The following is a 181,741-nucleotide window of genomic DNA, read 5'->3' on the forward strand; positions in this document are numbered from 1 at the left end:
AAAAATCGCCAACTTCATCCATAAAAACAAAAACACTCAGCAATGGTAAAATTGCAGGTAAAAAAGGCAATACCCTATTATAAAAAACTCTCCCACTCAATTCAATTTCATCACCCTCTTTCAGGTTAGATATATTTTCACTACCACACCAGCTAATTTTAGCACAAAGCTTTCCTGACGAATCAACTTCAAGTTCTTTTTCTTCTCCATTTTTTAACTCAGTAAGCTTTTTACCATTTAAGTAAATCCGATAAGGTAAATTCCTGTTTATCCTTTCAGCAGGACGTTTTAGAGTGATTTTCATTATTAATGATTTGATTTAGATTTTTAAAGGTAGTAAGCATTTTACTTAACAACAATTTTTCAATATAATCCTCATGACGATTAAATCCATACTTAATTATTCTTTTTCTGTGAAAAAGAATAAAAACAGTTGTCTTATTTCATATCGACAACAAACTTCAGCTTCTTTTTATTAATCACCCTAGCACCTCATCTCTAAAAACTCGTAAACATTCTCAACAATATAAATTTTAACTTTTTACAAGAAACTATTCTACAGATCTTCCGTAATAAAATAACATTAGCCGCTAAAGAGGCAAAAATGCTGCTTCTAAGAGACTATTACTTTAATTTATTTTGTTTTAATTTACGGGTAGAAAACTAAATCCGTAAGCAATCACTTAAAAAACTATCTATATGAACATTACTATTGTTGGTACAGGTTACGTTGGTCTTGTTTCGGGAACCTGTTTTGCAGAAACTGGTATTACCGTTACTTGTGTTGATGTTGATCAAAAGAAAATTGACAACCTAAACAAAGGCATTATTCCAATATACGAACCGGGATTAACTCCTATGGTTACTCGAAATATGGAAAAAGGCAGGTTGTCTTTCTCAACCAGTTTAAAAGATAGTATCACTGAAGCCGATGCGGTGTTTATTGCTGTAGGTACACCTCCTGACGAAGATGGTAGTGCTGATTTGCAATACGTACTTGGAGTTGCCCGAGAAATTGGTAAGCATGCACAACACTATATGGTAGTGGTAACCAAAAGTACTGTACCAATTGGCACTGCTAAAAAAGTTAAAGCAGCCGTTCAGGATGAACTAGACAAAAGAAATTCGGATTTAACTTTTGACGTAGCTTCGAATCCTGAATTCTTGAAAGAAGGTGCTGCAATAGATGATTTCTTGAAGCCTGATCGCGTAGTAATTGGCACAGAATCGGAGAAAGCACAGAAGGCAATGAAGCGATTGTACAAGCCATTCTTAATGAACAATCACCCTGTAATTTTTATGGATATTCCATCTGCCGAGATGACCAAATATGCAGCCAATTCGATGCTGGCTACAAAAATCTCATTCATGAATGATATCGCAAACCTATGCGAAATTGTTGGCGCCGATGTAAACAATGTTCGTAAGGGTATTGGTTCGGATTCTCGTATTGGAAATAAATTTATTTACCCGGGAACCGGTTACGGTGGATCTTGTTTTCCTAAAGATGTCCAGGCACTGGTTAAAACATCTGAACAGATGGGGCATCCACTTGAAATCCTTAAATCGGTTGAATTGGTTAACAACCGTCAAAAAAGCGTACTTTACAAGAAGATAATGTCTCATTTCAATGGAGATATTAAAGGCAAAAGATTTGGTATTTGGGGATTATCCTTTAAACCAAACACCGATGATATGCGCGAAGCTCCTGCATTGGTAGTTATAGATAAGCTTCTTAAAGAAGGTGCTGAAATTGTTGCCTACGACCCTGTTGCAATGGAAGAGTGCGAAAGAAGAATTGGCGATTCAGTTCAATATGCAAAAGATCAGTACGAAGCATTAATTGATGCTGATGCTCTTATTGTAATCACCGAGTGGAACGAATTTAAAGTTCCTAACTTCCGCGTAATGGAGAAATTATTAAAGAACAAGATCATTTTCGACGGACGTAACATTTACGACATCGAGGAAATGAAGGACAATGAATACACCTACTACTCTATCGGTAGAGAAGTTATTGGCGTGGAAGATAAAGTTCTTGCTAAATAATTAAATTAATCATTAATTTTACAACATCAATTCCTCCCAAATTCTTGGGAGGAATTTAACTATACACACATGAAACGAGTACTAGTTACCGGAGGTGCAGGATTCATTGGATCTCACCTATGCGAGCGCCTTCTTAAGGAAGGAAATGATGTAATTTGCCTTGACAACTACTTTACCGGCTCGAAAAAAAACATTGCTCATCTTCTTGATAATCCTTACTTTGAATTGGTACGTCACGACGTAACGGCTCCCTACTTTGCCGAGGTCGATGAAATTTACAATTTGGCTTGTCCGGCATCACCAGTTCATTACCAATACAACCCAATAAAAACCATTAAAACTTCGGTTATGGGCGCCATTAACATGCTGGGATTGGCCAAGCGTGTTAAGGCAAGAATTCTGCAGGCATCTACCAGTGAAGTTTACGGTGATCCTGAAATTCACCCACAAACAGAAGATTATTGGGGTAATGTAAATCCAATAGGTATTCGTTCGTGCTACGATGAAGGAAAACGTTGTGCCGAAACTTTATTTATGGATTATCACAACCAAAATAATGTTGACATTAAAATCATACGTATTTTCAATACTTATGGTCCAAATATGAATCCTGATGATGGACGTGTGGTATCGAACTTTATTGTGCAGGCTTTGCAAAACGAAGACATTACCATTTTTGGGGATGGATCGCAAACCAGAAGCTTCCAGTATGTTGATGATTTGGTAGAAGGCATGTCGAGAATGATGCAAACCCGTCATAACTTTACTGGACCAGTTAACATTGGAAATCCAAATGAGTTTACCATTCTGGAATTGGCTCAAAATGTAATCGAATTAACCAATTCAAAATCTAAAATCATTAACCTACCTTTGCCACAGGATGACCCTACGCAAAGACAACCAGACATTAGTCTTGCCAAAAAGGAATTAGACAATTGGGAACCAAAGATTCAATTAAGAGAAGGATTGCAAAAAACCATCACTTATTTTGATACTCTTTTAAAAGATCAATAATACAATTAAATAGAACGGCCAAAAATAAAGAATGCCTAAGCATTTATTCCAAGCCAAACACTTACACTGAAATTCAAAATAATATATATGAAAGGAATTATATTAGCCGGAGGATCGGGCACAAGACTTTACCCAATCACAAAAAGTATTTCAAAACAAATTATACCAATTTACGACAAGCCGATGATTTATTATCCATTATCGGTTTTAATGCTTGCCGGCATCAAGGAGATTCTTATCATTTCAACTCCAAAAGATCTCCCTCTTTATAAAAATTTATTTGATGATGGTAGTCAATATGGTCTGGATATTTCTTATGCTGAACAACCATCACCTGATGGATTAGCTCAAGCTTTCATTATTGGCGAAGAGTTTATTGGCGACAGTCCTGTTTGTATGATTCTTGGAGATAACCTTTACTATGGATATGAATTTAGCAAGCAATTGGAAGAATCAGCTAAATTAAATGAAGGTGCGTACGTATTTGGATATCATGTGAATGACCCTGAAAGATATGGTGTTGCTGAATTTGATGAGAATGGTTTGGTAAAAAGCCTGGAAGAAAAACCTGAAAATCCAAAATCGAACTATGCAGTAACCGGTTTGTATTTTTACGATAATACGGTGGTTGAGAAAGCAAAATCATTAAAACCATCGAAACGTGGCGAACTTGAAATTACCGATCTGAACAAAATTTATTTGGAAGAAAATAAACTTAGCTTAAAGGTGTTAGGTCGTGGTATGGCATGGTTAGATACAGGAACGCATGAAAGCATGCTACAAGCTTCGAATTTTATTGCTACTATTGAGCAGCGACAAGGTTTAAAAGTTGCATGTATCGAAGAGATAGCTTATCGCAATGGATTTATCGACAAAGAGCAACTTTTAAAATTAGCTGAGCCATTGCTAAAAAATCAATACGGACAATATTTGGTTCGAATCAGTCAAGAATAACAAACTAAGAAATGGAAATTATTAAAACCGAAATTCCCGATTTATTAATTATACAGCCCAGAGTATTTGAAGATGAAAGAGGGTATTTCTTCGAAAGCTATAACGAAAACGAATTCCTTAAACACAATCTAAACTTGAATTTTATTCAAGACAACGAGTCAAAATCAAGCTATGGTGTAATAAGAGGATTGCATTACCAACTTGCTCCATACTCTCAAACCAAACTGGTTCGCGTAATTGAAGGAAGAGTATTCGATGTGGCCGTTGATTTAAGAGAAGGCTCACCTACATATGGCAAATGGAGAGGCATTGAATTATCAGCTGAAAATAAAGTACAGTTTTTAGTTCCACGAGGTTTTGCTCATGGATTCTCAGTACTAAGCGAAACAGCAACTTTTGTTTATAAGTGTGACAACTTATACAATCCTGAAGCTGAAAGAGGTCTTAATTTTAACGATCCAAGTTTAAATATCGATTGGAGAATAGATCCTGAAAATGCGATAGTTTCACCAAAGGATAAGGTTTTACCAAACTTTAACGATGCTGAAAAGAATTTCAAATTTGGAAAATAATAGTCACCCATGACAAACATTTTAGTAACAGGAAGCAAAGGGCAATTGGGATCTGAGATCAAAGAGTTATCAAAGAATTACCCAAATATCCATTTTGTTTTTACAGATATCGAAGAACTAGATATCACTTCTTTTGCCGACATTGAAAACTTCGTTGCTGGTAAAAAATTTAGTTATCTGATAAACTGTGCTGCCTATACCAATGTAGACGGAGCGGAAGAAAACAAAGAAATGGCAGAGCTATTAAATGCTGAGGCTACAAAGAACCTTGCTACCATTTCAAAGCAAAACAACATTATTCCAATTCACATCTCAACCGACTATGTGTTTTCTGGCAAAGGATTCAAACCTTATAGCGAAGAAGAGCAAACTGAGCCACAAAGTGTTTATGGGGATACCAAATTAAAAGGTGAAAATTACCTTCAGGAAATTTGTCCAAATCATATCACAATTAGAACTTCCTGGTTGTATTCTCCATTCGGGAAAAACTTTTTGAAAACCATGTTGAATCTTGGAAAAGAAAGAGATGAATTGCAAGTTGTCACCGACCAAGTTGGTACACCAACCTATGCATATGATCTAGCCTCATGTATAATGCAAATCATCGAAAGATTGGAAAAAGACAACCTATTCGAAGATTTTGGCATTTACCACTATTCAAATGAAGGTATTTGCAGCTGGTTCGATTTTGCAACCGAAATACAAATTGTTGCCAACAACAATTGCAAAATCAACAGCACTGATAGCGAGAGCTTTAAAACTTTAGCAAAAAGACCTCACTATAGCGTCTTGAATAAATCAAAAATTAAACATATTTTTGAGCTTGATATTCCACACTGGAGGGGAAGGATATCGCATTGTATCAATCGTATAAAAAGTTAACCAAGAAATTTTTCGAAAATGGACAAAACGGAAATTTTAGACAGTGTAATTGAAACAGCCAACAAATGGCTAGAGGGGAATTATGATCAAGCGACAAAAGATGCTGTAAAAGAACTTCTTGATCAGGAAGATAAAACGGCTTTAATAGATTCATTTTATAAAGATTTAGAGTTTGGAACAGGTGGATTAAGAGGAAAAATGGGACCTGGAACCAACCGTATGAATATTTATACTGTAGGTGCTGCAACTCAAGGATTGGCAAACTATTTAAACAAATCATTTCCTGACAAAGAGCAAATTTCGATTTGCATTGGATATGATTGTCGAAACAACAGTAAATTGTTCTCTGATACCGTAGCAAATATCTTTTCAGCTAATGGAATCAAAGCCTACATTTTCGAAGACTTGCGTCCTACTCCAGAAATGTCCTTTGCAATTCGTCATTTGGGATGTCAGTCAGGTGTTATCATCACAGCATCACACAATCCAAAAGAATACAATGGATACAAGGCATATTGGGAAGATGGATCTCAATTGGTGCCTCCACACGATAAAAATGTAATTAACGAAGTAAAGGCAGTAAAGGTAGAAGAAATCAAATTTGAAGGAAATCCTGATTTGATTGAAGTTTTAGGTGCTGAAATGGACAAGCTTTACCTTGATACCGTCAAGACTCTAAGTCTATCACCTGAAGCAATTCAGAACCAAAAAGACTTGAAAATTGTATTTACCCCTTTGCATGGAACAACTGTAAAATTGGTTCCTGATTCATTGGCAAATTACGGTTTCGAAAATGTAATTCACATTCCTGAACAAGATGTTATTGATGGAAACTTCCCTACGGTTTGGTCTGCAAATCCAGAAGAACCAGAAGCATTAAAAATGGCTGTAGATAAAGCTGATGAAGTTGATGCTGATTTGGTAATGGCTTGCGACCCTGATGGAGACAGATTGGGAATTTCGGTTAAAAATGACAAGGGTGAATGGGAAATTATCAACGGTAATCAAACTGCTTTAATTTTCACATATTACTTGATCAAAAGAAGACGTGAGTTAGGGTTACTTACCGGTAATGACTACGTTGTAAAAACCATTGTAACTACAGAATTATTCAAGGATGTAGCAGAAAAAAACAATGTAGAATGTTTCGATGCATACACCGGATTTAAATGGATTGCGGATGTAATGCGCAAAAATCCTGAAAAAAATTATGTAGGAGGTGGTGAGGAATCGTTCGGTTACATGCCAGGAGATTTTACTCGCGACAAAGATGCAGTATCTGCTTGTAGTATTATGGCTGAAATTGCAGCATGGGCAAAAGATCAAGGTAAAAACCTTTTTGACATCCTAAAAGAAATCTATTTAGAGTACGGATTCTCTAAAGAAAAAATGATTTACATCGTTCGTGAAGGTTTACAAGGATCTCAGGAAATTGCACAAATGATGCACGATTACAGGTTTAATACTCCAAAAGAAATTAACGAATCGCCAGTTGTACTAATTAAAGATTACACTACAAGAAAAGCCACAAATCCAATTACCGGAGAGGCTACTGATCTTGATTTTGAAACAACGGCAGATGTTCTTCAAATTTACTTAGAGGATGGATCTAAAATTTCTGTTCGTCCTTCTGGTACTGAACCAAAAATTAAATACTATTTCGAAGTACGTGAAGAATTGCCTTCATTAGAGAATTTCTATGCTACTGAAGAAAAAGCAAATAAAAAAATTGAAAGAATAATAGATTCTTTGAATTTAAACTAATATTTTTAGGGTAGCGTTACTGCTACCCTACACTTATTTTATTTATGGACACCAAGAAAACAATTCTTTCTGTTGACGACTCACCTATCAACAACAAGTTGATCGAGGCATATTTTAGACGTGATTATGAAGTAATATCAAAAGAAAGTGGCCAACAAGCCCTTGCCTGGTTGGAAGATAATATACCTGATGTGATTTTGCTGGATATCATGATGCCCATTATGGATGGAATTGAAGTTCTTGAACGAATTCAAGCAAACGATAGGCTAAAAGAAATTCCCGTAATTATGGTTACGGCGAAAACCGAGATGGAAAGCATTAAAGCTACACTGAACCTTGGAGCTCAAGACTACGTAAAAAAGCCGATCGATTTTACCGAATTACAAACAAAGGTTCTGATTGCATTCCAAATTAATGAGCAAAAACAGGAAATCTCCAAATACAAATCCTATTACGACATTCATCAGGGAATGATTCATGCTCAACGCATTCAACGATCAATTCTTCCCGATGCAGAACATTTTAGAAGATTATATCCTAAATCATTCATCATTAATTTGCCTAAACATGTAGTAGGAGGAGATTTTTATTGGATTCAGCAAAATTTCCACAAAAATAGCATTGGTGTTTTCGATTGCACTGGTCATGGTGTTCCTGCGGCTATGTTAACTGTAATGGGACAAATGGAATTACACACCTTGTCTCAAAACGGCAACGAAATTCAAGCTGAACAGATTTTCCCCTTACTAAGTAGAAAATTTAGTAAGTTATTAAATACATCGGCAGACACATATACTCAATATGATGGAATGGATGGTATTTTCTGTTCTATTTATCCACAAGAACAATTAATTGAATTTGTCGGTGCCAAAAGATCATTGGTTTTAATCAGAGAAAATAATTCTCAACTAATTGTAAACAACGAAGACACAGAGGCCAAATTGAGCAACGAGCAATTCTCTTTGTTTGAAATTGCTGGAGATAGAAACTCCATTGGAAAGGAGTCTGAGTTTGTTGAATTTACAGTCAATAAAATTAAATTTTCATCTGGAGATAGAATATTCTTGTATAGCGATGGAATTACTGATCAGTTGGGTGGAGATCAGCAAAAAAGACTAAAAAGAAAACAGTTTTTTGAAAAATTGCTCGAAATCCAAACCAAATCTATCAATCTTCAGAAATCAGATATATTTACTTGGTTAGAGAAATGGAAAAGTAACAATGAACAAACCGATGATATCCTTGTTGTAGGGATTGAACTTTAAAATTCTGGTTCATCGGGAAAAAATTCCTTCTTAAAGTTTACAAGATACAATTTCTCCGTAGCACGTGTTAAAGCTGTATACAACCATCTGTAGTATTCTCTGTTCAGCAATTCATCAGTCAGATACCCCTGATCAACAAACACTGCTTTCCACTGTCCTCCCTGTGCTTTGTGACATGTTACTGCATAGGCAAACTTAACTTGCAAAGCATTAAAGAATTTATTGTTTCTAACTTTCTCGTAACGTTTTTTCTTGACTCTGATATCCGAATAATCTTCTGCAATGGTGAAAAATAGCTTTTTGCTTTCCTCATATCCCAACGAAGCGGTTTCAATATCTAAAGTATCCAGTAATATCATGGTATCCAACTCCACATCATTGTAATCAGGAAAACGAACAGTGACATCAGCATAACGGTAGCCATACAATTCAATATGCTTGCGAATCTTAACAATCTCAACAATATCTCCATTGGCTATAAAATCCATGTTTTCGATATCATGAGCCCAGAAATAATTATTCTTCACAACCATTAACAAATCACCTGCAGATATTTCTTCTTCACGATACATCACGGTGTTTCTAATCCCCTGATTAAAACGATTTGCCCTTTTATTCGATCTGCTTATTACAATAGTGTCCTCAACACCATACTTATAATGAGCTGAAGACAACTCTTCAATCAGTTCACCTCCTCCTATTTTATGAATATCTGGATAATTCTGAGTACTCAGCACTGGAAATCCTTCTCGCTCGTCATTTAACATGTTTCTTAACTCAGTAGCATTCATCAAAATCCCAGACTCCTCGTTTTGCCTAACCACCTGTCTTAAAGTCAATTCTTCAATATCAAAATGATAACATGCACGCAATTCTTCAGGATCAAGTGCTGGACTAATATCCAATCCAACAGGAGGCAACTGCGCTGAATCACCAATCAATATTAATCTACAATTTTTCCCAGAGTAAACATATTCAATCAAATCATCCAACAAACACCCCGAACCAAAGAAAGATGCTTCTGGCGAATAATTTGAAATCATAGAGGCTTCATCAACAATAAATACAGTGTTGGCATTTAGGTTTCTATCTTTTACAAAAACAGCCTCCGCATCTGCAAGTGATTTTTGTCGGTAAATTTTTTTGTGGATTGTGAAAGCAGGCTTTTTTGCATACTGACTTAACACTTTTGCCGCTCGACCAGTAGGTGCCAACAACACCGATTTTATTTTAAAATCACTCAAAGTTGAAGTTAGCGCACTTACCAAAGTTGTTTTTCCAGTTCCGGCATATCCTTTTAACAAAAATATACTTTGATTTTGAACTCGGGTCACAAAATCCGCTAAACCAACTATAGCCTTAGTTTGATCGCTTGTTGGAGCAAAATTAAGGTGTTCCTCAATCTTCTCAGCCACATGATTTTTTAGCATTTCCGTTAAATTTTATGGATATAAAAATAGCCAAATAGATTTTTTTTTTAAATTTGCAGACAAACTTACACAAACTAATAAGAATAAAAATGAAAAAAGTCTTTCAAATCTTACTTGCCATAGCAATTGTTGCACTAGCTTATTTAAGCTACCAAAGCATTAACAAGCCACTTGAATATGGTAAAATTAAGAAGCAACGTTACGAGAGAATTAAGCAACAATTAAAAGACATTCGTAAAGCGCAAGTTGCCTATAAAGATGTTAATGGTAAGTATACAGGAAGTTTCGATACATTGATCAGTTTTATCAAGACTGATTCAATGCCATTGGTTAAGTCAGAAGGTACTCTAACTGATGAGCAATATGAAGCTGGAATGACTGAGAAAGAAGCTGTAAAGAAAGGTTTCATTATTCGTGATACCATCATGATTTCAGCTCTTGATACTCTTTTTGGAAAAGAATATCCAATCGAAAACTTAAGATTTGTTCCTTTTACTAAAGGCAAACATCAATTTAAAATGGGTGCTGGTGTATTCGTTACTGGTTCTCAGGTTAAAGTACAAGTTTTCGAAGCTAAAGTTTCTAACATGATTATCTTCGAAGATATTTACGAAGAGTACAGCGAAGAAATTAAAGAAGACAACGGAAACCGTATTCGTTTGAACAAATATCCTGGTATGATGGTTGGTTCACTTGAAGAAGCGAACAACAACGCTGGTAACTGGGAGTAAACAAACACAAACTGTTTATGAACGACCTTGTATTTGTTGATTCAACATTTGATAAAGACAAATCGATAGAATATAAATTATCCATCCGAGTTAGCTCGGATGGATTTTCTTTTTCTATACTCAATGCAAATAAGCACTGTGTAGCTCTAGAACGATTTAAAGCATTCAATCGAAACACCGAAGCTGACACATTAAATTCATTTAAAGAATTAATTAGAAACAATGAATTACTCAATTTAGAATACAATTCAGTTGCTGTTCTTTGGGTTTCTAATAAAGCTGTAATCATACCGAATGATTTTTTTAGTGAAAAATTTGCTTTTGAGAGCTACCAACTGTGTCATAATTTAAGTAGTGATACAGAGTTGCATTGGAACGATTTAGATCAATTGAATTCGAAGAATGTTTTTGCTTTGCCTTTGTCTTTTAAAGAGATTCTTATAAAACAATTTTCGACAATAAAATTCTTCCACCACTCTACTCCTTTTTATAAAACTGCCATAAAGGATGAAATTTCTGATAATCACCCTAGTGTTTATGTGAATTTACAAAGGGAATATTTTCATATTATAATTCCTGATAGAAACGGCAAACATTTTATAAATAGCTTCGCTTACAAAGAGGATGCTGACCTTACTTATCACATTTTAAATGTATACAAGCAGCACAAACTCAATAACGAAAGAAGTAAGTTAATAGTTGATGGTTTAGTGCAAGAAGAAAGTAAATCTATTCAGTTGCTAAAAAAATACCTTGCAAATGTTGAGGTAAAACTTTTACCAGCTAAACTTAGAATTAAAAATGAGATTCCACACAAGGAATACAATCAATTCATTAATCTTTTAAATTTAACCGAGTGCGAATAGTTAGTGGAACTCACAAAGGAAGAAGAATAACACCAGATAAAAGCTTTAAAGCTCGCCCTACAACCGATTTTGCAAAAGAGAACTTGTTTAATGTTTTAAATAACATCGTAGACATTGAAGAGTTAAGTGTTCTTGACCTATTTGGCGGCACAGGTGGTATTAGTTATGAATTTGCCTCAAGAGGAGCTGAGAAAGTGATATGCGTTGAATTAAATCACCGCCATTTTGCTTTTATTCAAAAAACAGTTCAGGAGTTGGGATTAGATCAAATTCTTCCGATTAAATCGGATGTTTTTCGTTTTGTGAAATCATGTCGCCAAAAGTTTGATATGATATTTGCAGATCCTCCATTTGATTTAAAAACCTTAAATACCATTCCTGATTTGATATTCGAAAAAGAATTATTGAATGAAAAAGGTACTTTAATAGTTGAGCATGGATCTAAAAATGATTTCTCTTCTCATCCGAATTTCACAGAAAAAAGAACCTACGGAAGTGTTAACTTTAGTTTTTTCGAATACAAATAATCAACCGTTACCAACGAACAAAAAAATAAGCATATTTTTATTAAAGTGTAACACACTCAAAACCGCTATATTACTGAGATTACCCAGTTTTTATCGCAAAAAAAACACCACTAGATATTGCAAGTAAAAAAACTTGCATTATCTTTGCATCGCTATCAAAAAAAACGGTCTGGTAGTTCAGTTGGTTAGAATACATGCCTGTCACGCATGGGGTCGCGAGTTCGAGTCTCGTCCAGACCGCTAAGAAGAGAAAGTTCTTTAAAATATTGAAACAAGAATAATCGAAGTTTAGGATTATTTAAGAACAATACCAATTTGGTCTGGTAGTTCAGTTGGTTAGAATACATGCCTGTCACGCATGGGGTCGCGAGTTCGAGTCTCGTCCAGACCGCCAAAATTTGTTCTTAAAAATTCTGGTCTGGTAGTTCAGTTGGTTAGAATACATGCCTGTCACGCATGGGGTCGCGAGTTCGAGTCTCGTCCAGACCGCTAAAGATTATTCTTGAAAATTTTGGTCTGGTAGTTCAGTTGGTTAGAATACATGCCTGTCACGCATGGGGTCGCGAGTTCGAGTCTCGTCCAGACCGCCAAAATAAATAACGTTATTTAATAACATTTTGGTCCGGTAGTTCAGTTGGTTAGAATACATGCCTGTCACGCATGGGGTCGCGAGTTCGAGTCTCGTCCGGACCGCTGAAAAAAAATAAAGCCTTCGATTCATTTGAGTCGGAGGCTTTTTTGTATCTTCTACTTTCTTAAAATACATTTACCACCATGTACTGCGTATATATTTTACAGAGTCAAATGGATCAATCATACTACATTGGTTACACATCTAACATTGAAAATAGATTGACTTATCACAATCAAGGCAGATCAAGATATACCCGCAAAAAAATACCGTGGTTACTGATGTACTCAGAAAAGTACAATTCCAAAAGAGATGCTTTAATTCGAGAAAAGTTCTTAAAAAAACAAAAAAGCCGAGTGTTCATCGAAGAGCTCATATTCTCTTCTAATTAGAATACATACTGGTCATCCCGAGAATCGGGACGAGTTCGAGTCTCGTCCGGACCGCTGAAAAAAAACAAAGCCTTCGATTCTTTTGAGTTGGAGGCTTTTTTGTTGCACTAAAAAATCTTGTTAGGCGTCGATTTTTATTCGTATCTTAATTAAGTCAAAATAAAAATCACACTTATGCAACAACAACTTTTTAATGATCTTTGGAAAGGATACACAACACAAAATCCTTCTGCACAAGCCATTCATGATCTTTTCTCGAATGAAGGAGAATTAGTCATCAACGATCATGTAGCATTTCGTACTTTTGATGATCCAAGAATGAACATACAAGTTTTAGCCAAGAAATTCCTGAAAGCTGGATACGAATATGTTGGTGAATATAAATTCGAAGACAAGCACCTAAATGCGGTTCACCTGGAACATCCAAGCGAAAAAGCTCCAAGAGTTTTTATATCTGAATTGATTCTATCTGAGTTTTCGGAAGAGTTTCAAAAAATTATTAAAAATAGACTTAATTCCGTAGGTAATGCTTACTATTCAGATCCTGATCTTATATTTAAAGGTAGTGTTTGGAGCAAACCTTCATATGAAACCTACCAAAGGCTAAGAGAAGAATCGGAATACGGAGCCTGGCTATATGTACATGGATTCACTGTAAATCATTTTACTGTTAGCATTAATGCTTTGACAAAGTTTGATACAATAGAAAAGGTAAATCAGTTTTTAAAAGATAATGGATATCCAATGAATACTTCTGGAGGTGAAATTAAAGGCTCTCCTGAGGTTTACCTGCAACAATCTTCAACCCTATCGGATATTATTAAGGTAGAATTTGAGGAAGGTGTTTATGATATTCCTGCATGCTTTTATGAGTTTGCTATTCGTTATCCTGATGATACGGGAGAACTATTCTCTGGCTTTATAGCTGCCAATGCCAACAAAATTTTCGATAGCACAAATTACAGGGAAGCTTAAGCAGATAAAACATCATTCAAAAAGCAAAATTCATGAACTGGATTTTGCTTTTTTTTGTGCAAACCAACAAATGTCACTCTATTTACATTTCGATAATATTAACCTGAGTTCGATTTAAAATATTGTCACAGTTTACACTGGTTTTGAGTAGAAATTTTCTCAAATTTCCGAAGGAATATCGGGATATTTCGAGGTGATTTGAGGAAATTTATGCCAAAAGCAGGTAAATTCTTTGAAAAAATTATCTTTATGCACAAAATCTAACACACCAAAAATGAACAAACAACTAACATTTCTGACCCTCATCTGCCTACTTTTTTCAGCTTGCAATAAGGTGCAACCACTAGCTATTGAATCAGGCGTTGCCAAAAAACTAGCCGATTACAGAAAAGCGAACATTACCAATCTGGAATATCAATTACAGTTCGATATCCCGGAAGAAAAGACAACTCAAATATCTGGAAAGAACAAAATGATTTTTGAATTAAAATCAGTTAACCAGGATTTACAAATTGATTTCCGTGAAGATGCCAGTCTAATAAAGTCTGTAAAGACAAACGGAAACAACTCTGCTTACCGCTTTGAATTGGAACACGTAATCATTCCAAAAGAAGAATTAAAAGTAGGAACTAATGAAATCGAACTTGAATTTATTGCAGGAAATACATCTTTAAATAGAAATGATGAATTCTTGTATACTCTTTTTGTTCCAGATAGAGCAAGAACTGCATTTCCATGTTTCGATCAACCTAACTTGAAAGGAAAATTTCAGCTAAACATGAGCGTTCCATCGCACTGGAAAGCCATGGGTAACGGAAAGCTGGTACAAACAAAAGAGAATGGTAATAGAACCACTTACGAATTTGCCAAAACAAAGCCGCTGCCAACTTACCTATTCTCATTTGTAGCAGGTAAGTTTGAAACCATCACTCGTGAGCACAATGGCAGAAAGCACACAATGTATCATAGAGAGACCGACCCGGAAAAACTAGCAAATAATACCGATGAGATCTTCCGAATGCTATTTGAATCATTGGATTGGCTGGAAGAATATACTGATGTACCCTATCCTTTTGCAAAATATGATATTGTAGTAATTCCATCATTCCAATATGGAGGGATGGAGCATACTGGTGCTACCCTTTATAATGCATCAAGAATGTTTTTAGATAAAAATGCTACTCAAAACCGCCTGTTGGCACGTGCGAATTTAATAGCACACGAAACTGCACATATGTGGTTTGGCGATTTGGTAACAATGAAATGGTTCGATCAGGTTTGGTTGAAAGAGATATTTGCCAATTTCCTTGCTGATAAAATCACCAACCCAAGCTTTAAGGATATGAACCACGATTTAAAATTCCAGATGGCTCATTTCCCAAGTTCATACAGTGTTGACAGAACTACAGGTCCGAATCCTATCAACCAGGTATTGCCTAACCTAAAGGATGCAGGAACCATGTATGGTGCCATTATCTATCACAAATCACCAATTGTGATGAACATGCTGGAAAATATTATTGGAAAAGAATCTTTGAAAAAAGGATTGCAGACCTACATGAAAAACTACGCCTATGACAATGCCAGTTGGGAAGATTTAATTGCCATATTGGATGCTTCAACACCTTTTGATTTGAAACATTGGAGCGAGGTATGGTTCAACAAGGCAGGAAGACCTCATTTAACTACCAATATCAGCTCAAGAAATGGTAAGATTACCGAATTAAAAATGGTTCAAAAAGATGCCAAAGGAAATCCTGGTGATTGGACTCAAGACCTACACTTGATTTTTGGATACAAAAATGAAAGTAAGAGGATCAAAGTAAATATGAATGTTCCTGAAGTTTTTGTTGAGAATGCCAAAGGGATGGATGTACCTGAATATATCATTCCAAATGCCAAAGGCGATGCTTACGGATTTTTCAAACTAGATGAACAAAGCAAACAATACCTTTTGGAAAATCTTGATGGCATTAAAGATGATTTGGTAAGAGGTATTGCTCTAATCAATCTATATGAAAACCTAAGAGAAGGATTTGTAAGTGGAAATGAATTTGTGACAGCAATTGAAAAGCAAATTGCCAAAGAAGAGAATAGCTTGATCCTGGAACGCATGTTATCTTACCTAAAATCAGTATATTGGATAGACCTGACGCCTGATGAGAGAAAGAAAATTGGAAAACAATTAGAAGATACTCTATGGATAAGATTGAGCAATGAAAATGACATGAGTAAAAAATCGAGCTTGTATTCTGCTTTGAGCAGTATTGCCGAAACTCCTGAAAGATTATCTCAGCTGTTCAAAGTTTGGAAAGAAGAAATTGCCATTGGTGGATTTAGCCTTTCGGAAACCAAAGCAACTGCATTGGCATGTAATCTGGCAATTAAAATGCCTAAAAAAGCTAATGAGCTGATCAAAACACAAACAGAAAGAATCCAAAATCCTGATCGTAAAAAGAAAATGCACTTTGTTGCTCCTGCTCTTTCTGCAGATGCTGAAGTTCGTAACAAATTCTTTGAAAGTTTAAAGAAGGAAGAGAACAGGCAAATTGAACGTTGGACTTTGGAAGCTTTGCGATATTTGAATCATCCTTTGAGAGAAACAGAAGCATTAACTTATTTACCTGATGCATTAGAACTTCTTAAAGAAATACAGATTACCGGAGATATTTTCTTCCCTTACAATTGGCTAAGTGTAAGCTATAGCGGCCACCAGTCAAAAAAAGCGGGTGATATCACACGTAAGTTTTTAGAGGAAAGACCTGATTATCCCGAAAATTTAAAACTAAAAATCCTGCAGGCATCGGATGTTGTACTTAAGAAGTAAAAAGTATAAAGGAGAAAGTATAAAAAGTGGCTCTTCCGAATTTGGGAGGGTCATTTTTGTTATAAGCGCAAGAAACATGAAGTTTGTCACTGAGGAACTCAAATCGATTACCAAATTGCTACCCTTATCCCAGAACCTTTTATTGCACCAGAAACCATAAACAGAGATATCGTAATTCCTAATTATTAAATCGTAATTGACTAGAATTTCTGTATCACAAAAACTCCAGCCAATATCAACAACACACCAATCGATCTTCCCCAATTCACTGGCTGAACAGGAACTCCAAACAATCCAAAATGATCGATTACCAAAGAAAACACCAACTGCCCACAAACAATTAATGCAAAGCTTAAGGCTGCTCCCAAACGTGGTACCAAAAAGATTACTGATGATACATACACAGCACCAATAGCTCCTCCTATCCAGGCATGAAAAGGAGCCTCTTTAATGGTTTGCAACAAATTATTCGGTGTTCGCATCCCCAGCACCACAAAAAGCAAAATACTTCCTCCAACAATAAAGTTTACCAAAGCAGCCAATAAAGGAGCTTTCAGGAAAGAACCCAGTTTGGCATTTACACTGGCTTGTATCGGCATTAAACAACCCACCAGCAAAATCAAAATCATCAGGAAATATCTCATAGCTTTTTCTTTTGTTGCAAAAATAATGAATTCTACGAGCTTCCCTCCCTGATTTTTCAATGACCGCCTTTCCTTCAATCTCGAAAGCATATACACCTTTGTATTTTAAATGAAGTTGATATTGATTACACTCATTAATTCCTCGGCTGTAGATGTGGTAATATTGTTCGATTTTCATTGCTTCCAGTGCTTCTAAAATTAAAGACCTGTCAGGTTTTCAAAACATGACAGGTCTTTTAATCAACTAAATTTTAACACTAAGCCTCAGCTTCCTCCTCAGTTTCTTTTTTTCTTTTGAATGCAGCAATTCGATCGCGTACTTTATCATTGATATCAGTAATGATAGTCTCCATTTTGTCGGCAAAGTCCTTGTATTTTTCTGGATTGGCTGCGCTCATAGCCTCTATATATCCGACCAATTCGTTGTTAACAATACTCTTGCACTCAATGGCCAATTTAGATGCGGATTTGGAAGATTTTCGTACCCGCTTTTTATCAAGCCATTCTGAATTCGAATCATCAAATGCTCCTTGCGATTGCTCTAAATTGGTGATCAAAGCAGGCAAATCAGGAATTGAACTTATATCCGTAACCAATTCTGGAGCTTTCAAATCACTCAACATGGCTCTAATTTTAGTACTCTCCAGGGTGTAATTCGCATCAGTAATTTGGATTCCGTAACGATTCAATTCCTCATAAACTCTTAATGCAGCCTCTTGTTCAGAACTTTGACGGCGATTGCACTTGGCCTCTACCTCATAGTATATGGCCCGAACATCAGTATCACGAAGGTCATCTTTTTCTTTTAATTCACTTTGTATACCTGCATCGTTAATTTTATCAATTAACAGATCGGTCCTTCCTGATAGTTTGTCGAAAATTACCGTTAGGTAAGCATCATCAGCAATCGCTTGTTTTTTACTTAAATTTACAACACCTGTACAAGCTTCTGTAGTTTCACTAGTATTGGAACTAGATGTAATCTTTTTCATAACTTAAATGTGTTTTTATTTATAAAGTCAAAAGAAAATTATCAATAATAATCAACACGACCAAATTTATTTTTATTTAAGCATTGATTTTAAGCACTAAAGACACTATTAAAACAACTTCAACCTCAACAAATACGCTATTTTTAGAAACATTTAAAATTAACACATAAAATTTAAAACTACAGAAATCACTAAAATATTCGATCTCAATTAAGCTATACTTCTATTTATCTTTTCTAAAAACAAGCAACTTCTCCGAAGAACGTATGCACAACAGTCGCTTGCTACATTTGGTTGGCCGGAAGTGCTGTACGAGCTTCGTACAACAGTTTTTTTGACCGGACAAAGCGTACCAGACTCGTACATACAATTTGGTTCACAAAATGGAACGTATTAAACTCGTACACTACATTTGGTTAGCCGGAAGTGCTGTATGAGCTTCGTATAACACTTTTTTTTGACCGGACAAAGCATACCAGATTCGTACAAGCAATTTGTTTCACAAAATGGAACGTATCCAACTCGCACACTACATTTGGTTAGCCGGAAATGCTGTACGAGCTTCGTACAACCGATTTTTTGACCAGACAGAGCATACCAGACTCGTACGTTACATTTTGTCGGCCAGATGGCTTTACGAGCCAAATACAAGATATTGGTTTAAGGAAATTACTTTTTACGGATACGCCCAGAAAAGGAATAAATAAAAAAGCTGCCAAAGGCAATGCTCACCAATCCTACAAATGGAGCGTAAGGCGTAAATACAGTAAGCACAGTGGCAATGAACTCCTGCAAGTTTTGCTGGCCCATAAACAAAAAGATGAGCGCAGCAAGCACAAACATACCGCCTATTATTTTAATGGCTAACGGATGTCTTGACTGCTTGGCCGATAGAATTAGTATGGCACCCAACACCAAGCGAACTACTATGGCTACTATATAAACCCAAAACTCCTCCTTATTGCTATCCAAAAAGTCAAAGATGATTTCAGGAACAAAAATCAGCGATACTCCTGCCAATATTAATAGGATTCCGAATATTTTGATGGTTGGTTTCATGATTGTAGGTTTTTATGAAATGTAGCGGTTGGTATACTACTGCACCTTTACTGTAATATGCAGTTTGTAGTTTTATTCAAAAGTTATATTTTTTTCTGTTTTCGGTATTTTTATAATGCAGAATGGCTGACAGATAACTGAAGACATAAAAGCATTTTCTGTTGTAGAAACACTTACTATATTTTCTGTTTGAGTAACCTTTTTAATATTTACTTCATAACCATTCCTTTTGATTTCTAAAAACACCGCAATTAATATATTGGCATCGAAATCAATATCTGTTTCATTGAAATTATCAGTGACATCATTATATGAATCCATTTGATTCTTTAATTTTTCCCAATCGGTTTCATTACGAATTACCATATTTGATTGAGAAATTCCTTCCTCTCCATTGCCATATAATGCACTTTTTGCAATTTCAATGTAATCAATATTCGTTTCTAATTGAGACATATCCTCATCATTACATCCTAAGAATGTAACTAAAAGCAGAATCAAAACTAACTTTAGCTGTTTCATAACTTTGTTTTTATATAAAGATGTTTTTAATTCTATTTCGTGCGTAAGATTTTATGAATTCTCATTCACTATTAAATAGTTTTCAAGCATGATTTTTAACACCTTAGCTTTTTCATACAACTTTATTCTTGATCTATGGGAATTAAACTGATTTACTTTCATTTCACTAAAGTTGTCCATCATTTTTGGCCCTACCTCACTAAAATTAGATTTTTCCATAAAAGAAACATTTGGAGGTCCTGTTTTTCCATTCCATTGTTTGGGAAAGAGAGGTTCCAAATAGGAACTAATATTCACGAATTGAGAATTTCTATCTCTAATTTTACGGATATTGTAATTGCTTACATCTTCTTGCTTTATAACTTCTCCAAAAAATCTATAGTAATCTTGAATGGCATATTTTATAGAATCATTTTGTATTAAGCCAAGTTTACCTGAAGATTTCATATCTTCAAATACAACATTTTGTCCTTCAAACCAATTATCCTTACCAACAATATATGCATTTGATATAATGTTTCGATACTGTGATTTTTTGACTCCAGAATTAAGTGCTTTTATTAAATATGTATAGGCATTTAATTTTAAGGTATCATTTGCAAAGTGCAATTTTAGTTCACTAATATCAGTTCCGATATTGTTTTCAATGCCCTTTAGATATACTATTTCTACTTTTTTATTTTTCTTGTTTTCATTCCACTTGTTTATCTGTAGGGCAATCAAGATACCTATAACAACAAGTACAATTTCTCCAATTGCATAAATCAAATACTTACTGAATTTATTTTCAGAAAGTAGTTTTTGTCTAATTGTTCTAAAGAATTTTATCATTGGTTATTTATTGGTCATAATAAAGCTCAACATAGAAATAAATTTCATTCAGATTTTTCCACTTATGAAACTATAAAACAAAAGAGTGACTCATAAATTTGAATTACTCTATTTCAACTGTATTTTTCTAATGCCAAAGGTATTCTGTCTCCAACAATGGATTAATATCTTTAAATTCATCGAAGTCTTTTTCTTTATTCTCTTCCCACCAATCAAAATATGCCTTTGCTGCAATCTCATGCGATTCAGCATCAAAAACCATACGTGGAATATCAGAATTCTCCTCCGTTACTTGTAAAATTGGATTTTGTGATGGAAAACCATCAATAAGATAATAACTATCTATGGCAATAGCACGAATTGATTCAATAGTCCACAAAATGTATATTCCCAATTTACATTCTTCATGATAATATGATGAAATGATGTTTACAGGGAAGTCTTTGATCATTTGAGTATCATTTCGATATGCTAAAAGAGCGGGAATATCATTATTCGTGAATTCAGGCAATTTAAGTGCATCGTATTTGCCTTCTTTTAAAAGTTCCACATATCTATCAACGTCTACATTATTTAAATCCTCTGACCCACTTTTATCACATCCCAATAGGCTCAGCAACAAGATGCTTGTAATGATGATTCTTAAAGTTTTCATTTTGTAAGTTTTTGTCTATGATGATTTTGAATCTACAAATTACAAAACAAACTCAGCTTAACAAAAGAATTGTTTAGGAAATAAGATGGAGAAATCCTGTTAACGTTTCGGTCGAGATTGACGCAAAGCCGTTTTCTTTCGGATCCATTGCCACAGCAAGCTGGCACCAATGGCCATACCTGCAGCCAAACCATTAAAAAGAAAGTCGGCCATATCGAACACTCGGCGTGGAATAAACACCTGCACACATTCGTCGAACACTCCAATTAAAAAAGAAAGCAGCAATGTTAATAGGGCAATTGTAAAACCTTTGTACTTGTTCTTGTATCGTTCGAGCATGGCACGGTGAATAAAAACGGTAAGCACCGAATATTCTATCAGGTGAGAACGCTCGGCCAATCCGAGGCGTAGAAATAGCATCATGAATACTGCCAATATGCCTAGTACGGTAACGGTATCGTTCTTTTCTTTGGCTCGACGAAAGGTGTGCAAAATAACTGTAGTACCAATAATAATCATGCACAGAATAAAAATAAGAGCCTCCATATTTTCGGCGCCTAGCTTTTGCAGCAATGGATATCCGAATATCAAACTGGTTAAAATGGCTAGCCATACCAACAGTACGTATAGCCACAATCTTTTTTCAAGTGATGATTTAAATAAAGGCATAGTCTTACTTTTGTTAATTAATCTGTAAGATACCAAGCTAAAATTTAGATATCAAGCTTTTGTGCAGACTTTGCCATTAATAAATAAGCACAAAGCTCCGCCAACCTGAAAATAGGTGGCGAAGCTTCTTTTTTTCGGCTTTAAAAGCACGAATTAAGTTTTATTTCATCACCTTATAATGCGGCTTCGCAAAAACACTATGAGCAACGGATTTGCTATGACATGAGGTACAGTTCATATCGCCACTGGTATTATCGAGCTTCCCATGGCTACCATGACAAGTTAAGCAAGTTCTTGTAGTTGCATTATGAGGATCGGCAGCCATATAATCTCCCTCGAAAAACTGGTTCAATATGTCTACCGTTTTTTCTGCCACATCGGCCGTTAGCCTTCTGCACCTTTCAATTCTCACTTTGTCGCTTACCTTAATCCCCGAAACCTTTGTCCAGTTGGTAACCGAAGCATGGCACAATACAGAATTGGCTTGCGACAATACAATATCCGCATCTACAAGGGGTGCTTTGGGAATAAACACGGGTAGAAATTGCTCCTCGTACCATCGAAACAGGCCAGTAATCATTTTATCTCGATTCTCCTTTTCGGGAACAAATAAAGATATTGCCGCCGCTGCTCCATTTAGCGTTCCGCAAATGCTACCATAACCACTAATTCCTCCATGTCCGTATCTCATGCTATGCAAGGGAAAAGATGCGTACGGTTCGCCATAAGCGTCAGCCAATTGCTTGATAATACTCAAAAAACAGGAGTACATACAGCCACCATCTTTGTATTTCTGATAAGCCAATTCTGCAGTAACTTGAGGATCCAAGCTGTGGTATTTCCAATCCAATTCATTGGCAACAGGAGTTAGTGGTTTGGCCTCTTGCTCACTTAAATAATCGGGTTCCGATAGTTTCTGAATTCCCCAAAAACCAACACTACCTCCCAATGCAGCTCCTGCCGCCATTTTTAATGCTTTTCGTCTATCCATTTTAATGATTTTGATAGGAGTTTATTCTCATATCCTATGATATATGTCGGAATGGATAGACAAAAGATGCAATTGGAAAATGATAAATTATTTTTTGCGTTTGTAAGCACTTTGTACAAGCTGATCGAGGTAAACTTTCGATTCCACAAGCTCATACTCTTGTTCCTTTGGCAGGTTTCCAAACAGAGAAGCTCCCTCGCCTAAGAGAATTGGGATCGTTGTTACAATCAGCTCATCAATTAAATCCTCTTTTAAGAAAGATTGAATGGTTTTTCCTCCATCTATATATAAGCTTTCGTAGCCTTTTGCATGAATGCTTTCCAGAATTTCATTCAGGCTTCCTATTACCAATTCAATTTTACCTTTGTACTTTTTCGGCACTTCGATCATCGAGTTAGAGATTACAAAAACCGGCTTTGTGTAAGGCCAATCAATGCCAAAACTACAAACCGTATCGAATGTGTTTCGCCCCATAACTAGGGCATCTATCCTTTCTATGGTAGGCATATACCCCATATCCAATTTCTCAGGATTTGGTACCATCTCTAACCATCCTAAACCTCCGTTGCGATCTGCAATGTATCCATCTAAACTCTGCGCTATAAAAACCAGGTTCTGCTTCATTTTGTATTTGTATTAAAATTCACTGCAAAAGTCTCACTAATCTAAATGAAAAAATTGTACAAAATTTACCCTATTCCTTTTTCAAGGATTTTACGAATTGCTTTGGGCTTAAGCCACAGAACTTTTTGAATACCCTAATAAAATGTGACTGATCGTAGAAACCAGCATCTAAACCAATCTGAATCAACTTTTCGGCATTGTTGTTCTGCAACAAATGAATAGCATGATTCACCTGCTTTAATTTCACATATTCGCCGGGTGTTAACAGGTAATTCTTTTTGAACTTTTGAATAAAACTTTTCTGTGAGATGGAAATGGAGAGATTAAAATCGCCGAGTGATCCTTTGCTCAAAACATTACTTGACAGATAGTTTTCAAACTTCACCAAATCAGCATCAATTGCTTTGTTTCGAAAAAGAGGCAAGAGTTTTTGTTCTACAAGTTGATAGTTGGGTTCATTTACTGCAAACAAATGGTTGTACAGAATTTCAGAAATCTGCTCCATGGCCTTGCTTCCAAACTTCTCGATGAGCATTCCGTAACAAAATGGCTTCAGAATTAATCCTACATTTCCGTAAACACCCGATACTTTGGTCTGAAAAGGTTCTGTTTTTAAGCCTGATATAATTTGATGATTATTCGTACCTACATAATTCTCAATATTCTGTCCTTCCACCTGGAAAGTATCTCCATAGTTGAAGATCAATTCGGTAAACATTGCCGCATGATGACTGGCCTCCAATTGAAGATTGGAAGCTTTACCCACCCAAATTAAATCAACATATTGATTCAATGGAGAATTAGGACGATATGAATAGGAAGTCATTGATTTGAATAATTTGAAATAAGCAGGCTACAAATCTACTCGTTTTGATCCAACTCTTTATGCTTCATCTACGATCCGAATAATTTTATCCTCTTCGAAAACAAACTCAGATTTTCCAGAAATCTGTAGGATATCACCTTGCTTCATTCCATTGGGAAGATCGGTGGCTAAAGTGGCCTTATACTCGATATCAATCACCACTTTATCCAGTTGAATGTCCCAATTCTTGATAACTTGTTCTCGCTGGTTAAAACAATTCATGGCTTTTTCAGCCTGAGTATGAAATTCATCGATTCCTTCTGTTCGCAAAGTCAAAATCCCTTCTGAAATGTTCTCAAAAACTACATCTTCGTGTAAATCCATAAGCATTCCTTCAATATCGAACTGATTATAGGCCTGAATGTAATGTTCTATTACTTTTTGTAGATTTTTCATGATCCTGTATAACAATATTTTAAACTGAAGCTACGAAACAAAAAACAGCTTACCAAATGTAATCTTATGATTCTCATAAACTTTTGTGTCAAGCTTAGTTATTTCGTAAATTTATTAAAAGGCCGATCCGCATTGAATAATACCATTCTTTAGAGCACTTCTGAACCATGCTTCTACTCACCCATTCAACTTTAAAAACATTTCTCATGGACATTTTACTGATTTTATTTTCGGCAGTTGTAGTATTCTTTTTTGCAGGCGTCAGAATTATTTTCGAATACAAAAGAGCCTTAAAATTCCGATTCGGAAAGTACATTAAGATCCTTAATCCAGGATTCCGATGGATCATTCCCATTGTAGAAACGGTTAATATTGTTGATATACGTGTGATCACCATCAATATCGATTCGCAGGAGGTAATGACCGAGGATAATGTTCCTTGTAGCATCGATGGAGTGGTTTTCTTTAAAATTGATGATCCCGAGAAGGCGGTTCTGGAAGTGGAAGAATACAAATTTGCCATTATGCAATTGGCTCAGGCAGCTTTGCGCGATGTTTGCGGTAAGGTGGAACTGGATACCATCCTATCCAAAAGGGAAGAGATGGGCAAAAACATCAAAACCATTGTTGAAAAGGAAACCCAGGAATGGGGAATTGTGATTATTGATGTGAAGATTAAAGACATTCAGTTGCCTGAGAATATGCGAAGAATGATGGCCAACCAGGCTGAAGCTGAGCGTTCACGCAGGGCTCGTGTTATTCTTGCCCTGGCTGAAGAGGAAGCTGCCCAAAACCTATTATCGGCTGGTAAGTTAATTGATAAATCCCCTTCTGCAATCAAACTTAGACTTTATCAAACTCTGGCTAATATTGCATCAGAGAAGAACTCAACCATTCTGTTCCCATTCCCTGAAGAGGTATTGCCAAGGAATACCAAAAAGCTAAAAACCGATTCGAAAGAAGAAAAAACAAAAGGAAAAAAGGATAAGAAGTAGGGAGAGTATATTCTCCCTTTCTTTAAAAATGATAGCCTAACTTGATAGATATTTCAGGCGTGAAACGATCTGGCTTGTACAATTCCTTTCCCACCCGAACTTCCTTGCTGCCTGCAATTCGAAGATGACCAGCTATCCATGGATTAACATACAGATTGTCCCAAATTTTCCATACATAGCCTGCTCCTAATGTATATACCCAGGCATGGTATCCCGATTTATTTTTCAACTGGTCTTCAAGCTCTCCATCCCAGTATTCAAAACCACTTCCAAGCCAGGCTCCTTTGTAATTTGGTTTAAAAAAGTAGTCGACAACTACAGCATAAGCCTTCAGGGTATTGCGATTGAACTCATCATCAAGCATGAAATCCGGCAATTCCGATTTTGCTACAATAGATCTAAAGCGCACTTGCTGATCATCCAAACCAAGCCATGCAGAGGCATAATAACCGTTCGAAACATATGGGAATAGATCTAGTTCGGTACCAATGGTACATTTGTTTTTTGAGGACGTTTTTTGGGCAGCCAATTGATTCAATGCTCCCACTGCCAAAAGTAAGCCAATAAATAAAGCAATTCGTTTCATCATCGTAAGTTTTACCATTTACATTTTGGAAGCAAAACTAGCGCGATGAAAATCGAATATATTTGACAATTGTTAAAAAAATCAATGAATGGATTTTCTGATGCGACTTAATGACTCTTTGGTAATTCCAAGATATGAAGCAATATACTGCAAAGGGATGGATTGGATATATTGTGGATATTTCTCCATTAATTCCTTGTACCGTGTTTCTGCTGTTTGCCCAAGCAAAAGAAAAAGGTGCCTTTCGGAATTTATGGCAATCATCTCTGCTAATTTTCTCGCCAGAGTTTCAATATTTCTTGATTTTACATACAACTTTTCCAAATCTGATTTGGAGATTTCCAAAACCTCCATCGACTCCATAGCCTGCACATTTACTAATGATGGATCTCCTGTCAAAAAGCTTGTGTATGAAGGAACAAAATAAAAATCACTTGTTATTTCGATTCCTTTATCATTCCAATGATAAAACCTAAAATACCCATTGGCTGTAAATATAATTCTATCACAGCGTTCTTGAGCTTTTATCAAATGCTCTCTCTTTTCCAATTTGCGATAACTAAATAAATCGCAAAGCAATTCAAACTCCTCTTCCGATAAGTGAATAAACTTTTTAATATAGTCTCTTAATGCCTCCCTTAAATTGGTAGAATCCATAAATATATTTTTTACTTTTCGAATTCATCATTCTTATTTCGAATGTCAATTTACATAAAGGTATGTTCGCAAACAACAAGCCTCTGTAAATTAATACAGAGGCCAACTACTATTGATGAAATTAACTTCAAGCTCAGAAGTATTAATGCATATAAGTTCCGTCAGGTAAAACTGTAGGGAATTTGTATTTCGTATCGGTAAGCAATGAATAAATATCAGGATCTTTTTCTTCTACCAATTTTTTGGTATGCAATTTCCATTCGTGTCCAATTTCTGCGGCTCTATTTTCCTGTGCTCCTAAAATAGATGACATTGCCCAATAAAAATACTCTACGGTTTGGCAATCGGCATAACTACAGGTTTTATCATCGTAAGTATACCAAGCTCCTTCCGGATAGTTTTGAGGAATTTCCAGAAACTTCCCTCCACGTGCAACATCCATAGCTTCTGCTAATGCAGTACCTTCTTCCAAACCAAAAACCTCAGGATAAACCTTACAGTGACCAGCAAAATTGATCAAGTGCCATACCTCTTCCAATGAAGCATCAAACTCTCCCTTTCTGCCATTTTTTACAAAATCAGGATTGGTTTCATCATTACCCAAATCTTGTCCTGCCGCGTCGTCAGGCATCTTTACGGTTTCCATATCCGATTCTGAAGCCCACATGAATAGAAATGCTTTGTTTTCTTTCATTTTATCAAGCACCAATTGATTGTCAACCTTTCCATCCTCATCGTTATCTAAATATTGAGCCATTACATTTGCCGCGTGCAATAGTTTCGAATCTTTCACATTAGGCACAGCATAAATAGGTATGCCAAAAACCTCAACTTTTCGATTAAGTCCAGAAAACCCTTTATCATTGTTCGCTACAATTTTAAAGTTGCTATCATTTCCTTCATCAACTGTATTGGTCTTGATATCGTCATCATCACTTGAACAGGATATACATGCCGTTACCAATAAAATAGATCCTAATACTACCATCGAAATTAACTGCTTCATAAATTTCATTTTTAAATTAAACTTCACACCGATCTGAAAAAATCGGTTATCAAATGAACGCTCATTTTTAATTTTTATGAAATCAAAAGTATCCCGCTGCGTCTATTCGGACTTTTTTAGAAGCATTTCGTACTGCTTGGGAGTTATTCCTTCTTGCGATTTAAATGTTTTATAAAAGGTAGATTTTGAGTTAAATCCAGCTTCTTCAGCAAGTCCTAACAAGGTCAACTGAGATGCTTTTGGAGAGTTCAGAAGGATTTTGAACTCTTCTATCCTAAAATGGTTTATCAACTGGTAAAAATTCTGATTGGACTGCTGATTTATCAAACGTGAGATCTCTTTTTCGTTCATTTTTACCGATTCTGACAACACTCTTAAATTTAGTTTGGGATTGGCAAACAGCTTTTGCTCCTTGATATGTTGACACAAATTCTCATAATCCGTTTGGGCTGTTTTTAACTTTTCTGCATTCTCAATTTTCACCTCTTTTTCATTCCTGAAAAACAATCGCTGCTTAAAAGTTTCTGATTGTGAAAATCCATTGTGTCCAATCCAAAACACCATGAAAAAAGTTAAAATACTGGATATGGTTGCAAAGTAATCTGGAATCAAATCATTTTGAATTGCTACAATATCTTCCAAAATCCATAGCACATGAAAAGTAAAAAAGACATAAACAATAGCCTTTATCCAATGCAAGGATTTGTACTCCAAATCTGAATAAAAATTGTTAACCATTTCGCGGTGTTTTCGGATAACGAATAAAATCAGCACTAAAATGCTAAGATTAAACAGGTACTCGATATAAATGAATTCATGCACGTCTACTCCCAGATAAAATATAATATTCTGAATGATTCCTGCTCCAAATAGAAATACATACCAAAGCTTAATGGCACTGTTCATGGTCTGGTGAATGTAGAGCAGTAAAAAAGGAATGGTAAATAAGGAAGTTTGCAATAGAATGATATTCTCGTTGACTATGGATTCTGTTAGTACATCCAGCACCTCACAACCCAAACAGCAAAGCATTGCCGCCAGGTATACATTTGCTTTTTTATTCTCAGATTTTGACAATAAAAACAATACTCCCAACATAAAAGTCATTGATGCAGTCAGAATATCTATTAAAGAAAAAAAATTGAGTTCCAATTGAAATGAATGATGCATACAAGCAGTATTTTATGAAGGTTTGTTGTATTAAACAGCCAAAATTAAAAAATATTATACATTGGAATCTAAAAAAAATCCCCCAACAAATTCATGCTGGGGGATTCCTCTATTCTAACTTCTATTTCTAATTTATCTCCAAAACCATCACTGAGCGTGCCGGCAAGTCAATGCCATCCTTCAACTCAAAAGACTTTCCTGTAAAAATATCTTTTGCTTTGGATTCTTTGCTGATCATCTCATGGAATCTACCGGTAAACAAATGTGCTTTTTCTTTACCCTTATTCAGAATTACCATCACTTTTCCCTCATCGGAATATCTAAAGTAGGTGTACACTCCATTTTCAGGTGCAAAGTGCATCAATTTCCCATTGTGAATGATTTCATTGTTCTTTCTCCAATTCATCAATTTCTTCATGAAATCCTGTGCATCCTTCTCCTTAGTACTCAAACCTTCTCCGGTAAAGGCATTTACCTTATCGCCTTTCCATCCGCCTGGAAAATCAGTTCGTAGCTTTCCATGATCGCCTCCTGCATCACTCTTGGCTAAAATTTCAGTTCCATAATAAATTTGAGGTATTCCACGCATGGTAAGTGTATATATCATTGCCATTTTATACAAATCGTAATCTCTCTCTAATTGATCAAAAATTCGAGCCATATCATGATTGTCTGGGAATATTACCAGATTACCCGGATCAGCATACAAGAAGTCATTCGACAACATCTCGTACAACTTAATCAGACCTGTTCCCCAGGTATCTTCCTGTACCAAACCTTCCTTAAGGGCATTCTGCAATGGGAAATCCATTAAACTTGGCAAGTTCGACACATAACCATCGTGATTTACCTTTCCTTTTTGCCAGTACGAAACGATAGCCGGATTGGTACTCCACTCCTCACCTACGATGTTCAGGTTTGGATATTCTTCCAACAATCTTTCAGTCCACTCACTCAAAAAGGCTGCATCGGAATATGGATAGGTATCTACACGAATACCATAAAGCTCGGCATACTCAACCCACCAAATTGAATTTTGAATCAGGTAGTTTGCCATGAATTCATTGCGCTGGTTCAAATCAGGCATGCTTTGCACAAACCAACCATCGGCAAATTGTTTCAAGTCCTCTTTTGATGCATATCTGTCCTGAACGGTAGTTCGCTTGTGAGAACAGCTTGTAAATTCTCCTCCGTTATTGATCCAGTCTTTTGAAGGTACATCTTTCATCCACCAGTGCTCCGATCCGCAGTGGTTCAAAATCACATCCATAATGATGCCAACCCCTTTTTCTTTACCCATTTGCGACAGCTTGCGATACTCTTCGTTGGTTCCGTAACGTCCGTCAATCTTGTAGTAATCGGTAGTTGAGTAACCATGATATGAATATTCAGGCTGGTTGTTTTCCAACAAAGGATTGATCCAGATGGCTGTAAAGCCCATATCTGAGATGTAATCCAAATGATCAATCATTCCCTGGATATCGCCACCATGACGACCATTGGAGTTGCTTCTGTTAGCTTGCTCACTTAAGCCCTTCACGTTATCATTAACAGGATTTCCATTGGCAAAGCGGTCTGGAGTAATCAGGTACATGACATCGGCAGGAGTAAAACTTGCTCGCTCTGCTGAACCTTCCTGACGTTGCAACAACTGGTAGTTGTATTTCAAAACGGTCTTCTTGCCTCTTTTGAAAAGGATATCAAAACTTCCTGCTTTCACCTCTTCACTCAAGTTAAGGTCTACGAATAGATAGTTCGGATTCTCCACAAAGCTAACCTTTGCGATGCTTACCCCTTCGTAATTCAATTCAGGTTTAAGGTCTGCAATATTTTCCCCATGCACCAAAAGCTGTAGTTTCGGATTTTTCATTCCTGCCCACCAAAACGCAGGTTCCAGGTGATCAATCTTGTATTTTGCAGCCTCTGCAATGTTCCCTAAAAACAATACTGTGATTAGAGCCAATAGTATTCTTTTCATATCTATATAAATTTGATGTTTTACATTATTCTTTCTTCCCAAGCATAAACTCCAATGGAATATGCAACCTGTCTCTCCAGGCATTTTCATCGTGCTTGGCACCTTCAAACTTTCGGGTCATCCAGTTTTTATCCTGTCTGTATCCTCTCTTTTTCATCATCACATCTACCTTTTCCTGGTAAGGCTGATACAGTGAATCCAAGGTTTCCGTCCCATAGTCAAAGTAGATTTTGTGAGATGCCGGATCAGGTAAGTTCTTCTCCACATATCCCAGGAATACTCCTTCCAGGGCAGGCCAGTGTGTCGACATGCAGGCAGCTCCACCAAACACATGTGGATACTCCGAAATGGCATAACAGCTTATCAGTCCTCCCATGCTCGAGCCCAGAATAAAAGTATCTTCAACTCCTTTTAGAGTATTGTACTTGTCATCGATGAAAGGCTTCAGCTCTTCAACCAAAAACTTCAGGTATTGGTCCGAAACAATCTCACCTTTGAATCTATCGTCGGTACGTTCCACCGTTTCAATCTCTCGTGGTTTGTTGGGCATGTACTCGGCATACCTGTCGCCAAACCAAACACCCACAACAATTACAGGCCTTATTCTGTTCTCCTTAATCAACTGCTTTACTACCTCATCAACACCCCACTCCTGCTTGTTCCAGGTAATGGTGGCATCGAAAAGCATTTGTCCGTCGTGCATGTAGAGCACTGGATACTTCTTGTTCGCATCATAGTTAGCAGGCAGCAAAACCTCAATGGTTCTGACGCTAACATTCTTCGATTCAAAATCGAGATACTTATGAATGGTCGTAATTTCTTTATTCATATTCTGCGATTGTGCAACGAAAGCAAAGGATACGATACACAGTAAAAGTATATTTCTCATGCTAATCTTTTTTGAATTCAATGTTCAAGTAACAAAGCCTGGTGATTTAAAACAAATTATTTCCGTAAATGGCTATTTCAAAAGTACATATAACACAGCATTTTGTCCAAAGTTATCTGTCCTTGATATTCTGCATTTTGTACTCATAAAACGACACTTGTGGCATTTGAGCTACAAAACCTTCTTCAATTTGTGATAATCGATATAGTATCTCAAGCGTAGCGAAAGACTGTTGATTTGATTCTTGCCAAGCATATTTGAGAAGTTCTCCCAGTAATTCCTGTCGATTCGGGAATCGTTGGCCTGCACATTGTTCTTCCAGGCCAAAGACAATTCACTGCCAGGGGCAAACTCCCAGGTGTAAATCATATCTACATTCAGGGCATTGTAATTAATATGGTTGTGATTTTCATACTCCGACTGGTCGCCCATAGATCCATCCTTCTCCAACAGGTAACTCTCTTTGTATTCCACTTCCGACCAGTAATGTCTAGCCCTTAAACTCAAGGACGACTTTTGAGTAAAGATCCACCTGGCCTCAAAGGTGTTGGCAAGTGTATTGATATCGCGGTTCACGAAATAAACATTCCCCGTTTCCTGCTGGTAACTGGCAAAGCCCAGGCTGTTCTTGTTCAGCTCATAATAGAAATAGTGTTTCAGCAAGAGCTTGTCGCTGATTCGTAGCTGCGGAGTCAACTCCAACCAATAGCTGGCTTTCCCAAAGGTTCTTCCCTTCCAAAAGGCCACTCGCGTGTTCAGGGCCAAAGCCTTTCGGTGGTCGGTATCATGTGTCAAACGAAGCCAGTAATCGGTAGGCTCTTTATACTTTCTACCCTCCACACGTGGCTCGTAAAAATCGTATTTGGGAACAGGGGTCAAACTCCACTCCAATGCCAGGGCTGAATAGTTCTGAAACACCAACCTGCTTTGCCAGTAGATCTCCAACTTCGAAAAACGATTGGGATGATACAAACTGTTGTGGGTAATACTCATCTGGTTGGTAAACTCATTGATATTGCCGAAAGGCTTATAATTGTTGTATTTAAAGACTGCCACATTGCTTTGTTCGTTATTCTTTTCGAGATATCCCATGGCATTGGGATCGAAACGATGATCGATTGCCGAATGAATCAAATCGAACTGAAATTTCCCCTTGATGCGCGACAACTGTACCTTGTAACGAAGGCCGTTATTACTGGATCCCAACTCTTTGTTCTGACTTAGAGCTGCATTCCCCGAAACGGCATAACTCCCCGATGAATTGGTAAGCTTAAACTCTGTGGCACTCACCATCGATCTGTAATCATCGTGAGGGTGAATCATGTGCGTATTGGCAAAACTCACATAGGACTGATTGCCCAGGGACTGATCCAATACAATCATGTTGTAGTTGGCAACACCCTGAGTTAGGTAATTTCTGGTGGTTTGCTTAAGCGTATCCTTAATGTGCGCATAGGTCTTTGAGTTCACGGCATTGATAAAGCCAATTCCCAGCCCTTTGTTGGTTCTTCCCGATAATTTTACGGCATTAATCAAACGGGTATCATTGGGATTTTCCGTGATCACTTCATTCTCTTCCAGTGATTCAGCAACCTTTCCTCGGTTGACTGGCTCTCCTCCCAAACGGCGAGAGTAAAAGATATCGCCCTTATTAAAGATTTCGGTTCCCTCGGTAAAGAAAGAGCGTTTCTCGTCGTAGAAGGTTTCGAAAGGGGTTAGGTTCAGCTCCTGATCGTCGGATTGCACCTGTCCAAAGTCAGGAATCAACATCATGTCGAGTGTGAAACTTTCGTTGATCCCGTACTTTACATCCATTCCCCCTTTTACCGACCATGAATTCTCGTGGGTATCGCTATTTCTGCTTACATAGGACGATACATAGGGGCTGAAGGAAAGCCTTGTTTTGGGTTCCACTCCTTTGATTCCATGCAGTTCTCCTGCCTGGTTCAGCCATCCCACAATGTCTTTGTCTACAAAATTCCAGGTGATTCCTTCATTCTTCCTTTTAATCAGGCGAAAGAAATTCATTTCCCACACCTGCACTTCTGTTTTGGGAAAACGAAGAGCCGAGTAAGGAATTCGCATCTCCACAATCCACCCCTCTTCGGTGATTCTGATGTGGCTGTCCCAAACGGCATTCCAGCTTTTATTCATCGCCGAGATGGTATTGTGCGAGTCCATCTGTATGCCCGAAGCAGAAACCATGAACTCCATGGCCGTGCGCCCGTCATTCCAGGGGTTGATCTCAATGGAAAACAGGTCGGCATTGAGCTGATCGCCAGAATCTCGTGGTCCGTATTCGGTAAGTATGCTGTCGGGAGCCGAGTCGTAGAGCATGGCGCCCACATAGAGAGCATTGTCATCGTAAAGCACTTTTACATGGCTACGCTCGCTGGGTTTTCCCCCGTTCACAGGGCTTTGCTGAATAAAGTCCTCCACAAAAGGTGCATTTTTCCAGGCTTCATCGTTTAAACGGGCATCAATTCGGGGAGCCTGTTCGCAACGAGCCGTCACAAAGGTTTTTCGAGTGGCTTGTGCCTCTGCAAAGAAAAAGACACATAAAAGGTGTGTTAATAAAACAATTCGCTTTAGGTACATATCAAAACAAGTATTCAGAGCTTATGCATTCATTTTTTTAATGATTCCCATTCTCCGGAAAAATCTCCTCTTCAGCAGATGAAGCAAAAATGAATGCATGAACAGTTAGTAATCTTTTCGGCCAAATTATAATCACCAAATAAGAGCTACTAATAATATTGACCGACGGCAGGATGACAGCTACACTCTGCAAAATATCCCGCCAAGGCAAACAAATATTTCCACATCGGCTTTTTGTCCCTGGAAAACGGTTTTCTGTCCTGCCCGAGCCAATTGCAGATTAAAATGCTTGCAAATGGATGTAAATTCCCTTACATATGTAGTTTAGAGAATTCAGCTTATCGATTATGCAAATCATTGCTACAGAAAACAGTATACTGGCCAGGATTGTAAACAATCGCTGGGTGCAGCACCTCACCTTCTGGGTGGTGTTCATCTTGTTCTTTGCCTATGCCTGGGGAAGTTACGATGCCAACTATTTGAAGACCATCTATGTAGAACTGGTCAACCTGCCTGTAAAGATTTTACTGGTTTATTCGGTTATCTACCTCCTGTATCCCACTTTCCTCTACAAGGGGAAAATCTGGCATTTTCTTTTCTTTTTTATCCTCTTAATTGCCATCTCGGCGTCCCTGCAAAGGATTACCGACAATCTGATTATTATCGATTACTTTTTTCCCATGTGGGAAAAGGCACCTACTTTTTCCTTCTCGCAATTGGTCAGAAGTGCCGTTAACCTGGGAGCAGTACTGGCCCTTCCCATGACGGTAAAGCTGATGGAATACATCGGGAAAGTGCAGCAAAACGAGCAGATACTGGCCAAGGAGAAATTGGAAGCTGAGCTGTCCTTTCTGAAAAATCAGGTTCAACCTCATTTTCTTTTCAACACCCTGAACAGCCTGTATTCTTTGATCCTTAAAAAGTCGGACCAATCGCTTGATGTGGTGCTGAAACTATCGGACCTACTGCGGTACATGCTCTACGAAACCAATTCGGCCAGGGTAGATCTGCAAAAGGAAATCAACAGCATAAAAAGCTATCTCGATCTGGAAAAAATCAGATATGGCAATAGAATTGATCTTAGCCTTAACATTTGGGGCGATTTGGGAGGCAACCGCGTTGCACCCATGTTGATTCTTCCCTTTATTGAGAATGCATGCAAACACAGCACCAAAGGTTTCGATGGCACCGCCTGGATTACCATAGAATTGGGGATCAAACAAAACAACCTGATTTTAAAAATTGAAAACAGCCTGCCCTCATCCAGTTCCGATCAGGATTCTATAGTGGGTGGCATAGGCTTGCAAAATGTAAAAAGAAGGTTATCATTAATCTACCCCGAGCGTCATGAATTAAAAATAGAGGTAACGGAGGAATCCTATAGTGTTCACTTAAATTTAGAACTGTAATGAAGGTAAAGTGCTTAATTGTTGATGATGAAGATTTGGCTCTTGATGTGATTGAAGAGTACATCAATCGCATTGATTATTTGCAGCTGGAAGGCAAATGCAAAAGCGCCGTGGAAGCTCTGTCTATTCTAAACAGCAAGCAAATCGATCTGCTGTTTCTGGACATACAGATGCCAGGATTAACGGGCATTCAGCTTCTTAGGAACCTGTCGAACCCGCCTACTGTAATTTTCACTACTGCCTATTCGGAATTTGCTTTGGAGAGCTACGAATTGGAAGCACTAGACTACCTGATCAAACCAATTCCCTTCGAAAGGTTTATTAAAGCCATCAATAGATATTTCAAAATCAATCAACCCCAGTTCCTGATTCCTGAAAAAAAGGAGGAAATAACCTCTGAACAACCTTTTATTTTTGTGAAATCGGAGAAGCGAATGGTAAAAGTTTTTCTGCACGAAATACAATACATCGAAAGTTTGCGTAACTATGTTTCCATTTACATGGAAAATGGGCAAGAAATTGTAACGCTAAATACCATCAGTAATATTGAGGAGAAACTGCCGGAATCATCCTTTTTAAGAATACACCGATCGTTTATTGCATCAATTCATAAAATACAAAGCTATACTTCAAGTAATATTGAAATTGGAGATAAATTGATTCCCATTGGTCGCAACTACAAAAATATGGTTATTAATGTACTTGAGCAGAAATCTATTCTATAAATTTTCATTTGCTATGTCTGCTAATGTGCTATAAATAAACTATGAACCAAAGTGCATCGCTTACGATCTGCCAAGCCATGCTTATTTTCTGATAACTCAGGCTTACGAGTTGACATTCCTGCCTTAGGATCTGCCAGCCCTACCTTATTAGTTGCTGATCCACCCTTAGAACCTGCCGCCCCCGTGCTATTTCCTGACAACTCAGGCTTACGAGTTGTCAATCTTGCCTTACGATCTGCCAACCCCGTGCTATTTTCTGGAAAACCCGCCTTACGACCTGCCATTCCCGCCTTAGATATTAACAAACCCGAAGGGTTTGGCAACTAATAAGCCTGACTTAACAAATCGTAAGCTTAATATCTTAGAAAATAAGTCGGGATGAATAGATCGTATGGTAGGCTTATCAGGAAATAGTGCGGGAATCGCTTATTATAGTGATGGGCTGGCAGATCGTAAGCATGAATTATCAATTGGAATGATAAAAGTGTGAGATCGTAACATCAAATTGGCAGATCGTACAAGCAATTTACCTCCTCAGAATGCCGACTGAATGGAAAATAGGCAGATAATATTGAACCTATTTCGAAACCATACAGTTTGTATAATAAAACTGGACTTGTCTGCATTTTTATTAGATAAAACCATTACTAATTAAAAACCTTATGACTTAGCCTTCCTCTTTTTTAAAATAAGAAAGCCGCCCTAAAAAGAGCGGCTATCATTGGGATATCGGTTTCCGAAATTCGGAAATCTAGTTTACTTTACATATACTCTGTATTCCCAAGGTTTTAATTCAACCTCAAGTTTAGCAGCTAAATCGTGCTTGTTACCATCTTTGTAGCAAGCATAGTTTCCTGCATTTGCACCCATATCAAGAGTCGCTTTGGTAGCTTCCTTGCTCAAATTCAAAATCACAAGTACTTTGTTTCCTTCAGCTTCACGCGAGAAAGCAAAAACTTTCTCGTTCTGATCAGAAGGAATGCGAACCAATTTGCCACCTTTCACTCCATTCTGAAGTGCCTTATTATTTTTCTTTAGAGCAATTAATTCTTTATAGAACGTTGTCATTTCAAGATTAGACCAATTGATCTCATCTTTCTCGAAGAATTTCAATCGGTGGTTCAAACCTGCTTCCTGACCACTATAAATCAATGGCATTCCTGGCATAGTGAAAGTTAATACAGCAAAAGTCTTCGCTCCTTCTCCCATTCTCTCTTCTGTAGTACCATTCCATGAGTTTTCATCGTGGTTGGTAGTAAAGTTCATTATGTAAGAGTCTGCAGGAAAAACAGTATCAATCTTGTGGAAGTATGCTTCCATATCATTGGCGTTCTTTTCACCTTTGGCAACGTCATTCATAATATGGTGGAAATCCCATCCATAACCCATATCAAATGCGTTCTCTAAAAGCTCATGCCCACCATCTTCAGCCAACATAAACACAGGCTTTACTGCATCTAATTCAACACGTGCTTTTTCCCAAAATTCAGTTGGAACCATACCTGCAACATCACAACGGAATCCATCTACATTTGCATTTTCAATCCAAAACTTCAACGATCCGATCATGTACTTACGCATATCTTCATTATCGTAGTTCAAATCAGCAGTATCGCTCCAATCTGTTCCTTCAGGAATTACAATTTCACCTTTCTCATTCTGAGTATACCAATCTTTATGCTCTTCCATGATTACATTATCCCAACCTGTGTGATTTGCAACCCAGTCAAGAATTACTTTCATTCCCATTTCGTGAGCTTTATTCACAAGGTTCTGTAGATCTTCCAATGTACCAAACTCAGGGTTAACTGCACGGTAATCCTTAACCGCATAATAGCTACCCATACTTCCCTTACGATTCTTTTCAGAAATAGGATAAACTGGCATTAACCAAAGAATATCAACGCCCATTTCTTTCAATCGTGGCATGTGCTCAACAAAAGCATTAATGGTTCCTTCGGGAGTGTACTGACGAATGTTTACCTCGTAAATGTTAGCATTTCTACTCCACTCAACAGGCTTTTCCGCCTTCTTTTCCTCTGCTACTTTATTTGCTGCAGGTTTATTCTGGCATGAAACCAAAATTCCAGCAAGCAACAATAAACTTAAAACTGTTTGAAATACTCTTCTCATCTCAATAATTTGATTTGTTAGTATGATGTTCTTTTCTAAATCAACTCTAGTAATAAAATGTCAAACTCAGTATCAATGCTTACTTTTCCATCCTTAACTTCTGCTTCCTTGCCAGAGTATGCATCTCTAAGCTTTGTTCCATTTTCCAATTCAGCAACAGGAATTTCTTTTAATCCCTTATCCAAATCTAAAGCAACAAATACCTGATCTTGATATTCTCCTTTTTCGAATGTTCTGCGGAATACATATGGGTTTTCCGAAATCATTTTGTGAACACCTGCTCCAACAGCCGGGTGGTTGCTTCTGAACTGTCCCAACAACTGCCAGTGCTTTAAGGTAGCCTGTACCTTGGCATCTGTTTTTACATCTTCCCAGTTCATGAATGAACGTAAGGTAGCATCGCCCTGAGTCCCCTCAATAAGCAAAGGTCTCGCCGTTTCGTCGCCATAGTAAACCTGTGAAGTTCCCGGGCAAAGCAATAGCTTGGTAGCAGATTCAATACTTCTTTCTCTTTTCTGATCGAAAGGAGTACCGTCATCATGTGAGGTCAGGTAGTTCAATACACCATATCCTTTTAAATCGCCATGAAGAATGTCTGAATATCTCGAAAACAACTCTTCATAAGCTGATTGAGCGTTGTATTTAAATTCGAAGTTGATTAAATCGGTAAATCCGTTGGCATAGTAATTCACCTTTTTGTCGCCAAAATCGTAGGCAAACTTGTGACTGATGCTATATCCATAAACCTCTCCTACTGTGTAGAATTTGTTATCATCCAATACCTTTTCAGGATTGTTCTTCTTCCACAATTCAAAAGCATATTCACACTCTTTGCGGAAGTCAGCCCAAACCGATTCTTCGGTATGTTTTACTGTATCTACTCTATAACCGTCGATACCAAACTGAATGATGTAATCGCACAACCACTTAATCAGGTAGAACTTCGGAGTACGAGGATGACCTGTGCGAGCAAAGAACTCGTCCAGTTCCTTCATCTCCTGATCGTAGCGACCTTCGTCTTTCCACTTTTGCGCCAGGTTAGCTGGAATTCCAACCTCCTGAGTGCTTTCTGTTTTGATATCAGGAAGATTATCGGTTAAGGTACACTCAATGGTAGTTTTGTAATTCTTATAAGTACAGGTTGGTTCCACACGCACCCACTCATTTTCCCATGCAGGATCTTTCTCAGTAGCTGGTCCGGTATGGTTGATTACGGCATCCATTACGATACGAATTCCATTGGCATGAGCTGTTTGAACCAATTCAGCCAAATCGTCCATGGTTCCAAAGTTAGGATCTAAAGCAGTCCAGTCCTTGGCCCAGTAGCCGTGAAAACCGTAGGTATTTCCTGTTCCCTCATCAACAGATCCGTGAATCTGTTCTGTGATCGGCGTAAACCAAATGGCATTAATACCCAGTTTGGTAAAATATCCTTCTTTAATCTTTTGCGTGATTCCTTTGATGTCTCCCCCCTCGAATCCTCTCAATTTACCTGTTGGTAACTCTCTCTCAAAGTTGACATCATTATCTGTTGTTCCATTATTGAAACGGTCAGTCAGCAGGAAGTACAGGTTTGCACCCTCCCACACAAAAGGCTTCTCTTTCTGTTCTGCTTTCTTCTCAACCGTTGAACAAGATGACAAAAACAGAAACAATACTGCTAAAATGCTGAATCCAATGTTCTTCATTATTTGGCAAGTTTTATAGTGATTGATTGATTTTTTCCTTTTTGTAACTCCTCAGTAAACTGAAGAACTCTTGAGTTTTTATCCCAGGTGAAATCAAGGTTTTTCTTTCCCCACTTCACCTTCTTAGGTTGCTTTTCGATATGATGAATCACCCAATTTACTTTCTTGTCTTCAATTGAGTAGTTCGATCCTTTCTCAGTTGCAATATCCAATTTTAATTTGGAACCTGAATGGGCAGAAGTAAACTTCAACAACTCATATTCTCCTTTTTCATATGCTTTAGGAGTTTCTCCATTATCGTTGTAAAGCTGTCCAGTACCATGCTTCACCGAAGAGTCATGATAGTAGTGCAATTCAAAATTCTCTAAAGAGTATTCACCTGAATTGTGCATTCCCTTTTTCATTGGAATGAAAGAACCTGCACGCACAAATACAGGAATATGATCCTCTTCAACCTGAACCGTGTACGATGATCCACCGAAATATTTTTGCTCCTTTACAAAATCGAACCATACGTTTCCTTTCGGCAAGTACACCTCTTTTTGCTTGGCTCCGGCATCAGTAATGGTAGACACTAGAAATGCATCTCCCCACATGTAGGTATCGGAAACATTCAGCAATGCTTTGTTATCCTGCTCTTCAAAAAACAGAGGTCGCATCAATGGCAATCCTGTTTGGTTGTTTTCAAATGCCAGGCTGTAGTTATATGGCATCAACTGATATCTCAGCTCGATAGATTTCTTTGCCAGTGCCTTTGTTTTAGGCTCTCTGAATATCGGCTCCGATGGCACAGCTTCCTGCGCATGCGGACGATAAATAGGCTGGAATACGCCATACTGCAACCAACGGGTGTAAAGTTCGTCATCAAGGTTGTCCCCGGCAAAACCTCCCAAGTCGGAGTGCATGTAGGAAATTCCCTGTAGCCCCATCTGAAGGGAAATCTCAGTTTGAGGTTTCAAACCATCCCAGCTACGGCTCACATCTCCGGTCCATGGAATCATTCCATATCTTTGAGATCCCACAGCTCCAGCTCTCATCAAAATAAAAGGTCGCTGGTTGGAAAGGTCCTTCTCGTATCCTTCATAGACCAATTTGGCCCAATAATGTCCGTAAATATTGTGTACTTCATCGGCTGAACCATTGATATGCTGCAAAGCTGAAGGGTGTACTTCTGGCTCTCCAAGGTCGCCCCACCAGCCACCAACGCCCATATTGGCCAAACCTTTATAGATATTCCAGAACCAATCTTGTGCCTCTGGTTTAAATACATCAACCAATCCTGTGTTTCCAAAGTAGAAGTCAAAGGTGAAAGGTTTCCCCTCCGTATCAGTTCCCAATACTTTGTTATCCACTGCTTCCTGCCATCTTTTCGAGGTGGTCAGGATAAAAGGTTCTGTAATCAGAATGGTCTTCACTCCCTTTTTATCCAAATCAGAAATCATCTTCTCAGGATTTGGGAAAGAGTCGCGATGGAAGGCCAGGTTCCCCATTTCTCCTTTCATCTCCTTTCCAAACCAGAACAGGTCCAGAATAATCGCATCTACAGGAATGGAATCTTTTACAAACTGATCGATGGTTTCCATGGTCTCCTTCTGAGAATGGTAACCAAAACGACTTGAAAAGTTCCCTAAAGCCCATCGAGGCAATAGCGGTTGTCTTCCCGTCAGGTTCGTAAACTCATAGGTGAAATCTTCCCACGAATCAGCAGCAATTACCTGGTAAACCTTACGTCCACTGATAGTCTCATAACGCAAAGTATTTGTCTTTTTGCTGTCTAAATCCAGATGTCCGATAGGAGCATTATCGAAATGAACCGCATATTTCTTTGATGAGATAACCACAGGCATGGTGTAATTCATCAATTCAGAATGAGTTCCATATCCGTAATGTGCACGATTGTAGAGATTCAAACGGTATCCTCGTCTGTTCATCCCCAACACACGAGCTCCCCCACCAAATAGTACTTCCTCTTTCTCAATTTGGAAGTCAATATTCTGGGTACTATCGGTTTTAATGTAGCCCTCTTTTTCGGAAAGCAAATTCTTTCCCTTGTAGCTGTAGCTGATACCAAAAGGCTTCTTGCTCACCTTTACTGACATGCCTTTAGAACTATAAAGCAAGTCATTCTGGCGATCGGCTAATTTGGCACCTTTCTTTTCAGGTTGTAGAACAACTGCGTGGGAATCTTTTTCAAATTCCTCTCCATTAGGGATAAATGCCGTTTCTACAATATTTTGATTGTAAAACCGTATTTGGTATTTCCCTTGATCCGTTTCAACTATCAATCCATTTGTTCCTAATGAATGTGATTGATATACACGCTGACTGTTTTGAGCCATTGCAGTTAGCGAGCCAACTGCAAAGGCCATTAAAACAGTTAATTTTACTACTAATAGATTAATTCTAATCATATTCAGAGATAATGTGTGTGATCCCCCGATCACTATGCTAAAAATTTGATGTTTACTCTAACTCTAAAATTAAGGACGTATTGGGTGCCAGGCTGATTTTTCCTTTTGTAAAATCAAATGTCTTCCCACTGATAACATCCTTTCCAGATTTGAAACCCTTAATGCTTTCGGTAAATCTTTCCAGACTCAAGTCCTTTGCGCTTTTATCTTGATTAACCACAACCATCACAGTTTTCTCGGTATTGCTTCTAAAATAAACGTAAGTATCCTGTTCGGGAATATAGTGCTTCAGCTTTCCTGTATGGATTACAGAGTTATTCTTTCTCCAATTGAGTAATTTTTTCAGGAAGTTGAAAGCTTCATTTTCCTTATCTGTTCTTCCCTGGGCTGTAAAAGCATTTCTTGCGTCATCTTCCCATCCTCCAGGAAAATCGATGCGCATCTTTCCATCGCCGTAACTCTTCTTGCCTTCCATCAAGATCTCAACACCCGTATAGATTTGAGGAATTCCCCTGGTTGTCAACAAAAAGGTCATCATCGACTTGAACTTATTCAAATCCCCTTTCAAGGTAGACATGATTCTATCGGTATCATGATTCTCAATGAATATGAATAAATTTCCGGTATCCTTGTACAGGTAATCGGCAGCAAGACTCTTGTACAATCTTACAAGACCGTTCTCCCATTCCTGCTTTTCCAGGAATGCTTTCTCCAAGGAGAAAAACAACTGAAAATCCATTACACATGGCATGTAAGAGTTGTAGCCATTTGCATTTAATGCATCCTTTTGCCAGTAGGCAATATCGGCCGCAGACTTGTACCATGTCTCTCCGACAATATTCAAATGGGGGTATTCGTTTAAAACCGCTTTTCCCCATTTGGACATTCCTTGAGGATCATTATAGGGATGAGTATCCATCCTTATTCCGTCCAAGTCTGCATATTCTACCCACCAAATACTGTTTTGAATCAGGTAGGTCATCAACAATTCATTTTTCTGATTTAAATCAGCCATACTACGATCAAACCATCCGTCAGAAAACTGAATTTGATCTGTTTCAGATGCATAAGGGTCCAGAATGGTTGATTTTCTGTGGTTGGAATTGGTGTACTCATCGTGCAGATGTACCCAGTCTTTCTGAGGCCAATCTTTCATCCACCAATGAGCGCTGGCACAATGGTTGAAAACCATGTCCATGATCAGCTTTATTCCTCTTTTCTTACACTCCTTGGAAAGCTCCAGGTAAGCTTCGTTTCCTCCAAATCGAGCATCAACATTGTAGTAGTCCGAAATGGCATAGGTGTGGTAAGAACCTCTGGCTTCATTATCTTCCAGGAGTGGCGTATTCCAAAGGGCGGTAACTCCCAAGTCCTGCAAGTAATCCAAGTGATCAATGATCCCCTGAATATCTCCACCATGTCTTCCATCAGGATTATTACGATCTGCTTTTTCAGCCAATTCAGCTACAGAATCATTGTCAGCATTGCCATTTGCAAAACGATCTGGCATCAGCAAATAAACCACATCTGATTCATTAAAACCTTTGCGCTCTGCTGAAGAAGTTCTTCTTTTCTTTAATTCGTACTGATAGTGAGCTTTTGTTTTCCCTTTATCGGTAAAGTTCAAGTTGAACTTCCCTGCCTTTGTTCCCTTTTCGATTACTAAGTCGATAAAGAGATAGTTGGGATTGTCTGTTTTAATTGTCCTTGAAAGGCTAACTCCTGAGTAGTTCAATTCCACATCGTAATGTGCAATATTTTCACCATGAACCATAAGCTGCAGGTTGGGATTCTTCATATTCACCCACCAGAACATTGGCTCAACCTTATCTATATCCACTTTCTTAGCTTCTGCTTGTGAGCCAAATAAAAAAACAATAACCAAAGAAATCCAAAAGCCTCTCATACCCTAATATATTCGATAAAAATTCAGGATAAAAGCAGACACTTTTACCCTGAATTAATTTGTATTTAAAACTAAGCGTGTTCGATTACCACACTACTTTCTTTTCCAATTTGATATTCATCATCCTGAATGAAAATTGAAATATCTTCCCCTTCTTCATTGATGACACCAACACCATCTTGCGAAACTGTAACATTTAACAAGTTGCCACGGAATCTAACTTTGAATGAGTATGATTTCCATACTTTAGGCAGCATTGGGTTCAATACCAACTGACCGTTTACAACACGCATACCACCGAAACCTTCTACAACCGACATCCATGTTCCTGCCATACTTGTAATGTGAAGTCCTTCGTGCACCTCTTTGTTGTAATCATCCAAATCCAAACGAGAAGTTCTTAGGTACAAATTGTAAGCTCTTTCTTCATCGCCAATTTTTGCTGCCAAAATAGAGTGAATACATGGCGACAATGATGACTCATGAACAGTTCTTGGCTCGTAGAAATCATAGTTCTTACGAATTGTTTCCAAATCATATTGATCTTCGAACAAGTAAATTCCTTGCAATACATCTGCTTGCTTAATGAAACAAGAACGTAAAATTCTATCCCATGACCAGTGCTGGTTAATCGGACGAATTGCCGGATCCAGGTCAGCAGCCAGGATTTGCTCTTTGTCCATAAAGCCATCTTGTTGCAGGTAAACACCTGTTTCCTCATCAACAGGATAGTACATGTTTTCAATAATATCGCTCCATTTAGCAGTTTCCTTATCGAAATCGAAGTTCAAATTCTTTAAAATTTCTTCAAAACGTGCTGGATTGGTTTCTTTCACATGAGCCATAGCTTCCTGAGTATATTTCATACACCAGTTTGCAATGGTATTCGTGTACCAGTTGTTGTTGATATTATTTTCGTATTCGTTAGGACCTGTAACTCCTAACATTACATATTTCTTCTTTGCTTGAGAATAAGATACACGCTGACTCCAGAATCTTGAAATTCCGATCAATACATCTAATCCATATTCTTCTAAGTATTTTTTATCGTCTGTGTGGCGGATATAGTTATAAATGGCAAAAGCAATTGCTCCATTACGGTGAATTTCTTCGAAAGTAATCTCCCACTCGTTGTGACATTCCTCACCATTCATTGTTACCATTGGGTACAATGCAGCACCATTAGTGAAACCCAATTTCTCTGCATTTTCAATGGCTTTTTGTAATTGCTTATGACGATAGATCAATAGGTTTCGAGTTACTTCAGGTTTAGAAGTACTCAAATAGAATGGAACACAGTAAGCTTCAGTATCCCAGTAGGTAGATCCACCATATTTTTCTCCGGTGAAACCTTTAGGACCAATATTTAGTCTTTCATCTTCACCAGTATAAGTTTGATTCATTTGGAAAATATTGAATCGAATGGCTTGCTGAGCAGCAATATCACCTTCAATAACAATATCACTATGGTCCCATTTGTCAGCCCATGCATTAACATGCTCTTCCAATAGTGCACCATATCCTTTAGCTTGAGCAGCCTCTACAACAGAAAATGCGTCTGATGCAATATCAGTTTTACTGTGATTTAATGAGCTTAATACGGCTGCATATTTATAGATTGAAATCTCTTGATCTTGCTCAGCATCAACCTCTACCGTATTGGCAACATATTTGGCATCCTCGGTTAAAGCAGGATTTAAATCAACTTTCTGACCATCCTTTAACACCTCATATTTCATGCTCATACAAACGTGAAAGTCAAGTTTTTTAGTTGCAGCAGTAATGTATGCTTCACCTTTCATTGACTTAGCATGCAAAACATTCCAAAATTGTTCGTCGTAGTTTGAATCTTCGTTTGTAACATCAGCATCCACATATGGAGTGAAACCAATCTTCCCATCAAAATTTAATGGTGTTACAGAGTAACGAATGGCACCAACTTCAGATGTAACAATGCTTAAAAATCTTTTGGCTTCAACTTTCACCTTGTTTCCGTTAGAAAGTGTAGCTACAAAACTACGCTCTAAAACTCCCTCTTTCATGTTCAAAGTGCGTACAAAATCACTCACTTCACATTTGGCAAGGTCAAGCATTTCACCATTAATTTTCACATCGATACCAATCCAATTTGGCGCATTTAATACCTTTGCAAAATATTCAGGATAACCGTTTTTCCACCATCCTACTCTGGTTTTATCCGGATAGTAAACTCCAGCTACGTAAGTTCCTTGTAAAGTTTCGCCTGAATAATGTTCTTCGAACATGGCTCTTTGTCCCATGTTTCCATTACCCAAACTAAATATACTTTCTGATGCACGGTGGTTTTCAGGATTAAAGCCTTCCTCAATTATACACCACTCATCATGCTTTAAATACTCATTCATGTTTGATTTTCTTTTAATTAGCTATTAGCAGTTAACTTTTCAAACAATTACTGCTAAGCGTTAATTGTTTTCCGTTAAAAGTTTAATTGAGTCATTGAAAAACCCACGAATCCAGGAACAACAATATTTGCTTTCCCCAATACATCAGGCGATCCGATACCGACACATTTCATATTACCATTTATAGCAGCTTCAACACCAGCTTCTGCATCTTCAAAAACAATACATTCTGATGGAGAAACACCTAACAACTCAGCACCCTTTAAAAATACTTCAGGATCTGGTTTTGCATTGCTAACATGTGTTCCATCAACAACTGCATCGAAATAATCAGTAAGTTCTAACTGATTTAAAATGGTCATAGCGTTTTTACTAGCTGAACCTAAAGCAATTTTGATTCCCTTAGCTTTAAGTTTATTAAAGAAATCTTTAACACCTGGAAGTATTTCATCCGGAGTCATTTTTAATATGTACTCCACATAGTTTTTGTTTTTCTTATCAGCCAGTTCCAGTTTTGTTTTTTCATCCAACTCAACTCCACCAATTTCCAAAAGGATATCTAATGATCGCATACGGCTCACGCCTTTCAATCTTTCATTATCCTCTTCGGTAAAGTCGAATCCCAATTCATTTGCTAAACTCTTCCATGCGATATAATGATACTTTGCGGTATCAACAACCACACCATCTAAATCGAAGATGCATGCACTAATCTTTCCCATCAGTTTTTATAAATTGTTTTTATTATTTATCTGATTCTTTAACAAAGAATACAGATATCGCTCCTAAAATCATGATAATACCGGCTAGAACTAGAATGCAAATTCCATCGCCGCCAAAAAAAGTACGAAGTATTGGTCCTCCAAATACACCACTTAAAATCTGAGGTACAACTACAGTAAGGTTGAACAGTCCCATATAAACTCCCATTCGTTTAGCTGGAAGTACTCCTGATAAAATGGTATAAGGCATAGCCAAAATACCAGCCCATGCAATACCTACACCTATCATAGAAATCAATAGCAAGTAATGATTGCTAAACATCATGGTAGATATAAAACCAATACCTCCCATAGCTAAAGCACCTGCATAAACTGTTTTTCTACTGGTCAAGCTAATTAGCTTAGGCATTACAATAGAAAACAATGCCGCTACCAAACTGTACACTGCAAAACAAATACCTACCCAATTCCCAGCTTCATTAAAAGCATCTAAAATTTGCTTATTCGTTTCGGTTTTTGCATTAAAATCGATAGGTACACCGAAATAATGCTGAGAAATTGCAGTTGTAGAGTAAACCCATAAAAGAAACAATGGAAACCACGAAAACATCTGCACAATTGATAATTGTTTCATTGTTTTTGGCATATTCATCAACAAATTCCAAAAACTTTCTTTCGTTTCCTTATCTTCTTCTGTAATATTATTATAAGCCTCAAATTCTTCTGGTGGATATTCCTTTGTTTTAAATACTGTAACCAGCACACTTATTAAAAGAAGGGAACCACCAATATAAAATGACCAAATTACCGAAGGAGCAACATTACCTCCTGCTGATTCATTGGAAATTCCAGAAGCAGTCATAATAAAAGGCAATGCAGAACCAATTACAGCACCTACGTTAATTAAAAAGCTTTGTACCGAATATCCAACATTTCGTTGTTCTTCAGGTGTCATATCTGCTACCAATGCTCTAAATGGCTGAAAAGTAACATTAAAAGATCCATCCATTAATGCAAGCATAACAACTCCAAACACCAAAGCTCCACCTGCTTTTACAAACATTGGTGCATTAGGCATTAAGAACATTGCCAACATTGAAACGATTGCTCCAAACAAAATATATGGAGATCTTCTTCCCAATCGGTTCCAAGTTTTATCACTTGCTGCACCAACTACTGGCTGAACTACCAATCCCATAATTGGGGCTACTAACCAGAAAAATGATAATTCATGTGGATCGGCACCTAAACTTGTTAATATTCTACTGGCATTTGCATTTTGTAATGCAAAACCAAACTGAACACCTAAAAATCCAAAGCTCAGGTTCCAGATTTGCCAAAAGCTTAAACGAGGTTGTTTCTTCATTTGATCGATATTAATTCTTCTTACTTTTTAGAAGTTTGATTTCAATTTAAACTGTTTTTTAAACCACAGCTTATATCACCACACCAGGATAAAAGAAACAAAAGGAATTAATCATGTCCCACAATATTGCAAGTGCAATACAGTTTAAGACCAACTAACTTTTACATCACAATTAGAAAAATGGATTTGATCTTATTCATCTCCTTCTATTATCCAGAAATGAGATCATATTATATAAGGAAGTATATTTTATAAAGTCGGAAAAGAGGTTTCCCTCTGGGACAAAAGTACGGAAAAGTATGCAATCTGTCAAAAAGTTTTGCACCTCCACCTCTCTACAAGTCAGTAAAAACAGGCCTAAAAACCTATTTCAAACGATTGCAACAAGTTTTATTTTTTTTACATTTTATTCGATTAAAAGCCAATACTCTAACTTGTTGAAACAAAAAAAAGAGTTGAACCTTTTCAACTCTTTTTAATATAGATAACATCTATTATCAGTTTTTAGTAGAGCCTCGAACAATCAAATTGGTCTTTACAACCTTGGTTACAGGTTCATAATCCATATCTCCTTCTTTAATTCTTCCTACAAGCAATTCACTTGCTCTTAATCCAACCTCATATCCATGTTGTTCCAATGTGGTTAAAGCAGGATCTGATGTTCTCGAAACAACACCATCTGTAAATCCTATAATAGATATCTCTTCTGGAACTTTAAATCCTGCTTTCTTTACAACTGATAATGCTCCTGCTGCTGTAAGCTCATTAACGGCAAATATGGCATCAGGCGGCTGCGGTAATCTCAATAAATCAGGAGTTTTCTCCAATGCCTCCTCAAAACTATCACATTTAATAATTAATTCGTCATCAATTGGAAGTTTATGTTTTAACAAAGCCTGTCTATAACCCTTCTGGCGATTTTGTCCCAAAAGCATATGTTGTGGTGCAGACAAATGAGCTATTCTTTTACATCCTGTATTAATAAGATGTTCTACTGCTGTAAAAGCACCTGCAAAGTCATCAACAATTACGTTATCAGAAGAGAGCTCATTACAAACTCTATCAAAGAAAACTACAGGTATTCCATTATTTCTTAATTCTTTAAAATGACTAAAGTCGCTTGTTTCCTTTGACATGGATACCAACACACCATCCACTCTACTCGACAACAAGGCCTGCACATTAGCCATTTCTCTCTCGTAAGACTCGTTAGATTGAAACATCATAACATTATATCCTGCTTCGTGTGCAATTTTTTCAATCCCACTAATTACTGATGAGAAGAAGTGATGAACAATCTCGGGAATAATAACTCCAATAACATTCGATTTACTATGCCTCAAACTAAGAGCAACTGCATTAGGCTTATAATGCCATTTCTTTGCCAATTCATTTACAGCTTCCTTGGTTTTTGCGCTAATATCAGGATGATCTTTTAAGGCTCTTGATACAGTAGAGGCAGAGATGCCTAATTCTTTTGCAATATCTTTAATCGTTACTTGTCCGCTTCTCATAGATATTTAATAGAAATTTTATAAATTTGATTGATTGCACAACACTAATGTTATCAATGCATTATAAAGCCATTAGAATTAATCCAATCAAAATTGCTGTAGCATCCGTAAATATAGAAAAATTTAAACAAAACAGTTTGCTTATCCTTCATTATTTCATATTCGAATTCATATATTGATATAATTACATATCAAACGTTTGCGGCAACGATTGCGATGATTTATTTGCACTTAAATATCAATGGCTTAAAAACTTGATTTTGTCATTACGTATCTTTGGTAATAGAAAAAATTAAGGCTAACTTAAGATTTAGATAATTTTTGAATGCTAAAGACGGAAGCTAAAGAGTCGGAAACTTGAGTTCATATTTCTTTTGGTATTTAAAATATATCTATATCTATTAACTAAATTCTAATTTATCTTAAATTTCTATTTATGGAACTTAACATTAGTATGCTAAGAAAACTGCTTCTCATGCTTGTTACGGTTTTTTCATTTACCGTTTTGCAAGCACAAGAAAAAGCAGTTAGTGGTACTGTTACCGATGCAAACGATGGCATGGGTATACCTGGTGTTTCCGTTGTAGTTAAAGGTACCACTGTAGGTACTACAACTGACATTGACGGAAAATATATGCTTAATGTCGATGCTAATTCTACACTTGTATATTCATTTGTAGGATATAAAACTCAAGAAATTTTGGTTGGAGAGCAATCTCAAATTAATGTAGTTCTTGGTGTTGAAACCGAAAACCTTTCCGAAGTTGTAGTCATTGGTTATGGTCAGGTTAGAAAAGATGATGCAACAGGAGCTGTTTTTTCAGTAAATTCTGATGATTTCAACCAAGGTTCAACAAGTTCTCCACAAGACCTAATTGTAGGTAAAGTTGCTGGTGTACAAATTGTAAGTGATGGAGGTGCACCTGGTTCGGCTTCTACAATTCGTATTCGTGGAGGTTCTTCAATGACCGCAAGTAATGACCCTTTAATAGTTATTGACGGAATGCCATTAGACAATAGAGGAATTGATGGAATGAGCAATGTTTTAAGCTCTCTAAATCCTAATGACATTGAAACATTTACTGTGTTAAAAGATGCATCCGCGACTGCCATTTATGGTTCAAGAGCATCCAATGGTGTTATTCTGATTACAACTAAAAAAGGAAAAGCCGGACAAAATTTACAAATTACTTATGACAATAAATTCTCTATTGGTAAAATTAAAGAAACCATTGATGTTTTAAATGCTGACCAATACAGAGCATTAGTAAATGAAAGAGCGCTAACAAATTCATCTGTTAATCCAGACTTATTGGGCAATGCATCAACCGACTGGCAAGATGAGATCTACAGAAACGCGTCAGGTCATGAACACAATCTAAGTGTTTCGGGTTCATACAAAAGCATTCCTTTCCGTGTATCAGTTGGTTATACCGATCAGAATGGTATTTTGCAGACTTCAGAAATGCAAAGAACAACAGGAACATTAAACCTTAATCCAAAGTTTTTTGATGATCACTTAAAAATTAATGCTGGATTGAAATACATGTCTATAGATAACCGTTTTGCAGACAAAGGAGCTATTGGAAGTGCATTACGTTTTGATCCTACCAAACCTGTTTTCAACAACACTGGAATTTACGGAGGTTATACAACCTGGTTGATGAGCGATGGTTCAAGAAATGTAAACGCAACACGTAACCCGGTTGCTCAGCTACAACAAAGACGCGACGAATCAGATGTATCAAGATACATTGCAGATTTCCAGGCTGATTATAAATTACATTTCTTTCCTGATCTACAAGCCAGTGTAAAATTAGGATATGATTATTCAGATAGTAAAGGATTCACAATTACAGATGGTGAAGCATCATGGGTAAGAGGAACTCAGGATGTTATTGAAAGAAATTATACACAGGAAAAGAAGAATAAGCTTTTAGATCTTTATTTAACTTACAATAAAGACTTGCCATCTATTAATAGTAAAATTGATGTGATGGCTGGTTACGAGTGGCAGGAATTCTGGGCTAGATCAGGAGGTATAGAAGATCTAACCGATGATACTAACAGAGTAGACCCTATTAGAGAACCACAAAACAACTTAATTTCATACTTTGGTAGAGTTAACTACAACTTTATGGACAAGTATATTCTTACTGCTACTGTTCGTAGAGATGGTTCTTCAAGATTCCATGAAGATAATCGTTGGGGTACCTTCCCTTCAGCAGCATTCGCTTGGAGAATGAGTGAAGAAGAATTTATTAAAAACATTGAGGCCATAAGTAGTATCAAAGTTCGTTTAGGTTACGGAGTTACCGGACAACAAGATATCTCTGAAAATGACTTTCCATATTTAGGTGTTTACCAAATCAGTGATTCTCAAACGAGATACCAATTTGGAGGTCAATATTATAATTTGATTAGGCCTAACGGATACGATGAAGCAATTAAGTGGGAGGAAACTACAACATATAATGCTGGTATCGACTTTGGATTCTTCAATAACAGAATTAATGGTACAATCGATGTTTACAAGCGTAAAACCAAAGACCTTCTAAATAGAATTCCTGTACCAGCTGGAACAAACTTTACTGACCTGTTAACAACAAATGTTGGTAATTTGGAAAATAATGGTTTCGAATTCTCGATTAATGGTATTGCTATAAACAAAGACGATTTATTCTGGGAAGTTGGATTTAACCTGGCTTACAACAAAAACGAAGTTACTCGTTTAACAAACTATGATGATCCAAACTACCGAGGTATTGATGTTGGTGGAATTAGTGGAGTAGGTGTTGGAAATACAATTCAGAAAAATGCAGTTGGTCATGCATTGAACACTTTCTACGTTTACGAACAAGTTTATGATGCAAACGGAAAACCTATTGAAGGACTTTATGTAGACCGCAACAATGATGGTCAAATTAATTCTGATGACAGATATTACGCTGAAGATCCAGCTCAGGATTACAATATGGGATTCTCTTCATATTTGAAATACAAAGATTTTGATTTTGGCTTTAATGGTAGAATTGGAATTGGCGGACAAATTTACAATAATGTAATTGTAGGTGGTAGATACCAAGAAATGACAGTAAATGAATACTTAACCAACTTACCTACAGAAATTAACAAGTCACAATTCGAAACTGCACAACAATACTCTGACTATTTCCTAGAAGATGCTTCTTTCTTAAGAATTGATAATATCACTCTTGGCTATAACTTCACTAAACTATTAAAACCTCTTCTAGGTTTCGATATTAATGCCAGAGCATATGCTTCTGTTCAGAATGCATTTGTTATTACAGACTATAGCGGATTAGATCCTGAGGTTAACGGTGGGATTGACAACGACGTATATCCAAGACCAAGAACATTCTTGTTTGGATTGAATCTGAAATTTTAATTGATAAATGTTATTAGTTATGAATAAAAAATATTTTAAAACAAATTATATCATGATAGCATTTGCATTATTATTTGCATGTGTGTCGTGTGAGGATGATTTGAACACTACTCCTCTTAGTGAGGACCTGGCAACTTCTGATAAGGTGTTAACCGATGCTGAATCGTACAAACAACTTTTAGCTAAATGCTATGCAGGTCTTATTTTAGGTGGACAAAATGGTGTTGATGATAATCAGGATATTGGTAGCATTAATGGTAGTTTTTCATCATATTTAAGATTATTATGGAATCATCAGGAGCTACCAACAGACGAAGCTATTTGTGCCTGGAACGATGGTAATTTGAGAGATTTACATGATCAAGACTGGGATAACAACAATGAATTTGTTACGGCAATGTATTACCGTATCAATCTTGAGATTGCGTATTGTAACAATCTGATTCAACTAACTGAAGGAAAATCAGAATTCGATGCATTTAGAAACGAAGCAAGAGTATTAAGAGCTCTAAGCTACTACCATATGTTAGATATGTTTGGTCGTGGTCCTTTTGTAACCGAAAAAGATCGTATTGGATCATTTTTCTTCCCGGAAATGGCAACGCAACAACAACTTTTTGATTATGTAGAAACAGAACTTACTACTATTGAAAATGACCTAATGGATCCAGGAACCAATGAGTATGGTAGAGCGGATAAAGGTTTAGCGTGGGCAATTCTAGCAAAAATGTATTTGAATGCAGAAGTTTACATTAATACTCCTAAGTATACTGAAGCAATTACCTATAGTAATAAAATTATAGATAGCTATTCATTAGAAGCTGATTATGAGAATTTATTCTTAGCTGATAATCATTTAAGAACTAATGAAATTATCTTCCCTATCACATCGGATGGTAACAACACTCAAACCTGGGGTGGTATGACTTTCATCATTCACTCTACCGTTGGAGGCGACATGCCTGCAAGCGAGTCTGGTATCGATGGTGGTTGGGGTGGTAACCGAACTACTTCAGCTTTTGTAAATCTTTTTCCTGATGTAACTGGCACCGATGCTCGTGGCTTGTTCTTTACCGAAGGACAAAACCTTGAAATCGGAGACATTTTTAACTTTAGAGATGGATATGCATTGCGTAAGTTTAGAAATATTACTTCAACAGGAGCCGTAGGGTCAAATTTATCATTTCCTGATACTGATTTCCCATTGTACCGACTAGCTGATTTCTATCTGGTATATGCTGAAGCTGTACTTCGTGGAGGTACTGGTGGTACTACATCTGCTGCAGTAGATTATATCAACGAACTTAGAGAAAGAGCATATGGCGATACATCTGGTAACATCACCGAAGGTGATTTGAACCTAGATTTTATCCTTGACGAAAGAGGACGAGAACTATATTGGGAGTGCCATAGAAGAACCGACTTGATTAGATTTGAAAAATTAACAGGCGGAACTTATAATTGGCCATGGAAAGGCGCTGTTGCTGGTGGTACATCAACTGATGCAAAATATAATGTATTTCCAATTCCGTCATCAGATATCAATGCGAATCCGAATCTGTCGAATATCTCAGGTTATTAATAGATTTAAAAATACGTTATGAAGAATATAAAATACATACTAATATTACTTCTTGCAGTAAGCCTTTTTTCTTGCGAGGACGATGATATTATCAAATTAAATGATTCAAATTATGAGCCTGCAAGTAACATCACAGGTTTTGGTTCTACTTTGAACATTTCTAAGGATATTAAAGCTGAATCAATTAAAATAACATATACTCCTGCATCATATGGTGTAGATATTGTTACAACCCATCAGCTTCAATTTGCTACATCAAACGATTTTGCAAATCCTGTTACTTTTGATATTAGCGCTGCAGACGATTCTTTTACTTTTACAGTAGGAGCATTAAATGAGCTTCTTACAGAATCTCTTTTATTGCCAGTAGATGTAGAAGCAAATGTTTCTGCAAGAGTTATGACTTACTCTTTATCAGGAGTTGACACTCTTTATTCTGAATCAGTTAGCTTTTCAACTACTCCATATCTGGATATTCTTTTTGCTCCTGAAACATTCTATCTATTTGGTAATGGTGTTGGACGTGTTGCACAAAACAACAAGCTTAAATTCAATAAAGTTCATAGTGAACCAGATGATTCTTGGACTATTGTTTGGATGGAAGCTAATGGTACTTTCAAACTTTGCTCTGATGAAAACTATAAAGGAGTAATCGGTAAAATTGGAGATGCTGATCCTGCTACTGGTGAGTACACATTAGGTACTACTGACAATAGAGGTGAAGATATTCCTGTTCCAGGAACTGCTGGCTATTATACCGTTGGTGTTAATTTAGCAACAAACAAGTTACTAATAGAACCTGCTAACATATACATTACAGGTCCTACCATTGGTAATGTGTGGCCTACTAGTTCTGTTGTAGATGATAACAAGTTTAAGTTAGATGCTGAGAACAAGAAAATGTTCTTAACAAAATCCTTACAAGCTGGAGAACTTAGATTACACGTTACCCACCCATATATTGGAGACTGGTGGCATGCTGAATTCTTATTCTTTGATGGTAAGATTGTTTACAGAGAAGCTGGTGATGATCAGGAAAGAGTTAATGTTAACGCAGGCGAACAGACCATAGAGCTTGACTTTATTAATCAAACTGGTAAAATTGAATAAACATGAAAAATTTAAAATATTTATTTATATCACTTTTGGCAGTTCTATTCGTTGCCTGCGACGATGATTTTGACACGCCAGATGTAACAGAACCAGTTCAAGGTACAGCACCTGTACTTAATGAACTAACAGAAGAAATCGACCTGGTTCTTATGAAAAAGAACGAAGGTGAAACCATTGTTGAACTTACCTGGTCTGAAACTACTTTCGCAGATCCTATTGGAGTGAGATATTACGTTCAGATTGATACTGTAGGTAATGAATTTGCCAATCCTTTGGAATTTGATAGAATTGCAGCAACAACAACTACAATCACAGTAGGAGGTCTTAATGAGTTGATTTCAGGAAGATATCCTCCTGCAAAGCAGGTAGAGTTAGAAGCAAGAATTAGAGCTTTTGCAAATGAAGATTTAAATAGCTTGTACTCGAATGCAGTTTCTATGAAAGTAACTCCATACCTTGATGTACCAATTCCATCAGAATTCTACATCTATGGAACGGCTACTTCTGAATCAGATGTAACAAAAGCTTTAAAAGCTTATGGTGCTAATGATATTTACACCAAATACTTGAAGCTTACTAAAGATGGTTTATTCAAATTTGCTGAAAAGCAAGGTAATGATGGATATGATTACAACTTTGGTAAATTCGCAACAAAATCTGATAATATCGAAGCTGCTGGTGACGATGCTGGAAACTTCAAATTCACTGGTGAAACTGGATGGTATAAAGTTGAAGCTGACTTTGTATCGAGCTCACTAAACATTACTTCGCATGTAGTAGGTTCAGCTACTTATGGTTTTGATTACGATAACCTTTATATGGTAGGTGATTACAATTCTACCGATCCTACTTGGGATGCTGGAAATGCTGTTGCATTTACTAAAGTAAGCGAAGGTGTTTATACTATTGAGAAAGCATTGAAAGATGGTGCTCAGTTCAAATTTATAGGCCAACAAAGCTGGGGTGACCTTGATTGGGGGAACATTCAAGAAAATGGTAACACTGGTATCTTAGGTCCAAAAACTGCTAATGGAAACATTACTTTCGATGGTGGTGATGCTGAATATGACATTACTGTAGATCTAAACGCAGGTACTTTTACAATTGTTGCTAAGCCTGTATTTCCAACTGAACTTTACATGACTGGTAATGGAGTTGGTCCTGATGATGAAAACTGGGATTGGAAAAACGAACTTCAATTTGTTCCTGTTAACAGTCATCCTGAATTGTTCTGGAAAATTGTTTGGATGAAAGGTTCAGGAAGCTTCAAATGTGCTCCTCAAGCTGCATGGTCAAACGATTTTGGTAGAGATGGTGATGCAACCAATGGAGTTTACGCCAAAGGTGGTACAGACATTCCTGTTCCTGCAATAGCTGGATATTACATGGTTGTTGTTGACTTAGCAAATAACACGATCGAAATTGCCGAGCCTAAAGTTTACGGTATGGGTAATGTGTTTGGTGGATGGGATGGTGGAGATCCTGCTGATCTTTTCACTGTTGACAATACCAATAAAGTAATTAAATTTGATGGAGTTCCTAACGATGGCGAATTAAGAATGTATGTTGATGCACCTACATTGAACTGTGATTGGTGGCAAGCTGAATTCATCGTTCTTAATGACAAAATTGAATTCAGAGGAACTGGTGGTGACCAGGATAGAGTAAATGTTACTGCAGGTGACAATATCTCTCTTAACTTCTTAACCGGAGCTGGTTCGATCACAACACCTTAATAAAACTATAAGCATGTAGGGTAGTCATGAGGCTACCCTGCTTCAAATAATTAAATGCAATTGGTAACTATTCTGGTTGCTGATTGCATTTTTTTATACTGAAACCAAACGGAATTCAATCAATACAAAGTTCTGATTATGAAGAAACTTTATACATATCTCACCTTTATATTCCTGCTAATATCATTCATTAGTCAGGCACAAATCATAACAACCTCTCCCGCCTTTCCTACCGAAAGTGATGAAGTGACCATTACTTTTGACGCTACTTTGGGAACTGGAGGATTAAAGGATTACACTGGAGATGTTTATGCTCACACAGGTGTAATTACCGACAAAAGTACTTCTGATACCGACTGGAAATATGCTCCTACCTGGGGAGATAATAGTGCCAAGTACAAATTGACCTCACTTGAAAACAACAAGTGGGAATTGAAGATTACTCCAAGCATTCGTGAATACTATGCTGTTGCTGATGGAGAAAAAATATTAAAAATGGCTTTCGTGTTTCGTGCTTCCGATAACTCAAAAGAAGGAAAAGGTGATGGCGGAACTGATATATTTGTAGATGTGAGCGAAGGTGGCTTAAATGTTAGCTTCTCTGCTCCTGCCAACAACAAAGTCATTCAAAAAAATGAAGATTTACAGGTTACAGTACAGTCCAATGCCAGTACAAACCTAAGCCTGTTTTTGGATGGTGTTGAAAATGAAACTACCACGGAAACTGAAATTAGTAAAACCATTAATACTGGCGTTGCCGGTAATCATGGGTTGGTAGCTGTTGCTACTGATGGTTCTGAAGAAGTTAGAGCTACAGTTAATTTCTTCGTTCGCGATGATGTTGTAAATGAAAGCATGCCTGCCAATGTTGTTGCTGGTATCAATTATATTGATGATACCTCAGTAACACTTGTTCTGTATGCTCCCAACAAGGAATATGTATATGCCATTGGAGATTTTTCTGATTGGAAACTTGATAACATGTACCAAATGAAAAAGGATGGAGACAACTTTTGGGTGACCATTAATAACCTTCAAGCTGGTAAAGAATACATTTTCCAATATCTTATTGATGGAGACATTAAAATTGCAGATCCATATGCCGATAAAATATCAGATCCTTGGAATGACAAATACATTACTGACGAAACCTACCCTAATCTAATTGATTATCCGGAAGGAAAAACAAGCGAAATTGCCAGTGTATTCCAAACAGCACAAACAGCATTTAGCTGGACTGATGATGGATTTACCATGCCTAAAAAGGAAGACTTGGTTGTTTATGAACTTCATGTAAGAGATTTTACTGCAGCTGGTAATATCAAAACAGTAACTGATACTCTAGATTATTTAGAAAGATTAGGTGTAAATGCAATTGAACTGATGCCTTTTAACGAATTTGAAGGAAATGACTCATGGGGTTACAATCCATCATTCTATTTTGCTCCAGATAAAGCATATGGTACTAAAAACGATTACAAAGCCTTCATCAATGAATGTCACAAACGTGGAATTGCTGTGTTGATGGATATGGTATTGAATCATACCTATGGACAGTCGCCATTCTTACGCATGTATTTTGATGGTAGCAAACCAACAGCTAATAATCCATGGTACAATCAGGAGCACAATTTTGAGATTGGTGCTGCACATTGGGGATATGATTTAAATCATGACAAACAGGAAACAAAAGATTTGGTCGATAGAATTAACTCCTATTGGATGGAAGAATATCACATCGATGGTTTCCGTTTCGATTTCACCAAAGGGTTCTCAAACAAAATTCACCCTGAATCTTCTGACCCATGGGGTAGTCAGTACGATGCAGCCAGAATTGCCAATTTGACGCGAATGGCAACAGAAATCTGGAATATAAAATCTGATGCTGTTGTTATCTTTGAACATCTTTCGGATAATCAAGAGGAGAAAGAACTTGCTGCTCATGGGATCCTGCTTTGGGGGAATGCCAATCATGACTATCGTGCAGCAACCATAGGGAACAGTTCTAATTTTCATGGGACTTCATGGAAAAACAGAGGATGGGATGGCCCTAAATTAGTTAGCTATATGGAAAGCCACGATGAAGAACGAATGATGTATAGTAACCTTACTGAAGGTAAATCTTTAGATGGTTACAATGTAAGAAGTCTGAATACTGGCCTTTCAAGAGTTGAAACCGCAGCAGCTTTCTTCCTAACCATTCCCGGACCAAAAATGATTTGGCAATTCGGTGAGCTAGGCTATGATATCTCTATTAATGAAGGTGGAAGAACTAGTAAAAAACCAGTAAAATGGGAATATCAGGATGATCCTTATCGTAAAAAAGTATATCAGGTATTTTCTGCCTTGGCAAAGATTAAAAAGGAAGAGCCTGCATTTGAATCAGACAATTTTAATTTAATTACTTCACAAGCCTTAAAGCGTATCGAAATTAATCATGCTGATATGGATGTTCGTATCATCGGTAATTTTGATATCAAGGAAGGTAGTATTTCTGCTAATTTTAGTAAAACAGGAACATGGTATGATTATTTCTCAGGTCAGGAACTTAATGTAACGGATGCCAATGCCAACATTACTCTTAAGCCTGGTGAATATCACATCTACACCACAAAGCAATTGACTCAACCTAATGTTATTTCAGCACCTGTTGCTAGTAATGTAACCATTGCCGGTACTGCGAAAGAGAATGAAACGCTTACTGCATCATACAACTACTCTGATGTAAATGGAGATACAGAGGGTGCATCTGTTTACAGATGGTATAGAGCTGAGGATACCAATGGTAAGAATGAAATGAGTATTAGTGGTGCTACCAATAAAACTTATCAGCTTACTGGCGACGACCGAGACAAATACATTAGGTTCTCAGTAACTCCTGTTGCACAAACCGGTGAATTACTTCAGGGTAATACAGTTTATTCTTCTTATACTGATCAAATTGTTTCATTGGTAAATGCTCCTGTTGCAAGTAATGTAGAAATTACGGGAACTCTTACGGAAGGTGAAATTCTAACTGCAAGCTATGTATATAGCGATCCTGAAAATGATGCAGAAGGAACATCAATATTCCAATGGTACAGATCAGACGATACGCAAGGTACCAATGAAAGTGAAATTTCGGGTGCTACAAGCTTAAGTTACACGCTTCTTAATGCCGATGGTGGAAAATACATCCGATTTGCAGTTACACCGGTTGCCCAAACTGGCGAACTACTTACAGGAAATAAGGCATATAGTAATTATACTGATGTAATCGCTTTTACTACAGGCATAGATGATATATTGGAAAAAGAGCTTAAGCTGTATCCTAATCCTGTTAAAGATATTCTATACCTATCGAATTTAAAAGGGGTCGATCAGATTAAGATTTATAGTTTAAGTGGTCGTATGGTAAGAACAATTGGTACTCCAAATAGATCGGAAGAAATAAATCTTAGCAACTTAGCCAGTGGCATGTATTTATTCATTTTCGAAATGGAAGATGGTTCGAGACTAACAAAAAAAGTGATAAAAAAGTAATTAGTTTTCTTTATAGTTTATAGATCAAGTAAAACTCCCGCTTAGCTACAATGCCAAGTGGGAGTTTTTATATTTTATATAATGTAAGCTTATTTAATTGTAAGCTCCAATCGGTATTTGATTTCCGAACCACCTGGTTGCATAATTAATTTGTATTCGCCAGGAATTAAAGGCTCATCAGGCATTGATACTTTAAATACAAAAGGAGACTCGGTATAATTCCCAATTTGTTCACGAACCAGCTGATCTTCTGTATTAAATAGTTTCAGATTCAATTCACTATTAACGAATTGCTTTAAATGAAACTGAACAAACACATTCTCCGATTCTGAATAATAATACTCCTGATCGGCTCCCATAAATTCTTCTCTCTCCTGCTTGTTGTTTTCATTCAAATCAATAAAACCTGTAAAAAAGAAGAACCCTTCCTGGCCTTTGGTAAACTCCGGAGCTAAATTCTCAACATTCTCACTAATATTCATTGCCATAGCAGGAGTTTCCGGAATTCCTTCGCTTACCTCTTCCAATTCTGGTGTTTCATCAGCTTGGGCTGCCATAGCCTCATCAGTCTTAACAATATTGGCCGTAGAATCGCCAATTTGTACTAATATTCTATATTGTATAGGATCTTTCATATCCAAGGATGCAGTAATCATATATTCTCCTTCGGGTGCATTCTTTAAAACTCGCAAGAACTGATTGCCAGGATGAATCGTATCTTCTTTCATGGTATAGTGTTGCAAACTATCCAGTCGGGAAATATTCATTGCAATCATATCATAGGTAGAATTCCATATCTGATAAACCACTCGTTTATCATTCATTGGAAGATTCAATCCAACTTGAAAATCAACTTTCCCAAGCTCAAACTGTTTTTGATCCAAACCAATTACCTCTGCACTATCCAGCTTCATATCTCCATCCTCATCAATCCATTCCTTAAATAGATGAAAACTCTCGGGAAGTAATTTTTTCCTGATCTTTGCAAAAGCATTGCCATTTGGTTCCTTTATCAGAAAGTCAATTTGATATGTTTTTCCTGATTCTGCTGGATTAATGGTCATGATATACTCTCCTACTGGCAGAAAAGCATCGAAATTTGAGTAGGTAAACAAAGGTTTTGTAGTATAATTTTTACGAACCGTTCGAATTAAGTTTCCGCTGGTATCCCAAATTCTAAGTTTTAGGTTTGTACCTTCTTTTATCGCCGGATCGTACAAAGAAGCACTAATGGACTCTCCTTTGGCATAAGATTGTTTCCCCAGTCCAAAAAACTCATTCTTTTCAACGATTTCATTTTCGTTTAAATCCACCCATTTGTTATAGGCAAACAAACCAATGGGAATACTGTTCTTTTTCTGTTTTTCCTGCTTCTGAATTTGATCTGGTTCATCAACACGTACATCATCATATGGGATGGAATCTTGTATAAATTGTTCCTGCGCACTTGTAATTATGGCTGTGCCAACCAATATGGCAAGTATCAAATAACACCTACCAATAATACATTTTAATTTTTTGTATAACATGGTATTTGGTTTAAAGCTGAATAAAAAGGATTGCTGTCTATTTAAATACGGTTTAAATAGTGTATATGTTTTAGCTTCAAACCAATAGTTTGACGAAATAAGGTATAAAATTGGTTAAAAATCCTTAAGGGATCTTAATTGCAAAGTGATAAAGCTCGCCTGCTTTGGATCAATTCCCCATCCTACTCCTTTCAATAACAGCTCCCCTATTCACTAATGCCACAATCCCCTTGCTACGTATATGGTATGCACACCCTTAAGAGGGTGTGTGATCGCACCCTATTAAGGGCATATATACGCACCCTTCTAAGGGTGTGCACCATACCTTCGGGCATGTGGCTAAGCATGGTTCATTGCTATTTCACATATAGGGGAAGGTGAAAGCTTGTGCTTACAGTAGTATTTATCAATTTTCGATTCATTGCAAACTGGGTGTATACTTCAAGCAAATATTCCCCTCCCTGCAAATCGGGCAATAATATCAATAACTTTTGCGGTTCGTTACCAATTACCTGCTTGCATTTAATTCTTTCATTGCTTTTTTTGTCAAGCAAATATACCCCTACACTCGAATCATCGCCTCTAATTTTAAGACGTTTACCCTCAATTTGCAGCACTTGTCCTGGTGTAATCAGCTTATTTTCCGATTTGGTTGTTAAATCGGTAACTCTTCCTATTTTAGGTTTGGTATTGGCCAAACCCAGGATTCGCACTTTCGATTTTGCAAGCAGCTCTCGCATCCTTTTACTTGCCGAAAATTTAAGTTTTATTTGGTGTTCTTCCGGATCAATTCCATTGCTAGCAGCATTAAAGTGCCCTTTAACACTTAAGTGAAATTGGAATAATTCAGTATTGATTTTATACCCCTCAGCCAACTTCTCCATTTTGATTCTATCACATCGGGTGAGAATGTCTATAATACTCTCTTTGTGATATTCCGATCCTTCGGCAATCATCAAATCGGCAATATCCTTATTGGTGATGGTACCTACATACCTTACTTGAGCGTAATAATCGTTTTTCTGATTGCTGATATTGTTGGGATAAAGCAAGAGACTTATTTCCTTCATACTCATATTTAAGTAGTTTTGGGTTCTTCTACTAAAGTAATCATATTCTAAATAATATGATAGTCATTTATTAAGGTTCAACTATCAACAGCTATGCTGAAAAACCAGCTTAACCTTTGTACCCTTTCCCTCTTCCGATTCCACCGAAATATGACCATGGTGCAAACGCATAATCTGGCGCGCAAGGCTTAAGCCAATTCCTGATCCTTCCTCTTTAGTAGTAAAAAATGGAATGAATATATTTTTCATATCCTCTGCAGAGATACCTCCTCCATTATCGGTAATACTGATTTCTACATGGCCATTTTGTTTTTCTTCTGCTTTCAGATGTATTTCCCCACTTCTGAGAATGGCCTGACGCGCATTCTTTACCAGGTTAATTAAAACCTGTTTCACAAGAGCCTCATCAGCATAGAACTGTAGATCTTTTGGACTGATGCTGAAATAATACTGCTCTTGATCATTGGAATACATGTGCAACAAATCTTGCAAATGTATAAACAGTTGAGATACGCTAATGACTTGTGGATTAGGCTTTGGAATTCTCGATAGCTCACGATAAGCCTCAACAAAATACATGAGTCCCTGCCCTTGCTCCTTTATCACTTGAAGTCCGTTGCGTGTTTTGCTAAGAACCGATTCGGTAAGAATCGTACCGGTTTCAATTTGCTGGTAATTGCTTTCCAGTTTTTCAGATAAACAGGTAAGAGGAGATACAGAATTCATAATCTCATGGGTAAGCACATTAATCAACTTCTGCCAAGACTCCAACTCCTGCGCATCCATCTCATTTTTAATATCCGTAAAGGATAATAGTTTTAGTTCCTTTCCCTCTTGCTTAATTGTAGTGCAAGAAATTAGCAGGTATTTACTTACACCATTCCCTTGCAAATGATAGACACGAGTATCGCCAGCCTTCATTATCTCAAACAGATCAAACAAGTCTGCATCGTTTTTTTTCAATGCCTTAATGTTGTAGAGGTTATGTATACCCAATAATTCACGCCCTCTGTGGTTTATACACTCCACCAAACCATTCTCATCAAAGGATAGCAAACCTACTGCTGCATGCTCAATAATGGCATCGCTTATCATCTCTTTTTTTTGTGCCTTTAGGCGTAAATCTCTAATGATGAGATTTACTTCCTGCATTCCCAGGCGTAATTCATCGAAGGACTTGCCTGAAATATTTTTAGGAAAGCTTAATGCAGAATCCTCATTCTTTACCGAAAGGAAGAATTGCGATAACAAGCGATTGGTTGTATTCAGATAATGAACCAAACGGTAACTTAACCAAAAAATGAGCATTAAAACCAATAAGGCCATGTATGGATAAGCCGTAGCCCAAAATATCCATCCCATAAGAAAACTCAACAACAAAATACTACTGAGACTAACTATAACCTGAATAAAAAGGCTTTTATAAATCATACTTCTTAATTTTGTGATAAAGAGTTGGGCGGGTAACGCCAAGCTCACGAGCCATATGTGTTAGATTTCCTTCGTGACGTTCCATAGCAGCAAGAATCATTTGCTTTTCCATATCTACAAAGCTTTGAGGTGCTACATTGCTTGCTTGAGTTCCATTTTGCTTTAATAGAAAATCTTCTTTGGTAATCCTACTTCCCTCCGAAAGTATTACCGCCTTTTCAACAGTATGCTGCAACTCGCGAACATTTCCCGGCCATGGGTAATTTTGCAGCTTAACCAAAGCTTCATCGGTATAGTTCAATGGCCTTTTATCGTATTTCGTTGCATACTTCATTAGAAAATACTCTGCCAAAAGAGCAATATCACTAGTACGATCGCGTAAAGCTGGCACATCAACCTGAATGGTATTAATGCGATAAAGCAGGTCTTCACGAAAAGTTCCTTCGGCAACCATTTCCTGAAGATTTTTATTGGTAGCGCACACCAAACGAATGTCTATACTCCTTGTTTGATGATCGCCAACACGAGTTACCTCTCGATTTTGTAATACCGACAATAATTTAGCCTGCATGGCCAATGATAGATTTCCAATCTCATCCAGAAAAATGGTTCCACCCGAAGCCAATTCAAATCTTCCCTGCCTGTCTTCCCTGGCATCGGTAAAGGCTCCCTTCACATGACCAAACAATTCGCTTTCGAAAAGCGATTCACTCATGGCACCCATATCTACCGAAACCATTGGTTTATTGCTCCTATTGGATTGCTGATGTATTTCTCGTGCAATCAACTCCTTTCCTGTTCCATGTTCACCCAATACCAAGACATTTGCATCTGTAACAGCTACTTTTTGCAGGAGCTTTCGCAGATTCATCATTACGGTTGATCTACCAATCATTTCAGACTTGTTCTGGTTCAACTCTCTGGTTAAGTCTTGCTTATCGGTTTCCAGCTTTTGTATCTTCTTTTTCGATTGCCTCAAGCTTAAAGCCGATTTCAAAGTAGAGCTCAACTTATTGTTGTCCCATGGCTTCAGCACAAAATCTGTAGCTCCCTTTTTAATGGCTGTTACAGCCAATTCTACATCTCCGTATGCTGTTAGCAGCACCACTGCCAAATCAGGATCATATTTAAGGATTTCATTCATCCAAAACAAACCCTCGTTTCCCGTATTCACTCCAGCAGAAAAGTTCATATCCAAAAGAACAATGTCATATGAATTGTCCTGCAACTCGCTAAGTAAACTTTTAGGATTAGAAAGTACGTTAACCGTATCGAACTCATCTTGCAATAGCATTTGAAGAGAAATTCTTACACGTTTGTGATCGTCTATAATTAAAATATTTCCTATTGGCATACTTCTTCGGGTTTAGTCTACCAAAAGTAGAGAAATGCAATCAACAACTCAACAGAATGTAAAAAAACTATACAATAAGAATAAAGATTTTTTACAGCTGGAAGATCCTGTCCAATATGCTTTATTCACACAAACACCTCTACACATAGTAATTAGAACCAATGGCACAACTATAGTAGTGCTATTGTAGCAGGAAGAACTTCTATTCTTTTATGCATGACAATAATAATTATATAACTTACGAATCTTTAATAAAACAAAATGATCAAAGTAGAAAACCTAAGCAAAGTATTTCGTACCGAAGAGGTAGAAACCACTGCCTTGAATAATGTAAACCTGGAAATAAAAGAAGGTGAATTTGTAGCCATTATGGGGCCATCGGGTTGTGGCAAATCTACCCTTTTAAATATCCTGGGAATGTTAGATAGTCCTACCCATGGCAAGTATCATTTCTGCGACAATGAGGTAAGTAGCCTTAAGGAAAAACTGCGCAATACATTTCGCAAAGGGAATATCAATTTTGTTTTTCAATCGTTCAACCTGATTGATGAATTGAGTGTGTATAAAAATGTGGAATTGCCATTAAAGTATTTACGATACGATTTAGGCAAGAAGAAAAAACGTGTCCTGGAAATGCTGGACAGAATGAAAATAGGTCACAGAAGAAATCACTATCCACAACAATTATCAGGAGGACAACAACAAAGAGTTGCCATTGCGCGCGCCATTGCACCCAACCCAAAACTTTTATTGGCCGATGAGCCAACTGGTAACCTCGATTCAAAAACCGGCCTTGAGGTAATGAACTTATTAAGCGAACTGAATGCCGAGGGAACCACCATTGTAATGGTAACCCACTCGGAGCGTGATGCTGAGTTTGCACATCGAGTAATCAGATTGTTTGATGGTGAAGTAACCATGGAAAGTACGAAAAAAGAACTTACACAAATTGAATATTAATCAGATAGCTATGAATATTTTAACGAAAAAAAATAAATGGGCTGCGATTAATATCATTGGAATTGCAATTGCTTTTGCAGGTGTATTTTTTGCCTCATCCTATATAAAACATGAGTTGTCGTTCGACAAGTTTCATGCAAAAGCAGATCAGATTTACCGTCTTAACATAGACAAGCCTGGAAAAGTTGGCTTTATGCAAAGCCCTGACAATGTAAGTACTGCTAGCTTAAATGCTCATTACATCAAGGATTTATACGATAAATTCCCAGGAATAGAGCAGATTGTTCTAATGGTAAAACCATTCAATTATACTGTAAAGGTAGAAGAAGAGATCTTTCGATTGGATAACTCTTACTACACCGATCATTCATTCTTTACCTTATTTGATTTTAAACTGATAAAAGGCAATAAGGAAGGCCTCTTTCATAATCCAAATGAAATCGCAATCAGTAAAAAATCTGCATTAAAATATTTTGGTAGCATTGATGTGATTGGAAAAGAATTAACTCTAAAGGGAGAATTTGATCGCAATGGAGGCACAATTTATACCGTTAAAGGTGTATTTGATGATTATCCATCCAATTCGCACATGCAACCAGATATGTTGCTCTCAAGCAATCTGGAAACACTTCGTAATCCCTACGGACATGCTTTTACATACTTGTTATTGCATCCGGATGTAAAACCTGATCAATTGGAGCTTTCTTTAAACAAACATTGGAAAGAAAATGTTGCTGAAGAAGAGGTCTCTCCTACTTTTAAACTGATGAATCTTCGTGACATTCATCTAAAAAGTCATAAAAAGGATGAGCTTGGTTCAAATGGTACAATTAAAACCATTTGGGTAATAATGTCAGGTGCTCTTATTATCCTTTTAATCACAATGATTAACTATTTCAACCTGACTACGGTTCAGCTAAATAGCGATTTAAACAATCTCAAAATTAAAGTTATCAACGGTGCAAACCTCTTAGATCTTTCTCTATCACAAATTAAGAAATCATCTATACAGATCTCTCTAGCCATCATCATAGGAAGCATACTCTCTTTTATTTTTAATCGTTTTATAGAATTTAAGTTTATCATTAAAAACGAAGGAGTATTGTTTACACTTCTTGTTATGTGCTTTATTGTTGTATTTGGAGCAATTTCACTACTCCCTTTATACACCAGGAAGATCTCTTCAAATTTAAGCAATCAGAAAGAAGAAGGTTCGAAGAAATTCATTATCTCCTTGGTTTGCCAATTTACGCTATCCATTGTAGCCTTGGTTTTAACCATTGTTTTAAATCAACAGATTTCAAAGATCAAGAATTTTCACCCCGGAAAAGACAAAGAATCCATTATTACAATTACTGAATTTCCATATGCGGCTATCAGTACATTTGATCTTTTCAAAGAAAAGGCTTTAAAACATCCCGAAATACTAATGATTTCGTCAACCATGATGCCTCCAGGTACAACACCCGATTTCGTTTACCCTTTTGAAATGGAAGGAATTGATAGAAGTGAAAACAATACAATCTCGATTAACTCCGTTGATCAGGAGTTTTTTAAGCTATTTGATATTCAAGCATTGGCGGGTGATTTAAATCTTAAAAGTGGTTCAAGTTTTATATGGGAAAGTGCGGCCATTTCTCCCAATAAAGAAGCCGCTATCAAAAACATCAATAATCTTGATCCATCCTATCGTAATTTTAAAGAACAATACATTTTAAATGAATCCGCTTCCAAAAAGTTGGGCTTTACAAATCCTCAAGATGCCATAGGAAAACAGTTCAAATACAATTTCATATCTCAAACCTATTTTAAACAAGGTGAGATTGTTGCCGTAATCAAGGACTTGCATTATGCCGACATGTTCTCGGAAGAAAAAGCAGAAGTTATTGGTTTAAAACGTATTTTCAACAGTACTTTTCTGGTTAAAATTGATAAAAACAACACCTCTAAAGCGCTTAAGAATTTGCAAGAAACTTGGAGTCAGATGTATCCAGATCACCCAATGAAATATGAATTTCTGAGTGATAGCTATTTCAAAATTTACCGAAACCAGTACAATGAAATGAAAGCCTTGACCCTATTTTCTATTCTTTCTATTCTACTCTCAATACTTGGAATGTATGCCTTGTCATCCTATAGCATACAACACAAAACAAAAGAAATAGGAATCAGAAAAGCAAATGGTGCAAGTTCCTTGGAAATCATGCTGCAATTAATCACCGAGTATGTTGTATGGGTAGCTATGGCTTTCGTAATTGCATCTCCAATTGCATTTTACGCCGCCGATGACTGGTTAAAAAGCTTTGCTTATCGAATTGATCTAAGCTGGTGGATATTTGCCTTCGCAGGAATAATTGCAATTCTTATTGCGATCATCACCGTAAGTTGGCAAACCTATAATGCAGCCAGAAAAGATCCTGTTTATGCATTGAAATATGAATAGCCAAGCAATACAAACTTGATGATATTACAAAGGACTGTACCCAAGCAAGGTACAGTCTTTTTTTGTTTTAACTATCACTTCAAATTCTTGTTACTACAACTTGTCAAAGTGCTTACTACAACTTTGCAAAGTGCTTACTAGAACTTCTTAATGTTCTTACTATAACTTTACAAAGTGATAGGTAGAACTTTTAAATATGCTAGGTACTACTTTTAATTGTGATAGTAAGAACTTATTTATATTATCATTACCACATTACTAAAACAGAAGAATTGCAGTAAAAAAGCATTATCCGAAACAGAATTTAAGACAAATCAAAAAGTGCTACTCCATAAGGAATAGCACTTTTAAGTTGTGTATAAAAAATATAATAGAAAACTTTACCCTACTAATCTGCTTTTTGGCTTTTGTGCCGTTAGTATTTCTTTGGTTTTAATATCAAGTTTCGACTCTTTCTCCTCCGGTTGAGTAATATCCCCAGTTGCCTGTTTAGAATCCCCAGCCAAGCTGTACAATCCACGAAGTAACATTTCATATTTTTCTTCTATTGGAATTGCAGCATAAGCAGCTTTCTTCTCCTCAATAATCCTTTGCTTTTCATTCTCTTCTACAGCTACTTTTTCGTAATAAGCATCCGCTTTTCTGTTCTTCAGGAATGGAGTCGCTACAGTTGGAAACAACTCCAACAACAACATTTCTTTCTCGTTTTCGGCAAGCTTTACTCCTCCCAACTCATGCAAGACAGGATTCTCAGGAGCCTGATACTTGTTTACATCATAATCTGTAGCCTCACTTTGTCCACAAATTTTATGACGGAATTCCGGATCGATTTCTATTGGTGTTTCGCCATATTCTCCTTTTACCAAATTAAAGAATTGGTTATTTACATTAGTGTATGGAGCTTTTCCGCTGTTCACATCCAATACGTAGTTTACTGCCTGAACTCCTACAATTTGTGAGGATGGCGTTACCAAAGGAGGACAACCTGCAGCTACACGAACCTCTGGCACCTTCTCCAATACGGTTGGCAATAAATCTTCCAAACCAAGTGCTTTTAACTGAGCCAGCATGTTAGTATACATACCTCCAGGAATCTCAGCAGCTTTCACTTTCTCATTTGGTTCAGGGAAATTAAAGTACTTCTCGATTGCATGACAGGTTGCCAACAACTCTTCTTCTTTATCGGCTTTAGCCAATTCAATAGCTTTATCGAATAATGCATCAATCTCTTTCGGAAGATAATCAGCAGTAATATCGAACTCTAATGGGAACATTTTATAAGAATCGAACTCAGCAATTCTTTCACGGATTCCCTTCAATTCCTTGTTAATGGCAACAACAGAATCGAGATTCACTCCAGTATCCAAACCTAATTTATCAGCGAAAAGCTGAATTATTTCGAATGATGGAGCAGCAGGACCTCCTGCAAAGTTCAGCATACAGGTATCTACCACATCCACACCGTTCACTATGGCCATTAGTACAGCTCCCAGACCATAACCTGGAGTACAGTGGGTGTGGAAATCAATCGGAACATTAAGCTCTTGTTTCAATCGCTTCACGATCTTACCCGATAATGATGGAGGAATCAATCCTGCCATATCCTTCACAGTGATCATATCCGCGCCAAGCACTTCCATTTGCTTGGCCTTGTTCACGAAATAATTTACATCGAAAATCTTCTTAGGCAATTTCTTTCCTGATAAAAGGGCCTTCCATCTTTGTTTATTGGTGAACTTTGGATCTACCGTATAACAAACCGCACAGTCGGCAATACCTCCTGCCTCTTTCATATACTTGATGGTAGTTTCCATGTTCTTCACATCGTTCAAACAATCGAAAATACGCATGATACCCAAACCTGATTTCACAGCATTCTTGTTAAAACCTTCGATTACCGACTCTGGATAAGGCGAGTAACCAAATAAGTTTCTTCCGCGCGACAATGCTGTTAGATGTGAAACATCACCAATTACCTCCTTGATGGATTCCAATCGATGCCATGGATCTTCGTTCAGGTAACGTATTACCGAATCGGGAATTGCACCTCCCCAAACTTCTAATGCGTAGAAATTGGCATCTTTATACAAAGGAAGAACCTTTTCTATTTCGTGTTGTGGCACACGAGTTGCAAACAGTGATTGCTGACCATCACGCAATGTCAAATCACGAATCTTCAGTTTGCGGGTTCTCTTAATTGCAGCTCTTTCAGCAGTAATTTTCTTGCGATTTTCTACTCTTTGGGCTTCAAATTCATCCTTGCGCTTCCCTTCCAAATATCCTTTTGCTACCAATGGGAACAGTTCCAAAAGCATGTATTCTTTATCGTCAACAGCCAATTTCACATTTCCGTATTGTGGCAGATTTGGATTTTCAGGTGCCTGGTAATTGCTCACATCATAATCTTCTCTCTCTGGCTTTCCAGTGATCTTTTCACGAAACTCAGGAGCAATTTCGATTGGAGTAGTACCGTACTCTCCTTTTACCAAGCTAAAAAACTGGTTGGATACATTTGTATAGAACGGACGACCCGAGTTCTCATCGATAACACAGTTTACCGCCTGTACGCCTACAATTTGTGAAGAAGGGGTTACCAATGGCGGACAACCTGCGTCCAAACGAACCACTGGCACCACTTCTAACACTCTCTCAAGCAGGGTTTCCAAACCTAAAGCCTTCAACTGGTTCAGCATATTTGTGTACATACCACCAGGAATTTCCGCCTTCTTAACCATTTCGTTAGGAGCCGGGAAATTAAAATATTTTTCAATTGCATGACAAGCATCCAGAAGCTCAGCCTCTTTATCAGCTTTAGCATATTCTATTGCCTCATCGAATAGTTGATCGATCTCAGCAGGAAGCTTATCTTTTGTAATATCAAATTCAATTGGGAACTGCTTGTAGCTATCCACCTCAGCCAAAGCATTCGCACGAATCTCTTTCAAAATTTTGTTGATTTCAACCACTACCTCAGGATTTCCATCCAATTCAATGCCCAACTTCTGACAGAACAGGTAAATCAACTCGTACGCAGGAGCTGCGGATCCACCAGCAAAGTTCATGATGTTGGTATCGATAACATCCACACCATTAATAATGGCAGTTAAAGCCGAAGCCAAACCATAACCTGGTGTAGAGTGAGAATGGAAATCAACAGGAATACTTAACTCTTCTTTAAATCGACGAATAATTTGACCCGCACGAGAAGGTGAAGCCAGGCCGGCCATATCTTTCAAAGAAATCATATCAGCTCCAAGAGCCTCCAATTTTTTCGCCAGGTTCACAAAATATTCCAGGTCAAAGATCTGATCCGGAAGATTCTTAATGGTAAGTCTGTCTCTATCCTCTTTTTTCTCAGGAAATTTAGAGTCTACAGTATAACATACTGCACAATCGGCCATACCTCCAGCAGCTTTCACATACTTAATGGTCGACTTCATATTTTCAATATCGTTCAAACAATCGAAAATACGCATAATACCCAATCCTGATTTTACAGCTTGTGTATTAAACTTTTCAATTACTGATTCAGGATATGGACTGTATCCGAATAGATTGCGTCCGCGAGATAAGGCCGTAAGTTTGGAAACATCGCCAATCTCTTTCTTAATGGACTCTAAACGGTACCAAGGATCCTCATTCAAATAACGCATTACAGAATCAGGTACTGCGCCACCCCATACTTCCATCGCATAAAAGTTCGCCTTTTTATACAAGTGCAAAACTTTCTCTATCTCTGCCTGAGGCATTCTGGTTGCAAAAAGAGATTGCTGACCATCTCTTAATGTTAGATCTCTAACTAATAATTTCCTCTTTTTCATACCCTGATTTATTGAATTCTTATATCAAATTAACTCGAGAGAGAGTTATTTTATCAATCTCAAAATCCACGATTTCTTGATCACTCATCAAAAATAAAAACTATTCTTAAATAAGGAATTATTTCTCTATTAAGTCATGCATGTTCTACAATAGCTGATTTTATGGGTATAAACACTCATGTTAAATACTGATATTTTTCCTTAATAATACCAGCCAGAATTCGCAATCGATAACGAAAATTGCAATCTTAACTTTGATTTTTTTATTAAAACCTAATAATAACGCATAGCTTGGTAATTTCGAGAGCAGCACGCAACAAATCAAGCTCTTATTTTAACTCATTTCTAAAGCAGGTGAAAAATACCCATTCCGTTTTTATCGATTTCAGTAAACATGCTCTACAACATACACTTCTTTCTATTCTGAATAATAGAAAGAAGCTTAAACAAAGGTTTACAGTTAATAAATCTATCTCAATCTTCTCTTTTAGATATAGTCCGAGCATATTCGTAAAAAGTTGCTTACTTTTACGCATTAATTGATAAACCAAAACTTTCCATATCAATTGGAAACTGATTAAAATATAGCTTGTGAGTATTATAGGACAATATGCAGAATTAAAAGTCGCCAAATTGGTTGACTTTGGAGTGTTTTTAGAGGGTGAAGATGAAGCTTTAATCTTGCTTCCTAATCAATATGTTCCGCCAAAAACTCAAATTGATGATAAGATAAAAGTGTTTATCTACAGAGATTCGGAAGATCGAATTATAGCCACAACGCTAAAACCTAAAGCCATTGTTGGGGAATTTGCTGTTCTAAAAGTAAAATCGGTAACCAATGTAGGTGCATTTTTAGATTGGGGATTGGCCAAAGATCTGCTTGTTCCGTTTAGCGAGCAAAGAGATAAAATGCAGGTTGATCTTTCGTACCTGGTATACATCTATCTGGATAATGCCACAGGTAGAATTGTTGCTACAGCTAAAATTGAAAGAATCCTTCGAGAAAATGAAGTATCATATAAAGAAGGTGATGAAGTAGATATTTTAGTTGGAAAAAGAAGTGAATTGGGTTTCCAGGTGTTGATTAATGATGATGCCTTAGGTATGGTGTACAAGAATGAAGTTTTTGGACACCTGAAAATTGGAGATCAAAGAAAGGCATATATTAAGAAAATCCGTCCCGATGGCAAGATTGATGTTAGCCTTCAACAACAAGGATATGCAAACGAGGTTCCTAAATCGGGACAGCAAATACTTGATTTATTAAAAGAAGAAGAAGGATTCATTCCTTTGAATGATAAGAGTTCTCCAGAAGACATTTACTACTCGCTTAAAATGAGTAAGAAAAATTTTAAAAAGGCAATTGGTCTCTTGTACAAACAAAAGCTAATTACCATTGAGGATACAGGAATTTACCTGGTTCAGTAAGCAATTAGCACAACTGCTAAATCCTTTAATACAAGATCACTAAAACACAACTAACTAAACATGAATTATTATATAAGAAATTTATTTCTAGCTATTGTATTGCTGGTTTCGACAAATACAATGGCACAGGACAAATCGGATTGGCAAAACGGGGTGCCAGAAGGTTGTACCACAGTAACTGTTGGAAAACTAGCCACAATTGACGGATCAGTTATCACTTCTCACACAGATGATAGCCACCGAACACGTGCTTGGATGGATGTTACACCTTCGAAGAAGTACAATAAAGGAAGTAAGTTTGCTTTGTATGAAAGATCGGCATACGATAGTTTAGCAATGCCAACATACCAGCACAAAAAGATAGGAGAAATCGACCAAGTTGAAAAAACTTACCAGTTTTTTAATACTGCATACCCTTGTATCAACGAAAAGCAATTGGCAATTGGCGAATCTACCTTTGGTGGGCGTGAAGAATTGTTCTCGAAAGAGTGTTTAATCGATTGTCAGCGCTTACAACAATTAATGCTTGAGAGATGCACAACTGCAAGAGAAGCAATTCAATTAGCTGATGAACTATTAATAAAATATGGTTGGAGAGATTACGGAGAATGTTTGACCATTGCCGATAAAAAAGAAGTTTGGCATTTTGAAGTTGTAGGTCCTGGTAAAGGAAAAGTAGGTGCAGTTTGGGTTGCTCAGCGCGTACCTGACAATCACATTTCTGTAAATGCAAATGCAAGTACCATTAAAGAAATCAATCTAGAAGATAAAGAGCATTTTATGGCATCGAAAAACATTTATTCGGTTGCCAAAGAAAATGGTTGGTGGAAAGAGGGTGACGTTTTCAAATGGAACTATGCTTACGCTCCTAAAAGCCGCCTATCATTAGCTTCTCGCAGAAGAGAGTGGAGAGTACTTTCAATGGCTGCTCCTTCTTTAAAGCTAGATGCCAACGATAAAGATTATCCATTCTCTGTTCAACCAGATGAAAAAATTACAATGGATAAGTTGGTAGAAATATTTAAGGATTACTACGAAGGAACTCCATACAACTTTGTGAAAAACATTAAGCAAGCAGATAAGGATGGCAAAGAAGAACTTTCTCCATTTGCGAATCCTTTTATGCCTTATGATATGAACCGTTTATTCAGAGTTAACGGTGGTTGGGGCGAACTTGGCGAAAGAACCATTGCTCGCTGGTATACCATGTATGCAACCATTATTCAGTGTAGAGATTGGTTACCTGATGAAGTTGGGGGAATTGTTTGGTTGGCACAAGATAATGTTGCAACATCCATTTACATTCCTGTTTATGCTGGAACTACAGATTTGGCTGAATCCTACAAAGTAAAAGCTCGCAGAACAGGGTACACTCGAAAATCGGCATGGTGGGCCTTTAATCGTTTAGGTACATTAACCGCTCAACGCTGGGGAGATATGAGACATGATGTTGATACAGTTTTTGTTCCTCTACAGAAACAATATTTCGAAGAACAAGCTAATATCGACAAAGAGGTAGCTAAAATGAGTAAGAAAAAACGCAAGGAGTTTTTAACCAAAAGAAGTATCCAATTGGGTAACGAAGTGGTAGACAAAGCATGGGAAATAGGCGATGGACTTTGGACCAAATACGATGAAAAATTCTAATAATCCCTATTAGTATAAAATAAAAAAGGCCTTGGTAATAATCTATCAAGGCCTTTACTTTTAAATTAATTTGTTAAATAACTATTCATTTACTAAATTTACTTAATATTCATTTTTATGACCTCTTACTTCAAACTTTTTGCACAATAAATTGAATCAGAAAAAAAAATCAGATATTGCCCCTAAAGATATTACCAAGAGCTTTTTCGTTTCTCTTATTATCATCATTGTAATTTTTACAACTTCTTTTTGGTTCATCTATAATCGCCAAATTAATCAGATCAATCAAGAACATTTAGAGCAAATAGAGAGTCAAATAATACAAGCTAAAAAAGATTATTTAAAAACTGCTGTAGACAGAACCATTGTTGAAATCAAACAAATAGAAGAGTTTTTCAGTAATAAATTTCCTAGTGATTCAGCCTATGTCAGAAGCCAGGTAAAAAAATACATCAAAAATCACATCAGGCAAAATACCTTGGTTGATTCCGGATACATTTGGATCAATAAAATAATTAACTACGAAGGTGGTGATGATTATGCTATTCGAGAGGTTCACCCAAACCTGCCTGAAACCGAAGGTCAATTTCTTTCAACCCATACTACCGATATTAAAGGAAATACACCTTACTTAACAGAATTACAAGGTGTAAAAAAGTATGGAGAATTGTTTTTTACATACTGGTTTAAAGAATTCAAAACAGACCAAATTTCGCAAAAACTAAGCTACGCCAAGCTATATAAGAAGTATGATTGGATTGTTGCTACAGGAATCTATTTAAATGATATTGATACACTAATTGAAAATGAGTTAAAACATGATGAGCTCCTTGGACATAAAAGAAATAACTTAACTCTTGTTTTAATTGGTCTTACCCTTCTGATTACATTATTAATTGCTCTTTTTTATAAAAAACATCTAACCAAAACCTTTCGTTTTTATACAAGTGAGGTTGAAAAAAGAGAAAACAAACTACAAGAAATTAATGACTCTCTTGAGCAAGTTATAGCAAAAAGAACCTATCAGTTATCCGAAAGCGAAAAAAGATACAAAGCCATCTTTAGAAACAATCAATCTATTATGATGCTTATCGATCCAACAAACGGACAGATTACTGATGCTAATTCTGCTGCAGTAAAATTTTATGGCTATGATTACAAAACACTAACATCAATGTCAATTGGCAAAATTAATACTTTGCCTACTGAATATCTAAGTAAAGCAATCCAATCAACTGCGAAAACAAGTTCTGTATATATTTTTAAACACAAACTGGCAAGCGGCGAAATTAGGGATGTTGAAGTATATTCTGAAGCAATGGTATTTGAAGAAAAGAAACTTCTCTTTTCAATTATTCATGACATATCAGAACTACGTAAAACCAAACAGGAACTGGTAATTGCCCGAAAAAAAGCGGAAGAAAGTGATCAACTAAAAACAGCCTTTCTTGCGAATATGAGCCATGAAATAAGAACTCCTTTGAATTCCATTCTTGGTTTTACAGATTTAATTTCAACTCCAGATATTAGTGCAAAACAACAAGAACTTTATTCAAAAATTATAAATAGCTCGGGGGAACAATTACTAAGAATCATTGATGATATTATCGATATTTCACACATCGAATCCAATCAGTTAAAGGTATCGTTTGAAAGTGTATCAGTAAATGACCTAATCAAAGAAATAGCAAGTGTATTCAGAAACACACTAGATTCAAAGCCTGAAAATTCGGTTGAATCACATATATATATTCCGGATGAATCAAAAGATTATATTATCGAAACGGATACACTAAGATTTACTCAAATCTGTAACAATTTATTAGGTAATGCATTAAAATTTACCGATGAAGGACAGATAGAATTCGGTTACAAAACAAAATACGACGAATTAGAATTCTACGTTAAGGACACGGGCTGCGGAATTCCAAAAGATCAACTCAACTTGATATTTGAAAGGTTCGCTCAGGTTACTCGTAATGAATACCGCGAAGGTAATGGTCTTGGTTTAAGTATTACCAAAGGTTTGGTGCACCTACTTGGTGGAACAATGAGCCTAAAATCTGAAATAGATCAAGGCTCTACATTCTTTTTCACCATTCCATTCACAGGTGTTATTCAAGTAAAGGTGAGCAAGTCAAAAGAGTTGAATTAATTCTTACGCTCCAACTCTCTTAAATTCTCCATTTTCTTAGTCGATAAGTAAGAGTTGATATCTCCCAAGTGCTCTTTTACTTTTTGGTTGCCAAATTCATATACCTTATCCACCAAGCAATCAAGGAAATCACGATCGTGAGATACAACAATTAAGGTCCCATCAAAATCTTTCAATGCCGATTTTAGAATATCTTTGGTCTTCATATCTAAATGGTTGGTAGGCTCATCCAGAATTAACAAGTTCACTGGCTCAAGCAACAGTTTAATCATTGCCAAACGAGTTTTTTCTCCCCCCGAAAGTACTTTTACCTTTTTGGTTGAATTATCGCCACCAAACATGAACGCACCCAATAAATCCTTAATTTTTGTTCTGATATCTCCTACGGCTACATGATCAATAGTTTGAAAAACAGTTAAATCCTCATCCATTAATGATGCCTGATTCTGAGCAAAATATCCAATCATAGCATTGTGCCCTAAAGTTAAGGTTCCTCCATGATCAATCTCCTGCATAATGGCTTTAACCAACGTTGATTTCCCTTCACCATTTCTACCAACAAAAGCAACCTTCTCACCTCTTTCCAATGTAAAATTCACATTTTCAAATACCAAATGCTCATCGTAGACTTTGCTAACCTCTTCCATAATTACCGGATAGTTTCCTGAACGAGGCGAAGGTGGAAATTTCAATCTCAATGCGGAAGTATCTTCCTCATCCACTTCTACAATCTCAAGTTTTTCCAACATCTTAACTCGCGATTGCACCTGCAAGGTTTTAGAATAAGTTCCCTTGAATCGTTCAATAAAAGCTTTGTTCTCAGCAATCATTTTCTGTTGCTCATCGTAAGCCTTTTGCTGATGTGCTCTTCTATCCTTTCTTAATTCCAGGTACTCCGAATAAGAAGCCTTGTAATCGTAAATACGCCCCATTGTAATTTCAATGGTTCTCGAAGTAATTCGATCGACAAAAGCACGGTCGTGAGAAATTACCATAACCGCTTTTCCCGAGTTAATCAGAAAATCTTCCAACCATTGAATCGATTCAATATCCAGGTGGTTGGTAGGCTCATCCAAAAGAATCAAATCAGGCTTTTTCAGAAGAATCTTTGCCAATTCAATTCTCATTCTCCAACCGCCACTAAACTCACTGGTTGGGCGAGTAAAATCATCTCGCTCAAAACCTAGTCCGATTAGTGTTTTTTCTACCTCCGAATCGTAATTGGTTTCTTCGATGGAATAGAATTTCTCACTTAAAGTAGATACATCTTCAATCAGCTTGTAATAGCTCTCCGATTCGAAATCAGTTCTTGAAGCCAACTCAGCATTCATCTCTTCAATCTGCTTCTCCATTTCGAAAATATGAGCAAAAGCCTGAGCAGTTTCTTCAAAAACAGTTCTGGTATTCGTTGTCATTAAGTGCTGAGGAAGGTATGCAATGGTCTTATCCTTTGGTGTCGAAATACGACCACGAGTTGGTGTATCAACTCCTGCAATAATTTTAAGAAGTGTAGATTTTCCCGCTCCATTTTTTCCCATTAGAGCAATTCTATCCTTCTCATTAATTACAAATGAAATATCTTTAAACAAGCTTGTTCCGCCAAACTCAACAGCTAATGAATCTACAGTAATCATCTTTTTGGTTTAATTTAAGCCGCAAAGATAATTATACCATTTACATATCAAAACATCTTCAATTTGAGCATACCCTTGCTCTCGGTAGGAGCACACCTCTGCTCTCGATGGGAGCATACCCCTGCTCTCGGCGGTAGCATGCCTCTGCTTAAATCGATAAACAGAAATCAATTCAAGAATTCACCTTGTTTTCCATTAGTTTTTCTGCCACCCATTTGTTGGTAACACTTTTGGGACGAATGATGGGTTGCCCCAGACCTTGGGCTAGAATATTCTGTGCACAAAAGCCTAAAACTCTTGAAACACCAAATAAAACAGTATAAAAATCGAACTGATTTAAGCCAAACTTATACAATAAGGATCCTGAAGCCGCATCCACATTTGGCCATGGATTAGCTACCTTTCCACCTTTATAGGTTTTTAAAATGTCAGGAACTACATGGAACAGCTTTTCAGCAATCTGGTAACAAGCATCATCTGCACAATACTGCTTCCCAAAATTCATGAACTCCTTAAATCTCGGATCGGTTACCCTTAAAACTGCATGACCATAACCTGGGATTACCTTTCCTGCATCCAAAGTATCCAATACAAATTGTTTCACCTGATTTTCATCCACATCATCGCCACACTTTTCTTTTATCGCCAATATAAATCGTAAACATTCCTGATTTGCCAAACCATGAAGCGGACCAGCCAAGCCATTTAATCCTGCTGAAATCGCATAGTACAAATCAGACAATGCTGAATTCACAACTCTTGAAGTAAAAGCACTCACATTACCACCTTCATGATCGCAATGCAAAACCAGGTAGAGTCTCATCAAATTCGCGAATTCTTTACCTGAACCGGGTAAACCAAGCATTAATGCCAGGTTTGCCGCCCAATCCAATTCTGGATCTCTGGCAATTAGTTTACCATCACAAAACCTGATTCTATAAATTCCTGCTGCCAATTCAGGTAATTTGGCGATTACATTTAAAGCATCCTCTAAAGTATATTTCCAATAATCAGCCTTAGCAATGCCTTTTAAATAATTCTTCTTGAATATCGATTCTTGCTCCATCGATAAAATTCCCAAACTTAACATGCTCATAGGGTGAGTATCCTTTGGCAATACCCTTAACATGTCCCAAGTATATTGAGGTACACCGGATCTTTCATTCAATTCATTCCGAAACTCCGACAAAAAATCTGGCCCCGGTAATTTTCCTGTACACAACAAAAAGAATATCTCTTCGGGAAACCTATCGGCAAGTTCCTCAACCGTATATTCACCAATGTGAAGACCTGAATACGGATCAACAAAGGAAGTATTACAAACCAATGCTGTTAATCCTCTCATTCCACCATACACTTGTCCTACCGTAACTTCGGAAAGAACAGTATCTCTTCCTCCTGCAAAAATCTGATCTATTTCATCCTTTAATTGAGTGAGGTTATTCTTAATTTCATTTCTTAAAATGGACATATCCAACAACTTTAAACCGTAACAAAATCCAAAACAGAAGTATGCATTACTGCATTTTAATAGATAAAGGGAGTCTCTTTAATTTACGAAAAATCAGACAGATTCGCTATTAAATAGCTTATTTGCTTATCATGAAACAGAACCTATTAACCAAATTTATTTGTCGGCAATCTTACATTTACTACAGTTTAGCAATTGCTTAACACTTTATCTAATACAATAATTATATCTTCATGTTAACTGAAATCATTTTAATACCGATTAGTATTTAATCCCGATAATTATCGGAAGATCAATAACTTCATTCCATTTGTTATTCCTCTTAAATATCTATCGGCATTATCTTTAAATAACTTTTTAATATTAATGGTATAAATAAAAGCACAATGGAAAAGCGAAATAAAATTATTTATTGGACCACAACCGGATTACTTACTGCCTTAATGTTAATGTCGGCAGGCATGTATTTTATGAATTACGAAATGGTGAGTGCAACTTTTCTAAAATTAGGATTCCCAACTTTTGTAATTTATCCTTTAGCTGTAGCCAAACTGTTAGGATTAATTGCCATACTATCTAAAAAATCGCAATTATTAAAGGAATGGGCTTACGCCGGATTTTTCTTCGATTTTGTACTTGCCTTTTTTGCCCACATTATTGCGCAAGATGGAGAATTCGCTCCGGCACTCGTGGCAATCATATTATTAGTAGTTTCGAGAATATATGATAACAAAGTGTTCAGGTAAAACAAAGACATCTATCGCTGTCCCTGATTTGTAATCAGGGACCGTAGAGTTCTGAATTTTCAATTCAATAAATCGGATTATAAATCCTATACTCCAATCCTGTGATCTACAAATTCACAGGAGCCAAAGATCGTACGATGACAAATTATTTGCTCAAACAACTTGAGCAGCTTACCCAAACACATTGAGCAGTCTACTCAAACAACTTGGGCAGCTTACTCAAGCAACTTGGGTAGCATTACCCAAACGCCTTGAGTAGTAAAAGTCAAAACGATGCAAAACAAAAAAGCATCCCTAAGTGGGATGCTTTTGAATACAAGCTCTGTTTGTATTATATTATTTCACTGCAACAACTAAGTATTTTGAAGCTTTCCAGAATTCTTCAGGGTTTAAGATTGTAATTGCTTCAATCTCTTTTTCTGTTCCTTCTAATCTGTAAGAATCACTTGGGTGTGAAGTTACCAGGCTAACTTTTTTACCTGAAACTGGAATAGTTGTAGTTTGGGTAATGTCAATTTGGTTAAAGTTTTCTGGATTGATTTTTTGGTTCAATTTGTTTGTAGCACCAATTCCCAATAATCCACCTTGGCTAGTAACCACTTGTTTCATTTTCAATTCCTTGATATCGCCAATCACATAGTGTGCTGTATTCAAGTCAGTAGTTTGCTCTTCAATAATTTTTGCCTTGTTTTCGTTCTCGGTGTTCAATGCTACAACAGTACCATTTAACTCAGTTACTTGTCCATTCAAGTTTTCAACTTCAACGTTCAATTGAGCAACTTGATCAGATAATGCTGCGATAGAAGCATCTTTTTCTTCAACTTGTGATTTTAAACCAGCAACCAATTTCTTTAGTTTCGAGTTTTGGTACCAGCTGTTCTTCAACTTCTTGTCCAGGTTTTCAATTTTAGCTCTGTTTTCTTCCAACAACTCACGAACCAGGTTCAAATCATTTACCATTTGTTCTTTCTGTCCAACTGAAGGATTCTCATTGGCACTAACAGAAATGATCTGTTCTTTCTCCTTAATGATGTTCAGGTTTGCTGCAATAACATCAAACGACTCAACAAACTCATCGATAGTAGAATCTTTCTCTTGAGCCATTACAGTTAACTGTTGATTCTGCTCACGAAGTTGTTTTAATTCTTTTTGGTTACAAGCTGTAAAAAATGGTAACACTAATAATGCAAATACTAACTTTCTCATAATTCTTAATTTTTTAAACAGGTTTACATCAATTCAAATTCACAAATACTATATGAGAATACTGTGCCGTAAATATTTTTCATGCCAAAAGAAAATCACAAAACCCACTTAAACATTGATAATCTTACACTTTAGCTCTTTTTTATTTTTTGGCACATTAAAATATGGAGGATGGTTCGGACAAAAACCTGTGGTAAAGATTCCACACTTTGTAGAAAAGGATTCTACAAAAAAAGCCTGCACAAGGCAGGCTGGAGGGTGTACCCTCGAAAAACTCCGAAGGCAATCGATTATCTTTTAATTCTTATTCCATATTAAGGCAGCAGCTCCCAATACGGCAGCATTATCCTTAATTCCTGAAGGCAGAACTTGAATTTTACCTTTATATATAGGCATTAAATTTTTCTCTAGAGTTTCTCTTACTGGTTCAAACAAGATATCTCCAGCTTTGGCAAGACCTCCAAATAAGAAAATTGCTTTTGGACTGGTAACCGCTACTACATTTGCCAAAACTTCACCCAACATTTGAGCGGTATAAGCAAAAGTCTCGTTTGCAACAAGATCTCCTCTACCAGCAGCTTCAGCAACCATTTTGGCAGTTAATTCACTAAAAGGAATATCTCTCAGTTCACTATCACCTAAATGTCTTGCCAATAATTTATATACCGATCGTTTTACTCCTGTAGCTGAAACATAGGTTTCCAAACAACCTTTTCTTCCACATCCACATTCGCGTCCACTCTTGCGAACAATCATATGTCCAACTTCTCCTGCAAAGCCATCGTGCCCGTATAGCAAATCTCCGTTTACCACAATACCACTTCCCAATCCGGTACCAAGTGTTATTACCATGAAGTTGTTCATGTCTTTTGCTGCACCAAATACTTTTTCTCCCATTGCAGCAGCATTGGCATCATTGGTAATCATTACCGGAACGTCCAAACGCTCTTTAACCAAATCAACCAAAGGAACACTTCCCTTCCACTTTAAATTCGGAGCATTTTCAATCGTACCCGTATAATAACTTGCATTGGGTGCACCAATTCCTACTCCAATGATATTTAAAACACCTTCATACTCCTTCAACTTAATCTGAACAAGTTCGAATAAATCATCAAGGTATTTATTAATGTCATCATGATTTTGTGTTGGTATGCTGCCTGTAACCAAACAATTCCCTTCACGATCAATACATCCAAAAACAGTATTGGTTCCTCCTATATCTATTCCTAAAGCAACTTCCTTCATTTCAATACTTTTCTTCTATTAATAAATGTCCTAATGTTTGTGTCCTTTTAATGCGTAATACAATATATATGCATAACACAAAATTGCAACAACAAAAGAATTAGCAAGACCAAAACTATCAGCCAAAATACCCATAATCATAGGAACAACTGCTCCTCCTACAATGGCAAGACACAAGATCCCTGATCCCTGGCTGGTATGCTTTCCTAGTCCATCAATTGCCAAGGTAAAAATGGTTGGGAACATGATTGAGTTGAATAATCCAACCAATACAATACTCCATAGTGCAACATATCCAGTTGTCATCATACTAATTAAAATTAGGGCTACAACCATAACCGAATTAAATGCCAATACTTTGGCTGCCGACATTTTTTGCATAACTGCAGAACCAATAAATCGGCCTACCATGGCACCTCCCCAAAATACAGAAACATATGTGGCTGCTTCGGCTTCACCAAATAAATGTAAGCCCTCATCACCAAAGTACATCACCAAAGCACTACCGATTGCAACCTCGGCTCCAACATATGTGAATATTCCTATTGCTCCTAAAACCAAATGACGAAACTTCCAAGCTGATCCTTCAGCTTTTTCTTCTTCGGCATCCTGAATTTTAGGAAGCTTTACAAATGCAAAAATTACTGCAATTACAATTAAAGCTAACGCCAAACCTACGTAAGGCATCTGAACTGCTTCTGCCTTTCCTACACTATCAGTTGCAGTATTATCAAGAATTAACCAAGCACCAAAAATTGGAGCTACCGTTGTTCCTAGTGAATTAAATCCCTGAGTAAGATTCAATCTACTCGATGCAGTTTCAGGTGTACCCAATTCCGCTACATACGGATTTGCAGCCACCTGCAATACAACAATTCCAGATGCAAGAACAAATAATGCAAACAAGAAGAATCCGTAGGATAAGAAATTGGCTGCAGGAAAAAACATTGCTGCCCCAATACCTGCTATTGTTAATCCTGTTACAATTCCCATTTTATATCCAATCTTGCCAATAATCCAACCAGCTGGCAAAGACATTAGAAAGTAAGCCCCAAAAAATGTGAACTGCACAAGCATTGCCTGCGTAATTGATAAATCGAATAATCCTTTTAAGTGAGGAATTAGAATATCGTTCATACAGGTTAAAAATCCCCACATGAAAAATAATGAAGTTAGCAATGCCAATGCACCCTTATAATTCATTCCGCCTTTAGCACCGGTTTTTTCCGAGCTGATATTTGTACTTATTGATACCATATCTTATTATTTCAATCGTTTGAGTTATTGCAAGACAAATCTCTTTGATTTTCCAGTAAATGCATTTTACTATTTTATCATTTAATTGTACTATATTTGCATCATCACTATACTAAGCCACTACATAAGCTAATACATTATTACCATTAAGGAAATACGTATCAATTGGGAATTCAACACCCAAAATAAAAACATATTAGCAGTTTTTATAAATACAGCTGGCTTTAACTGATAAAATAATACAATCATGTCATTAATTTTAGAAGAAATTTCGGTCAAAAGGGAACATTCATTCCGTTCAAAAATTGATGTACTACCACACATTGAGGTACCTTGGCATTACCATCCAGAGTATGAATTGATATTCATTGAAAAAAGTCATGGAACCCTGGTGGTGGGCGATTGTATCGATCATTTTAATGATGGTGACATGATCTTTATTGGTCCCAATACACCTCATATCATGAAAAATGATGATTTGTTTTATAGCAAAGAATCAGAAGAAAGAGTGATTGCCTGGGTGGTTCATTTCAAAGAAGATAGTTTTGGTAAAGAATTCTTTTTATTGCCTGAGATGAAAAGAATCAAAGAAATGCTAATCAATTCATTTAAAGGAATTCGTATTGATGGAAGTACCAAATACAAAATTATCCAGCTCCTACAAAATCTACATAACTCAGATTATTCACAAAGGATAATTATTCTATTACAAATCCTTCAATTAATAGCTCAATCAGAAGATCTGGAATATTTGGCGTCGGATAGTTTTGTAGAATCCTTTAAGCAAAGTAGCAATCAAAAACTATATAAGATATACGAATACGTTAGTGAGAACTTTCAACAAAAGATTGACCTAGATGAAGCTGCAAAAGTAGCGAATATGAGCAAAACAGCCTTTTGCAGGTTTTTTAAGAGCAAAACACAAAAAACATTTTCTGAATTTCTGAATGAGATGCGTATCAATTACGCACAAAAACTTCTTGCCGAAGGCAAGCTAACCGTAGCACAAATTGCCTATGAGTGTGGATTTAATAGTCCATCCTATTTTAACAAGCAGTTTAAGGCAAATACAGGCAAAACTCCATTGCAGAAAAAGGAGCATTCATACTAATACCCGATTAAACCGAGATTTCAACTTGTTTACAAATAGGTAATCAATTTTGCTCATTTACTTCCATTAAAAACTCCACTAGATTCTTCTCATGCTCCAAATTTAATTTTTTTCGAAGACGGTATCGCTTCACCTCCACACTACGAGGTGATATATTGAGTAATGATGCAATTTCTTTTGAAGTCATATTCATGCGTAAAAGAGCACAAAAACGAAGATCGTTCGGTGTTAAGTCGATATATCTCTTTCTTAAATTCTGTAGAAATGTTTCGTTGGCCTTATCAAAATTTTCATTGAATAGCTTCCAGTCTTCTTCACTACTAATTCCTGATTGAATCAACTTATTTATGTCTTTCAACCTCTTCTTGGCGGTAGCAGCAATTACATGTATTTCCAGCTTCTCCAGCTGTTCTTTTAATTGGTTTAACAGGTCATTCTTCTTAGTAACCAGCATGGTATAATTGGCCAACTCCTTCGATTTATTCTCAATTTCCTCTCTTAAATGCTCATTCTTTAGCTTAATGATTTTCTCTTCATTCTCCTCCTGAAGTTTTAAATAGTACTTTCTTTTTTGCTTATCAAGTTTATAGTAGTAAACTACCCGAAAACCTCCAATAAGAGCAAAAAACAGAAGCCAATAAATGATTTTAGCCAACTTGGATAAATACCATGGGGGCAATATTGTGAACGAATAGGAAGCTATTTTAGACATACTCCCATAATTGTCTGTCGCTCTCACTGTAAATTTATAATCACCATGAGGCAATTTTGAATAGTTTACCAAAGTACGATCAGAGGGATCAGACCAAAATACATCATAGCCTTCCAATTTCCATTGGTATTTTAATTTTCCAAAACGGTATACCGGAAGAGAAAATTCAAAGTTCATGTTATTTTTTGAATTTGCTATTTCTCCGGGATTCTCCAAATCTAAGGCCTGATGTAACTTTGAGGTTTGAGAATTACAGGAAATTTCGCGTAAAATCACCTGATGATTTTGCAGTGATAATGATTTATCCATTTGATGCGATGAAAAAATGGAAAAACCAGCATCCTGACAGATCAAGTAATCACCTCTTCCCAATGCTATAATATTCTCATACCCATCTAGAGTACTTCCTCTTAGTAACTGAAAAGACAAGGCATCTATACTTTTTATCTCTCCATGATTCATTAATACACGAGCACACTTACCCTTTTTAAAGAACCAATAATTTCTACTATCAATAGAGATAATTTTATAAGCATCTTTAAAATCTTTCAGTCCCGTATTTAACTTTTTAAATGGAGCTAACTTCTCTTGATTGTAGTCATAGGAAAACAGTTTCTCCTTAGTTGTAAAAACCACTTGTTGATCAACTTTAAAAACATTCACATTTGAATCATCGGGAAGTCCATTCTCTTTGTTATAGAATTCACTTTTTAATACAGAGCTAAAATCCGAATTCAATTTGAGCTTATACAATCCTCTATAAGCATGACTGGTCCATAGGTTTCCCTTGTAGTCGAACTCAAGAAACTCTGTTGGCTCATGATAGCTTTTTACCATATGAAACATTCTCCATTGCCCTCCACTCTTCTTATAAACAACCAAACCTATATACGTTCCCTGAATTAACAAATCTGGATTACCAGGAACCTCTTTAAGAATCCAACCTCCCGAAACATTTGAAATGCGCCCAATGCCTTTTTCAGAAATTAGAAATGTTCCATTATTGTGTCCACAAAAAAGTACATCATCCACTACTTTCAAGTTCCAAACTTGTCCTTGCGTATCTTTTATGAGAGTAAAATCTGTCTCAAGTTGCAACAATTTTGCATTCCAAACAGCACTATATAATCCATGATTGGTTCCCAGATACAATTTGCCATTAAAAATAGCAGCACTATACACAGTACCCAACTCCCCACTCCTATCATGATAATAACGAAATGAAGAATTCAGGTTGATAAAATCTATTCCATTATCCAAACTCAGCCATAAATTATTATACTGATCTACCTTAATTCCAAGAATCGTATTATTCTGTAAACCTTGACTTTTAGTAATATGGCTATATATCCCACCATTCTTATCAAGAACAACCAAGCCCTGAGTTATAGTTCCAAACAGATAATACTCCTTATCATTTATGGAAACCGTAGCAGCTTTATTGAGCTGAAAATTCTTCAAGAAATCATCTGCATCATTTTTCCATGGAGTCATCTTTTCATTTTCGTATTTATAAAGGCCTCCAAGTTCTGATCCCAGTAGAATACCCTTTTCTCCATATGGTATAGCAATATTAATCGTTTTTGGAGATAGCTGGTCTGTACCTTTTAAGGCAACTAATGAGTCTTGCTTAAATTCATATAAGCCCATATTCTGGATACTAACCAACAAACGATCTCTAATTTTAAAGAGTGAAAAGACATTAGCTGGAGTATTAATAATGGTTAATTTTTCTCCATCATACACAAATATTTCTGCAAATGATTGAAAATACACCTTATTGTCCCAAATACATATTTTCCAAATATCCTGATTTTTAATTTGATGATCCTCTACGAACTTAATCAAAGAAAAATACTCGAGTTGTCCATTTTTATTTTTTTCCCAATACCCAAACTCTTCATGCGCTCCAACATAAACTCTTCCGGCAGAATCTACAGCAACAGATCGGACAATTTGCTCTGCCGGTAAGGGATATAACTTCCAGCTTGCACCATCATACTCTAATAACCCATCTGAATTGGCAAAGTACATTACTCCATTAACTCCTTGGCAAACATCCCAATTCTGATTGGCACCATTATATTCTAATTTCGAGAAATTCTTCACAAAAGGCATAAGCAATTGCTTGGTTCTTGCCTGTCCAATGTTCACACATAAAAAACATATGAAAAATAGTAATGGTACAATAATTTGATGATATCGAGTTTTCATATACATATACTTAATGTTGGAGTACTAAGAATAACCAATATATTTTTTCATTATCACTTTTTACAGTTGATATATCCTTCTACGCAAACAGAAAATATGGTTTCTTCTTTTTATAGTGTCAAATATACTCTGAAAAGGTTTTCAATCGCAAAAACTCACTACAACATTACCACAACATTGGAGATTTTACGTGCATTTTTTACCAACCAATAAAAACACACAACTACACTTACTAACTGATACTTAACAACCACAACGCACTTCTCTTAAAACCTGTTTGGCTCAAGTTTGGGTCGTTTTTTTTTTTTCACCTTCTATTCCTCCAATATTTGTTGCTGTAAAAAACAAAGCAATGAATCGAATTAACCCATTTTTCATTTCAACTAAATTTTTTCATTTATGCAAACCTTACCACAAACCCGTTTATTAATAGCAAGTCTTTTTACAGCTTCTGTACTATTATTCTCGTCTTGCTCGGAACATGATATAACAGAAGAAAGTGAAACAGGAACATTACAAATCACTCCCCAAGTTTCCATGGATGTTGTCCCAGAGTCTAATGGCACGAAGGCAAACACTGTATATGGAATGGAAACCAACGATTTTGGAGTATTTATTACCGGCACTGACTATAACAATAGTTCTTATAAACTAGGAACTTTTCCTGCTGAAGGAATTTTAATGCCAGCGGGAGACAACTTTAACCTTACCATTGACTCTGGATGGATTGGTGTTATCGATGGAGATGGAAACTCTGACTACCGAGGTGCCGGATGGGATACTCCCTTCTATAAAGGTGCTTACAATCCTTTCTCAGTTACACAAAACAATGTAACGACTTTATCTTTTGCTATTCTGCAAACAACAGTATTAATTGACGTGGAATTTATTCAGACAGGCGACGACGGAATTCCTGCTGATTATGAAACAATCGAAGCGGAAGTAACAGCATCATGGGCTGATAAACATTTAAAATATACTCCTGCAGAAACGCGCACAGGGCATTTTATTGCTGATCTAAAAATGACAACTCCCCCAGCAACCTCCATTGCTGATTATGGAACTGACACTTACACAGTAGTTGTCAATTTAGTCGATGCAGAAGGAGTACTCCCTACGATTAATAAAACATTTACAACAGCTGAACTAACAGCCAACCATAAATACACTTTCGAAATCAAAATGGATATAACCAAAACCAAGTTAGATGTGAATGTGATTGATGTGGCCGCTCAAGTTGAAAGCCCAATTACCCTATACATTTAAAACAAAAACGAATCAGTTATAGTATAACCAAACTAAATAACATTTCCTAATGAAAAAAAATCTTCTCATTATCCTTATGACGCTGTTTTCTAGCGCCATTTGGGCACAAAATCTTACAGTAACAGGAAAAGTAACATCCCAAGATTATGAAATGGGAATACCTGGTGTAAGTATTGTCGTAAAAGGTACTACCACAGGAACAACAACCGATATTGATGGAAACTACACCATTTCTGTTGCTCCTAATGCAAACTTAATTTTCAGCTTCGTTGGTATGCTCAGTAAAGAGGTTGCTGTAAACAACCAGACTAAGCTCAACGTGATATTGGAAGCTTCTGCAACAGGACTTGAAGAAGTCATGGTTGTTGGTTACGGGGTACAAACCAAAAAGGACATCACCGGATCTATCGTTGGAGTAAAAGGAGATGAACTAAAAAATGTTAGCTCTCTTTCTCCAATGCAATCGATTCAGGGAAAATTAGCCGGGGTACAAATTGTCAACTCAAGTGCTCCTGGTTCAGCTCCAATGGTTCGTATCCGAGGAATTGGTAGTATGAAGGCCGGTGTTGACCCATTATACGTGGTTGACGGAATTGTAACCGGTGATGTGCGAAACATTAATCAGGAAGATATTGTTTCGGTAGATATCCTTAAAGATGCTTCTTCTGCTGCAATTTATGGTGTAAGAGCCGCAAATGGTGTGATTCTTATCACTACAAAATCTGGTTCTAAAGGTAAAATGGAAGTGAACTTTAGCTCTAAAGTTGGGGTACACAAAATCATTAACGAAGTTGAAATGGCTGACAGCAAACTGTTCGCGGAATATTCAAACGAAGCAGCAGCTTACGATAACCAGGAAGCTCCTTACGATTTATCGAAAATCAAATACAACACAAACTGGTTGGATGCCATTACTCGCGAGGCATTTACTCAAGAGCACAACCTGTCGGTTAACGGAGGAGGTGAAAAAAACACTTACTTTTTCTCTTTGGGATATATGGAGGATCAGGGAATCCTGAAAACCAATGATTACAGCAGGCTATCAATGCGATTGAATAATACTTACCAGCTTACCGATAAAATCAAACTGGGAAACAACCTTAGCATTAGCCGATACAAATCAAACAATGCTCCTTTTGGAACATTTACCGATGCTTATCGCCAGTCACCAACAGTTCCTGTTAAAGATGAAAATGGTGACTTTGGTTACACAATCAAAAACAATGTAGCCAACCCGGCAGCCACCCTGCATTACAACAATAGCCGCAACTGGGGAACCCGTATTCAAGGATCCTTGTTCGCAGAGCTGGAATTGATGAAAAACTTAAGCTTCAAATCTACATTTAGTGTTGATGCATCTTACTCTAAGGATAGAAGCTATACTCCTAAATACGAAGTATCTCCTAACCAAAAAAGTGAACACTCATCACTTTCTACTGGTCGAGGCGAATATTCAACATGGATTTGGGATAACATTCTAACCTATCAATTCAAGTTGGGTGACAAGCACGATTTCAAACTGATGGCAGGAACCACTGCTGAGAAAACAGAAACAAGTTGGTTAGGCGGATCAAGACAAGGTATTCCGGAACAAAGTCAATACTGGTATCTGGATGCAGGAGATGTTACCTCTGCAACCAACGGAAACGGAGGTGACAAGTATACCAGAAACTCATATATCGGTCGTTTCAACTATGCCTATGACAATAAGTATTTGTTGACTGCTACCATGCGTCGTGATGGTTCTTCAAAAATCTCTAAAACACAACGTTGGGGAAACTCTCCTTCAGTAGGTTTAGGTTGGAGAATTTCAGAAGAAAATTTCATGCAGGACATTAACTGGTTGGATAATTTAAAGCTAAGAGCCAGCTGGGGTAAGCTTGGAAATGACAACATCGGATCCAATGCATTTCTTTACACAATGGCTACCAAGCAATATGTTTTCGGAGAAACTCAAACCGTAGTTAACGGTACTACAATTGAAGGAATCAAAGACCTTGGATTGAAATGGGAGGTTACCACTGAATACGACCTTGGATTAGAGTTCTCATTCTTCAATAAGATTACTGGTGAGTTGGATTACTACAACAAATTAACTTCGGATGCTTTAATCGATGCTCCATTAGATCAGATTTTCGGAGCTAACAGCTACTTGACCAATATGGCTGACATTCGTAACGAAGGTTTCGAATTATCAGTAAACTGGAGAGAAAAAGTAAATGAAGATCTTACTTTCACTTTTGGAGTAAACCTTACCCACAACAAAAATACCATTGAAAATGTTGCCAGCGGTCTTCCTATTGTTGCCGGAGGCTTAGGAAACGGACAGGTAACAACCAGAACCGAAGAAGGTGAAGAAATCGGTAGTTTCTGGGTGTACCAAACCGATGGAATCTTCCTGTCGCAAAGTGATGTTGATTCATACGTAAACAAAGATGGTGGTAAAATTCAACCTGATGCAAAACCAGGTGATTTCCGCTACAAAGACACTAATAACGACGGTGTTTTAAATGATGATGACCGTGTTTATATGGGATCATATCAGCCTAAACTATATTATGGTTTCAATGCTGGAATCAACTATAAAAACTTTGATTTCCAAATCGATTTCTATGGAAATTCAGGCAACAAGGTTTACAACGGGAAAAAAGCCCAAAGATGGGGGAACGAAAATATAGAAGCATCCTTGGCTGACAGATGGACTGTTGATAATCCATCCAACACAACACCAAGAGCTTCCAATGGAGTTCCAATTGCCTCATCTTACTATGTTGAGTCTGGTTCATATTTCAAAATCAACAATATCACACTAGGTTACACCTTACCTAAATCATGGGTTAACTCGGTAGGAATTAAAAACGTGAGATGTTACATGAGTGCAACTAATCCAGTTATCTGGCAAAAATACAGTGGTTATACTCCTGAATTGCCAGGAGGAGCACTTGATGCTGGTATCGAGCTAAATGCTTATCCAACTGCAGCTACTTATCTGTTTGGAATTAATGTTACATTTTAATGCGTCACAAAGGTCAAACCATTGAAAAACTAAAAAAATGAACAACAAAATTTTAGATATAACTATTGCATGCCTACTGAGCATTTTGTTACTAATGACCGCAGCGTGCAGCGATGAATTTCTTGAGATAGATCCACAGGTGAATCAAACTCCTGAAGATTATTTCTCAAGTTCAGAAAATACAGCTACCGAACTTGTAAATGCAGTATACAGCAATTTGCATGAATGGGATCAACACACATTTTCATGGATTGGAGTATCGAGCATTACCTCTGATGATGCCGACAAAGGAAGTGATCCCGGGGATACAGGAGCTGATAAGCACGAATTGGATGATTTTAATTTCACAGCTTCCAGTATCTCATTTAATGAAATTTGGGGATCTAATTACAGAGGTATCTCTTTCGCAAATCAAGCGCTTAATGTAATCCCAAACCTGGAAATCGATGAAAACTTAAGAAATCGTCTAGAAGGTGAAGCAAGATTTTTAAGAGCCTATTATTACTGGACTTTGGTAAGATGCTTTGGAGGAGTTCCGAAAATTGACAAGTTACCTGATGCTGGTAATCCAGAGGATCTTGCTAATGGAAGAACCAGAGCAAGTAAGGAGGAAATTTATGAGTTGATTATTTCCGATTTGCAATTTGGGGTAACACACCTTCTGGAAAGAAGCCAAATGAGCATGGACGATTTAGGGCGTGCTACCAAAGGAGCTGCAAAAACCTTCCTAGCAAAAGTATACATGTACAAGAAAAACTGGGGTGAAGCATTACGCTTAACCAATGAAGTAATGCTTTCAGGAGAATATGCTTTGGTAAGTGATTATGCAACCATATGGAGAGAGTCCGGAGAAAACAGTTCCGAGTCGATTTTTGAAGTTCAGGCTTCTGGTGTAACCCCAAATAAAGGGATTCAAGGGTATGCTGTTTGTCAGGGTGTTCGCGGTCAATTAGGATGGGGATTCAACACTCCTTCTGAATCACTAGAGAAAGTCTATGAAGATGGAGACCCTAGAAAAGAGGCAACAATCATTTTCCCAGGTGAAACCATGTGGGACGGAGTTGTTATTAACTCAGAAACTCCAAACCCTCGCTATAACGAAAAAGCATACTTCAGTAAGACTCAGGAAACTTTCAATGGTAATGACTGGGAAACTAGTAAAAACCTTCGAATTTTCCGTTACGCAGAAGTCCTGTTAATTAATGCTGAAGCCGCTAACGAATTGGGACAAACAAGTCAAGCTTTAGAGTCTTTGAACAAAGTTCGTTCAAGAGTAGGATTACCTAATGCAACTGGTGATGATCTAAAAAATAAAATCTGGCATGAGAGAAGAGTTGAATTTGGGATGGAACACGACCGTTTCTTCGATTTGGTTCGCCAAGGAAGAGCTGGTGAAGTCCTACGTGCTCACGGTAAAAACTTTGTAGATGGAAAACACGAAGTATTCCCAATTCCTCAACGTCAGATAGAATTAAGTGAAGGAATGCTAAAGCAAAACAACGGTTACTAAATTTCATGGTCAAATTCTGCAGGAGTCTTAAAGCTCCTGCAGACAACTACCTATTAAAACAAATAAGCAATGTCACATTTAATCAAAATATACCTATCACTCTCACTTTGCCTGATCATTGGCTGTTCGAGCAGTAGCTCTGATGAATATATTCCTGAAAAGGACGCTGAGCCAGAAGCTAAGCTTACCGATGCCGAACTTATTGACATCGTTCAAGAGAAAACCTTTGCCTACTTTTGGGATTTCGGACACCCGATTTCTGGATTAGCTCGTGAGCGAAGTAATGAGAAACCAGATACAGTAACAAGCGGAGGAAGCGGTTTCGGTATCATGGCTATCGTTGCAGGTGTAGAACGCAACTATATCACCCGCCAGCAAGCTGTTGATCGCCTATTAAAAATGACAGATTTCTTGGAGAATAAAGCGACTCGTTACCATGGTGCATGGTCTCATTGGTTAAGTGGTACAACAGGAAAGACCATCCCTTTTTCACACAAGGACAATGGTGCAGATCTTGTTGAAACAGCCTTCCTGGTACAAGGAATGTTGACTGCCAGAGAGTATTTTGATGCAGAAACTGAAAAGGAGCAAAAGCTTAGAGCTACCATTACCAGATTGTGGGAAGAGGTTGAGTGGGACTGGTTTGCCCAATCAGGAGAATACTTGCTATGGCATTGGTCTCCTAACTATCAATTTGAAATGAACCTGCCTTTGCGTTCATTTAATGAAACTCACATTGCTTATATTCTGGCTTTGGCATCACCTACTCATCCAATAGATAAGAGTGTCTATGAAAAAGGATGGATTGGAAACAACTACGTTAGAGAATTAGATCCAACAAAACGTAATGATTATGGAGGACCTTTATTCTTTACACATTATTCGTATTTGGGATTAACTCCTCACATCACTGATCAACACATGTCATTGGCCGGCTATTCGTCTTACTTCGAAAGAAATAAAAAGCAGACACTTTTGAACCGTCAGTGGTGTATCAGTAATCACAGCACTTACAGTTATTATGGAGAGAGTTGCTGGGGATTAACCGCAAGTGATACTCCGGGTGGTTATATGGCACATGCTCCAAATAATGACAATGGAACCATCACACCTACAGCAGCCATCTCATCTATTGTTTATACACCTGAATATACTCTGGATGCCATGAGGTTCTTCTATGAAAAAATGGATGAATACAATCTTTTTGGTCAGTATGGCTTCAAAGATGCATTCAACATTAGTAAAGGATGGGTGGCCAAATCATACCTGGCCATTGATCAGGGACCAATTGTTGTAATGATAGAAAATTACCGTTCCGGTATCATATGGGATACTTTTATGAAAACCCCCGAAATAGGTGTAGCCTTGGATAAAGCAGGTCTTAGCCTAACAAAATAACACAATTCAATTAGTTAGTAAATTCCTTAGAACAAGAGCTTAATGCTCTTGTTCAGGGACTCCCTAACCCAATTCATAACCTAAAATTTTAACTTATGAATCTAAAAACAAAACAGTTAAGCTTAATCATTGCAATATTTTCCACATTTACAATAGCATGTAGTTCTTCTGATGAAGAGGAAATAATTGAACCTGTTGATCCTTGTGCAGATGTAGTAAAAGACAACAGTATAATTTCTGATTTTGAATGCCAGCAAAACTTTTTTATTGGTGCCGATGCAAGCAAGGAAACTCAGGCCCCTGCAATTGATAACACCAACAAATCAGGAATTAATACCTCCAATAAGGTCGGTAAATTCATCGATGATGGAAACCAAGCTTGGGACAACCTCTTAATTGACTTTGGTTCTGCATACAACCTAACGGACAGAAGCCAACTTAAAATCAAAGTACTTGCTCCCAAAGCAGGAATCCTGATTGCTAAATTGGAAGGCGGAAGCTTGACTATAGAACAAAGCGTTCAGATCGAAAAAATCAATGAATGGGTGGAATGCTCATTCAACTTTAGAGAAGCCATCGACATGGATAACACCAAACTGGTTCTTTTCTTTAACGCAGGTGCTGATGATGGTGCCAGCGAAGAAACCTACCTGATTGATGATATCCGATTTGTGGAAAATGATTTCCCAGAAATTGTTGATCCTTGTGAAGGCGTAGAAAAAGACATGAACATCATCTCTGATTTTGAATGCCAGCAAAACTATTTCATTGGTGGAGATCCTACTCTGGATACTCAAGCTCCTGTAACCAACAATCCTGATCAGTCAGGTGACAACACATCTGAAAAAGTTGGAAAATTCATTGACAACGGAACACAGGCTTGGGACAATATGCTTATCGATTTTTCTACGGCCTACGACTTAACCAACCGTAGTCTTTTAAAGATGAAAGTCTATACAGAAAATACAGGTATTCTAATAGCAAAGTTAGAAGGTGGTGACGTGGTCGTTGAGCAACAGGTTCAAATGGAGACAACTGGTCAATGGGTTGAATACTCTTTCAATTTCAGAGAAGCAGTTGACATGAACAACACCAAACTAATCCTGTTCTTCAATGCAGGAGCCGAAGATGGCCAGGAAGAAGAAGTTTATTATGTGGACGACATCAAGTTTGTAGAGAATAATATACCTGTAGATGATAACCCATGTAATGGTGTTGATAAAGACATGAGCATCATCTCTGATTTTGAATGTCAGCACAACTATACATTCACTGGAAGACTGGAGGCTGGAATAGACAATCTATACAAAGCAGGAATCAACCAAAGCGAGAAAATTGGTGAATTTACCGATGATGGAACAAATGCCTGGGATTTCCTTTTGGTTGACTATGAAAAAGCCATAGACCTTTCTACCAAGAACAAATTGAAACTGATGATTCACTCCGATAAGGCAGTTCAATTCCTTGCCAAGCTGGAAGGTGGAACCTCTGCTGCCCATGAAATCTGGATGGATATTACCACAACCGGAGAATGGGTTGAGTATACCGTTGATTTTAGCTCACAGGCAAATGAAAACCATAACAAAGTAGTTCTCTTCTTCAATGCAGGAAAAGATGACGGAGGTGCAACAGACAAGTATTACCTGGATAACATCCGCTGGGAATAACAACCGGACAAACAACATTAAAACCCGAATAAAAGGGGCATGAAGCCCCTTTTATTCAATCATGAAATAATTTATTAAACTATTAATTAAATGCGACTAAAATCTTTATTACTTCTAGTAGGATTAGTGATGAGTGGAGCCTTGACCCTTTCAGCGAAGGTCAACAAAAAACCGGCTCCCTGGGAGAGAGAAACTAAAATGGAAGCCTTTGTGGATTCTCTTTTACAAAAGATGACACTGGAGGAAAAACTGGGACAGCTTACCCTGTTCTCAAGTAGCTGGGATATTACGGGTCCAATCACCAACAACAATTACGTTGAGGATGTAAAAAAAGGAAAAGTAGGCGCCATCTTTAATGCCTATAGCGCGGACTTTACCTACCGCTTGCAAAAGGAAAACATGGAGAATACCCGTTTAAGTATTCCTTTGCTTTTCGGATACGACGTGATTCACGGTCACTGGACAACCTTTCCTATCCCATTGGCTGAAGCCTGTTCATGGGATCTTGAATGGATTGAAAAGAGTGCTCGAATTGCAGCTATCGAAGCCACTTCGGAAGGTTTACACTGGACTTTTGCTCCTATGGTAGATATTGCACGCGACCCTCGTTGGGGACGAATTGCTGAAGGTGCCGGGGAAGATATCTTCCTGGGATGTGAAATTGCCAAAGCACGTGTTCACGGATTCCAGGGCGATGACCTAAGCAAAACCAACACAATGCTGGCCTGTGCCAAGCATTATGCTGCTTATGGTGTAGCGCAGGCAGGGCGCGATTACCACACTGTGGACATTTCAAACCGTGAGCTTTGGGGCACTTACATGCCTCCTTTCAAGGCCGCTTTAAATGCTGGTGTAGCCACTTTCATGACCTCTTTCAATGAATTGGATGGAACTCCATGTACGGGTAACGAATACCTGCTTGATGATGTATTAAGAAAGAAGTGGCATTTCGACGGATTCGTGGTAACCGATTACACATCTATCATGGAAATGACAGAACATGGTAATGTGAAAGACGAAAAAGAAGCTGGTGAAGTAGCCATTAATGCGGGTGTTGATATGGACATGCAAAGTGGTATTTTCAACGACTACTTACCAACTTCTGTTGAAGAAGGTAAAGTTCTTACTTCTCGTATCAACGAAGCCGTTCGTCAGATCCTGAAAATGAAATATCGCCTGGGATTATTCGAAGATCCTTACAAATACAGCGATGTAAAAAGAGCGAAGAAAACCTTAATGAAGCCTGAATTCATTAAGGCATCTCGTGAATTGGCAAAGAGAAGTATCGTTCTGTTGAAAAACGAAGATCAAATTCTTCCTCTTGACAAGAACATCAAGAAACTGGCTCTTATTGGACCATACGTTAAGAACAGACGCGATTTGGTAGGAACCTGGTCTGGTGCCGGAAAATGGGAAAAAGCGGTTACTGTAATGGAAGGTATTGAAAAAGCGGTTTCAAGAAAAACTGAAATTTTATATGCCGAAGGGTGTAAACTGTTTGGTGATGACCGTAGCGGATTCGACAATGCGGTAGCTACTGCCAAGGAAGCTGATGTTGTTGTGCTTATGGTTGGTGAACCTCATGATTGGAGTGGTGAAGCTGCCAGTCGTACCGACCTTGAATTACCTGGTGTTCAACCTGAATTGGTAAAGGAAATCGTGAAAACTGGTAAACCTGTTGTGATGGTGATGATGAATGGTCGTCCTTTAACCATCGACTGGGAAGCTGCTAATGTTCCGGCAATTGTGGAAGCATGGCATCTTGGTGTTCAGGCAGGTCCTGCTGTAGCTGATGTTTTGTTCGGAGATTACAATCCTTCAGCAAAACTAACGGTTACTTTCCCAAGAAACGTAGGCCAGATTCCAATCTATTACAACATGAAGCACACCGGTCGTCCTATGGATCCTAACCAAAAGTTTACTTCCAAATATCTTGATTGTCCGAACACTCCTCTTTATCCATTTGGTTTCGGATTGAGTTATACCACATTTGACTATTCGGCTGTGGAACTTAACAAAACAACAATGGGAGCCAACGATCAGATTATTGCCAAAGTGAAAGTAAGCAACACTGGCAAATATGACGGTGAAGAGGTTGTTCAGCTATACATCCAGGATTTGGTTGGTAGTGTAACACGCCCTGTGAAAGAATTGAAAGGATTCAAAAAAGTATTTATCCCGAAAGGAGAAAGTGTAGAAGTAGAATTCACCATTACTGCTGAAGATCTGGCTTTCTACAGAAAAGACATGTCCTATGGGGTAGAAAAAGGTGATTTCAAAGTATTCATTGGGACCAGCTCTCAAGAGGTACAAGAATCACAATTCACATTAACCCAAACTGCTCCCATCGCGGAGAAATAAAAATCGACAAAGGGGGAAGCAATTCCCCCTGTTTTATTTCAAACAAAATCCTTCATGAAAAGTCCGAAGCTACAACAACTACTCACCTCCCTGATCTTACTTGCATTTCTGGGATATGGATGTCATCCCAAACAGGAAGTTCTTCTCACTTCGCCCAATCAAAAACTAATGGTAAGTGCAGGGCAACACGAAGGCCAGCCCTTCTACAAGTTGATCGCCAATCGCGATACACTGATCCACAACTCGCACCTGGGTCTGATCTTTCAAAACATTCTAAAGCAAACCAACAACTACACCCTTGAAGCTGTTGAAACCAGTAAAACCGACACCCTATGGGAAACGGTATGGGGAGAAGATCAATTCATTAAGGAGCAATCAAACAATGTGTGCCTGAGCTTTCGACAAACTCAAGCTCCTCATCTGCAAATGAAAATCCAATTCCGTTTGTTTGATGATGGCCTGGGATTCCGCTATCAAATTCCTCCTCAGGAAGGAATAGACAGCCTTTTCCTTGTAGATGAAATTACAGAGTTCAACCTTACCGGAAACCATCAATCCTGGTGGACTCCGGTGGATTACGACAGCTACGAGAAAGCTTACCAAACTTCACAAGTTAGTGAAGTAGACTCGGTACAGACTCCTTTCACCATGAAGACAGATAAGGGCTACTACCTGAGCATTCATGAAGCAGGCCTGGTCGACTATGCATCCATGACTTTAAAGCGCAATAAAGACAAAATGCTCTCACTGGAATGCAACTTGGTTCCCTGGCCCGACGGCATAAAGGTAAAAGCCGACAAAACCTTGCAATCGCCTTGGCGAAGCATTCAGGTTGGAGAAAAGGCAGTAGACCTAATCAATTCTCATCTCATTGTCAACCTGAATGAACCTAACAAATTAACAAACACAAGCTGGATAAAACCCATAAAATACATGGGCATATGGTGGGGCATGCACCTGGGCCAGCAAACCTGGTTCACAGGTCCGCAACATGGGGCCACTACCAAAAACACCAAAGAACTTATCGACTTTGCTGCGGCCAACCAGTTCGAAGGAGTATTGGTGGAAGGCTGGAATCCCGATTGGAAAAAATTTGGGGAATGGACCTATACCCAAACATATCCCGATTTTGATCTGCCACAGCTTTCTCAATATGGAAAATCGAAAAAGGTACAGATCATTGGCCATCACGAAACCTCTGGTCATGTGGAAAACTACGAATCTCAACTCGATTCTGCCCTGCAATTCTATAGCAAGCACAATGTAAAAAATATCAAAACCGGTTATGTGGGTCCAATTAAAAACGGGCAGTATCACCAGGGACAATGGATGGTGAACCATTACCAGAAAGTAGTGGAAAAAGCTGCCGAACATGAGATCTGCATCATCGCACACGAGCCAGTAAAACCAACAGGTTTGCGCCGTACCTATCCAAACTTTTTATCGAGAGAGGGTGCCCTGGGACAAGAGTTCAATGCTCCATGGTCAGCAGTAAACAACAGTCCGGCACACACTACCATACTTCCTTTCACCCGATTATTGGCTGGTCCCATGGATTTTACCCCGGGAATTTTCGGCCTAACCTACGAGAAGTATGGCATTAGAGACAAAAGGGTAAATACTACACTGGCCAAACAGCTGGCCTTGTATGTGGTAATCTACAGCCCGGTGCAAATGGCTGCCGATTTGATAGAGAATTACAAAAATCAACCTGCTTTTCAATTCCTAAAAGATGTTCCTGTGGACTGGGAAAAATCCATTGCACTGGAGGGAGGTCCTGGTGAATTCATCTCCATAGCACGAAAGGACCGACATAGCAGCGATTGGTTTTTGGGTAGCATCAGCAATGAAACTGCAAGAGAGGTATCCATTCCACTAAGCTTTCTGGAAGCAGGTAAAAAATATCTGGCAGTAAGCTATCAGGATGGGCAAAATGCCGATTGGAAAACAAATCCTTACTCCATAAAAATATCTGAAAAAGAAGTAACAAGTGAAGATAAATTAACTGCTTGGCTAGCAGCCGGTGGAGGACTTGCAATCCACTTTATTGCAAAAGGTGAATAATACCAAATCGAAAGGTAGACAACTCACCACTGGAATCCCCTCCTCTTTTTGAGATGGGGATTTTCTTTTAAAACAAATCGAAGCATCGATTCAAAAGCGCTTCCGAATCGCTATACTCCTTATCAGCTGAGATCAATAGGATTTTTTTCTCCAAATCGCGCAAACAACCTGCACTTGAACAAATCCTCAACTGTTTCTCCCCTACCATTTCAGCCCCATAATCCACACCGATATGACCCGCCACCAAGCTTTTCAAGGGATTCTCTTTTCTATCCTCGCTCAGTAAATCGAGCATTTGAGACACCATCACATCATACTCCTCTTTGTACTGTTTCTCATTTCCATTCATTAAGATATCCCATAAATAATCTCCTTCTTCGGTGTGCATAAATTCCGAACCAATTTGAGGATCATACTTTTTAATGTTCTCAATATGCTTGGTAAATTCATCTCGATGATTGAAATTCTTCAAGTAATTCAAATCGAATTTCTCATCTGCTCCATAACGATTCGAAGCTCCCGTATGATTGATTAAAACTCCTCCCTTTGTTCGCAACATCAGCGGCATATTCATAAAGAATTCAATCACCACCTCTCTACATTTTTGAATTCGATATTCGAACCAGGAAGTAAACTCCAAAGGACCTTTCGCCAAAGGAATCTGGTAAATGTGAACAAACTCATGGTTCCCAAGCAGGCATATTACATCACTATCTGGTTGATTGGCTTTTAAGTCCATCAACTCTTCGATCATTTCAAGCGATTCATCTTTCTGTTTGCCAGGATAAGCATGTATCAAATCACCCAGAAAAACCAAATAATCAGCCTTCCCTTTCTTCTTTAGTTGCTGATAGGTCTTCAAAACTTGTCTAAAATCATAGCCATTACCATGCAAATCAGACACAATCATTAGCTTCCCGCTTGAAATATCTCGAATCATTTATTGAAAAATTAAATACCAATTGAGGGGCAAAAGTTCTATAATTTTTATAAATTAAAAAAGTCTCAACTATTTTTATGTAGAATCTCTTAAAACTTTTTTTTATGCTTGAAAAATTACTTAAAAATACCAAAGATTATTTTTGGAGACTAAATCGTGATGGAGATGTTGTTCTTGGTAGTTCTGATATCGAGCCAAAAGCAAAAATTACTTTTACAATTACTAAAAAATGGGTCAATATTGCTCCTATTGTAGAAGATAGTCCCGGGAATTACATTGGTAAACCTGAAAACTTCTTGAAGAAAAGTAACGAATATGAATTAATTATAAATCTGGTTAAGGCAGTTAAAACCTATTTAAAAGATGATCCTAAAATAGATCATGAAAAATGCCTCAACAACACCATGAAACTATTACAGGATTATTATAGCTAAAACGATTTCATGCTAAAATTCACATTATCAACTTTATTCCTCTTTGCTTTTTTGTGCTCAAACCTGGGTGCTCAAACGGTGAAGAAACTTGAAATTGGAGATAAATTCCCTACCATGAATGGAGAATTGCTTTCGTCCAAGGAAATCAGTTTGCCAGATCATTGCAAGGGTAAAGTTTCTTTACTGATTGTTGCTTTTAAAAGAGGAACTCAACCACAAATCGACACCTGGACCAAACCAGTTATGAAGGAGTTCAGCATGTACGATGAATTCCGATTCATTGAAATTCCAATGATTAGCAACTTTTATTCATGGATATCCAATTACATTAATACTGGAATGAGAAAAGGAATTGTTCCCTCAATGCATAAAAATGTGATGACATACTATGGGCCTCTTTCCGATTATTACTCCTACTTTGGAGTAGAAAACAAAAAATTGTGCCATGTATTCTTGCTAGACAAAGAAGGCAAAATACAATTTATGGATCAAGGGGAAAGTCAGTCTCACAAAAGCAAACTACTCATTGATAAAATTAAAAACCTTCTAAATAATTAGTCCCACTTTTTATCTTTTTTGAATGATGTTCTTGATAAGAAAACTTACTTTTACGTTTTCAATTAAAAGTCAAACAAAATGAACAAGAGAGGATTTGCAAGCGATAACTTTTCTGGTGTTCTGCCTGAAGTTTTAGAAGCAATAAACGAAGCGAACCAAGGACATGTAATGGCATATGGTGGCGATCACTATACTGCATCGGCCATTGAGAAATTCAAACACTTATTCGGTGAGAATATTGATGTTTATTTTGCATTTAATGGCACAGGAGCCAATGTAATTGGTTTATCGGTTTTAACGCAATCCTACAACTCTATTCTTTGTCCGGCAACTGCACACATTCAGGTTGATGAGTGTGGTGCTCCTGATAAATTCACAGGCTGTAAAGTAATTCCTATCGATACGCCAAACGGAAAATTGACTCCGGAGTTAATCAAACCTCAATTGCATGGTTTTGGTTTTGAACACCATTCTCAGCCAAAAGTAATTTCGATTACTCAATGTACCGAGTTGGGAACTGTTTACACTCCTGAAGAGGTGAAAGCCATTTGCGATTTGGCCCACGAGCATGATATGTATGTACATATGGATGGTGCTCGACTGGCAAATGCCGTGGTTAGTTTGGATGTTGATGCAAAAGAAATTACTACCAATGCAGGAATTGATGTACTAAGTTTTGGAGGAACCAAAAACGGAATGATGCTTGGTGAAGCAGTGATCTTCTTTAATCCTGACTTATCGAAGAATGCCAAATACATTCGCAAACAAAGCATGCAACTTTGCTCAAAAATGAGATACATCGGAGCGCAGTTCGATGCAATGCTTACCAATGAGCTTTGGTTAAAGACAGCTCGCCATGCCAATGCAATGGCCAAACTTCTTAAAGATGAAGTGGAAAAAATCCCACAGGTTACCATTACTCAAGAGGTACAGACCAATGGGATTTGGGCCTTGATTCCTAAAGATAAAATTGAAAAACTTCAGGAAGAATATTTCTTCTGGATTTGGGATGAACATACAGGTGAAGTACGTTGGTTATGTTCTTTTGATACCACCAAAGAAGACATTCTAGGCTTTGTGGATCTTTTAAAACAAGAATTGGCATAAACCACCATTCTTAGCAAGAAAACATCAAGCGATAATATAATTTACAATTCTGCCCATTGTTAATTATTAATTACTAATTATTAATTGCTTTTAAATGGCACAACTATTAGAAAATTATTCTCTAAAAAAACACAATACATTCGGCATTGAGGCAAAGGCCAAATATTTCTTCGAATTCGAAACCGAAGCAGAAATACAGGATTTCCTTAAGAAGAATGATATCATAGATACCCAATACATTATTTTAGGAGGTGGTAGCAACCTTCTCTTTACAGAAGATTTTGATGGCTTGGTGCTTCATCCAAACATCACGGGCATTGAACTTCTTGATGAAGATGAAGACTCTGTCTTGTTGCGCGTAGGTTGTAACGAAGAGTGGGATGAATTTGTTGAATGGGCAGTTAACAATGACCTATATGGCATCGAGAATCTATCCTTAATTCCAGGTAAAATTGGTGCTTCTCCAGTACAAAACATCGGGGCTTATGGTGTTGAGGTAAGAGAAGTAATCGAGAATGTGGAAGCCATCTCTATCGAATCCAAAGATGCTGTGATTTTTAGCAATGCACGCTGTGAGTTCGATTACCGTAATTCCGTTTTCAAGAACGAATACAAGAATCTTTTCATCATTACTCATGTACAGTTCCGATTGAAAAAGAAATCTGATCTTAAACTTCAGTACGGTGCAATCAGCAAAGAACTGGAAGCATACGATGAAATCAACCTGAAGAACATTCGCAAGGCAATTATTAAAATCCGAGAAAGCAAGTTGCCCGATCCTGAGGAGTTGGGGAATGCTGGTAGTTTCTTCAAAAATCCGATTGTGGATAAGGAGAAAGCCGACAAACTAAAAGCGCAATTCGAAAACATGCCAAGCTACGAAGTAAATGATTCGGAAACCAAACTGGCTGCCGGTTGGTTAATTGAACAATGCGATTGGAAAGGCAAACGCTTTGGCGATGCGGGAGTTCACAAAGATCAGGCTTTGGTATTGGTAAACTATGGCAATGCCAATGGCAACGACATTTTGAAGCTAGCCAATGACATTCGCAAATCGGTAATGTTTAAATTTGGTGTGAAGCTGGAGATGGAGGTTAATGCCATATAAAGGGTTCACGCAAAGAGCGCTAAGATCTTTTATTTTATAAGTCAGGGGGTGACTATGTACAAGATGTAAATTAGTCACCCCTTGACTTGTAGATTTTATTTTCCATATATGAAGTTGGAGATGAAAGTAAATGCAATATAAAGGCTTCACGAAAAGAACGCAAAGTACGATACTTCATTAGTCCTTTTTATAAGTCAGGGGGTGACTATGTACAAGATGCAAATTAGTCACCCCTTGACTTGTAGACTTTATTTATTCCTCTACTTCATAATCCTTCTTCGATTCAACTCATTCTGATATTTTCGGGCGTTGCGATTGTGTTCGCGGAGTGTGCGTGCAAAAACATGATAACCCGAAAAATCAGGGTTGGCACAGAAATAAATATACCTGTGCTTTTCGTAGTTCAGCACCGCATTTAATCCCGAAATGGAAGCTTGACGGATTGGTCCCGGAGGCAATCCTCTGTACTTGTAGGTATTGTAAGGAGAATCTATTCTTTTGTGCTTGTTCAGTACTCTTTTGATGCTAAAATTGCCCAAAGCAAATTTCAACGTCGGATCGGCATCCAGCTTTATTCTACGATTCAATCGATTCATGTAAACCCCAGCTACGCGGGCTTTCTCATCGCTCTTAATGGTTTCCTCATCAACAATGGAAGCCAAAGTACTGACTTCTACAGGCGATAACCCAATCTTTTCAGCCTTCTTTAATCTATCGGCATTCCAGAATCTTGAATACTCTTTATACATCCTGTCCATAAAAGCACGACTATTGGTATTCCAGTATAACTGGTAAGTATTAGGAATAAACATACCAATTACGGTTTCCGGTTTAAAGCCATATTTTGCAATCAGCTTCTCATCGCGCAAAGCGGTCAACAAGCTAACGGAATCAGCTTCTATTTGCCTGGCAATTTTCCCGGCAAAATCCTCAAGGGTTCTGGTGTTATTAAAGGTCAACTGAATAGGCACCTGCACTCCTGATCTTAGCAAATTTACCAAGTCGTTATTGCTCATTTTATCCTTAATCAAAAATCGACCAGCATGAATGTGATGTGAAAAATTCTTCTTGTCCATCACCCATTTCAAAGAGTTGGAATTTTTCAACCACTCCTGCTCTTCCAATAAAGCAATTACCTGTTCTTGATTTGCTGAACTCGGGATATACAAATACGCAGTTGGCTCTCCTTTTAAGTCTATATTTGAGGAGAAGATTCTGGTATAAAGATTAAAGAGAATGACTCCTGCCACTATCAAGATCAACATTACTGAAATCAGGAATATTCTTAATGTTTTAGAACGAATGTTATTCAATCGCAAAAAATTTATCATTGCTTAGGGTTTGATTATACATGCTAAGTTCGCAAAAATAAAAGAAAAATGAATCATTTTAAAAGTTTCTATTGTTAGATCTTTTTATGGCATTTCGTAAAAACAACCTTAATGCTGTCTCTACCCCAAACATACAATAGTGGTAAACCCAAAGCATTGCCTTGGATCTACATTTCACACCTTAAATACACAATTGGGAGAAGTTATAATTCTAACAACTTATCTTTAGTATCATGTAAATCATCTTGATACTTCATTTCCAGGTTAAACCACCTCATTCTATCTTTCTCCTCAAGGAGAAAAGAACACAACTTCGATGAATTCTTCTGTTTTTGTACTATGATTTAAAGTTCGGAGTACGAACAATGCCATCTTTGATAGCATGTAAATCACCTTTATACTTCATTTAGATACAGTTCTCTGTTTACTGCTCATTGTTAATTGTTAATTGTTAATTGTTCACTGATAATTGTTAATTGCTCATTGTTCACTGCTAATTGATAATTGTTATATTTGAATCACACAATTTTAAACTTACACACATGAACATTTCATCGAATTTCGATAGTGGTAAAATAGAGGTGATTGAAGCTCTTGATCCACAAAACATTCAATTGCGAATTCCAAACGATACAAACTCAGAACACTTCCAGTGGTTCCATTTCCGCTTAACAGGAATGCAGGAACAAGCTGTAAAAATGACCATTCAGAATGCAAGCGAAGCTTCTTATCCTGAAGGATACCAGGAGTATTATGCGGTTGCTTCTTACGATCGTGAGTACTGGTTTAGAGTTCCAACCTTTTTCGATGGCAAAGAGTTAAGCATTGAGCATACACCAGAATTCAACTCGGTTTACTATGCTTACTTCGCTCCTTACACTTATGAGCAGCATTTGGATTTGGTTCACAATGCTCAAATGTCGCAGGAATGTGAATTGGTATCAATTGGTAAAACCGTTGAAGGCAAAGACATCGATATGCTAATTGTTGGTGAGCCTGATGAAAACAAAAAGAAGATTTGGGTTATTGCTCGTCAGCATCCTGGTGAAAGTATGGCAGAATGGTTCATGCAAGGCTTATTGGGCAAACTATTAGATGAAGATGATCCTGTTGCCAGAACATTGCTAAACAAAGCTGTTTTCTACATTGTTCCTAACATGAATATCGACGGTAGTATTGCCGGTAACCTTCGTGTAAACACCAAAGGATTCAACTACAACCGCGAGTGGGCAGAGCCTAGCATCGAAGACAGTCCAGAAGTATTCCATGTTCGTAACCTAATGGATGAGTATGGTTGCGATTTGAACCTAGACATTCATGGAGATGAAGCATTGCCTTACAACTTTATTTCTGGTATTGAAGGAATTCCTTCATTTGATGAAAGATTAAAAAATTTAACAGAAAATTTCATCGACACTTGGATGGCTACCTGTCCTGATTTTCAAGACACTCACGGCTATCCTAAGAACGAACCTGGCAAAGGAAACCTAGCAATCTGCTCAAAACACATTGGGGAACGATTTAAATGTTTATCTTTGACAATCGAAATGCCATTTAAGGACAATAATGATTTACCAGAACCTGAATGTGGTTGGTCACCAGACCGTAGTATTTTACTAGGAGAATCAGTTCTTCAGCCAATTATGAAGGTAGTAGATCACTTAAGATAAGATATTAAAGATTATACTTCTAAGTATATTACTCGAAAGGCCCATACTCAAGCTTCCGTGAGCGTGGGCTTTTTTATTTTCCTTTATTTTGTGAGGTTGTGGCATACGTTGGCACAACGTCTAGAGAAGTAATTTTGAATTCATTAATTTTCAAAAATTCAATCTATTCCAAGCATCTTTTCCTGTTTTTTCATAAATCTCCTTATCAATTTTATACAGATCTATGTGTTCTTCTTCTTTTTCATACAATGGCAATTTTAACTCATCAGATAGATATTGAGCTATCAAGATTGCATCTTCGTATTTTTTAATTTTTTCGATGTTTGTCTCAACTATTGTTTTGTCCTTCATAAAAAAGTACACCTTACAATAAGAAATAATTCTTTTATAAGAAGGTATAGAACTTCTGCCACTAGAGTAACGAATATTTGAATAATAAGTTATTACGAGAATATTTTTCACATCAATTGGTACATTTGATCTAGAAACTTCTCTTTTTTTCATCCATCTAAAAATGTAATGAACAATCACTTTTTTCTCGTTTTCTAATTTAATTAAATCAATCTTTCTTGGTGAGAAAAAAAACAACACAACAAATGCTAAAATCCAATATTGATCAATAATGTATGCTATCAAAATTGTAAAAATCACCTCAAATAGGATTAGAAATCTATTTGGCATTACACCTTCTCTATAGTTTTTAACCATACATTAATTTATAAATACATTATGAAACAAACCATTTAAAATCTTGGAGAATCCTAAATGTTACTTTCTTTTTTACATGTAACAAAATCCTAAATTTAATAATTCTATCATTGATTATCATAAATGGAAATTGATATTTTAAACTCTTTCAGAATAATATTGTTTGTTCCTCCTATGATTTGCTTTGGGATAAAGAGCTTTGGTATATATCGGTGCTCTGCACCTAATTTCTTATAAACATTTTTTCTCTATAAATATTATGCAACTCTGTTGCTTGATTTACATGATTGCATGAATCTGGTACGGAGTACCTGAATATTTATGAACGATATTGTTTGTTCCTCCTATAATTTGTTCTAGGATAACGAGCTTTAGTATATATCGGTGCGCTGCACCTAATTTCTTATAAAGATTCTTTTCTATAAATATTACGCAACTCTGTTGCTTGATTTACTTGATTGCATGAATATGGTAAGTACCTGAATATTTATGAATGATATTGTTTGTTCCTCCTATAATTTGTTCTAGGATAACGAGCTTTGGTATATATCGGTGCGTTGCACCTTAATTTCATGTAAACATCTTTTTCTATAAATATTACGCAACTCTGTTGCTTGATTTACATGATTGCATGAATATGGTACGGAGTACCTGAATATTTATAGAATGATATTGTTTGCTCCGCCTATAATTTGTTCTAGGATAACGAGCTTTGGTATATATCGGTGCGCTGCACCTAATTTCTTATTAACATTCTTTTCTATAAATATTACGCAACTCTGTTGCTTGATTTACATGATTGCATGAATCTGGTACGGAGTACCTGAATATTTATAGAATGATATTGTTTGTTCCTCCTATAATTTGTTCTAGGATAACGAGCTTTGGCATATATCGGTGCTCTGCACCTAATTTCTTATAAACATTCTTTTCTATAAATATTACGCAACTCTGTTGCTTGATTTACATGATTGCATGAGTATGGTACGGAGTACCTGAATATTTATAGAATGATATTGTTTGTTCCGCCTAAGGTGCAGCGCACCGTTATATAATTTTTGTCTCTTATTATTTTGATTTTAAATCAATGATCAATAATTTCAATACAATCAATATTAATTCATTATGGGCGATACATACTCACAATCTTATTTCCATTTGATTTTTGCTGTTCAAAATAGGATGGCACTCATACATAAAGACTGGAAACAAGAACTTGAAAAATATATTACAGGGATCATTCAAAATCATGGTCACAAACTTATTGCCATAGGATCAATGCCAGATCACATTCATATTTTTATAGGATACAATCTTAATCAGAAAATTCCGGAGTTGGTGGAAATCGTTAAGACATCAAGCAATGTTTGGATTAAAGAAAAAAGATTTACCCCCTTTAAATTTAATTGGCAAAAAGGATATGGTGCATTCTCTTATGCACATTCTCAAATTGATTCCGTTGCCCAATATGTGTTAAATCAAGAAGAACATCATATGAAAAAGTCCTTTAAGGACGAGTATTTGGAGATATTAAGGAAATTTAATGTTCCTTTTAAAGAAGAATATCTGTTTGATTTCATTTGAGATTTAGGATATATATCCTCCTGAAATAAAAAATTAACACCTTCATGTCTTCAGGCCCGATTCTTGTTCACTTTTTTCATATTTTTAAACAGAAAGCAGAAAAATATGAGATTATACAAATACATACTCGGCTTAATCCTATTCTTTTCCCTTGCTTCGGCAAATGCGCAAGACCTAAGCAGAGTCGATCAGGTAGTGGGAGGATATCCTGCCAACTTTTCTTCTACCGAGGAGCTTGCTCTTAAAATTACACGCGATTTTTCAACGGATTTGGAAAAAGCAAGAGCCGCCTACACCTGGATTGCATTGCATGTTGCTTATGATACCAAAGCTTTGGGAAAGCCTCAAAGAGTGCGTTTTTCCTATCGCTCACAAGAAGAGCTGGAAGCCAAAAAGAAACAGTTCCGAGCAGATTTGGCCCTAAAAACTTTAAAAAGGCGCAAGGCTTTGTGCGAGGGTTACTCTACCCTATTTCAGAACTTGTGTCGCCACATGAATATGGAATGTGAAATTGTTTCGGGTACTGCTCGTAGAATGATTTCCGAGATAGGTCGAGAAAACTTACCATCGAATCACGCATGGAATGCAGTAAAAATAAATGGAAACTGGCAATTGATTGATGCCACCTGGGCTGCCGGATGGGTGGATTATTCAAAAATGAAATTCAACAAGGAATTTTCATCGGCTTACTTCGCCTCTGATCCCGATGAGTTTGCCATGAAACATCTGCCCGACGACAACAAATGGCTTCTTGCCAGTAAGATAAAAAGCAATGCCGAATTTGCGGCTCAAGCCATGCCTTTTAAAGCCTTTTTGGGCAGAAATATTAAGCTGATTTCCCCACAAAAAGGAATGGTAAGCATTGTAAAATCTTCTGGTCTTCAATTTCTTTTGCAAAATGTACCACCCAATACCCAAGTGGCCTACCATTTTAAGAAAGAGAAGTACGGACAAAAAGTAAAGTCTGTTTCCAAAACTGACACCTTAGGCTTTACCATTTATCCAAATTCAAAAGGAAGAGATGAACTGGTAATTTACTTTAATGGAGTGCCAGCCCTAGGGTACAAGGTACGTGTGAAGTAAGTATTTCATTTTCTATCTCTTGTTGGCATTAGCCAAAGGCTTGTCGTTCTTAGCCAATCACTTGTCGGCCTTAGCCAATCACTTGTCGGCCATAGCCAATGAATTGTCGGCCTTAGCCAATCACTTGTCGGCCTTAGCCAATGACGTTCCGGCTTTAGCCAATGACTTGTCACCCTTATTCTATCATTCCGCGCCTTCGGAATGCCTTAAAGCACCAGCAACTAGGCATAAACTAGTGTCAGCATTGCTTAAACTTGCAACTACAATAGGTAAAGGTGCATAGGAAGATCATTGACGTAGATCGACGAACTTTAGAATTTTAACAACAAATATTAAAGTTACGGTGCTCCGCACCTTTCTAATCTTTTAGACTATTTACCTATAAAGCTTACGCAGCTCTGCTGCTATACACATTAATAGAATTGAACATTACAAAGGTACGGAGTACCGTAATATTTGTAGATCATTTCGTAATGACACAAAGGTAGAGGTACAGCGTACCGATATCTATCCGATTTGGTGTTCTATTTCATATAGTGAGAAAACAAAGAACTCCATATGGCATATAGTGAGTAACTATATAAAAAGAATTATGGGATAATTCTTTAGTTTCGGTTACTTGCTCAAGCCGCATGGCTCATCCTTTTTCCATCGATGAAAAAGGATGCAAAAAAAATCTAGGGCGTGTAAGCACAAACTTCTTCTACTTGAAAACATTAAGTTCGGCGGGGTGATCTTCTCAATTCTTCGAAGCTTCCCCGTCTCTCTATATGTTTTCTACGGATAAGCAGCTTGTCCTTCCAATGTCCAAAAACCCACGCAAACAAATTACGATCATTCTTCAACTTACCAGCTATATAATTTTAGGTACTACACCCCTATTAATTATACAGAACTGAAAAAAGCTTTCCCCCGCAGGAGAAAGCTTTTAATTAAATCTATTAATACTTTTATTTCATTTTTGAATTGCTCCAAACACCCCTCTGCCTGTCGGCATCTCCCCTAAAGGGAAGAATTCTATAAAATGAGGTTTGGGATTTGGAAATTGGGATTTGCCCCTTTAACTAGTTCTCTTCGCGGAAGAAGAGTTTATAGTAGCTTAAATCACGAGCTGCATCGTAACCCTTCTCAATAAACTTGCGCTGTCCGTGAATATATACATGGAAGTTCTTGTCCAGCTTTAGCACATGCTTAAAGTGGCGCTGCTCTCCTTTAACGGCATCATTACTAATGTCAAAATCCGATTCAACAGAAGTTCCTCGCTCGTTCTGATAATATTCCTTGTACTCATCGAAAGCAGAGGCAACCTCAGGTTCTTCAATTACTTCTTGCTTAAACAGGTCTTCGTTAAACTCTTTCTTGTCCTTAAAAAAGTTGATCGACTTGTTCATCAAATCAATCTGATCGGCCTTGGCAACTTCATTCTCATCGTTGTAAACATCGCCAATAAAGCCTTTACACATATCAAGGTAATTCTGAGTATGGTAAAAATTATCCTCACGAAGTTTCAAATCCAGAAAATCTTCCTTCCAGTACAGAGCATCTTTGTTTGGATTGGTCTTATCGACAATACAAACCTTATAACCTTTCTCTTTTTCGGTATTAAAAACCAGGCAGCCTTTATCCAACTTCTTGATGTTAATGCCATTTTCACAGCCCAGCTCAAAGTTTTCATTCTTTTGGTACACCTTTAAAAAAGTGTCTTTGTTTTCCGATTTGAAAATCCCCAATGCATTGCAAACTTCACCATCGACTACACATCCCGAAAAGGCAACCAGGTAAAACTCACCTCCTTTAATATTTGGGTGGTTCGATTTTTCGTACAAGTGAACCGCAATATTGGTTGATTGATCGTAAAAGCTTTCGTTGTTCTCAAAAAACTCTGAAGCATAGCAATACACTTCGTTCATGTTTAAGTCAGCCTCGTTTTGGAAATGGTAAAATTCCTCCTTGTTAAAGGCTGAAAGAAAATACTTTAGCAATACATCTCTAACATCATCATCATCAATATCGATTTCCGATTTAGAAAGCTTTAGATCCTCCTCAAGGTGTTTATTTCCAACATTGTGCACTACAATGCGGTCAAGATTTATCTCTTCAAAGTTAAACATATGGTACTATTTTAAGAACCTGACAAAGATACGCACTTTCGTTAAATATTGAATGATTTCTTAAAGCAGAGGCTGTAGAAATTAATTACTCCAATCAGTTATAGGTATAATGCCTCATAAATTACCAACAAAAATGAAAGTTATGGTGCCCTGCTCCCGCGTATGCAATTACATGATAAAGCTACAAATATAAAGCAGCTCTGCTGCCTTGTTCATGCATCAAAATTGACCATTAGCTACGGTGCGGAGCACCACAATATTTGTAGGCCAGTTGATCTAACGAACGTAAAGGTAAAGAGTACCGTTACCTACTTTAGTTACATTTATATAACTTTCAAAAAAAAAGCTATCCCTTTACGGAATAGCTTTTAAGCACTTTATTTTTTTCTGCCTATGATACCGACTTGTCTTTGGCAGTAGAATTCTCTTTCTTCTCCTTAAACTTCTCAGTATTATCTGCTGTTTTTCTGTCGATTAATTTGTGATAAGGATCAATCCCAACACTATGTGGCTTCTTATCTACAACAAACGAGAACTTGTTTTCTTTCGCAGTAATGTGAACTTTCTTGAATAGAATCTCTTGTTCTTCCTTGTTTTCGTCTTCAAGAAAAATGGCCAAATCGATCCAATCATTCATATCGATGTATTGCTTATCATCCTCTCTTTTCTTTGTATTTATAGAGATGGTAACCGATGAATCGTCACTCGAAAGCTCTTTATTTTCTTCGTTCTTGGTATTGATCACTCTGTACTTCTGAGCCTCAACAACAAAATCAACCTTATACTTTCCATCCTCGGTTTTCGATACGTAAGCACTATCCACCTTATTATCGAAAAGAGTAATGGTTTCAAGCATATCGGTAATCACATAGTCCATACTATCAGGCATGTGTTGCTTCATTACATCAATAAACTCTAAAGATGTAGTGTATGGAGGCTCCTGGAAAGCAACATCGCTAACATACTCGCTAAGCGCTTGGTTCAAGTTGTTTTCTCCCATATAATCGGAAATGGCATACATGGCAATTGCACCCTTATTGTAGTGAATGTATTGTTGATTTTCGTTATACATTAAAGGCTGTTCTTTTACCTGCTCAGAACCTCTTCCTCTTAAATATCCATTCAACTCTTCTTTCATGAACTTGCGGATTTTATTCTTAGGATATTTCTGCTCTAAGACCTTAATTGCCGAGTATTCCGACAAACTTTCCGACATTAAAGTTGCTCCCTGAACATTTGCACCAATTACCTGGTGTGCCCACCATTGATGTGCCATTTCGTGAGCGGTAACATGGTATGCATAGTTCACGGCTCCCTCTTTCGACTTATCCTCTTTTGCAATGAAACCAATGGCTTCGGAGAATGGAATTGTATTTGGGAACGACTGAGCAAATGTTCCGTAAGTTCTAGGGAATTCGATAATGCGAACCTGTTTGTGCTGGTAAGGAGAATAGTTTTCGCCATAATATTTAAGCGAAGCTTTCACCGCTTCAACCATATCGGCAATATTGTAATCGTGACCTTTGTGATAATAGATTTCAATATTGATATCCTTATACTTATCGGTATACACTTCATATTTTCCTGATACCCATGAATAGAAATTCAGAATTGGAGCATCCATCTTGTAATGGTAATAAGCTCTATCGCCTTCTACTCTCTTGTCTTGCAAATACCCTGGAGCAATTGCAATCTGATCGGCAGAAGTACTTACTGTGGTTTCAAAATTCACCCAATCGGCACATTCCGAAATGTAAGTGTTTCCTAATGCCGAAGTATCGGTAGGAGCTGCCATTCTATCACGTTTTGGCAAGTCGTATTTCTTACGCACCGTGTTATCGGTTAACTCACCCGAGCGAGAATAACCAAAGCTTGGGAAACTACCATTATTAAAGAAGGTTCCGTTAGCAATTACAGGAGAATTGTACTCTAAGAAGTGATTTTCCTGATTGCTCAATGTAAAATGCATTTGCATAGAATCTCCCGGCATTAAAGGCTTCTCTAACTTGTAGATATTGTACTGGAATACGGTATCCTTACTCATCAACTCAGCCTTACGTGAAAAGCTAACAGCAGTATTCTTGTATTGATAATTGATATGAATAGAGTCAATAGCTTCGTTGCTCTTATTCTTCAAGATATAATCCCCTTTAACTTTTAAATCTTTGGTTTCAGGGAATAAATCAACATCAATCTTGGCATCCACAATACGAGGTTGAGGAATGTTGTAATACTTCGAATAAGTTTTCTCATATTCTACTCTATCCAACTCGCTTTGTTTTGCCGATTTGTATTCGTTAAAAACATTATCGAACCAGTAAATGTACGAACCAATGGCAATGAAACCTATAACACAAACTGCCAATGAAACATAGAGCCCACGACTTAAGTTTTCCTTTGCTCTTCGGAAACGAATCTTAATGGTTTCTCTAACTCCTCGGCGCCAAATGGCCAAACCTAAAATCAATAAAGATGAAGAGAACAATAGCCAGTAAAGTCGGTAAAACATAAAGGCCGCTACTCCTCTGCCATATCCATCCATATCGGAATAGTTGACAGATGGTCCTGCATTGAATTTGAATATGTTTTGCTCAATTCCAATTTTCGATACAAAAGGACTGATAATTGAAAAGATGAATAGAACAAAAAAGCCAATGTAGAAGTTTGCAAACAGCGACTGAACAAATAAGGATAATCCTGCCCAAACAATATAAGATGGAAGCATAAACAGGAAGAGCTCAATAAGGTAATGTATCGGCTCAATGTCGTAGTACCCCTCAGAAAGCTGAATTACAATACAAGTTACCATCACTACGAATAGCAACACCACCTGCATCTTGATTAAGGCAATAAACTTAGAGAAATACTGAACCCAGTTTGGTGTATGTGTAACATCTACCAGTTCAAACATCTTTGCTCTGCGCTCGCGCTGCACTAACATTCCCGAATACAAAAAGGTAATCAACAGAATGAACAATTTGAACATTGAGCTTGGAATCAACAGCATTTTCCAAGTGGTAGAATAGGTGGTTGTACCAAATAGATTCATGGTGGTATTGTGACCTATTACCATGAACAATATTCCCACTGCCACCATAACCATAAATGGAACCGATTTAATGATGAATTTAAAATTCAATTTCGAAATGCTCCACATCAGCTTGATGTTCCAGTTGAAACTATTGTCAATGTTTACCTTTGGAAGGTTGATATCCCTTAAATTATTGAAATTATCTTTTGTAACTACCTCGCTTTTTTTAGAGAACCAACGGAAACTCAAGGCATTCTGAGTAAACTGAAACTTGTAGTAGGTAAGCGAGAAAATCAATAATGATACCGATATCCAAATGATTCTGTTGATTAGAACCAATCCATCCATTGGTAACAGGTTCGTATTACGCTCTGCCACATTCCAATATTCTGTTGCATTCTGAATGGCTGATGCTCCGAAAGGATCTAATAGTGCTGCCAATGTTTTACTATCCAACTGGCTCATGTAATTATCTGATATACCCTGCACAAAAAACAGTACAATCATGGTAATGAAACCTGCACCTAAGTTTCTTGTGAAAGTAATTACGCTAAACACTATGGCTCCAAACAGAAGTATGTTCGGCAAAATTACCATGCCATATATCTGCAAAAATGCCAATGGTCTGAATGGTCCAAGTAATTCCGGATTAACGCCGGGAAATAATGGCGCAATCATAAAACCCAAACCAAATATTAAGAATATGGCCAAAGTAACCACAATAGAACTTAGAAATTTGGCAGGAATGTATTCCGATTTCTTAAATGGATAAGAATATAAAATAGAGTGCATTTCGGAACTAAAATCTCTATTCACAGAACCTCCAACAATGGAAGGCAATAGAAAATACCCCAAAGTAAGGATGCCAAAACTATTGAACAAGGCAATAGGCGAATTGGCCAAACGAACCGATGCTACAGTAGCTGTACTAGAATCGAATACCCCTAAACTACCGGCCATAACCAAAGTTGATATAACCAAAAGAACCGCTGAATAGATGTATGTAGCTGGGTTTTTGAGCCAGTATTTTAGCTCAAACTTAAATAATGTATTAAACTTGCCCATGATTAATTCGATGCTTTAAGTGTAACAAAATATACATCTTCAAGATCTGCTTCCTTTGGTGTAAACAACTCGTCGGGCTGCGTTTCTGAATATACATTTATATTCATGCTGTTGTCATCGTTAAATCGACTGGAAAGAATATCAAATTTCTCCTTGTGCTCGTTTAAAGCAGAACGTTCAATACATTTGGTCCACATTTTACCTTGCAACTCTTCTACCGATTGTTTTGGGGTTTTATGGGTTAGAATGGTTCCGCCATTCATTATGGCCATATCGGTACACAACTCCTTTACATCCTCTACAATGTGTGTTGAAAAAATAACAATATGGTTGGTACCAATCTCACGCAATACGTTCAGGAATCGACTGCGCTCAGCCGGATCAAGTCCCGCGGTTGGCTCATCAACAATAATCAGTTTCGGATTGTTAAGCAAAAGTTGAGCAATACCGAAACGTTGTTTCATACCTCCTGAATAACCAGCAACATTTTTCTTTCTTGCTTCAGTCAGGTTGGTTTGTTCAAGCACAGCATCAACAATCTCTTTGCGCTCTTGCTTGTTCGAAATGCCTTTCAATTCGGCAAAGTGCATCAATAAATCTTCGGCCGACATTTTAGGATAAACTCCAAAGCTTTGTGGCAAATATCCCAATGCATTACGCAATACCATTTTGTTTTCCATGATATTTGCGCCATCAAACAAAATACAACCACTATCACCTTCCTGAAGAGTGGCAATTGTACGCATCAAAGTTGACTTTCCGGCTCCGTTAGGTCCTAACAGACCGAACATTCCTGTACCAATTTTAATATTAACATTATTCAATGCCTTAACGCCATTGCTGTATGTCTTTGTTAAATTCTCAATAGTTAATTCCATTCATCTAAAATTTAAGTAATTGTATTATGATACCATCTGAGTGAAGACAAATATATATAATGTTAAGCGAGAACATTCTTCTTCTGTCTAATGATTCATAAAAATTCGACAAAGACCTTTTTATTGCGATGAAATTGAGTTTTTACACTTTAAATATTGTCCATAAAAAAGGCATTTATGGATAAATTAGTGGCAAAATGGAATTGCATTGAGTGCGTAGCCAACAACTTATTACTTTCTATTTATACTTCATTATTAGTGCATAAGGCACTTGACTTCTATTTCGTTTTCGAAGTCTGAACTTTTCTTTGCTTTCTAAACAACAGGTATCCCACAATTAGAATCCATAAAATTGTAAGTCCGGCAATTGGAATAAAAAGGATGTACATTTTCCCAAAAATGTATTGGTAGATACGGCCGGTATGCACTTCCAGGCAAAGGTTCCACAAGGACATGGCACTCTCCTGTATCTCTGCTGGCATGTTGGTAAATCCGGTATCATCACTTAAGTTGCCTGCACCCAAATTGTAATCGAAAAGAATCTCTCTTCCATCTTTATCTTTTAAATAGCCTGCAATAGGATGTGCAGCAATGGGTGGTCCCATTCTGCGAACTGGCACATGCGGGCGTTTGGTAATGTAATCGAAGATCATATTTCTTTCGGGCATCCAATAAAAAATACCACTAAACGAACCTACCAAATATTGGTCTTCACCTGCCTTTTCGAGCACATTTACGCCCATTACCGAAACCGGAGGTTGATGCTCAAATCTTTCGGGAGCTGTTTCAAACAGGTTATCGCTATAATAAATGCCTTCGTTGGTTGCCAGCATCACCCTATTCAAGTCCTCATCGTAAAGAACTCTTCGCAACTGATCGTACCAGGGGTTTGGATTATCGAGGTGAGTAAATGGAATCTTATCCACACGACTATGGGCAATGGCAATTAAGAGTGGAGGGCGAAGAAACATTCCGGTAATGGTGGTTAAAATGAGAAACACAATTAACCAATTCCCAAAATGGTTGTGCCACTTTAAGTTGAACTTTAGAAAGCTGATTTTTCTTTTGGTAATCCCTCCTCTTTTCTTGACTCTTTTGATCCAATTGGGAAAAAAGAAGTAAATTAAACCACTAAAGCACAGGAAAAGAAATATCAAGCCAATAAAATCAACAAACAACTTTCCCAGTATGCCAAAAGCCTCTCCACTATGAATCTCCCATAGGGATTTAAACAGGCTTGTTTTTCCATCGTAATCCTTACTGGCTGGAATCTTTACAATTTCGAAGGTATCATCAACTTTCTTTAGCAGATTACTTCGGGTTAAGATATAGAGCTCTTCGCCAATTTCCATAAAATCAACAACTCTCTCCTCCTTCACCGGAAGTTCAAGTTTATTCCATTCATTATCCTTGTGTTGATAAAGGCCAAAAAGTGTTCCTGCCAACAGTTCTCCTGATTTGGTTTGAATGATTTTCTCAATCTTTCGATTATCAATTCCTTCTGGAAAGCCAGAATTAAAATCAGAAAAGGATTTAAAATTGTCAGAACTTTTCCAAACACCAATATTTCCATATATCAAGGATGCCTCATCACTTAAATGAATTGCTGATTTTACAGCAGCTTTGTTCCAGTTTTTATACTGATATTCCGATCCCAGATACTTACGATTGATATCGCAAGAAGAAAACAAAGACCGGTGATTCATGATAATCCCTGAAATGGAAAACAGGATAATAAACAGAGTAAGCAGCAATGATGGCCACTTGTGATATTTTTTTAGAAACTGTATTGTTTTGTTTTTTGCCATATCATAAAGATAACATCATAAAAAAACTGCCTGAAAGAACGGCAAGTGTTTCTATCAGACAGTGTTTTTCTTTTAACCCTAAAAATAAAATACCCCTTTACAAGTAAGTAAAATTGCGCCCTGTACAAACTCCCTCTCATCATACTTCACTCAGGGCGCAATATTTTCAGTTATATACTAGTTCAAGAACATTTTCATGTCTTCGTCTACAGTACCAATTCCACCAATTCCGAATGTTTCTACCAATACGTTTGCTACGTTTGGAGATAAGAATGCTGGCAATGTAGGTCCTAAGTGGATATTCTTAACACCCAGGTGAAGAAGAGCTAACAATACGATAACCGCTTTTTGTTCGTACCATGCAATGTTGTAAGCAATTGGAAGTTCGTTGATATCGTTCAATTCAAATACTTCTTTCAATTTTAATGCGATAACTGCCAACGAGTATGAGTCGTTACACTGACCAGCATCCAATACACGAGGAATACCTCCGATATCGCCAAGCTCAAGCTTGTTGTAACGATACTTGGCACAACCTGCAGTTAGGATTACTGTATCTTGTGGCAACTTAGCAGCAAATTCCGTGTAGTAATCACGACCTTTCATTCTACCGTCGCAACCAGCCATTACGAAGAACTTACGAATAGCACCTGATTTTACAGCGTCAACAACTTTATCAGCAACTTGCATTACCTGGTTGTGAGCGAATCCACCAACAATCTTACCTTTTTCAATCTCGGTTGGAGCAGCACAAGTTTTAGCTAATTCAATAATTTCTGAGAAATCTTTCTTTCCGTTTTCGTCAGCAGCAATGTGCTTGAATCCTGGGAAACCTGATGCACCAGTAGTGTACACTTTATCTTGGTAAGTTGAGTTCGCCTTAGGAGGAACAATACAGTTTGTAGTGAATAAGATTGGTCCGTTGAAAGTTTCGAACTCTTCGTTCTGCTTCCACCATGCATTACCGTAGTTACCTACAAAGTGTTCATACTTTTTAAATGCCGGGTAGTAGTTTGCTGGCAACATTTCTGAGTGAGTGTATACATCAACACCTGTTCCTTCAGTCTGCTTCAACAACTCTTCCATATCTTTCAAGTCGTGACCTGAAATCAAGATACCAGGCTTATTGCTAACACCAATGTTAACTTCTGTAACTTCAGGGTTACCATAAGCAGATGTATTTGCTTCGTCCAAAGTAGCCATTGCAGTAACACCATTAGCACCACACTTCATTACCAATCCTACTAAATCGTCAGCAGAAAGAGTATCATCAGTAGTTGCTACCAAAGCTTCTTGCATGAAAGCGTACAATTCTGCCTTTTCGAATCCAAGGTTATAAGCATGCTCAGCATAAGCAGCTAATCCTTTTAAACCGTAAGTTAAAAGCTCACGCAATGAACGTACATCTTCGTTTTCTGTAGCCAAAATACCAACTACACGAGCTTTTGCATCAAAATCATTTTCCGAATCAGCAAACCATGTTGCAGAGTGATGAAGATCGCCAAAAGAAACTCCTGCTTCTTCAGCTTGCTTTTTAATTTCTTCTCTTAATTTTAATCCGTTGCGAATTGCTTCAACGAATTTTACTTTATCGAAGTTTGCGTTAGTGATCGTCATAAACAATCCATTCATGATGAAGTTGTTTACTTTCTCATTTTCAACGCCAGCTTCGCGAGCTTTTACACTGTACAATGAAATTCCTTTCATTACATACATCAATAGATCCTGAATGTTTGCAACCTCGTCGGTCTTACCACAAACACCTTTAATTGTACAGCCTGTTCCCTTTGCTGCTTCCTGACATTGATAACAAAACATGCTCATAATAGTATTTTTTTAGTGTTATTTATTTTTGGTTTATTCAATTTACAAAATCAAAAGGGAGTAAAAGAATTTATTTTCGCCATGCTTTATCTCCTTTTGACATTACAAATATCCGACATCGAGTATGTAAAAAGTGTAACGGATGTTACAAACACTAAAATATTTCAGATTTTTTTATCTTTTTTTCTTTTACAAGAGTTTTGAGATAAAAAAACCCAATCGAACTTCGATTGGGAATGGGGGTATATTATTTAAACGTTAGAGTCTTTTAAACATTTTTTTGAGCTTCTCTTTTAACTCACACTTCGACTTTTTATAACTAGCCAATTGAGTATCCGTTAAAATTTCTTTGAAGCTAAGCTCTTTTTGAAGCAAACTATCGCGCACTGCTTGCATACAGGAAAATCCTGCCTTTTCGTTTGTAAGCCGATCAATTTCTTGCTCACACTCCAAATTTAATACTTGAATTTTTAAAACCTGATTAGCACTTAATTCCAGTTTCTGGGTCATCCACTTGGTAATAACGTCAGCTCTCTTTTCAGCTTCCGACATTTTTTTTGCGCTTACTGAAACACTAAATAGAACGAATAATAGAATCAAACTTCTTTGTACAATCTTCATAAACCTCACCTTTAATTCTAATAATGTAGACATTACTTCAAACGTATGCTTTCACGAAATGTTTTACAAATCGATAGAAAATTAAAAAAAAATACAGAATTCAACAAACCGAAAATCAATATAATTCACATCTTAAGCAAGTCTCTTGGAATTCCTCAAAGCATTTATAAATTATAAAGTTAAGCTTGGCATTAATTAAGAAATAATTAATAATTTGCGCTTTCTTTTATATCGGATCTGAACTAATATTGTTAATTATTAAATCAGGAGATATAATAAATCGAATAAATTGTGAAGTTGAACCTATTAAGAGAATGAATATGAAATCGATAAATCTATATACCGATACAAAAGCCTTAATTTTTGATTTAGATGGAACTTTAGCGGATACAATGCCATTGCATTTTGAAGCATGGAAAAAAGCCGCAGAAATAATGGGAGTTGAATACTCGTTCGAATGGTTATCTGCTTGTGCAGGAATGCCATCATCTAAAATTATTGAAAAACTAAATAGAGAATACAACCATTCTATTGATCCGCAAGAGTTCTCCGTTATTAAAGAAGATTTTTTTGCAAAGGAGATGCATAAGATAACTGAAATTAAACCTGTAACTGACTTGGTTTATAAATACCACAAACAAATTCCAATGGCAGTGGGCACAGGAGGAAAAAGGAATATTGCTCAAGAAACAATGGAGATTCTTGGCTTGGATAAGTACATTCCTATTTTGGTTAGTGCTGATGATGTAAACAATCATAAGCCAGAGCCAGAAACCTTTTTGAAATGTGCCGAGTTAATGGGAGTAGATCCTAAATTCTGCCAGGTATTTGAGGATGGACTATTAGGAATACAAGCTGCAGAAAAAGCAGGTATGATGGTTACTGATGTTACTCCATATTACTAAATCAATAACACTAAATCATGTTCAGAAAATTACTCTTACTAATTTCTGCTGCATTTGTAATTGCATCATGTAGCCAACAAACAAAGGAATACACTATTGCTTTTTACAATGTTGAGAACTTATTCGACACCATTAACCACCCGGAAAAATGGGATGATGATTTTACTCCTGAAGGAAAATTAAAGTTCAATGGTGAACGATACCAGGATAAATTGGAAAAATTAGCTCGTGTTCTTTCTTCAATTGATACATTACGTTTACCTAGCATCATCGGTTTATGCGAAATTGAAAACAAAAAAGTAATTGAAGATCTTTGCAAACAAGAGACTTTATTTGAAGGAAATTATGGAATTGCACATAGCGAAAGTCCTGATAAAAGAGGTATTGATTGTGCTCTAATCTACAAGAAAGAAGATTTTAAATACCTAAAGCATAAAGCAATTAACATCCAATTTCCTTGGGAACCGAATTACAAAACGCGTGATATTTTACATGTAGAAGGTATTATTGGAACAGATACGGTTCATGTTTTTGTAAACCATTGGCCTTCGAGACGAGGCGGTTTGGAAAAATCGGAAAAGAACAGAGTATTTGTTGCCGAACAATTGAAAAGTGCTGTTGATGGGATTCAAACTAAAAATCCTGCTGCAAACATCATCATCATGGGTGACTTTAACGATGAACCAACTAATAAATCGGTTAGTCAAACATTAAATGCAGGTAACAATCAAAACTCATCAAACCCTTCATATTTGTACAATCTTGTTTATAATATGGATACCAAAGGAGAAGGTACCTACAACTATCGAGGCAATTGGAACATGCTTGATAATTTAATTGTTTCAAACTCATTGTTGAATGAGAAAAACGGAATTCACACCTCTTTCGATGCTGGAAAGATATTTAAAGAAGAGTGGATTTGTTACAAAAACAAGAAAGGTATACTTGTTCCTAGTAGAACCTATGGCGGTCCGAATTACTACGGAGGATACAGCGACCACTTTCCGGTTTACTTTAAAATTTCCGAATAGACTTATCTCAATATAAAGTACTGCCGGCTATTTAAAATAGTCGGCATTTTTTGTACCAAAAACATTTTCAAGTTCATCTGTTTATATTTTACATGGTTTTGCCATCCCAATAATTATCGGGATGAAGCCGCAAGATTTAAATAATTATAACAATTTGTATTTAATCATGCTCGTTTCACATTGTTTCTCTATTTTAGCGTTGCTTTGCAGCACCGATATATAATTTACAAGTCATTGTACACTCCATGTACAATGACTTGTAAATTATATATCGGCATTATACCAAATACTCGGAGAGTCATAAATAGCTCTCGATTACTAATAAATGGTATAAGATTAAAAAAGAGGGTTATGGATTTTAAAATTGTATCGAAATTTAAACCAACAGGCGATCAGCCTGAGGCGATTGAAGAACTTCGTAATGGACTGAACGATGGTTCTCCATTTCAAACTCTTCTTGGGGTTACTGGATCGGGTAAAACATTTACTGTGGCAAATGTAATTCAGGAAGTTCAAAGACCTACTTTGGTTTTAAGTCATAACAAAACCCTTGCAGCACAGCTTTATGGTGAGTTCAAAAATTTCTTCCCCAATAATTCCGTTGAGTATTTTGTTTCGTATTACGACTATTATCAACCAGAAGCTTACCTCCCTGTAACCGATACATATATAGAGAAAGATCTTTCCATTAATGATGAGATTGAAAAATTAAGGCTTAGTGCAACTTCAGCTCTACTTTCAGGAAGAAAAGATGTTATTGTAGTTTCATCGGTTTCCTGCTTGTACGGTATTGGTAACCCGGAAGATTTCCACAACAATGTTACGGTTTTGGAAAAAGGCCAGGTTATTTCGCGCAACAAGCTTCTCTTCGCATTTGTAGATGCTCTATACTCAAGAAACGAAGTGGAATTCGATCGTGGACATTTTCGTGTAAAAGGTGACACTGTTGATATCTATCCTGCTTACGCTGATTTTGCCTACAGAATTATTTTCTGGGATGATGAAATTGATGAAATTTATTCTTTCGATCCTATCAATGGATTAAAAATTGAAGATTACGACCGAATTACCATTTACCCAGCCAATATATTTGTTACCAGTAAAGATCGAGTTCAATCGGCCATTCATCAAATACAAGATGATATGGTTGCACATGTTGCTTTCCTCAAAGAAATCGGGAAACATTTGGAAGCAAAACGATTGGAAGAAAAAGTAAGCTTCGATCTGGAGATGATCAGGGAACTTGGTCACTGTTCGGGTATCGAGAATTATTCAAGATATTTTGATGGAAGACCTGCAGGAACACGTCCCTTCTGCTTAATTGATTATTTCCCAGATGATTTCTTAATGGTAATCGACGAAAGTCATGTTACCATTCCTCAAATTCGTGCCATGTATGGTGGCGACCATTCCAGAAAAATAAACTTGGTGGAATATGGCTTCAGGCTACCTGCTGCACTGGATAACAGACCATTAAAATTTGAAGAATTCGAAGAAGTAACGAGTCAAACCATATATGTAAGTGCAACTCCTGCTGATTACGAACTGGAAAAATGTGAAGGTGTTGTGGTTGAACAGGTAATTCGCCCTACCGGACTGCTAGATCCTCAAATTGATGTTCGCCCAAGCTTAAATCAAATTGATGATTTGATAGCGGAAATCAACGAAAGGACAGAAAAAGATGAACGCACACTGGTTACAACTCTTACCAAACGAATGGCAGAAGAGTTATCAGATTACTTTACCAATTTAAGTATTCGATGTCGCTACATTCACTCTGATGTTGACACATTAGATCGCATTAAAATAATGGAAGACCTTAGAAATGGAGAGTTTGATGTTTTGATTGGAGTGAACTTACTTCGTGAAGGTTTGGATTTACCGGAAGTTTCATTGGTTGCAATTCTTGATGCCGATAAGGAAGGTTTTCTTCGATCTACAAGATCTTTGATTCAGACTTCAGGTAGAGCTGCGCGTAATGTTAATGGAAAGGTAATCATGTATGCAGATAAGATTACCAAATCGATGAAGGAGACAATTGATTCTACCAATCGACGTCGTGAGAAACAATTGGCTTACAATGAGAAGCATGGCATTACACCACAGCAAATTGTAAAATCAAAGAAAAGTATTATTGAACAAAGTCAGAAAGCCGAACCAAATGCATATGCAGGACCTGAAACTGTTGAAATTGCAGCAGATCCTGTAGTGCAATACATGAGCAAAGAAAGTTTGGAAAAGAGTATTGAGAAAACGAAGAAATTAATGCAGAAAGCTGCAAAAGATATGGATTTCTTACAAGCTGCTCAATATCGAGATGAGATGTACAAACTGCAGGAACAATTGAAAGAGAAAAACTCAAAATAAGGGAAAATAAAAAAGCAGTTTCTTTCGAAACTGCTTTAGTTATCTCGCGGGAACTGTTATCCCAAATATGATTTCAATAATTTGCTTCTGGAAGTATGACGCAAACGACGAATCGCTTTTTCTTTAATCTGACGAACACGTTCACGTGTCAATCCAAATTTTTCGCCAATTTCTTCCAAGGTCATTTCTTGAATTCCAATACCGAAGAATAACTTAATAATATCACTTTCTCTCTCGGTTAGAGTAGCTAAAGCTCTATCAATTTCTCTGGTTAAGGACTCATTCAAGAGACTTCTGTCTGCGATTGGAGAATCATCATTCACCAATACATCCAACAAACTGTTGTCCTCTCCGTCAACAAACGGAGCATCGACAGAAATGTGACGACCTGAAACACGTAGTGTATCTGCAACTTTATCTGCAGGTAACTCCAAGGACTCTGCTAATTCTTCAGGAGATGGCTTTCTTTCATGTTCTTGCTCGAATTTCGAAAATGCTTTGTTGATCTTGTTCAACGAACCAACCTGGTTCAATGGTAATCGAACGATTCGAGACTGCTCTGCCAAAGCCTGAAGGATAGACTGACGAATCCACCATACAGCATAAGAAATGAATTTAAATCCACGAGTTTCATCAAACTTTTCTGCTGCTTTAATCAATCCCAAGTTTCCTTCATTGATCAAGTCAGGTAGACTCAATCCCTGATTTTGGTATTGCTTAGCCACAGAAACAACGAAACGCAAATTTGCTCTGGTTAATTTTTCCAAAGCTCTTTGGTCGCCTTTTTTGATTCGCTGCGCCAATTCAACCTCTTCCTCAACTGTAATAAGATCTTCTTTACCAATCTCTTGCAAGTACTTGTCTAATGACGCACTCTCACGATTGGTAATTGATTTAGTTATCTTTAATTGTCTCATAGTCCCTTTTCATCGAAAATATTTCGCAAAATTAGACTTTTTAATAAAAAAAGTCAAAATTAATTGCCATTTTATTCGAATATTTATATTTTTCTCGTTTGATTCTTATTCATCTCCCTTAAGAGAAAAGGCATAGTACTTCACGCTACCATTAGGATATATACCTGAAATAAACACTCCACCATCCCTAACGCTCTGCAAAGCCTCTTCAATATCTTTTATTTTATAAATTGGTGTATTGTTAATTTTGTAAATAATAAAACCTTCTCTAATATTCTCCTCTTTCAACTTCCCACTACGCAGATTCTTCACTTTAACTCCCCTATTAATTTGAAGTCGATACTTCTCTTTAGCAGAAATTGGCTCGAATTCAGCACCTAGGAAAGCTAAATCACTTGATTTTATCACTTCCGTATTTCCTAACCTATTACGTAAAACGACATCAAATTGTTTCTTTTTGCCATCTCTTTTTATTAAAACTTCTATTTCATCTCCAGGGCGATACTTGCTTACTTGCTCTTGCAACTCAGCATTTGAATTGACCTCTGTATTATTAATCTCAAGGATAACATCTCCTTTTTTCATACCAACTTCTTCCGCAGCTCCATCTTCAGTTATTCCATTAATGAATACACCTTCAATCTTCTCCAAACCATTATTTTCAGCTAATCTTGCATCGACAGTTTGAATAACAACTCCAATAACAGCTCTTTGTACCTTACCAAATTCTTTTAAATCTGTTATAACCTTTTGAACAATGGTTACAGGTATCGCAAAAGAGTAACCTGAATAAGAACCTGTCCTCGATTCAATTGCCGTATTGATTCCAACCAACTTTCCTTTTGTATCAACCAAAGCTCCCCCACTATTTCCAGGATTTACAGCAGCATCAGTCTGAAGGAATGATTCAATACTCATACTACCTTCTCTCATGATTCCTATATTTCTAGCTTTAGCACTTATAATACCCGCTGTAACTGTAGAAGTCAGATTAAATGGATTTCCTACTGCTAAAACCCATTCTCCTAATTTTAATTCATCAGAATTTCCAAAACTCATGGCAGGTAAATCTTCTTCTTCAATTTTAATCAATGCCAAATCGGTGTAAGGATCCTGTCCCACTAGCTTAGCCTCATAGGATCTCTTATCTTGTAAAACTACATTAATTAAATTTGAACCTCTCACAACATGATTATTGGTCACGATGTAACCATCATCAGAAATAATTACACCTGAACCTGAGCCCAAGCTTGGCTGTGGTTTATAGTCTCTTTTACTATTTCCAAATAGAAAGTCGTAAAATGGATTGGATTGATACTCTTCATTCGTATATAAAGTTTTAACGTGTACTACAGATTTTACCGATGATTCTGCAGCCAGCGTTAAATCAACCTGACCCGTTACATTTTGTGGAAGACTTGTTAATTGTATCGCATTTGGCTCCTTTACCGTGATAATTTTCTCTTCTTTATCAACAAATAATACAAATAAAATAATGGCAATACCACCACCAAATAATGCAGTTAAAACTCTTCCGAAAAACATTTTAGCTTTCATAATGCAATAAAAATTTTAAGAGTGAAACTTAGGATCCTTCTTATCGGCAATTTACACATCCCGTTTCGAACATAAAAAGTTACGAAATCAGATTCATATAATCAATAGATATTTATCATTGAATTAACATTCATCAAATTCTTACACTTTTCACTTTTGGAAATAAGGGTAAAACCAATAAGATTCTTACTTTTATGCTACAATTTTAACGATATAAGTTTAGAAGTGTTTTGAATTTTAACGTATTTAACACTTATTAACAGGATTACACAAGAATGCAGATAAAATTTTGGAAATATCAGGGAACTGGAAATGATTTTGTTCTAATTGATAACCGTAATAATATTATATCTCCGGATAACAAAAAGTTGATTGAACACTTATGCCATAGAAGATTTGGTATTGGTGCAGATGGTTTAATGCTATTAGAGAATGCTAAAGGTTATGATTTTCGAATGAGATACTTCAATTCGGATGGTGGTGAAGCGAGCATGTGTGGAAATGGTGGCAGATGTATTGTTGCTTTTGCATATCATCTGGGGATTATCAAAGATAAAACATTATTTATTGCCGTGGATGGAGAACATGAAGCCTTGGTAAAAGATGAAAAAGATTTCGTGCAGGTTAGTCTAAAAATGATCAATGTATCTGGGATCGAAAAGGGAGAAAATTATTATTATATGAATACTGGTTCTCCGCACTATGTTGAATTCATTGATTCCCATGCAAACTTTGATACCTACAAAAATGGAAAAGCCATCCGATACAACAAAAGATTTGCAATAGAAGGTACGAACGTAAATTTTGTTTCCTTTAATGATGAAGGTATACAAGTAAGTACCTACGAACGAGGAGTAGAAGATGAAACCTATTCATGTGGCACTGGTGTAGTTGCTTCGGCAATTGGTTCCGGGTTTGAAAAAAACAAAGAACATTTCAAAATAACAACCAAAGGTGGAAATCTGGAAGTTAGATTTGAAAGATTAAACACACAAAATATTAATAATGTCTGGCTTATTGGGCCTGCAACAAAAGTATTTTCGGGTACTGTAAATATTTAAAATCGCTGTTTCGATTGTATGAAGTTCACTCTCACTAAACTCTTAAACAACAAAAGCATTTCAAAAGTTTTTCTTTTTTCATTGCTCTCCATTTCAATGGGATTAATTCTTGTATTTGGTTTATTTGTCATTCAACAAGAAAAACAAAAGTTTAAACGTGAGTCACTTCAAATAAGGCAAGATTTCTTAAAAAACCAGAAAAAGACCTTACAACAGGAAACACAAACTCTCATCAATTACATTGAAAATGAAAGGTTACAAACCAGAAACCTTTTAAAGAAAGATATAAGCAGTAGAGTTTACGAAGCACACAGCATAGCAACTAACCTATACAAAAGCTATAAAGACAAACTGTCAAAAAAAGAGCTTCAAAAATTAATAATCAATGCATTAAACCCGGTTCGTTTTAATAATGGTGATGGTTATTTCTACATCAACAAATTAAATGGGACCGTGGTTATGGACCCTAAAAATCCTGAATGGATTGGACGAAACAAACTTCAGGTAAAAGATGTTTATGGTGTTCCGATTATTCAAAATGAAATTGAAACTGCAAAGTCAGCAGGAGAAGGTTATACCGACTATTCCTGGCAAGTTGAAAACAATCAGAAAATTCATCCAAAAATTTCCTTTGTTAAACTATTTAAAGAGTTCGATTGGTATATTGGCTGCACTCAATACGTAAATAATTACAAACTTGAAATTCAGGAGAAAATTCTGGATAAAATTACCGATTTACGATTTGATGATAGTTTCACGATTGCTGTTATAAGCTTCGATGGAACATGTCTTGCCCACACCAATAAAGCGTTAATTGGAAAAAATTTATGGACTACATATGATGGAAATGGCAACCAGATTGTTAAAGAATTCATTTCGAGAGGCACTGATTCTGAAGGTGGCTTTATAGAGTATCTAGACCCATTTGCCAACTCTAACGAACTACCCTTGCCTAAATTAACTTATGCAAAAGCATACAAAGATTGGCAATGGGTGATTGGTTCAGGCATTCATTTAGAAGAGTTGAATCAAACCATTAAAAAAAGAAATAATGAATTAAAAGCAAACGTAAACAATTATATTCTGAATGGGGTAATTCTGGTTGTGTTGGTTGTTATTTGTATTATCATTTTCTCAAGATATGTAGTTAGAATTACAAAAAATGGCTTACATGTTTTCACTAGATTCTTTGAAAAAGCAGCATCTGAGTCACTAAGAATAAATACTTCTACATTACAATTTAAGGAATACAAAGAGTTAGGTGAACTAGCCAACCAAATGATTTCAAAACGCGACAATATTGAGCGACAGTTAAATATTGAAACCGCTTATTTTGAGCAGTTATTTGAAAATTCACCAGAAGCAATTGCCATTACCGATATTGAAAGTAAAGGAATTAAAATCAATAAGAAATTCACTGAACTTTTTGGTTACACTTCGGAAGATATAAAAGGAGTGGTTATTGATAACTTACTTGCCGATGAAAAAAGACAAGGAGAGGCAAATAAATTAAATACCTTAACTACCAATGGGCGACTTGTTGAAATAGAAACAAAACGAAAGTGCAAAACCGGAGAATTAATTGATGTGTCAATTGTAGGAAACCCTATTATAATTGATGATAAACCTATTGCAATTTTTGGTATTTATCGTGACATAACACAACGAAAACTATATGAAAAACATCTAACTGAGGCAAAAAATAAAGCCGAAGAATCAGATCTTTTGAAATCGGCATTCTTGGCAAACATGTCTCATGAAATTAGAACTCCAATGAATCATATTATCGGATTTACTGATATTATGACCTCTCAACACATCAATGACAACGAAAGACTTGAATATGGAGAATTAATTAAACAAAGTAGTAATAATCTATTGCAGCTCATCAATAACATAATTGATTTGTCTAAAATTGAATCGAGACAAATCAATTTGAATTGGGCAAATTATAATCTTAATGGTATTCTTACTGTTCTTTTTGAGAAATTTTATGGTCTAAAAAATAGTATCAATAAATCTCATATCACATTACAAGTACAAAAAGCATTAAGTGATAAAGATGCTCTTTTGTTTACCGATGCAAAAAGATTAGAACAACTTTTACACAACTTATTAGATAATGCTATAAAATTTACAAATGAAGGTTCAATAGAATTTGGATATCAAACCATAGAAAATGAATCTGCAATTGAAATATATGTAAAAGATACTGGTATTGGTATTCCTGAAAATGCTTTAAAGGATATCTTTATGTCGTTCAGACAAATTGATGGGTCAGACACCAGACAATATGGTGGAACCGGCTTAGGTCTTACAATTACCCACAGACTAACTGAGGTTCTTGGTGGAAAAATTAGAGTAGAATCAAAGGAAAATATGGGAACTTGTTTTTATATACAATTCCCTTTTAGTTTGGAAAAAGAGGATGAATTGCAAAAAGAAAACCACTATAATTGGAGCGGTAAGAAAATTCTGATAGTTGATGATCAAAGAAATAACTTCACTTATTTTAAAACTGCATTAGAGCACACTCAAGCCCAAATATTTTGGGCTAAAAATGGCATTGAAGCTATTTCATTGTGCGAATCGGTTAAGGTTGATATTGTTTTAATGGACATTCAAATGCCAGTAATGAATGGCTACGAGGCTACCAAAAGAATAAAGCATCGAAATGCCGCAATCCCAATTATTGGACAAACAGCTTTTGTTGAAACAGAAAACAAAACCAAAGCCATTGCTGCTGGCTGTGATGATTACATCGTGAAACCTGTTAAAACAAAAACTTTATTGGATTCTATCAATAAGCAATTCTCAATTAATTAATCCCATTTTGTACCCCTATCTTCTTGTTTGTAGTTCTCGATATAGGACATTGCATTTTTAAAATCAGTAGCAAAGTAGAACAATTTACTGTATTCAGGTTTAGCAAACTTTTCTTGATAAGATAGTTCAAATTGAGCTTTTAAATTCTCGTAAAAGTCATTTGTATTAATAAATACAATAGGTTTATTGTGATAGCCCAATTGCTTTAATGTAATTACCTCTAATATTTCCTCCAATGTTCCAAAACCACCAGGGAGAGCAATAAAAGCATCAGATTTATCGCGTAATAGCTTTTTTCTTTCTGCCATGTCTGGCGTTATAATTAATTCATCCAAAAAGTCGGCAGAAATTCCATAATCATTTATCAGCTTAGGAATTACACCTAACACTTTTCCTCCTGATGTTTTCACAGATTCAGCCACCTCATTCATTAGGCCAACATTGGTTCCTCCATAAACCAATCCATGATGATTTGAACCAATTAATTTACCGAGTTCAGTAGCTTCGTTAAAATACACTTCATCCAAAGAGTTACTTGAAGAACAAAATACACAGATATTCATTTTTAATCTTGATTTAGTAGTGATTACTCCAATATAAAATATACTTCGGCTTGTTATTATTTAATGAAAGGGTAAAATATTGATTTTTTGATCCTTTATCATTTAATAAAAGGCCAAAAAAATGTTTTTCGAACAATTATCATTTAATGAAAGCCAAAAGATACATCTAAGCAATTATCATTTGATAAAAACCGAAAATTGATTTGAACAATTATCAAAAAAGCCCTTGAGAAATTCTCAAGGGCTTCAGATTTTTTATTTAAAACTTATGCATCAATATTAGCGTAAGTTGCATTTTTCTCAATAAATTCTCTACGTGGTGGAACTTCATCTCCCATCAACATTGAGAATACATGATCAGCTTCTGCTGCATTTTCGATAGTTACCTGGCGTAAAGTTCTGAATTCCGGATTCATTGTAGTTTCCCATAATTGTTCCGCACTCATCTCTCCAAGACCTTTGTAACGCTGGATGTGCATAGAACTTTCTTTTCCGCCACCCCACTCTTCAATCAAGCGAAGTCTTTGATCTTCGTTCCAGCAATATTCTGCATTCTTTCCTTTTTTCACCAAATACAATGGAGGAGTTGCAATATACAAGTATCCATTTTCGATAAGCGGCTTCATGTAACGGAAGAAGAATGTCATAATCAAAGTTGCAATGTGGCTACCGTCGACGTCGGCATCACACATGATTACAATCTTGTGATAACGTAACTTCTCCATATTAACAGCCTTGCTGTCATCTTCAGTTCCAAAAGTAATTCCTAAAGCTGTAAAGATATTTTTAATCTCATCACTTTCGAACACCTTATGTTGCATCGCTTTTTCAACATTCAAAATCTTACCTTTCAAAGGAAGAATAGCCTGAAATTTACGATCACGACCTTGCTTAGCAGTACCACCTGCCGAATCTCCCTCGACAAGGAAAATCTCACAGTTTGCAGGATCCTTATCAGAACAGTCAGATAATTTACCAGGAAGACCTGAACCACCAAGAACTGTTTTTCTTTGTACTAATTCTCTTGCTTTACGAGCTGCATGACGTGCCGTAGCCGCCATAATCACCTTCTGAACAATAGTTTTAGCATCCTTTGGATGTTCTTCCAAATAGTTCGATAAAGAAGCACTAACAGCTTGATCAACTGCCGCAGAAACTTCAGAGTTACCTAATTTGGTTTTTGTCTGTCCTTCGAATTGAGGTTCTGCAACTTTTACAGAAACAACCGCAGTTAAACCTTCACGGAAGTCATCACCACTAATATCGAATTTCAGCTTAGCCAACATTCCTGATTTCTCAGCAAAGTTCTTTAAAGTACGAGTTAAACCTCTACGGAAACCTGTAAGGTGAGTACCACCTTCGATAGTGTTAATATTATTAACGTACGAATGAATATTTTCAGAGAAAGAAGTATTGTATTGAAGTGCAATCTCAACAGGAACCTCATTCTTTTCTGTTGATACATGAATTGTATCTTCAATTAAACGCTCACGAGTTGTATCTAGGTATTCAACAAACTCTTTCAATCCTTCTTCAGAATAGAAAGAATCATGACGATACTCTCCTTCTTCGTTCTTTTCACGTTTGTCAGTAATATCTAATCGAATATTCTTATTCAAGAAAGCCAATTCTCTCATTCTTGCAGCAAGAATATCATACTTATATTCTGTAGTTAAGAATATAGACTCATCAGGCTTAAACGAGATGATAGTACCAGTAACATCAGTTTTACCGATAATTTTAATATCTTCTTTTGCCTTTCCTTGACTATATTCCTGAAGGTAAACATTCCCATCACGATGAACCTCTGCCCTTAGCAAAGTAGACAAAGCATTCACACAAGAAACCCCTACACCATGCAAACCACCAGAAACTTTATATGAGTCCTTGTTAAATTTACCACCAGCATGAAGAACAGTCATTACAACCTCAAGAGCAGATTTATTCTCTTTCTGGTGCATTTCTGTTGGAATCCCACGACCATCATCCTTAACGGTAATGGAGTTATCCTCGTTAATAAAAACTTCAATATTATTACAATATCCTGCTAAAGCTTCATCAATAGAGTTATCTACCACCTCGTACACCAAATGGTGTAAACCTTTAACATTAACATCTCCAATGTACATGGAAGGGCGTTTACGAACCGCTTCCAAACCTTCTAATACCTGAATACTATCCGCGGAATATTCGGCATTTCCATTTGGTTTATTTTCTAAATCACTCATCTAACAGATCTTTAGTTTTTCGAAATAGAATTTAGTAGACAATCGAAAAGTAAACTCTGATTATCGATACCAAACTCTAATATTTTTTGTGCAAATTTCAGAAAGTTTAATGGCTTGGATTTTAATTCTCAAAAATTGGAAAATGAACCATTCATACACAAGATCAAAACTCTTAAATACCAACATCTTACCAATCAACCAAAGCCAAGAAACAAAAGTTAAACAAAGATAATAAAAATGATGAATCTAAAGGTAGGAAAATCATTAAAAATAATGCTATATAGTGGTTTTTGACGAAGGCAATTTAATCGCAAAAACTAGCAAAACCCAAATTAAGTTTATGTTTATTTGAAAATCACCATCTTAAAAAGAAATCGATTGTCCTCTTCGTGGTTTTTTCATTTTAAATTTGATGATGAAATTATCTACTTTCTTCCCTGATTCTGTAACACCATATTCGCGCAACTCAAACAAGGTTGTTACATTTTTAAAGCCTTTGGGCATAGCCTTCCACATTCTATAAAATACAACCTGGACATTTTCCAGGTCTTCATCGTCTAATTTTAATTTTAAAACCTCCTTGCCTTTGGGCATAGCATATACACTAACACCGTGTTTTTTCCAGCTAAGCGCTTCTTCTGCTACAAATGACATGTTTAAAGTATCTCTGGTGATATCAAACAAGTAGGTAACTCCAAGATCGCTTTCCCCAATATCCATTAAAATCTCTAAGGGTTTCCTGTCGTTATTAACTGATAATTTCCAGCGTTCTGCCTCTTGAGCAAACACCGAACCCGATATCAATAACAAAGCAACTAATGAGATAATAACGCTCTTATATCGTGAAATACAATTTAAATTCATGTGCTTGAGAATGTTTAATTAAAATAAAGCTAGTAAAAACTATTCAATCTACAATATATTATCGTCAGTAATAACAAAAGGGATGCCAGTAATGACATCCCTTCATGTATTGTTATTTTTTAATTCCTATAGATTAACTTTTATTCCGAGCAAGAAATTAAGCCCTTGAGAAGGATATCCATCCCACTGATAATATTTATCAGCAAAAAGGTTATTCACTTGTGCAAAAGCTGAAAAATACTCATTCACACTATAAGTCGCTCCAACATTCAAATCATAAACCGCCTCTAACTTTTTTACTCTGGTTAAATCATATCTTACCAATAAAGCAGAACGCTCTCCAATCATATTAACACCTGCATTAAAAGTTAAATCATCAGTAAAAGAATATTTTGCACTGACTTGCATCTCGAATTCCGGCATGTGCCAAGCTTCTCCTAATTCATCCATTGAATAGTTATTGTACCAAACAGATGAGTTTAATTCCAACTTCTCAGTCCTCCCAATGGTTAATTCAGCTCCCAATCGAAGTACACTTACATCATCATAAACAACTCCAAATTTATTGGAATATGGAACACCTGAAATGGTCATTTCCTGGGGAATTAAGATATTGTTTTGAACGAAGAAATATTGATTATCGATAGCTGAATATTCTGCTTTTAAGGTAAATGATGAGTTGGACGATATACTTCCTCTAATTCCACCAAATAATTTATACTTTACATTGCTTGGCAAAACATTCAATCCCGAATAAATGAATCGATTTTCTTCTACAATATCTTTATAACGATTCATCTTCAAATCACCATTTAATCCTGCAAACAAGCTCATTATTCCTTCAATTGCCTCGAAATCTACCTTTACATCTGGGTAAAGTTTGGTTTCAGAATCATCGCCAGTTGCCAAAACTGCATTCACTCCCAACTGAAGGTTAAAGTTTCCGGTTTGCAATAGGTATTGAGGGTTTAAACTCCATTTTAAAGTTTTTCTTTCAGTAAGCCAGTTTGAATCTTCCCAATAGTTTAAACCATCAATGGCAAAATAATCAAACTCTGACTTTAAGCTCAAAAATGCATCTCCTCTTCTAATTCTGGCATTTCCTGAAATTAAAATATCATTTTCTTTTGCATCAATATCATCCGAAAAGTGCTCATACTTTAATCCCAAACCGAAATTCAATTGTTCCTCATTTTTAAAGTTAGATTGATACAAAGCATTTAAACCAAAATTGTTTAGTTTTTGCTCATTGTAAGGAAATAAATTGGTAGTTGTTCCCTCAATATCATCTAATTGTGGAAAGCCAAAGTAATTGAATCCTGTATGCTTGTAAAACAATTTTCCTGATACCTTTCCTTCATCAAGGTATGCAGTTCCATATACTTCTGCCAATTGCTCTGTAAAATCCGGTTTTACTTTATCATCATCCTCCAATTTCAATTTTCCATTGGTTGAGTAATGTCGTAAATGAAAACCTATATCTGCAGTTTTTGATCGCTGATTATTAAATCGATAATCTCCAAAAAGAGTAGAGTAATTTCCTCCTGCTAAAGTTAAAGTATGGGAATTCAATTTTTTTAATGGTTCTCCCACAATTTTAGCAGCTGGAATCTCAGCAGGCGAAAAGCCAACACTTAAAGGTTTTGCCTGAATAAAATAATCAAAGCTTGGTGTAAATGTGCTTGTATCTTTAATTACCGGAAGTTTCCCTAATCTTAAAGCCTTATTTATTTTTGGCTGATAAGTTGTTCTTACCTTAACTTCTTTATCTAACTCTCTTTGTTCTTGTGACAATGCAATTGAGTAGGAAAATCCGATAACTACAATTGCTAATAAAATCTTTTTCAACATTGTTTCTCTAATTATCATGCTACTCAACTTCTTTTTCTTCTTCTAACATTTCCTGCAACATCAACCGTTCCTCATCTAATCCTAAGGAATCACTTTTTGCAGAGTTTCCTTCGAATAGTTTTTTATTCTGAATGCTATCTGTTCCTTCAAACTGTAGTTCCACCGATTGGCTGGCAACTTCCTTCTCTTTAAGCTTTTCAGCTTCCAATAAAACATTCAGTTTTTCATGAGCGCGTTCTAAAATACCATCTTCTTTCGAGCCATAATTGTCAACAATACTTTGTAGCGTATATTTGGCCTGAAATTCATCATTCTTTTTTAGGAAAACGTCCGAAAGCAGCAAGAAACTTTCCGCCAACCAATAATGATGCGGCGAATTCATTTCAATAAAGCTATTAATTTCTTTTTCGGCTTCATTAAATTTGTTTTGAGCAAAGTAGATTTCTGCAATCCTGAATTTTGCTTCAGCTCCTTCCACACTTTGAACTTCCTTCGATAAGTTTTTGAAGTCTTTTAAAGCATGTGCTTTTCTATTCAGATTCAAATGAGACTTAGCTCTTTTAAAAGTCGCTTCACGAATCATCTCTTCTTGAATTTTGGGCATTTCCAACACATTACTTGCAGCATCAATGGCCAAATCGAACTCACCCAAATTGTATACTGAGCGCATCAAACCAACCCTAGCAACATTAATATTTTCTGGAATCTCTGCAGTTTTTATTAATCGCTGATATTGATTTTTAGATTTATCAAAACTTTTATTCCTAAAATTTAATTGAGAAGCCGCCAATAAAGCTTTTTCCGTAAATAAATTATCCGGTTGATTAATCACCTCTTCAAATCCAACAAGAGCACTTTCATAATCCTGACTATTTAAAGCAGCATCAGCCTTGTAATATTGAGCATTCAAGCTGAACATTCCTGATGGAAAATTAGAAAGATAATTTTCAAAAGCTCTAATTCCCTGGTCTGTCTCACCAGACATATATAATCTTTCTGCAGAAATATAGGTTAATGAATCCTTCTCGGAACTCCTTACCATTGAACCATTTCCTACCGATTCAACAAATGCAAAATATTCATTTACTTTATTTAAATCGACATAAACGTTCTTAAGACCAATTAATGCACTTTGCTTTTCTTGACTTTGCGGATATTCAGTAATTACTGCTTTATAATTTATAATGGCTTTTTTATATTCTTTCAGGTTGTAATTCATTAAACCCAATTGCACCAATGATTTTGCAGCAAAACTACTATTGGAGTGATTTTTAACCAATTCTTGATATAAACCGGCAGCTTCACGTTGCTTATTCATCTTCACTTTAGCTCTGGCCAACTCATACAAAGCATCATCAGAATATTGTGATGTTGGGTATTTCGTTTTCACTTGTTCAAGCAATCTGGCTTTTTCGTTCGGTTGATTTAATAATCCCATACAAAAAGCTTGTTGATACAAGGCATAATCAGCATCCCAACCTGTTGTATCAGCTGCTTTTGCATAAAATTCAGCTGCTTTATTGTATTCTCTATTCAAGAAGAAACAATCACCAATACGATTGTATGCATCCGAAACAAACTCGTTCTTTTCGTTGGCCTGATTTACAAACTTTCTGAACCAATCCGATGCCTCATCATATTTATCCAAATCGAAATTGGCATAAGCAATATTGTAATAAGCTTGTCCAAAATATTCAGAAGTTCCCGATCCTGGCGAAACCAAGAAAGTTTTAAACTGTGTAATTGCCTCTTTCAAATTGCCCAAACGATAATTCGCTTCCGCTTTCCAATATAATCTTTCGGCTGAAATATTCGAATTGTACATGCGGTATTTCCAAGACAAATCGAAAGCTTGAATGGCTTCTTCGTACTTCAGCTGTTTCATCAACTCTAATCCACGCAGGAAAGAAACACGCTGATACGCCTTCTCAATCTCAGGCGTTTTGTTCTTGATTTTATCCATGGAAGCAATGGCATCCGAATAATTTTTGGTGGTCATATACACCTTCACCAAATAATCGTAGGCCTCATCATTTCGGTCCGAATCGGGATATTTTTGCAAATATTCATCGAAGGCCTTAATGGTTTCGTTAAAAGGAGAATAAGATAGTTCGTAAGTTAGCTTGGCATAGTTAAATAAAGCATCTTGCTGCATACTCTTATCGAAATCCATTCTTGCTGCACTGGCAAATGCCGCTTTGGCTCCATTTTTATTTCCCGATTTTAAGTAAGAATCTGCCAAACAGAAAGTCGCCACCTGAAGCATTTCATCATCTTCACCTCCCACTTTTTCGAACTGTGGAATGGCCTCTTCATATCTTTTTTGCTTGTAAAGACAATATCCGTAAGCAAATTTTTCTTCGCGAACCAAGCTCTTCTTTCCTTTTTCAAGATATGGTATGGCTTTGGCATATTCCTTTTCCTGATAATAAGCCAACCCAATCATTTTGGCAATTTCATCTTGTCGCTTCACACTTGCATCATCCAAGTATTTAGGTGCATAACTTAAAAGATCCTGATATCGTTCTTGCAAAAAGTAAATCTGGCAAATGTAATAAGGTACAATTGGAGCAAAAGTTTTATTGGACTCCAACTTTTCAAATCCGCTTAAAGCGGTTTGGTAATTCTTATTTAAATAAGCAATGTGCGAATAGTAGTAATTTGCCGGAGCATTGTAATCACCCGACACCTCAATAATCTCGTAAAAATTCTTTCTGGCATTCTCATAATCCGCTTTTCGGAAATACGAATAAGCAATCTTGAATCGATATTCAGTTAAATCATCATTTTTTAACAAATAAGGATCAACCTGCTTGAACCACAACAATGCTGCTTTGTATTTTTTATTGCGATATTGCTGGCGTCCCAATTGAAAATAGGCCAATTGAATTTTATTACTTTCAGGATAATTCCTGATGAATGTTTTCATCTCCTCCTCAGCACCAGGGCGAAACAATTCAATAGAACAAAGCGCCATATAAAACTCTGCTTGAGACCTTTTTTCGGAAAACTCGGTGCTATTTCTATTTATGAACTCTTGAAACTCTTTGCGAGCAGCTCCAAAATTCTTGTTTTGAAACTTTTCATTGGCCGATTGCCAAATTTGAGAATCGGAATAATGATTTAAAGATTTTTGAGCTTGCGATGGATTGTTGATACTTATCAAAAGTAGCGACAAAAAAAACCATAATAAATATCTGCTTCTCATGCTTTTGTGTGTAGGTATTATTGTGTGAATTAATGATTCCGAAAAGTACTAAACTTGCAGTATTTCGTAATTTTTAAAACCAGCCTTAAAGGTAAAAATAATATACTTCTTTATAGTACTTTCAAACGAAGCTTCTTCAGAAAAATTGTCTCTTTTGTTAAGAATTAATGAGGAAGAAAAAAGTGATACGAGAAATAATTTTTTAGATTTGTAAATCGACGTATTTATTACAACTCGCAAAACGAACACACATGTCAGAATCTGCAATAATAGAATTGAAAAATGCTACTATCCGTCAAGCGGATAACATTATTCTTACCGATGTTAATCTGAAAATCGAGAAAAACGAATTTGTTTATTTAATTGGTAAAGTAGGAAGTGGAAAATCGAGTCTACTAAAAACTTTATATGCAGATTTGCCATTAAGAGATGGAGGTGGTTCGGTAGCTGGATATTACCTTCCAATTATCAAGCGCAAGCAAGTTCCTTTTCTACGAAGAAAAATAGGAATTATATTTCAGGATTTTCAGCTACTTACCGACCGATCGGTAAAAGATAATCTGGAATTTGTTTTAAAAGCAACGGGTTGGAAAAACAAAAAAGAAATCGAAAACAGAATTGTTGAGGTTCTGGAAAAGGTTCACATGGGTAATAAAGGTTATAAAATGCCTCACGAACTATCGGGAGGTGAGCAGCAGCGTGTTGTGATTGCTCGTGCTCTATTGAATTCTCCTGATATTATTCTTGCTGACGAGCCAACTGGTAATTTAGATCCTGAAACTTCGGATGAACTGGCGCAATTGATGATGGACATCAGTAAAAACGGGCGAACTGTAATCATGGCAACTCACCAACACGATTTACTAAAAAAATTCCCTGCCAGAACCGTAGAGTGTATCGATGGTAAATTGGTGGACAAATCAGCTCCTGAATTTATTCCGGAAGTTGCCAACAATGAAAGTGAAATCAACCAGTAATCTATTTGAGAAGACCTGAACCATACAACAAGGAATTTGAACAATTAAAACTGAAACACAGTTTAATTTTTCCACTCGCTTTTTTGATTCTCATTTGGGCGATTAAGATTTTTGAATGGGGATTGGGTTTAAACTTCACACAACTGGGTGTTTTTCCATTACATGTAAAAGGTTTATTGGGAATTATCACAAGTCCTTTAATTCACGGAGATTTTCAACATTTAATGGCCAATTCGGTTCCTTTTCTTGTATTGAGTTGGGGAATCTTTTATTTCTATCGACCTCTGTCTTACCGAATTTTTATTCTTTGTTATCTAACTACCAACATACTGGTTTGGGTAGGAGCACGAGAAGCCTATCATATTGGTGCCAGCGGATTGGTGTACTCATTCGCTTCTTTCCTGTTTTTTAGTGGTATTTTCCGCAATTACTACAGGCTAATAGCCATTTCATTTGTTGTGGTTTTTCTTTATGGTGGATTATTTTGGGGTGTATTTCCAATCCTAAAGGATGTTTCCTGGGAAGGACATCTTTTCGGAGCCATTTCTGGCTTAACTTACGCTTTGGCTTATCGAAATGAAGGACCGCAAAAACCTCAGGTAATCCTTCCTGAAGATGATGACAGCATTCCAGAAGAAATTTGGAATTCAGAACATCTGGAAAACAAGGAAGAATTTCGAAAATGATATTTGCTCTTTAAAAGGGTACCTTTCAACCCCCAAAGGGTACCTCTCGACCCCCAAGTAGGATGTTTTTACCCCCAATGAGTACCTAAAAAACATCCTCGAAGATGTAAATTTGGTCCTCGAGGATGTTTTTTAGTGCCTTTAAGATGTTTTGAAGGTCTTTCAGTACCTAATTTTGGTCCTTCAGGATGTCTTGGAGATCCTTTAAGATGTTTTGGAGGTCTTGAAGGATGTATTTTTGGTCCTTCAGGACCTAATTTTGGTACCCGAGGACCTAAATTTGATACTCTTAGATATTTTCACGTGCCTGTTTATCTCTTTTTGTAATATTTCATTGCTTCCGGAAGGAATGCTTTTAGATTTGCCACACGTGTATCGTCTGCCGGGTGAGTTGAAAGGAATTCCGGTGGCTTTTGTCCACCACTTTCTCCCATACGCTTCCAAAATTCAACAGCTTCAGATGGATCGTAACCAGCCATTGCCATAAAAATCAATCCCATTTTATCAGCTTCGTTTTCATGAGAACGAGAGAAAGGCAGCATAACACCAACATTGGCACCAACTCCAAAGGCAGTCATCCAGATCTTTTGAGTTTCTGCAGGTTTTTCATTTAAAGCAATTGCTAAACCTTGCCCCAAAGCTTGAATTCCCATTTGCTGACTCATACGCTCATTACCATGACGCGCTACAGCATGAGCAATTTCGTGTCCCATAACTACTGCCAATCCTGTTTCAGTTTGAGTGTATGGTAAAATCCCTGTATAGAAAACCACTTTTCCTCCAGGCATACACCATGCATTTGGTGTATCATCTTCAACCAAATTAAATTCCCATTGGAAATTGGCAACTCTATCTCCCATACCATTGGCATTCATGAATTCTTCTACTGCCTTGGCTATACGATCGCCACATGATTTAACCATGGCTACTTTCGCTTTGTCTTTCGATAGTTTATTTTCCTTTAAAAAAGCATCATATTGCGTAAGACTTGTAGAAATCATTTCACGCTCAGGGAAAAGATTCATTTGTTTACGTCCGGTGATTGGAACAGTAGCACAGGCTGCTAATATAAATACCAATCCTGCTAATAGTAAGTTACGGGTTGTTTTGCTTGTCATTATTATTTGGTTTTTAGTTTATCTATTTTCACGCAGAGGTCGCAAATTTCTCATTTTTAAGATCGCAAAGCCTGAACAATGTACTTTCTGCTCTTAAATGGCTGATTATTTGCATCCACTTTATATATACTTGAATTCTTCATGTAACTGATCCAATAATTCCTCTACACTAGTAACGGGAATTTTACAGCTTCTATTTTTACAAAGATAAAAAGTTGTTTGGTTAGCAACATAACGATTTTTCAACAAAGGCAATTCACTCTCGGTTAAACTTCCTGCAATAAGTACATTAGGCAAAAACAAAGATTCTATTTTTTGTTTCTCATCCATTGCTAAATCACCCATTATCACCAATTCGTAGGTTGAATTAGCCAAGTAAAAAAACAATTGTCCCCAATTAAAATGATAGGATGGTACTTTTAACATTCGTTCGTAAACATTGGCCAACATTTGTTTCGATCTTTCCTTGAAAGTTTCCTTCTCCAGGTAGATTCCCAATACGAAAAGAGATTTTGAAATAGAAGAATTTGATGATGGAATTACATTGTCCAGCAGTTCCATTTTTCTCGCTATTAAATCAGGATCCTCATTAGATGTATAGAAAAACATTCCTGATTTTTCGTCTGAAAAATGTGCCATTACCACTTTCATCAATCGATCAGCTTTAATTAAATAATCTTCTTTAAAACTGGCCTGATATAAGGCAACGTAAGCTTCAATGGTAAAAGAATAATCATCAAGAAAAGCATTGATTTTCGAAACTCCATCCTTGTAATTTCGGAACAAATGGCCTTCTCCTTTCATCAAGTTTGTCTCGATAAAATGCATTGCTTTCTCAGCTCTTTCCAGATATTCTTGTTTTCCCAATGCCTTGTAAGCATCCACATATCCTTTAATCATCAAAGCATTCCAACTGGTTAAAGCTTTGTCATCCAAACCAGGACGAATCCTTTCTTCACGCTTTGACAACAATTTATTCGAAGCTTCCTTCACTTTCTCATCAAATTGTTTTATACTAATTCCCAATCTCTTAGCGATCTCATTTTTATCGGCCGAAATCATTAAAATGTTTCCTTCTTCCCAATTCGCTTTTTCGCTAACACCAAAATACTCGCAAAACCATTCGGCATCTTCTTTTAAAACACTTTCTATTTCTGATTTTTCCCAAACATAGAATTTGCCTTCAACACCTTCGCTATCGGCATCCAAAGAAGAATAAAATCCTCCATTTGGCAAACTCAATTCACGATCAATAAAATCCAATGTCTCCTCCATTACCCTTTTGTACTCTGGAATTTTCGTCAAGCTATATGCCTCGGCATATAAACTTACCAATTGAGCATTATCATATAGCATCTTTTCAAAATGAGGGACTTTCCAAATTGCATCCACCGAATATCTGGCAAAGCCGCTACCAATTTGATCATAAATTCCTCCTGCCGCCATTTTATCCAGTGTAAGCACCACATGATCTAAAGCTGATCGATCTTTGCTGGCATGATAATATCGAAGCAAAAACTGAAGAGAACCTGGCAATGGAAATTTAGGGGCGCGATTATTACCACCTTCAAGTTTATCGAAATCCTTCTGCCAATTTTCATAACCCGATTTCATATCATCCAAATCAAATGGTTTGAGTTCCGATTTTACTTCAATCAGTTCATTGCTCCTTACTCCTTCTGAAATCTGACCAGCCACTTTTTCAACTTTATCTTTCTCGCTTAGCCATGCACTTTGAATACCTTGTAATACTCTTACCCAATCATTCGGTCGAAAATAGGTTCCTCCAAAAAATGGTTTTCCATCGGGCATGGCAAAACAATTGAGTGGCCAACCACCACTACCCGTCATCAATTGCACAGCATCCATGTAGATCCTATCAATGTCAGGTCGCTCCTCTCTATCTACTTTAATACAAACGAAAAATTCGTTCATAATTTTAGCAATCTCTTCATTCTCGAAACTCTCGCGTTCCATTACATGACACCAATGACAGGCAGCATAGCCAATACTAACCAGTATTACTTTATTCTCATTCTTTGCCTTTTGCAAGGCTTCTTCTCCCCATGGATACCAATCAACTGGATTATGTGCATGTTGCAACAAGTATGGACTATTTTCCTGAGACAATCGGTTTGTATGTTGAACTTTCATTGCTTTCTTATTATTCTGAGAGCAAGATTCGATTGGAAACATCCCAATCAGCACGATCAGTGCTACCATAAACCTATATCTCTCAAGAAGGTGTAACATTCATTAAAGATATAATTTATTTTAAATGATTCTAAATAAAAAAGCAGCAATACCATAATGGTACCACTGCTCTCCAAACCAATATTATTTTATTACTTCCTATCCACCAACACTTGCTGAAATTCCATACTCCGCAAATATATCTTGTGCTCTTGTCAATTCATCCTCACTTGGAACCTCCATATTTTCCACCAAATATTCCGATCCCAATTTTGTATGCTTGTGTTTTCCCACATCGTGATAAGGCAACAAATTCACTTCCTTGCGCTTCCAGGGAATTGTAGACAAGAAGTCCGCCATTCTCTCAACTGTTTCCTCATCTGCATTCACGCCTTTTATAAAGGGCACTCTGATGATAAAGTCAGCATTGTTTTCCGCCAGCAACTGGATATTTTTCAATATCAATTCATTATTTACTCCTGTATATTTCCTGTGCACCTCCGACTCGAAAGCTTTAAAGTCAACCAAAAATAAATTGGTTCGCTTGGCCACTTCCAATACTACTTCTGGTTTGGCAAACAAGGTGGTATCCACAACTCGGTGAATGTCTTTTTCAGCACATTTATCCAGAATTTCAATTAAACTCTTGTAGTGCATTAAAGGTTCGCCTCCCGAAAAAGTAACGCCACCTTCCGAGTGATCAAAGAATATGGTTTCCCTTTCAATAATCTTCATCAACTCATCGCTCGAGTATACTTTCCCAGACATTTCGATAGCCTTGGTAGGACAAACCATGGCACATTTACCACACAAAGTACACTTTTCGATATCAGTTACAATACCTTGCCCCGTTAATTCCAATGCCGATTCCGGACAAATTTCAACACACTTTACCGAACCAATGCATTTCGATTCGGTATACATTTTTTGTGCATAGGGCGATATGCTTTCTGGGTTATGACACCAGACACAGGACAAAGGACAACCTTTATAAAAGATTGTCACTCTAATTCCGGGTCCGTCATTGATTGCATATCTTTTTATATCAAAAATTAATGCTTTACTCATTAAAACGATTCATTTTCTGTTCTGTCGATTACTTCCTGCTGTAAATCTGCATTCATATCATTAAAGTAATCGCTATACCCTGCCATTCTTACCAATAAATCCTTATAATCTTCAGGTGTTTTTTGTGCAGCCAACAAAGTTGCTGTATCCACAATATTAAACTGAATGTGGTGTCCTCCCAATGAAAAGTAAGATCTGATCAATTTTGATAATTTGGCAATGTCTTCATCACGCTTTAACAAACTTGGCAAGAAACGCTGATTCAACAAAGTTCCTCCTGATTTGGTATGATCCAGCTTGGTAAGCGATCGGATTACCGCTGATGGTCCATGCGTATCGCATCCGTGAGATGGTGAAGTTCCATCAGAAATGGATTTACCTGCCAGTCTACCATTTGGAGTGGCTCCCATAACTTTGCCAAAATAAACATGACAAGTAGTTGAAAGCATATTCAAATGGAAAGTTTCTCCTTTGGTATTTGGTTTTCCATCAATTGCTGCAAACAAATCATTGTATACCTTTAAGGCGATATCATCAGCATAATCATCATCATTTCCAAAGAATGGCGTATTGTTCAGAATGGTTTGACGCAATACTTCTTCTCCTTCAAAATTGATTGCTACAGCATCCAATACGGTATCAATACCAAAATTCTTATCCTCGAAAACATGTTTCTTTAGGGTTGATAAACTATCGGTTACCGTTCCCAATCCAGTACACTGAATATAGTTGGTATTGTAGCGCGGACCTGCATTATAATAATCTCTGCCTCGAGCAATACAATCATCAGTTAATACAGACAACAAAGGAGCTGGCGCATATTTGGCAAACATTCTATCAATGTAATTGCTCACCCTGATTTTCTGATCGACAACAAAATTCAGTTGCTTCAAAAATGCCTCGTATAACTCGTTGTAAGAAGTAAATGTTCTTGGATCTCCTGTTTCGATACCTGCTTTTTTGCCAGTTACCGGATCGATTCCGTTATTTAAGGTTACCTCAAGAATTTTAGGAACATTCAAATATCCAGTCAACACGTAAGCTTCCTTACCAAAGGCTCCAACTTCAATACAACCACTACATCCACCTTCGCGAGCATCTTCAATGCTTTTTCCATGTCCCAACATCTCCATGATGTAAACATCCGGATTGAATACCGAAGGATAACCATGTCCCTGACGAATTACATTACATCCTGCTTTTAAAAATCTTTCAGGAGTTCTCGAACTAATATGAATAGAACTACCTGGCTGCAAAATGTGAAGGTCTTCAATAATGTCAAGCATGATATAGGAAACCTCACTTACCCCGTCAGATCCATCTTTTCTTACACCACCAATGTTAATGTTGGTAAAATCGTTATAAGTTCCACTCTCGCGAGCTGTAATTCCAACCTTTGGAGGTGCAGGCTGATTATTCACCTTAATCCAGAAACAAGAAAGCAATTCTTTGGCCTCATCTCTGCTTAATGTTCCTTCAGCCGATTCTCTATTGTAAAAAGGTTCAAGGTGCTGATCGAAATGACCTGGATTCATGGCATCCCAACCATTCAATTCTGTAATGGTTCCCAAGTGCATCCACCAGTACATCTGAATGGCTTCCCAGAATGTTCTTGGTGCATTGGCAGGAACCCAACGACAAACCTCTGCAATATTCAACAATTCAGCTTTTCTGCTTTCATCATTTTCCTTTGCCGCCAATTCTTCAGCCATATCTGCATGACGTTCTGATAATAGAATTGCTGCATCACAAGAAATGGCCATTGCCTGAAGCTCCTCTAATTTATCTGTAGCTTCATCATCGTTCATGTAATCCAAACGATCGATATGATCCTGAATATCTTTCTTAAATTCCAGTAAGCCTTTTTTATAAATCTTACCATCTAAAGTAGTGTGGCCTGGTGCACGCTGTTCCATAAACTCGGTGAACAAACCTGCCTCGTATGCTGCCTTCCACTCCTCTGGTACATGATTAAAAATTCTTTCTCTTTGGGTACGTCCTTCCCAATAAGGAATCACTTCCTTGGAATAAGTATCAATATCTTCCTGTGAAATGGTGTATCGCTGCAACTCACGAGTATTTAAAACATTTAAGTCATCAACACTGTGGCAAGTTAACTCAGGAAAGGTTGGAACCGACTTTGGTGAAGGCCCACGCTCCCCAACGATCAATTCGCCATCGCCAATGTAAATGGTTTTGTGCTTACATATTTCGTAGAAAGTTTTGGCACGCAATACTGGAATTGAGTATTTGCCGTAATTTTCCTTGTAAAACTCAGTTTCGATTAAAGCACGCTCAATAGAAAGTGATGGTTCAGTATCAACACTTACTTTTCTAAGCTGCTTAATTCTTTCATTCATGCCCGGACCTTGTCCATTGTTTTTATCGAAGTTACTTCCCGACTTTGCCGCTCTTTGCGGAATGGTTTTATCTATGGTCATTGTTTTTCTATTAATCTATTCGAATCGATGTTTTTGGGTACTGCATATGCATTCCAGCTAGGAATATCAGTACTTAAAAATAAAATGTAGCTTGTGACAGCAAAGTGCATTAACACATTGCCATTGGAAGGACAATTGTTTAAGAATAGATTATTAAACAACTAAAAAGTCTGCGGTAACTGTATGTTAAAGTATGATTCACGTACATATCAACATCTTTTGACTGAACCAAATTTACGAAATATTATCATCTGAGATACAAATCTCAATTAAATTCTTGTTATCTATAAATGATCTTAACAAACTTATGTCACAACCACACATAATCTATGCTTTTTCATTAACTTACTGCTGCTTTTCATCTACTCGAAATAAAACATGAAATCACACCATCTTATACTCATTGCAATTATTACCTCTTTTTTATTCTTAAAGTGCACTGAACAAAAAGAACAAGTCCGATATGAAGAATTGAAATTAGCTGAACTGTTCAATTGTTTCATGAACTCTACTGATAGTCTTGAAGAACAAAAGCTTATTCATTTTTTGGATGACTCAATTGTGGAGTATCCTTATGACCATTTTTTCACATTTGAGAAATATGATTCTACCAAGAAGCAATTAAATCTTTATTTTCATTTATGCACTAGCGACATTGAATACAACATTAAACGACGAAATGCTTTCGTTATAGATATTGACAAGAAGAATAAAATCACATTAAATGGAAACAATTACTCTGACATACTTCCCATAAATGATATGATTGTTGATTTTCTTCAAAACAAAAAAGACACCAATACATTATCCGACAATACATTAAAAAACATACCTATATTAGGAGAAGTTGAAGTTAGCAAAGGAGGATTTATTCTTCATACCCAACTCATACCTGATAAAAATAATAATCAATCAAGTTGGTTGATAACTAAGAAATACATTGATATAATCCTTTCTGTAAATTATCAATTAAGAAAGTTGTCTTCTCTTAAATATTTTGAATCGGAATACTCAAAACTTAATCCAGAACAAAAGAATGCCATTAGGAAACTAAATCCAGTTTATATCATTATTTACCCAAATTGGACAATGGGAAAAATTAAACCACCACCTCCTCCACTTCCAGTTTTATCAAATAAAATTATTAAAAAAGAAAGTTAAAACATTAACATATAAGATAAAGCTAGCTACTTATAAAAGCTATTTTAAACAATTCGGCACCATACTTGTTTTCAATACATGGGAACACTATTAATTCTATTACAGATGTTAACTAATGCGGACACAAAAGTATTGGCCGATTTCACCAGTGATACAAATCTATCGGATTGGTACATTGTAAACGATGTGGTGATGGGTGGCAGATCGGATTCAGGAATTTTCCTGAACGGTGAAAACTGTGCCGTATTTAAGGGCTATGTTTCATTGGAAAACAATGGAGGTTTTGCCATGGTAAAGCACATTTTTGATCCCATTGAAATTGATTCTCATTCCAAAATAGTGATGAAAATAAAGGGAGATGGCAAGCGATATCAAGTACGATTAAAATCACAAACTTCCCAGTCTCACTCACACATCAATTACTTCACCACTACAGGTGATTGGCAGGTTATTGAGATCCCATTCAAAGATTTCTATGCCAGTTTTCGTGGCAGACGCTTGAGTTATCCGAATTTTAATGCCGATCAATTGTCGGAGGTGGCATTTTTAATCGGCAATAAAAAAGCTGAGGAATTTCAATTGAAAATCAAATGGATTGCTTTGATGTAAGCATCAGGTATACTTCATGAATTTCACAATTAAATCAACAATGGCTTGTGAACTTTGCTTAAGTGCTTCTCTTATGTCGTCGGAGGACATTACATCGGTAAAGCCTGGTAAATCTTTCGAATCTTCTTTGCTTAATTTCTGATACCCCATACTCCACTCCGGGAAAGATCTTTGATCGATATCCTCTTCTAATATCTTTACAATATTGGTGTGGCGATTATCATTCTGCAAGCGATTGTAAAGAGTACTAATCTTGTCTTTTTCTCCTTCTATCACCTGAATAAAAATCTCATCATTATAAAGAAGTAAACCTGTAACTCCGTTTGCCAAGTTCTTTGGTCTGATTTCAGACAATAACTCATCGAGCTCCAACTCCGAAAGTTGGTTCCTCGAAAAGCTAACATATACGATATGAATTAGATTAGGCATAGACTAAAGTTACAAAAGATCACCAGTCTTTTTATATAAATTAATCAATATACATATACTTTGTAGTATCACCCATCAAAAAAGCCATATCAATCACCAATCTTTAATTATATTAGGCTCTATTATTAAAAACCGATAGCATGAAGATCAACTTAAAAGAGAACTTTGACAATATTAAAAATTACTTTTCACCCAAAGTACTTGGCGAAGTAAATGATGTATATGTAAAAATTGCCAAAATCAAAGGTGACGAACTGCCATGGCACGACCACAAAAACGAAGATGAAATGTTTTTGATTATCGAAGGAAGTCTGCTAATGGAAGTAGAAGGAACAGAACCTTTTGTTATGAATGAAGGCGATTTATTTATCGTTAAGAAAGGACTTCAACATAGGGTATCATCGGCTAATGAATGCAAAATCATGTTAATTGAAAACAAATCAACAGCACATACAGGCGATATTAAATCTGATATCACAAAAGATATTACGGATCAACTTCAGTAACATTTTCAACATTTTTGTAATGTAAGTACCATAAAGCTTCTACCTTTGCGGAATCAAATCCACACAAAACAAAACCACATGAAAAGGGAAGGTACGGCCTATGGCATTTTCCTGATGATACTATCTGTAATAGCATTTGGCATAATGGCTACTCTGGTACGAAGCATGTCCCATGTTAGTACTTACATTACTGTATTTGTACGCTTTGCAATTGGCGTTGGCATTATTGGCATACTGGCCATGATGCGAAAAATAGATCTCAAATTTGTTCGCAGTCCTTTACTTCTTCTAAGAGGAATTACCGGTACAGCATCGGTTGCTTTATTCTATTTGGCTATTGTAAAAATTGGTATGGGAAAAGCTTCGGTTTACTCCTACTCCTATCCTTTGTTTGCATCCCTACTTAGTGCAATTGTACTGAAAGAGAAAATACAAGCCAGCAAATGGTTGATGATGTTTGTAGCTCTTATTGGCATTGTGCTGGTTTCATTTCAGTTTACCGAAACTGGCAAATCGTGGAGTTTTGGTTGGTTCGATTTCCTTGCCATGCTTAGTGCCATTACCAATGCTGTATCTATTTTAATCGTGAAGAAGTTACATGGCACCGATAATTCATATGCCATCTTTTTTGCTCAATCCATAGTTGGATTCTGGATATTTCTCGTTCCCGCCAACCTTCCTGAACTAACCGGACCGATTACCAGTAGTTATATATTAATATTTATAGGTCTGGCATCGGCATGTGCACAACTGTTGAATACCGAAGGCTACCGACATGTTTCCATAGCAACAGGCTCTCCTTTCCACATGCTCATTCCGATTGTAAATGTAATAATAGGAGTATTTGTTTTTAATGAGGTATTTACTACACAGGAAATCATTGGTTCATCATTAGTAGTTGTTGCCTGCTTGGGCATTTTACGATTAAATGGTCAAGCAAAACATGCTTAAATCGTCGGAAAATAAGTTTATTCAAGAATCTACATCGGCAAGTAAAAATAGATCCCCAATCCATTGGTAAATAAAATATTCCCATAGAGTGAATGCTCAAGAAATACTGCATTTAGCGATTTATTGCGCAAATATGTGTAAGAGAATATGATACTGCCAATAAAAGTGAAGATTAATGCCATCCAATTGCGGAATATGATGTGAGCCATGGCAAAACAAACCGCATTTACCAGAAGCATCACAACAGGATTGTTAAATAATAACTTGTATCGGTGATAATAAAAGGCTCGAAAAATAAATTCCTGTGTGTAAGCCGACCATATGGGATAACTCACAATTACGGCAACCCAAATCCAGAAATTATTACGTGGCAAATGAAAAAACACATCTGCTCTAAACACATAAACCCAGATTGAAGTAATGATTAAAAGAATTGATCCTTTAAGTACAAAATCCTGCCAAGGGTAATCACGTTTAATTCTAAATATTTCACGATCAAAATTCTTGTCTTTAATGATAATAAAAAGACAATAGAAGAACACAAGCACAAGGGGTATTGCTTTATGGACCGGGATCATTTCAAAATAATACAATAATGGTAGCCCAATAAATAAGAATAACATTTCCGTCCACAAATACAATCTCCTCATAACACCCCAATTTTAAAAGAAACAACAAGAACATTAACGACAATAAGAAGGATTCCCCTTATTAAGACTCGTTCTATATAAGTTACAAAAAAAGAGGCAAATTTGTTTTAAAAATGCCTCTGAAATTTAGGAATGTTATGATTTTATTGACAAACGTAAATTTGTCCTAAAATTACCTATGTTTTTGTGGATTAAATGACCTTAAATCATGATCAAAAATCATCAATTCAAGACTAATTCACATAATTACCTGATGCAAATTATGAGATCTTTTTCTGTGCTCTTCTTGCTGCAACAATCATTAAATATCCAGCAATAACTGGTCCGTATGCTACAATGTAATATCCTTTAACATCGAACCATTGAAAATAGGTCCCTAATGTTGCAATTCCACCAAGAATCATTAAAGTCCACCCAATCATTCTTAATTCTCTTGCCTTTAGCTTTCCTGATTTCTTTACCTCGCCTGAAAGAATTTTATTGTCAATTTCTCTAACCACATTTTTAATGGTATTCTCATCAATACCTTTGTCTTTCATTTCTTTTCTGATTTGAGAGAAATCCATCCCCTCAATCTTCTTTGCGTGATAAAAATCGACTAAGTCCTTAAAATCTTGTGCCATAATTGTTGTTTTGAATGATGCAAATCTAATCAGAGAGAAATGATTTTCAAAATCTAGCCTATATGATTTGTGAAGACGCAGCCGTGCTACGTCTCTACATAAAATCCGATTCGAATCATTTCCATAGCCATTAACAATGTCATACTCATAGTTAACATTGGTCATCTCCTAATGCCTAATGGTAAAGTCAATCCTGTTATTGGTACACTGCGAGTGAGCATTTGCATGCTCCTACCTGCCATTATTATCCTTTTTCCTGCCATCTGCATCTTACGACCTGATAAATACAAGCTTACACCTACCAAATGCATTGCACTTATTAACAATGAGCGTGCAGATATCAACATTGAGGGTGCAGATGGCAGGTATGAGCGTGCAGTTGGCAGGTCTCACGATGCAGATGGCAGGTATGAGCGTGCAGTTGGCAGGTCTCACGATGCAGATGGCAGGTGGGAGCATGCGGTTGGCAGGTCATACGGTGCATTTATTAACAAAGAGGCTCATATTGGCAGGTAGAACGGCTCCATTGGCAGAACAAACGGCTCCAACGGCAGGTCGAACAGTGCAGATGGTAATCGGAACGATGCAGGCGGCATGTAGAACGACACCATTGACAGAACGAACGGCTCCGACAGCAAGTCGAACGGTGTAGATGGTGATCGGAACGATGTAGATGGTAGGTAGAACGAGGACATTGGAAAAATTTAAAATAGATGGAATAAGATTTATCCATAATTCCTTCATTAGTGGTAAAGACGGCATTAATGCCGTCTCTACAGATAAAAAATAAGAGCCCATCGCTCCTGTGAATTTGAAATTCACAGGTTAGGAGTATGAGATATTTATCTCAATAATGATAAACGAGATTAAAAATCTCTTACTCCATCACCTCAGATTATAAATCTGAGGTGCATAAAAAACAGGCTCCTATAATTAGAAGCCTGCTTGAATATTTTGAATCAGAAATCTATTTGTAGATCTCTTTTTTACTTGCCAATAGTGTGTTTTGAAGTAATGAAACGATAGTCATTGGTCCAACACCACCTGGAACCGGAGTAATGAATGATGCTTTAGGTGCAACCTCATCGAATTTTACATCTCCTAGTAATTTCCATCCCGACTTGGTTTTGTCAGATTTCACACGGTGAATACCCACATCAATAATTACAGCTCCTTCTTTCACCATATCTCCAGTAAGGAATTCTTTCATTCCCAATGCTACGATTACGATATCCGCCTGACGGGTAATTTCTGCAATATTTTTGGTTCTACTGTGACACAATGTAACGGTACAATCGCCATAAGCAGCTTTACGCGACATTAAAACACTCATTGGTGTACCAACAATGTTTGAACGACCAATTACCACACAGTTTTTACCTGATGTTTCAACTTTGTAACGCTTCAACAACTCAACAATACCAGCCGGAGTTGCAGGAAGATAAGTTGGTAAACTTGCAACCATTTTACCTACGTTCATTGGGTGGAATCCATCAACATCTTTTTCCGGACGAATGGTTTCGATTACCTTGGTCTCAGAAATGTGCTTAGGAAGTGGCAACTGAACAATTAATCCGTCGATGTCATCATTCTCGTTTACCTTACGGATTTCTGCCAAAAGTTGCTCTTCGGTAATGTCATCTTCGAAACGAAATTCTGAAGACGCAAAACCTACAGCATGACAAGCTTTCACTTTAGCAGCAACATAAGTTTCGCTGGCACCATCGTGTCCAACAATCATAGCAGCAAGATGTGGAGTTTTTCCACCTGCTTTTTTAATTTGTTCAACTTCGGCAGCAATTTCCTGCTTCACCTCGTTAGAAATCTTTTTTCCGTCGATTAATTCCATGGTTTGTTAGCTTTGTTATTAAAAAAAATGCCTGACCGCAGAGTCAAGCATTTCGTATTTGGTTTTTCTTATTTTCTGCGTCCCATATTGCCCATCATTCTGGACATGTTTCCGCCTTTCGACATCATTTTCATTAATTTCCTGGTCTCGTCGAATTGCTTAATCAGCCTGTTCACATCCTGAATGGTAGAACCAGAACCATCGGCAATTCTTTTTCTTCTCGAACCATTAATCAATTTTGGATCTTCACGTTCTGCAGGAGTCATTGAGAAGATAATCGCTTCAACACCTTTAAAGGCATCATCATCGATATCGATATTCTTCAATGCTTTTCCAACACCCGGAATCATAGAAGCCAAATCTTTAAGGTTCCCCATTTTCTTGATCTGAGAAATCTGAGACAAGAAATCGTTAAAGTTGAATTGGTTCTTGGCAATCTTCTTCTGAAGTTTCTTCGCTTCTTCAGCATCGAATTGTTCCTGAGCACGCTCTACAAGTGATACGATATCACCCATACCCAAAATACGATCGGCCATACGTTCAGGGTGGAAAACATCAAGAGCTTCCATTTTCTCGCCTGTACCAACAAATTTAATTGGCTTGTTAACTACCGAACGAATTGATAATGCAGCACCACCACGAGTATCACCATCTAACTTGGTAAGAACAACACCATCAAAATTCAATCTGTCGTTAAACTCTTTCGCTGTATTCACAGCATCCTGACCAGTCATCGAGTCAACAACAAAAAGAGTTTCGGTTGGATCGATAGACTTTTTAACAGCTTCAATCTCGTTCATCATCTCCTCATCGATAGCCAAACGACCAGCAGTATCGACGATTACAAGATCGTTACCATTTGCTTTAGCTTCCTTAATAGCTGCTTTAGCAATTTTTACCGGGTTTTTATTTTCTTTATCAGAGTATACTGGAACACCAATTTGCTCTCCCAATACATGCAACTGATCAATCGCAGCAGGACGATAAACATCACAGGCTACCAACAAAGGATTCATAGAGCGTTTTGTTTTTAACAAATTCGCTAATTTTCCTGAGAATGTGGTTTTACCAGAACCTTGCAATCCGGCAATTAATATTACGGCAGGTTTTCCCTGAGTGTTGATATCAACATGAGTTCCACCCATTAACTCAGCCAGCTCATCGTGAACAATTTTCACCATTACCTGGTTTGGTTTCAAGGCAGTAAGTACGTCTTGTCCTAATGCTTTTTCTTTTACGGTATTTGTAAACGACTTGGCAATTTTAAAGTTAACATCGGCATCCAATAAAGCACGTCTTACATCCTTCAATGTTTCTGCCACATTGATTTCAGTAATTTTTCCCTGTCCCTTTAATATCTGGAATGATCGCTCAAGTCTTTCGTTAAGATTTTCAAACATTATTCTACGTATTTATATTTCCCTGCAAAAATAAAAAAATATGCGTAGAGCTAAAGTGAATCAGGAAGAAAAGTCACGAAAAATGTAAACAAATTGAAATGTGGGTTGAGAAGCTGGCATATGCAATTCACGAATGAACTTTTAACACCTGATATACATTTAGAATATACATGGCTAAAAGACGGCATAAATGCCTTCTCTACTAAAACAAAACAAATGGTGATAAATTGAAGATATTGTCTTATTCAGTTCTATCAAGCACCTCATCCCCCTGCCCCTTCTCCTTGAGCTATTCTTTATACACATTTCTATACTTGAATATAATTCAACAAAGAATTAGGTATGCAATCGTTTAATTTCTAGATTCTCCCCTTCTAGGGGAGATGGCGACAGCCAGAGGGGTGCCTCTAGCATACAACACTTATTATTTCACCCTTTAGTCTGTCGACAGTTTCCCTAAAAGGGAAACACTCAATTTGAAAATACTTTAAATGATTCAGCATTGCTAAATCAGAAGGATTATTTCAGATTTGTGTATAACGAGTAGATTCTAAAGGAGAGGGTTAAGGTGAGGTAAGAGATAAAAAAAGCGAAGTTAACCGCAGTCAACTTCGCCTTTTTATATGTGTCTGATTGCTGTCAGCTGACAGCTAATCGCTTTTTCTACATTCTTTCCGGAACACCAATTCCCAATAGGCTCATACCTGATTTGATGATCTCTCCGATTTGCTTAGAAAGCACTAAACGGAAAGCTCTTAGGTCGGTATTTTCTTCTTTTGCGATTGGGTGATCGTGATAGAATTGGTTGTACTCTTTCACTAAGTCGTATACATAGTTCGAGATTTGAGCAGGGCTGGTTTCTTTTCCAGCTTCCTTAATAACTGTTGGGTAATTTGCAACCATCTGAATTAGGAAGGATTCCTTTTCAGAAATATTCAAATTAGATGAAGCTACTTCTGGAACTTCAAATCCTGCATCAATTGCTTTTCTTACTACTGATTGAATACGAGCATAAGTGTACTGGATAAATGGACCTGTATTCCCGTTAAAGTCGATAGATTCCTTAGGATTAAACATCATATTTTTCTTAGGATCAACTTTAAGGATAAAGTATTTTAATGCACCCATTGCCACTTTTTCGAATACATCTTGAGCTTCTTCTTCAGAGTATCCTTCCAGTTTTCCAAGTTCTCTTGAAGTATCACGCGCAGTATTAACCATTTCCTGCATCAAGTCATCGGCATCAACCACAGTACCTTCACGCGATTTCATTTTACCTTCTGGCAACTCAACCATTCCGTACGACAAGTGTTGAATTTTATCATGCCACTCATAACCCAGTTTACCCATGATTAATGACAATACTTGGAAGTGGTAATTTTGCTCATTCCCTACAACATAAATGTGTTCGTCGATATTAAATTCATCGAAACGTTCGTAAGCCGTTCCAATATCCTGAGTCATGTACACTGATGTTCCGTCATCACGAAGCAATAATTTATGATCTAAGCCATCTGCTTCAAGGTTCGCCCAAACTGAACCAGTATCTTTTTGATACAATACACCGTCAGCTAAACCTTTTTCAACAATCGCTTTACCTTTCTTATAAGTATCAGATTCGAAATAAACCTTATCGAAATCAACACCCATTTTCTTATATGTGATATCGAAACCATCCAAAACCCAGTCGTTCATTTTGCGCCAAAGAGCAACAGTTTCTTCATCTCCTGCCTCCCATTTACGCAACATTTCCTGAGCTTCTAACAACAATGGAGCTTGCTTTTTAGCTTCATCAGCTTCCATTCCGTCAGCCACAAGAGCTTCAATTTCTTTCTTGTATTCCTGATCGAACTTTACGTAGTATTTACCTACCAAGTGGTCACCTTTAATACCAGTTGACTCTGGAGTTTCCCCTTCGCCAAAACGCAACCAAGCCAACATCGACTTACAGATATGGATACCACGGTCGTTTACCAAGTTCACCTTAATTACTTCGTATCCGTTGGCTTTTAATATTTGGGCAACCGAATAACCTAACAGGTTGTTACGAATGTGTCCCAAGTGAAGTGGTTTATTTGTATTTGGAGATGAATACTCAATCATCACCTTTTTAGCACCTTCTGTCAATGGAGTAAATCCGTAGTCTTCAGCCTTTACAGCTTCATTCAGTACAGAAATCCAGTGTGAATTATCAATTACCAAATTCAAGAACCCTTTCACAACATTAAATGCTGATACCGCCTCGATATTTTCAGTTAAAAACTGTCCAAGATCATTTGCTGTTTCCTCTGGTGACTTTTTAGAAAAGCGCAGGAATGGAAAAACAACTACAGTTAAATCACCTTCGAACTCTCTTCGAGTTTTCTGAATCTGAACGGTTTTCTCCTCAATACCTTGTCCGTAACATGAATTTACGGCCTCAACTACTTTGCTTTTAATAATACTTTCAATACTCATTTGGAAATTCTGTATTTCGAATTCTACTTAAATTTCATCCTTAAAACTGGACTTGCCATTTATTTGCTCTTTTTAAACAAAAACAACTCATATTAAGTCCCTCAATCTGAATTCGCAAAGATAATAGGAATAAAATGAATTGCTATCCGCAAATTAAAAAAAGTCATTCATGCCCCACATTATTCTGTCTCTCAAAAAAAACAGTTTATTTAACATCAATCTAACAGGCATTATTTACCTTTGAAAGGTTGCAATAATTAATTTATTAAAACGTTTAATTGCATGAATAATATGAACTCTAATTCTCTGAAACACCATATTTGGTGATTAATTTAAAAGTATCTGAACATTCTTATGCCCCAACGAATGAAGAACTTACTCTTACTGTTTGTATGCGTTGTAATTGCAACTCACAGCTACTCTTCCCCCGATTCTGAACCCTTTAGTAAGAAGTCAGTAACCTCAGATTTAAATAAATTACATCTTGAAGCTGAATCATACTACTACAAAAACAATCCTAAAGCATTATCAACAGCAAAGCTATTAGCTGATAAATCTCTGGCAGCAGAACAAATGGATAAATTTGCATTTGCAAATGAGTTAATGGGGCGAATTTATCTTTTCCAAGGAGACATGGGAAAAGCACAGAATTGCTTTGACTCATCATTTGATTACTGGGAGAGTGTAAGTAATACAACTAGAATTAGTTTCCTATACAGCTACTATGGAGAGCTAAATTTTAGAAAATGTGATTACGCTAAAGCTGATAGTTTTTACAACAAAAGCTTAGAATTAAAAAAGAAACATCGCGACACACTGTCATATGCCTACAGTTATAATGCACTGGGCAATGTGCAGTTTGAAACCTGTCATTATACCGAAGCCTTAACATTCTACCTTAAAGCTCTCAACTTAAATCGAAAATACAAGAACATTTCTGGAATTTGCTACTCTTTAAATGCGCTTGGAGCAAGCTATAAGGAAATCAATAAAACAGAACTGGCAATTGAATATTTTAAGAAAGCTTTACAACTTGGAGAAGAGAATAACCTGATTAAAAATATTGCCTATAGTTTAAATCAACTGGCTGCATTACAAAATTCTTTGGGCAACCGGAACACAGCTATTGAATTATTTACCAAGTCGTTGAATTTAAGTTTTGAACTTGAATCAAAAAGTGGAATGGCAAGTTCGTACATGGGGATGGGAGAAGTATTCCAATCAATGAATCAAAATGACAAGGCAATTGAATATCAACACAAAGCATTAAAACTTTTTAAAGAGTTAGAATCGAAAAAGAACATCGCAAAGTGCTATGAAAATTTAGGCTTGATTTCCTATTCTATGCGTGATTATAAGCTTGCTATAGAAAACTACAATAAGGCCATTACTTTAAACAATCAAATAGGATATGCCAAGGGAACAGCTAACACCTTTCGACTAATTGGAAATGCACATCTTCAACTAAAAGATTTTGATTTGGCTCTTTCCAATTACGAAAGATCACTTCAAATTCAAAAATCAATTGACAATCTAAAAGGCATAGCATCTTGTTATACGAACATTGGACTCATTTATATAAAGAAACACAATTTTAAAAAAGCTGAAGAGTATTTAAACTTATCGGTTAATATTAATAAGAGCACAGGTAACTTAGGAGGATTGGGATCTGTTTATAATAACCTAGCTGCTCTTTACCGAGAAAAAAAAGATACCAATCAAGCCATTCATTATTTAAAGAACAGTTTGAATTTAGCTCAAAAGACAAATCGTAAAACCTTAATTGCTGAAAACTATCGTAATCTTTCTGATATCTTCGAGGAAAAGAATGATTACAATCAATCCCTCAAATATTATAAAGAATATGTAAAAGTTTACAATCAACTGTATAACGCACAGGCAGAAAATAGAATTGGTTGGATTCAAATGCAAAATGAAAAGGAGAAGCGAGAAAATCTTGTTCAACTACACGCCAAAGAACAATTCTTAAAAGAAGAAAAACTAAAAAAAGAAAGACTCACAAATACGTTTCTCATTGTAATTGTTGGCTTAATCATTCTTTTTTCAGGAGTCGTTTACCGATTTTATATCATTGCTAAAAAATCGAACAAAAATTTAAATCTTGAAATCGAGGAACGAAAAAAAGCCGAATCTCTTTTAGCTGATCATCAAAGAAACCTTGAAAGTTTGGTTAAAATTCGAACGCTTGAATTATTAAAAGCAAAGGAAAAAGCTGAACAAGCCGATAGATTAAAGACCTCATTTTTGGCTAATATGTCGCACGAAATTAGAACGCCGATGAATGCAATCATTGGCTTCTCGAAATTAATGGCATTTACTAATTCTAAAGAGAAACATCAGTATTACACAAATATTATCAATGATAATGGACAAATCCTTCTTACTCTGGTCAACGATATCATTGATATTTCTATGATTGAATCGAAACAGCTTAAAATTAAGAAGTCTAACTTCTATGTATATCCTGTTCTTGAAGAACTTCGACAAGTGTTCGATGAACAAAAAATAAAAAATGGCAAAACTGATGTAAAAATCAATTTGCACATTCCTGAAAAAATTGAGAATATCTCTATTCACTCTGATCAAATTAGGCTAAAACAAATCCTGATTAACTTGCTTCGTAATTCCATAAAGTTTACTGAAAAAGGAAGAATTGATTTCGGTATTGAAGTTATTGAGAATCATTTAAGATTTTTTGTAAAAGACACTGGTATTGGAATACCTTATAAAGATCAGGCTTTAATATATGATCGATTCAGACAAGCAAGCAATAATGGAGTTGAGCATGGTGGAACAGGCTTGGGCTTAACCATATCGAAAAGCCTAACAGAATTGCTTGGAGGTAAAATATGGTTTACCTCTGATCCTGATAAAGGAAGTGAATTTTATGTGCAATTTGTAATTGATGACGAAACCATTGTACAAAACAAATCTGTAAGCCAAGAGAACAATCCGCTTGATTTTTCAGGTAAAAATATTCTTGTTGCTGAAGATGTGGAATCGAATTTCTTATATATTAATGAGGTCCTTAAAAAAGTAAATGCCAATGTTACATGGACGCAAGATGGAATAGAAGCCGTTGAGAAATTTCAGGATGATCATTTCGATTTGGTACTTATGGATATCCAATTACCTAAGATTAATGGATATCAAGCTACAAGAGAAATTAAAAAGAAAAACCCATCGGTTCCTGTTGTAGCTCAATCTGCGTACGTTTTTAGAGATGAAAGTAATAAAATGACAGAAGCAGGTTGTGATGCCTTTATTGCAAAACCGTATACGGAGGAAGAATTATTGGCCATTATTAAAAAGAATATGCCTAGGAAAAATTAAGTTTCTTCAGATGTAAACAGATAATCCCACACAAAAAACTAATTTAGTGTCAAAGCTTTTTTGACACTATTTTTTTACCCAAAAGAAACCAATCATGAAAAACTTACCCCTACTATTATCAGCACTACTTTTATTTCTAATCATTTCATGTGATAACTCAACCAAAGAACCTGAGAAATTGGAATATGCATTGTGTATTCATGGTGGTGCCGGTACTATTCTTAAGAAAAACATGAGTCCTGAGCGAGAAAAAGAATACTTCGACAAGTTGGATGAAGCCTTAACTGTAGGAGATTCTGTCCTGAAAAATGGAGGATCTGCACTTGATGCCGTTGAGCTTACCATACATGTACTTGAAAATTCTCCACTTTTTAATGCCGGTAAAGGTTCGGTATTTACCCATTCTGGTAAAAATGAACTCGATGCTTCGATAATGTGGGGTAAAGACCTGAATGCAGGAGCCGTTGCTGGAGTTGGCAATATCAAAAACCCAATTAGTGCTGCCCGAAAAGTGATGGAAAATTCTGAACATGTAATGCTAAGTGGCAAAGGAGCGTCGATATTTGCCGAACAAGAAGGCCTTACAATAGTAGATAGCTCATATTTTTTCACAGAAAGCAGATGGAATTATTTACAACAAATCTTGAATAAAGAACGTGAAATGAAAAGAACAGATAGGCATGGAACTGTTGGTTGTGTAGCCATAGACAAAGAGGGAAATTTGGCAGCAGGAACATCAACAGGAGGTATGACAAATAAGCGCTTCGGAAGAATTGGCGATTCTCCAATAATAGGAGCTGGTACCTATGCAAATAATAAAACTTGTGCAGTATCCTGTACTGGTCACGGAGAATATTTTATTAGACTAGGAATTGCAAGAGATATTGCTTCATTAATGGAATATCAAAACTTAAGCTTAGATGATGCTACAAATATCGTGTTAGAGAAATTAAATCAAATTAATGGTTTAGGTGGTTTTATTGCACTGGATAAATATGGTAAGCCAGCCATGAAAATGAATACCTCAGGAATGTACCGAGGCTATGTAAATTCTAAAGGTATTAAGGAAAAATATATGTACAAGTAATTCGATTTAATTTTGCTGATTAATTATTTCGAATTAACTTCAGTATACAAAAGAAATTACGTCACCTTTAAACCTTAACAACATGACAATTAATTTGAACGGAAAATGGAAAAATCAGTACAATTCGGAAATGGATTTAGCTGTAGTGGATAATCGTGTAAGTGGAACCTTTCAAACTGCCATTGGCCAACCTAGTTTTGAAGAAAAATTTGAAATTAGTGGAAAAATCAATAACAATGTAATTGCTTTTATGGTAGACTTCGGAAAGTATGGATCTTTGGCTTGCTGGACGGGACGATTTGAACTTGATGAAATGGGACCTGTTATTCATACCATGTGGCATTTATCGCAAAGTGAAGGAGGCGAAGAAGAACAGATGGCGAAAGCTATTCTTACTGGTGTAGGAACTTTCAGAAAACCCTAAGCTAAAATATTGGTTAAAACAAAAAGGAGTTTGAATATTCAAACTCCTTTTTGTTTTTATTTAACCTGAATATCAAGTCCATCAATTTTTTCGAGCAAATCATGGGTTGATTTCAATAAATCATCGTAGATCGATCTAAAATGCGATTTAATTTCCTTTGCATTTTTTCCTGTCAACCTATCATTAATTCTTGTGATATAATCATTTCTTGAACTTACTGCGCTATTCATTATTTTAAATATCTGATCAGAATTTTTGTCTCCAAAAAATTCAAGATGAATCATTCCTCTCATTACTATTTCATTAGTAAGAAAATTCACATCTTTTTTGAACTCTTTTTTACTTGCCATATATGATGTTTTTTATTTGATATATGCTAAAATACGAATTAAACTGAACAAACTACTATCCGAATGACTTGTTTAAATTATTTGTTTGGAATTGGATATACTGGTAAATAACACTTATTTTGCAATATAACAGATCTGATAAGAGGCGATACGATTATGAGCGAATGTTTCCGATATATATACTTACACAACAATAAACTTAAAGCATCAGAAAGCTTTAAAGATACCTATCTTTTAAGAGGTACATCATTGTATGAAGTGGTAAGAATTATATCTGGCAAAGCAGTTTTTCTTTGCGAACATTATTCCCGACTTACAAAATCAGCGAAAAAAGTAGGTTTTAAAATCATGTTCAGCTTTAATCAAGTGCAAGATTGTATAAAAACCTTGGTAGAAAAAAATGACTACAAAGAAGGAAATATTAAGTTGGTATTTAATTTTGATGGTAAAGACAAAAATTTCTATGCCTATTTCGTTAAACATTCCTATCCAACTGCATCTCAATATAAAAATGGAGTTAGAACTCTAATCCACCAGGCAGAAAGACCAACTCCAACAGCTAAAGTTTACAATCACAAATTACGCTCAAAAACCAATAATCTTATTGCTGAAGCGGATATTTTTGAAGTAATTCTTCTAAACAAACTTGGTAATATTACGGAAGGAAGTCGTTCCAATTTATTTTTCATTAAAGATAATTCCCTATATACTTCACCAGACAATGAAGTGCTTAATGGCATTGTTCGAAGTAAGGTTTTAAAAATTGCAGAGCAACTTAATATTCCAATCCATTACAGATCGATACCATATGAGGAAATCCCACAATACGAAGCTGCTTTTTTAACTGGTACATCGCCTATGGTTTTACCAATAAATAGGATCAATTCAATAAGTTTTTCGGTAGAACACCAATTGCTTTTCGATATTTTTGAGGCTTATGACAAGATGGTTCAGAAAAATCAAATTTGCTAAGGCATAATTACAATTCCAACCTTGGGAATCCCAAAACTGTTTTTACACCTGAAAAATTTGTTTTAGAATCAACACATTCATTTATCTGATAAGAATAAGTTTTACCATTAGTTAAAACCTTATTTAGTAATTTCATTCTATCGCAAGTTATCTGCAAAGAATTACCTTTTACCAATTCTGGTTTAGCATTTGTCACATCGATTTTTCGATTACCCAAGCCGTCGTCTGTGATTTCGCACTTTAAATAGCCATCTTCTTCTAGTATAAAACGAATAACTATCTTCCCAATTTTATCAAGCTTAGTAATTCCATTTCTTATGGCATGCTCTAAAAATGGTTGAATTAACATAGGTGGAATCTTAATATCCAATGAATTTATTTTGTCATCCAAGTTAATTTGAAATGTAAATTTCTCTTCAAATCGCATTTGCTCCAACTTCAGATACAATTTTAAATAAGCTACCTCCTCGCTTAATGATATCAGGTTTTTATTGGCGTTATTAATGTTATTTCTTAGAACCATTGAAAAATCTGACAAGTATTCCAAAGCTTTATCTTCATCATCCTCTAGAATATAACTTTGAATAGAATTAAGCGAGTTAAAGATAAAATGTGGATCAAGCTGATATTGTAATGCTCGGATCTTTAAACCAATAACTCGATTAAACTGCTTAGTCCTTTGCTTCTCTTCAAATTTAATCCTTGATTTAAAAAGCTGAATTGCATAATAAGTTAATACACCAAGAATACTAATAACTATAAACCAAAACCAAACTGTTTTCCACCAAGCGGATTCAAGTATTATATCAATTGAATATTGTCCAAGCTTTCCAGAACTCAATTTTCTGGCTTCAATCTCAAAGGTATATTCTCCTCCTCTCAAATTTGAATAAACCACTTCATCCGACTTTACCCAATCTGACCAACGATTATCAAAACCTACCAATCGATATCGATATCTGATATTTTCCAATGCATCACAATACAACATACCATAATGCAGTCTATAATAATTCTCATTATAACTTAAATGAATAGGATTGTTAGGTGTTTTTGTCCATTTATCAAATTCTGATTTTTTCAATCTCCAGTTGCTATCTTTCACCTTTACTTCCAACAACGTTGGTTTATAAGCCGCATTGTCATTAATGAAATCATTAGCTTCAATTTTCATTAAGGCATAATTTGACTTCACCCATATATTATCGTATTTATCAACAACTGATTCCTTTCCTCTAAACTCTACTTTTTTGTTTGCATTCCAAAATCTATATTTCACAACAGAATCTGGCTGCCACGTTTTATATTCAAACCTATGTACTCCTATATTGGTTCCGCACCAAATAGAACCATCTTTATGGTATTGAAATCCATGAACAGAAATCCCTTCCAAGCCATCGCTTTGATCAAGAGAATCTAAAATCATTAATTCATCTCCTTCACTTTTTAACTTGTAAATAATGCCGTTATTACCACCTACAATTATACTTGAATCAGGTAAAACAAGCATATCATTAACAACATTATGAATTCCAATATTATTTCGACCAAATTTCTTGACTTTATTCTCTCCAAATCGATAAATCCCATGAGTTTCTGTTGCTACCCAAATGTAGGAATCAAACTCAATTATCTTGGTTAGTTCAACTTCCTCTCCTTTTGATAAATTCCACTTGGTATCTACAGAATTATCTCTTATCCCACAGGTATAAAACTGAGATCCGTTATAACAAAACAAATTTCCATTTGATGTAATTATGAAATTCGTCGCCACAGATATATTTTTATAAGTGAGCAAAAAAGACATACAATTCCAAGTATAAAAACCACAATTAGTGGCAACCCAAATCGTATTGCCTTTTAACTCAATATCATTAATAATAAGCTCTTTTTTCTTCTTCGATTTTGGTAGTAATTTGATAAACTCTTTCTGGTTTATGGATTTAATTACTTTTTCATTCTTAATTTTCGCAATACCATTTCTTCCTGCTACAACTATTGAACCATCTGAATAAGAAAGTAAATCTACAATCTCATTACAATCTGGTATTAAAGATGATACATCATACAATTCAAATATTGATTGCTTCAAACTGATTAGTCCATGATTTTTAGTCCCTAACCAAATATCCCCCATTAGACTATGCTTAAACACACATTGAACAAAAACATCATCTAAATCGTTCTCCGCAAGAAGATCTACACAAATATTATTTCTTATAGAAATTAACTTTCTAAACTGCAATCCATTTTTAATGTAACGCAGCAAAATAACTCTTTCGTTCTGATTAGACAAAACATTTAATACATCACATCTAACTCTTTGACTATCTACAACTAGAAAAGCCTGTTGTCCCACACCAATTTCTCCGTAAAATTTTTTCCCAAATTCCAGAATCTGAGATTTTCCATTAACTATTTTTGAAAAACTACCTGATTCAAATTTATAAGTCTTTTGCTCCAATTTAGGAAAAATGATCACTGCATTATTATTTGATACAGCCTCTAAAACATTTAATTCTTTCGTCCCTTTTACCAAAGAAAACTCACCAAGTTTATCTAGTACATCAGACAAATAAATTCCATCTGAAGTTCCTACAATAAGTTTATTATCCAATACCTTAACCGAACGAATATCGTATAATTCATTATTTTCCTGAGTAGAAATGACCTCCAAATGTTCTCCATCAAATTCACATACTCCAACCCCCGTCGCAGATATTATTAAGTTTCCATTTTTATTCTCCGTAATACTGGTTACCTTTTCGCCCTGCAAGCGATTGAGTTCTTTTCTATATTTTACCTCAAAACCATTAAATTCGCATAATCCAGCATCTGTTGCTAACCAAATCATCCCCCTGGAATCCTCAAAAATGTGATTTACACTATTACAAGGCAATCCATCCAGTTGAGTAAAATCACCTGTTGAACTATAAGCAGCAATTCCTTTAAAAGCAGCTAAAAAAAGAAGTAGAATGGTTAGTTGTGTTTTGATAATAAGGTTCATAGTACAATGATAATAATTATACTAGGAAAATTAAGGTGTCAAATGTGTCAAGTTTCATTAACAGACGTCGATCTTTAAAAAAGATAAGCTTAAATCACTATAATTCAACACCTAAACAAACAAATTAACATATGTACCGTAAAAAGAATTGTTATTCGATAACAAAAACAGTATAAACTAGAATAATAGATTTAAACAATAAACTAACTTTGCCAATCTGATAACTATAACAACATTAAACATGCTATTGAACTTAGAAAAAGTAAACATCGAAAAAGCCTTTGAATTGTTTGCTCATAATCAAAACTTCACATACACAGCATATCCAAGGTTAAAAACTCTTTACGCCATAAAAAAAGAGTTTAAACAAATTCCAGAATTGGATTGGAAATTTGAGTTTGATCATGTTAATATCAACAAGAACAGAGTTATCATTGAATACCGACAGGATAAAAGTGAAGATTTTTCATTCTACTATGAAATTCCTCTTTCAATTAATTTTGAATTGCGTGTGTTTCTTGCAAAATCATCAATTCATTTCCTCGACTTATACAATTTCTTATTATCAAATGGACTAATTAATGAAAATCAATTCAGATTAAAAGCTGAATATCACACCATTCCACATTTCGTTATCAATCAAAAAACAAAGCGATACAATACTGGAATTCTTAATAAAATACAGAACAATAGTGATTTTGACGGAATACCTTTAGACGACAATATAAAGAATGAAATTGATCTTGGATTTCGATTTTTTAATCCTATTTTTAATCAGATACTTAGCCAATTCCAAATTTGATTTCGTAATAGCTATATGAATTCAACCCCAAACAAAACTATCAAAAATAAAACAAGCATAAGTAGAGCCTATTTTATGCTTTTCTTAATTCTGACTATTACATTTCTTGTCGGATTTGGTGGAATTTGGATCTATACCAAGTTTAACGAATTCAACACGGAATCCAATAACCTTAAGAAAGATTACATTGAAGAACAGAAGGATATTTTGGTAAGTAAGGCAAATGAATGTGTTGATTTCATTAATTACCAAAACACAAGGTCTGAATCAAAATTAAAAAGTAGACTTCAGAATTTTGTGGATCAGGCACACTCTGTAGCCATATACATTTACAATCAAAACAAAGGGAAACTTAGCGATACCGAAATAAAAAAACGCATTAAAGAAGCCATTTCACCTTTACGTTTTACCAACGACAGAGGCTATATTTTTATCAACAATTTAAGTGGTAAAGGTATTCTTTATCCGTTCTCGAAAGAAAATGAAAACAAAAGCTTAATCAATTTCAAAGATATCAATGGCAATTACATTGTTAAAAATGAAGTGGAGTTGATGAAATACAAGGATAGTGGTTTTACAAAATATGTGAACAGCAAAGAGGTAAAAAATAAGTTTAATGCATACACCAAAATTTCTTATATCAAGAAATTTACTCCGTACAACTGGTATTTTGGAAGTTTTGCTTACTTAGATGATCTTCAACCTGAAATTCAGAAGGAGGCATTGATTCGTATAAGCCAAATTAACATGACTCAAGACAACTACTTTTTTGTTTATAAAAAAGATGGAACATGCTTGCTTCATGCCGATTCTGCCAGCATTGGAAAAAATTTTAAAGATTACAGCAACAAGATACGTCGTGAAAATGTAAAACGCTTAATCAATGCCGCCCAACTTGATGAATCAGGCTTTGTAAATTACAAAATACCAGATGCGGAAAATGCTGAAAAAATTTCATACGTAAAGTTTATTAAAGAGTGGGATTGGATTATTGGTGCTGGTTTATACACAGGAGAGCTAGATAAAAACATTGAAATTGCCAGAGCTGAATTAAGAAATAATGTTCGAAAATATATTCTACAAATTGTATTATTAATTGTAATCGCAATTGTGATTATCTACATTACATCGAAGACCATTTCTGTTAAAATGAAACAGAATTTCACTTCGATCAATAATTTTTTTAGAAAGGCATCAACTCAATTGTATCAAGTAAATATTGATGAACTTCATTTTTCTGAATTTCAAGATATGGGAACAACCATTAATCGTATGATTGATATTAGAACCCAGAAAGAAAAAGAACTTCAAATTGCAAGAGAAAAAGCCGAAGAATCTGATCGCTTGAAGTCATCTTTTTTAGCGAATATGTCACACGAAATTCGTACTCCAATGAATGCAATCATTGGATTTTCAGAATTATTACAAGAAGATGATTTGCCTTTTGAAACCCGACAACAATTTTTCACTCATATTAGAAATAGTGGGAATTCACTATTGAATCTTATAAATGATATTATTGATTTCTCTAAAATTGAGTCTGGTAAGCTAAAAATTTCCAAAACTTATTACAACCTTAATCAACTATTTGACGAACTTTATCACACTTTTGAAAAGATAAAAACCAGCAAGGGTAGAGATCATATTGAACTAAAATTTACGAAAGGCCTGGAGGAATCAGAATCGATTATTTACACGGATCCTTTACGACTGAAGCAAATCATCACAAACTTGGTGGAAAATGCTTTAAAATTTACTGAAAAAGGAAGCATTCATGTCTCGTATCAATTAAATGAAAGTAAGCTAATTTTTGCTGTTGAAGATACAGGAATTGGAATCTCTCCCGAAAAGCAGAAGATAATTTTCAGTAGGTTCCGTCAAGCAGATGATTCTCATGCAAGAAGGTATGGTGGAACAGGATTAGGATTATCAATTTCTAAAAAATTAGCAGAATTGCTAAATGGTGATATGTGGGTAGAATCAACTGAGAATGTTGGGAGCAGTTTCTTTGTTAGCATTCCATACTTAATTGATGATAAATCAAACATCTCTCCGATTAAGAAAATATACAAAAACGGTGTAAATAAGGATTTAACTGGTAAAAAAATATTAATTGTTGATGATTACAATGTGAACATCACATTGATAAAACAAATGCTTCAATCCACTGGTGTAAGCATGTCGTCAGCAGACAATGGGCGCACTGCTATTAAAGAATGTGGTTCTGAGCATTTTGATTTGGTTTTGTTGGATCTGCAAATGCCAGAATTAAATGGATATGATACTTTAAAATTGATTAAAAAAGAAAATCCTGAAATTAAAATTGTAGCACAAACAGCTTATGCATTGGCAAATGAGAAAGAACTAATAATGGACTCAGGATTTGACGGTTATATTGCGAAACCAATTATCAAGAAAAAATTATTAAGCTTAATAAACGAAATGATTTAAAAATGAGGACATTTAATTCTTCCTACTTGTCTTCGTCTTCTTAAAGCAATTTCCTTACAACTGTTTTTGTTTCGTCTGCTATTTTTAAACCTCATTAAAAATGAGATCTCATGAGCACCGGTATTTGTATGAATCAATTTTGAGATGGTCTTATCGTAACTATAAGCCACTTGCCACCAATCTCTCATTACACCTAATTGCAGAATAACAGCATCATATTCCAATTCTAAGTTATCGCGATACCACATACCTACAATAAAAGATCCTTTCGACAGATATAGTCCATAATTTAATTGCTTATTTGTTCCTTGCTGCTGATAAAGAAAATTAGGTGCTAACCCAATATCAGTCTGATGCAAGCCTCTTCTAAAAACAGGTACATTAACACCACAATGAAAAGTATATTTTCTTGGTAGTTTAGAATAATCACTCTCCTCTTTGTATGCTTCATCAGGCTCAGTTAAATGGTGAGCTGCAAAACCAATAAACCAATTTTTATAAGATGCTATTAAACCCGATGAAAAATCAATATAATTGCGATTCAGATGATCAATTGCACTCTCACCAGTAAATGGACTAATTAAACCATTAATATAGAATTCATCTGTTTGATCAGGAAAGGTAAAGTTTGAATCATTCAATTTCCTTTGAATAAAAGAGGTTTGAAAACCTGCTTTAATTGCCAAATTTCTTGAGATTCTCAACGTATAAGCATACATTCCACTTATTGTGGTAGTACTAATCGTTCCGTCACCCTGTTCATCTTGCATCACCTGCAGTCCTACTCCTCCTCCTAGTGGATTTACATACTGATCGTAAGCAACACTATAAGTCACATATGCAGAACTTATTTCAGGCCATTGATTTCTATAATTCATAGAAACACGAGCATCAAAATCAGAACCTGCAAATGCTGGATTTAAATAAACCTTATTTGCATAGAACTGTGAGAACTCAACATCCTGTGAATAAACATTGAGAGCACTCATCATGCTTATTAAGCAAACTAATATTTTCAGTTCTTTCTTAATCATTATCTAAACAGTGTTACTGTTCCATGTCCTCTCTCTTTTCCTCCATAAAAAATGATCCAAACATATACTCCAATTTCTGCTTCTTTACCTTTATAAGTTCCATTCCACCCTTCATGTTTCAACTCATTATTGGCAACTATATCCTTTTCAAGCTTAAACACCTGCTCTCCCCAACGAGTATAAATATACATTTCAAAATCGGTTACGATTCCTTTAAAAACCGGATAAAATATTTCATTTGGACCTTTACCATTTGGTGTAAATACATTTGGCACAACCATTTTAGGCTCCAATAATTTAACTGCAATTGAAGCTTGAGCAATACAACCAAATTCATTCTCAACCTGTACGCTATAATCTCCTGCATCATCAACTTCTATACTTCTCCAATCAGATCCAGTATTCCAGTAATAAGAAGAATAACCAGATCCTGCATCTAAGGTCAAAGTCTGACCTTTATACATTCTTAAAGTATCAGAGGCAATATTAACCTCTGGCACTGGAAATACCTCAACACTAATAATATCTGTTCCCATTATACCATACATATCCCAAACTTGTACGGTATAATCACCAGTTTTGTTTACGGTAATTGTCCTTGTTGTATCTCCAGTACTCCATAAGTACCTTTCCCAATTTCCTGCATCCAACATCAATGAAGTTCCTTCACAAATACCAGCACTTCCACCTAAATTAATCGACGGTCTTGGATTAACAGCTACTTTAACTTTTCCATTTCCTCTACATCCATTAACATCTACAACGTTTACTGCATATTCTCCGTCCTTTTCCACTTTTAGATATTGTGAATCTTCCTGATTGCTCCATTCATATTCTACATATCCGCTTCCTGCATCAAGAAGAATAGATGTTCCCTCAGCAATCACAGTATCTCTACCCAAGTAAACATCCGGATTTTTATGCACGAAAATGTTGATATCATCTTCTCCGGTACAACCAAACTCATCTGTTGTTCGAAGAATAAAATTACCTTCCTCATATACATAAATTGCCCTTGTTTCTCCTCCAGGAATCCATTCCGTATAATATCCCTCTGGAGCTTCCAAAATTAATTCCTCTCCTTCACAGATATACAAATCAGGTCCTAGATCAACGATTGGTAAATCATGCACAACAACTTCAACCGAATCGTTTCCAATACAGCCATTAATATCCTGAATTCTCACATGATAAATTCCTGCTTTAGAAACTTCTCTAGTCTGTGTCGTAACACCATCACTCCATAAAAAATCAACTCCGTCACCAATATCTAATTTTACAGATTCTCCATAACACATATCTACTCGATCTGGTAATGGTGAGTTTGGCAATTGAATAATTTCTACATCCACCCCATCTTCAGCAATACACCCTTCTAAGTTTTCTATGTGCAAGTTGTATCTACCAGATTCTCCAATGGTAATTGAATATTCGTTTGCTCCAGCAATATCAATTCCATCTTTACTCCATTGATATCTATAACCAGGAACATCAGGACCTTCTATATAAGTTGAATCACCATGACAAACTAAATTGGTCGTGTAAGTCAAATCAAATTCAAAAGATGGTAAAATAGTAACATTCACATCATCCGTTGCTGAACAGCCATTGCCGTCTGTTACCACTACTGAATAATTACCGCTTGTATTTACTGTGATGGTCTGAGTCGTTGCACCATTTGACCACAAATAGGTAGCTCCTGCATTGCCGGCATCCAAAGTAATGGTTCCACCAGCACAGGTTTCCTGGTCTAAACCAAGATCCACAACAGGATTAGGGTGAACCGTGACATTCACATCATCCGTAGCTGAACAGCCATTGCCGTCTGTAACAACCACTGAATAATTCCCACTTGTATTTACTGTGATGGTCTGAGTCGTTGCACCATTTGACCACAAATAGGTAGCTCCTGCATTGCCGGCATCCAAAGTAATGGTTCCACCAGCACAGGTTTCCTGGTCTAAACCAAGATCCACAACAGGATTAGGGTGAACCGTGACATTCACATCATCCGTTGCTGAACAGCCATTAGCGTCTGTAACAACTACTGAATAATTCCCACTTGTATTTACTGTGATGGTCTGAGTCGTTGCACCATTTGACCACAAATAAGTAGCTCCTGCATTGCCGGCATCCAAAGTAATGGTTCCACCAGCACAGGTTTCCTGGTCTGTTCCAAGATCCACAACAGGATTAGGGTGAACCGTGACATTCACATCATCCGTTGCTGAACAGCCATTAGCGTCTGTAACAACTACTGAATAATTACCGCTTGTATTTACTGTGATGGTCTGAGTGGTTGCACCATTTGACCACAAATAGGTAGCTCCTGCATTGCCGGCATCCAAAGTAATGGTTCCACCAGCACAGGTTTCCTGGTCTAAACCAAGATCCACAACAGGATTAGGATGAACACTTACATTCACATCATCCGTTGCTGAACAGCCATTGGCGTCTGTAACAACTACTGAATAATTACCGCTTGTATTTACTGTGATGGTCTGAGTGGTTGCACCATTTGACCACAAATAGGTAGCTCCTGCATTGCCGGCATCCAA

131 protein-coding genes and 5 tRNA genes (1 of these 136 cut by a window edge) are annotated in these 181,741 nt (G+C 36.6%); 66 read left to right on the forward strand and 70 right to left on the reverse strand.

Features of this window, described 5'->3' with window-relative positions:
• Window positions 1-304 carry the 5' portion of a hypothetical protein gene (locus BXY64_RS12805; RefSeq protein ID WP_120240380.1) on the reverse strand. Its footprint begins 101 nt before the window's first position, so only the first 304 of its 405 coding nucleotides appear in the window; the start codon lies at window positions 302-304; its stop codon lies beyond the left edge, outside the window.
• Window positions 305-699: 395 nt separating this feature from the next.
• Here BXY64_RS12805 and BXY64_RS12810 point away from each other — a divergent pair, with 395 nt between their 5' ends.
• The 7 genes from BXY64_RS12810 to BXY64_RS12840 all read left to right on the forward strand — a co-directional run bounded on the left by BXY64_RS12810 (window position 700) and on the right by BXY64_RS12840 (window position 8,500).
• On the forward strand, window positions 700-2,049 hold the full coding sequence (locus BXY64_RS12810) for a UDP-glucose dehydrogenase family protein (RefSeq protein ID WP_120240381.1): 1,350 nt from the start codon (window positions 700-702) through the stop codon (window positions 2,047-2,049).
• A 69-nt stretch (window positions 2,050-2,118) separates the two neighbouring features.
• Window positions 2,119-3,063: a UDP-glucuronic acid decarboxylase family protein gene (locus BXY64_RS12815; RefSeq protein WP_120240382.1), complete on the forward strand. Its 945-nt coding sequence runs from the start codon at window positions 2,119-2,121 to the stop codon at window positions 3,061-3,063.
• 87 nt (window positions 3,064-3,150) lie between these two features.
• The gene (gene rfbA, locus BXY64_RS12820; RefSeq protein WP_120240383.1) at window positions 3,151-4,017 is read left to right on the forward strand and encodes a glucose-1-phosphate thymidylyltransferase RfbA; all 867 of its coding nucleotides are present in this window, start codon (window positions 3,151-3,153) and stop codon (window positions 4,015-4,017) included.
• A gap of 11 nt (window positions 4,018-4,028) precedes the next feature.
• Window positions 4,029-4,589: a dTDP-4-dehydrorhamnose 3,5-epimerase gene (gene rfbC, locus BXY64_RS12825; RefSeq protein WP_110360815.1), complete on the forward strand. Its 561-nt coding sequence runs from the start codon at window positions 4,029-4,031 to the stop codon at window positions 4,587-4,589.
• 9 nt (window positions 4,590-4,598) lie between these two features.
• On the forward strand, window positions 4,599-5,471 hold the full coding sequence (rfbD, locus tag BXY64_RS12830; protein WP_120240384.1) for a dTDP-4-dehydrorhamnose reductase: 873 nt from the start codon (window positions 4,599-4,601) through the stop codon (window positions 5,469-5,471).
• An 18-nt stretch (window positions 5,472-5,489) separates the two neighbouring features.
• Entirely contained in the window at window positions 5,490-7,235 is a 1,746-nt protein-coding gene (locus BXY64_RS12835; RefSeq protein ID WP_120240385.1) for a phospho-sugar mutase, read from the forward strand.
• A gap of 44 nt (window positions 7,236-7,279) precedes the next feature.
• Window positions 7,280-8,500, forward strand: a complete 1,221-nt coding sequence (locus BXY64_RS12840) for a response regulator (RefSeq protein WP_120240386.1) — start codon at window positions 7,280-7,282, stop codon at window positions 8,498-8,500.
• Here the strand turns inward: BXY64_RS12840 and BXY64_RS12845 are convergent.
• Complete coding sequence (locus tag BXY64_RS12845; RefSeq protein ID WP_120240387.1) at window positions 8,497-9,930, reverse strand: ATP-dependent DNA helicase; 1,434 nt, start codon at window positions 9,928-9,930, stop codon at window positions 8,497-8,499. The genes BXY64_RS12840 and BXY64_RS12845 overlap by 4 nt on opposite strands.
• Window positions 9,931-10,019: 89 nt before the next feature.
• Here BXY64_RS12845 and BXY64_RS12850 point away from each other — a divergent pair, with 89 nt between their 5' ends.
• From BXY64_RS12850 to BXY64_RS12900, 11 genes are all read left to right on the forward strand, one after another.
• The gene (locus BXY64_RS12850; RefSeq protein ID WP_120240388.1) at window positions 10,020-10,661 is read left to right on the forward strand and encodes a hypothetical protein; all 642 of its coding nucleotides are present in this window, start codon (window positions 10,020-10,022) and stop codon (window positions 10,659-10,661) included.
• 17 nt (window positions 10,662-10,678) lie between these two features.
• On the forward strand, window positions 10,679-11,527 hold the full coding sequence (locus BXY64_RS12855) for a DUF3822 family protein (protein WP_120240389.1): 849 nt from the start codon (window positions 10,679-10,681) through the stop codon (window positions 11,525-11,527).
• Window positions 11,518-12,054: an RsmD family RNA methyltransferase gene (locus tag BXY64_RS12860; protein WP_120240390.1), complete on the forward strand. Its 537-nt coding sequence runs from the start codon at window positions 11,518-11,520 to the stop codon at window positions 12,052-12,054. Before BXY64_RS12855 ends, BXY64_RS12860 begins: the two co-directional genes overlap by 10 nt.
• Before the next feature lie 166 nt (window positions 12,055-12,220).
• A tRNA-Asp gene (locus BXY64_RS12865) sits at window positions 12,221-12,294 on the forward strand.
• A gap of 77 nt (window positions 12,295-12,371) precedes the next feature.
• Window positions 12,372-12,448, forward strand: a tRNA-Asp gene (locus BXY64_RS12870).
• A 21-nt stretch (window positions 12,449-12,469) separates the two neighbouring features.
• A tRNA-Asp gene (locus tag BXY64_RS12875) sits at window positions 12,470-12,543 on the forward strand.
• A gap of 24 nt (window positions 12,544-12,567) precedes the next feature.
• A tRNA-Asp gene (locus BXY64_RS12880) sits at window positions 12,568-12,644 on the forward strand.
• Window positions 12,645-12,673: 29 nt separating this feature from the next.
• Window positions 12,674-12,747: transfer RNA gene (locus tag BXY64_RS12885), tRNA-Asp, on the forward strand.
• Window positions 12,748-12,828: 81 nt separating this feature from the next.
• On the forward strand, window positions 12,829-13,077 hold the full coding sequence (locus BXY64_RS21715) for a GIY-YIG nuclease family protein (protein ID WP_120240391.1): 249 nt from the start codon (window positions 12,829-12,831) through the stop codon (window positions 13,075-13,077).
• Between the two features lie 174 nt (window positions 13,078-13,251).
• Window positions 13,252-14,052, forward strand: a complete 801-nt coding sequence (locus tag BXY64_RS12895) for a DUF1338 domain-containing protein (protein ID WP_120240392.1) — start codon at window positions 13,252-13,254, stop codon at window positions 14,050-14,052.
• A gap of 274 nt (window positions 14,053-14,326) precedes the next feature.
• Window positions 14,327-16,879 carry a M1 family metallopeptidase gene (locus BXY64_RS12900; protein WP_120240393.1) on the forward strand — a complete coding sequence of 851 codons (2,553 nt, stop codon included), beginning with the start codon at window positions 14,327-14,329 and terminating at the stop codon, window positions 16,877-16,879.
• 200 nt (window positions 16,880-17,079) lie between these two features.
• Here the strand turns inward: BXY64_RS12900 and BXY64_RS12905 are convergent, their stop codons facing one another.
• From BXY64_RS12905 to BXY64_RS12955, 11 genes are all read right to left on the reverse strand, one after another.
• Window positions 17,080-17,523: a DMT family transporter gene (locus BXY64_RS12905; RefSeq protein ID WP_170150652.1), complete on the reverse strand. Its 444-nt coding sequence runs from the start codon at window positions 17,521-17,523 to the stop codon at window positions 17,080-17,082.
• A 257-nt stretch (window positions 17,524-17,780) separates the two neighbouring features.
• Entirely contained in the window at window positions 17,781-18,515 is a 735-nt protein-coding gene (locus BXY64_RS12910) for a DUF6261 family protein (RefSeq protein WP_120240395.1), read from the reverse strand.
• A gap of 669 nt (window positions 18,516-19,184) precedes the next feature.
• Window positions 19,185-19,574, reverse strand: a complete 390-nt coding sequence (locus BXY64_RS12915; RefSeq protein WP_120240396.1) for a hypothetical protein — start codon at window positions 19,572-19,574, stop codon at window positions 19,185-19,187.
• Between the two features lie 72 nt (window positions 19,575-19,646).
• On the reverse strand, window positions 19,647-20,096 hold the full coding sequence (locus BXY64_RS12920; protein ID WP_120240397.1) for a protease complex subunit PrcB family protein: 450 nt from the start codon (window positions 20,094-20,096) through the stop codon (window positions 19,647-19,649).
• A 51-nt stretch (window positions 20,097-20,147) separates the two neighbouring features.
• Window positions 20,148-20,927, reverse strand: coding sequence for a DUF6090 family protein (locus BXY64_RS12925; protein WP_120240398.1), 780 nt, complete (start codon window positions 20,925-20,927; stop codon window positions 20,148-20,150).
• 127 nt (window positions 20,928-21,054) lie between these two features.
• Window positions 21,055-21,582 carry a DUF4943 family protein gene (locus tag BXY64_RS12930; protein WP_120240399.1) on the reverse strand — a complete coding sequence of 176 codons (528 nt, stop codon included), beginning with the start codon at window positions 21,580-21,582 and terminating at the stop codon, window positions 21,055-21,057.
• Window positions 21,583-21,681: 99 nt separating this feature from the next.
• Window positions 21,682-22,251 carry a VanZ family protein gene (locus BXY64_RS12935; protein WP_120240400.1) on the reverse strand — a complete coding sequence of 190 codons (570 nt, stop codon included), beginning with the start codon at window positions 22,249-22,251 and terminating at the stop codon, window positions 21,682-21,684.
• 160 nt (window positions 22,252-22,411) lie between these two features.
• Window positions 22,412-23,242, reverse strand: coding sequence for a C-GCAxxG-C-C family (seleno)protein (locus tag BXY64_RS12940; RefSeq protein WP_120240401.1), 831 nt, complete (start codon window positions 23,240-23,242; stop codon window positions 22,412-22,414).
• A gap of 87 nt (window positions 23,243-23,329) precedes the next feature.
• Window positions 23,330-23,866, reverse strand: a complete 537-nt coding sequence (locus BXY64_RS12945; RefSeq protein ID WP_120240402.1) for a dihydrofolate reductase family protein — start codon at window positions 23,864-23,866, stop codon at window positions 23,330-23,332.
• A 70-nt stretch (window positions 23,867-23,936) separates the two neighbouring features.
• Entirely contained in the window at window positions 23,937-24,692 is a 756-nt protein-coding gene (locus BXY64_RS12950) for a helix-turn-helix domain-containing protein (RefSeq protein ID WP_110360848.1), read from the reverse strand.
• 57 nt (window positions 24,693-24,749) lie between these two features.
• Window positions 24,750-25,127 carry a nuclear transport factor 2 family protein gene (locus tag BXY64_RS12955; RefSeq protein ID WP_120240403.1) on the reverse strand — a complete coding sequence of 126 codons (378 nt, stop codon included), beginning with the start codon at window positions 25,125-25,127 and terminating at the stop codon, window positions 24,750-24,752.
• A 206-nt stretch (window positions 25,128-25,333) separates the two neighbouring features.
• Here BXY64_RS12955 and BXY64_RS12960 point away from each other — a divergent pair, with 206 nt between their 5' ends.
• Entirely contained in the window at window positions 25,334-26,122 is a 789-nt protein-coding gene (locus tag BXY64_RS12960) for a slipin family protein (protein WP_120240404.1), read from the forward strand.
• 22 nt (window positions 26,123-26,144) lie between these two features.
• On the opposite strand, the gene BXY64_RS12965 is transcribed toward BXY64_RS12960, so the two are convergent.
• The 7 genes from BXY64_RS12965 to BXY64_RS13000 form a co-directional block, all read right to left on the reverse strand.
• The gene (locus tag BXY64_RS12965; RefSeq protein WP_147375988.1) at window positions 26,145-26,708 is read right to left on the reverse strand and encodes a hypothetical protein; all 564 of its coding nucleotides are present in this window, start codon (window positions 26,706-26,708) and stop codon (window positions 26,145-26,147) included.
• Between the two features lie 81 nt (window positions 26,709-26,789).
• Window positions 26,790-27,365, reverse strand: a complete 576-nt coding sequence (locus tag BXY64_RS12970; protein ID WP_120240406.1) for a Crp/Fnr family transcriptional regulator — start codon at window positions 27,363-27,365, stop codon at window positions 26,790-26,792.
• A gap of 142 nt (window positions 27,366-27,507) precedes the next feature.
• Window positions 27,508-28,371 (reverse strand): hypothetical protein, encoded by an 864-nt coding sequence (locus BXY64_RS12975; RefSeq protein WP_147375989.1) that lies wholly within the window; start codon window positions 28,369-28,371, stop codon window positions 27,508-27,510.
• A 102-nt stretch (window positions 28,372-28,473) separates the two neighbouring features.
• The gene (locus BXY64_RS12980; protein ID WP_120240408.1) at window positions 28,474-29,541 is read right to left on the reverse strand and encodes a helix-turn-helix domain-containing protein; all 1,068 of its coding nucleotides are present in this window, start codon (window positions 29,539-29,541) and stop codon (window positions 28,474-28,476) included.
• Between the two features lie 127 nt (window positions 29,542-29,668).
• A complete protein-coding gene (locus tag BXY64_RS12985; protein ID WP_120240409.1) occupies window positions 29,669-31,519 on the reverse strand; it encodes a glycoside hydrolase family 13 protein in 1,851 nt (616 codons plus the stop codon).
• Window positions 31,520-31,544: 25 nt separating this feature from the next.
• Window positions 31,545-32,408 (reverse strand): alpha/beta hydrolase, encoded by an 864-nt coding sequence (locus BXY64_RS12990; protein ID WP_120240410.1) that lies wholly within the window; start codon window positions 32,406-32,408, stop codon window positions 31,545-31,547.
• A 171-nt stretch (window positions 32,409-32,579) separates the two neighbouring features.
• Window positions 32,580-35,006 (reverse strand): DUF5916 domain-containing protein, encoded by a 2,427-nt coding sequence (locus BXY64_RS13000; protein ID WP_120240412.1) that lies wholly within the window; start codon window positions 35,004-35,006, stop codon window positions 32,580-32,582.
• 347 nt (window positions 35,007-35,353) lie between these two features.
• On the opposite strand from BXY64_RS13000, the gene BXY64_RS13005 reads away from it, so the two are divergent.
• A complete protein-coding gene (locus tag BXY64_RS13005; protein WP_120240413.1) occupies window positions 35,354-36,415 on the forward strand; it encodes a sensor histidine kinase in 1,062 nt (353 codons plus the stop codon).
• Window positions 36,415-37,140, forward strand: coding sequence for a LytR/AlgR family response regulator transcription factor (locus tag BXY64_RS13010; protein WP_120240414.1), 726 nt, complete (start codon window positions 36,415-36,417; stop codon window positions 37,138-37,140). The genes BXY64_RS13005 and BXY64_RS13010 overlap by 1 nt, the downstream gene beginning before the upstream one ends.
• A 20-nt stretch (window positions 37,141-37,160) precedes the next feature.
• Here BXY64_RS13010 and BXY64_RS13015 read toward each other — a convergent pair whose 3' ends face one another.
• The 9 genes from BXY64_RS13015 to BXY64_RS13055 all read right to left on the reverse strand — a co-directional run bounded on the left by BXY64_RS13015 (window position 37,161) and on the right by BXY64_RS13055 (window position 51,264).
• Complete coding sequence (locus tag BXY64_RS13015) at window positions 37,161-37,445, reverse strand: hypothetical protein (protein WP_147375990.1); 285 nt, start codon at window positions 37,443-37,445, stop codon at window positions 37,161-37,163.
• 451 nt (window positions 37,446-37,896) lie between these two features.
• The gene (locus BXY64_RS13020) at window positions 37,897-39,273 is read right to left on the reverse strand and encodes an alpha-amylase family glycosyl hydrolase (RefSeq protein ID WP_120240416.1); all 1,377 of its coding nucleotides are present in this window, start codon (window positions 39,271-39,273) and stop codon (window positions 37,897-37,899) included.
• Between the two features lie 35 nt (window positions 39,274-39,308).
• The gene (locus tag BXY64_RS13025) at window positions 39,309-40,961 is read right to left on the reverse strand and encodes an alpha-amylase family glycosyl hydrolase (RefSeq protein WP_120240417.1); all 1,653 of its coding nucleotides are present in this window, start codon (window positions 40,959-40,961) and stop codon (window positions 39,309-39,311) included.
• The gene (locus tag BXY64_RS13030; RefSeq protein ID WP_120240418.1) at window positions 40,961-43,372 is read right to left on the reverse strand and encodes a glycoside hydrolase family 31 protein; all 2,412 of its coding nucleotides are present in this window, start codon (window positions 43,370-43,372) and stop codon (window positions 40,961-40,963) included. Before BXY64_RS13030 ends, BXY64_RS13025 begins: the two co-directional genes overlap by 1 nt.
• Window positions 43,373-43,424: 52 nt before the next feature.
• Window positions 43,425-45,278, reverse strand: coding sequence for a glycoside hydrolase family 13 protein (locus BXY64_RS13035; protein WP_120240419.1), 1,854 nt, complete (start codon window positions 45,276-45,278; stop codon window positions 43,425-43,427).
• 71 nt (window positions 45,279-45,349) lie between these two features.
• The gene (locus tag BXY64_RS13040; protein ID WP_120240420.1) at window positions 45,350-47,662 is read right to left on the reverse strand and encodes a glycoside hydrolase family 65 protein; all 2,313 of its coding nucleotides are present in this window, start codon (window positions 47,660-47,662) and stop codon (window positions 45,350-45,352) included.
• Between the two features lie 74 nt (window positions 47,663-47,736).
• A complete protein-coding gene (gene pgmB, locus BXY64_RS13045; protein WP_120240421.1) occupies window positions 47,737-48,384 on the reverse strand; it encodes a beta-phosphoglucomutase in 648 nt (215 codons plus the stop codon).
• 22 nt (window positions 48,385-48,406) lie between these two features.
• Window positions 48,407-49,750: an MFS transporter gene (locus BXY64_RS13050; protein ID WP_120240422.1), complete on the reverse strand. Its 1,344-nt coding sequence runs from the start codon at window positions 49,748-49,750 to the stop codon at window positions 48,407-48,409.
• A gap of 497 nt (window positions 49,751-50,247) precedes the next feature.
• Entirely contained in the window at window positions 50,248-51,264 is a 1,017-nt protein-coding gene (locus BXY64_RS13055; RefSeq protein ID WP_120240423.1) for a LacI family DNA-binding transcriptional regulator, read from the reverse strand.
• A 436-nt stretch (window positions 51,265-51,700) separates the two neighbouring features.
• Between BXY64_RS13055 and BXY64_RS13060 the strand changes: the two genes are divergently transcribed.
• The 5 genes from BXY64_RS13060 to BXY64_RS13080 all read left to right on the forward strand — a co-directional run bounded on the left by BXY64_RS13060 (window position 51,701) and on the right by BXY64_RS13080 (window position 62,626).
• Entirely contained in the window at window positions 51,701-54,673 is a 2,973-nt protein-coding gene (locus tag BXY64_RS13060; RefSeq protein WP_120240424.1) for a SusC/RagA family TonB-linked outer membrane protein, read from the forward strand.
• Between the two features lie 52 nt (window positions 54,674-54,725).
• Window positions 54,726-56,255 (forward strand): RagB/SusD family nutrient uptake outer membrane protein, encoded by a 1,530-nt coding sequence (locus BXY64_RS13065; RefSeq protein ID WP_245996657.1) that lies wholly within the window; start codon window positions 54,726-54,728, stop codon window positions 56,253-56,255.
• Between the two features lie 18 nt (window positions 56,256-56,273).
• Window positions 56,274-57,365, forward strand: coding sequence for a SusF/SusE family outer membrane protein (locus BXY64_RS13070; protein WP_120240426.1), 1,092 nt, complete (start codon window positions 56,274-56,276; stop codon window positions 57,363-57,365).
• A gap of 2 nt (window positions 57,366-57,367) precedes the next feature.
• Entirely contained in the window at window positions 57,368-59,104 is a 1,737-nt protein-coding gene (locus BXY64_RS13075) for a SusF/SusE family outer membrane protein (protein ID WP_120240427.1), read from the forward strand.
• A 138-nt stretch (window positions 59,105-59,242) separates the two neighbouring features.
• The gene (locus BXY64_RS13080) at window positions 59,243-62,626 is read left to right on the forward strand and encodes an alpha-amylase family glycosyl hydrolase (protein WP_120240428.1); all 3,384 of its coding nucleotides are present in this window, start codon (window positions 59,243-59,245) and stop codon (window positions 62,624-62,626) included.
• Between the two features lie 89 nt (window positions 62,627-62,715).
• On the opposite strand, the gene BXY64_RS13085 is transcribed toward BXY64_RS13080, so the two are convergent.
• From BXY64_RS13085 to BXY64_RS13100, 4 genes are all read right to left on the reverse strand, one after another.
• Entirely contained in the window at window positions 62,716-64,155 is a 1,440-nt protein-coding gene (locus tag BXY64_RS13085; RefSeq protein ID WP_120240429.1) for a hypothetical protein, read from the reverse strand.
• A gap of 356 nt (window positions 64,156-64,511) precedes the next feature.
• Window positions 64,512-65,231 carry a DNA-binding domain-containing protein gene (locus tag BXY64_RS13090; RefSeq protein ID WP_120240430.1) on the reverse strand — a complete coding sequence of 240 codons (720 nt, stop codon included), beginning with the start codon at window positions 65,229-65,231 and terminating at the stop codon, window positions 64,512-64,514.
• A 78-nt stretch (window positions 65,232-65,309) separates the two neighbouring features.
• Window positions 65,310-66,656, reverse strand: a complete 1,347-nt coding sequence (locus BXY64_RS13095) for a sensor histidine kinase (protein ID WP_120240431.1) — start codon at window positions 66,654-66,656, stop codon at window positions 65,310-65,312.
• A complete protein-coding gene (locus tag BXY64_RS13100) occupies window positions 66,646-68,010 on the reverse strand; it encodes a sigma-54-dependent transcriptional regulator (protein WP_120240432.1) in 1,365 nt (454 codons plus the stop codon). The genes BXY64_RS13095 and BXY64_RS13100 overlap by 11 nt, the downstream gene beginning before the upstream one ends.
• A gap of 261 nt (window positions 68,011-68,271) precedes the next feature.
• Here BXY64_RS13100 and BXY64_RS13105 point away from each other — a divergent pair, with 261 nt between their 5' ends.
• Both BXY64_RS13105 and BXY64_RS13110 read left to right on the forward strand, forming a co-directional pair.
• Window positions 68,272-68,970, forward strand: coding sequence for an ABC transporter ATP-binding protein (locus tag BXY64_RS13105; RefSeq protein ID WP_120240433.1), 699 nt, complete (start codon window positions 68,272-68,274; stop codon window positions 68,968-68,970).
• Window positions 68,971-68,980: 10 nt separating this feature from the next.
• The gene (locus tag BXY64_RS13110) at window positions 68,981-71,413 is read left to right on the forward strand and encodes an ABC transporter permease (RefSeq protein WP_120240434.1); all 2,433 of its coding nucleotides are present in this window, start codon (window positions 68,981-68,983) and stop codon (window positions 71,411-71,413) included.
• Between the two features lie 380 nt (window positions 71,414-71,793).
• On the opposite strand, the gene BXY64_RS21455 is transcribed toward BXY64_RS13110, so the two are convergent.
• The gene (locus BXY64_RS21455) at window positions 71,794-75,234 is read right to left on the reverse strand and encodes a hypothetical protein (RefSeq protein ID WP_211334494.1); all 3,441 of its coding nucleotides are present in this window, start codon (window positions 75,232-75,234) and stop codon (window positions 71,794-71,796) included.
• 591 nt (window positions 75,235-75,825) lie between these two features.
• On the opposite strand from BXY64_RS21455, the gene BXY64_RS13120 reads away from it, so the two are divergent.
• The 3 genes from BXY64_RS13120 (at window position 75,826) to BXY64_RS13130 (ending at window position 80,464) form a co-directional block, all read left to right on the forward strand.
• Window positions 75,826-76,662, forward strand: coding sequence for a CvfB family protein (locus BXY64_RS13120; RefSeq protein WP_120240435.1), 837 nt, complete (start codon window positions 75,826-75,828; stop codon window positions 76,660-76,662).
• A 60-nt stretch (window positions 76,663-76,722) separates the two neighbouring features.
• Window positions 76,723-78,309, forward strand: a complete 1,587-nt coding sequence (locus tag BXY64_RS13125) for a dipeptidase (protein WP_120240436.1) — start codon at window positions 76,723-76,725, stop codon at window positions 78,307-78,309.
• Between the two features lie 151 nt (window positions 78,310-78,460).
• A complete protein-coding gene (locus BXY64_RS13130) occupies window positions 78,461-80,464 on the forward strand; it encodes a sensor histidine kinase (protein ID WP_170150653.1) in 2,004 nt (667 codons plus the stop codon).
• On the opposite strand, the gene BXY64_RS13135 is transcribed toward BXY64_RS13130, so the two are convergent.
• Complete coding sequence (locus BXY64_RS13135; RefSeq protein WP_120240438.1) at window positions 80,461-82,098, reverse strand: ABC-F family ATP-binding cassette domain-containing protein; 1,638 nt, start codon at window positions 82,096-82,098, stop codon at window positions 80,461-80,463. The two genes, BXY64_RS13130 and BXY64_RS13135, sit on opposite strands and share 4 nt — an antisense overlap.
• A gap of 172 nt (window positions 82,099-82,270) precedes the next feature.
• On the reverse strand, window positions 82,271-83,569 hold the full coding sequence (locus tag BXY64_RS13140) for a citrate (Si)-synthase (protein WP_120240439.1): 1,299 nt from the start codon (window positions 83,567-83,569) through the stop codon (window positions 82,271-82,273).
• A gap of 386 nt (window positions 83,570-83,955) precedes the next feature.
• On the opposite strand from BXY64_RS13140, the gene BXY64_RS13145 reads away from it, so the two are divergent.
• Window positions 83,956-84,315 carry a DoxX family protein gene (locus BXY64_RS13145; protein WP_120240440.1) on the forward strand — a complete coding sequence of 120 codons (360 nt, stop codon included), beginning with the start codon at window positions 83,956-83,958 and terminating at the stop codon, window positions 84,313-84,315.
• Between the two features lie 336 nt (window positions 84,316-84,651).
• On the opposite strand, the gene BXY64_RS13150 is transcribed toward BXY64_RS13145, so the two are convergent.
• The 3 genes from BXY64_RS13150 to BXY64_RS13160 form a co-directional block, all read right to left on the reverse strand.
• Window positions 84,652-85,521, reverse strand: a complete 870-nt coding sequence (locus BXY64_RS13150) for a Cbp1 family collagen-binding glycoprotein adhesin (protein ID WP_120240441.1) — start codon at window positions 85,519-85,521, stop codon at window positions 84,652-84,654.
• 297 nt (window positions 85,522-85,818) lie between these two features.
• Window positions 85,819-86,769, reverse strand: a complete 951-nt coding sequence (locus BXY64_RS13155) for an ROK family protein (protein WP_120240442.1) — start codon at window positions 86,767-86,769, stop codon at window positions 85,819-85,821.
• A gap of 30 nt (window positions 86,770-86,799) precedes the next feature.
• On the reverse strand, window positions 86,800-88,026 hold the full coding sequence (locus BXY64_RS13160; RefSeq protein WP_120240443.1) for a sugar MFS transporter: 1,227 nt from the start codon (window positions 88,024-88,026) through the stop codon (window positions 86,800-86,802).
• Between the two features lie 247 nt (window positions 88,027-88,273).
• Between BXY64_RS13160 and BXY64_RS13165 the strand changes: the two genes are divergently transcribed.
• Window positions 88,274-89,137: an AraC family transcriptional regulator gene (locus tag BXY64_RS13165; RefSeq protein ID WP_120240444.1), complete on the forward strand. Its 864-nt coding sequence runs from the start codon at window positions 88,274-88,276 to the stop codon at window positions 89,135-89,137.
• A gap of 43 nt (window positions 89,138-89,180) precedes the next feature.
• Here the strand turns inward: BXY64_RS13165 and BXY64_RS13170 are convergent, their stop codons facing one another.
• The gene (locus tag BXY64_RS13170; protein WP_170150654.1) at window positions 89,181-92,063 is read right to left on the reverse strand and encodes a triple tyrosine motif-containing protein; all 2,883 of its coding nucleotides are present in this window, start codon (window positions 92,061-92,063) and stop codon (window positions 89,181-89,183) included.
• 399 nt (window positions 92,064-92,462) lie between these two features.
• Between BXY64_RS13170 and BXY64_RS13175 the strand changes: the two genes are divergently transcribed.
• The 7 genes from BXY64_RS13175 (at window position 92,463) to BXY64_RS13205 (ending at window position 105,345) form a co-directional block, all read left to right on the forward strand.
• Window positions 92,463-93,329, forward strand: a complete 867-nt coding sequence (locus tag BXY64_RS13175; protein WP_147375991.1) for a hypothetical protein — start codon at window positions 92,463-92,465, stop codon at window positions 93,327-93,329.
• A gap of 49 nt (window positions 93,330-93,378) precedes the next feature.
• Window positions 93,379-96,345 carry a SusC/RagA family TonB-linked outer membrane protein gene (locus BXY64_RS13180; protein WP_120240447.1) on the forward strand — a complete coding sequence of 989 codons (2,967 nt, stop codon included), beginning with the start codon at window positions 93,379-93,381 and terminating at the stop codon, window positions 96,343-96,345.
• Window positions 96,346-96,382: 37 nt separating this feature from the next.
• Window positions 96,383-97,855 (forward strand): RagB/SusD family nutrient uptake outer membrane protein, encoded by a 1,473-nt coding sequence (locus BXY64_RS13185; protein WP_120240448.1) that lies wholly within the window; start codon window positions 96,383-96,385, stop codon window positions 97,853-97,855.
• Window positions 97,856-97,924: 69 nt separating this feature from the next.
• On the forward strand, window positions 97,925-99,253 hold the full coding sequence (locus tag BXY64_RS13190) for a glucoamylase family protein (RefSeq protein ID WP_120240449.1): 1,329 nt from the start codon (window positions 97,925-97,927) through the stop codon (window positions 99,251-99,253).
• A 95-nt stretch (window positions 99,254-99,348) separates the two neighbouring features.
• Window positions 99,349-100,920 (forward strand): hypothetical protein, encoded by a 1,572-nt coding sequence (locus BXY64_RS13195; protein ID WP_120240450.1) that lies wholly within the window; start codon window positions 99,349-99,351, stop codon window positions 100,918-100,920.
• A gap of 90 nt (window positions 100,921-101,010) precedes the next feature.
• Window positions 101,011-103,281, forward strand: coding sequence for a glycoside hydrolase family 3 N-terminal domain-containing protein (locus BXY64_RS13200; RefSeq protein WP_120240451.1), 2,271 nt, complete (start codon window positions 101,011-101,013; stop codon window positions 103,279-103,281).
• A gap of 54 nt (window positions 103,282-103,335) precedes the next feature.
• Window positions 103,336-105,345 (forward strand): glycoside hydrolase family 97 protein, encoded by a 2,010-nt coding sequence (locus BXY64_RS13205; RefSeq protein ID WP_120240452.1) that lies wholly within the window; start codon window positions 103,336-103,338, stop codon window positions 105,343-105,345.
• A 67-nt stretch (window positions 105,346-105,412) separates the two neighbouring features.
• Here the strand turns inward: BXY64_RS13205 and BXY64_RS13210 are convergent, their stop codons facing one another.
• Window positions 105,413-106,285 carry a metallophosphoesterase gene (locus tag BXY64_RS13210; protein ID WP_120240453.1) on the reverse strand — a complete coding sequence of 291 codons (873 nt, stop codon included), beginning with the start codon at window positions 106,283-106,285 and terminating at the stop codon, window positions 105,413-105,415.
• Window positions 106,286-106,389: 104 nt separating this feature from the next.
• Here BXY64_RS13210 and BXY64_RS13215 point away from each other — a divergent pair, with 104 nt between their 5' ends.
• The 4 genes from BXY64_RS13215 (at window position 106,390) to murB (ending at window position 109,492) form a co-directional block, all read left to right on the forward strand.
• Window positions 106,390-106,719, forward strand: a complete 330-nt coding sequence (locus tag BXY64_RS13215; protein WP_120240454.1) for a hypothetical protein — start codon at window positions 106,390-106,392, stop codon at window positions 106,717-106,719.
• Window positions 106,720-106,728: 9 nt separating this feature from the next.
• Window positions 106,729-107,277: a hypothetical protein gene (locus tag BXY64_RS13220; RefSeq protein ID WP_120240455.1), complete on the forward strand. Its 549-nt coding sequence runs from the start codon at window positions 106,729-106,731 to the stop codon at window positions 107,275-107,277.
• A 78-nt stretch (window positions 107,278-107,355) separates the two neighbouring features.
• Window positions 107,356-108,384, forward strand: coding sequence for a threonine aldolase family protein (locus BXY64_RS13225; RefSeq protein WP_120240456.1), 1,029 nt, complete (start codon window positions 107,356-107,358; stop codon window positions 108,382-108,384).
• A 94-nt stretch (window positions 108,385-108,478) separates the two neighbouring features.
• On the forward strand, window positions 108,479-109,492 hold the full coding sequence (gene murB, locus BXY64_RS13230) for a UDP-N-acetylmuramate dehydrogenase (RefSeq protein WP_120240457.1): 1,014 nt from the start codon (window positions 108,479-108,481) through the stop codon (window positions 109,490-109,492).
• 260 nt (window positions 109,493-109,752) lie between these two features.
• Here the strand turns inward: murB and mltG are convergent, their stop codons facing one another.
• The gene (mltG, locus tag BXY64_RS13235) at window positions 109,753-110,823 is read right to left on the reverse strand and encodes an endolytic transglycosylase MltG (protein ID WP_120240458.1); all 1,071 of its coding nucleotides are present in this window, start codon (window positions 110,821-110,823) and stop codon (window positions 109,753-109,755) included.
• Window positions 110,824-111,365: 542 nt separating this feature from the next.
• On the opposite strand from mltG, the gene BXY64_RS13240 reads away from it, so the two are divergent.
• Window positions 111,366-112,493 carry a M14 family metallopeptidase gene (locus BXY64_RS13240; RefSeq protein ID WP_120240459.1) on the forward strand — a complete coding sequence of 376 codons (1,128 nt, stop codon included), beginning with the start codon at window positions 111,366-111,368 and terminating at the stop codon, window positions 112,491-112,493.
• A 150-nt stretch (window positions 112,494-112,643) separates the two neighbouring features.
• Here the strand turns inward: BXY64_RS13240 and BXY64_RS13245 are convergent, their stop codons facing one another.
• Window positions 112,644-113,201 carry a hypothetical protein gene (locus BXY64_RS13245; protein WP_120240460.1) on the reverse strand — a complete coding sequence of 186 codons (558 nt, stop codon included), beginning with the start codon at window positions 113,199-113,201 and terminating at the stop codon, window positions 112,644-112,646.
• 1,125 nt (window positions 113,202-114,326) lie between these two features.
• Here BXY64_RS13245 and tnpA point away from each other — a divergent pair.
• The 3 genes from tnpA (at window position 114,327) to BXY64_RS13260 (ending at window position 116,151) form a co-directional block, all read left to right on the forward strand.
• On the forward strand, window positions 114,327-114,785 hold the full coding sequence (tnpA, locus tag BXY64_RS13250; RefSeq protein ID WP_120240461.1) for an IS200/IS605 family transposase: 459 nt from the start codon (window positions 114,327-114,329) through the stop codon (window positions 114,783-114,785).
• A gap of 105 nt (window positions 114,786-114,890) precedes the next feature.
• Entirely contained in the window at window positions 114,891-115,868 is a 978-nt protein-coding gene (locus BXY64_RS13255; RefSeq protein WP_120240462.1) for a transglutaminase domain-containing protein, read from the forward strand.
• Between the two features lie 19 nt (window positions 115,869-115,887).
• On the forward strand, window positions 115,888-116,151 hold the full coding sequence (locus BXY64_RS13260) for a hypothetical protein (RefSeq protein WP_120240463.1): 264 nt from the start codon (window positions 115,888-115,890) through the stop codon (window positions 116,149-116,151).
• A gap of 781 nt (window positions 116,152-116,932) precedes the next feature.
• Here the strand turns inward: BXY64_RS13260 and BXY64_RS13265 are convergent.
• From BXY64_RS13265 to BXY64_RS13295, 6 genes are all read right to left on the reverse strand, one after another.
• Window positions 116,933-117,979: a nucleoid-associated protein gene (locus BXY64_RS13265; RefSeq protein WP_120240464.1), complete on the reverse strand. Its 1,047-nt coding sequence runs from the start codon at window positions 117,977-117,979 to the stop codon at window positions 116,933-116,935.
• 391 nt (window positions 117,980-118,370) lie between these two features.
• Window positions 118,371-122,075 (reverse strand): ABC transporter permease/M1 family aminopeptidase, encoded by a 3,705-nt coding sequence (locus tag BXY64_RS13270; RefSeq protein WP_120240465.1) that lies wholly within the window; start codon window positions 122,073-122,075, stop codon window positions 118,371-118,373.
• Between the two features lie 2 nt (window positions 122,076-122,077).
• Window positions 122,078-122,953 carry an ABC transporter ATP-binding protein gene (locus BXY64_RS13275; RefSeq protein WP_120240466.1) on the reverse strand — a complete coding sequence of 292 codons (876 nt, stop codon included), beginning with the start codon at window positions 122,951-122,953 and terminating at the stop codon, window positions 122,078-122,080.
• Window positions 122,954-123,231: 278 nt separating this feature from the next.
• Window positions 123,232-124,761, reverse strand: coding sequence for a PepSY-associated TM helix domain-containing protein (locus BXY64_RS13280; protein ID WP_120240467.1), 1,530 nt, complete (start codon window positions 124,759-124,761; stop codon window positions 123,232-123,234).
• A gap of 177 nt (window positions 124,762-124,938) precedes the next feature.
• Complete coding sequence (hcp, locus tag BXY64_RS13285; protein ID WP_120240468.1) at window positions 124,939-126,585, reverse strand: hydroxylamine reductase; 1,647 nt, start codon at window positions 126,583-126,585, stop codon at window positions 124,939-124,941.
• Window positions 126,586-126,843: 258 nt separating this feature from the next.
• Window positions 126,844-127,137: a hypothetical protein gene (locus BXY64_RS13295; RefSeq protein WP_147375992.1), complete on the reverse strand. Its 294-nt coding sequence runs from the start codon at window positions 127,135-127,137 to the stop codon at window positions 126,844-126,846.
• Between the two features lie 389 nt (window positions 127,138-127,526).
• On the opposite strand from BXY64_RS13295, the gene BXY64_RS13300 reads away from it, so the two are divergent.
• From BXY64_RS13300 to uvrB, 3 genes are all read left to right on the forward strand, one after another.
• Complete coding sequence (locus BXY64_RS13300) at window positions 127,527-128,111, forward strand: HAD family hydrolase (protein ID WP_120240471.1); 585 nt, start codon at window positions 127,527-127,529, stop codon at window positions 128,109-128,111.
• A gap of 17 nt (window positions 128,112-128,128) precedes the next feature.
• Window positions 128,129-129,142 (forward strand): endonuclease/exonuclease/phosphatase family protein, encoded by a 1,014-nt coding sequence (locus tag BXY64_RS13305; RefSeq protein WP_120240472.1) that lies wholly within the window; start codon window positions 128,129-128,131, stop codon window positions 129,140-129,142.
• 351 nt (window positions 129,143-129,493) lie between these two features.
• Entirely contained in the window at window positions 129,494-131,509 is a 2,016-nt protein-coding gene (gene uvrB / locus BXY64_RS13310; RefSeq protein ID WP_120240473.1) for an excinuclease ABC subunit UvrB, read from the forward strand.
• A 56-nt stretch (window positions 131,510-131,565) separates the two neighbouring features.
• On the opposite strand, the gene BXY64_RS13315 is transcribed toward uvrB, so the two are convergent.
• Together BXY64_RS13315 and BXY64_RS13320 are read right to left on the reverse strand one after the other, a co-directional pair.
• On the reverse strand, window positions 131,566-132,426 hold the full coding sequence (locus BXY64_RS13315; protein WP_054719691.1) for a sigma-70 family RNA polymerase sigma factor: 861 nt from the start codon (window positions 132,424-132,426) through the stop codon (window positions 131,566-131,568).
• 105 nt (window positions 132,427-132,531) lie between these two features.
• The gene (locus tag BXY64_RS13320; protein WP_120240474.1) at window positions 132,532-133,983 is read right to left on the reverse strand and encodes a S1C family serine protease; all 1,452 of its coding nucleotides are present in this window, start codon (window positions 133,981-133,983) and stop codon (window positions 132,532-132,534) included.
• Between the two features lie 275 nt (window positions 133,984-134,258).
• Between BXY64_RS13320 and dapF the strand changes: the two genes are divergently transcribed.
• Entirely contained in the window at window positions 134,259-135,044 is a 786-nt protein-coding gene (dapF, locus tag BXY64_RS13325) for a diaminopimelate epimerase (RefSeq protein ID WP_120240475.1), read from the forward strand.
• Window positions 135,045-135,062: 18 nt separating this feature from the next.
• Window positions 135,063-137,870 carry a cache domain-containing protein gene (locus BXY64_RS13330; protein WP_120240476.1) on the forward strand — a complete coding sequence of 936 codons (2,808 nt, stop codon included), beginning with the start codon at window positions 135,063-135,065 and terminating at the stop codon, window positions 137,868-137,870.
• On the opposite strand, the gene BXY64_RS13335 is transcribed toward BXY64_RS13330, so the two are convergent.
• The 5 genes from BXY64_RS13335 to BXY64_RS13355 all read right to left on the reverse strand — a co-directional run bounded on the left by BXY64_RS13335 (window position 137,867) and on the right by BXY64_RS13355 (window position 146,584).
• Window positions 137,867-138,433 (reverse strand): LOG family protein, encoded by a 567-nt coding sequence (locus BXY64_RS13335; protein ID WP_120240477.1) that lies wholly within the window; start codon window positions 138,431-138,433, stop codon window positions 137,867-137,869. The genes BXY64_RS13330 and BXY64_RS13335 overlap by 4 nt on opposite strands.
• A gap of 266 nt (window positions 138,434-138,699) precedes the next feature.
• Complete coding sequence (gyrB, locus tag BXY64_RS13340; RefSeq protein ID WP_120240478.1) at window positions 138,700-140,661, reverse strand: DNA topoisomerase (ATP-hydrolyzing) subunit B; 1,962 nt, start codon at window positions 140,659-140,661, stop codon at window positions 138,700-138,702.
• Between the two features lie 363 nt (window positions 140,662-141,024).
• A complete protein-coding gene (locus BXY64_RS13345) occupies window positions 141,025-141,525 on the reverse strand; it encodes a hypothetical protein (RefSeq protein ID WP_120240479.1) in 501 nt (166 codons plus the stop codon).
• Window positions 141,526-141,651: 126 nt separating this feature from the next.
• The gene (locus BXY64_RS13350; protein WP_147375993.1) at window positions 141,652-143,376 is read right to left on the reverse strand and encodes a TonB-dependent receptor; all 1,725 of its coding nucleotides are present in this window, start codon (window positions 143,374-143,376) and stop codon (window positions 141,652-141,654) included.
• A 19-nt stretch (window positions 143,377-143,395) separates the two neighbouring features.
• Window positions 143,396-146,584, reverse strand: a complete 3,189-nt coding sequence (locus tag BXY64_RS13355) for a tetratricopeptide repeat protein (RefSeq protein ID WP_120240481.1) — start codon at window positions 146,582-146,584, stop codon at window positions 143,396-143,398.
• 251 nt (window positions 146,585-146,835) lie between these two features.
• Here BXY64_RS13355 and BXY64_RS13360 point away from each other — a divergent pair, with 251 nt between their 5' ends.
• The gene (locus tag BXY64_RS13360) at window positions 146,836-147,561 is read left to right on the forward strand and encodes a cell division ATP-binding protein FtsE (RefSeq protein ID WP_120240482.1); all 726 of its coding nucleotides are present in this window, start codon (window positions 146,836-146,838) and stop codon (window positions 147,559-147,561) included.
• A 5-nt stretch (window positions 147,562-147,566) separates the two neighbouring features.
• Window positions 147,567-148,247, forward strand: coding sequence for a rhomboid family intramembrane serine protease (locus BXY64_RS13365; protein WP_110360918.1), 681 nt, complete (start codon window positions 147,567-147,569; stop codon window positions 148,245-148,247).
• A 311-nt stretch (window positions 148,248-148,558) separates the two neighbouring features.
• On the opposite strand, the gene BXY64_RS13375 is transcribed toward BXY64_RS13365, so the two are convergent.
• The 4 genes from BXY64_RS13375 to hypD all read right to left on the reverse strand — a co-directional run bounded on the left by BXY64_RS13375 (window position 148,559) and on the right by hypD (window position 155,067).
• Entirely contained in the window at window positions 148,559-149,365 is an 807-nt protein-coding gene (locus BXY64_RS13375; RefSeq protein ID WP_120240484.1) for a M48 family metallopeptidase, read from the reverse strand.
• Window positions 149,366-149,485: 120 nt separating this feature from the next.
• A complete protein-coding gene (locus BXY64_RS13380) occupies window positions 149,486-151,519 on the reverse strand; it encodes a thioredoxin domain-containing protein (protein ID WP_120240533.1) in 2,034 nt (677 codons plus the stop codon).
• 198 nt (window positions 151,520-151,717) lie between these two features.
• Complete coding sequence (locus BXY64_RS13385; protein WP_120240485.1) at window positions 151,718-152,626, reverse strand: glycyl-radical enzyme activating protein; 909 nt, start codon at window positions 152,624-152,626, stop codon at window positions 151,718-151,720.
• Window positions 152,626-155,067: a trans-4-hydroxy-L-proline dehydratase gene (hypD, locus tag BXY64_RS13390; RefSeq protein ID WP_245996661.1), complete on the reverse strand. Its 2,442-nt coding sequence runs from the start codon at window positions 155,065-155,067 to the stop codon at window positions 152,626-152,628. The genes BXY64_RS13385 and hypD overlap by 1 nt, the downstream gene beginning before the upstream one ends.
• Window positions 155,068-155,445: 378 nt before the next feature.
• Between hypD and BXY64_RS13395 the strand changes: the two genes are divergently transcribed.
• Both BXY64_RS13395 and BXY64_RS13400 read left to right on the forward strand, forming a co-directional pair.
• Entirely contained in the window at window positions 155,446-156,228 is a 783-nt protein-coding gene (locus BXY64_RS13395; protein WP_120240486.1) for a hypothetical protein, read from the forward strand.
• Window positions 156,229-156,306: 78 nt separating this feature from the next.
• Window positions 156,307-156,837 carry a CIA30 family protein gene (locus BXY64_RS13400; protein WP_211334495.1) on the forward strand — a complete coding sequence of 177 codons (531 nt, stop codon included), beginning with the start codon at window positions 156,307-156,309 and terminating at the stop codon, window positions 156,835-156,837.
• Window positions 156,838-156,840: 3 nt separating this feature from the next.
• Here the strand turns inward: BXY64_RS13400 and BXY64_RS13405 are convergent, their stop codons facing one another.
• Window positions 156,841-157,266 (reverse strand): BLUF domain-containing protein, encoded by a 426-nt coding sequence (locus BXY64_RS13405; RefSeq protein ID WP_120240487.1) that lies wholly within the window; start codon window positions 157,264-157,266, stop codon window positions 156,841-156,843.
• 140 nt (window positions 157,267-157,406) lie between these two features.
• Here BXY64_RS13405 and BXY64_RS13410 point away from each other — a divergent pair, with 140 nt between their 5' ends.
• Entirely contained in the window at window positions 157,407-157,772 is a 366-nt protein-coding gene (locus tag BXY64_RS13410) for a cupin domain-containing protein (protein ID WP_120240488.1), read from the forward strand.
• Window positions 157,773-157,850: 78 nt separating this feature from the next.
• Window positions 157,851-158,723, forward strand: coding sequence for a DMT family transporter (locus BXY64_RS13415; RefSeq protein WP_120240489.1), 873 nt, complete (start codon window positions 157,851-157,853; stop codon window positions 158,721-158,723).
• Between the two features lie 29 nt (window positions 158,724-158,752).
• Here the strand turns inward: BXY64_RS13415 and BXY64_RS13420 are convergent, their stop codons facing one another.
• Window positions 158,753-159,373, reverse strand: a complete 621-nt coding sequence (locus BXY64_RS13420; RefSeq protein ID WP_120240490.1) for a CPBP family intramembrane glutamic endopeptidase — start codon at window positions 159,371-159,373, stop codon at window positions 158,753-158,755.
• Between the two features lie 260 nt (window positions 159,374-159,633).
• Entirely contained in the window at window positions 159,634-159,996 is a 363-nt protein-coding gene (locus BXY64_RS13425) for a hypothetical protein (protein ID WP_120240491.1), read from the reverse strand.
• A gap of 171 nt (window positions 159,997-160,167) precedes the next feature.
• On the opposite strand from BXY64_RS13425, the gene BXY64_RS21225 reads away from it, so the two are divergent.
• Window positions 160,168-160,512: a hypothetical protein gene (locus BXY64_RS21225; protein ID WP_147375994.1), complete on the forward strand. Its 345-nt coding sequence runs from the start codon at window positions 160,168-160,170 to the stop codon at window positions 160,510-160,512.
• Window positions 160,513-160,963: 451 nt separating this feature from the next.
• Here BXY64_RS21225 and BXY64_RS13435 read toward each other — a convergent pair whose 3' ends face one another.
• The 3 genes from BXY64_RS13435 to argS form a co-directional block, all read right to left on the reverse strand.
• A complete protein-coding gene (locus tag BXY64_RS13435; RefSeq protein WP_120240493.1) occupies window positions 160,964-161,845 on the reverse strand; it encodes a bifunctional 5,10-methylenetetrahydrofolate dehydrogenase/5,10-methenyltetrahydrofolate cyclohydrolase in 882 nt (293 codons plus the stop codon).
• Window positions 161,846-161,913: 68 nt separating this feature from the next.
• The gene (gene ffh, locus BXY64_RS13440; RefSeq protein WP_120240494.1) at window positions 161,914-163,245 is read right to left on the reverse strand and encodes a signal recognition particle protein; all 1,332 of its coding nucleotides are present in this window, start codon (window positions 163,243-163,245) and stop codon (window positions 161,914-161,916) included.
• A 663-nt stretch (window positions 163,246-163,908) separates the two neighbouring features.
• Complete coding sequence (argS, locus tag BXY64_RS13445) at window positions 163,909-165,702, reverse strand: arginine--tRNA ligase (RefSeq protein WP_120240495.1); 1,794 nt, start codon at window positions 165,700-165,702, stop codon at window positions 163,909-163,911.
• A gap of 366 nt (window positions 165,703-166,068) precedes the next feature.
• Between argS and BXY64_RS13450 the strand changes: the two genes are divergently transcribed.
• The 3 genes from BXY64_RS13450 to BXY64_RS13460 all read left to right on the forward strand — a co-directional run bounded on the left by BXY64_RS13450 (window position 166,069) and on the right by BXY64_RS13460 (window position 170,567).
• The gene (locus BXY64_RS13450; protein ID WP_170150656.1) at window positions 166,069-169,056 is read left to right on the forward strand and encodes a tetratricopeptide repeat protein; all 2,988 of its coding nucleotides are present in this window, start codon (window positions 166,069-166,071) and stop codon (window positions 169,054-169,056) included.
• Window positions 169,057-169,150: 94 nt separating this feature from the next.
• Window positions 169,151-170,143, forward strand: coding sequence for an isoaspartyl peptidase/L-asparaginase family protein (locus BXY64_RS13455; protein ID WP_120240497.1), 993 nt, complete (start codon window positions 169,151-169,153; stop codon window positions 170,141-170,143).
• Window positions 170,144-170,225: 82 nt separating this feature from the next.
• On the forward strand, window positions 170,226-170,567 hold the full coding sequence (locus BXY64_RS13460) for an avidin/streptavidin family protein (RefSeq protein WP_120240498.1): 342 nt from the start codon (window positions 170,226-170,228) through the stop codon (window positions 170,565-170,567).
• Between the two features lie 56 nt (window positions 170,568-170,623).
• On the opposite strand, the gene BXY64_RS13465 is transcribed toward BXY64_RS13460, so the two are convergent.
• Entirely contained in the window at window positions 170,624-170,917 is a 294-nt protein-coding gene (locus tag BXY64_RS13465) for a hypothetical protein (RefSeq protein ID WP_120240499.1), read from the reverse strand.
• 156 nt (window positions 170,918-171,073) lie between these two features.
• Here BXY64_RS13465 and BXY64_RS13470 point away from each other — a divergent pair, with 156 nt between their 5' ends.
• Window positions 171,074-171,889 carry an aminotransferase class IV gene (locus BXY64_RS13470; RefSeq protein ID WP_120240500.1) on the forward strand — a complete coding sequence of 272 codons (816 nt, stop codon included), beginning with the start codon at window positions 171,074-171,076 and terminating at the stop codon, window positions 171,887-171,889.
• A gap of 7 nt (window positions 171,890-171,896) precedes the next feature.
• Here BXY64_RS13470 and BXY64_RS13475 read toward each other — a convergent pair whose 3' ends face one another.
• On the reverse strand, window positions 171,897-174,896 hold the full coding sequence (locus tag BXY64_RS13475) for a sensor histidine kinase (protein WP_120240501.1): 3,000 nt from the start codon (window positions 174,894-174,896) through the stop codon (window positions 171,897-171,899).
• A gap of 241 nt (window positions 174,897-175,137) precedes the next feature.
• Here BXY64_RS13475 and BXY64_RS13480 point away from each other — a divergent pair, with 241 nt between their 5' ends.
• Together BXY64_RS13480 and BXY64_RS13485 are read left to right on the forward strand one after the other, a co-directional pair.
• Window positions 175,138-175,698 carry a hypothetical protein gene (locus BXY64_RS13480; protein ID WP_120240502.1) on the forward strand — a complete coding sequence of 187 codons (561 nt, stop codon included), beginning with the start codon at window positions 175,138-175,140 and terminating at the stop codon, window positions 175,696-175,698.
• 75 nt (window positions 175,699-175,773) lie between these two features.
• Window positions 175,774-178,149 carry a cache domain-containing protein gene (locus BXY64_RS13485; RefSeq protein ID WP_170150657.1) on the forward strand — a complete coding sequence of 792 codons (2,376 nt, stop codon included), beginning with the start codon at window positions 175,774-175,776 and terminating at the stop codon, window positions 178,147-178,149.
• Here BXY64_RS13485 and BXY64_RS13490 read toward each other — a convergent pair.
• Window positions 178,146-179,183: a PorP/SprF family type IX secretion system membrane protein gene (locus tag BXY64_RS13490; protein ID WP_120240504.1), complete on the reverse strand. Its 1,038-nt coding sequence runs from the start codon at window positions 179,181-179,183 to the stop codon at window positions 178,146-178,148. The two genes, BXY64_RS13485 and BXY64_RS13490, sit on opposite strands and share 4 nt — an antisense overlap.
• On the reverse strand, window positions 179,183-181,741 hold a 2,559-nt coding region (locus BXY64_RS13495), incomplete at its 5' end, for a T9SS type B sorting domain-containing protein (protein ID WP_147375995.1). The genes BXY64_RS13490 and BXY64_RS13495, both read right to left, overlap by 1 nt.

The sequence above is a fragment of the Marinifilum flexuosum genome, from assembly GCF_003610555.1.
Taxonomy (GTDB): domain Bacteria; phylum Bacteroidota; class Bacteroidia; order Bacteroidales; family Marinifilaceae; genus Marinifilum; species Marinifilum flexuosum.

Bases quoted from the DNA above. Each gene is read 5' to 3' on its own strand.
- BXY64_RS13125 (WP_120240436.1), top strand. From the start codon at position 76,723: ATGAATTATTATATAAGAAATTTATTTCTAGCTATTGTATTGCTGGTT.
- tnpA (WP_120240461.1), top strand. From the start codon at position 114,327: ATGGGCGATACATACTCACAATCTTATTTCCATTTGATTTTTGCTGTT.
- BXY64_RS13225 (WP_120240456.1), top strand. From the start codon at position 107,356: ATGAACAAGAGAGGATTTGCAAGCGATAACTTTTCTGGTGTTCTGCCT.
- BXY64_RS13175 (WP_147375991.1), top strand. From the start codon at position 92,463: ATGCAAACCTTACCACAAACCCGTTTATTAATAGCAAGTCTTTTTACA.
- BXY64_RS13050 (WP_120240422.1), bottom strand. From the start codon at position 49,750: ATGAAGAAACAACCTCGTTTAAGCTTTTGGCAAATCTGGAACCTGAGC.
- BXY64_RS13270 (WP_120240465.1), bottom strand. From the start codon at position 122,075: ATGGGCAAGTTTAATACATTATTTAAGTTTGAGCTAAAATACTGGCTC.
- BXY64_RS12895 (WP_120240392.1), top strand. From the start codon at position 13,252: ATGCAACAACAACTTTTTAATGATCTTTGGAAAGGATACACAACACAA.
- BXY64_RS13410 (WP_120240488.1), top strand. From the start codon at position 157,407: ATGAAGATCAACTTAAAAGAGAACTTTGACAATATTAAAAATTACTTT.
- BXY64_RS13280 (WP_120240467.1), bottom strand. From the start codon at position 124,761: ATGGCAAAAAACAAAACAATACAGTTTCTAAAAAAATATCACAAGTGG.
- BXY64_RS12940 (WP_120240401.1), bottom strand. From the start codon at position 23,242: ATGGATAGACGAAAAGCATTAAAAATGGCGGCAGGAGCTGCATTGGGA.
- BXY64_RS13425 (WP_120240491.1), bottom strand. From the start codon at position 159,996: ATGGCACAAGATTTTAAGGACTTAGTCGATTTTTATCACGCAAAGAAG.
- BXY64_RS13205 (WP_120240452.1), top strand. From the start codon at position 103,336: ATGAAAAGTCCGAAGCTACAACAACTACTCACCTCCCTGATCTTACTT.
- BXY64_RS13355 (WP_120240481.1), bottom strand. From the start codon at position 146,584: ATGAGAAGCAGATATTTATTATGGTTTTTTTTGTCGCTACTTTTGATA.
- BXY64_RS13110 (WP_120240434.1), top strand. From the start codon at position 68,981: ATGAATATTTTAACGAAAAAAAATAAATGGGCTGCGATTAATATCATT.
- BXY64_RS13020 (WP_120240416.1), bottom strand. From the start codon at position 39,273: ATGAGAAGAGTATTTCAAACAGTTTTAAGTTTATTGTTGCTTGCTGGA.
- BXY64_RS13375 (WP_120240484.1), bottom strand. From the start codon at position 149,365: ATGACAAGCAAAACAACCCGTAACTTACTATTAGCAGGATTGGTATTT.
- BXY64_RS13095 (WP_120240431.1), bottom strand. From the start codon at position 66,656: ATGATTTATAAAAGCCTTTTTATTCAGGTTATAGTTAGTCTCAGTAGT.
- BXY64_RS13025 (WP_120240417.1), bottom strand. From the start codon at position 40,961: ATGAAGAACATTGGATTCAGCATTTTAGCAGTATTGTTTCTGTTTTTG.
- BXY64_RS12910 (WP_120240395.1), bottom strand. From the start codon at position 18,515: ATGAAAAAGATTACATCTAGTTCCAATACTAGTGAAACTACAGAAGCT.
- BXY64_RS13360 (WP_120240482.1), top strand. From the start codon at position 146,836: ATGTCAGAATCTGCAATAATAGAATTGAAAAATGCTACTATCCGTCAA.
- BXY64_RS13035 (WP_120240419.1), bottom strand. From the start codon at position 45,278: ATGAGAGGCTTTTGGATTTCTTTGGTTATTGTTTTTTTATTTGGCTCA.
- BXY64_RS12965 (WP_147375988.1), bottom strand. From the start codon at position 26,708: ATGAAACGAATTGCTTTATTTATTGGCTTACTTTTGGCAGTGGGAGCA.
- BXY64_RS13320 (WP_120240474.1), bottom strand. From the start codon at position 133,983: ATGAAAGCTAAAATGTTTTTCGGAAGAGTTTTAACTGCATTATTTGGT.
- BXY64_RS13275 (WP_120240466.1), bottom strand. From the start codon at position 122,953: ATGGAATTAACTATTGAGAATTTAACAAAGACATACAGCAATGGCGTT.
- BXY64_RS13245 (WP_120240460.1), bottom strand. From the start codon at position 113,201: ATGGTTAAAAACTATAGAGAAGGTGTAATGCCAAATAGATTTCTAATC.
- BXY64_RS12840 (WP_120240386.1), top strand. From the start codon at position 7,280: ATGGACACCAAGAAAACAATTCTTTCTGTTGACGACTCACCTATCAAC.
- BXY64_RS12935 (WP_120240400.1), bottom strand. From the start codon at position 22,251: ATGCCTTTATTTAAATCATCACTTGAAAAAAGATTGTGGCTATACGTA.
- BXY64_RS12835 (WP_120240385.1), top strand. From the start codon at position 5,490: ATGGACAAAACGGAAATTTTAGACAGTGTAATTGAAACAGCCAACAAA.
- BXY64_RS13000 (WP_120240412.1), bottom strand. From the start codon at position 35,006: ATGTACCTAAAGCGAATTGTTTTATTAACACACCTTTTATGTGTCTTT.
- rfbC (WP_110360815.1), top strand. From the start codon at position 4,029: ATGGAAATTATTAAAACCGAAATTCCCGATTTATTAATTATACAGCCC.
- BXY64_RS13160 (WP_120240443.1), bottom strand. From the start codon at position 88,026: ATGGTATCAATAAGTACAAATATCAGCTCGGAAAAAACCGGTGCTAAA.
- hypD (WP_245996661.1), bottom strand. From the start codon at position 155,067: ATGACCATAGATAAAACCATTCCGCAAAGAGCGGCAAAGTCGGGAAGT.
- BXY64_RS12970 (WP_120240406.1), bottom strand. From the start codon at position 27,365: ATGGATTCTACCAATTTAAGGGAGGCATTAAGAGACTATATTAAAAAG.
- BXY64_RS13330 (WP_120240476.1), top strand. From the start codon at position 135,063: ATGAAGTTCACTCTCACTAAACTCTTAAACAACAAAAGCATTTCAAAA.
- BXY64_RS13135 (WP_120240438.1), bottom strand. From the start codon at position 82,098: ATGATTACTGTAGATTCATTAGCTGTTGAGTTTGGCGGAACAAGCTTG.
- BXY64_RS13480 (WP_120240502.1), top strand. From the start codon at position 175,138: ATGCTATTGAACTTAGAAAAAGTAAACATCGAAAAAGCCTTTGAATTG.
- BXY64_RS13100 (WP_120240432.1), bottom strand. From the start codon at position 68,010: ATGCCAATAGGAAATATTTTAATTATAGACGATCACAAACGTGTAAGA.
- BXY64_RS13070 (WP_120240426.1), top strand. From the start codon at position 56,274: ATGAAGAATATAAAATACATACTAATATTACTTCTTGCAGTAAGCCTT.
- BXY64_RS13295 (WP_147375992.1), bottom strand. From the start codon at position 127,137: ATGTCGGAAGCTGAAAAGAGAGCTGACGTTATTACCAAGTGGATGACC.
- BXY64_RS13085 (WP_120240429.1), bottom strand. From the start codon at position 64,155: ATGTTATACAAAAAATTAAAATGTATTATTGGTAGGTGTTATTTGATA.
- BXY64_RS21455 (WP_211334494.1), bottom strand. From the start codon at position 75,234: ATGAAAAAGAGGAAATTATTAGTTAGAGATCTAACATTAAGAGATGGT.
- BXY64_RS13470 (WP_120240500.1), top strand. From the start codon at position 171,074: ATGAGCGAATGTTTCCGATATATATACTTACACAACAATAAACTTAAA.
- BXY64_RS13055 (WP_120240423.1), bottom strand. From the start codon at position 51,264: ATGAGAAGCGGACAAGTAACGATTAAAGATATTGCAAAAGAATTAGGC.
- BXY64_RS12955 (WP_120240403.1), bottom strand. From the start codon at position 25,127: ATGAAAAATCTACAAAAAGTAATAGAACATTACATTCAGGCCTATAAT.
- BXY64_RS13075 (WP_120240427.1), top strand. From the start codon at position 57,368: ATGAAAAATTTAAAATATTTATTTATATCACTTTTGGCAGTTCTATTC.
- argS (WP_120240495.1), bottom strand. From the start codon at position 165,702: ATGAGTATTGAAAGTATTATTAAAAGCAAAGTAGTTGAGGCCGTAAAT.
- BXY64_RS13030 (WP_120240418.1), bottom strand. From the start codon at position 43,372: ATGATTAGAATTAATCTATTAGTAGTAAAATTAACTGTTTTAATGGCC.
- BXY64_RS12855 (WP_120240389.1), top strand. From the start codon at position 10,679: ATGAACGACCTTGTATTTGTTGATTCAACATTTGATAAAGACAAATCG.
- BXY64_RS13305 (WP_120240472.1), top strand. From the start codon at position 128,129: ATGTTCAGAAAATTACTCTTACTAATTTCTGCTGCATTTGTAATTGCA.
- BXY64_RS13380 (WP_120240533.1), bottom strand. From the start codon at position 151,519: ATGAAAGTTCAACATACAAACCGATTGTCTCAGGAAAATAGTCCATAC.
- BXY64_RS12920 (WP_120240397.1), bottom strand. From the start codon at position 20,096: ATGAAACAGCTAAAGTTAGTTTTGATTCTGCTTTTAGTTACATTCTTA.
- BXY64_RS13185 (WP_120240448.1), top strand. From the start codon at position 96,383: ATGAACAACAAAATTTTAGATATAACTATTGCATGCCTACTGAGCATT.
- BXY64_RS12930 (WP_120240399.1), bottom strand. From the start codon at position 21,582: ATGAAAACTTTAAGAATCATCATTACAAGCATCTTGTTGCTGAGCCTA.
- BXY64_RS13220 (WP_120240455.1), top strand. From the start codon at position 106,729: ATGCTAAAATTCACATTATCAACTTTATTCCTCTTTGCTTTTTTGTGC.
- BXY64_RS13200 (WP_120240451.1), top strand. From the start codon at position 101,011: ATGCGACTAAAATCTTTATTACTTCTAGTAGGATTAGTGATGAGTGGA.
- BXY64_RS13165 (WP_120240444.1), top strand. From the start codon at position 88,274: ATGTCATTAATTTTAGAAGAAATTTCGGTCAAAAGGGAACATTCATTC.
- murB (WP_120240457.1), top strand. From the start codon at position 108,479: ATGGCACAACTATTAGAAAATTATTCTCTAAAAAAACACAATACATTC.
- BXY64_RS13455 (WP_120240497.1), top strand. From the start codon at position 169,151: ATGAAAAACTTACCCCTACTATTATCAGCACTACTTTTATTTCTAATC.
- BXY64_RS12945 (WP_120240402.1), bottom strand. From the start codon at position 23,866: ATGAAGCAGAACCTGGTTTTTATAGCGCAGAGTTTAGATGGATACATT.
- dapF (WP_120240475.1), top strand. From the start codon at position 134,259: ATGCAGATAAAATTTTGGAAATATCAGGGAACTGGAAATGATTTTGTT.
- BXY64_RS12845 (WP_120240387.1), bottom strand. From the start codon at position 9,930: ATGCTAAAAAATCATGTGGCTGAGAAGATTGAGGAACACCTTAATTTT.
- BXY64_RS13170 (WP_170150654.1), bottom strand. From the start codon at position 92,063: ATGAAAACTCGATATCATCAAATTATTGTACCATTACTATTTTTCATA.
- BXY64_RS12980 (WP_120240408.1), bottom strand. From the start codon at position 29,541: ATGCATCATTCATTTCAATTGGAACTCAATTTTTTTTCTTTAATAGAT.
- BXY64_RS13010 (WP_120240414.1), top strand. From the start codon at position 36,415: ATGAAGGTAAAGTGCTTAATTGTTGATGATGAAGATTTGGCTCTTGAT.
- BXY64_RS12905 (WP_170150652.1), bottom strand. From the start codon at position 17,523: ATGAGATATTTCCTGATGATTTTGATTTTGCTGGTGGGTTGTTTAATG.
- BXY64_RS12950 (WP_110360848.1), bottom strand. From the start codon at position 24,692: ATGACTTCCTATTCATATCGTCCTAATTCTCCATTGAATCAATATGTT.
- BXY64_RS13415 (WP_120240489.1), top strand. From the start codon at position 157,851: ATGAAAAGGGAAGGTACGGCCTATGGCATTTTCCTGATGATACTATCT.
- BXY64_RS13345 (WP_120240479.1), bottom strand. From the start codon at position 141,525: ATGAATTTAAATTGTATTTCACGATATAAGAGCGTTATTATCTCATTA.
- mltG (WP_120240458.1), bottom strand. From the start codon at position 110,823: ATGATAAATTTTTTGCGATTGAATAACATTCGTTCTAAAACATTAAGA.
- BXY64_RS13490 (WP_120240504.1), bottom strand. From the start codon at position 179,183: ATGATTAAGAAAGAACTGAAAATATTAGTTTGCTTAATAAGCATGATG.
- BXY64_RS13435 (WP_120240493.1), bottom strand. From the start codon at position 161,845: ATGGAATTAATCGACGGAAAAAAGATTTCTAACGAGGTGAAGCAGGAA.
- BXY64_RS13080 (WP_120240428.1), top strand. From the start codon at position 59,243: ATGAAGAAACTTTATACATATCTCACCTTTATATTCCTGCTAATATCA.
- BXY64_RS13255 (WP_120240462.1), top strand. From the start codon at position 114,891: ATGAGATTATACAAATACATACTCGGCTTAATCCTATTCTTTTCCCTT.
- BXY64_RS21715 (WP_120240391.1), top strand. From the start codon at position 12,829: ATGTACTGCGTATATATTTTACAGAGTCAAATGGATCAATCATACTAC.
- BXY64_RS13190 (WP_120240449.1), top strand. From the start codon at position 97,925: ATGTCACATTTAATCAAAATATACCTATCACTCTCACTTTGCCTGATC.
- BXY64_RS13180 (WP_120240447.1), top strand. From the start codon at position 93,379: ATGAAAAAAAATCTTCTCATTATCCTTATGACGCTGTTTTCTAGCGCC.
- rfbD (WP_120240384.1), top strand. From the start codon at position 4,599: ATGACAAACATTTTAGTAACAGGAAGCAAAGGGCAATTGGGATCTGAG.
- BXY64_RS21225 (WP_147375994.1), top strand. From the start codon at position 160,168: ATGCCTAATGGTAAAGTCAATCCTGTTATTGGTACACTGCGAGTGAGC.
- BXY64_RS13065 (WP_245996657.1), top strand. From the start codon at position 54,726: ATGATAGCATTTGCATTATTATTTGCATGTGTGTCGTGTGAGGATGAT.
- BXY64_RS13145 (WP_120240440.1), top strand. From the start codon at position 83,956: ATGGAAAAGCGAAATAAAATTATTTATTGGACCACAACCGGATTACTT.
- BXY64_RS13195 (WP_120240450.1), top strand. From the start codon at position 99,349: ATGAATCTAAAAACAAAACAGTTAAGCTTAATCATTGCAATATTTTCC.
- BXY64_RS13420 (WP_120240490.1), bottom strand. From the start codon at position 159,373: ATGAGGAGATTGTATTTGTGGACGGAAATGTTATTCTTATTTATTGGG.
- BXY64_RS13450 (WP_170150656.1), top strand. From the start codon at position 166,069: ATGAAGAACTTACTCTTACTGTTTGTATGCGTTGTAATTGCAACTCAC.
- BXY64_RS12900 (WP_120240393.1), top strand. From the start codon at position 14,327: ATGAACAAACAACTAACATTTCTGACCCTCATCTGCCTACTTTTTTCA.
- BXY64_RS13350 (WP_147375993.1), bottom strand. From the start codon at position 143,376: ATGTTGAAAAAGATTTTATTAGCAATTGTAGTTATCGGATTTTCCTAC.
- BXY64_RS13335 (WP_120240477.1), bottom strand. From the start codon at position 138,433: ATGAATATCTGTGTATTTTGTTCTTCAAGTAACTCTTTGGATGAAGTG.
- BXY64_RS12975 (WP_147375989.1), bottom strand. From the start codon at position 28,371: ATGAAGCAGTTAATTTCGATGGTAGTATTAGGATCTATTTTATTGGTA.
- rfbA (WP_120240383.1), top strand. From the start codon at position 3,151: ATGAAAGGAATTATATTAGCCGGAGGATCGGGCACAAGACTTTACCCA.
- uvrB (WP_120240473.1), top strand. From the start codon at position 129,494: ATGGATTTTAAAATTGTATCGAAATTTAAACCAACAGGCGATCAGCCT.
- BXY64_RS13460 (WP_120240498.1), top strand. From the start codon at position 170,226: ATGACAATTAATTTGAACGGAAAATGGAAAAATCAGTACAATTCGGAA.
- BXY64_RS13040 (WP_120240420.1), bottom strand. From the start codon at position 47,662: ATGAATGAGTATTTAAAGCATGATGAGTGGTGTATAATTGAGGAAGGC.
- BXY64_RS13400 (WP_211334495.1), top strand. From the start codon at position 156,307: ATGGGAACACTATTAATTCTATTACAGATGTTAACTAATGCGGACACA.
- BXY64_RS13465 (WP_120240499.1), bottom strand. From the start codon at position 170,917: ATGGCAAGTAAAAAAGAGTTCAAAAAAGATGTGAATTTTCTTACTAAT.
- BXY64_RS13155 (WP_120240442.1), bottom strand. From the start codon at position 86,769: ATGAAGGAAGTTGCTTTAGGAATAGATATAGGAGGAACCAATACTGTT.
- BXY64_RS13005 (WP_120240413.1), top strand. From the start codon at position 35,354: ATGCAAATCATTGCTACAGAAAACAGTATACTGGCCAGGATTGTAAAC.
- BXY64_RS13485 (WP_170150657.1), top strand. From the start codon at position 175,774: ATGCTTTTCTTAATTCTGACTATTACATTTCTTGTCGGATTTGGTGGA.
- BXY64_RS12925 (WP_120240398.1), bottom strand. From the start codon at position 20,927: ATGATAAAATTCTTTAGAACAATTAGACAAAAACTACTTTCTGAAAAT.
- BXY64_RS13315 (WP_054719691.1), bottom strand. From the start codon at position 132,426: ATGAGACAATTAAAGATAACTAAATCAATTACCAATCGTGAGAGTGCG.
- BXY64_RS13060 (WP_120240424.1), top strand. From the start codon at position 51,701: ATGGAACTTAACATTAGTATGCTAAGAAAACTGCTTCTCATGCTTGTT.
- BXY64_RS12815 (WP_120240382.1), top strand. From the start codon at position 2,119: ATGAAACGAGTACTAGTTACCGGAGGTGCAGGATTCATTGGATCTCAC.
- BXY64_RS13300 (WP_120240471.1), top strand. From the start codon at position 127,527: ATGAAATCGATAAATCTATATACCGATACAAAAGCCTTAATTTTTGAT.
- hcp (WP_120240468.1), bottom strand. From the start codon at position 126,585: ATGAGCATGTTTTGTTATCAATGTCAGGAAGCAGCAAAGGGAACAGGC.
- BXY64_RS13215 (WP_120240454.1), top strand. From the start codon at position 106,390: ATGCTTGAAAAATTACTTAAAAATACCAAAGATTATTTTTGGAGACTA.
- BXY64_RS13395 (WP_120240486.1), top strand. From the start codon at position 155,446: ATGAAATCACACCATCTTATACTCATTGCAATTATTACCTCTTTTTTA.
- BXY64_RS13240 (WP_120240459.1), top strand. From the start codon at position 111,366: ATGAACATTTCATCGAATTTCGATAGTGGTAAAATAGAGGTGATTGAA.
- BXY64_RS12985 (WP_120240409.1), bottom strand. From the start codon at position 31,519: ATGAAAAGAATACTATTGGCTCTAATCACAGTATTGTTTTTAGGGAAC.
- gyrB (WP_120240478.1), bottom strand. From the start codon at position 140,661: ATGAGTGATTTAGAAAATAAACCAAATGGAAATGCCGAATATTCCGCG.
- BXY64_RS12915 (WP_120240396.1), bottom strand. From the start codon at position 19,574: ATGAAACCAACCATCAAAATATTCGGAATCCTATTAATATTGGCAGGA.
- ffh (WP_120240494.1), bottom strand. From the start codon at position 163,245: ATGTTTGAAAATCTTAACGAAAGACTTGAGCGATCATTCCAGATATTA.
- BXY64_RS13405 (WP_120240487.1), bottom strand. From the start codon at position 157,266: ATGCCTAATCTAATTCATATCGTATATGTTAGCTTTTCGAGGAACCAA.
- BXY64_RS13105 (WP_120240433.1), top strand. From the start codon at position 68,272: ATGATCAAAGTAGAAAACCTAAGCAAAGTATTTCGTACCGAAGAGGTA.
- pgmB (WP_120240421.1), bottom strand. From the start codon at position 48,384: ATGGGAAAGATTAGTGCATGCATCTTCGATTTAGATGGTGTGGTTGTT.
- BXY64_RS13265 (WP_120240464.1), bottom strand. From the start codon at position 117,979: ATGTTTAACTTTGAAGAGATAAATCTTGACCGCATTGTAGTGCACAAT.
- BXY64_RS13150 (WP_120240441.1), bottom strand. From the start codon at position 85,521: ATGAGAAAGTTAGTATTTGCATTATTAGTGTTACCATTTTTTACAGCT.
- BXY64_RS13475 (WP_120240501.1), bottom strand. From the start codon at position 174,896: ATGAACCTTATTATCAAAACACAACTAACCATTCTACTTCTTTTTTTA.
- BXY64_RS12850 (WP_120240388.1), top strand. From the start codon at position 10,020: ATGAAAAAAGTCTTTCAAATCTTACTTGCCATAGCAATTGTTGCACTA.
- BXY64_RS12960 (WP_120240404.1), top strand. From the start codon at position 25,334: ATGGACATTTTACTGATTTTATTTTCGGCAGTTGTAGTATTCTTTTTT.
- BXY64_RS13090 (WP_120240430.1), bottom strand. From the start codon at position 65,231: ATGAGTATGAAGGAAATAAGTCTCTTGCTTTATCCCAACAATATCAGC.
- BXY64_RS13385 (WP_120240485.1), bottom strand. From the start codon at position 152,626: ATGAGTAAAGCATTAATTTTTGATATAAAAAGATATGCAATCAATGAC.
- BXY64_RS13210 (WP_120240453.1), bottom strand. From the start codon at position 106,285: ATGATTCGAGATATTTCAAGCGGGAAGCTAATGATTGTGTCTGATTTG.
- BXY64_RS12990 (WP_120240410.1), bottom strand. From the start codon at position 32,408: ATGAGAAATATACTTTTACTGTGTATCGTATCCTTTGCTTTCGTTGCA.
- BXY64_RS12810 (WP_120240381.1), top strand. From the start codon at position 700: ATGAACATTACTATTGTTGGTACAGGTTACGTTGGTCTTGTTTCGGGA.
- BXY64_RS13140 (WP_120240439.1), bottom strand. From the start codon at position 83,569: ATGTCCATTTTAAGAAATGAAATTAAGAATAACCTCACTCAATTAAAG.